Source organism: Parabacteroides sp. B2-S-102, from assembly GCF_023656665.1.
Taxonomy (GTDB): Bacteria; Bacteroidota; Bacteroidia; order Bacteroidales; family Tannerellaceae; genus Parabacteroides; species Parabacteroides distasonis.
The window spans coordinates 173,015-381,218 of sequence record NZ_JAMOKM010000004.1; the positions used below are offsets into that span (position 1 = coordinate 173,015).

153 protein-coding genes, 6 tRNA genes, 2 pseudogenes and 1 riboswitch (1 of these 162 only partly in view) are annotated in these 208,204 nt (G+C 45.1%); of the genes and pseudogenes, 63 read left to right on the forward strand and 98 right to left on the reverse strand.

Going from position 1 to position 208,204, the window contains the following annotated elements; translation table 11 throughout:
* The 7 genes in view from NBH07_RS07605 to NBH07_RS07635 are tightly spaced (at most 12 nt apart) and all read right to left on the reverse strand, a layout consistent with a single transcriptional unit that may run on beyond the window.
* Nucleotides 1-2,873, reverse strand: partial view of a restriction endonuclease gene (locus NBH07_RS07605; RefSeq protein ID WP_010992333.1) — the 5' portion only. Its footprint begins 190 nt before the window's first position; only the first 2,873 of its 3,063 coding nucleotides appear in the window; it begins with the start codon at nt 2,871-2,873; the stop codon falls past the left edge of the window.
* On the reverse strand, nt 2,863-3,864 hold the full coding sequence (locus NBH07_RS07610) for a virulence RhuM family protein (protein WP_010992332.1): 1,002 nt from the start codon (nt 3,862-3,864) through the stop codon (nt 2,863-2,865). The genes NBH07_RS07605 and NBH07_RS07610 overlap by 11 nt, the downstream gene beginning before the upstream one ends.
* A gap of 10 nt (nt 3,865-3,874) precedes the next feature.
* Nucleotides 3,875-5,782, reverse strand: a complete 1,908-nt coding sequence (locus tag NBH07_RS07615) for a site-specific DNA-methyltransferase (RefSeq protein WP_156682520.1) — start codon at nt 5,780-5,782, stop codon at nt 3,875-3,877.
* Between the two features lie 12 nt (nt 5,783-5,794).
* The gene (locus tag NBH07_RS07620; RefSeq protein WP_010992330.1) at nt 5,795-6,478 is read right to left on the reverse strand and encodes a DUF4391 domain-containing protein; all 684 of its coding nucleotides are present in this window, start codon (nt 6,476-6,478) and stop codon (nt 5,795-5,797) included.
* A 10-nt stretch (nt 6,479-6,488) separates the two neighbouring features.
* Nucleotides 6,489-7,298: an abortive infection family protein gene (locus NBH07_RS07625; RefSeq protein WP_156682521.1), complete on the reverse strand. Its 810-nt coding sequence runs from the start codon at nt 7,296-7,298 to the stop codon at nt 6,489-6,491.
* Nucleotides 7,295-10,567, reverse strand: a complete 3,273-nt coding sequence (locus tag NBH07_RS07630; RefSeq protein WP_156682522.1) for a helicase-related protein — start codon at nt 10,565-10,567, stop codon at nt 7,295-7,297. The genes NBH07_RS07625 and NBH07_RS07630 overlap by 4 nt, the downstream gene beginning before the upstream one ends.
* A 4-nt stretch (nt 10,568-10,571) precedes the next feature.
* A complete protein-coding gene (locus tag NBH07_RS07635; protein WP_025819225.1) occupies nt 10,572-10,778 on the reverse strand; it encodes a helix-turn-helix transcriptional regulator in 207 nt (68 codons plus the stop codon).
* Between the two features lie 506 nt (nt 10,779-11,284).
* On the opposite strand from NBH07_RS07635, the gene NBH07_RS07640 reads away from it, so the two are divergent.
* From NBH07_RS07640 to NBH07_RS07650, 3 genes are read left to right on the forward strand one after another with little or no spacing between them, the layout of a single operon-like run.
* Nucleotides 11,285-11,866, forward strand: a complete 582-nt coding sequence (locus NBH07_RS07640) for a metallophosphoesterase (RefSeq protein WP_010992326.1) — start codon at nt 11,285-11,287, stop codon at nt 11,864-11,866.
* Nucleotides 11,867-11,882: 16 nt separating this feature from the next.
* Nucleotides 11,883-12,425 (forward strand): hypothetical protein, encoded by a 543-nt coding sequence (locus NBH07_RS07645; protein WP_010992325.1) that lies wholly within the window; start codon nt 11,883-11,885, stop codon nt 12,423-12,425.
* Nucleotides 12,426-12,438: 13 nt separating this feature from the next.
* Entirely contained in the window at nt 12,439-13,206 is a 768-nt protein-coding gene (locus NBH07_RS07650) for a metallophosphoesterase (protein WP_010992324.1), read from the forward strand.
* A gap of 659 nt (nt 13,207-13,865) precedes the next feature.
* On the opposite strand, the gene NBH07_RS07655 is transcribed toward NBH07_RS07650, so the two are convergent.
* The 7 genes and pseudogenes from NBH07_RS07655 to NBH07_RS22585 all read right to left on the reverse strand — a co-directional run bounded on the left by NBH07_RS07655 (nt 13,866) and on the right by NBH07_RS22585 (nt 24,261).
* Nucleotides 13,866-14,201: a hypothetical protein gene (locus NBH07_RS07655; protein WP_010992322.1), complete on the reverse strand. Its 336-nt coding sequence runs from the start codon at nt 14,199-14,201 to the stop codon at nt 13,866-13,868.
* 39 nt (nt 14,202-14,240) lie between these two features.
* Nucleotides 14,241-18,950: an NACHT domain-containing protein gene (locus NBH07_RS07660; RefSeq protein WP_250833493.1), complete on the reverse strand. Its 4,710-nt coding sequence runs from the start codon at nt 18,948-18,950 to the stop codon at nt 14,241-14,243.
* Between the two features lie 158 nt (nt 18,951-19,108).
* Nucleotides 19,109-20,074: a ComEC/Rec2 family competence protein gene (locus NBH07_RS07665; RefSeq protein WP_156682523.1), complete on the reverse strand. Its 966-nt coding sequence runs from the start codon at nt 20,072-20,074 to the stop codon at nt 19,109-19,111.
* A gap of 1,633 nt (nt 20,075-21,707) precedes the next feature.
* Nucleotides 21,708-22,520 carry a hypothetical protein gene (locus NBH07_RS07670; RefSeq protein WP_250833494.1) on the reverse strand — a complete coding sequence of 271 codons (813 nt, stop codon included), beginning with the start codon at nt 22,518-22,520 and terminating at the stop codon, nt 21,708-21,710.
* A pseudogene (locus NBH07_RS07675) lies at nt 22,519-22,739 on the reverse strand (hypothetical protein); the annotation flags it as partial. The pseudogene NBH07_RS07675 and the gene NBH07_RS07670, both read right to left, overlap by 2 nt.
* Before the next feature lie 28 nt (nt 22,740-22,767).
* On the reverse strand, nt 22,768-23,346 hold the full coding sequence (locus NBH07_RS07680) for a metallophosphoesterase (RefSeq protein WP_009018074.1): 579 nt from the start codon (nt 23,344-23,346) through the stop codon (nt 22,768-22,770).
* Between the two features lie 729 nt (nt 23,347-24,075).
* Nucleotides 24,076-24,261: a hypothetical protein gene (locus NBH07_RS22585; RefSeq protein WP_307822232.1), complete on the reverse strand. Its 186-nt coding sequence runs from the start codon at nt 24,259-24,261 to the stop codon at nt 24,076-24,078.
* A gap of 317 nt (nt 24,262-24,578) precedes the next feature.
* Between NBH07_RS22585 and NBH07_RS07685 the strand changes: the two genes are divergently transcribed.
* The gene (locus NBH07_RS07685) at nt 24,579-25,187 is read left to right on the forward strand and encodes a type 1 glutamine amidotransferase family protein (protein ID WP_009018053.1); all 609 of its coding nucleotides are present in this window, start codon (nt 24,579-24,581) and stop codon (nt 25,185-25,187) included.
* 186 nt (nt 25,188-25,373) lie between these two features.
* Here the strand turns inward: NBH07_RS07685 and NBH07_RS07690 are convergent, their stop codons facing one another.
* On the reverse strand, nt 25,374-27,449 hold the full coding sequence (locus NBH07_RS07690) for a BT4734/BF3469 family protein (RefSeq protein WP_009018052.1): 2,076 nt from the start codon (nt 27,447-27,449) through the stop codon (nt 25,374-25,376).
* A 161-nt stretch (nt 27,450-27,610) separates the two neighbouring features.
* Nucleotides 27,611-28,051 carry a DUF6078 family protein gene (locus tag NBH07_RS07695; protein ID WP_008773634.1) on the reverse strand — a complete coding sequence of 147 codons (441 nt, stop codon included), beginning with the start codon at nt 28,049-28,051 and terminating at the stop codon, nt 27,611-27,613.
* Between the two features lie 543 nt (nt 28,052-28,594).
* On the opposite strand from NBH07_RS07695, the gene NBH07_RS07700 reads away from it, so the two are divergent.
* Nucleotides 28,595-29,491, forward strand: a complete 897-nt coding sequence (locus NBH07_RS07700) for a HEPN domain-containing protein (protein WP_008773635.1) — start codon at nt 28,595-28,597, stop codon at nt 29,489-29,491.
* Here NBH07_RS07700 and NBH07_RS07705 read toward each other — a convergent pair.
* Complete coding sequence (locus NBH07_RS07705) at nt 29,457-30,530, reverse strand: alcohol dehydrogenase (protein WP_009018050.1); 1,074 nt, start codon at nt 30,528-30,530, stop codon at nt 29,457-29,459. The two genes, NBH07_RS07700 and NBH07_RS07705, sit on opposite strands and share 35 nt — an antisense overlap.
* 173 nt (nt 30,531-30,703) lie before the next feature.
* On the opposite strand from NBH07_RS07705, the gene NBH07_RS07710 reads away from it, so the two are divergent.
* Nucleotides 30,704-31,246 carry a flavodoxin gene (locus NBH07_RS07710; protein WP_009018049.1) on the forward strand — a complete coding sequence of 181 codons (543 nt, stop codon included), beginning with the start codon at nt 30,704-30,706 and terminating at the stop codon, nt 31,244-31,246.
* A gap of 6 nt (nt 31,247-31,252) precedes the next feature.
* The gene (locus NBH07_RS07715; protein ID WP_039848881.1) at nt 31,253-31,813 is read left to right on the forward strand and encodes a flavin reductase family protein; all 561 of its coding nucleotides are present in this window, start codon (nt 31,253-31,255) and stop codon (nt 31,811-31,813) included.
* Nucleotides 31,814-31,886: 73 nt separating this feature from the next.
* On the opposite strand, the gene NBH07_RS07720 is transcribed toward NBH07_RS07715, so the two are convergent.
* Nucleotides 31,887-33,182: a TIGR01777 family oxidoreductase gene (locus NBH07_RS07720; protein WP_009018047.1), complete on the reverse strand. Its 1,296-nt coding sequence runs from the start codon at nt 33,180-33,182 to the stop codon at nt 31,887-31,889.
* Nucleotides 33,183-33,267: 85 nt separating this feature from the next.
* Here NBH07_RS07720 and NBH07_RS07725 point away from each other — a divergent pair, with 85 nt between their 5' ends.
* From NBH07_RS07725 to NBH07_RS07755, 8 genes and pseudogenes are all read left to right on the forward strand, one after another.
* Nucleotides 33,268-34,095 carry an SDR family NAD(P)-dependent oxidoreductase gene (locus NBH07_RS07725; protein ID WP_009018046.1) on the forward strand — a complete coding sequence of 276 codons (828 nt, stop codon included), beginning with the start codon at nt 33,268-33,270 and terminating at the stop codon, nt 34,093-34,095.
* 14 nt (nt 34,096-34,109) lie between these two features.
* On the forward strand, nt 34,110-34,667 hold the full coding sequence (locus tag NBH07_RS07730; protein ID WP_009018045.1) for a GNAT family N-acetyltransferase: 558 nt from the start codon (nt 34,110-34,112) through the stop codon (nt 34,665-34,667).
* Nucleotides 34,664-35,209 carry a GNAT family N-acetyltransferase gene (locus NBH07_RS07735; protein ID WP_009018044.1) on the forward strand — a complete coding sequence of 182 codons (546 nt, stop codon included), beginning with the start codon at nt 34,664-34,666 and terminating at the stop codon, nt 35,207-35,209. The genes NBH07_RS07730 and NBH07_RS07735 overlap by 4 nt, the downstream gene beginning before the upstream one ends.
* 7 nt (nt 35,210-35,216) lie before the next feature.
* A pseudogene (locus NBH07_RS22590) lies at nt 35,217-35,654 on the forward strand (GNAT family N-acetyltransferase); the annotation flags it as partial.
* Complete coding sequence (locus tag NBH07_RS22595; protein ID WP_309595811.1) at nt 35,634-36,077, forward strand: GNAT family N-acetyltransferase; 444 nt, start codon at nt 35,634-35,636, stop codon at nt 36,075-36,077. The pseudogene NBH07_RS22590 and the gene NBH07_RS22595, both read left to right, overlap by 21 nt.
* Before the next feature lie 42 nt (nt 36,078-36,119).
* Entirely contained in the window at nt 36,120-36,632 is a 513-nt protein-coding gene (locus NBH07_RS07745; RefSeq protein WP_039848880.1) for a HEAT-like fold family protein, read from the forward strand.
* Nucleotides 36,633-36,635: 3 nt separating this feature from the next.
* Complete coding sequence (locus NBH07_RS07750; protein ID WP_009018041.1) at nt 36,636-38,177, forward strand: family 43 glycosylhydrolase; 1,542 nt, start codon at nt 36,636-36,638, stop codon at nt 38,175-38,177.
* Nucleotides 38,177-39,823: an RluA family pseudouridine synthase gene (locus tag NBH07_RS07755; protein ID WP_009018040.1), complete on the forward strand. Its 1,647-nt coding sequence runs from the start codon at nt 38,177-38,179 to the stop codon at nt 39,821-39,823. Before NBH07_RS07750 ends, NBH07_RS07755 begins: the two co-directional genes overlap by 1 nt.
* Here the strand turns inward: NBH07_RS07755 and NBH07_RS07760 are convergent.
* From NBH07_RS07760 to NBH07_RS07780, 5 genes are all read right to left on the reverse strand, one after another.
* Entirely contained in the window at nt 39,791-39,994 is a 204-nt protein-coding gene (locus NBH07_RS07760; protein WP_009018039.1) for a hypothetical protein, read from the reverse strand. The genes NBH07_RS07755 and NBH07_RS07760 overlap by 33 nt on opposite strands.
* Complete coding sequence (locus NBH07_RS07765; protein ID WP_009018038.1) at nt 39,963-41,336, reverse strand: MATE family efflux transporter; 1,374 nt, start codon at nt 41,334-41,336, stop codon at nt 39,963-39,965. Before NBH07_RS07765 ends, NBH07_RS07760 begins: the two co-directional genes overlap by 32 nt.
* A 214-nt stretch (nt 41,337-41,550) precedes the next feature.
* Complete coding sequence (locus NBH07_RS07770; protein WP_009018037.1) at nt 41,551-43,827, reverse strand: GH92 family glycosyl hydrolase; 2,277 nt, start codon at nt 43,825-43,827, stop codon at nt 41,551-41,553.
* 86 nt (nt 43,828-43,913) lie between these two features.
* Nucleotides 43,914-44,507 carry an acyltransferase gene (locus NBH07_RS07775; RefSeq protein ID WP_009018036.1) on the reverse strand — a complete coding sequence of 198 codons (594 nt, stop codon included), beginning with the start codon at nt 44,505-44,507 and terminating at the stop codon, nt 43,914-43,916.
* Between the two features lie 10 nt (nt 44,508-44,517).
* The gene (locus NBH07_RS07780; protein WP_005854278.1) at nt 44,518-45,222 is read right to left on the reverse strand and encodes an SAM-dependent methyltransferase; all 705 of its coding nucleotides are present in this window, start codon (nt 45,220-45,222) and stop codon (nt 44,518-44,520) included.
* 53 nt (nt 45,223-45,275) lie between these two features.
* Here NBH07_RS07780 and NBH07_RS07785 point away from each other — a divergent pair, with 53 nt between their 5' ends.
* The gene (locus NBH07_RS07785; RefSeq protein ID WP_009018035.1) at nt 45,276-46,673 is read left to right on the forward strand and encodes a methyltransferase RsmF C-terminal domain-like protein; all 1,398 of its coding nucleotides are present in this window, start codon (nt 45,276-45,278) and stop codon (nt 46,671-46,673) included.
* Nucleotides 46,674-46,789: 116 nt separating this feature from the next.
* On the opposite strand, the gene NBH07_RS07790 is transcribed toward NBH07_RS07785, so the two are convergent.
* From NBH07_RS07790 to NBH07_RS07800, 3 genes are all read right to left on the reverse strand, one after another.
* Nucleotides 46,790-47,794, reverse strand: coding sequence for a DUF4837 family protein (locus NBH07_RS07790; protein WP_008780002.1), 1,005 nt, complete (start codon nt 47,792-47,794; stop codon nt 46,790-46,792).
* A gap of 197 nt (nt 47,795-47,991) precedes the next feature.
* The gene (locus NBH07_RS07795; protein WP_005864237.1) at nt 47,992-48,675 is read right to left on the reverse strand and encodes a hypothetical protein; all 684 of its coding nucleotides are present in this window, start codon (nt 48,673-48,675) and stop codon (nt 47,992-47,994) included.
* Between the two features lie 5 nt (nt 48,676-48,680).
* A complete protein-coding gene (locus NBH07_RS07800) occupies nt 48,681-50,759 on the reverse strand; it encodes an RNA degradosome polyphosphate kinase (protein WP_005854272.1) in 2,079 nt (692 codons plus the stop codon).
* 58 nt (nt 50,760-50,817) lie between these two features.
* Here NBH07_RS07800 and NBH07_RS07805 point away from each other — a divergent pair, with 58 nt between their 5' ends.
* Nucleotides 50,818-51,318, forward strand: coding sequence for a metallophosphoesterase family protein (locus tag NBH07_RS07805; RefSeq protein ID WP_009018034.1), 501 nt, complete (start codon nt 50,818-50,820; stop codon nt 51,316-51,318).
* Between the two features lie 5 nt (nt 51,319-51,323).
* On the opposite strand, the gene NBH07_RS07810 is transcribed toward NBH07_RS07805, so the two are convergent.
* From NBH07_RS07810 to NBH07_RS07820, 3 genes are all read right to left on the reverse strand, one after another.
* Entirely contained in the window at nt 51,324-52,442 is a 1,119-nt protein-coding gene (locus tag NBH07_RS07810) for a hypothetical protein (protein WP_005854270.1), read from the reverse strand.
* Between the two features lie 63 nt (nt 52,443-52,505).
* Entirely contained in the window at nt 52,506-53,351 is an 846-nt protein-coding gene (lipA, locus tag NBH07_RS07815; RefSeq protein ID WP_005854269.1) for a lipoyl synthase, read from the reverse strand.
* A gap of 3 nt (nt 53,352-53,354) precedes the next feature.
* Nucleotides 53,355-55,529: a S9 family peptidase gene (locus tag NBH07_RS07820; protein WP_009018033.1), complete on the reverse strand. Its 2,175-nt coding sequence runs from the start codon at nt 55,527-55,529 to the stop codon at nt 53,355-53,357.
* Between the two features lie 80 nt (nt 55,530-55,609).
* Between NBH07_RS07820 and mnmL the strand changes: the two genes are divergently transcribed.
* Nucleotides 55,610-56,536: a tRNA modification radical SAM protein MnmL/YtqA gene (mnmL, locus tag NBH07_RS07825; RefSeq protein WP_009018032.1), complete on the forward strand. Its 927-nt coding sequence runs from the start codon at nt 55,610-55,612 to the stop codon at nt 56,534-56,536.
* Here mnmL and NBH07_RS07830 read toward each other — a convergent pair.
* The 3 genes from NBH07_RS07830 to NBH07_RS07840 all read right to left on the reverse strand — a co-directional run bounded on the left by NBH07_RS07830 (nt 56,522) and on the right by NBH07_RS07840 (nt 58,460).
* On the reverse strand, nt 56,522-57,016 hold the full coding sequence (locus NBH07_RS07830) for a DUF4251 domain-containing protein (RefSeq protein ID WP_008780000.1): 495 nt from the start codon (nt 57,014-57,016) through the stop codon (nt 56,522-56,524). The genes mnmL and NBH07_RS07830 overlap by 15 nt on opposite strands.
* Nucleotides 57,017-57,130: 114 nt before the next feature.
* Nucleotides 57,131-58,105, reverse strand: a complete 975-nt coding sequence (locus NBH07_RS07835; RefSeq protein WP_005854262.1) for an alpha/beta hydrolase family protein — start codon at nt 58,103-58,105, stop codon at nt 57,131-57,133.
* A 19-nt stretch (nt 58,106-58,124) separates the two neighbouring features.
* Complete coding sequence (locus NBH07_RS07840; RefSeq protein ID WP_009018031.1) at nt 58,125-58,460, reverse strand: DUF6565 domain-containing protein; 336 nt, start codon at nt 58,458-58,460, stop codon at nt 58,125-58,127.
* A gap of 122 nt (nt 58,461-58,582) precedes the next feature.
* Here NBH07_RS07840 and NBH07_RS07845 point away from each other — a divergent pair, with 122 nt between their 5' ends.
* Together NBH07_RS07845 and NBH07_RS07850 are read left to right on the forward strand one after the other, a co-directional pair.
* On the forward strand, nt 58,583-61,261 hold the full coding sequence (locus NBH07_RS07845) for a calcium-translocating P-type ATPase, PMCA-type (RefSeq protein WP_009018030.1): 2,679 nt from the start codon (nt 58,583-58,585) through the stop codon (nt 61,259-61,261).
* Nucleotides 61,262-61,409: 148 nt separating this feature from the next.
* Nucleotides 61,410-61,997, forward strand: coding sequence for a hypothetical protein (locus tag NBH07_RS07850; protein WP_009018029.1), 588 nt, complete (start codon nt 61,410-61,412; stop codon nt 61,995-61,997).
* 5 nt (nt 61,998-62,002) lie between these two features.
* On the opposite strand, the gene NBH07_RS07855 is transcribed toward NBH07_RS07850, so the two are convergent.
* The gene (locus NBH07_RS07855; RefSeq protein ID WP_039848791.1) at nt 62,003-64,117 is read right to left on the reverse strand and encodes an outer membrane beta-barrel family protein; all 2,115 of its coding nucleotides are present in this window, start codon (nt 64,115-64,117) and stop codon (nt 62,003-62,005) included.
* A gap of 222 nt (nt 64,118-64,339) precedes the next feature.
* Nucleotides 64,340-64,855, reverse strand: coding sequence for an FKBP-type peptidyl-prolyl cis-trans isomerase (locus tag NBH07_RS07860; RefSeq protein ID WP_009275617.1), 516 nt, complete (start codon nt 64,853-64,855; stop codon nt 64,340-64,342).
* Between the two features lie 129 nt (nt 64,856-64,984).
* Here NBH07_RS07860 and NBH07_RS07865 point away from each other — a divergent pair, with 129 nt between their 5' ends.
* The 3 genes from NBH07_RS07865 to NBH07_RS07875 all read left to right on the forward strand — a co-directional run bounded on the left by NBH07_RS07865 (nt 64,985) and on the right by NBH07_RS07875 (nt 69,803).
* On the forward strand, nt 64,985-67,219 hold the full coding sequence (locus NBH07_RS07865) for a S9 family peptidase (protein WP_009018026.1): 2,235 nt from the start codon (nt 64,985-64,987) through the stop codon (nt 67,217-67,219).
* Nucleotides 67,220-67,234: 15 nt separating this feature from the next.
* Nucleotides 67,235-69,094: a mechanosensitive ion channel family protein gene (locus NBH07_RS07870; protein WP_005854246.1), complete on the forward strand. Its 1,860-nt coding sequence runs from the start codon at nt 67,235-67,237 to the stop codon at nt 69,092-69,094.
* Nucleotides 69,095-69,194: 100 nt separating this feature from the next.
* Entirely contained in the window at nt 69,195-69,803 is a 609-nt protein-coding gene (locus tag NBH07_RS07875) for a hypothetical protein (protein ID WP_005854244.1), read from the forward strand.
* Nucleotides 69,804-69,911: 108 nt separating this feature from the next.
* On the opposite strand, the gene NBH07_RS07880 is transcribed toward NBH07_RS07875, so the two are convergent.
* Nucleotides 69,912-71,129 (reverse strand): C1 family peptidase, encoded by a 1,218-nt coding sequence (locus NBH07_RS07880; protein ID WP_009018025.1) that lies wholly within the window; start codon nt 71,127-71,129, stop codon nt 69,912-69,914.
* A 154-nt stretch (nt 71,130-71,283) separates the two neighbouring features.
* Between NBH07_RS07880 and proC the strand changes: the two genes are divergently transcribed.
* The gene (gene proC, locus NBH07_RS07885; RefSeq protein WP_005867255.1) at nt 71,284-72,087 is read left to right on the forward strand and encodes a pyrroline-5-carboxylate reductase; all 804 of its coding nucleotides are present in this window, start codon (nt 71,284-71,286) and stop codon (nt 72,085-72,087) included.
* Nucleotides 72,088-72,149: 62 nt separating this feature from the next.
* Here proC and NBH07_RS07890 read toward each other — a convergent pair whose 3' ends face one another.
* Together NBH07_RS07890 and pruA are read right to left on the reverse strand one after the other, a co-directional pair.
* A complete protein-coding gene (locus NBH07_RS07890) occupies nt 72,150-73,337 on the reverse strand; it encodes a proline dehydrogenase family protein (RefSeq protein ID WP_009018024.1) in 1,188 nt (395 codons plus the stop codon).
* A 90-nt stretch (nt 73,338-73,427) separates the two neighbouring features.
* Entirely contained in the window at nt 73,428-75,059 is a 1,632-nt protein-coding gene (gene pruA / locus NBH07_RS07895) for an L-glutamate gamma-semialdehyde dehydrogenase (RefSeq protein ID WP_005854238.1), read from the reverse strand.
* Between the two features lie 216 nt (nt 75,060-75,275).
* Here pruA and NBH07_RS07900 point away from each other — a divergent pair, with 216 nt between their 5' ends.
* From NBH07_RS07900 to NBH07_RS07935, 8 genes are all read left to right on the forward strand, one after another.
* Nucleotides 75,276-75,464 carry a ferredoxin gene (locus NBH07_RS07900; RefSeq protein WP_005854237.1) on the forward strand — a complete coding sequence of 63 codons (189 nt, stop codon included), beginning with the start codon at nt 75,276-75,278 and terminating at the stop codon, nt 75,462-75,464.
* Between the two features lie 153 nt (nt 75,465-75,617).
* Nucleotides 75,618-76,271 carry a DUF1349 domain-containing protein gene (locus NBH07_RS07905; RefSeq protein ID WP_005854236.1) on the forward strand — a complete coding sequence of 218 codons (654 nt, stop codon included), beginning with the start codon at nt 75,618-75,620 and terminating at the stop codon, nt 76,269-76,271.
* Nucleotides 76,272-76,454: 183 nt separating this feature from the next.
* Complete coding sequence (locus tag NBH07_RS07910; protein ID WP_005854235.1) at nt 76,455-77,009, forward strand: helix-turn-helix domain-containing protein; 555 nt, start codon at nt 76,455-76,457, stop codon at nt 77,007-77,009.
* Between the two features lie 12 nt (nt 77,010-77,021).
* A complete protein-coding gene (locus tag NBH07_RS07915) occupies nt 77,022-78,677 on the forward strand; it encodes an AMP-binding protein (RefSeq protein WP_009018023.1) in 1,656 nt (551 codons plus the stop codon).
* A 15-nt stretch (nt 78,678-78,692) separates the two neighbouring features.
* Nucleotides 78,693-79,766: a glutamate 5-kinase gene (gene proB, locus NBH07_RS07920; RefSeq protein ID WP_005854230.1), complete on the forward strand. Its 1,074-nt coding sequence runs from the start codon at nt 78,693-78,695 to the stop codon at nt 79,764-79,766.
* Between the two features lie 5 nt (nt 79,767-79,771).
* Nucleotides 79,772-81,019: a glutamate-5-semialdehyde dehydrogenase gene (locus tag NBH07_RS07925; RefSeq protein WP_005867252.1), complete on the forward strand. Its 1,248-nt coding sequence runs from the start codon at nt 79,772-79,774 to the stop codon at nt 81,017-81,019.
* Between the two features lie 50 nt (nt 81,020-81,069).
* A complete protein-coding gene (locus NBH07_RS07930) occupies nt 81,070-82,545 on the forward strand; it encodes a sensor histidine kinase (protein ID WP_009018022.1) in 1,476 nt (491 codons plus the stop codon).
* Nucleotides 82,546-82,624: 79 nt separating this feature from the next.
* On the forward strand, nt 82,625-83,587 hold the full coding sequence (locus tag NBH07_RS07935) for an N-acetylornithine carbamoyltransferase (protein ID WP_009018021.1): 963 nt from the start codon (nt 82,625-82,627) through the stop codon (nt 83,585-83,587).
* A 199-nt stretch (nt 83,588-83,786) separates the two neighbouring features.
* On the opposite strand, the gene NBH07_RS07940 is transcribed toward NBH07_RS07935, so the two are convergent.
* The 22 genes from NBH07_RS07940 to NBH07_RS08045 all read right to left on the reverse strand — a co-directional run bounded on the left by NBH07_RS07940 (nt 83,787) and on the right by NBH07_RS08045 (nt 102,931).
* Nucleotides 83,787-84,101 carry a DUF3467 domain-containing protein gene (locus tag NBH07_RS07940; protein WP_005854225.1) on the reverse strand — a complete coding sequence of 105 codons (315 nt, stop codon included), beginning with the start codon at nt 84,099-84,101 and terminating at the stop codon, nt 83,787-83,789.
* Nucleotides 84,102-84,463: 362 nt separating this feature from the next.
* Nucleotides 84,464-85,348, reverse strand: a complete 885-nt coding sequence (locus NBH07_RS07945) for an AraC family transcriptional regulator (protein ID WP_005854224.1) — start codon at nt 85,346-85,348, stop codon at nt 84,464-84,466.
* A 15-nt stretch (nt 85,349-85,363) separates the two neighbouring features.
* A complete protein-coding gene (locus NBH07_RS07950; RefSeq protein WP_005854223.1) occupies nt 85,364-86,227 on the reverse strand; it encodes an endonuclease/exonuclease/phosphatase family protein in 864 nt (287 codons plus the stop codon).
* Nucleotides 86,228-86,387: 160 nt separating this feature from the next.
* Entirely contained in the window at nt 86,388-90,683 is a 4,296-nt protein-coding gene (gene rpoC / locus NBH07_RS07955) for a DNA-directed RNA polymerase subunit beta' (RefSeq protein ID WP_009018020.1), read from the reverse strand.
* A 76-nt stretch (nt 90,684-90,759) separates the two neighbouring features.
* On the reverse strand, nt 90,760-94,572 hold the full coding sequence (gene rpoB, locus NBH07_RS07960) for a DNA-directed RNA polymerase subunit beta (RefSeq protein WP_005854221.1): 3,813 nt from the start codon (nt 94,570-94,572) through the stop codon (nt 90,760-90,762).
* A gap of 107 nt (nt 94,573-94,679) precedes the next feature.
* Entirely contained in the window at nt 94,680-95,057 is a 378-nt protein-coding gene (gene rplL, locus NBH07_RS07965; protein WP_005854220.1) for a 50S ribosomal protein L7/L12, read from the reverse strand.
* A 50-nt stretch (nt 95,058-95,107) separates the two neighbouring features.
* Nucleotides 95,108-95,638, reverse strand: a complete 531-nt coding sequence (rplJ, locus tag NBH07_RS07970) for a 50S ribosomal protein L10 (protein ID WP_005854219.1) — start codon at nt 95,636-95,638, stop codon at nt 95,108-95,110.
* Between the two features lie 14 nt (nt 95,639-95,652).
* The gene (gene rplA, locus NBH07_RS07975) at nt 95,653-96,351 is read right to left on the reverse strand and encodes a 50S ribosomal protein L1 (RefSeq protein ID WP_005854218.1); all 699 of its coding nucleotides are present in this window, start codon (nt 96,349-96,351) and stop codon (nt 95,653-95,655) included.
* Nucleotides 96,352-96,366: 15 nt separating this feature from the next.
* Nucleotides 96,367-96,810, reverse strand: a complete 444-nt coding sequence (gene rplK / locus NBH07_RS07980) for a 50S ribosomal protein L11 (RefSeq protein WP_005854215.1) — start codon at nt 96,808-96,810, stop codon at nt 96,367-96,369.
* 67 nt (nt 96,811-96,877) lie between these two features.
* The gene (gene nusG / locus NBH07_RS07985) at nt 96,878-97,420 is read right to left on the reverse strand and encodes a transcription termination/antitermination protein NusG (RefSeq protein WP_005854213.1); all 543 of its coding nucleotides are present in this window, start codon (nt 97,418-97,420) and stop codon (nt 96,878-96,880) included.
* An 11-nt stretch (nt 97,421-97,431) separates the two neighbouring features.
* A complete protein-coding gene (secE, locus tag NBH07_RS07990) occupies nt 97,432-97,626 on the reverse strand; it encodes a preprotein translocase subunit SecE (RefSeq protein WP_005854211.1) in 195 nt (64 codons plus the stop codon).
* Between the two features lie 18 nt (nt 97,627-97,644).
* Nucleotides 97,645-97,717: transfer RNA gene (locus NBH07_RS07995), tRNA-Trp, on the reverse strand.
* 52 nt (nt 97,718-97,769) lie between these two features.
* Nucleotides 97,770-98,957 (reverse strand): elongation factor Tu, encoded by a 1,188-nt coding sequence (tuf, locus tag NBH07_RS08000; protein WP_005854209.1) that lies wholly within the window; start codon nt 98,955-98,957, stop codon nt 97,770-97,772.
* Between the two features lie 49 nt (nt 98,958-99,006).
* Nucleotides 99,007-99,078, reverse strand: a tRNA-Thr gene (locus NBH07_RS08005).
* Between the two features lie 10 nt (nt 99,079-99,088).
* Nucleotides 99,089-99,161, reverse strand: a tRNA-Gly gene (locus tag NBH07_RS08010).
* Between the two features lie 44 nt (nt 99,162-99,205).
* Nucleotides 99,206-99,288, reverse strand: a tRNA-Tyr gene (locus tag NBH07_RS08015).
* 19 nt (nt 99,289-99,307) lie between these two features.
* Nucleotides 99,308-99,381 (reverse strand) — tRNA-Thr (locus NBH07_RS08020).
* Nucleotides 99,382-99,474: 93 nt separating this feature from the next.
* Complete coding sequence (hpf, locus tag NBH07_RS08025; RefSeq protein ID WP_008778704.1) at nt 99,475-99,774, reverse strand: ribosome hibernation-promoting factor, HPF/YfiA family; 300 nt, start codon at nt 99,772-99,774, stop codon at nt 99,475-99,477.
* Nucleotides 99,764-100,672 (reverse strand): tyrosine-type recombinase/integrase, encoded by a 909-nt coding sequence (locus NBH07_RS08030; RefSeq protein ID WP_156682527.1) that lies wholly within the window; start codon nt 100,670-100,672, stop codon nt 99,764-99,766. Before NBH07_RS08030 ends, hpf begins: the two co-directional genes overlap by 11 nt.
* Nucleotides 100,673-100,745: 73 nt before the next feature.
* Nucleotides 100,746-100,937, reverse strand: coding sequence for a 30S ribosomal protein S21 (gene rpsU / locus NBH07_RS08035; RefSeq protein ID WP_005854174.1), 192 nt, complete (start codon nt 100,935-100,937; stop codon nt 100,746-100,748).
* Between the two features lie 84 nt (nt 100,938-101,021).
* Nucleotides 101,022-102,059 carry an S-methyl-5-thioribose-1-phosphate isomerase gene (gene mtnA / locus NBH07_RS08040; protein ID WP_009018018.1) on the reverse strand — a complete coding sequence of 346 codons (1,038 nt, stop codon included), beginning with the start codon at nt 102,057-102,059 and terminating at the stop codon, nt 101,022-101,024.
* 14 nt (nt 102,060-102,073) lie between these two features.
* On the reverse strand, nt 102,074-102,931 hold the full coding sequence (locus tag NBH07_RS08045) for a hypothetical protein (protein WP_008773678.1): 858 nt from the start codon (nt 102,929-102,931) through the stop codon (nt 102,074-102,076).
* A gap of 401 nt (nt 102,932-103,332) precedes the next feature.
* Here NBH07_RS08045 and NBH07_RS08050 point away from each other — a divergent pair, with 401 nt between their 5' ends.
* The 6 genes from NBH07_RS08050 to NBH07_RS08075 all read left to right on the forward strand — a co-directional run bounded on the left by NBH07_RS08050 (nt 103,333) and on the right by NBH07_RS08075 (nt 110,263).
* Nucleotides 103,333-103,968, forward strand: coding sequence for an HU family DNA-binding protein (locus NBH07_RS08050; protein ID WP_005867237.1), 636 nt, complete (start codon nt 103,333-103,335; stop codon nt 103,966-103,968).
* 44 nt (nt 103,969-104,012) lie between these two features.
* Nucleotides 104,013-105,800, forward strand: coding sequence for an aminopeptidase P family protein (locus tag NBH07_RS08055; protein ID WP_087342501.1), 1,788 nt, complete (start codon nt 104,013-104,015; stop codon nt 105,798-105,800).
* Nucleotides 105,801-105,810: 10 nt separating this feature from the next.
* On the forward strand, nt 105,811-106,326 hold the full coding sequence (locus NBH07_RS08060) for a gamma carbonic anhydrase family protein (protein WP_005854163.1): 516 nt from the start codon (nt 105,811-105,813) through the stop codon (nt 106,324-106,326).
* A gap of 157 nt (nt 106,327-106,483) precedes the next feature.
* A complete protein-coding gene (locus NBH07_RS08065) occupies nt 106,484-107,677 on the forward strand; it encodes a serine hydrolase domain-containing protein (protein ID WP_087342498.1) in 1,194 nt (397 codons plus the stop codon).
* Between the two features lie 36 nt (nt 107,678-107,713).
* Nucleotides 107,714-108,832, forward strand: coding sequence for a carbohydrate-binding family 9-like protein (locus tag NBH07_RS08070; protein WP_008773681.1), 1,119 nt, complete (start codon nt 107,714-107,716; stop codon nt 108,830-108,832).
* Between the two features lie 27 nt (nt 108,833-108,859).
* On the forward strand, nt 108,860-110,263 hold the full coding sequence (locus NBH07_RS08075) for a C1 family peptidase (RefSeq protein WP_048927520.1): 1,404 nt from the start codon (nt 108,860-108,862) through the stop codon (nt 110,261-110,263).
* A gap of 134 nt (nt 110,264-110,397) precedes the next feature.
* Here the strand turns inward: NBH07_RS08075 and NBH07_RS08080 are convergent, their stop codons facing one another.
* On the reverse strand, nt 110,398-111,633 hold the full coding sequence (locus tag NBH07_RS08080) for a 3-deoxy-D-manno-octulosonic acid transferase (RefSeq protein ID WP_008773682.1): 1,236 nt from the start codon (nt 111,631-111,633) through the stop codon (nt 110,398-110,400).
* 2 nt (nt 111,634-111,635) lie between these two features.
* Nucleotides 111,636-113,153, reverse strand: coding sequence for a glutamate--tRNA ligase (gltX, locus tag NBH07_RS08085; RefSeq protein WP_005854152.1), 1,518 nt, complete (start codon nt 113,151-113,153; stop codon nt 111,636-111,638).
* A 95-nt stretch (nt 113,154-113,248) separates the two neighbouring features.
* Between gltX and NBH07_RS08090 the strand changes: the two genes are divergently transcribed.
* From NBH07_RS08090 to NBH07_RS08120, 7 genes are all read left to right on the forward strand, one after another.
* Complete coding sequence (locus NBH07_RS08090; protein WP_009018013.1) at nt 113,249-115,288, forward strand: HD family phosphohydrolase; 2,040 nt, start codon at nt 113,249-113,251, stop codon at nt 115,286-115,288.
* A 9-nt stretch (nt 115,289-115,297) separates the two neighbouring features.
* Nucleotides 115,298-116,476 carry an AraC family transcriptional regulator gene (locus tag NBH07_RS08095; RefSeq protein WP_005854148.1) on the forward strand — a complete coding sequence of 393 codons (1,179 nt, stop codon included), beginning with the start codon at nt 115,298-115,300 and terminating at the stop codon, nt 116,474-116,476.
* A 105-nt stretch (nt 116,477-116,581) separates the two neighbouring features.
* Nucleotides 116,582-117,343, forward strand: coding sequence for a DUF4469 domain-containing protein (locus tag NBH07_RS08100; protein WP_008773685.1), 762 nt, complete (start codon nt 116,582-116,584; stop codon nt 117,341-117,343).
* Between the two features lie 135 nt (nt 117,344-117,478).
* The gene (locus NBH07_RS08105) at nt 117,479-120,190 is read left to right on the forward strand and encodes a hypothetical protein (protein ID WP_156682528.1); all 2,712 of its coding nucleotides are present in this window, start codon (nt 117,479-117,481) and stop codon (nt 120,188-120,190) included.
* Between the two features lie 39 nt (nt 120,191-120,229).
* Nucleotides 120,230-122,380, forward strand: coding sequence for a T9SS type A sorting domain-containing protein (locus tag NBH07_RS08110; protein WP_009018011.1), 2,151 nt, complete (start codon nt 120,230-120,232; stop codon nt 122,378-122,380).
* A gap of 296 nt (nt 122,381-122,676) precedes the next feature.
* Nucleotides 122,677-122,931: a hypothetical protein gene (locus tag NBH07_RS08115; protein WP_009275598.1), complete on the forward strand. Its 255-nt coding sequence runs from the start codon at nt 122,677-122,679 to the stop codon at nt 122,929-122,931.
* Nucleotides 122,921-123,259 (forward strand): type II toxin-antitoxin system RelE/ParE family toxin, encoded by a 339-nt coding sequence (locus NBH07_RS08120; RefSeq protein WP_009018009.1) that lies wholly within the window; start codon nt 122,921-122,923, stop codon nt 123,257-123,259. Before NBH07_RS08115 ends, NBH07_RS08120 begins: the two co-directional genes overlap by 11 nt.
* A 39-nt stretch (nt 123,260-123,298) precedes the next feature.
* On the opposite strand, the gene NBH07_RS08125 is transcribed toward NBH07_RS08120, so the two are convergent.
* The 6 genes from NBH07_RS08125 to mutA form a co-directional block, all read right to left on the reverse strand.
* Nucleotides 123,299-123,802 (reverse strand): low molecular weight protein-tyrosine-phosphatase, encoded by a 504-nt coding sequence (locus NBH07_RS08125; RefSeq protein ID WP_009018008.1) that lies wholly within the window; start codon nt 123,800-123,802, stop codon nt 123,299-123,301.
* A gap of 34 nt (nt 123,803-123,836) precedes the next feature.
* Nucleotides 123,837-126,299, reverse strand: a complete 2,463-nt coding sequence (gene priA, locus NBH07_RS08130) for a replication restart helicase PriA (protein ID WP_009018007.1) — start codon at nt 126,297-126,299, stop codon at nt 123,837-123,839.
* An 87-nt stretch (nt 126,300-126,386) separates the two neighbouring features.
* Nucleotides 126,387-126,995 carry a porin family protein gene (locus tag NBH07_RS08135; RefSeq protein ID WP_005854130.1) on the reverse strand — a complete coding sequence of 203 codons (609 nt, stop codon included), beginning with the start codon at nt 126,993-126,995 and terminating at the stop codon, nt 126,387-126,389.
* A 292-nt stretch (nt 126,996-127,287) separates the two neighbouring features.
* Nucleotides 127,288-127,490: riboswitch (cobalamin riboswitch) on the reverse strand.
* 19 nt (nt 127,491-127,509) lie between these two features.
* The gene (gene coaW, locus NBH07_RS08140) at nt 127,510-128,364 is read right to left on the reverse strand and encodes a type II pantothenate kinase (protein ID WP_156682529.1); all 855 of its coding nucleotides are present in this window, start codon (nt 128,362-128,364) and stop codon (nt 127,510-127,512) included.
* 129 nt (nt 128,365-128,493) lie between these two features.
* Complete coding sequence (scpA, locus tag NBH07_RS08145) at nt 128,494-130,641, reverse strand: methylmalonyl-CoA mutase (RefSeq protein ID WP_005854126.1); 2,148 nt, start codon at nt 130,639-130,641, stop codon at nt 128,494-128,496.
* A 12-nt stretch (nt 130,642-130,653) separates the two neighbouring features.
* Nucleotides 130,654-132,513, reverse strand: a complete 1,860-nt coding sequence (gene mutA / locus NBH07_RS08150) for a methylmalonyl-CoA mutase small subunit (RefSeq protein ID WP_009018005.1) — start codon at nt 132,511-132,513, stop codon at nt 130,654-130,656.
* A 271-nt stretch (nt 132,514-132,784) separates the two neighbouring features.
* On the opposite strand from mutA, the gene NBH07_RS08155 reads away from it, so the two are divergent.
* The 4 genes from NBH07_RS08155 (at nt 132,785) to NBH07_RS08170 (ending at nt 135,740) form a co-directional block, all read left to right on the forward strand.
* Nucleotides 132,785-132,856, forward strand: a tRNA-Glu gene (locus NBH07_RS08155).
* A 95-nt stretch (nt 132,857-132,951) separates the two neighbouring features.
* On the forward strand, nt 132,952-134,445 hold the full coding sequence (locus tag NBH07_RS08160) for an NAD-dependent epimerase/dehydratase family protein (RefSeq protein WP_009018004.1): 1,494 nt from the start codon (nt 132,952-132,954) through the stop codon (nt 134,443-134,445).
* A 126-nt stretch (nt 134,446-134,571) separates the two neighbouring features.
* Complete coding sequence (locus NBH07_RS08165; protein ID WP_005854120.1) at nt 134,572-134,787, forward strand: winged helix-turn-helix domain-containing protein; 216 nt, start codon at nt 134,572-134,574, stop codon at nt 134,785-134,787.
* Between the two features lie 104 nt (nt 134,788-134,891).
* Complete coding sequence (locus tag NBH07_RS08170) at nt 134,892-135,740, forward strand: sugar phosphate isomerase/epimerase family protein (RefSeq protein WP_005854118.1); 849 nt, start codon at nt 134,892-134,894, stop codon at nt 135,738-135,740.
* Between the two features lie 85 nt (nt 135,741-135,825).
* Here NBH07_RS08170 and NBH07_RS08175 read toward each other — a convergent pair whose 3' ends face one another.
* Together NBH07_RS08175 and NBH07_RS08180 are read right to left on the reverse strand one after the other, a co-directional pair.
* On the reverse strand, nt 135,826-137,031 hold the full coding sequence (locus tag NBH07_RS08175) for an alkaline phosphatase family protein (RefSeq protein ID WP_009018003.1): 1,206 nt from the start codon (nt 137,029-137,031) through the stop codon (nt 135,826-135,828).
* A gap of 81 nt (nt 137,032-137,112) precedes the next feature.
* Nucleotides 137,113-140,466: a TonB-dependent receptor gene (locus NBH07_RS08180; protein WP_005854114.1), complete on the reverse strand. Its 3,354-nt coding sequence runs from the start codon at nt 140,464-140,466 to the stop codon at nt 137,113-137,115.
* 436 nt (nt 140,467-140,902) lie between these two features.
* On the opposite strand from NBH07_RS08180, the gene NBH07_RS08185 reads away from it, so the two are divergent.
* Nucleotides 140,903-144,193: a TonB-dependent receptor gene (locus tag NBH07_RS08185; RefSeq protein WP_156682530.1), complete on the forward strand. Its 3,291-nt coding sequence runs from the start codon at nt 140,903-140,905 to the stop codon at nt 144,191-144,193.
* Nucleotides 144,194-144,253: 60 nt separating this feature from the next.
* Here the strand turns inward: NBH07_RS08185 and NBH07_RS08190 are convergent, their stop codons facing one another.
* On the reverse strand, nt 144,254-146,257 hold the full coding sequence (locus NBH07_RS08190) for a tetratricopeptide repeat protein (RefSeq protein ID WP_156682531.1): 2,004 nt from the start codon (nt 146,255-146,257) through the stop codon (nt 144,254-144,256).
* A 135-nt stretch (nt 146,258-146,392) separates the two neighbouring features.
* Here NBH07_RS08190 and NBH07_RS08195 point away from each other — a divergent pair, with 135 nt between their 5' ends.
* Entirely contained in the window at nt 146,393-147,343 is a 951-nt protein-coding gene (locus NBH07_RS08195; protein ID WP_156682532.1) for an SPFH domain-containing protein, read from the forward strand.
* 28 nt (nt 147,344-147,371) lie between these two features.
* On the forward strand, nt 147,372-147,572 hold the full coding sequence (locus NBH07_RS08200) for a type II toxin-antitoxin system antitoxin (RefSeq protein WP_005854106.1): 201 nt from the start codon (nt 147,372-147,374) through the stop codon (nt 147,570-147,572).
* Nucleotides 147,573-147,604: 32 nt separating this feature from the next.
* Here NBH07_RS08200 and NBH07_RS08205 read toward each other — a convergent pair whose 3' ends face one another.
* From NBH07_RS08205 to NBH07_RS08270, 14 genes are all read right to left on the reverse strand, one after another.
* Nucleotides 147,605-148,648 (reverse strand): HU domain-containing protein, encoded by a 1,044-nt coding sequence (locus tag NBH07_RS08205; RefSeq protein WP_005854104.1) that lies wholly within the window; start codon nt 148,646-148,648, stop codon nt 147,605-147,607.
* Nucleotides 148,649-148,836: 188 nt separating this feature from the next.
* Nucleotides 148,837-150,288: a sulfatase-like hydrolase/transferase gene (locus tag NBH07_RS08210; protein ID WP_005854102.1), complete on the reverse strand. Its 1,452-nt coding sequence runs from the start codon at nt 150,286-150,288 to the stop codon at nt 148,837-148,839.
* 38 nt (nt 150,289-150,326) lie between these two features.
* Nucleotides 150,327-151,886: a RagB/SusD family nutrient uptake outer membrane protein gene (locus NBH07_RS08215; protein WP_005854100.1), complete on the reverse strand. Its 1,560-nt coding sequence runs from the start codon at nt 151,884-151,886 to the stop codon at nt 150,327-150,329.
* A gap of 4 nt (nt 151,887-151,890) precedes the next feature.
* A complete protein-coding gene (locus NBH07_RS08220; RefSeq protein ID WP_156682533.1) occupies nt 151,891-155,277 on the reverse strand; it encodes a TonB-dependent receptor in 3,387 nt (1,128 codons plus the stop codon).
* A gap of 150 nt (nt 155,278-155,427) precedes the next feature.
* Nucleotides 155,428-156,507 (reverse strand): FecR family protein, encoded by a 1,080-nt coding sequence (locus tag NBH07_RS08225; protein ID WP_005854096.1) that lies wholly within the window; start codon nt 156,505-156,507, stop codon nt 155,428-155,430.
* A gap of 467 nt (nt 156,508-156,974) precedes the next feature.
* The gene (locus NBH07_RS08230) at nt 156,975-157,568 is read right to left on the reverse strand and encodes an RNA polymerase sigma factor (RefSeq protein ID WP_049762389.1); all 594 of its coding nucleotides are present in this window, start codon (nt 157,566-157,568) and stop codon (nt 156,975-156,977) included.
* A gap of 149 nt (nt 157,569-157,717) precedes the next feature.
* Entirely contained in the window at nt 157,718-159,076 is a 1,359-nt protein-coding gene (locus NBH07_RS08235) for a sulfatase family protein (RefSeq protein ID WP_009017995.1), read from the reverse strand.
* A 24-nt stretch (nt 159,077-159,100) separates the two neighbouring features.
* Nucleotides 159,101-160,480 carry a sulfatase family protein gene (locus NBH07_RS08240; protein WP_009017994.1) on the reverse strand — a complete coding sequence of 460 codons (1,380 nt, stop codon included), beginning with the start codon at nt 160,478-160,480 and terminating at the stop codon, nt 159,101-159,103.
* Nucleotides 160,481-160,492: 12 nt separating this feature from the next.
* Complete coding sequence (locus NBH07_RS08245; protein ID WP_009017993.1) at nt 160,493-161,899, reverse strand: sulfatase family protein; 1,407 nt, start codon at nt 161,897-161,899, stop codon at nt 160,493-160,495.
* 23 nt (nt 161,900-161,922) lie between these two features.
* The gene (locus NBH07_RS08250; protein WP_009017992.1) at nt 161,923-163,482 is read right to left on the reverse strand and encodes a RagB/SusD family nutrient uptake outer membrane protein; all 1,560 of its coding nucleotides are present in this window, start codon (nt 163,480-163,482) and stop codon (nt 161,923-161,925) included.
* Nucleotides 163,483-163,486: 4 nt separating this feature from the next.
* Entirely contained in the window at nt 163,487-166,864 is a 3,378-nt protein-coding gene (locus NBH07_RS08255; protein WP_009017991.1) for a TonB-dependent receptor, read from the reverse strand.
* 213 nt (nt 166,865-167,077) lie between these two features.
* A complete protein-coding gene (locus tag NBH07_RS08260; RefSeq protein WP_039848874.1) occupies nt 167,078-168,067 on the reverse strand; it encodes a FecR family protein in 990 nt (329 codons plus the stop codon).
* A 35-nt stretch (nt 168,068-168,102) separates the two neighbouring features.
* Entirely contained in the window at nt 168,103-168,696 is a 594-nt protein-coding gene (locus NBH07_RS08265) for an RNA polymerase sigma factor (RefSeq protein ID WP_005854082.1), read from the reverse strand.
* A 9-nt stretch (nt 168,697-168,705) separates the two neighbouring features.
* Complete coding sequence (locus NBH07_RS08270) at nt 168,706-169,350, reverse strand: HD domain-containing protein (RefSeq protein ID WP_009017989.1); 645 nt, start codon at nt 169,348-169,350, stop codon at nt 168,706-168,708.
* Between the two features lie 228 nt (nt 169,351-169,578).
* On the opposite strand from NBH07_RS08270, the gene NBH07_RS08275 reads away from it, so the two are divergent.
* Nucleotides 169,579-170,718 (forward strand): AAA family ATPase, encoded by a 1,140-nt coding sequence (locus NBH07_RS08275; RefSeq protein WP_005854078.1) that lies wholly within the window; start codon nt 169,579-169,581, stop codon nt 170,716-170,718.
* 253 nt (nt 170,719-170,971) lie between these two features.
* Here the strand turns inward: NBH07_RS08275 and NBH07_RS08280 are convergent, their stop codons facing one another.
* Nucleotides 170,972-171,733 carry a LytR/AlgR family response regulator transcription factor gene (locus NBH07_RS08280; RefSeq protein ID WP_008773721.1) on the reverse strand — a complete coding sequence of 254 codons (762 nt, stop codon included), beginning with the start codon at nt 171,731-171,733 and terminating at the stop codon, nt 170,972-170,974.
* Nucleotides 171,734-171,955: 222 nt separating this feature from the next.
* Between NBH07_RS08280 and NBH07_RS08285 the strand changes: the two genes are divergently transcribed.
* Together NBH07_RS08285 and NBH07_RS08290 are read left to right on the forward strand one after the other, a co-directional pair.
* Nucleotides 171,956-172,957, forward strand: coding sequence for an alpha/beta hydrolase (locus NBH07_RS08285; protein WP_011966822.1), 1,002 nt, complete (start codon nt 171,956-171,958; stop codon nt 172,955-172,957).
* Nucleotides 172,958-173,016: 59 nt separating this feature from the next.
* Complete coding sequence (locus tag NBH07_RS08290) at nt 173,017-174,504, forward strand: capsule assembly Wzi family protein (RefSeq protein WP_156682534.1); 1,488 nt, start codon at nt 173,017-173,019, stop codon at nt 174,502-174,504.
* Nucleotides 174,505-174,513: 9 nt separating this feature from the next.
* Here NBH07_RS08290 and NBH07_RS08295 read toward each other — a convergent pair whose 3' ends face one another.
* A complete protein-coding gene (locus NBH07_RS08295; RefSeq protein WP_005854069.1) occupies nt 174,514-175,251 on the reverse strand; it encodes a lysophospholipid acyltransferase family protein in 738 nt (245 codons plus the stop codon).
* Nucleotides 175,252-175,388: 137 nt separating this feature from the next.
* On the opposite strand from NBH07_RS08295, the gene NBH07_RS08300 reads away from it, so the two are divergent.
* Nucleotides 175,389-175,559, forward strand: a complete 171-nt coding sequence (locus tag NBH07_RS08300; RefSeq protein ID WP_005854067.1) for a hypothetical protein — start codon at nt 175,389-175,391, stop codon at nt 175,557-175,559.
* Between the two features lie 104 nt (nt 175,560-175,663).
* Here the strand turns inward: NBH07_RS08300 and NBH07_RS08305 are convergent, their stop codons facing one another.
* From NBH07_RS08305 to NBH07_RS08320, 4 genes are all read right to left on the reverse strand, one after another.
* The gene (locus tag NBH07_RS08305) at nt 175,664-178,423 is read right to left on the reverse strand and encodes a GH92 family glycosyl hydrolase (protein ID WP_156682535.1); all 2,760 of its coding nucleotides are present in this window, start codon (nt 178,421-178,423) and stop codon (nt 175,664-175,666) included.
* Nucleotides 178,424-178,494: 71 nt separating this feature from the next.
* On the reverse strand, nt 178,495-180,129 hold the full coding sequence (locus NBH07_RS08310) for a RagB/SusD family nutrient uptake outer membrane protein (protein ID WP_087342423.1): 1,635 nt from the start codon (nt 180,127-180,129) through the stop codon (nt 178,495-178,497).
* A gap of 18 nt (nt 180,130-180,147) precedes the next feature.
* The gene (locus NBH07_RS08315; protein ID WP_121772210.1) at nt 180,148-183,597 is read right to left on the reverse strand and encodes a TonB-dependent receptor; all 3,450 of its coding nucleotides are present in this window, start codon (nt 183,595-183,597) and stop codon (nt 180,148-180,150) included.
* A 42-nt stretch (nt 183,598-183,639) separates the two neighbouring features.
* Nucleotides 183,640-184,584 (reverse strand): FecR family protein, encoded by a 945-nt coding sequence (locus NBH07_RS08320; protein WP_022191762.1) that lies wholly within the window; start codon nt 184,582-184,584, stop codon nt 183,640-183,642.
* A 107-nt stretch (nt 184,585-184,691) separates the two neighbouring features.
* Here NBH07_RS08320 and NBH07_RS08325 point away from each other — a divergent pair, with 107 nt between their 5' ends.
* Nucleotides 184,692-185,276 carry an RNA polymerase sigma-70 factor gene (locus tag NBH07_RS08325; RefSeq protein ID WP_008773734.1) on the forward strand — a complete coding sequence of 195 codons (585 nt, stop codon included), beginning with the start codon at nt 184,692-184,694 and terminating at the stop codon, nt 185,274-185,276.
* Between the two features lie 34 nt (nt 185,277-185,310).
* Here NBH07_RS08325 and NBH07_RS08330 read toward each other — a convergent pair whose 3' ends face one another.
* Both NBH07_RS08330 and NBH07_RS08335 read right to left on the reverse strand, forming a co-directional pair.
* Nucleotides 185,311-186,339, reverse strand: a complete 1,029-nt coding sequence (locus NBH07_RS08330; protein WP_121772212.1) for a pyridoxal phosphate-dependent aminotransferase — start codon at nt 186,337-186,339, stop codon at nt 185,311-185,313.
* A 47-nt stretch (nt 186,340-186,386) separates the two neighbouring features.
* Nucleotides 186,387-189,386 (reverse strand): serine hydrolase domain-containing protein, encoded by a 3,000-nt coding sequence (locus tag NBH07_RS08335; RefSeq protein ID WP_156682536.1) that lies wholly within the window; start codon nt 189,384-189,386, stop codon nt 186,387-186,389.
* A gap of 114 nt (nt 189,387-189,500) precedes the next feature.
* Between NBH07_RS08335 and NBH07_RS08340 the strand changes: the two genes are divergently transcribed.
* From NBH07_RS08340 to rplS, 3 genes are all read left to right on the forward strand, one after another.
* Complete coding sequence (locus NBH07_RS08340) at nt 189,501-192,137, forward strand: TonB-dependent receptor domain-containing protein (protein WP_156682537.1); 2,637 nt, start codon at nt 189,501-189,503, stop codon at nt 192,135-192,137.
* A gap of 5 nt (nt 192,138-192,142) precedes the next feature.
* Nucleotides 192,143-193,159, forward strand: coding sequence for a DUF4249 domain-containing protein (locus NBH07_RS08345; RefSeq protein ID WP_005867157.1), 1,017 nt, complete (start codon nt 192,143-192,145; stop codon nt 193,157-193,159).
* A 137-nt stretch (nt 193,160-193,296) separates the two neighbouring features.
* Nucleotides 193,297-193,644 carry a 50S ribosomal protein L19 gene (rplS, locus tag NBH07_RS08350; protein WP_005854040.1) on the forward strand — a complete coding sequence of 116 codons (348 nt, stop codon included), beginning with the start codon at nt 193,297-193,299 and terminating at the stop codon, nt 193,642-193,644.
* A 185-nt stretch (nt 193,645-193,829) separates the two neighbouring features.
* Here rplS and NBH07_RS08355 read toward each other — a convergent pair whose 3' ends face one another.
* The 6 genes from NBH07_RS08355 to NBH07_RS08380 all read right to left on the reverse strand — a co-directional run bounded on the left by NBH07_RS08355 (nt 193,830) and on the right by NBH07_RS08380 (nt 205,353).
* On the reverse strand, nt 193,830-195,434 hold the full coding sequence (locus NBH07_RS08355) for an InlB B-repeat-containing protein (RefSeq protein WP_224201707.1): 1,605 nt from the start codon (nt 195,432-195,434) through the stop codon (nt 193,830-193,832).
* A gap of 5 nt (nt 195,435-195,439) precedes the next feature.
* Nucleotides 195,440-199,612: a leucine-rich repeat domain-containing protein gene (locus NBH07_RS08360; protein WP_156682538.1), complete on the reverse strand. Its 4,173-nt coding sequence runs from the start codon at nt 199,610-199,612 to the stop codon at nt 195,440-195,442.
* A 708-nt stretch (nt 199,613-200,320) separates the two neighbouring features.
* A complete protein-coding gene (locus NBH07_RS08365) occupies nt 200,321-201,052 on the reverse strand; it encodes a DUF3990 domain-containing protein (protein ID WP_008773742.1) in 732 nt (243 codons plus the stop codon).
* Nucleotides 201,046-201,324 (reverse strand): DUF3791 domain-containing protein, encoded by a 279-nt coding sequence (locus tag NBH07_RS08370; RefSeq protein WP_005867148.1) that lies wholly within the window; start codon nt 201,322-201,324, stop codon nt 201,046-201,048. The genes NBH07_RS08365 and NBH07_RS08370 overlap by 7 nt, the downstream gene beginning before the upstream one ends.
* Before the next feature lie 145 nt (nt 201,325-201,469).
* A complete protein-coding gene (locus NBH07_RS08375; protein ID WP_156682539.1) occupies nt 201,470-203,539 on the reverse strand; it encodes an outer membrane beta-barrel protein in 2,070 nt (689 codons plus the stop codon).
* A 125-nt stretch (nt 203,540-203,664) separates the two neighbouring features.
* Complete coding sequence (locus NBH07_RS08380; RefSeq protein ID WP_227793801.1) at nt 203,665-205,353, reverse strand: helix-turn-helix transcriptional regulator; 1,689 nt, start codon at nt 205,351-205,353, stop codon at nt 203,665-203,667.
* A gap of 117 nt (nt 205,354-205,470) precedes the next feature.
* Here NBH07_RS08380 and NBH07_RS08385 point away from each other — a divergent pair, with 117 nt between their 5' ends.
* From NBH07_RS08385 to NBH07_RS08395, 3 genes are all read left to right on the forward strand, one after another.
* Complete coding sequence (locus NBH07_RS08385; RefSeq protein WP_005867144.1) at nt 205,471-206,652, forward strand: sensor histidine kinase; 1,182 nt, start codon at nt 205,471-205,473, stop codon at nt 206,650-206,652.
* Nucleotides 206,649-207,410 carry a LytR/AlgR family response regulator transcription factor gene (locus NBH07_RS08390; RefSeq protein WP_009017976.1) on the forward strand — a complete coding sequence of 254 codons (762 nt, stop codon included), beginning with the start codon at nt 206,649-206,651 and terminating at the stop codon, nt 207,408-207,410. Before NBH07_RS08385 ends, NBH07_RS08390 begins: the two co-directional genes overlap by 4 nt.
* A 123-nt stretch (nt 207,411-207,533) precedes the next feature.
* Nucleotides 207,534-207,971, forward strand: a complete 438-nt coding sequence (locus tag NBH07_RS08395; protein WP_009017975.1) for a LytR/AlgR family response regulator transcription factor — start codon at nt 207,534-207,536, stop codon at nt 207,969-207,971.
* The last annotated feature ends 233 nt before the right edge of the window (nt 207,972-208,204 follow it).

The following is a 208,204-nucleotide window of genomic DNA, read 5'->3' on the forward strand; positions in this document are numbered from 1 at the left end:
TCGCGGAAGGCAACTGCCCAGTCGGGGTTGTATTTACCCATGGGGGTATTGATATAGAAGCCTCCCGGCAGCTTGGTGTAAACCACTACATCGTCCTCTTTTTCCAATGATTCGGCAAAGGAACGCTCAATACCTTGGCTATCAACTACCACTAAATCATACAGCGATTTCTCGCTTTCGATAGCGTCCTTGCCCAATGTACCACGAAGTGTTGCTTCCTCAAAGATGTCGCTATCAAACGTATTGTTGCGCTTCTCATAGCGGATATGCTGTATCAGGGAGATTGCCTTACAATCGTTAATGATACGTCCTGCCTTGATGATAAACTCTTCGGGGTTGAGCTTGAATTGATGGAATGTGGTGGGTTTGATACCTTGCAAAATGGCTACAATGGTTCTTCGAGTTAGGCCGGTAGCTTGCACCAATTCGCCTACGAGGTCGTATGTAACACCACTTCCAACAGCCTCCTTCACATGGATAGTTCTTACTTTGGCTGCCGACATAGCTGTGCCGACTTCCAATTCCTCGCGGTCGCGAATTCCCTCTATACCTCCGCTTTCCACCACGATGCGGATTTCCGTTACATTCAGATGTTTGTACAGTTCATCAATTGCGTTCTTTATCAGCTTCGAGGTGTCGAAGTTTACATTGTAGTATGTGCGTGTGTTGATACGCTTCCATAGTTCCTGCCACTCCTTCTTGTGGAAGTTGTCGGCATTGAATTTTGCCTCTTTCTTTTCCCTTCCGTTTGTAGGTTTCACACTATCCGGGTCAAATACCTTATCCAGTTGCTTGATGATAAATGATTTCAGTTCGTTTGCCTCGCCAAAATCAAGCTGTCCGGCTTTCTTCTCATCAAAATACTTCTGAGTGAGTTTCCCCTTCTTGATATACCCTTGGGTAATCAACTCTTCGTGAATATCTACTGCCTGTTGTGTGGAGATTTTTACTGTTGTTCCATCTTCTGTTTGCGCCATTGCATCGGCAAACAGATTGGCAGTCACTATCACAGGGCGAGTATCGCAAGCCTCGGCTATTTCTTTCTGCAACTTCTTGGCAAAGTCGTCATAGCTTTCGCTGGCGATAACTGTGAGTATGTTGATATTGAACACAGTATCGCCTAATACATCGGTATCCTGGCGTTCACCTTTGTCGTTGACGCAAAGACGCATACCGCGTCCCACTTCCTGCCGCTTCTTTATCTCGTTGGCAGTATCTTTCAGCGTACAAATCTGGAACACGTTGGGATTGTCCCAACCCTCCTTCAAGGCAGAGTGAGAGAAGATGAAACGCACCGGACACTCTTGGCTCAGCAGACGCTCCTTATCTTTCATAATCAAGTTGAAACCACGCTCTTCGTTTTCACCTTCCTTGCTTTTCGATTCCACGCTGACACCTTTTTTATCCACGGAGAAATAACCGTCGTGAATGTTGTCACACGCATTCTTGGGGTCGGACAGGAAACGCATATAAGCTCCATCCGTAAATGTAGGCATCATTTCTTGTAAGGCTCTCTGGTATTCCTCCTCAAACATCTTGGCAAACTTTCCTTTCTCCACACCCTCTTTGCTGTATATGCGGTAGCTATCCACATGGTCGATGAAGAACAGGGAGAGCACCTTGATGTGTCTGGGAAACAACTGGCGTTCACGTTCCAGATGTGTTTTGATGGTCTCACGAATCTGCATACGGCGCACCAGTTCTTCGTTGGCAGCACCTACGATGTCTCCTTCATGAAGCGTCAGTTCGTTCAGGAAATGAATGGTACCGGTCAGTCCGTCAATGCGTTCTACAATGTAGTTGTCTTCGTATTCTTGCAGTCCGCCACTTTGTTCTTTCAGGTTGAAGCCTTCGCCTGCCAAGCGAATGACATGGCGGGTACCGTTATTGGTTTTCATATCGAAACCGATACGTGCCTGCGGATTGCCTTTGCCGATAACGATTTCATCTAAATAGACATAACCGTTGGTAGCGGTGGAGCCTAATTGGTGCACACCTCGCACTTCCACTTTTTTCACCAACCGCTTGTTATAGGCATCAATGGCATCCAGTCGGAATACCATGTTGTAGATGTCGTCCTTGCGATGAGTGGCACTATACAAGACCTTGAACAGGGGATTGAACAGCTGTATGCCCCGTCGGGTGGCGTTGCCCTTGTCCGTACCCAACACACTTTGCGGTTCATCAATGATCATGATGGGATTGGTCTTGGCAAGGATGTCGATAGGACGACGTGATCCAAACTCATCCCGTCGGGAAAAGATGATACGTGCGACAGCGTCTCCGCTACGTCCCTGTATGTTCTTCTCTTCGTTCATCGAGGCATTGAATGCTTGCGTGTTGATGACCATCACGTGAATGCCGTTGTCTTGGGCAAAGCCATCGATCTTGGAGAGCTGCTTGGAGTTATAGATGAAGTATTGCATCCGTTTGCCATACTCTCCGGCAAAGTGTTCCGCCATACTTTCAAAACTCTTGAACACACCCTCGCGAATGGCAATACTGGGTACCACGATAATGAACTTACTCCAGCCGTAGCGTTGGTTCAGTTCATACATTGTCTTGATGTAGGTATAGGTTTTACCTGTACCGGTCTCCATTTCCACCGTAAGGGTTAGTCCCTCGCCTTGTATATGTTCGATAGGCTTCAAGCCTTGCGCCATCTGTATGGTGCGAATGTTCTCGCACAGACTTTCACGGTCGAGCACAATGGGGGCGTTGCCAAAGCCTTCTACCTTAAAACCTATATGGCCTTTGCCTTGGTCTATCAAAAAGTTGCTCAGTCCATCTCTCTTCGGTTGACCTTGGAACACATCCGTCACACAGCGAGTAGCTTCAGCCTGAAATCGTTGGTGCTTGTATTTAATTTTCATTTTTGTCTCCTTTTTTACCTATATTGCCAATTCGCTTGATGGAGTCCAGATAATCTTGTTCCACATCACTGATAGTGCGTTGTTTGTATTTGCGATATTCATTGGTAGCATGTTCCATAGCTTCCGTGTGCGACACCTTGCCGGAATCTAATAGCAATTGTTCTCCCGACATGGTAAGAATCCTATCCAAATAGTTAGCCCAATCGTTCATTGTCATTGGTTGCTCTCGTTCTGCCTGACGCTCTGCAAAGTCCAAATATCCAGATACCAACTGCCCCATAGCACGAAGTTCCTTCTCATCCAAATAATTCTTGGCTGTGCGAGCTTCTGACAGAGTAGGCTGATTCCCTTTGAATGTAAGCAATCCCATAAAATCCTTTTCGGCATCGGCACGTTCCACAATCAGTTCGGCTGCCGTATGGCCGTGTATGGCATAGTGTATCTTGTTCTGCACTTTCTTGAAAAACTCTTGCGAAACAGAAGCTCTTGGGTCATAGTCGATACTTGTGGCATATATTTCCAACACTTGGCGGTACAGCACCTTTTCTGTGGCACGGATGTCCCGGATGCGCTCCAACAGCTCTTTCCAATAGCCACCGCCTCCAAGTTGTTTCAGTCGTTCATCGTCAAGAGCGAAACCTTTAATCATATATTCTTTCAACCGCTGCGTAGCCCATTGACGAAAACGGGTTGCTATGATAGAACGTATGCGATAACCAAGGGCGATAATCATATCCAGATTGTAGTATGCAGTCATATATGATTTACCGTCGGAGGCAGTTGTTCGGAATTTCCGAACAACTGAATCTTCCTGTAATTCACCCTCTTCAAATATGTGCTTGATATGCTCGCTTACGTTCGACTTACTGGTTTGATACAGCTCGCACATTTGCGCTTGCGTAAGCCACAAGGTCTCGTCTTCTAATATTACATCTATTTTGGTCAAGCCTTCGCTATCCGTATAGATGAGTATTTTGTTGTTCTCTTCCATAATCGCGAATTTAGATAACCTTGATATTCTTGAAGGCTTCATCATCGGTCCAGTCCATCAGTTGCTTAAATTGCTCGTAGATGTTTATCTTTTGGTCATCTTGGGCAAAGCAGGAGTCACGGAAGAGCACACGCAGCGGAGTTTTGTCGGCCATCGCCGCCACCACATTGTCGGTGATTCTCTCGGTAAAGCAAGCCACTAAGTCACCATCGTTCACAGTATAGATGGTGCAGCCGTCCACCTCTTCTTGCGTCATTGGCAGGTCGAGTGTTACGCCCCAGGCAAGCATAGCCCCAAAGAGCAAATCAAGGTCGGTGCGGTCTTGCTTGATGTTATCTGCAAACAAATTGAGCTGGTCTTGCTGGTAATCATTGGGAGAGATAGATACTTCTTCGTAGTTGCTTTCATCCAATCTGAACACACGGAAGCCGGTATCGATATTTTGTGTAGTAAGCGGAGAATCAGCTTTGATTTTTGCACCGGCACGACGGATACGCTCTTTGGCTGCGTCACAAATAGTTTTGAATCCCATTTTATAACCATCACTTGATTCTGAAAAATCTTCTTCAAGTTGCACCATTATAAATTGTCTGCACCCTCCATCAAGAGCATTCTGTTCCATTACGGCATGTGCAGTTGTTGCAGAGCCAGAGAAGAAATCAAGAATAATACTATTACTATCTGAATATAGAGAGATTATTCTTTTTATCAATTCTACAGGTTTAGGATAATCAAAAACTTTTTTCCCGTCAAATAATTTGGCTAACTTTTGAGTAGCACCTTGTGAATGATCTACTTCGGTGTACTTCCAGATTGTCATAGGTGTAATACCCGTTTTTCTGAGTTCAGATAGAAAACGTTTCATTGCAGGAACGCTATTTCCATCAGGTCCAAACCAAATTCTATTATCTTGGAGTCTCTCACGAAAAGCTTTTCGTGAGAGACTCCAGCTGCGCCCAGCTGGAGGCTCTACATTACGCCCGGAGGGCGTTGTAATAGTATATATATTTTCTTCTACGGCTGGTCCCACAGACAAATCACTTGCTTTCCAAACACCTCGAGGATCATTGTCTGGATTAGTATAGCGATTATCAGCTTCTGAACTTCTTGCTATACCTTTACATACAGCAGAATCTAGATTTTTAGCATAACATAACACGTAATCATGTGAAGGGGAGAAATGTTTCATTAAATTAATTGGAGAATAAGCTCGCTCCCATACGATTTGCGCCAAGAAATTGCTACTGCCAAATACTTCGTCACAAATATTTTTAAGGTTTCTCTGCTCATTGTCATCAATCGAAATAAAGATAACCCCATCCTCCGTCAGCAGAGAACGTGCGACCAATAGACGACTATAAATCATCGAGCACCAGTCCGAATGAAACTTACCATTTGTATCGGTGTTCTTGCGGAAGCGGTTACCCAGTTCGTCCACACTGCCGGCTTCGAGGTCTTCTTCGGCGGCAGTACGGGCAAAGTCATCGTGATACACAAAGTCATTGCCCGTATTATAAGGCGGGTCGATATAAATCATCTTCACCTTACCCATGTACGAGCGTTGTAAAAGTTTAAGCACTTCAAGGTTGTCGCCCTCGATATAGATATTCTTTGTGTTGTCCCAATCCATGGAATCTTCCACCACCGGGCGTAATGTCTTATCGGTAGGTTTGGCAGCCTCCGCACGAGCGGCGTTCTTACCCACCCATGTAAACTGGTACATTTCGCCCTCGCCATCTGTGGCATGGTCGCCAAGCAACTGACGAAACACCTCAAAGTTTACCTTTCGGGAAATTGCACCCGTCTTGTCATCACGTACTTCGGTAAATGCAGAAGGTGCAATCTGATAGAGCGCATCAAGATTGAGTTGCGTTCCGTCCGCGGAGTTCAAATCCAAATGTTTTAATATGTCAGTCATATATTTTATTTCTTAATTGTTTTCTAATGTTTTAAGTACCTCTTCCAACTTAGCAATCTCACGCTTCAAGGCACGGGCTTCACTGTTGAGTTCCATCTGTTTGGCAAACTGCCTTTCATTCCGTACACGCTTCTGCAAGGCTTCCGCTGCCCGTCGTTTACGAGCCAATTCATCTTGCAATGCCATAATCTGCTTCGTGTCAGCGGCATTGGTCGTACCAAATCCGGAAATCTGACCGGCAAACGCTTCGTAGATATTATCCAGTGACGACCCTGCAAGTTCTAACTTCACCTTTGCCAATGGCATCCATTCTGTGCGGAAAGTCTTCAAAATGTTGAATCGTGTTTTGTTCGCATCTACCCATTCCTTGTAGTTGAGCAACAATCGGCCACGGTTGGCATATTGCAACACAAACACCACATGGCGAGGCATCTGGCGGTCGATGGCAAGAAACACATCATCGGGCATATCCTCCGCTTTGAGCGTCACCAAGAACATCACGATTTCATGCACCGTCTTACCCGTATCCACATTCATGGTGGATGGAGCTAACTTATAGAGCCATTGTATACGTTCCACATCTTCCACAAATCGCATCTTCAAGCGTGTGTTAATCTCCAAATGCTTGTAAAAGGCTGTCTTGGGCACCAATCTGTCCACGTGCGTGGAGGTGGGGTAGTTAAGTATATTGTCCATTTTGTCTCATCTAATTAACCTCATTATTATGATGCCGTTCATACGAATCCCATAAAAAGCGCACGAGAGTTGTACTACTTCCAATCGCTAAACTAGCATGACGAGATTCAAGCCCTTTATATGAACTGGACTTGCCATGTCCGCTACCATACAGATTTCTCAGTTCTGCAACGCCTTGTGCAATAGCTTTAAGATTACCGAGAATAGCCTTTATAGACTTAGCTCCTTTAACATCATCAGAGATGTTTTTAGGCATCAGATGAAAATGTTTGAAAGTTTCATCAACAAGACGTGGAACTTCCCAATCTTTATCTACAGTACAGCCTTCAAATTCAAGTATTGTTTTACAACAACTTTCAATTAGTTCTTTAGCCTTACCAATTGCTTCTGTTGGATTTCCGTCCTTCAGATTGAGCATTAAATCAATTTGGGCTGATATGTAATCGCTGTCAAAAGCTTCTTTTAAAGTTTCAGCCGTAGCGGTCATAACCATTGTACCACCTGCTTTATCAAGTATGCTACGGCATTTTTTGTAAGCAACCGCACGGCTTTTACGATTTTCTTTATCATGTTCCTTCATTGAAGAAAGTTCGTAATATCTGATTAAATCGCTAAGTAGCTTTATTTTATCTTCGTATTTTGTATCATTGATATATGCTATCAGAGATTTGCCCTTTGAAAGTCTATATGTTTCACAAAGCGGAACACCTATGCTTTTATAGGTAAAAGCATCAAAATCAGCTGTACTAAAGTCCAGGACATAACCACCTTCATTTAAGAAGTTGACCATAGTACCTATTTCTATATCAGATAATTTCATTTCTCTTTAATTATTAAGAAGGTTATCAACTCAAAGTCGTCCAAACCTTTAATTTCTCCATGCAAGGCTGTTGTCTCACCCACAGAGAAAAGGCTCTCAATGTCTGTCTCTTCCTTAATGCTTACGATGCTGTCAATAGCTGTTTGGAGCAACGTGTTGTACTTGGTCATGCGGCGGCCGTCTTGCGTTTCACGGTTGACCGCAGCACAGAGCACACGGTCATAGTCATTTTGGTTCTTACACAGCGCACGCATGATGTCGAGCAGTTGTTTAGGGTGCAGATGGTCGCAAATAACCTCTCCATCGTCTGCCAGATAGACCATGTAGAAAGGATGCAGTTGATTCTTACGGTCAATATTAACGGCATTGTTGCGATTCCTCAACACAAACATCACGCCCGGTTTCGCCAATTCGGAACCGGCTACCACCGCATTCAATCCGAAAGGTGCATGTTCAATATCCGGATGTTCCTTGACATATTGCAGGAGGTCAAGCCGAAACTCGTTCAATCCCAAATCCATGATATTGATACCGGTGTCCATATCTTCTATGTCGACCACTTCATTCTGCAACTTTTTTAATTGTCCAAGGCGATATTCCAAATCGGCTTCTTCGCCCATAGAAAGCGGATTGCCAGTACCTGCTGCGGTAAGGATGGTGGCTTTCATTCGGCTTTCGACACGTCCTTTGAGCTGAATATAGTCGTCAAGTTCCATATCCGGCCAGTAGTTGACAAGCTGGATTTGTTTGTTCCGGCTACCGATACGGTCGATACGCCCGAAACGCTGGATGATGCGTACGGGATTCCAATGAATGTCATAATTGATGAGGTAGTCGCAATCCTGTAAATTTTGGCCTTCGCTGATACAATCAGTAGCTATAAGTACATCAATCTCACCCGTGGCATTGGGAAAGAGGGCTGAACGGTCTTTCGACAAAGGTGAAAAATAAGTCAGCACATTATTGAACGACATAGGAAACTTCGGCAATGTGCATCTTCCATCGGTAGAGCCGGTGATAAGAGCCGTATCAAGTCCGCAGGTTTCCTTTATCTTCGTGGATAACTGCTCATAGAGATAATTGGCTGTGTCGGCAAATGCCGTAAATATAAGCACTTTCTTGTTACCTCCGTTTATCGGGTTGCGGAACTTATGTTTCAAATCCTCGATAAGCATCTGCAACTTACTGTCGTGTTCGGGCGTAATGTCCTTCAACATCAGCAAGAGCAGGTCTAACCGTTCAAAATCGGCTTCAAGATCGCGTCGCCAACTCACATAGTCCATGTCAGCCAATGAAATCTTCGACTTCTTGGTGGCAAATGGGTCGGTGTCGCCTTCGGATGAGTCCATATCATCAGTGAAAGAAGATACATCAATGGTTGCACCGGAATGTTTCTTGTCGTATACATCTATCAGTTCCATTGTCTGCCGAATGTACTCATGGATGCGGTTAAGCGTCAGTCGGAAAGAATTGACCGAACTTTCTAGACGTTTCAACAGGTTGGTGGCCATGAGCTTGCGCAAGCCTTTCTCACGACCGTCAATAGACAGACCTTCACCATCGTAGTCGATACTGTAACCACTACGGGCACAATCGAAGAGATAAAGCGAAGGGGTGTATATGGAAAGATTTAGAGCATTGAGTTGCTCGGCAATATCCTTGAAATTGATGGCATCGCCCAAGTCCGTCAAACGCGGACGACGAGACAAAGGGGCAAGCCGCTTAGGAAACTCGCCAATATCTTTCGTGTCGTAATACTTGATGATATGACTACGACTACGTGCGATGGTCACGGCATCGAGCATCTGAAAAAAGTCAAACTGAAGACTTGACAGCAATCGTTCCGTAGTCCGTTCGCTTGGCTCCAACTTAGCCCAACGATTATAGGCAGTCTGAGCAGACTTGAATATGTCGTCAATGTTGCGGTCTAGTTCGAGGGCTTCGTTGATATTCTCCACACGCCCCTCGTATGCCAGTTGTAACTGGTTCTTCAAATCGCCGAATCGGTTGTTGACAGGAGTTGCTGACAGCATGAGTACTTTCGTTTTCACACCCTGACGGATGACACATCGCATCAATCGCTGATAACGGTTCTCCTTGTGGCGGTCTGTTTCTACGAGCGTATCAAAATCCGCTTCATCCTCTTCGTCCACATTACCACCATTGCGGAAGTTGTGGCTTTCGTCAATTACAATCAAATCATAGTTTCCCCAATTCACATGCTCCAAGTCGAGGCCATTACTCAAACCACGGTCGCGTGAAAGGTCGGAGTGGAAGAGGATGTCATACCTTAGCCGATCGGCAGCTACGGGGTTGTTTTTGTAATTGGCACGGAAAGTCTGCCAGTTGTCATTCAGTTTTTTAGGGCAAAGTACAAGCACCGACTTATTACGGTTCTCGTAATACTTGATAACCGCCAATGCCGTAAAGGTCTTGCCAAGACCTACTGAATCGGCAAGGATGCAACCATTGTATTTTTCCAACTTGTTGATGATAGCCAGCGCAGCATCACGTTGAAAGTTGTAAAGCTTATTCCAAATGACACTGGTCTTGAAGCCCGTGCGCTCATTGGGTAACACATCTTCACTGATGTCTTCCAAGAACTCGTTGAAAATATTATAAAGTGCGATGAAGTAGATGTATTCTGGAGCATTTTCCTGATATACAGTGTCTATGTACTCCAATATACGCTTCGTTACATCCTCAAACTTCTCATCATTGTTCCACTGCTCATTGAAAATATCCAAGTAGGCACTTGCTGTTGGTGAAGGCAATACATTGACTACATTATATACATTAGCACCACGCTCACATCCCAACTGTGTGGTGGTAAACTCATTGAATGGAATATAAACCTGCTGGGTGTCATTGTTGATGTGCATAAATCCACCCATCTGTTCTTGCGAAGCATTGGAACGGAATTGCACTTTTCTGCGAATCCAGTCGGCACATTCTTTGGCAATGGCTTTCTGTGACAACTGGTTGCGCAGACGAATTTCAAAGTCCGTACCATACAAATTGCGCTCTCGGTTAAGTTTAGGGATGAAAAACTCTCGTTTCTCTTTCTTTGATTTGTCCTTGATGAAAGTAGGAGACGTGAAAATGAAACGCAATTGCTCCACCTGCTCCAGTTCTTCTTTCAATGCTTCGTAGGCATAAATGGAGAATGAAGCCGCAGCAATAGACACACAAGCACCTTTGGATAACCGTCCCTTGAGGTCATCCACAACACGCTCACTTATGTTGTTTATCAACTTAGGTTGTTCCATTCCTCTATTCTTCTTTTGTATGACAAATTAATTTGTGTATATCCACATCCAAAACTTCTGCTATTCGTGCCAATGTGTATAAATCGGGTTGTGAATGATTGTTGCACCACTTTGATACCGTTGCCGGATCTTTCTTCAAAGTTTTAGCAAGCCACTTACTCATAATCCCCTTTTCAGCTAAAACAGCCTTTATACAATTCAAATTCGCCATACTGTATTCAATTATAGATTGCGTCAAATGCAAAATTACATATTTTATTTGGTTCGCGAGCATGATCGAAGAAATAAAATCCTATATCATAGTATTATGGCAAAAGAATTTAATGAAAGGTGATGTGAGAATGGGATTTATTTGCTAATTTTGCATTGCTTTTGAGACAATATAAATATTAACAATGCAAAGAAACAGAATGAACATATTATCTATAACAACCGCAATTCAGAGCAATAAACGCACTGAATTTGTGTCGAGTGTTCATGTTTCACGTATTGAACCTCGTTTAGTAAATACTTTCCAACGAACATAGCGAGTACATTATTGTACTTTGAGAGAATAGAAACTGAATAGTTGGAGAGTCCTTACCAAACTTTCCAACTATTTTGTTTGTATGCCCATTTGTGACAGTCGCCTTTATGATGCTCTTCTGCCATTTCCGTCTGATGGGCTGTTGGTAACCAGATTATTAACGTGCAGTGATGCACATAAATTGAGAAGAAATGAACTATAAATTTGATGGCAGCAAGGTGTTCTTTACATCTGATACCCATTTTTATCATGGGAATATCATTCGTTTCTGCAACAGGCCGTTTAAGGATGTGGAAATGATGAATGAAACAATCATATCCAATTGGAATAATACTGTCGGACAGTATGATATTGTTTTTCACTTAGGTGATTTCTGTCTTGGCGGTTCGGCTGAATGGACTAAAATGCTTGACAGGCTGAACGGCAAGATATATCTGATTATGGGCAACCACGATTTGAAGAATATACGCCAAGGCTACATTGACAGATTTGAACATGTGGCAATGCAGATGCACATAGAGGTCGGCAAGCAGAGGATATATTTGAACCATTATCCTTTTCTATGTTTTGATGGTGGATATAAAGATGTGTGGCAACTATTCGGGCACGTTCACACAAGGAAGAACAACACCGGTATAGATGCAGCCAGACTTCAGTATCTCTATCCGATGCAATACGATGTAGGGGTTGATAACAATAACTTTACACCCATATCATTTGAACAGGTAAAAAGGATGATTGAAAAACAAGTAGAGCAATTTCATAAGAAATAAAAAAGGAGGGTTATGTATGAGTGAATATACAACGGTCTATTTAAGACACAAAGATATGCCTTTGTTGAAAAAGAAAGAGCATCCGTCTCATGAAGAATGCCAAAGTCAATCTAAAGAAGATTTGATGAAAGTCATTCGCGAAATAGATGAATATAACAAACAGGTTGCAAAGTCTTTGGGGTGTAAATTGTTTTATCTTACTACTACCCCAAGTCGTGAATTGACTGTGCTTCCATGTAGTCCATCTCCAAGTGTGCTGACAAACGTCCTTCTTGAGGAGGTTTTATGCTTTTACAAAGAAGAAATCGAACATTGTAAAAAGGCTATTGCTAAGAATAAAGAAGATATTGCCAAGTTGGAAGTACGAATAGCCAAAACGACCGTCGATTTGTACGATAAAATCAACAAGGAGATAGACAACTGCTATGAGAACATAGACTTTGAGGAAGAAGAACTTGAACACTACCAATTCCTGTATAATAAATTTTCTTTCTTGGAGGGTATTATTGGCAATGAATCGAATTCAAAGAATTATGAACTGATTTATACAAAATATTAATAAACAAAAGATTATGAAGATACAATATATGAGCGACCTGCATTTGGAATTCAGCGATAACAGCAGGTGGATGAAACATAATGAATTACCTGTAACTGGCGATGTTCTGGTTCTTGCCGGAGATATATTCTATTTGAAAAACAAGGTTGCACCTTTGAGCTATTTTTGGAAATGGGCAGCTGTAAATTATCGGCAAGTGCTCATTGTGCCCGGAAACCATGAGTATTACAATTATTGTGATGTGATGGATAAGGGACTACAATGGAATTGGATGTTCAAGAAGAATGTAGGATATTACCAGAATCAAGTAGTAAAGATTGATGATACTGATTTTATCATGAGCACTTTGTGGTCTCAGATTTCTCCTTCTGACGAGTATTTTATATGGAAAGGCATGAACGACTTTCGGCAAATAATGTATAATGGCAAATTACTCCAAACTGAGGAGTTTAATCAGATGCATGAATTCTGCTTGGATTTCATCAAGCATAGTCTAACTGAAAGCACCGCAAAGCACATTGTGGTAGTAACACATCATCTTCCCACATTGGAGGCCGTCGCCCCTCACCATAAAGGTTCAGTGCTGAATAGTGCATTTGCAACTGAACTGAGTGGGCTTATTGCCGACAGTCGCATTGACGCATGGGTTTATGGGCATTCACATACCAACATTGATGCTGAGATAAACGGAACAAAGGTCGTTTGCAATCAGATGGGATATGTTTTCCAAAATGAACATATCGCCAATGGTTTTGCTCCGGACAAGTGCCTTGTCTTGTGAAAGGCATAGGTTCGCCGGTAATACACTTTAAAGCCTCAATATATCATATAGTGAACAAAAAAGCACGTGTTCATATATTATATGATATATTGTGGCTTAATGTTTTTCTGTTGAATGCAAGTATAATACAGTAGTTCTACACTTTTTCAAGCGAATAAACCGAATTCGTTACACCTTTTCCAACGAATCATCCCCATTACACGACATCTTTTCAAGCGAATCACAGTATAAATCACCGAAACCAACTTTACTTTATCTCCGTATTCATATATACGTGCATTAAAGTAAACCTAACAGAGGGAGAAAAAGAGATGGCTTCGCCAAAGCCAGACTGAATCATATCTACCGACTTTCTTTTGGGGGCTGCAAAACAATCCCAACTCCTACCTCAAAAGCAAAGCAAGACTCGCCCCTTGCCAAGCCACAAAAGGCAACCCGAAAATCCGTAAACCAGCCTTCCATTTTGCAGACGTAATCGGCGAAATTATCCCCGAGATGCCTTATCTTTGCGAAGCGGAGATTTCGGGGCAAAAGAGAACGATTTTCCCCATTTTCCCTCTGTTTTGAGATAGGCAACGAAGAAAAGTGTTAAATCTTCGATTTTTGAGCAGTATATCTTAAGTCATAAAACACTGATAATAAGCCATTATAATCAACCACTATAATACAGCATAGGCATCTTTATTCGCAGTAGTTGCAAAAATCAACAACTTTAATTCGGGCTCGAAGCCTAGTGCCTTTTCTATTTCTGTATCAATCTCACCTTCTGTTAACTGAGCATTCGCATAGTCATCCTTACCTTTGCATTGAATATCACAATATCCGCCATATTTTTCAACATATGAAAATACACCAACACCATGCTGATTTCGCCCTTGGCAACCATGTCGTTTTATTGTATCTTCACAAGTCCATATTTCACCCCACAATAATTTGCAGAGTTTTTCAAAGTCTTGCCAGTTACTTGGCTTTTTCAATTGATTTTGTGCTATCATACAAAGAAAATATTTTATATACCTAATCTTAAGTCATTGTCATTGTACAATCACAATCAACTTCCTATCTCTATTCAACACAATATCATGTCCATATTCATCAAGATGCTGATATTGATGTTCTCTCCAACCCCTTAGTTCTACCGATTTAACACCTGCTGATGAAAGAACTGAATAGAAGCCCACTCTGATTCTTGGATCTTCAGTCTGTAATAGTTCTTCATATAGTTTATCAGCCGTTGCTTTATCTCGTTTCAACCTCATGGTCAAGGGGGTAACAATCATTCGATAGACAAAAGTCTCTTGAAGTTTGGTCAAGTAGTATTTCAGGTTCTCCACAACTTTGTTATCATCCATCATTGAGAATATGAAGTTGTATGAGGCATAACAATTAGTCAATTCATACTTGTTCTCTTTTAACTCGCTATAAATCTCTTTCAAATTTTCCACGTTAGTGTTGAGTGAACAATTAATTGATATTCTATTAAAGGAATCATCATGCCATTTCCACTCTTCCAGCTTCAGAAGCTGTTTTATATCTTCATCTTTATCAAATTCAGTGACAATGATTTGAGCCAATGTCGCAGACATTTCGCTATTCGTATTATCTATATTGGCTATAACCAATTCTTTCAATAACTGTTTCTGGTTTCCCACTTTCATTAAGAACAGCAGAATATTTGCATCGTCAATATTATCTCTATTTTCATTAAGATACTTTACAATGATTCGAGCCGCGTCTGATGTTGTGTTAATATATTTTGAGAAGAAAACAACATAGGAATAGATACACTTGTCTTCCTTAACAATTTTCTTTAAATTAGCCATATCATCGGCAAGTAAATAATCAGCCTCATCAACGATTGTTTTCTCAATATATGGACTATCATTGTAGAAAATGTGCATCTGGGAAAATTCATACTCTTTACCACCAGAACTCAAGTTTAACTGCACATATTCATCAAGCTTATGATACATTAGATATATACAGAATCGCATTTTGTATGTGTATTCTGTTGTCACCTGAGCCGTATCGAACACCTCCTCGGTAACTTTGAATACGTCTGTATCCCTCCCCGTCCTTTTCAAATGAACAACTAGACATAAGACCATATCACAAAGGACATAGGCATTCCCTTCCTGTTTGAATAGGTGTAACATTCCCTCTAAATGCTCGTCCATACTCGACAGGTTGGAAATCTTATGTATCATCATGAGTCTTAAACGCGTATCCATGTGATACCACTTCTTAAGCATTCGAGAGGCTAACTCAGAACCATGATATTTTACTATAATCTGACCAGCAAATCTATAGTCGTCAGAATAATTAGTCAGAAGGTACTCTTTGACATCCTGACGCTCAGAATAATTCTGTATAATGGCTTCCAGTATGCCCCATTTTGAACCGAGGATATGGTCACTCATCGAGATTTCGCCATTGAGTATCCGTGGTATGTACCTTTCTGCAAATTCCTCCTTGTAATGTTCTATATACACAGACACTGCACGGTCTTTCATTATATCCTTGTTCGCATTATCGATACATTTATCTAGATATGCCTTAATACGTTCGTCATTGCCTTGGTATATTTCATATGCATATCCTGCTATCCACGAAGATTGGTTTAACGGCATCTCATCCAGACATCGCTGAAGTTTTTCGATAACATCAGCATCTTGTCCCCAGTTTTGGATGAGAGGATGGACAACAATATGCTGATAACTTTTCATCCCCTCTAATGCTTCAAGAAGTTTAGCTTTAATTCGAGAATCGTTAACAATGGTATTTACAATGAGGGACTCAGCACCCCACATAAAATGATTTTTGTCCCTATTGACAGCCCATTCGGTTATAACTTGAAGCAAATCAGAAGATAGTTCTTGTCTTTGAATAATCGCCCACAATTCATATCCATTCCCAAAATTAAAAGAATATTCCTTATTAAGTTCCTCCCTGATGGCCTTGATAACATTTGGATGATTTATCCAACATGTCAATAGATATTTCCAGGCTATATCCTTGCTAATACTACCTTGTTCTCTGTAGGGTGCGCTAACCGACTTTAAAGCCTTTTGCATGACAGCATCGTCTTGTAGGAAATATTGCTGCAATAACCGGTTAGCCTCCTCTCGAATTGAAAATGGTAGTTCTGAAACTAATTCAAGGATTCCATCAGATAAAACGGGCTCACCTTTAAATAAAGAAAACTCCATTTGATAAAAGTGAGTAAAGATGTCACCTGCCACAACTTTCCGTATTAGCTCGTTTTCCTGATCTATATCTATCCCATCTACAATAACACTTCTAATGAAGAAGGCTACCACTTCTGGCAATGTTGATGGTACTATATATGAATTAACCATCTCCAGCAACTTCTCATCTCCAGCGATATGATTCCTAATTACCTTAGATGCGAGTATTTTGTTGCTCACATCACCATTTATAACAGTCAAAACAACAAACTGGCGATCTTCTTCCGTCAAGTTAGCCACTTGTGCCAAACCAGATAACCTAATGTCATGATATACGGAAGCCGAAGGGATATATCTGGAAATAAAGTCTTCAATACGAGCCTGTAATGAGGTATTATACAAACCATCGAGCAGGATTTCCAGTAAATCATGTTTGAAGTCATAATCAGATTCCCACTCAATCCTTTGTATGCATTCTTCAATTTCTTCGAGTAAGAAATATTTGGGTGCTTTCACAGATCTTACCAGAACCTCTAATTTCAACTTATACAAATAATAATCCCTATAATCGTTTGTTCTTATAGGTTTTAAGATATTGTACAAACCTACAAAAGCTGATGCTGGCATCATTTCGAAAAGAAAGAGAACAACTTGGTGTAGCCCGGTATTCGAAACATTATCTCGAATAAACGCTTTAGCCCTCTCTATATCTACCGAAAGGTATTTGGCAGTCATAAATTCCTGTAGTTGCCTATTGATAAAGGAGATGCGAGAGCCTATTCTTTCCTCTATAACGCCCAGTTGATGTGTATCATGCCTGAATAAATCATCAACAATACGCGCATTATTCAGTTCCTGCCCTGATGTCTGACTATTCAGATATTGGTTAAGCAGTATTTCTGCCTGGGTCTTATCCATGCTGCCATCATTGTAATAGTCAAACATTTCTTTTGACAGAACTCCAAGCATCATTTTGTTACTTGTGTAGTCAAATGACCCAGAATAGTCGTAAGCCTGGTACTTGCGTGACTGCTGATGCTTAACAAACAATTGCTCCATTATACAGTCCATGGCTGCAATATTGTTGTGAGGAAGTTCGTTACCCTGTAGATATTGCCCAATAAGGATGGTTAGCAGCATAGGGTTCTCTTTCATACGATCAACGTCATGTAGCGACCTCAACTTAGCAGATAGGAACTCTGCTGTCCTCTTTGTTTCGCGAACCAGACCATTATAATGATCAACGCATTTCTTCACAAGCTCATCCTGCTGTAGCGCAGACAATGGTGCGATTGTATATGTGTCGCTTGTACTGAAGGGAGAATTGATATTCGCAATGCCATATTCCCTACTTGAAAAAATGGCTAGTAAATTACCAGCTTCTGTCTCCGCCTTCACTTTACGAATAATTCTATCTGCTTGTAAGGGCTCATCACCCCATTCATCTATTCCATCAGCTATTAATAGTATCTTTTGCTGCTCAAATGCATATTCCAGATAATGGCTGTTTTTCTCCCATAACTTACTTTCTTGAAGCCAATCCCGAACTATGCTCTTTATATCACTATCGCAATTCCTTGCCATATATGAAAATGGCATCCATACAGGTAAGTAGCCGTCATAGATATCCATTTTTCCTTTTAGTAGTTGTAAGGTAAGATACTTTAGCAAAGAAGACTTGCCTGAGCCGGGACCTCCCACAATGAGTAATATATTCCTGCTGGGATTCAATATGGTTGATGCAGGGATTCTGATTTCTCTATTGCTCGTTTTATTCAGTTGGCTATAGAATTCTTTAAGATATTGCTCACTATATTCTTGAATCTCACTACTTTTTATATAGAGATTTGTCGGATCAGCCAGAACAAACTTCTCTTCTGGTTTCACTTGATCATCAGAATATAAGCTTTGTACTTCATCAATAAAGTCAGGCATTACAAATCTTGCCTCTAGAGGGAACCGCGTATTATTACGGTTAACCAGTATTGAATCATTGACATCACGGAACAAGCTACCGTAAACAACATCCATTGCTTGTTTACACTGTGTTATTTTGATGAAATTAAGTGATTTCCATCTTCGTAGCGTTAACTGTGATTTTATCTTTTCTTCTAATACCTGTGTAATCTTTACATTGTGAAACTCACCTTCCGTCGCAGCATATTTCCATAGTACACCATACATCAATGGTTGATTCTGGGCAAAAACACCACCACCAGACATTCCATGTAAACTGTCCATCTTGTCTACATGCGAAGTGATATTAACCAAATCTACTTTGCTATCTACACATTTACAGTCCAGTCTGGTAATTATATCTTGTGCCTCACCTGAAACCCCATATAGTTGCATGGATTTTTCTTCAATGAGGTCATCCGCCAACAAGAAGGGAGTAAAATGCTTTTCGCTCTTGTCAATCTTAATGATAAGAAAATCTTCACCAATAGGAAGTAAAGAATTCGAGATAGTGTCTTTTGTAATGGTTTTATAGGTTACAAAATGGCCATCCTCAAATACTTCTATTTCGATTGTTCCTAATCTTATCAAGAACAGCATTCAACTTCTTTTTTCTAGTATCTTTAAAAATATGCTGAGCTGTAAAGATATAATCATACTCGTCATCTCCATCTAATGGGTATAGGACTCCACTTCCTCGAAACTGGAGTCCTCTTCCTTTGATGTCAGCCTTTATCTTAACACAATTACTGCGTATGTCAAAAGTTGAATTCATTGCAAACGTTGAGATTAATATTATTTTCTGTCAACTCTTCTGCTGTTATTCCAAGTACATCAAGAGATTCTTGATAGTTAAAATACACGTTGATTGCCTTATCTGCACTGTCTCTGTAGCGAATAAGCTTGGCAATAGTCTCTTTATTTGGAAAATAATATTTATTATTCTTCTTTGTCGAAATTATGAAGTTTGAACATGTTACCTCGTTAAGGATGTTTTTAGTAACATTTCGCGTACTCCCATGATGGGGAAGTTTCATAAAATCCAATTCAAGAGGTGTACCGTTAGTCTTATTATAAGACTGAAGCGCATCACATAGTTTCTTAGGGGTACTGTCACCTGGTAACAATAACTTCTTGCCTGCACATTCAGCCAGAATTATAATTGACTGACTATTGGTACCTCCTTCATCTATATCGTCATCATCAACATTATCAATCAAGGTCCTTAAATCAATATACCAATCATCTGAACGAACTCCAAGCTCATCAGGTTCTTTCGGCTTATTTTCATATGCAACATCATGGTCAGGTGCTAATACATGCAGTTTTATGTCGCCAAACTCTATCGTAGAACCAAGTAACTCGGAAGTATTATTATTCCAGAACAATCCGTCTATTTCAAGAAGAAGAGACGTTAACTCATTTCCTTCGCCTACAGAATATTCATCTGTCTCTTCTTTCTTGGGAAAGTTAAACCAAACTTGTTTCAGCCTATGTGTCTCTCCAATTTCTTTCATGTGTTTAACCAATGCTATGATACCAGCTATGTGGTCAGAATCAATATGAGTCACCACAAGCAGGTCAATAATCTCATCCTGTGGCATTTTGCTATACTTGGCCCTAATAGCTGCTGTAGATTTTCCACCATCAATCACAATATTCTTCTTATTGTGACTAACCCAAATACTATCACCAGTACCTGCTTGAAGAATCTCTATGACCATTTTCTATATATGTTTTATTAACTTATAACAATGTAATCAGTCTCTCAAACAATCTATTAGGATTATTTTCATTCCATCCTCGCGGGTGTATGCCATTTCTCCACCTGTGAGGGCAATTAGCGAATCTGGTTCACGAAGCCTTAATCGAAGAATCAACGAAACAACATTTCTTTCCTGTTCGTATTACAGTCCTTGAGCGAATAGCCAAAGACCACGCTTCAATATCATCTATGACAAAAATTTCTCCAATGCACTCCATAATCATCAAACGTGGGCATAGATAGCCCTTTCATTTCCTCTGCGACATCGGCAAGCATGTATGTTTTTTTAAGTACAGATGTTTCTTGCGTATGCATGAAGAGTCAGTCTTGTCAACGCTGGATTTCGATGTGTCTTACCCACCCTCGAAATATCCTCGTCACAGATTACTTCCTCATAATCTTTAGCTATCAGTAATTTCGTATCTAAACTCATATCTTCAAGTGAAACTGGCCAACCAGATATTTTATCTCTTTCGAGACTAACTACGAAAATAGTGATTACATCTCATTCAGCCAATTATTTTTCTATTTTTGTTCTAGATAACTTTGTATTTTTGATGGTATACAGTTTGTTAAATTGATTCGGTCAAAGATGGTGATTGTATCGAAAGCAACTTTACTTTATCTCCGTATTCATATATACGTTCATTAAAGTAAAGCTAACAGAGGGAGAAAAAGAAATGGCTTCGCCAAAGCAGAGCCGAACCATATCTACCGATTTTCTCTTTTGGCTGCAAAAGAATCCGAAATCCTAACTCAAAAGCGAAGCAAGATTCGCCCCTCATCAAGACACAAAAGCAACCTGCAAATCCGTAAATCCATCTCCGATTTTGCAGCCTCAATCGGCGAAATAATCACCGATATGCCTTATCTTTGCGAACCGGAGGTTTCGGAGCAAAAGAGAGCTATTTTTCTCTTTTCCCCTTCGTTTGAAGATAAACTAAGGTTAAAAGTGTTAAATCTTCGATTTTCGGCAAAAAACAAGTAAATTTTTGAGCCTTCTACCTTTTAAGCCATAAAGTATTGACAGTCAATTAGCATAATATGCTGCATCGACAATTATCATTTCATAAAGCTGTTTGGATCTCTTATTTGTGAATACATACAAATGTTATAATAATGATATACAGCTAAATATAAACAAAATATCTATAGCTAAAGTTACTACAAATGATATTCCGTTTAGAATGTTAGAAAAATATCCTCGTTAATTATTTCAGCAACTCTAGAAGTTGTTATCAACGAACTCCAAGTTTATTGAAATTATCCTCGATATGCTAATAGAATCTTACACCATTACTCTACAACTTATTATTTCGTTATTGAATACTATTCTTGATCTCCATCTAGTGAAACTGCTGGAAGATATCTCATCCAATCCATCATATTAGAAAGATTTCTTATTCTTTCATCTATCGTAGGGAATTCTATTGCATCGAACAATGCCTGTTAGTTAGAATTTGATTAAGTCATATTTGAAATATCAGAATTATGCAAATTATCGGTACTATTTCGAATCAGTGCCGATAATTTGCATGTTACTGACTAACCAAACGGATTGCCAGATGTGCGTTAACATATGAAATATGACATTAGTCTACCTTCACCCTCTCCTCTTCCTGCCATTCAGCAAACGAGACAATCTCTTTGTATTGCTCAGCAGTCAGAGATGATCCGCTATCTTCACTACATTCATATTCCCACGGTAGCTCATAAACGGAGCCTTCCTCCTGATAGCCCATATAGTTATGGTATGAATAAGGAACCAACCTGACATAATCTTCTTCCTCAAGAATCTTCAGAAGCTTGTCGGCATCGTAGATTATTAATGGAACACCGGACTTATACAGAGCTGTGTCAACTTCAATGGCGAGACCGGCATTCGCAGAATAACTGTTGGAAACGACAATCACCCATCCTGACCGTTCTGTATCTGATGCAAAGATATTCAGGCAGGAAAGCCCCAGTTCTCCATAATGATCCTTGGCAAACCAGATGAAATCATCCGGACTATCAATATCGTACTGCTCATCAATTTTTGCAAACTTCATCCGATTATAATAAGCTACGTCATGCAATTCATTAGGGCCATAAGTCTGTTCAGTCTGGTTGTATTTACTGACAGGCAAATTTCTGTAGAACGACTCATACACTAATAATGGCATCCACCAGTCTGCGCAGATAGGCAAAAATACGGGTAATAGTTTCCCTGCTCCATTCATCGTTATAGTATTCATTATTATCCGAAACATACGAAGAATAATTTGAAACAACGAAACGGGTATATTTCCGGTCTGTAAACCGGATTGCTCTTCGCTCCATGTATATGGAAGCGACATGAAACCAGCGTGTTTCCATCGGGTTGAATGAATGCCAATCCCGAAAAAAATCTTCTTTATTTTCATACTTTCCCGAATTAAACCCATTCATAAGATGCTCGTTCTGGAAAACATATCCCATCTGATTGGATAATACTTTGGTTCCACCAATCTCTGCATCAATATTCGTATGTGAATCCAGACATCAATCCGGTCGTTGCTCATCAAGTCTCCATAGTCACTCGCAAAGGCACTGTTCAGCACCGAATCTTTATGACAAGGCGCAACTACCTGAAAAGTGGGCATAGGTGCAGATCATTCATGTATTGTATTCTCATTTCTTTGATAGTTCAACCTGTTTCTCTATGATAGTCTTTACCCGTGCGAATGAAACCGGAGTGAAGTCGTTATTGTCAACTCCCACATCATATTGTGTAGAGAAAAGCATTTGAAGGCGAGGCTTATCTTTTCCGGTGTTATTCCTGCTTGTATGCACATGGCCGAAAAGCTGCCAGGTATCATCGTATGAGCCGCTATAGCAAAGGAATGGGCAATGATTCAGATAAATCTTCTGTTTATCCACCTCGATGTACATTTGCATCGTGATCAGTTCGAAATATTTTGTATAATTCTGCCTCAAGTTCTTCATGTCATGATTACCGGCTATGAGATAGATTTTCCCATTCAACCTTTTGAGTATCTTTGTCCATTCAGCAGAGCCACCAAGACAGAAGTCGCCAAGATGAAATACGATATTATCCGGACCGACCACACGGTTCCAGTTGGCAATAAGTGTTTCATTCATGTGTTCTACATCCTTGAATGGTCTGCTACAGAACCTGATGATATTGGTATGATTGAAGTGGGTATCGGATGTAAAGAACACCCCGCTTCCGTTGAATTTGTAATCCATAATCTTCTTTTTTTATGCACATCACTGCGCTGGTTAATAAAACTGAAGTTTTCAATGCCCATGGACGGAAATGACGGAGTAGAGCGCATAATGCGAACGTCACCAATGGGCAAAAACAAAGCCGTTGAAAAATTTAGTAAGGACTTTTCAACGGCTTCAATTTATCTTTTTAATAGGAATACCTGCATCTAATGTACTCCTACCTGTCTATAAAACGTTCGCTGGAAAGTGTTTTTGAATTTACCGAATGACCCAATGCCTAAAGTATGAACATACGACATACGCTCAAAGCATACTGTGCTTCGACATAATGTGTTTACTAATATGTTCATTCTATTCTGCAGCATTGTAATTTTTTTAATGCTTTTATTCAATTGTGAGTGCAAAAATACTGAATTTTCTTGAGAACCAATCAACTATTCGCTAACTTTTTGATAGCTTTATAACACTATTATTGTCAAACAGACGTGGAGAAATAGAGTACCTATAACCAAGCAACTTTTTCAAATGGTTGAAATAGAATAATTCAGTCAATCCTTCACCGACAATATGAATGACCTGTCTAGTTGCTGTATTCTTTCTAACTTTTCTCATAAGGTTACTTTTCTACTTCTACTCATTGTTTGTAAGATTTTTGAGCCTATAACGGTGTACGGCTCTATTAAACACTTACAAACCATCAAGAACTGTTTTACCTTTCAACATCTTTTCTTTCTTTTCATTAAACATCTAATATTCTGATTCTTTGATAATACGCAAAGTCTCTTGCTTATATCCTTTGCGGTCGTACTCCTCCCCTCTACACATCCAACAACTACATGGAGTTCCCGTAGTTTTATAAACCTGCGCCCATTTATTCTTTGCCAATTCAAACCAATGAGGATGCTCATAACAACTACCATCTTCACGAATAATGCAAAATTACGATAAATATTGGCAATTATATCAGATGGGGTATATTATCATAATAAACAAAGATTGAAATAAAGCAATTCCAATAAAAGCATTACCTTTGTAAACAACAAGCATTCTGTAACATCCATGCAAAAAAGTAACTGCAACAACTGCCCCCTAAGGAAAAAATACGATAAAAGCCCTCAGTCATTAATGGGACGCTTTTGGCGTTGGCACATAAACTTCTGCCCAGGCTGGAAAGGATATTTCAAATCTCTTTCGCCTGACGAGCAAAACGAGATTAGAAAGAAGTATAACTTCGATAAATACAATAAATAATGAAAAAAGAAATTCTATTCGTCTTGTTAAAAGACTTTGCCGATTGGGAAGGAGCTTATATCGCTCCAAACCTCAATGCAGGTGTTGAACCCGGAAGTGAAAGCAAATATATAGTTAAAACCGTATCTGTCAGGAAAGAGCCAGTTGTATCTATCGGAGGATTCAAGGTGCTCCCCGACTATGGAATCAATGACATTCCGGCCGATTATGCAGGAATCGTATTAATAGGTGGCATGAGCTGGTTCACCCCGGAAGCCGAAGCCATTGTTCCTCTGGTAAAAGAGGCCATCGAGAAGAAGAGGCTGGTGGCCGGTATTTGTAACGCCTCCGTTTTTCTTGGTATACACGGTTTCTTGAACCATGTAAATCATACCAGCAACGGATTGGATTACCTCAAACAATTTGCGGGGGTTAATTATACAGGTGAAAATCTTTATATGGATGAACCGGCTGTCAGAGCCGGAAACATTATTACCGCCAACGGATTTGCAACTCTGGAGTTCTGTCGTGAAATACTCTATGCGCTGGAGGCAGACTCTTCCCAAAAGATAGAGAGAAGCTATCGAATGAACAAAACAGGTGTTTGGGAAGATCCAGAAGTGGGATAAATTATTATCGCGGTTTATAGCTGAAAGCTGGGGATGTATCCCATAAGATGTGTATGAATTTAAATAATGCGAAATCATCTACCACATCTACCATTACCCTTAAAAGTCCCTATCTATAAATCACTTATCTAATGGTGGTAGATAATAAAACATCTACCACCAACAACTTACATCTACCACCATTTACTACTTTTCGACCACTAAATACAACCGTCCCCTACTCGCTAACTGCGTCTTAAGCCCTATCTTTTTCAAGAAACGACCAAAGACGGAGACATTGCTCATCGGAAGTTTTACGCCGCTCTTTTTTTGCAGCGATAGGTAGATCTCTCCGGCAGAGATCTTCAAACCTTCCTCCTTATGCGAAGCGGGACGATAATATTGAAAAAACAGATCCTCGAACAAAGGACGTTGTTGAAACGCCTCGTTCGCTTGCATCTGCGAGACCTCTTCCTCATGCGTCAGCCAATAACGCTCGTTATTATTCAAGGCGGCAACCGCTTGCGCATAGAGCTGGAGATAATCGATAGGCTGGGCATTGTCTATCATCCCTTTCACCTCGATACAAATGAAACGGCGGCTGCCGGAAGGATCGCCCAGCAAATCCGTATGGTTGCTCGTAGCGATAAAGGAAGCGTAACGTTTCACCGATTCCACCTGCGTAGCATGAGGCTTGCGCACATTTACGACCGGCTTCTGCAACAGATGCTTCAAGAAGCCTTGATGCCTCGCGCTCACTTGGTCGAACTCATCAATATTGATCAATCCGAAACGAGTAAGATACAGCTCGGCATCCCGCTTCTTGCTGAAATCGATGCTGTCCGTGTAATACTTATTCAAGTCCGGTGGCAACAGGTTGAAGCAGAACGTGGACTTCCCGCATCCCTGCCCGCCCACCAAGAGCGGGGAAAGGCTGTTGCCATGCTGTTTATCACGCCCCTGCCAATGCGCTACCATCGACAGGAACCAAGTGTAAAACAACTGTTCCCACCGTACGTTGTCGCAAGGGATGCGTGCGGCCAGCGGACGGATGCGATCCTTGCCATCCCACACGGGCAAGCGGGTCAAATAGTCCTCGATAGGCGCATAGTCCGGGATGCGATCTGAAAAGACAAAACGCCGTACATCCCTGTCCCATAGCTGCAATCCTTCTTTCTGGGCATTCAAGGCGATACTGTTCAGCACACGATCCGTCACGGGGCGATAGTCAAAACAGAAGGTGTTTTTCTCCCGATATTCCGGTCCGCCAGACATCAGATTGTACCGGAAATCGTAACGGCGGTTCATAAACTCCTCCATTTTCAAGCTCTGTAGTTGCTCCGGCTTGTAAAGGGACGTACAACCAAAGTCCGAATCGGAGGCTAACCGATACGACTGCCTCAAGGTCTCCCGGATCTCCACTTCCGAGATCAGATTCCCCAAATAAAGCATCGTCCACTTCACACAATCCTCCTCTTCTACCCCAGCCGCGAAACAAAGTCTTCCAAGAGTGACCAACAAAGGTTTGAAATCCACCTTTATGCTCAAACTTCCATGTTCCTCCAAAGCCCGCTGCAAAGCGAATTCATATTGGATGGCAACGTAACGGTATTGGTCATAAAGCGTCTGCCCGGCACTCTCTACCAGTACCGGTACCCGTTTTTCGAACCGTTCCTGGTAGGCGCTTTCGTCGGGCATAGCCACAGGCTGCTCCAGATGAATGGAAAGGGCGTCCGGATTGTAATACACATCGGCATCATAACTGAGGCGGCAGCCCATCTCCAGCACCGGACGTTTCAGCTCGATGGGATAAGAAAGGCGAGGCTCATACGTCTTGAGCGCATGTCGGTAAGCGTGCGCATGAAAAACCTCGGCATCCGTACGCGAACGGGGAAGCGACCCGTCGGGATAGGTATAAGCCACCACGAACTTCACGCTCCGTCCGCTAGAGCCGATCATAGCGAACAGTGTCTGCGGATATTCCACTATTTTTTGTTTCAAGGACAAAGCCTCTTCTATGCTCTTCAATCGATTGATCTCCAGTAAAATCCAGCCATTATACTCCTTCAACTCGCCTTTTCGAAAAGTTCCGGCAAAGAGCAACTGAGGTAATTTCCGGGTAAACGGATACCGTTTGTCGGGATAAGCCCGCCTTAATTTCTCTCGAAAGAGCGCAAGCTTATCCCTCGTCCGCTCATCCTTTACCCATGCCACGATCTCCTCCATACGCATCGCCCGTTGCGCGACGGTATGTCGATAGGCTGTTTGCTTGGTTATTTTCATGTCTAATATATTATTTAAGAAGTTGAATGTCTTATGCTTACAGTTTTTCCTATAGAAAAACTAAAGTTTTCCCCTAATAAAACTTTTGTTTCCTCTAGGAGAAACTTTTGTTTTCCCTAAGAGAAACTCTTTGTTCTCCTAAGGGAAACTCTTATCAGCTCTTATCCCTTCGTCCATCGGTAGCCACTCTGCCAAGCATCAAAGACTGGTTCATCCTCTACTCCGTACGCCCGAAAGACCTGACGGATATACTGTTGGTCTTCGGGCGAGAAGGTTCTTTCCTTGCGCTTAAACTGATAAAACTTATTCTTACCGTATGTCATCAACAGACGTTGCTTAATGCGTTTCGCCTCCAGATAAGGTATCTGGTCTAATAGGTGATCCATGCCGACAGCGTATTGCACGGGGGTATCCGCCATGAAAGCCGCACACTTTCCGGTAGGACTGGTACGTGCGGGATTCACGATGCTCACCGCCCAAAGCGTATCGGGGATAAAACGGACAATTTGATGCCGCAAGCAGCGGTTGGCGTTCTTACAATTTTCATTAAAACAATGTACAAAGCCTGTCGGCACCATAGCGTAATCGAGTTTTTCTATCATATCTTTTAGATTTTCAGTATTCCTCAAATATAACACTTTTTTCCTTCACACGAAAAGAAAATTGTATGAAAATCAATAATAAGTGGTAGATATTGAATAATAATTGTAGATGTTTGGAGATCTACAACCTATAGGTAATATTCTTATTTACAGAGAGTACACAATAGAGTGGTAGATATTGTAGATGTTTTTATAAATTCAATGTTACAGGAAACTCATAATACGTAAAAGAACGAGCCAATACAACTTCTTCATCTTTTCACTATCACATAGCAGGATATTTTATATCTTTATTGCCTGTTTATAATCATGATTGGATACATATGGACATAGATTTCGCATCATACATCCGTGGTAGTGAGGGTAACATTCATCATCAATACCCCACAACAGCCAACCGAACAAGTCGACCGAACAAGTACCGAACAAGCTAACCGAACAGTTCAGCGCACCGCTTTTAGCTATCGTAAAGGCTATCGGGACAGAACAATGTTCATTGAAAGTAAAAAGTGATTACAAACAATTTGCATAGATAAACGAAGAATGAAAACATCCATCAATTACCTTCCCGAACAGAAACGGGATGACCTCAGAAGAATTGTAGAGTGCGTACTGGAAGTACTTCCCGATTGCGAGATGATCATTCTCTACGGAAGTTATGCCCGGAATACATACGTTGACTACGACCAACGCATCGAATACGGTATCCGCACCTGTTTTATGAGCGATTATGATATTTTGGTAGTTACCAGTACCCGTTTCCAAAGATATATTATCAATCACATCTTGAGTAAGGCCACCGATAATTACTACAAAGGGAAGAACAGATACGTATCCACCACCGTACAGTTTATAGACGAGAGCATCGACGATCTGAATAAAGCCATCGATAAAAACCGATATTTCTATACTGATATCAAGCGAGAGGGTATCATGCTTTACAACAGCGGTCGTTATAAGCTGGCCCGCCGTCGTAAACTGAACTATCGCGAAATAAAAGAGTTGGCGGAGGAGTATTACAACGACAGGTTTGAACGTGCGAATAGTTTCTTACGTAGTGCCCGATATTCATACAAGGATCAGGATTACAAAATAGCATCGTTCCACCTTCATCAAGCTTGTGAGAATTATTACAACAGCATAATCTTGACTTTTACATTGTATAGTCCCAAAGAGCATAGCCTAATAACGTTATCCGGCAGAGCCAAAACGCATTCCCTAGAGTCATCCGAAGCCTTTCCCCGGGATACGGAAGAGGAGAAACGACTTTTCGACTTGCTGCAGGACGCATACGTTCAAGCTCGTTATAATTTACACTTCCGCGTCACTAAAGAAGATATCGAGGCGCTTATACCCAAAGTAGAACGGCTCCGGGATATCACGCGACAATGTTGCGAGGAGAGAATCAAGGTGTATGCGGCAAAACAAAGACAGGTTTGATGAGATTCCCCTCAATCGCCACCTTTATAACCCCATCCAACCTGTTTTCGAAGATACGGTAAGCCTCCTCAATCTCGCTCAATGGAAACTTATGGGTAATAAGAGGCGTCGTGTCTATCTTACCTTCTTCTATTAGGTTAAGAATCTCGGCGCAATCGCAGCCATCCACCCCACCAGTCTTGAAAGTCAAGTTCTTGCCATACATGTCTGGCAAAGGAAGAAGCTGAGGTTTATCATAGAGGGCTACGATGGTGACAATGGCGTTCGGACGGGCACAATCCCATGCCAAGCGGAAGGTATCCTCACTCCCCGCGACCTCCAATACGACATCCGCACCGCCATGATCGCTGTTACGAAGAACAAATTCCTTACAGTTTTCGGGATCTGTCACCAAGACTTCCGGATAACGCTGGCGAACGAACCGGGCCCTTTCCGGAGACTTCTCGCAAACAATAATACGTCGTGGCTTCTTCAACAACACGCACAACAAAGTACAGATCCCCGTAGGACCAGCGCCAATAATGAAAACCGTATCCTCCTCTGAGATCTCCGAGATGCGGGCAGCCCAAAAACCTGTCGCTAACACATCACCGACCAGCAAAGCCTGCTCATCGCTAACCGTATCTGGGATACGATTCAAGCCTCGATCCGCATAAGGAACCCGGACATACTCCGCCTGCCCCCCATCGATACGACAGCCCAACGCCCAACCGCCATTGGGATCGGTACAATTATTGACATATCCACGCCGGCAGAAGAAACACTCTCCGCAAAAGGTCTCGACATTCACGGTCACCCTGTCACCCGGCTTGACTGCAGTAACATCGGCACCCACCTTTTCCACCACACCAACCATCTCATGCCCAACGGTTATTCCGGGTACCGCACGTGGTACGCTACCGTGTTTGATATGAAGATCGCTAGAACAGATACTACCCAAAGTCACACGTACGATAGCGTCCCATGAATCCTGTATTTCCGGTATCGGTTTCTCCCGCAATTCAAATTTCCCTTGTTCAATATAAGTGTACGCAAGCATGATATTTTCTTCTTTTAGTTAATCGCCTTACAAAGATAAGGATCGTATCGCCAAAAATATCAGATATATCAGTAATTTGGGTACAAACTGTTTCATTTTTCTCTCCTATCTTTATCGCCATAAATACATAGCATTCTCGTAATGAATATAAAAACAACAAAAATTCAAGAAGTATGAAACGAATCGTATTATTCATGGTCATGGTCTCAATGGTATGTATCGCCTCTTATGCGCAAAAGGCTGCCGAAGGGACAAAAGTTTTAGTGGCTTACTTCTCGGCAACGGGAAATACTGAAAAAGCGGCCCAACAAGTCGCATCTATTGTCAGCGGTGATCTTCACAAGATCCAACCTGAGAAAAGCTATACCTCCGCCGATCTGAACTGGCGGGATAAATCCTCACGCAGCAGCGTAGAGATGGACGATCCTACATCACGACCGGCCATTATCGATGATTTGAAGAACCTAGCGGAGTATGACACCGTTTACCTAGGATTTCCCATCTGGTGGAATCAAGCCCCAAGACTCATCAACACCTTTTTGGAAAAATACAATCTCTCGGGTAAAACCGTTATCCCATTCGCCACATCAGGCAGCAGCAGTATCTCGAACGCAGAGAGCGAATTGCGGAAAGCCTATCCGGATGTGAACTGGCAAAAAGGGAAGTTGATGAACGGAGTGACAGAAGAAGATATCAAGAATTGGACTAAAAAATAAATGATTATGAGAAAGAATTTTGGAGCGAAGCCTTTAAGCTATCCGCAACCCGTATTTATTATCGCCACGTATGGAGAAGATGGAACTCCCGATGCGATGAACGCCGCTTGGGGCGGTATCAGTGAGATGAATGAGATCAGCATGTGTCTTAGCGCCGGTCACAAGACAGTTAAGAATATCCTGAAGCGTAGAGCTTTCACGGTAAGCATGGCAGATGCCGATCATGTCGTAGCTTGTGATTATGTAGGTATCGTGTCGGGCAATAAAGTTACCGACAAGTTTGCCAAAGCAGGATTTCACGCTACAAAATCGGACTTCGTAGATGCTCCGTTGATCGACGAATTGGCCGTGGCTATCGAATGTAAATTGAAAGATTACGATCCGGATACTTGCATACTCCGTGGCGAGATCGTAAATGTCAGTGTTGACGAGCGTGTACTTGATGAGAACGGCAAGGTGAATGTAGCTAAAGCCGCTCCCATCATCTTTGATCCATTCAACAACGACTATTTGAGAGTGGGCGAAAAGGTAGGAAATGCCTTTGCTGATGGAAAACAATTGAAATAAATGACAGGGTAATAACAATTAGTATTGATAGTAGCCTAGATTACTATCAATACTAATTTTGGAAACTATGTAATCAAATTCTGTTATAAACCAATTTAGAGATATCATATCCTCGTTTCATTATCTTGCCGAGCAAATCTTCCATAACCGCTTCCGGCAAGGATTTATCACGACTCAAAATCCAGAGATACTTGTCAGAACTGCTTCCTACCACAACATACTGATAATGTTCGTCGAGTTCGAAGATATAATAATCTGAATAGAACCATAAAAAGAAAGCGACTTTCAATTTACCCGGGCTATTTTCCGGTTCCGGCTGTTTCGCCCGGCCTACTGCTTTTTTATGGATTCCATCTTTAAACCCCTCGTTTTCCACACGGATTCTTCCATCCGATCGCAATGTATAAGTAGCCGTAACATCCGTCATACCTTTCTCGAAATGATTCTCGTAACGGGCGATCTCATACCACCGTCCCATATACCGGCGGACATCCAGTGCCTGCACGGTACGATGATCTGTTATATTCATAAGCTTTTCTATTGTCGGATAATCATATGTAAAACCAGACTCCAATAATTTCGTAGGATGAACCGTTTGCCCCTCCGTTACAAACGAGGCTCCTTCACCGAACATCAGTCGGAAAATGAATGTAGGCAAAGGCATAACCCAACGGGTTCCATCCGCTCTCGCCAGCGCATATGCCAGTTGCTTTTGGGTGATACATTGCGGAGAGACAAGATTGACCACTCCTCTCAACGTACTATTTTGTATCATAAAATCAAAAGAGCGGCACAAATCATGCACGCTGATCCACGGAAAACTCTGTTGGCCATCGCCTATCACCACACCTATCCGGGAGAGACGTTGCAATTGAAGCATCTGTCTCAATGCCCCGCCATCCTCCGAGAGTACGACCCCGAACCGGGCAATCACAAGCCGCACATCCGGCAAACACGCCCGCGCTTCCTTTTCCCATGCGCCACATAACCGGGCCAAGAAATCCTCACCTTGCCGATTGTTATATTCGTCATATTCTCCGGATGTGGGATAATAGCCTACGGCAGAAGTTGATATAAACAACTTTGGGAAAATATCCCGGGTATTTATGGCATTTACCAACTGATGGGTTGTCCGGATTCTACTATCATATAATTCTTGTTTATACACTTTTGTCCAGCGCTTATTGATGGAAGCACCCGCCAGATTAATGACCACATCACACGATTCCACACGATGGCAAAGCTCATCGAAATTCTCCTCCTTAAACAGGTTCCTTCCTAAAGGAACCACCTCATCACCCTTTTCCGTAAAAAAAAGAGTAAGATGCTGGCCTATGTATCCACTCGCACCGCTGATCGCTATTTTCATGATTCTAAATGATCTTTACCTTATAAACAAGCGCACAACCTATTTAGTTAAACACTATATTTGTTCTTTCAACTAATAATGGATCATGGCAGACAACTATTTGGAAAAAAAATACGAGCAATATCAAGCCCGGAAAATCTCCGGGACAAGAACCAGTCACAATACGAAGACACTCCATAAAACAAGAAGAGTCTTCATTACCGGTGGGGCCGAGGGGATCGGAAAAGCCATCGTGAGAACGTTCAGGGGAGCTGGCCATCGAGTAGCGTTCTGTGATAAAAACGAAGCATCAGGAAAAGAGACTGCGTTACAAACCGGAACTCAATTCTTTCCCGTGGACGTTAGCGATAAGACCGCATTGGAGAATTGCCTGCAAAAGATCATCGAGGAATGGGGCGATATCGATATCATCATCAATAACGCGGGTATCAGCCAGTTCTCATCCATCACGGAAACGAGTGTAGAGGATTTTGATAAGATATTATCCATAAACCTACGTCCTGCGTTCATCACTTCCCGGCGATTAGCGCTCCATCGGCAATCTCTCGATACCCCCAATCCATACGGCAGGATTATCAACATTTGCTCTACCCGTTACTTGATGAGTGAACCCGGTAGCGAGGGTTACGCCGCCTCTAAAGGAGGTATCTATTCTTTGACGCATGCGTTGGCCTTATCGCTCTCGGAATGGCATATCACGGTAAACTCTATCGCTCCCGGTTGGATACAGAATAACAATTACGACCAGCTTCGTCCGGAGGATCATGCTCAACATCCGTCCGGAAGGGTGGGAAAGCCGGAGGATATCGCCCGTATGTGCTTATTTCTTTGTCAAGAGGAAAACGATTTCATTAATGGCGAGAATATTACGATTGACGGTGGGATGACCAAGAAAATGATCTATCTCGACTAAATAAACATCCGTATATGACACAAACATCGAATATAGAAACCAACCGTCTTGTGCTCCGTCTTTTCAGCGAAAGCGATGCTCCTGATGTTTTTGAGAGCTGTAAGAATCCAAACCTAGGCAATAACGCAGGATGGAAACCTCTCGAAACGATCGAAGAGACTATTGATGTACTAAATACCATATTTATCGGAAAAGAAGGGGTTTGGGCTATCGTATCAAAAGAGACTCAACAAGTCATTGGCTCCATTGGCATCATTCCTGATCCCAAAAGAGAAAACCCACATGCTCGCATGCTGGGTTATTGGCTAAAAGAAGAGTGTTGGGGACAAGGCTTCATGACAGAAGCAGTGCAATCCGTATTGAATTACGGATTTACTCAAATGGATTTACATTTGATCACGGCAAATTGTTATCCTCACAATCAACGCTCACAACGTGTATTAGAGAAGAATGGATTCGTATACGAAGGACGGCTTCATCAAGCAGAACTAATGCATACTGGACAAATAGAGGATCATTTGTGCTATTATCTTGACCATCATTCCTTTTCAAACAAAAACAATAGTTTATGATAGTTGTAACAAAAGATTTATATACGCTCAGGAGTTGGGAAGGTCAAGATACGGAATCCTTAACCTTGCACCTTAATAACAAGAAGATCTGGGATAACTGTCGGGATGGATTGCCTCATCCTTATACAAAAGAAAATGCCCGCTGCTTCATCAGCCAAGCACGAGAAAAAACTGAAATATCGGATTTCTGCATTGTGGTTCATGGTGAGGCAATCGGCAATATAGGTTTTGTGAGAGGAGCGGATGTGGAACGTTTCAATGCGGAAGTCGGTTATTGGATCAGTGAGAGATATTGGAACCAAGGGATTACCTCTGAAGCGTTAGCCGATGCGATCCAGTATTATTTTGAGCATACGGAGGTTATTCGTATATTCGCCACGGTGTATGAATATAATCTGGCATCCATGCGGGTATTAGAGAAAGTGGGATTCAAGAAGACTGGCATCTTCCGAAAAGCTTGTTACAAAAACGGGCGATTCATCGATGCGCATCATTTTGAGATCGTAGCGGATGAGAAATTAGTTGGCAACAAAGACTTATAATCCATTTATGCAAATAAGACAATTACAGGTAAACGAATACGATAGGGCATTAACCTTGTCTTTGGACGTGTTCATCCAATGTGGCAAGAATGACTTCGACGAAGAGGGATTGGAAACCTTCAAGAGTTTCATTTACAATAAGGATCTGGTAAATGAGCTAACCATTTACGGAGCATTCGAGGGTGAGTCATTAATAGGTCTAATCGCGACAAAAAATGAAGGAAAGCATATTTCCTTATTCTTCATCACGCCTATGTATCATGGAAAAGGTATCGGCAAACGATTATTCGAGGCCGCTATCCAAGATAAGCCAGTCTCGGAAATGACAGTCAATTCCTCTTCCTATGCAATCCCAATCTACCGGAAATTCGGGTTCGAACCAATCTGCGAAGAACAAACTACACATGGGATGAAGTACACCCCGATGAAGCGAACGATAACCCGTCCCTCCTTCGAGGACTTCAATGAGCTTCTTCTGCTTTGGGAAGCGTCCGTACGTAGTACCCATCATTTCCTAAAAGAAGAGGATATCTTATTTTATAAAGAACTTGTTCCCGGATATTTCCCATTGGTAGAACTTCATATCATCCGAAATGAGCGAGGAAAGATCGCCGCCTTCATGGGCTTAAGCGATGAGCTTATCGAGATGCTTTTCGTACATCCGGAAGAGCAAGGCAAAGGATTAGGTAAACGACTTATCCAATTCGCCTTGCAAGAGACACCCATCCGAAAAGTCGACGTAAATGAGCAAAACACAACCGCACTTCATTTCTATCAGCATCTGGGATTCCAAGTGATAGGAAGAGACGAGACAGATTCCTCCAACAAGCCATTCCCGATACTTCATCTTCAAGCTACACTTCCTTAAAAATTTAAGGGAATGATCTTAACACAACAACAAAGATTGAGAATGGACCTAAAAGAGAGACTATCAAGCCGCTGTCATATAGAGGATATCCATGAGATATTATTTTATGTACAAGGGAACCAAGAACGGAAAGCAGAGCTATACGATCTGATATTCGATCCGGATGATGCCGTTAGTTATCAAGCGTTATGGGTCTGTAGCCATTTCTCGACCAAGGAAAACGAATGGCTATATGATAAACAGGATGAGCTGATAAATGAGGTGCTTAACTGTGAGCACTCCGGAAAGCGACGCATTCTCTTGAACTTGCTTGTACGACAGCCCCAGGCGAATCCCCCACGGGTAGATTTCCTAAACTTCTGCCTGGACCGGATGCTTTCAGCGAAGGAATTACCCGGTGTGCAAACGCTTTGCATGAAACTGGGATATGAGTTATGCCGTCCCATTCCAGAGCTATTACAGGAATATAAGACACTACTCGATCTGGCGGAACCCGATTTACTACAAATCTCTTTGCGAACCGTACGTAAGAACATCTTAAAAAAAATACGATAAAACATGAGAAAGATTTTCACACTATTCTTCTGTGCCGCCTCCTTGGCCACAGGACTAGCGCAACAAGAATCCTATTTTACCAATCCCGTGATCCACGGTGACGTAGCCGATCCTTCCATTATCCGGATCGACCAGACTTACTATATCACTGGCACCTCCTCGGAATGGGCCCCTTATTATCCGGTTTTCACCTCTACCGATTTGGTGAACTGGCAGCAAACCGGACATGTATTCGACGAGAAGCCGGAATGGACTAAATCCTCATTCTGGGCTCCGGAATGGTATCAGCATAAAGGGAAGGTATATGTCTATTATACGGCCCGGAAGCAATCGGATAACATCTCGTGCATCGGTGTCGCCGTGGCGGATTCACCTACGGGCAAGTTCAAGGATTACGGCCCGGTGGTAGAGTTTGGGAAGGAAGCGATAGACGCATTTATCTTGGAGGACAAAGGCAAACTTTACATCAGTTGGAAGGCTTATGGATTGGATAACCAACCCATAGAGTTATTGGCCTGTAAGTTGACGGACGATGGGCTTCGCCTAGACGGAAAGCCTTTCAGCCTGCTGCGTGACGATGAGCGTCAAGGTATGGAAGGTCAGCATTGGTTCAAGAAAGACGGATATTACTATATCATCTACTCCGTGAGAGGCTGTTGCGGCCCGCAGAGCGATTACGCCGTATCCGTGGCTCGCTCGAAGAAGCTGGAGGGTCCTTACGAGAAATACCAAGGAAACCCGATCTTGCACGGAAGCAAGGAGGTTCTCTCCATCGGTCACGGAACGATTACGACAACACCGGACGGACGCATGTATTACTTATGCCACGCTTACCAGCCGGGAAGCGGCTTCTACCAAGGTCGCCAACCTTATCTGCAAGAGGTGAGAATGGGCGAGGATCATTGGCCTCACTTCGTAACCGGGGAATATGCGAGCCGCACGCAACCCATGCCATTTGCCGAGTCCGCACAAGTGCCGGTATTCGATTTCTCGGATGATTTCACCGGTGCTACCTTGCGTCCCGAATGGAGTTGGAACTATCCTTACACGGATGTCAAGACCGAGATCAAGAACGGTAAACTATCTCTATCCGGAACACCGAAACCCGGCGTAAAGACCGGAGCGGCACTTTGTTTACGCCCAACCTCCCCGGATTACACGTTGGAAACAGCGATCGTAAACCGGAATGACAGTTGGAAAGGAATCACGATGTACGGAGACGCAAATAACCTAATCACCTGCGGATGCGTAGGAGACCGTTTGATATTGAAATATATCCTAGAGGGGAAAGAACATCCATTGGCCGATCTTCCTCTTCCCGCCTCGCCTTTATATCTACGGATGAAAGTGACCGACGGTACGCATAGCACGTTCTACTGGAGTAAGGACGGACAAGTATGGAACGAGATCGTCGGCGAAGCTCTCTCCGCGAAAGAGACCCGGTCGTTGATCCAATGGGATCGTATCTCCCGTCCGGGATTGTATCAAGAGGGAGATCCTACGGCATCGGCCATTTACGCTTATTGTCTATTAAAAAATGAATGATGGAATCTAAGTTTCACACGTTTGCCCAGCCGATACAATCGATCCCCTTACCGGAACGATTCACGTATCCTTTTCACTATACACCGCATCCTCTATGCGTAATAGCGGCTGAGGAGACGCAGGCATACCTGAAAGAACGAACCGAATGGCGGGAAGAGTTACAAACCGGAAAAATGTTCGGCGTATTGGTGGTTCGTACTCCCGCCGGAGAGGTCGGCTATCTGGCCGCGTTCTCCGGTAACCTAGCGGGGAAGAATGTACATCCTTTCTTCGTCCCCCCGATCTATGACCTATTACAACCGGATGGTTTCTTCCGGCAAGAGGAGGAGCGGATCAATGAGATCAATGCCCGTATCCGAACCCTGCAAGCCTCTCCAGCTCTCGAAGACGCACGGTCGAGGTTACAAAGCACGATCGAATACTGCGATTTCGTATTACAGGCCGCAAAAGACTTGATGAAAAAGAGGAAAGAGGAGCGCGACCGACTTCGGCAGTTCCCTCTCACGGAAGAAGAGACCGCACTTCTTATTAAAGAGAGCCAACACATGAAAGCCGCTCACAAGCTAACCAAGAAATCATTGCGGTCTATACTGGAGGAGGATCAAGCCAAGGTGGATCGGCTTGAGCAGGAGATCGAGCAACTGAAGCAAGAACGCAAGCGACGGTCGGCGGCCTTGCAACGCAAGTTGTTCGAACAATTCCGAATCCTGAACGCCCGGGGCGAGGTGAAGGACTTATGCGAATTGTTCGCCCCTACCTACCAAGGTGCGCCGCCTGCCGGAGCGGGTGAGTGCGCCGCCCCTAAACTCTTGCAATACGCCTACCAGCATCAGTTGGAACCGATTGCCATGGCTGAGTTCTGGTGGGGCGATTCTCCCAAGACGGAGATTCGGCACCATGGATATTATTATCCGGCTTGCAAAGGAAAATGCGAGCCGATCCTCCATCATATGCTACAGGGATTGCGGGTAGATGAAAATCCGTTATTGGCGGACTCTCACCGGGAGACGAAGCTGGATATCCTTTATGAGGACGACTATTTGTTGGTCATCAATAAACCGGAAGGTATGCTCTCCGTCCCCGGCAAGGGAGATGTGGACTCCGTCTATCAAAGGCTATCGATCCTTTATCCGGAAGCCACCGGCCCAATTATCGTACATCGCTTGGATATGGCGACATCCGGCTTGCTACTCGCCGCCAAGACCAAAGAAGCGCATCAGAACCTGCAAGCCCAATTCAAGAACCGAACCATCCAGAAAAGGTATATCGCCTTATTAGAGGGCGAAGTTCCCCAAGATGAGGGCGAGATCCGTCTCCCGCTATGTCCCGATCCTTTGGACAGACCCCAGCAAATCGTAAGCGAAGAATTCGGGAAACCTGCCTTTACACGCTACCGGGTATTGGAACGGACTTCCGGAAAAACCCTTATCGCCTTTTATCCCCAAACCGGACGTACCCACCAGCTACGGGTACACGCCGCCCATCCCCTAGGTCTTCATTGCCCCATCCTTGGCGACGAGCTTTACGGACGAAAGGCGGAACGGCTCTATCTGCACGCTGAATATCTAGCATTCACGCATCCTATCACTTCCGAGAGGATAGAGATACAAAAATCACCGGCATTTCCTAGGTGCTCCATGCCATGAGCATCCTAGGCAAAATACCTCTGTCAAGTCAAATCCGGACAGATCCGCGGCAGGGTCTTTGGGAACGACCTCCCCATTCTCGTAAACATACACTAAAAGACGTTCCCCAGCCGCATTCTTTACATACATAGAAGGGATATCACACTGCGGACACCGATACTTTCTCATCATCTAATCTTTTCTTTATCTTTTTATAAACATACAAAAACGCAGGTATCAAGAATAAGTCAGCGGCAACCCAAGCCAACGGATCACCGAAACAAACGCCTAAGAACCCAAAAGCGGGAACCGCATACAAGCTCACCAAGATACGTGCGATCATCTCTGAAACACCCGAGAGCATCGCAAGGTTGCTAAAACCTACCCCTTGTATCGCGTAACGCAAGATACACAGTAGCCCGACAGCCGGGAAGAACCAGCAAGAAATATGCAAAAACTGCTCCGTATAGTCCAGTATTTCGACCTCAGATGGAGCCACAAACAACAAGGCCAGCCAACGAGACCCCAGCATCAAGATCATCCATGTAGCAGCGGCATACGTAAGCATCATCAACGCACTTACCTTAATTCCCTGCAAAATACGCTCCGGCTTTCCCGCCCCATAATTCTGTCCACAATACGTAGCCATGGCGATACCCAAACTCTCAAAAGCGCAAATGAAGAACATCTTGATACGGGCGGCGGAAGTAAAGGCAGCGACACAGGCCGTGCCCAAGGCGTTATTGGCGCTCTGCAACATGATACTGCCAATAGCGGTAATAGAAAATTGTAATCCCATCGGAACCCCCATCGCCAATAAGGTACGGGCCAGCCCGGCATGAAACCTTCGATCCTCGGAAGAAGTAGCCCGTAAGATCGGAAATTTCCGAAGCATATATAAATAACATAAAATGGCGGAAAGCCCTTGCGAGAAAACCGTAGCGATAGCCGCTCCCATCACGCCCCATCCTAGTACCAAGATGCAGAATAAATCCAAGAAAACATTCAAGACCGTAGAGAACAGCAAGAACCAGAACGGAGTCTTGCTATCTCCCAAAGCCCGCATGATACTTGCCAACAAATTATAGAAGAATGTACAAGGAATACCGATAAAAGTAACAAACAAATAATCATAGGCCCCATCGAAGATATTCCCGGGTGTCTGCATCCCCCGCAAGATATCCCGGCAATAGAAACCGGAGACAGCGGCGATCACCACGGACATTACCGTAGCCAATTGCAACCCCACCGCCACGTAACGGCGCATCGTCGCATAATCCCTCGCCCCGAACTTCTGAGCTACCGGGATGCCAAAACCAGCGCAACATCCGTTACAGAATCCCAGAATCAAGAAAATCACCGAGGTACTGGCTCCTACGGCAGCCAGCGAATTAATACCTAGAAATTTACCAACGATAGCGGCATCGATCAAAGAATAAGTCTGCTGAAGCAGATTCCCTAATAACAATGGCATCGTGAAACTGAATAGAAGAGGGAATACAGCACCCCTCGTCATCTCTTTTGAGTTTGCCATACATCTAAATTAAAAGGATAAACAAAGAGGATAGAAAAACTGATTAGTCATCGCAAAGGTAACAACCCTAAGGTAAAACGCAACTCTCTCCATCATTATTTCAAACCGGAATTCACATAAAATAACAATGCCCATCGTAAGGTCTTTACAATGGGCATCGTAAGGTGCTTAGAATGCCTATTGTAACAGGCTTACAATGGGCATCATGGTTTTCTTATTCCAACGAGAAAGAATACGGACGATCGCTATCTTGTATACCTCGCTGTTTATTAGGGGTATCACTCATTTGGTATTGGATCTTCACGCCACCTAGCAACTGCTCGTGTGTCAAGAAATTGCGGGTGTAGGTCTTGCCGTTTACTTTCATAGCCTTGATGTAACGATTTTCCCGATCGGCCTTGTCCGCTTGGATCAACACCTGCTTTCCGTTATCCAGATGGAGTTTTACGGATTTGAACAAAGGAGTTCCCAGCACATATTGATCCGTGCCCGGACATACGGTATAGAAGCCTAAGGCAGAGAACACATACCATGCGGAAGTCTGTCCGTTATCCTCATCGCCGCAATAGCCATCCGCCTCAGCGGTATAAAGTTTGTGCATGATCTCGCGCACCCAGTATTGGGCTTTCCAAGGCTCGCCGGAATAGTTGTATAGATATACCATATGCTGGATGGGTTGGTTTCCGTGGGCGTATTGTCCCATATTCATTACTTGCATCTCACGCATCTCATGGATCATACCGCGGCTATCCATACCCAAACGGCTAGGCATCTTGAAGACGGAATCCATCATGTGGTTGAATTCCTTCTTTCCTCCCATTAAGTCGATAAGACCTTGCGGGTCGTGGAAAACACAGAAACTCCAATGCCAGCTATTACCCTCGCAGAAATCACGGCTCCAGTCCGTACCTTTAAAAGAAGGGTTGAACTCGCCCTTATCAGAGCGTCCGACCATCAACTTATATTTTGGGTCGTACACATTCTTATAGTTGTTAGCCCGTTGCTTGAAGATATCGATCTCGCTTGCCGGCTTGCCTAGTTTCTTTCCTAACGCATAAATTGTCCAGTCATTATAAGCATATTCCAAGGTACGAGCTACGTTTTGTCCGATACCGATATTATTCGGTACATAACCCAGTTTATTATACTCCTCGTAAGCGACACGACCGGAAGCCGTTCTCGGCAGTTGGCTATTCGCGTCATGCTTCAAAGCTTCCCAAAGCGTCTCGATATCGTATCCTCTCAAGCCTTTGATATAAGCGTCGGCTACCACGGAAGCGGAGTTATTGCCGACCATGCAATCCCGGTGGCCCGGACTTGCCCATTCCGGCAAGAAACCGCTCTCTTTATAAGCGTTCACCAAACCTTCCTGCATCTTTTGGTTCATCTCCGGATACATCAGGTTCAAGAAGGGGAAAAGACAACGGAACGTATCCCAGAAACCGGTATCGGTAAACATATAGCCCGGCAAGACCTCACCGTTATAAGGGCTATAATGCATGACTTGCCCTTTGGCGTCGATCTCATAGAAGCTACGGGGGAAAAGCAAGGAACGATACAAGCAAGAATAGAAAGTACGCAAGTTATCGATGTTCGTATCCTCTACCTCGATCTTACCTAATTCCCGGTTCCAGATTTCCTTCCCTTTGGTCACTAGCTGATCGAAACCAGTATCTCCCACCTCACGCAAGTTTAACTCGGCCTGCTCGGTGCTGATGAAAGAAGAAGCCACGTTGGCATGCACCACCTCGCCGGACTTTGTCTCAAAACCGATGATAGCGCCGGCATGGTTTGTCTTCACCTCCGACTCATCCAACTGGATCGCCCCGTTCTTAACCGTAGAGGAGAACGTGAATGGCTTATCGAACTGGATCACGAAATAATTCTTGAAGTTACGGGGAACACCGCCCGTGTTCTTCGTGGAATAACCGATGATCTTACGTTCCGCAGGCAATACCTTTATATAAGAGCCTTTATCGAAAGCGTCGATGACGATATACGCTTTCTTGGTTTCCGGGAATGTAAAGCGGAACTTAGCCGCACGTTCCGTCGGAACCAACTCGGTAGTCACGTCATGATCGGCTAGATAGACCTTATAATAATAAGGTGTAGCTACTTCCCCTTTGTGAGAGAACCAGCTAGCCCGTTTCTCCTCGTCGAAGACCAAGCCTTCGGTAGTAGGCATAATGGAAAACTGCCCGTAATCGTTCATCCACGGGCTCGGTTGATGGGTTTGCTTGAATCCCCGGATCTTATCCGCGTCGTAACGATAGGTCCAGCCGTTGCCCATCTCGCCGGTCTGGGGAGTCCAGAAGTTCATACCCCAAGGCATAGCCGTGGCCGGATAGGTATTTCCGGTAGATAATTCGTACTTGGATTGGGTACCGACTAACGTATTCACGTAGTCTACAGGATTCTCTACGGCGGAAAGCTGCATGCAACAGGCTATCCCTATCGCTAAAAACCCTTGCTTGAAAAAAGATGTTTTCATGTTTGTATAGAATATTAATATTGTCTGTATTGTAGAGACGGGGCGTGCCCCGTCTCATCCCTGCAAAATAGTAATTTAAGATACGATCAGTCTGTGGAAGACGGGGCACGCCCCGTCTCTACAACTTGGTGATTGTGTAGGCGGTAACGTTGGCCGCTTTCCGGACAGGTGGCGAATCCCTCGGAGTCAAATACAAGGCGATGGCCGTACTCGCTTACCCAACCGATCTGCCGCGATGGATTTCCTACAACCAGCGCATAAGCCGGAACATCCTTCGTTACCACCGCCCCGGCACCGATCATGGCATACCGCCCGACCGTATGTCCACAAATAATCGTAGCGTTAGCTCCGATCGAGGCCCCCTTGCCAATCACCGTCTCCTTATACTGGTCTTTCCGAGAGACAGCGCTACGCGGATTGGTTACATTTGTAAACACGCAACTAGGCCCCAAGAACACATCATCCTCGCAAATCACACCCGTATAAATAGAGACATTGTTCTGTACCTTCACGTTATTCCCTAAGACCACGCCCGGCGATACGACTACATTCTGGCCGATATTACACGCCCTGCCAATCACGCATCCCGTCATGATATGGGAAAAATGCCAGATATGGGTTCCTTCCCCGATCTCACAACCGGCATCGATTACCGCTGTCTCGTGCGCTTGATAACTCATATCAATCCTTTTATTTATAGATTAGGAAAATAGTGGGCTTCTTGCTCAGATCGGGAACTTTACCCGCCCATTCCTTGACCGGGCGAGTATGGATATACTCATCCTCACACGTTATATTCGAGGCAATACACAGTTTCGTAGACGGACGGCACGTACGGATCAACTCCTCGGCCAGTTTATTATTCCGGTAAGGAGTCTCGATAAACAATTGCGTCTGATGCTCGGAATAAATTCTTCCCTCCAATTTCTTGATCGTGTTCGTTCGCTCGGAAGCATCAATCGGCAGATAACCGTGAAAAGCGAAACTCTGTCCGTTAAAGCCCGATCCCATCACCGACATCAAGATAGACGAAGGCCCGACCAACGGTACCACCGGATAATCCTTCCGTTGGGCGATAGCCACTACGTCAGCACCCGGATCAGCGATCGCCGGACAACCCGCCTCCGAGATCACGCCAACGCTCTCGCCTTTCGCCAAAGGAGCCAGATAACCAGCTACTTGTTCCGGTGAGGTATGTTTATTCAGCTCATAAAATGTCAAGTCATCGATCACGATCCCCGGCTCCACCTTTTTCAAGAAACGGCGTGCCGTACGCACGTTTTCCACGATAAAATGCCGGATGGATAAGATCACGTCACGGTTGTACTCTGGTAAAACACGGCGATGTTCCGTATCGCCCAAGGTAACTGGTATAAGGAAAAGAGATGCTCGCATACTGTTTGTTTTCCGCGAAAGTAGTATTTTTGCCGCAAACTAACAGAATAATCATGGCACTTCCTATTGATTTTATTACCCGTACACGGGCTTTACTTGGCGAGGAGTTCGATCGTTTAGAGGCAGCGTTAAGCGCTGATGTTCCCGTAAGTATCCGTATCAACCCGATGAAAGGGACTCCCGCTCCCAAAGCAGGTGCTCCAGTCGCTTGGTGCGAGAGCGGTTTTTATTTGCCGGAACGGTTGTCTTTCACCTTCGATCCTCTATTCCATGCGGGGGCCTATTACGTGCAGGAAGCGTCTTCCATGTTTCTGGAACAAGCGATCAAGGCATACGTGAAAGAGCCGGTACGTTGCCTGGATTTATGCGCCGCCCCGGGTGGCAAGTCCACGCATCTGGCGAGCTTATTGCCGGATGGAAGCCTGTTAGTGAGCAATGAGGTGATCCGCAGCCGGAGTTATGTATTGGCCGAGAATATCGCTAAATGGGGCCACCCGGACACGATCGTTATCAATAATGACCCGGAGGAGATCGGCGAGGCATTGCCTCATCTGTTCGACGTGATCGTCACCGACGTACCTTGTTCCGGTGAGGGCATGTTCCGGAAAGATACGGATAGCACAGGCGAATGGAGCGTAGATAACGTACGGCTTTGCGCCTCCCGTGGGCGGCGCATCATCCATGATATCTGGAACGCCTTGAAACCCGGAGGTATCTTGATCTACAGTACATGTACCTATAATACGGAAGAGGATGAGGAGAACATACATTATATAATAGAGGAGCTGGGAGCCGAGGCATTGCCTATCCCTACCCAAGAGGAATGGCAGATCACCGGCGCCCTCCGGTTTGAACATCCGGTTTACCGCTTCTTCCCGCATAAGACACGGGGCGAAGGCTTTTTCCTCGCCGCCCTCCGGAAAGCGGAAGGCGAGATCGAGGAAATTCGTGTCAAGTCCAAAGGGAAAAAAGAGCGAGGAAAAGCCGCTCCGTCCATCCCACAGGAGGCCCGTCTGTTCCTTTCGGATGAAACTTCGTTTTCTCTCGAATGGAACGGCAGTTTCCTTCGAGCGTATCCCAAAGCCCATTCGGATCTATTTTCACTCATCAATGCCAAGCCTTTACGGGTACTTTCCGCCGGTATTTGCCTAGGAGAAGCGAAAGGGAAAGACTTTATCCCATCTCAAGAGCTGGCTTTAAGTACTGCCTTAACCCCCAATGCATTTCCATCCGTGGAACTGGAATGGGAAGACGCTATTAAATTCTTAAAGAAAGAGGCGCTCGTCTTACCCTCCGGTACAGATAAGGGATATGTGTTGGTACGCTACCAAGGACTTCCGCTAGGTTTTGTAAAGAACCTTGGCAACCGGGCCAATAACCTGTATCCGCAAGAGTGGCGTATACGGACGGGATATATTCCGGAGGAAATCAAACTATTTTTAGGACGATAAGACCACTATACAGGCATAAAGCCACACGTATATACGTATAAGACCACACTTACGTACGTGTAGGCCGATGCGTATATACGCATGAGGTTACGCCTATATACGTGAGAGAATCAATCCTAATCCACGAATCGCAACGTAAACAAGGCGGCCTCCATCCGGCGGATCAAGTTCGCCTTTTTTGATTCCGGGGCATAGACAAAGCTTTCCGCTACGATAACCCGCCCTTTTTTCTTGTCGAGCAGGGCATGGCTGACGAACGGGCCGCCCATCTTATCTCCTTCCATACGCCAAAGACCACGCAATACGCCGCGGTATTCGCCACGATAGGTGATCGGCTCGTAAGAAAGCTCGAAACGCTGCTCAGTCTTCATATAAGAATTCGGGAAAGAGCCCGGTACGTTCCGCTTCACTACAGAATCACGCATAGCGACCAGATAATCTTCGGTAAATGCCTCTTGAGTCGTATAGGGAAAACTATATACCAAGATATCAGTCCGTCCCCGATTTGCGTTATTCGAACCCCAAAAGAAATCGGTCTCTTCCTTATAGGCCGACATATCTTCCGGCACGAACAGCGAGATACCGAAACGGGACTTCAACTTCTCATTGATCCAACTGCTATGGCTCTTAGAAAGTCCAACTATCCAACGTTCCCTTTCCACTCGATTGAAATGGTTGACCAACCGTCCTTCATTTAATAAAAGGAACTCGGTTAAAGCAGCGGTAGTCGGAGCATACAGAGTCACAACATTCTGACCGCTGGCCCATTCATCGGGACTCTCTCTTGTTCCAGCTTTCGTATACCGGTTAGGATCTACAGATACGATCAAGATATTTCGTACGTATCGTAATAAACCGGAAAAGCCCGATGGCTCCGAATAGGTGACACGCATAGATGCTTCCGCTTGAGGCAAAGCAGGTATCGGCGCTCGCAATTGTTCTTGCAGCAACTCCCCCACCTCACCATTCCATGCGTCTCGATCCATTACAACCACCACCTCGAAAGGCCATCCGGTAGCCCGCCGTAGCGAGGCCACCGGAGAGGACGAAGTCCAATCACAAGCGGAAAGCCCCACCATTAGGCTAAGGCTGATCCATAGTAGTACAGTTTGTGTTCTCATAGCATTCCTGATTATTCGTTCTTAAAAATTAAATCACACACCGCAAAAGTACAGGAAGGATCGTAAAGAGGAAAGAAATGGTACCGGACAAAACAAGCGAACATCAAACAACTAATAATCACACATATAAACCACGCAATGGGAGATAAACGGATAATATTGCCGGACAATCACGACAAACAAAATAACTTTAAGCTTTATAATAAACGGACATAGGCATCCAAATCCGTCTTTTCATCCAAGCCTAGACGTTTTTTTAAACGGCCTTTCGATTTGGTTAACGCATCCGGAGTATTATTAAACACGGCTAGTTGCTCCTTTCGGGAGAAATTCCATTTGATCAAGCAACATATTTCCTGCTCATGGCGGGTAATACTGTATTTATTTCTCAGATCGGTTAAGAAGTTATTAAACAGAAGATCGGTCATACCAATAATCTCAGCCCATTCCTCTTTACTTGGATTCACATGGAGAGGATCATCTTTAAGGGCACATAAAAGCTTAGGTACATCCACATCTACTTTTCCGGTAGCATTGTCCAATAAGTTATTATCGCCGGAAAGAACAAGGATCTCTCTCTCCAACTGCTCCATCTTCTGGCGATAGGCCGTCAGCTCCGTCTCGATCCGGTCATAAGCCTCCGAGCGGATGACCAGAGAATCCCGTTCCCGCTCCAAGCGTACGACTTGCTCTTGATAGGAGGCTAATTGTTGTTTATAGCGATACATATTCGCTTTATTCTGCCGAATGCGAGAACGGACAGATTCATTTCTCTCCCGGATACGTCCCGTACGTACTCCCAACAAAAAGCTAAATACCACCGCCACGATCAAGGCTAAGCAACCAGCCCCCCAATCAACAAATCCCCAAAACTCCCCCATCCCGGTTACCGTATGGATTTATTTCTCAAATAATCATAGATAGCCAATTGCGAACGCACTTTTACCGGATTATCATCACACTTAAAATTATTACGTAACTCGCCATCCAAATAACAAGCTTTCACGTTGTCACTTAGCTGGATATTCAAGATATCGATTATCTCCCTCTTCAGATCCGGATCGAGGATCGGGAAAGCCGTCTCGATCCGTCGGTTCAAATTCCGACGCATCCAATCAGCCGAGGTAAGGAAAAGATCCTCCTGACCATCATTCAGAAAATACCAAACCCGTGAATGCTCCAAAAACATATCCACGATACGAGTAACCCGGATGTTTGCGCTATAAGGTTGGTTCGGTACCAGGCAACAAATCCCCCGAACAATCAGATCGATCTCTACCCCCGCCTCACTCGCATGATAGAGTTCCTCGATCATATGTTGGTCATGCAGTCCGTTCATCTTTAATATGATCCGTCCTTTTCGGCCTTCCCGCACATGCTCGATCTCCCGCCGAATCCTACCAGTCAATTCCGAGACCATATTGAAACGGGCCACCAACAAATGGCGGAAAGTAGGTTCTTTCATACGCCCTTCCAAAACAGCGAATACTTTATTGATATCCGTAATAATCTCCGTATTCGAAGTCAACAGCGCCATATCCGAATAGATCTTAGCCGTCTTCTCATTGAAATTACCGGTACTCAAATAGGCGAAATCACGCCGTTTAAGTCCCTCGGACGTATCCTTCCGAAGAATGACCGCAACCTTCGCATGTACTTTCAAGCCCGGAATACTATAAATGATACGAATACCGGCCTGCTCCATACGCTCTGCCGTACTCATATTATTCTCCTCGTCGAAACGGGCTTTCAATTCCACAAATACCGTCACTTTCTTACCATTCTGGGCAGCGCTGACCAGCGTATTAATCACGGCCGAATTCTCTGCCACTCGATACTGGGTAATCTTGATCTCATCCACCTTCGGATCAAAGGCCGCCTCCATCAAAAAGCGGATCAAATAATCAAACGACTCATAAGGGAAATGCAATAAGATATCCCGCTTCTTCACGGCCTTGAATACCGACCCCATCTCATCGAGGAAAGGCACACGCATAGGCACCGGTGGCTGCTGCTCTAAATGCTTTCCCGCCGGATTCGGCAATTTCATCAAGTCCTGCAAATTATTATATCGTCCACCTAACACCAAGTCCTCCGACGTAATACCAAAGGCATCGCAAACAAAAGCCAGAAAATCATCCGGCATCGCTTGATCATACATAAAACGGCTCAAGGCTCCGATCTTGCGTTTCTTTACCTTCTTACGGATATTCTCCACGATATTCGCCCGGCTCTCATCATCCAAATAAATATCCGCATCCCGGGAAATCTTGATGCTGTAACAGCCATCAATAATATAACCGGGAAAAACATTCTGTAAATTCGCACGGATAATGTCGTCGATAAACATGATATAATATTTCCCGTCATGCGGAGGCAACTCGATAAAACGGGGAACTTTCGCATAAGGAATCTTCATCAACGCATAATGATACTCGGGTACGAAGCCCGGCTCATTCATCCGCTTGCTCCGCTTAATCATACGGATCACAAGGTAAAGCCGACGATCCCGGATGAACGTACGTATATCACCGGCTTGAATCATGACCGGCGACAGGAATGGGAAAACCTCCTCATTAAAGAAATTATGGACAAACTCTTCATGGAAAGGTTCCGGCTTCTCATTCTGGTATAAGTAAACATTCTGGCGATTCAATTCCGGCAATATCTTCTCCGAGAAAATACGGTAATAGTCCCGTTGCTGGCGGTTAACCTCCCGGGTAATAGCCGCCAAGGTCTCTTCCGCCTCAGCTGCGCTCTCCTCCGAATAATTCTTTTTCATGATTACCCCCCGGTGTTCCGCAACCCGGATCTCATAAAATTCTTCTAGATTCGAGGAATAGATAGAAAGGAACTTAATACGCTCATAAATAGGCAGCGTATCATCTTCCGCTTCCAGCAAGACACGGTAGTTAAACGACAACCAGCTTAAGTCCCGTTTAAAATATTGATATGAATTCTCCATAATATTCTTATCTTAGGCGTGTAAATATAGATACTTTCGAGCAATAAAAGAAATTGTTATGATTAAAGTTGGATTGCTTTCAGACACCCATGCGTACTGGGATGATAAGTACGCCGAATATTTTAAAGATTGCGATGAAATCTGGCATGCGGGCGATATAGGCTCCGATCTTTTGGCCGCAAAATTCGAGGCTTTGAAACCTTTCAGGGCCGTATACGGAAATATAGACGGACAAGCCATTCGCCTGCAATATCCTAAAGTAGCTCATTTCAAGGTAGAAGACGTGAACGTTATGATGACTCATATCGGAGGTTATCCGGGCCGCTACAATCCCGAGATCCGCAAAGAATTATACGATACACGGCCAAATCTATTCATCTCCGGACATTCGCATATCCTGAAAGTAGTATTCGATCGAAGCTTGAAGTGTCTGCATATGAATCCGGGAGCGGCTGGAAAAAGTGGCTTTCATCAAGTACGTACCTTATTACGTTTCGTTATTGAGGGAAAGGATATCAAAGATTTGGAAGTTATAGAGCTAGGGAATCGGGCATTATAAGATGATTAGTTACCGCAACAGAAACTCTCGGCGAAAAGAATCGTATTTTGCAAATAAGCGAACTCTTTCTCAAAATATTCGCTAAATACCCCGGAACTCAAGTTCTCCTCGATTTGTTTCGCTGTCCAAAGCTTTCCGCTACGGCGCTTACATTGATTTAATTGCTCTTCCGTACGTAAACAAATAACATAGAGAGATACCAAATGTTTCACCTTCTCGTTCTCAAATGTATAACGGATCAGGAAGCGTGGAGCAATTGATTTATCTTGCGCCAAACTTCCGAGAGTCTCTTTGACCGTGCTATCTATACTATGTCGGAAGAGCACGTAATTATGGAACGGATAATCCATCGTATCCGGAGAGACAAACTCATCCTTACTTCGTCTCACCAGATATAACATACCATTATAAACAACGGCGATACGCACGATCGGATGATAGTATTTCTTCGGTAAAGAGCGGCTGACCGAACGTGCGATACAACCGATCACCTTCCCATTGTCATTCAATACGGGAACCCACATTTCCTTTTTCAAGCTACCTTGCATCAAGGACAAACGTATTTGCTCATAAACAATGACCAAAACACCGATTACCAATCCCAACTCCCGGTATAAGAAACGTTCGGTACGCATATTCTGCATCGTTTCCGGCAAGATGCTATATAACAAGATGATGAAAAGATGCAACGTGTACAGGTTCTGTACCAACTGAGCGAGGAAATAAAATTCGTTCAAGGTAGTACGAAGCAAAGTACGTTTAAAAGAGGGACGTTTCGAATCGCGTATACGTTGTATGACCGTTCTCCTCGTGAACCCTACGATCGCTAACGCCACGACCAGTAATACTTCCGTGATAAGAGGAGAGTATATAAACAACACAGGTTCAAGCTTGAGACAAAGAAATACGGAATATAAGACCAATGTGCCCGCCGATGGCAGAAGCATAAATTGGTACACCTTATCCTTGCTCAACACTTGAAACAAAAAAATACAAACAAAACAGAAAGTAACCCCAATTATAAAGGATAATAAATAAGAAAAATAATTGTCCAAAAACATGAACAACAACAACGGCAATAAACCTATCGCCTGATTATCTAGACCTTTCTTTACTCTGTTCATTCCTTCCCCCCCTTTAGTCCACTTTTATATTAATAACAACAAAGATTGTCAAAAGTTCATGAATCATATATGCTTTTCCGCATGGTACGACGAGCGCACCAGCGGAGCGCTCTCTACTTTCTTAAAACCTTTGTTAACGGCCTGTTGTCTATAATATTCAAAGCGTTCAGGAGTCACATATTCAGAGACGGGAATATTCTTGCGAGAGGGCTGTAAATACTGCCCGATTGTCAAAACAGAAACACCCGCCTGCAAAACATCATCCATTAATTCAAGCACCTCATCCTCGGTCTCACCCAGTCCGACCATGATACCAGTCTTGGCTACCACACCCCGCTCAGCGATTCGTCGCAAAACGGATAAGCTCACGTCATACTTAGCGGCGCTACGCACTTGCGGACTGATACGGCGTACAGTCTCCATATTATGGGAGATAATCTCAGGCGCCGCATCCACGACCTGATCAACCAGATCCAATCGTCCTTGAAAATCCGGGATTAAGACTTCCACGGTCGTTTGAGGATTCACCTCTTTGATCGTACGGATCGTATTTACCCAATGAGAAGCGCCTAAGTCTGGTAAGTCATCACGATCAACGGACGTGATCACCGCATGCTTGAGATTCATTAAACGGATGCTCTCCGCTACATTCGCAGGCTCTTTCGGGTCCAACGGAAGAGGTTTACCCGTTAGCGTATTACAAAAACGACAAGAGCGAGTACAGATCTCACCACCGATCATGAATGTAGCTGTTCCCCGGCTCCAACATTCACCCATATTCGGGCATTTACCACTTGTGCATATTGTGTGAAGGCAATGAGATTCAACAATACTTTTTGTCTTCGTGAATTGCTCATTTCCGCCAAGCCGGATCTTCAACCAATCCGGCTTTCTTAAATGCTGCGCCATGTCTTACAAATTATTGAATAAATAATTAGCCATCTTCGTATACAAATGGTAACGGGTATTACCACCATATATGCTATGATTCCGATCTTTATAAACATGCATATCGAACTGCTTATTGGCTTGAACCAAAGCCTCGGCATATTCCATTGTTTGCATAAAATGAACATTATCATCGGCGGTTCCATGAACCAGCAATAACTTGCCTTGTAAGTCTTTCACCCGGCGTAACGGAGAGGTAGCCGCATAGCCCTCGAAATTCTCTTGCGGGGTACGCATGAAACGCTCCGTATAAACGGAGTCATAATATTTCCAGTCCGTCGGAGGAGCTACAGCGATACCCACCTTAAACGTTCCGTTTCCGGCACTCAAGGCCATCAACGTGTTATAACCTCCGAAACTCCAACCCCAGATCGCGATACGATCCTTATCGATATAAGGTAACTTGCCTAACGCTTGCGCAGCCTCCACTTGGTCTCTGGATTCCAGCTCGCCCATTCTCAAATAAGTACATTTACGGAATGCCTCACCACGGGCACCGGTTCCACGACCATCCACACATACCACGATAATACCATTTGAGGCCAGATATTGCTCCCAATCGAAACCGTATTGATCCAATACTTGCTGGGAGTTAGGGCCACTATATTGCGTCATCATCACCGGATATTTCTTCGACGGGTCAAAATCAGCGGGTTTTACGATCCAAGCGTTGAACTCATAATCCGAAGCCGTATGTACCTTCATAAATTCCTTCTTAGCAAAAACATATTCCTTCAGCTTACTCTTCAATGCTGCGTTATCTTGCAGAACACGTAGTTCCTTTTTGGTCTTCGTCTCATTCACCGTAATCTTCGCCGGGGTATTCGCATTGGAATAGGTATTCACGAAATAAGCGAAATTGTCACTAAAGACCGCCTTGTTCATACCCTCTTCCGTGGAGAGTTTTGTCTTCACGCCTTTCGCGTCGATCTTATAGATAGAGCGGCGGATCGGGCTTTCCTCGGCAGACTCGTAATAGAAAGTCTTCGTATTCTCATCCACACCTAGAAAGGCCGTGACATCCCAGTTCCCTTGAGTTACCTGACGTTGCATAACACCTGTCGGGGAATACAAATAAATATGGGAATAGCCATCTTGTTCACTCACATAGGTAAACCCATTGTTCAAGAACTGGATGGAAGTCAACCAATCAGAATCCACGTAGCATTTATTTTCCTCACGCAAGATCAAACGGAACACACCGCTCTTCGGATTTGCATAATACATATTGAATACATTCTGCTGGCGGTTCAATGTCATGATAGCCAACTGATCCGGATTCTGCGTGAAAGTAATGCGGGGAATATAGAAGTCGCCTTCTACCGGGACCTTCATCTCTTTCGTGTCTTTGGTGACTACGCTATAAGAATGTACGGAGACCTTTGAATTCTTCTGCCCGGCCTTCGGATATTTATATTCGTAATACCCCGGATAAAGTCCCTCACCATACATCTGCATAGAATATTCGGGCACCTCGGACTCGTCAAAACGGACAAAGGCCAGATACTCGCTATCGGGAGACCACGCCATTAGATTTGTCACCGCGAATTCTTCCTCATACACCCAATCCGTGATACCATTCAATATCTTATTCAACTCACCGTCCTTGGTAACTTGTACCTCGGTATCAAAATCAAACTTACGTATCCAAATATTATTATCCCGTACATAAGCGCACATACGACCATCCGGCGAGAATGTCGGGATCATTTGCTTACCCTTGGCATCGGAAATAGGCTTCACATAATTACGACGTACGTCATAATCATAAACCACAGCCTTGGTAGAGCGACGATAAATAGACTCCGTATCCCTCCAAACCAAGATATGATGCCCGGTGCTGCTGATTGTATATCCATCAAAATCCGTAAAGGTACATTCACGAGCTTTACGGGCATTAAACAATGTATCCACAGGATTTCCCGTACGATAGGAATATTTAATGATCATACTCTTATCGGCGTTCATGGCTGTGTAGTGTTCTCCATCCGGCAGGGATCGCATCTCTCCGATAGCCGTCACTTGACGAAATTTCCCATCGGTTATTTCTTTTAAGTCAACATGCTTGCTTCCGGTTTGTGCGGCCACACTTCCGAATACGGCCAACGAAAGCAATAAACTAAAACCTAATCGTTTCATTTATACTCTTTATTTCAGATTGAAACGCGAAGTTAGCATAAAAAAGTGATTCAAATTGCGAGAAATCGTATCTTTGTCTTATGAAAAAAACTAAACGATATTATGAATTTGGGGATTTTCTACGGGATCTATTCAAATTCAAGGTTCAGAAGATTTCCATAAACGCAGGCTTCACCTGCCCGAACCGAGACGGGTCTAAAGGATGGGGCGGTTGCACCTATTGTAATAACCAAACATTCAGTCCAGAATACTGTCATACGGAGAAAAGCGTTACCGAGCAATTAGAGGAAGGCGTACGTTTTTTTTCCCGCAAATATCCGGATATGCGGTATCTGGCCTACTTCCAAGCCTACACGAATACATACGACCGATTAGACTCTCTTATTCTCAAATATGAGGAAGCGCTTGCCTATCCCGGAGTAGAAGGATTGATTGTCGGCACTCGTCCGGACTGTATGCCGGAAGGTTTATTGGATTATTTTGCGGAGCTTTCCCTGCGAAAATTCGTCATGATTGAATATGGATTGGAAAGTACGCTTGATAAGACCTTAGTCCGCATAAACAGAGGGCATACCCATGAAGAATCGGAATCCGCTATCCGTCGTACGGCGGCAAAAGGTATTTACACCGGGGCACACCTGATACTCGGACTACCGGGAGAAAGTAGGGATGAAATATTACACCATGCGGATGTCTTATCACGCCTCCCGATCACGACACTTAAACTGCACCAATTGCAGCTAATCAAGAATACCCGCATGGCGAAAGAGTTCAAGGAAGATCCTTCTGATTTCCATTTATATACGGCTGATGAATATATCGAATTAGTGATTGACTTCATAGAACGACTGAACCCCTCTATCGTAGTAGAGAGGTTCGTATCACAATCCCCCAAAGAGCTACTGATCGCACCGGATTGGGGTTTAAAGAATTTCGAATTTACCGCTAAGGTAAATAAGCGGATCGAGGAAAGAGATACACGGCAAGGACGACTATTTCAAGTCTAAGGCGACATCACCATAAAAGGTAATAGCCTGTTTATTCACGGGTGTCACATTGATTGTCACCGAGCCATTCGGATAGACTTCCACCCGAAACATGTATACATCCTCTTTGGTCTTTACACGGAACTTGATTTCGGAACTACCTTTCTTTTCAGAGGTTTGCTCCTTCTCTGCCGCCACTTCTTTAAACGTCAAGCCCTCTCCACCACCATAAGGAGCAGAGTAAGCACGTCCAAAGTAAGGAAGATAAGACAGGATCGAGTCACCATGTATTTCCAATGAGTAGGGGGAAGTAAGATTGACGGATCTCCCGGCCATCGGTACGGCACGATCCACATCGATCTTAATACGACCGCTATCCACGATCTCCCTCACTACTCTCTCTTTTTGCTCCTTCCGCTCTTGCTTACTTTGAGCAAAAAGGGATTGCCCTGCACAAAAAAGGACAATCCCTAAAAATCCAACTAACCTTGTTAATCTCATAACCTTAATAAACTAAACACACTATTAATCACTCTATATAGTAAAGACAATCCTTCGGGTGAATAGTTTAATCTAAAAAGGTCAAATTAAGGCTGTTTATATTTCATTATCATATTAACGCAAATTATCCAAGATATAATCCTGTACGGTAAAATCTTTCCGTACGATCGTATCACCGGGAACACGTTCGTCTGTCGTGATCGCTAAATTCTCATCGCCTAAGACTTGACGGCTCAAGAAGCTCATGATATCGTATTGGTTCCGGGACATAGGGAGCCCAGAGATCTCATGCCCCGCATTCTCTACCTTATAAAAATAATAGGAAGCTTGAAGATTTTCCAGACTTTTCGCTACAGCGGATGATCCCCATAAACCGCCGAGGTTCTCCATAGCGGCTTGTTCAAAAGGAACGGTTTTATCCGCATCGCCATGGAATAGCATAATCGGACAAGGCATCTTTTCCCAATGTGGAGGAAGCACACCAGAGACCGCACCGGCATATGAGATCACACCGGCATAGTTGAAACCTGCCGGTAGCCTTTTCGCCAACTCATGTCCGTTACATAAATCATACTCTGCCTGCAATACCGTAATCGCCCCGGCACTCGAACCGCTCGCTACGATCTGCTCCACATCGATGTTCCAATCCGAGCTTTGGTTGATCACAAAACCGGTAGCATCATAAAAATCCTCTACCGCCGTATCGATCGCATGCTGCAAGGCCGCGATAAAGTCCATCGGAGAAGAGACTTTAGAAGGATCCAGATTCTTCAAGGTGGTACGATAATCCGTAGAAACGACCACAAATCCGTTTCGGGCGAGGAACTCGAAATAGGGAATATATCCTTTATCCGCCTTATCTCCCCCTTTAAACCCACCGCCAAAAGCAAAAATCATCACAGGCTTTTTTAAGGCGGGCGATATAGAAGGCAACTCATACTTGTCCAAGGACAATGTATCTGTCCCTTTTATAGAGAATACGAAATTCTCTTTCTGAACTTCCACATTCGCCACAGGTTTAGGCTGCGTACAAGCGAACGAGCAGACGATCCATAAAGCAAATAGCGAATACACCCAATTTCTGTTCATCTTATTTTCGTATTAGAGGTTATTTTGTTCCTTCCTTCAAACCATCCAAGAACTTATCCACTTTCTTGGCAGCGTCTTTCACGCCCGCTTTCATTTTCAATCCGGCGTATGTCGCTTGCAATTTAATGATCTCCGCTTTCTCATCAGCGCTTAACTCTTCCTCGAACTTGGCGTAAAGATTCGTGGATAGATCCGAGAATTTCAGATCCGCCTTCTTCCAGTCCTTATCGGTATAATCAGCGGCCTCCATTTCCACCTTATCTACAAAATCACTAAACTCCTTCACATATGAATCCTTTGATTGGCAGGCGCTCAAAGCGAACATAACCAATAACATGAATAGTACTTTCTTCATCTTTTAATTAAAAATTAATTCGTTATACAACACAAATATATGCAAAAAGGTTAAACCCTTGTATATGTCGTATAACTTTACGTAATTTGCTATCCTATTTTCTTAATCAGATTAATAAATTTATGGAGAAAAAACATCAGTACCGAGGATTAACCAAACAAGAAGTAGAAGAGAGCAGGCGCCTTCACGGCGAGAATGTACTTACCCCGCCCCAGAAAGCTTCGTTATGGAGCCAATTCTTGGAGAAATTCGAAGATCCTATTATTCGTATATTATTAGTGGCATGGCTCTTGTCCATGATAATCGCTGGCGTACATTGCTGGGGACCTGAGGCGAAAGGTTTTACGGCCTTCTTGGAGCCGATCGGCATTTTCTTCGCTATCATGCTTGCCAGTTGCGTGGGCTTTTTCTTCGAGGTGAAAGCGAACAAGGCATTCGATATCTTGAATACAGTCAATGATGATATTTTAGTGAAGGTAATCCGTGACGGGAATATCTGCCAAATACCGAAAAAAGAGGTCGTCGTAGGCGATATCGTTGTTTTGGAGACAGGTGAGGAAATTCCCGCAGATGGACATTTGCTTGAAGCCATTTCCCTACAGATCAACGAATCCACACTAACCGGTGAACCGATTATTAGCAAGACAACAAACGAGGCGGATTTCGATACGGAAGCGACTTATCCGTCCAATGTAGTCATGCGAGGAACGACGGTCGTGGACGGACATGGCGTCATGCAAGTGGAAAAAGTGGGTGATGCTACCGGATACGGTAAGGTCTACGAAGGCTCGCAAATCGAGAGCGATGTAGAGACTCCCTTACAGATCCAATTGAAAGGTTTGGCCGGAGTGATCAGCAAAGCCGGATATACGATCGCCGGAGTGACGTTCATCGCCTTGACCGTAAAATTCCTTTTATCGGATAGCTTCCCCGGGATGCCGGCGATGGACATCATCGCCCATATCCTCAACTACTTTATGGTAGCGGTTACGTTGATCGTGGTATCCGTTCCGGAAGGATTACCGATGAGTGTCACGCTAAGTTTGGCCCTAAGCATGAACCGTATGTTGAAGACGAATAATCTTGTCCGCAAAATGCATGCCTGCGAGACCATGGGAGCAACTACCGTAATTTGTACGGACAAAACCGGAACGTTGACACAGAATCAAATGCAAGTCTACCAAACGAATTTCTACAACCTGAAAGAACAAAATCTTGGGGAGGATGAGTTAAGTAACCTGATCAAAGAAGGTATCTCCACGAACTCCACGGCATTCCTCGATTTCTCGGAAGAAAAGGTAAAAACCCTTGGAAACCCGACGGAGGCCGCCCTTTTACTCTGGTTGAACGGACAACACCAAAATTATCTGGAATTAAGAGAGAACGCTACGATCCTAGATCAATTGACCTTCTCTACGGAACGGAAATATATGGCTACAATCGTACAATCACCGTTACTCGGCAAGAAGGTACTTTACGTGAAAGGTGCTCCCGAAATCGTACTGGCCAAAAGTAACCGGGTGGCGATAGACGGAACTTGCAAACCGGTGGCGGAATGTAAAGCCGGCATCGAAAAACAATTATTGGATTACCAGAACCAAGCGATGCGTACGCTTGGCTTCGCTTACCAAATTATCGAGGATGGAAAGGATGAGACTTTCTTCGTAGAGGGTCGTTTGCATGATACGGATTTAACGTATTTAGGTATTGTAGCGATCTCCGATCCGGTACGTGCGGACGTGCCGCCCGCTGTTCAAAGTTGCTTGAACGCAGGTATCAACGTGAAGATCGTTACGGGAGATACACCGGGTACGGCCAAAGAAATCGGACGGCAGATCGGTACGTGGAAAACGGATGATAGCGACAGGAACATTATAACAGGTCCCGCATTCGAGGCGCTTAGCGACCAAGAGGCCTTGGAGCGTGTCTTAGACTTGAAGATCATGTGTCGTGCCCGTCCTACGGACAAACAGCGTTTGGTACAATTATTACAGCAAAAAGGCGCTGTGGTAGCGGTTACCGGCGACGGGACAAACGATGCCCCAGCCTTGAAAGCTGCTCAAGTCGGCCTCTCCATGGGAGACGGTACTTCCGTCGCCAAGGAAGCCAGCGACATCACGATTATCGATAACTCGTTCAGTAGCATTACCCGTGCGGTGATGTGGGGACGTTCCTTGTACCGGAATATCCAGAAATTCCTGTTATTCCAATTGACCATCAATGTTGCCGCTTGTCTGATCGTATTATTAGGTTCCTTATTAGGTACGGAATCACCTTTGACCATCACGCAGATGTTATGGGTAAACTTGATCATGGATACATTCGCAGCCGGAGCATTGGCCTCTCTCCCACCGAATGAACGAGTGATGAAAGATAAACCTCGCCGGAGCGGTAAGGATGGAGATTTCATTATCACTCGCCCGATGGCTTACAATATTTTCGGTGTCGGATTCGCATTTGTCGTAATCTTGATGGGCTTGTTGTTCTATTTCCATGCGCAAGACGGCTTAACGCCACACGACTTATCATGGTTCTTCAGCTTCTTCGTGATGCTACAGTTCTGGAATATGTTTAACGCGAAGGCTTTTATGGAAGGACGTTCCGCTTTCGCCAATTTAAAGGATAGTAAAAGTTTCTTGCTAGTTGCATTACTGATTTTGATCGGTCAATACCTGATCGTCACTTTTGGAGGCGAGATGTTTAGCGTAATACCTTTGTCCTTGAGAGATTGGGCGATTATTATCGGATCTTCCTCTCTAGTTTTATGGATCGGTGAGTTATTCAGGTTATCCAAAAGATAAATATATATTGTACAACTTGTAGAGACGGGACACGCTCCGTCTCTACAACTGAAAATAGTACACCTATATAATATATCAACCTAGCTATAAATAGCTATTTCCTTATTCCATTTCGTTTTTTAACTTCGCATCCCAAATTATTTAAATCATGGAACATCTATTAGAATTAGCGAAAAGAAACCAAGAAAGAGCTTGGGAAGTGATCCGGCAAACCGACATTATAAATATCTGGAAATCTGTCGGGGCGGAAATAAACTTAGTAGGCTCCTTAAATATGGGACTACTCATGAAACATAAGGATATCGACTTCCATATTTACACCTCTCCCTTCCGTATATCCGACAGCTTCCAAGCGATGGCCCGGCTAGCGGAGAACCCGCTCATTAAACGAATCGAATACGGAAACTCGCTCGATACGGAAGAACGATGTGTAGAATGGCACGCATGGTTCCAAGATCCGAATAACGAACTCTGGCAAATTGATATGATCCATATCGTAAAAGGTTCCCGTTATGACGGTTATTTCGAGAAAATGGCCGAACGTATAACCGCCGTACTGACTGACGAGACTCGACAGGCCATCTTAAAACTGAAATATGAGACACCGGATACAGCGAAAATCATGGGCGTGGAATATTACCTAGCAGTCATTCAAGACGGCGTGCGTACGTATGCAGAATTAGAGGACTGGAAAAAACAACATCCAGTCACAGGCGTTATCGAATGGATTCCATAAGAACATTATTGACCAAACCGTGAAGAATCGATCTCTTTCTTATTCTTCCGGTTCATCTTGCCCAATGTATACTTTAAAGTGAGCGATACTGAACGAGTATCCGAATAGATCGTCATATCACTCTTCTGGCTGGGATAATCAATATGCGTTTTCGCACGTAAGCCCTTTAACAAATCCTCACCTCGCAGCATTACACTTAACTTTTTCGGTATCGGATTCCAGACAAGCCCTGCCGATACATTATAATTACCATCCACATCATAGATACCTTGTATCGAAGGCGCACTATAGCGAGCATTCACTTCCAGCGATAAGTTCTTCTTCTTTGATAAAGTAAACGTATTGAACAACATCAACTGCCCGAATAACTTTTTCCGATCAAACGAAATATCGATAAACACTCCCTCATCTTGAATTAAGAAGCCCGATGCCACGAACCGTGAGCTAACCACCCCACCGATCCGAAACGGGATAACTGCCATCGCCCCGAAAGTATTATGCTTATCGAAATTAACCGATTGGTAATAGGCTCTCAACGCTTTCGTATCTTGATAATACAATTGGCGAATATAATTCACATGATGATTGGCAAATAGTCCAAAAACATATTTCTTTTTCAAGATATAATTAGCCCTAGCCATATAAATACGTTCCGGTTCCAAATAAGGATTTCCCCGTACCTGACTATACACATTCAAATAAGAAACATTCGAGCTCATGGCCCAATACGCCGGATACTTCTTATCGCTGGAAAAATTGACTTGAAGCATATTCGATGGATCGATCGTATAACTCAAGTTCAATTGTGGATAGAGATTTACCCCAGACCATAAGGTCCACTTCCGGCCCGCCGAATCAATCACCGCCTTATTATACTCCGCCGAAAGAGAAGCGCTCAACACCAGTTTCTTGCCAAAACGCTTAGAGAAACCGGCATACAATCCCGCCGTATACTCTTTTTCTTTTTGGGCAAACGTAGCTGACAGATCCTCCTGTTTATCTTGGTAGGTAAAGGAGCTATTATCCGTAAAGGATAACTGCACATTCGTGCCCGCGTTAATTTTCCATCCTTTTCCAAATACCCGTTCGTAGTTGACGAATACATTCGCCAAATGGATATTTTGCCGGGAGGTAGCCTCCACCTCTTGTTTCGTATCGGGATAATCCGAGATCATATATTGATCCCTGCGATCCTTATAATAGGTATAATCCACCCCTGCGCTCAAGTTCTTGGAATGTGCATAATTCAATCGTACATTTTGAAGATTCTTCGGGCCCGATAACTTATTATTACTTTCCGCATTCTCAATACCCACAAATAGAGTGTTCGAATATCGTTTGGAATTAGAATCCGTTATCTTGGCATAATAAGAAATATCCACCTCACGCCCCTTATCCATAAACCAATTGGCACTCGCCCCAATCGTATGGTTCATAGAACGACCTACCGCCGTATTTTCTTGCAGGATCTCATAAGGACGATCCTTCACGATAGGATAGGCGTTCATATCCTCGGTTGAACGGGAATGGTTATAATTAGCGGAATAAGATAGATCCAGACTATATTTCTTTTTGGAGTAGGATAAATTCACTAATCCGGTTGGCGAGAAGTAGAAAGCTTGCTTTCCGGTCAAAGAGATATCGGCACTTAAATCCTCATTCACTTTCTTCTCCATAATGATATTTATACTACCTCCTTTTACGCCATATTTTGGAGGAGAGCTATACAAAAGCTCTATACTCTTTACTTTGCTGGCCGAGGTAGATTTCAGAAGCTCTACAATCTGGGACAATGACATTGAGCTTCTACGTCCGTTAATAATAATGTTCGTAGTAGGGACGCCGATGATACTAACGTTGTCCCCTTCTTTCACCAATCCGGGAATCTCTCCTAAAATATCAAATGCAGTATTCACCGGTTTGGCCATGATCAAGTTAGGCACGTCGAAAGATAAGGCATCGTCCGTAACCGTAACCAAAGGACGCTCGGAAGTAACGTAGACATCCGGCAATTTTACCGTAATACTATCTTTCACCAAGATAACAGAATCTTTAGTCTGTGCATTTACAGCGACAAGAACATTCAGAAGCAACAAGAAAGGAACAATGGCAGTCTTCATAATATCAAGATTATGTTTATAATCCGCCAAATTAAAAAGAAAAAAGGAGATAAGCAACGAAACTATCGAATATTTACGAACAAATCGTATACATATTCAAAATAAAGCAATTACACCACACCTACTTATACTATTAACCCGTTGGCGGAATTAAGTAACCGTGCCAAATCTTATAAAGATAAAAGTCAGATCAAACCAAATGTGCCTTTAGTCTGATAATATTCATTCGACCTTATCCAAGGTAAAAGTAAAGATTAAAGTAGAACCTCCGGGGATACCGCTATAATCTCCATATCCATAACCTAGCGAAGCCGGGATAATCGCCTCCACGGTCTCATCCAGATGGATATTCAATAAGACACCGCTTAAGCCCGGGATAATGCCGTTCATAGAAAAACTTGATCTATCCAGTTTCTTTTGAAAGACCTGTCCATCTATAAACTTCCCTTCCAGACCTAGCAAATAGACCACGGAAGTCATCGTGGGTGTTGTTGTCCACTCATTTTCTTTCCGAATGATCCGGTATAAGGCGGTATCACCCCCTAGAACAACTTGCTTATATCTTAATTCACCCTTCTCATCTTTCTCTGTTTTCTTTTCCCAGATGTATTCCTTGTTTTTGTTGATATAAGCCAATTGTTCTTCCGAGAATTGAAGCTCATCATCATCCCCACAAGAAGTAAATCCCATCATCATGATCACTAAAAGTGACCATACATACATTGAAAGTGCTTTCATTCCGATTTCTATATAAAATTAAATTATGATTATTCTTGATTTCCGAGGCGCGAATATACAAATCCATTTTGTTATATCAACTAACTTTCCGTTCTTTGCATAAATATAGTAGTAACCAACTAATACAACATGAAACTAAATAAATTAATAGCGATCGCCACGATCAGCCTTCTGTCGGGAGGTATAAGCATGGCACAAAAAGCGTTGAATCTTGAGGATATCGTTGCCGGTAACGTCATACAAACAAAAGGCATCGGAAGCATGACTTGGCTAAAAGACGGTGAACGTTATAGCCGCTTGGAAAATAATAAGCAAACCGGAGGCACGGATATCGTCGCCTATCAAGCAAAAGATAACTCCCGTGAAGTCATTATCCCCTCATCCCTATTGACAGACAAATCTACAGGAAAGCCTATTCCCGCACGTAGTATCTCTTGGAGTGCGGATAATGAGAAAGTCTTGATTTATAACAATACCCAACGGGTATGGCGTTATGATACCCGGGGTGACTATTGGGTATTAAACCTAAAGGACGGCGCTTTACGTCAATTGGGAAAAGGAATGCCGGAATCCTCCATGATGTTCGCTAAATTCTCTCCGGATGGCACACGTGTGGCCTATGTTTCCAACAATAATATATATGTAGAAGATATAGACTCCGGGAAAATCACGCAGCTAACAAAAGACGGAAGCGATACGATTGTCAACGGAACTTTCGATTGGGTATATGAGGAGGAGTTCAGTTGCCGGGATGGTTTCCGCTGGAGCCCGGACGGAAAGCATATCGCCTATTGGCAAAGCGATACGAAAGGAACGGGAGTGTTCGACATTATTAATAATGTAGACTCCATCTACGCAAAGGTAATCCATTTCCCATACCCCAAGGCAGGAACCACCAATTCAGCCGTAAAAGTAGGCTACGTTTCCTCTACCGGCGGGAACACCACTTGGATCGCCATACCCGGAGATCCCCGGAACAACTACCTGCCCCGTATGGAATTCATCCCCGAAAGCGACGAGTTGTTCATACAGCAACTAAACCGCCCGCAGAATACAAATAAGGTATGGATCGCCAAGATATCCGATAACTCGCTGAATAATATCTTCACTGATACGGATGCCGCATGGCTGGACACGAATGATAACATACAATGGTTAAAGGACAACCGCTATTTCACATGGGAAAGCGAGCGTAGTGGCTGGCGACACTTATACCGGATAAGCCGGGACGGAAAAGAGATACAACCCATCACCAAAGGTGATTTTGATTATATCTCGCCGGTCGGGACCGATCTACAAAAGGGCTGGGTCTATTTCATCGCCTCCCCGGACAATTTCACCCAACGTTACTTGTACCGGGCTAAAGCATTCGGCAATGGGGAAGTGGAGCGTGTAAGCCCCATGGAACAATCCGGACAGCACCGCTACAATATGTCACCCACCGGCAAATGGGCCATACATACGTATAGTAACGCCTCTACCCCATCCGTTATCGACATGGTTTCTTTCCCGAAACATCAATCCGTACGCATGCTTGAGGATAATGCCCAAGCCAAGGACCAATACGCCGCCTTAGGATTAAACCCGAAAGAATTTATCAAGGTCAAGTCCGGCAATCTAACCTTGGACGCATGGATGATAAAACCTGTCGATTTCGACGCATCCAAGAAATACCCGGTTATCATAGAGGTATACGGCGAGCCGGCGAGCGCCACCGTACAAGATGTATGGGGTAACGGAGATTTATGGCAACAATATATGGCGAACCAAGGTTATATCGTGGTAAGTATCGAGAACCGGGGTGCGAATACTCCCCGTGGACGTGAATGGCGGAAATGTATTTACGGGGAAGTGGGTACTTTCGCTTCCGAAGACCAGAGCAGGGGTATTCTGGATATGACCCGTCAATATCCGTTTATCGATGCCAACAGGATCGGTATTACCGGATGGAGCGGTGGTGGTAGCCAGACCTTAAACTGCATGTTCCGTTATCCGAAAATATTCCATACTGGTATAGCGATCGCTTTTGTAGCCGACCAACGTTTATACGACACGATCTACCAAGAACGTTACATGAATACTCCGCAGAACAATCCGGAAGGCTACCACAAAGGTTCCCCGATTACCTATGCCGAGGGACTGGAAGGTAATCTGCTGCTTATTCATGGTACGGGAGATGATAACGTGCATTACCAAAATTGCGAGATGCTGGTGAACAAGTTGATCAAGAACGGAAAGATGTTTACGCAAATCAGTTACCCGATGCGTAGCCATAGCATCAACGAAAGGGAAGGAACAACTCTTCACCTACGTAAGACAATGGCTAAATACTGGCTGGAACATCTTCCGGCCGGTGGTAAATAGTTAATCCACGATTCGATGAAACAATTTTTATTGCGATTAGTGATCTTGGCAGGAATCAGTTTCCTGCCAACGGTGTCCAACGCCCAATTAAGGGAAAAGGCCGAAGAACTATTGTCTACGACATTAGGCAATGATCCGGAGGAACCAGTTACCCCAACCGATACGCTTTCGCTCGATGAGCAGCACCGGAAGGATTCCATCAAGATGCAGGAGCTAGCCCTCCAGTTGCAAGAGATGAAACTAAACGAGATCTTACTGAAAGACGAGCTGGAAAGCACGAAAAACAGCAACGCTACCGCCGACTCCCTAAAAAGGTCCGAGCAACGAAACCGTATCGATTCCCTTCGGGCACTGACTCCCGGCGTACCTGTAGTCGTGGAGGGGGATACCTTATTTCACCTTTACGCCAAGCGCGGAGGCCGCACCCCGGTTGACCGGGCTGAGGACATCCTCAATATCATGGTAAAGATCGGGACCTCGCATTCCTTGAAGAAGGATTCCATCTATATCTATGACAGCGAATACGTAACGGATATCATGTACGGAGACAAGGTTATCCTAAGTATCACCGATCAAGATGCCCTATGGCAAAATCTCAGTCGTATAGCCCTCGCTGAACAATATCAACCGATTATCCAAAACAAGATACAAGAGTTAAGGGAGCAACATAGTATCTTGCAGATAGCGAAACGGGTATTATTGTTCATCCTCGTAATTATCATCCAATATTTCCTGTTTAAGCTGACCAACTATCTGTTTAAGAAGCTACGCAGGAAAATTATCTGGTTAAAGCAGAACCGACTCAGATCTATTACCATCCGGGATTATGAATTTCTCAACACACATCGCCAAGGACGTGTATTGATGTTTTTCACCAACGTAATACGATGGATCGTGTTACTAATCCAATTAACCATCAGTGTACCGATCCTTTTCGCTATCTTCCCGCAAACAGAAGATCTAGCCTTGAAGATATTCTCCTATTTGTTGGAGCCGGTAAAGATGATCTTTAAATCGGTAGCCTCCTATATTCCGAACTTGTTTATCATCTTGGTGATCTATTACTGCATCAAATACATCGTAAAAGGAATCCAATACATAGCCAACGAGATAGAGAGCGAGAACCTGAAAATATCAGGTTTTTACCCGGATTGGGCGCAACCGACGTTTAATATCATCCGTTTCCTGCTATACGCCTTTATGATCGCCATGATCTATCCTTATCTGCCGGGATCGGACTCGGGGGTATTTCAAGGCATATCCGTATTTGTCGGTTTGATCATATCGTTGGGTTCCAGTACGGTGATCGGAAATATCATCGCAGGGCTGGTCATTACTTATATGAGGCCCTTTAAATTGGGTGACCGTATCCAACTAAACGAGACGACTGGCAACGTGATCGAGAAGACTCCGTTTGTAACCCGTTTACGTACCCCTAAGAATGAGGTAGTGACCATCCCGAACTCCTTTATCATGTCCTCCCATACAACAAATTATAGCGTATCCGCACGGCAATACGGATTAATCATCCACAGCACGGTTACGATCGGCTACGACGTACCTTGGCGGCAAGTTCATCAATTATTGATCAATGCCGCCCGCCAGACCACCGGGGTATTGCCAGAGCCGAAGCCTTTCGTATTGGAGACCGAACTAAGCGATTACTATCCCTGTTATCAAATCAACGCTTATATAAAGGACGCCGATAAACTCGGAGATATCTATTCCGACCTGCATCAAAACATACAGGACGTATTCAATGAGGCTGGCGTAGAGATCATGTCACCGCACTATTTCGCCGGACGAGACGGAAGCGCTTCCACGATCCCGACCGCTCCCTATCCGGATGACTGGGTAGAGCCTTCCAAGAAATAAATATTTCACGGTAAATAGTTAAAAATGATCCCTCACGAAACAAATCGTGGGGGATTTTATGTTATATGTCCAAACGTCACTAATAAAATAAATAATGGTAATGAAAAAGTATTTTATCGCAGTAGCGGCTATGGCATTTTTGGCCGCATGTAGCGGGAAGCAAGCCCAAAAGGATGTACCCGTAGAAGTAGAGGAAGAAGAATTCGCCATAATGTCGGCGGCTCCGGACGCTCCGTCTTTGCCACTGATCCATTCTGTTAAGGCGACCCAACCGGCAAAGCCCGTGAATATGAGGGATTCCTTGAAGGCTGATCCTAAAAAGGGACCGGTTATCCAAAAAAAGTATAAGGGAACCCTGACTTCTCCGGATAGCGTGAACGTAGATTATGACTTAACCTTGTATTATCAACAAGATAACGCAGACGAGGAAGGCGTATTCGAGTTGGATGCTCTTTATACCGTACCGGAAGCAGTAGCCTCAAGTACCGGAGCGGCGAAGAAAGCTCCTCAGAAAGCCATTACAACCGGTAAACAAAAAGTAAAGCACGGAACTCCCGATGACGCTAGCGCAGTAATCTACGAGTTGATTCCCAGTGATGGCGAACCCGTCATCTATTTCCTAGTAGAAGGGGATAACTTGACCTTGATGAACGACGCGTTGCAAAAAGCGGCGGCAGATCTTAACTACACGCTAAGACTTGTCCAATAAATTTATAGGCAGCACATCTTTGTATATATAGATCACCCCGATAGACTTACCGGATCGCCGGAAGCTATCGGGGTTTAGTTTTTATTTGAACCCTCCTTGGCAGATCGGTTATTTGATACCTAACTTGGCTTTGATCGCTTTAGGCAGGGCATCTTTATGAACCACGATATTCATGGTCTTATAACGGACAAACGCCTTGGAAGCATACCAAATACCGTTATACTTGCTGTTGGTTCCCCAAGAGTTCTTTACCATATAATACTCGTTACCTTCTTGATCTTTGGCGATACCGTAGATCTGCATACCATGGTCGTCGGTCGTCTCATAATTATCATAAGCCAACTGGCGCTCTGCTTGCGTACACCATTTCTGAGGTTGCGGTTTTGTGTTCAGCTTCTTTTCCTCCGGTTTCAATTTCAACCAATGAGCCATATCGGAACCGCTCAACTCCTGTACCTTCTCATCATCAGGCATAACGGCCACTCCGTCACGAGTAAAACCAGATTCGCTCACGTCGGAACCCCAAGCGATCGTATACCCCGTATTAATCGCGTTATCAAAGACCTCCATAAACTCATCCAGCGGCAAGTTATACGACATACCGTGACGCCAGTTATCCTGAATCTCTAGCGGGAACTGGGTATAGAACGGATGATGCGTATAAGAAGTCAATGAGACATAATCCGAAGCCTTCAAACCTGTAGACTCGAAGAAAGATTTCGGTGTATATTCCTTCCCTTTATACGTGAATTTCTCAGGAGGAACCCCCAAGTAGATCTGATGTACGGCAGCGACCGCCTGCTTCCATAACATGGCGTTATTCTCATCAGACTGCAATTTGCGTAACTTTCCTTTGGCGATAGCGGCCACCATAGCGTCGGTCAAGGCGGAAAGCTCGGTATGGTTACTCAACGTATCGGAATACATTACGCCCGGGCGCATCTCCTCTTCCGGAACCAAGCCGAATGTTTCCATTCCATAGAGCGCGTCATAGAAAGATCCACCTTGCGAGAACGACACATCCCCATGCGTACGCACGGCAGCATCGGCACGATCCAGATAGGTGTTATATACCGTAAACATCTCGGATAAGTCATACTCACCCTTTCCCAGACGAAGCAACTCAGACTCCAAGAAAGCGTATGAGGAGTAGCACCAGCACGTGCCCGCACGATTTTGGTTCTTAACAGATGTAATCGGGTTCTCTTTCACGGTCGTGAACACGAATCCCTCCTCGCTCTCTTTCTTCTCCGTGTCCTGCGCTTGGATCGTAGCGGACAGCGTCAGAGCGAATAGCATGCTTGAAACTAGAATAGTCTTTTTCATGTAAAATTTTATATTAATATTAGTATTAAGTCCGTATCACCCGCAAATGTAAGTTTTTTATCCGTAGCTAACCCTACAAAGTCGTACGTATTTGAGATATTTTATCTAAGTTTGCCTCCTCAGGAAACATAATATATAACTAATTATCTGCAAAATGAGAATATCTATTATCGGTTCGGGTAATATTGGTGGAGCGATCGCCCGAGGTTTAGCGAAAGGAACCATGTTCAAAGCCTCTGATATCACTTGTACCGCCCAATCGGACGAGACCTTGGAGAAGATGAGAAAGATCGATCCGGACTTTATCTTGACCCATGATAACGTGGAAGCGGCACGAAACGCTGATATCATTATAATCGCCGTTAAACCTTGGCGTGTAGAAATGATTATAGATGAGATTAAGTCGGTGCTCGACTTCGAGAAACAAATGATCGTATCCGTAGCGGCTGGCGTGACTTTTGATCTGTTAAATACTTATTTGACCAAGAACACGGACTTCGATTGTCTGGCTACTCCCACGATCTTCCGGATTATGCCCAACACGGCTATCGAGGTGATGAGCAGCATGACTTTCGTCTCCGCCCGCAACGCCTCCAAGGAGCAAACGGATCTAATCATCCATATCTTCAACGAGCTTGGCAACGCCATGTTGGTAGAAGAACGGTTGATGGGCGCAGGAACAGCATTGGCTTCCAGCGGCATCGCTTTCGCCTTGCGTTATATCCGCGCGGCGATAGAAGGCGGCGTGGAATTGGGTTTCTATCCGAAACAAGCGCAAGAGATCGTGGTACATACCGTGAAAGGCGCCGTTGATTTGTTGCTCGAGAACAAAAGTAACCCGGAGATGGAAATCGATAAGGTAACGACTCCGGGCGGAATCACGATCAAGGGTCTAAATGAGATGGAACTTTCCGGTTTTACCTCTTCCGTGATCCGGGGACTGAAGGCCAGTAAATAAAAATAGGCAGACAAAGTAGTTTGCCAGCACCAATACGCCCCGAAATATGCTGACAAACTACTTTACCTGCCCTCGGCAGGTTTATGTTCTTTCCGCCTAGTCATTTCCATCTCCAACATCCGGAGTTCCCGGCTGGTCTGCCCCGCGACAGAAGTATTCTCTTCCGCACGCCGGATCAAATACGGCAGTACATCCCTTACCGAGGCGTACGGTACGTATTTGGTTACGTTATATCCCGCATGGGCTAAATTGAAGGAAATATTATCACTCATTCCCAATAGCTGCGCAAAGAAAACACGGGAGTCATCGCGGGCGATCCCCTTCTCGTCCATCAATTGCGCCAACTTATAATTACTCTCCTCATTATGAGTTCCCATAAACATCTCAAAACGATCTAAATGATCCATGGTGAAACGGACCGCCGCATCATAATTCTCGTCCGTGGCCTGCTTATCTTTACAAATCGGATCGGGATAATCCAACGCCGCCGCACGGGCACGCTCCGCTTCCATATAAGCCCCGCGCACGAATTTCACGCCCGCAATATAACCTTTCGCCACGGCGTCATCGTAGATACGACGCAGATAAGGCATCCGGTCATGACGATACATTTGCAAGGTAGCGAATACGATCGCACGTTTCTTGTTGAACTTACGCATCGCCTCATCGGTCAACGCATCAATGGCATCTTGGAAACAATAATCCTCCGCATCCACTAAAATACGTACGTCGTTATCGTAAGCCCGTTGGCAAAGCGCCATAAAACGCTCGCAGAACTCGCGAAAATGCCGGACATCGTCTATCGTAAGCTCTTCCCGTTTCTCGGAAGCTTTGGCCAGTAACTCATCGGTCGTGATCGTGGATGGTTTGAATACGGCATAGGCCAGATTCGTATTTCCTTTCGCAAAATCTATCGAGCGCAAGGTTTCCTCGAAAGTCGCCTGTATGCCCTCCGGGGTCTGCTCGCTCTCCGCCGAATAATCGAGCGTCGATTTCACGTTGTATTTCATCAAGTGGTTGATGGCAGCGGAACAGTCTTGTAAAGTTTCTCCCCCAACGAACTGTTTATATAAGGTAGGCTTCACCGCCCAAGCCAGCGGGAAATGTATTTTCAAGGCTATACTCGTGGCTACTTTAGCGCATTTTACCAACCAAGGATATTTTATCGTATTAAAAAGCCAGTAAGCATTTTGTAGTTCTCCCCGCGACTTCGACGAGAAAGCGATCTCGGTATTGTTAAAGTCTAACATATTGTATGTAGATAAAGGTAACGTCATAGCGTAGAGACGGGGCACGCCCCGTCTCCCCCACAATCAGTTGGTATTTCTTAATTATGACAATTATTTCTCACCTAAGAACGGATACCCGTAGCTCGTCGGAGGAACCAAGCATTCCTTGATACAACGAGGATTCGTCCAACGAATCAAGTTCAACGGGCCACCGGCCTTGTCATTCGTTCCAGACGCACGGGAACCGCCGAACGGTTGCTGGGCGATCACGGCGCCGGTCGGTTTATCATTGATATAGAAATTACCGGCCGAATAGCGCAAGGTATTGAATGCCTTATCAATCGCATAGCGATCACGGGCGAAAATAGAACCCGTCAATCCGTACGGAGAAGTACGATCACAAAGTTCCAAAGTCTCCTCATATTTAGCGTCGTCATATACGTAGATCGTAATCACCGGCCCGAAGATTTCCTCTACCATGCTCTTGAACATCGGGTCCGTGGTCTGGATAACCGTTGGCTCCACGAAATAACCTACAGATTTGTCCCCGTTACCACCAAAAAGAACCTCTGCGTCCGGAGACTGTTTCGCATAATCGATATAACTCATGATGTTATCGAACGAAGCCTCATCGATCACGGCATTGACAAAGTTCGTGAAATCCTGCACGTCACCCATCTTGATCTCTTTCAGCATATCGCCCACGTAATCTTTCACCTCTTTCCAGAGAGAAGCCGGGATATAGGCCCGAGAACCCGCCGAGCACTTCTGCCCTTGATACTCGAACGCACCGCGTACGATAGCGGTAGCCACATCCAACGCCGGAGCGGAAGGATGAGCGAAGATAAAGTTCTTGCCACCTGTCTCGCCTACGATTTTTGGATAAGATTTATAATGCCCCAAGTTCTCTCCGATCTGACGCCATAAGGTATTGAACGTAGAGGTAGAGCCTGTAAAATGGAATCCTGCCAAATCACGGCTACCCGTAATCACCTTACCGATCACGCTACCCTGTCCCGGGATGAAATTCACTACGCCATCGGGCAAACCGGCCTCTTGGAAAACCTTCATCAAGAAATAGTTCGAATGGATCGCCGTAGTAGACGGTTTCCATACCGCCACGTTACCCATCATAGCCGGAGCCATATTCAGGTTGGAAGCGATCGACGTAAAGTTAAACGGCGTGAGCGAGAACACGAAACCTTCCAAGGCTCGGTATTCCATACGATTCAATATACCCGTCTCGGAATAGGGTTGATCGGCATATACTTGACTAGCGTAGAAGGTACTGAAACGCAAGAAATCGATCAATTCGCAGGGAGCGTCGATCTCCGCTTGGAACGGATTCTTGCTCTGTCCCAACATAACCGAAGCGTTCAGGATATAACGATATTTCGTAGCCAACAACTCAGCTACACGAAGCATAATAGACGCACGTTCCACCCATGGAAGTTCTGACCATTCCTTATGCGCTTTCATGGCGGCGTCGATAGCCATTTGTACTTCTTTCTCGCCCGCCTTATGATAAGTAGCCAATACATGATGATGATCATGAGGCATAACGACCTTACCGGTATTACCCGTACGGATCTCTTTTCCGCCAATTACCAGAGGAATATCCCATTCCTCGGAACTTATCTGCGCCAACGCTTTCTTTAAGGATGCTTTTTCACTTGATCCGGGAGCATACGCTTTTACCGGCTCATTAATGGGTTTAGGAAATCTAAAAATAGCATTATCCATAATACTTCAGATTTTTTAAATGGTTATTCAATGAAACTTTCTGCTGTAAACGTAGCAAATTTATTTTAAAACAGTGGCGTATAAACGTTAATATATATCAACCAAAGATAAGCTCATTTCACGGTCTATACAATGATCTAAAAGACCTCTCCCGAAAACAATCCGCGAAAGTTGTTTGTTACATTAACATATTAATCATCTTAAAGGAATAAAATTATGGCAATTAAAAGAGTTTGGATTGAGGAGGATTGCATCGCTTGCGGTACATGCGAGGGCATTTGCCCGGAAGTATTCACTGTTACAGATCGTTCACGTGTAAACGAAGGAGTTAATTTCGATGATTTCGAGGCGGGTATTAAAGAGGCTGCCGAAAGCTGTCCGGTCGAGGTCATCAAATACGAATAGACAAAAACACATTAACCCTTACTTTTCCTTCCTAGATAAAATCTCAGAATCATTGCGCGATCTATAATAACACGTTACCTTTGCGGAGGTAAGGTTAATAACATTAACCTCTTACGGGAATAGAAAGAATCAAAATAAGAAATAAGAAGTAAAATGAGAAAATTAGTATTACTGAGTTTTGTTATTGTCGCCTCTTTACAATTTTGCGGGGCGCAATCATTGGATAAGATGCAATGGTTCAACGAGCCGGAACAATGGGAGATTAAAGACAAGTCGCTTTCCATGCAGGTCACTCCCCAAAGCGACTATTGGAGGATTTCCCATTACGGGTTTACGGTAGATGACGCTCCTTTTTATTATGCGACTTATGGGGGTGAATTCGAAGTGAAAGTCAAGATAACCGGCGATTACAAGCAGCGTTTTGACCAAGCCGGCCTAATGCTTCGTATCAATCATGAAAATTATATAAAAGCTGGCATAGAATTCGTGGATGGTAAATATAACCTAAGTGCGGTCGTTACGCATAAGACCTCCGATTGGAGCGTTATCACCTTAGACAAAGCGATCCCTTATGTATGGATAAAAGCAGTCCGGAGATTGGACGCCGTGGAGATCTTCTACTCATTCGATGATAAGGAATACACCCTTATGCGTAACGCTTGGCTACAAGACAATATCCCCGTACAAGTCGGGTTTATGGCCGCTTGTCCCGACGGGAAAGGATTTAATGTGACATTCGAGCATTTCAAGGTAAAACACCTCCCGGATCAGCGCCGGTTAGAATGGCTAAAGAAAAATGCTGAATAAGTATTAGATGCTTATCTTTCAGACGCAGATGACACGGATTTGCTATTCTTATCCGTATTATCTGCGTCATTTGTATTAAAAACAAGCCATACCTGTTAATTAGAAAAGAAAACAAGGGCTTTCACCTTCTTTTTGCTTTTTATTCCTATCTTTGGAGCGACATAATACAATAACTTCAGCAAAATGAACGAACAGATACAACAAATCGCGGAGCGTCTGGCCGGACTACGGGACGCACTGGAGATTACGCCGGAAGAAATGGCAAAGGTCTGCAACCTCACGACTGAGCAATATTTGCTGCTGGAAAGCGGCACGGTTGATATTTCCGTTAGCGTATTGCATCAGATCTCACAGGCTTATGGCGTAGAATTAACCACGTTGATGTTTGGCGACGAGCCTAAAATGAGTACGTACTTTATTACTCGTAACGGAAAAGGTGTTGCCGTAGAGCGTACGAAAGCCTATAAGTACCAATCATTGGCCGCCGGTTTCGTCGGACGTAAAGCGGACCCCTTCTTGGTAACCGTACATCCCAAACCAGAGGATGAGCCGATGTATCTCAATTCCCATCCGGGGCAAGAATACAATATGGTATTAAAAGGACGTCTGTTACTACAGATCAACAATAAAGATCTTATCTTAGAAGAAGGTGATAGTATTTATTTTAACTCAGAGCTTCCTCACGGTATGAAAGCGCTGGATGGGGAAAAGGTCAGTTTCTTGGCCGTCATTTTATAAACGATCAACAGCATGTTAGAAAGATTTATAGATAAAACGACGTTTGAGTCGCAAGAGGATTTTATTAAAAACTTCAAGATCAAGGTACCGGAGAACTTCAACTTCGGATATGATGTGGTAGACGCTTGGGCAGAGGAAGAACCGGATAAGAAAGCGTTATGTTGGACAAACGATCATGGAGAGCATATTGATTTTACGTTTGCCGACTTGAAACGGTATACGGACCAGACGGCTTCTTATTTCCAATCCTTGGGGATCGGACATGGCGATATGGTGATGCTGATACTCAAACGCCGTTATGAGTTCTGGTTCTCTATCATCGCATTGCATAAATTAGGGGCTGTCGTGATACCGGCTACACACTTACTGACCAAGAAAGATATCGTTTATCGTGCAAATGCCGCCGATATCAAGATGATCGTTTGCGCCGGAGAGGAAGTGATAACGAAACATATCATAGAGGCTTTGCCGGACTCACCGACCGTAAAAAGAGTCGTATCCGTAGGGCCGGAAATACCGGAAGGTTTCGAGGATTTCCAACAGGGTATCCAAAACGCCGCTCCTTTCGTCCGCCCGTCTCACCCGAATAGCAATGACGATATCTCTTTGATGTATTTCACCTCCGGTACGACCGGAAACCCCAAGATGGTGGCCCACGACTTTACGTATCCGCTGGGGCATATCGTGACTGGTAGTTTCTGGCACAACTTGCATAAAGACAGCCTTCACCTGACGATCGCAGATACAGGCTGGGGCAAGGCGGTTTGGGGTAAGCTATATGGGCAATGGATCGCCGGAGCGACCGTATTTGTTTACGACCACGAGAAATTCACGCCTGCTGATATGTTGCAGATGATACAGGATTACCGGATCACCTCGCTTTGCGCTCCTCCTACGATCTTCCGTTTCTTAATTCGTGAGGATATGACTAAATACGATTTATCATCCCTTCAATATTGCACGATCGCCGGCGAGGCCTTGAACCCCGCCGTGTTCGACACGTTCTATAAGTTGACCGGCATTAAATTGATGGAAGGCTTCGGCCAGACAGAGACTACGCTGACAGTCGCCACTTTCCCGTGGATGGAGCCGAAACCGGGCTCTATGGGTGTTCCCAACCCGCAGTACGATGTCGATTTATTGCGTCCGGACGGAAGCCGTGCGGAGGATGGCGAGCAAGGACAGATCGTGATACACACAACAAATGGCAAGCCTATCGGGTTATTCAAGGAATATTACCGGGACGCGGAACGTACCCGGGAAGCTTGGCACGATGGCCTGTATTACACGGGAGACGTGGCTTGGCGTGACGAGGATGGTTACTTATGGTTCGTTGGCCGCGCGGACGACGTGATCAAGAGTTCCGGCTATCGTATCGGGCCGTTCGAGGTGGAAAGTGCCTTGATGACTCACCCGGCGGTAGTGGAATGTGCTATCACCGGTGTCCCCGACGAGATCCGCGGACAGGTAGTAAAGGCCACGATCGTATTGGCGAAGGACTATAAGGATAAAGCGGGTGATGCCTTGATCAAAGAATTGCAAAATCACGTGAAACGTGTCACCGCTCCTTACAAATATCCCCGTGTTGTCGAATTCGTGGACGAACTGCCGAAAACAATCAGCGGAAAGATCCGACGGGTAGAGATCCGGGATAAAGATAATAAATAATAAATCATAACTTTCTTGAAAAGGATCGCTGTAAAAATAGGAAGTAATGTCCTGACCCGCAAGGATGGGACGCTAGATATTACCCGCATGTCCGCGTTGGTTGACCAAGTAGCGGACTTGCATCGGCAAGGTATGGAGATCGTCTTGATCTCCTCCGGTGCCGTGGCTTCCGGACGAAGCGAGATAAAGGCCGGCAAAAAGCTGGATCCCGTATCAGCCCGGCAACTGTATTCGGCGGTAGGACAGGCCAAGTTGATCAACCGGTATTACGAGTTATTCCGGGAGCATGGCATGACTTGCGGGCAAGTGCTTACTACAAAAGAGAATTTCGGGAGTCGTACGCATTACCTAAACCAGAAGCATTGCATGGAGGTAATGCTTGAAAACAAGGTGATCCCCATCGTGAATGAGAATGATACGATATCCGTAACCGAGCTGATGTTCACGGATAATGATGAGTTATCCGGCTTGATCGCTACGATGATGGGAATGGATGCCTTGGTGATTCTTAGTAATATAGACGGGATTTACAATGGAAATCCGTCGGACCCGGATAGTTCCGTGATCCGGGAAATCGAATGTGGGAAAACAGATTTGTCGGAATATGTACAGACTAGCAAATCATCCTTTGGACGGGGAGGTATGTTGACGAAATGTCATATCGCCCAAAAAGTGGCAGACGAAGGTATTGCGGTTATCATCGCCAACGGCAAAAAGGATAATATCCTTCCGATGTTATTGGCGGTGGATAGCGACACGGTCTGCACCCGTTTCATTCCGGCCTCGAAACCCGTCAGCAGCGTAAAGAAATGGATCGCCCACTCCGAGGGTTTCGCCAAAGGGGAAATACATATCAATAAAGGAGCCGAGGAGGCATTGACCGCCCCGAAAGCGACTAGCGTATTATTGGTTGGAGTAACCCGCATCGAGGGTGATTTCGAAAAAGATGATATCGTAAAGATAATGAATGAGGAAGGCGTGCAAATCGGCGTAGGCTGTACCGCCTATGACAGCGAGGAAGCACGTAAGCAAATAGGGCAACGGGATTTAAAACCGCTTATACATTATGATTATCTATATTTGGATTAAAAAGTATGAATGTAAAAGATATGCTGCGACAGGCATCGGATGCGGCTAAACAATTGATAACGCTATCGGATCAAACGATTATCGGGATCTTAAAGGAGACAGCGCAGGTTCTACGGACTCATACGGAGGAGGTACTCGCCGCGAATCGCCAAGATCTGGAACGTATGGACCCAGCGAACCCGAAATACGACCGGCTGAAATTGACAGAGGAAAGGCTACAAGGTATCGCCGCCGATATGGAGAATGTATCGACATTACCTTCTCCATTAAATAAGGTCTTGAGCGAGACTACCCGCCCGAACGGAATGGTTATCCGAAAAGTAACCGTGCCTTTCGGGGTGATCGGTGTGATCTATGAGGCTCGTCCGAATGTTACCTTCGATGTTTTTTCCTTATGTTTCCGAAGCGGTAATGTTTGCGTGCTAAAGGGTGGATCGGATGCGGACTTCTCTAACCGAGCCTTGGTACGCATCATCCATTCTGTATTAGAGCGTCAGGGTATAAATCCGGCGGTATGCACTTTACTACCTCCGGATCGAGAGGCTACGGCGGAATTACTGGGAGCGGTCGGCTTGGTTGACTTAATCATTCCTCGTGGAAGCAGTTCCTTGATTCACTTCGTCCGGGAACACGCGAAAGTTCCGGTGATCGAGACTGGCGCTGGTATCTGTCATACCTATTTTGATCGCTCCGGAGATAAAGGCAAGGGACGTGAGATCGTAAATAACGCAAAGACACGGAGGGTCAGCGTATGTAATGCCTTGGATTGCTTAATCATCCACCGAGAACGTCTATCTGATCTTCCGTATATCTGTGGAAAGCTTCCGGACAGCAACGTAATCATTTATGCGGACGAACCGGCTTATGCCGCTCTATCCGAACATTATCCGGAGACGCTTTTACAACAGGCTAACGAAAACAGTTTCGGTACCGAGTTCCTCGATTACAAAATGAGTATCCGTACCGTATCCTCTTTAGACGAGGCTCTATCACATATCGCCCGGTACAGTTCAAAACATAGCGAAAGCATAATCAGCGAAGATCCGGAAACTATCCGGCGCTTCCAGCAATTGGTAGATGCCGCTTGCGTATACGCAAATGTATCTACCGCCTTTACTGATGGGGCCCAATTCGGATTCGGGGCGGAGATCGGAATCAGTACCCAAAAGCTACATGCCCGGGGACCGATGGCGCTTCCTGAATTAACGACTTATAAATACATCATAGAAGGAGACGGGCAGACGAGAATATAGGAACTCGCCTGTCTCTTTCTTCTAGAACAACACTTAAATCTAAACGAATAATGTCAACAGTAATAGATTCAAATATTTTCAATACTTTAGTTTCAAATACATTCTATTCCTGTCCTTTAGGAGGGGCTATCTATGATACGGAAGGAAATCTGATAGACTTGAATAAGGCGATGTTCGCTCATTTTTCCTTGGCAGATAAGCATGACTTTATTATAGAACATCTATTTAATAACATCGTACTAACCGATTCCTTGAAGTCATCTTTAAGAAAAGGTGACGCAATTATATGCGAAGAGCCCGTCACGTTTAAAGTAGAACCCATCTATACCGATGAACAGGGGCTTAGCGGGTATACGCTTTGGCTTACGCAGCAGGGAGAAAAAGAAACTGACAGGGAAAATAAACTATTGATGGGACAATTGAACGAGAGCCGGATATTGATGCGGCAAGCGTTGGAAGACGGTAAATTAGCCGCTTACTCATTCAGCTTCGACCGTTTCTCCACTTGCGACAAAAAGCATTGTAACCGCTGTTTTCAATTCTACGGCACGACCAATACTCTATTAGATAAAAACAGGTTTATATGCAGGGCTTTATCATCCGTACGTAAGCCCGAGGATAGTTTGGATTTCTTCTATCTGTTCAATAAAATCCGGGACGAGAAATTATCGTCTCACAACGTCACCTTCCACCTGAGGAATCAAGACGGGACTTATAAGATGTATGAAATATCGGGTAAAAGCATGGATATTGATGAAAGCGGCACCCCACATGTCATTATAGGTAGCATTATCGAAAAGGAAAACGACGAGCTAGCTATCGCGGATCATCAGAAATCCAAGGATCTTTCCCTATTGAAATCTACGTTTCTGGCAAATATGACGCACGAGATCCGGACTCCGCTAAATGCCATCGTCGGCTTCTCCGATATGTTAGGACTGGAAGATGATCCGGAAATGCGTGAACAGTATATTTCCATGATTAAAGAAAATAACACGGCTTTGCTCGAATTAATCAATGACACGCTCGAGATGTCCAGAATCGAGTCCAATACGATCAATTGGTCATATGAGGATGTAAATCCGCTCGCTATCATGCACGATGTATACGAATACGCCTCTCCCCACATATCCAAAAACGTACGGTTAATCTTGGATGATTCTCCAAACGTATCTCTTCACACGGATAAACATAAGCTTATGCTTATCTTGAAAAAACTACTTTCTAACGCCCTCCGATATACGGAGAAAGGAGAAATTCATTTCGGATACCAATCGTTGTATCCGGTCAGCGTGCAATTTTACGTGTCCGATACAGGTAACGGCATCCCAAAGGACAAACTGGGACATATCTTCGAACGATTCGTGCAATTGAACGAATTCCAGCCGGGCACCGGGTTAGGGCTTTCGATCTGTAAAGGTATGGTCACCGCCATGGGAGGTACCATCTGGGTGAACTCGGAGGAAGGGAAAGGTTCTACCTTCAGTTTCAAACTACCCATAGCACCTCCGGATACGATCTCTTAAACAATTCCTTGGTCTTTCTAAAGGATAATTGACAAGTTGTCATTATCTTTGCCTTTAACAAAATATTATTGTAACAGATATGAGACATTTCACTTGCGTACAGGATTTAGGTGACTTGAAACAAGCGCTTAATGAAGCTTTCGAGATCAAGAAAGATCGTTTCCAGTTTAGTGAACTGGGAAAAAACAAGACGTTGTTGATGATATTTTTCAACTCAAGCCTACGTACCCGCTTAAGCACCCAAAAGGCTGCCATGAACTTAGGTATGAACACGATCGTTTTGGACGTTAACCAAGGTGCATGGAAGCTGGAAACAGAGCGAGGTGTTATCATGGATGGTGATAAACCGGAGCATTTGCTGGAAGCTGTTCCTGTAATGGGCTGTTACTGCGATGTGATCGGGGTCCGTTCTTTCGCACGCTTTGAGAATAAAGAAGATGATTATAACGAAAAGATATTGAGTCAGTTCATCGAACATTCCGGCCGGCCGGTATTCAGCATGGAAGCGGCGACACGCCATCCGTTGCAAAGTTTCGCCGACTTGATCACGATAGAGGAATATAAGAAAACAGCTCGTCCGAAGGTAGTCATGACTTGGGCTCCTCATCCGAAATCATTGCCGCAAGCCGTTCCAAACAGCTTTGCCGAATGGATGAACGCTACAGATTATGAGTTTGTTATCACTCATCCGGAAGGTTATGAGCTTGATCCTAGATTCGTAGGCAACGCTAAAGTGGAATACAATCAGAAGAAGGCTTTTGAAGGAGCGGATTTCATTTACGCAAAGAACTGGTCCGCTTATAAAGATCCGAATTACGGACAAGTAATCAGCACAGATCGTAGCTGGACCGTAGACGCTGAGAAAATGGCGCTTACGAATAACGCTTATTTCATGCATTGCTTGCCAGTTCGCCGCAATATGATCGTTACCGATGACGTGATAGAGAGTCCGCAAAGTATCGTAATCCCCGAGGCCGCAAACCGTGAGATCTCCGCGCAAACCGTATTGAAGAAAATATTGATGGGATTATCTAATCTTTAGGATAGAGAGATAGGGTATTCTTTACGATGGGCATTCTAAGGTGTTTATAACAGGCATTCTTAACACCTTAGAATGCCCATTGTAAGCATCTAAGAATAGGCATCAAGGTTTTTCAATGTAAACAAGCCATCCCAACAATAAAAGAGTACTCCCCTACTCTTGTAGAAAAGTACTCTTTCTATGGCTGAAAACAAATCTATTAAGCCTCTCCTGTCGGACCTGCGAAGTCCTCAAAATTAGCTGTTTTGTTATTATTATTTCCTGCTTGAAGTTGCTCCCCAAATTTCTTGATATTGTCTTGCAAAGCGAATAACAAACGTTGAGCGTTATCCGGAGTTAAGATTACGCGACTTTTGACTTGTGCCTTAGGAGCTCCCGGAACCACCCGGATAAAATCTAGGATAAATTCAGAGCTTGAATGAGATATAATAGCCAAATTGGCGTAAGTTCCTTGTGCCATTTCTTCAGATAACTCGATCTGAATCTCGTTATTGGCAGGTTTGTTGTTTTCCATACTTTCTTCTTTTAAATTTATGGTGATTAAAAATTGCGAAGACAAATATACATATTTATTCCGGGTTACAAAGGGGTTGAAGACTATAAATGCAAAAACGACTACCTTCTCAGGCAGTCGTTTTCTAGTTGTGTTTTTAATTCTCAATTCTTTAGACCAATGTAAAAATACCTTTTGTGTTTGATATAATTGGTTTTGGCGTTTTAGTTAAGGTTTGTTTTGTCTAAGTGCTAATCTCTTTCACTTGAACTTTACAAAAGTAAGGGCTTTAGCAAAGACCACCAAATACTATATGTGCAATAAATAATACTATATCATCAACACTTGACACAAATCAATGTAAACATGCTTTAAATCATGTTTTAAATTATAAACCTCGAACGGGAATATTTTTCCCTGTACTCTGTAGGGGTACTCCCCCTACGCCGTTTGAATACCCGGTTGAAATTCGATAGATTATTAAAACCGCACCTGTAACATATTTCAGAAATACTGTCACTTGTATCGGTCAAACGGCATACCGCCTCAGCTACCCGAATCTCGTTCAAGTTATCGATAAATGTCTTTCCCGTCCACTTCTTCAAGAAACGCATCAATGAGGCATCGCTCATATTTGTTAACTTAGCCACTTCCGACAAGGTGATACGTTTTTGATAATTTTCGTGTAAATATAACATGATACTATCTAAACGATCGGTATCGTTATTATTATAGTTCTTTACCGTGTTCACGGCATTCAACCGACGGGCTGCTTTATCCAAAGATAGAATCTTAAGAATCTCGACCAAACGCAACAGGTTCTTGAAAGAATCCGGCTTGTTATCGTTCGACAACATTCTTAATTTATCTTGAATGCCAAGTATCATTTCCCGGCTGAAAACAAGACCACTGGAAGCGTTATCAAACATATCCTTCATGGTCTTGAAATGCCGTCTATTGATTAAGCTATCAAATAACGATTTATGAAATTGTATCGTTATCTCAAAGATCCCATTACACGGACACTTATGGTTCGAGTAAGCATGCTTCGTTCCTCCCGCGATCAACACCAAATCCAGATCATCGATTTCCTCGACCGAATCGCCAACTATCCGAATAGCGCCAGCGGCATTCTCCAGATAGTTCAACTCAAACTCCATGTGTACATGTAACGGAAAATTAAACCCCGATTTCGGGCGTTGCATGACCAAGAAGCAATCTTCTGATGAAAGCGGGGTAGTTTCCTTCAATACGTCTACTTTCCCCATACACACAAAGCTTTTTTATTCGAGTATCAACGTACTGATTACCGGGCAATGGTCGGATGGGAACAGGTTATTCAACGTTTCAGTCAATACACCATGACGCAATACCTTGATATTCCCTTTCACGAAGATATAATCAATCCATTCACGCTTGTCGTAAGGGATCTTTCCAAAATCATGGAATGTCCATTCCGGGCCGTAAATAAACCCTGCGATCGTGCGGGAATGAGTCAAATGACGAGGATCACTCGGATTAGTCAATACTTGTATCGGCTCATCAGAAGGCACGGCATTGAAATCGCCAGTCACGATTATAGGCAAATTCTCGGATAATTTCTTCGCTTGCTCCAGCACCAATGAAGCTCCTTCATGACGAGCCACTTTCCCCATATGATCCAAGTGCGTATTCAAGAAGAAGAATTTCTTTCCCGTATTCTTATCTTTCAAGATCGCCCAAGTAGCTACGCGCTCGCATGCGGCGTCCCAACCTTTCTTACCAATGGCATTTATATCTTCGGCTAACCAGAAATTACCGCTTTTCTCAACGGAGAAACGATCCTTACGATAGAAAATCGGAGCGTACTCCCCTTTCGTCTTGCCATCCTCACGACCAACACCCACATAAGCGTATTCCGGTAAACGATTAAGCAAATCATTCAGCTGATTATTCAAGACCTCTTGCGCACCGAACACATCCGCCTCATAGAATTTCACTAAATCAGCAGCGAAATCTCTTCTGAATTTCCATTGATTATCCTTATCACCCGAATTATCGTAACGGATGTTATAAGACATTACATTCATTTTCTCATCGTTGTTTTTAGCGAATAAGCAACCAGTGGCAAATAAAGCCACCATTAAACAAAGTAAAATTCTCTTCATGATATTGATTATTATATGTTTCTTATATGTCTCAGTATTTATCTATGGTCTTTGTTACCTCGCAAAAATAAAGTTTATCCATTTATTAAGCAAATAAGGAAGAACAAAAAAGGCCGACAGATTGCTCTGCCGGCCTTTCTTTATAGTTTATTAAACGTTCCTATTCTTCATCATCTTTGTCCATGGCATTGAAATCAACCACGTTCTTGCGATTAGCGAAGATACGATCGAACTCATCCTTTGCGCCTACGATCAGCTTATCAAACTCACGCTGACCGGTACCGGCAGGAATCAAGTGACCACAGATAACGTTCTCTTTCAAACCTTCCAAACGATCTACCTTCCCGTTGATAGCAGCCTCGTTCAATACTTTCGTCGTCTCTTGGAAAGATGCGGCGGACATAAAGCTGTTCGTCTGCAAAGCGGCACGTGTGATACCTTGAAGGATCTGGTTGGCTGTAGCCGGAATAGCGTCACGTACCTCGACCAACTTAAGATCACGGCGTTTCAACATACTATTCTCATCTCTCAACTTACGTGCAGTCACGATCTGTCCGGCCTGCAATGTCTGAGAATCTCCCGGATCGGTAACAACTTTCTTGCCCCAGATACGATCGTTCTCGTCCATTACCTCCAACTTATCAACAATCTGCTGCTCCAAGAAGCGAGTATCTCCCGGATCAACCACCTCTACCTTACGCATCATCTGACGAACGATAACCTCGAAGTGCTTATCGTTGATCTTCACACCCTGTAGACGGTATACATCCTGAACCTCATTCACGATATATTCCTGTACAGCCGTCGGACCTTTGATCGCCAAGATATCCGAAGGAGTGGTAGCACCGTCTGATAGCGGCATACCCGCACGGATATAGTCGTTCTCCTGAACCAATAATTGTTTAGACAGAGGAACCATATATTTCTTAACCTCACCCAACTTAGACGTTACGGTGATCTCGCGGTTACCACGTTTGATCTTACCGAATCCTACCTCTCCGTCGATCTCAGATACGACAGCAGGGTTAGACGGGTTACGAGCCTCGAACAACTCGGTTACACGAGGAAGACCACCGGTGATATCACCGGCCTTACCTACGGCACGAGGGATCTTAACCAAAACCTCACCAGCTTTCACTACATCACCATTGTCTTTCACGACGTGAGCGCCCAACGGCAAAGAGTAGTTCTTCAAGTAATTACCATTCTCATCCACGATATGAGCGGCCGGAGCCTTCGTCTTATCCTTAGACTCGATGATGATCTTCTCCTTCAAACCGGTAGTCTCATCACTCTCAACCTTGTAAGTCACGTTCTCTACCAAACTCTCGAACTCGATCTTACCAGAAACCTCTGACACGATTACGGCATTGAACGGGTCCCACTCGATGATCACGTCACCCTTCTTAATTGAGTCACCGTTGTTGAAGAACAACTTAGAACCATAAGGTATATTATGAGTCAACAACACAATCTTCGTGTTCGGATCAACAATGCGCATTTCAGCCAAACGGCTTACTACTACCAAATGTTTCTTTCCGCTCACCTCGTCTACCGCCTCAACAGCACGAAGCTCGTCGATCTCTAAAATACCATCATATTTAGATGTAATACTATTCTCTGTAGCGATGTTGGATGCGATACCACCGACGTGGAATGTACGCAACGTCAACTGTGTACCCGGCTCACCGATAGACTGCGCGGCGATTACACCGACAACCTCACCCTTCTGAACCATGCGGTTCGTAGCCAAGTTACGTCCATAGCACTTAGCGCAGACACCCTTCTTAGACTCACAAGTCAATACGGAACGAATCTCGACGCTCTCGATCGGAGAGTCTTGGATTGCCTTAGCGGCATCCTCACGGATTTCCTCACCGGAACGAACGATAACCTCGCCCGTAATCGGATGGATCACATCGTGAACAGATACACGACCTAAGATTCTCTCATACAAGGAAGCGATCACCTCCTCGTTATTCTTCAATTCCGTACAAACCAAGCCACGCAATGTACCACAGTCTTCCTCGTTTACGATCACGTCGTGAGAGACGTCAACCAAACGACGAGTCAAGTAGCCGGCGTCGGCAGTCTTCAAAGCGGTATCGGCCAAACCTTTACGAGCACCGTGAGTAGAGATAAAGTACTCCAACACGGACAAACCTTCCTTAAAGTTAGAAAGGATCGGGTTCTCGATAATCTGACCACCTTCTGCACCACTCTTCTGCGGTTTCGCCATCAAACCACGCATACCGGACAACTGACGAATCTGCTCCTTAGAACCACGGGCACCGGAATCCATCATCATATAGATTGAGTTGAATCCATCGTTATCCGCCGTCAATTGCTTAATCAAGATATTAGACAAGTTACTATTAACGTGTGTCCAAGTATCGATAATCTGGTTATAACGCTCGTTGTTGGTAATGAAACCCATATTATAGTTAGCCATGATCTGCTCAACCTCATCGTATCCCTTCTGAACCAACTCATCCTTTTCAGGCGGGATCAGAACGTCCGCTAAGTTGAAGGACAAACCACCCTTGAATGCCATATAGTAACCCAAGTTCTTGATATCGTCCAAGAACTGAGCGGTACGAGCCACACCACAAGCCTTGATTACCCGACCGATGATGTCACGAAGAGACTTCTTACCCAACACCTCGTTTACATAACCAATCTCTTTCGGAACAAACTCATTTACCATCAAACGACCTACAGAAGTCTCTACCATCGTCTTCACCAAGTTACCGTTCGCATCCAAATCCTCCACGTAAACATGGATCGGAGCATGGATATCCAACTTCTTCTCATTGTAAGCGATCGTAGCCTCTTCCGGACCATAGAAAGTCAAACCTTCGCCTTGTGTACCCTTGCGCAACTTGGTAATATAATACAAACCAAGCACCATATCCTGAGAAGGTACGGTAATAGGAGCACCATTCGCAGGGTTCAAGATATTGTGTGAAGCCAACATCAACATTTGAGCTTCCAAAACAGCCTCATTACCTAACGGCAAGTGAACAGCCATCTGGTCACCGTCGAAGTCGGCGTTGAATGCCGTACATGCCAACGGGTGCAACTGGATAGCCTTACCCTCGATCAATTTCGGCTGGAACGCTTGGATACCCAAACGGTGCAATGTCGGGGCACGGTTCAATAATACCGGGTGACCTTTCATTACGTACTCCAAAATATCCCAAACAACCGGTTCCTTACGGTCAACGATCTTCTTGGCAGATTTCACCGTCTTCACGATACCGCGTTCGATCAATTTACGGATAACGAAAGGCTTATAAAGCTCGGCCGCCATATTCTTCGGTAAACCGCACTCGTGCATCTTTAATTCCGGACCTACGACAATAACCGAACGAGCGGAATAGTCAACACGCTTACCCAACAAGTTCTGACGGAAACGACCTTGTTTACCTTTCAAACTGTCGGACAAGGACTTCAACGGACGATTGGCATCTGTCTTAACCGCGCTCGATTTACGAGAGTTGTCAAACAAAGAGTCCACGGCCTCCTGAAGCATACGTTTCTCATTACGTAAGATCACTTCCGGAGCCTTAATATCGATCAATCGTTTCAAACGGTTATTACGGATAATAACACGACGATATAAATCATTCAAGTCAGAAGTAGCGAAACGGCCACCGTCCAACGGAACCAACGGACGCAGTTCGGGAGGGATCACCGGGATCACTTTCATGATCATCCATTCCGGTTTGTTACGACCTCTGGACGCACGAAAAGACTCAACTACCTGAAGGCGTTTCAAGGCCTCGTTCTTTCTCTGTTGAGATGTGTCCGTGCTCGCACGGTGACGCAACTCATAAGAAAGAGAATCCAAGTCCAAGCGAGCCAACAGATCATAAACAGCCTCAGCGCCGATCTTAGCGATGAACTTATTCGGATCCGTATCCTCTAGCAATTGATTTTCTCTTGGAAGGCTATCCAAAATATCCAGATATTCCTCCTCAGATAATAGGTCTAACTCACCGACCGTGTCTACGCAACCCGGCTGGATCACGACGTAGCGTTCGTAATAGATGATGGAATCCAGTTTCTTGGTAGGAAGACCTAGCAAGTAACCGATTTTATTAGGCAAAGAACGGAAATACCAAATATGGGCAACAGGAACCACCAAATGGATGTGTCCCATACGTTCACGACGAACTTTCTTTTCCGTAACTTCCACTCCACAACGATCGCAGACAATACCTTTGTAACGGATACGCTTGTACTTACCGCAATGGCACTCATAGTCCTTGATCGGACCAAAGATACGCTCACAGAACAAACCGTCACGCTCAGGCTTATACGTACGATAGTTAATTGTTTCCGGTTTCAAAACCTCACCGCTGGAGTTCTCTAGGATCTCCTCAGGGGATGCCAGACCGATGGTTATTTTTGAAAAGTTACTCTTTATCTTGTTTTCTTTTCTAAAGGCCATATTATTTATTTATAAAGAGTTATCAATAGATAAAGTAGACGGGCCGTAGCCCACCTACTTCTTTATTGTTATTGAATTAATCCAGAGTGAAACTCAAACCAAGTCCTCTCAACTCGTGCAATAATACATTCAGAGATTCAGGGATACCCGGCTGTGGCATCGGATCACCCTTCACGATCGCCTCATAAGCCTTCGAACGTCCTACAACGTCATCAGACTTAATCGTAAGAATTTCCTGAAGAACATGAGCGGCACCGAAGGCTTCCAGTGCCCAAACCTCCATCTCTCCGAAACGCTGACCACCGAACTGTGCCTTACCACCTAACGGCTGTTGCGTAATCAAAGAGTACGGACCGATTGAACGGGCATGCATCTTATCGTCAACCATGTGGCCCAACTTCAAGAAGTAAGTCACACCCACCGTAGCAGGTTGGTCGAAACGCTCACCAGTACCACCATCATACAAGTAAGACTTACCGTAGCGAGGAATACCAGCTTTGTCTGTCCATTCGTTCAAATCATCCAAAGTCGCACCATCGAAGATCGGAGTAGCGAACTTAACGTCCAACTCACGTCCGGCCCAACCCAACACGGCCTCGAAAATCTGTCCCAAGTTCATACGAGAAGGCACACCCAGCGGGTTCAAGCAGATATCCACCGGAGTACCGTCTTCCAAGAACGGCATATCCTCCTGACGAACGATCTTTGATACGATACCCTTGTTACCGTGGCGACCGGCCATCTTATCACCTACCTGAATCTTACGTTTCTTGGCGATATAAACCTTAGCCATCTGTACGATACCTGTCGGCAGCTCATCACCGATCGTCAAGTCGAACTTCTTACGTCTCAACTCAGCGTCAAGCTCCTTGTACTTCTTCAAATAATTCAAGATAACCTGCTTGATCAACTCATTCTTCTGAGCGTCTGCCGTCCACTTGCTTACTTGGATGGAGTTATAATCCAATTCTTCCAGAGATTTGCGGGTAAACTTAGCACCCTTAGCGATAATCTCCGTATTCATATAGTCTTTAACACCTTGAGAAACCTTGCCGTTTGTAAGCACTAACAACTTATCAACTAACAAAGTCTTCAAGCTAGCCATCTTTTCTTCGTATTCCTCGTCCAACTTCGGCAAGATCGCCTTATCAGTCAATCTGGATTTACGTTTCTTGACAGCCTTCGAGAACAAAGCGGTCTCGATAACCACACCACGCAAAGACGGAGTAGCCTTCAAGGAAGCATCCTTCACATCACCCGCCTTATCACCGAAGATAGCACGCAACAACTTTTCCTCCGGAGATGGATCAGACTCACCTTTCGGAGTGATCTTACCGATCAAGATATCACCCGGCTCGATGCGAGCACCTACACGAACGATACCTCTCTCATCCAAATCCTTGGTAGCCTCTTCGCTGACGTTAGGGATATCGGAAGTCAATTCCTCCATACCACGCTTCGTCTCACGTACCTCAAGGATGTATTCGTCAACGTGGACAGACGTAAAGAAGTCCTCACGAACCATACGCTCGTTCAACACGATAGCATCCTCATAGTTATAACCCTTCCAAGGCATGTAAGCCACCTTCACGTTACGTCCCAAAGCAAGCTCGCCTTTCTGGGTTGAGTAACCCTCGGTAAGGATATCGCCGGCTTTCACACGTTGTCCGCGATGACAGGTCGGTTTCAAATCGACTGTCGTACTTTGGTTGGTCTTACGCCATTTCGGGATATTATATGTCTTAACCGCATCCTCGAAGCTAACGAATTCCTCGTCCTCCGTGCGGTCATATTTAATCTTGATACAAGTAGCATCAACGAACACAACCTCGCCCTCACGCTCAGCCATAATCTGAGTACGAGAGTCACGAGCAACCTGCGCCTCGATACCGGTACCAACGATCGGAGCGTCCGTACGCAACAAAGGAACCGCCTGACGCATCATGTTAGATCCCATCAACGCACGGTTAGCGTCATCATGTTCCAAGAACGGGATCAGTGAAGCCGCGATAGAAGCTATCTGCTGCGGAGCCACGTCCATCAAGTCAATCTCAGAAGGAGGGACAACAGGGAAGTCAGCCTCGAAACGAGCCTTCACCTTATCGCGGATAAACTTACCGTTATCATCCAATGGAGCGTTACCTTGAGCGATTGTCAACTCTTCCTCTTCCTCCGCCGTGTAGTATTGCAAGCCTTCCTCAGAGAAGTCGACCTTTCCATCTGCCACCTTACGGTACGGAGTCGAGATGAAACCAAGATCGTTGATCTTAGCGTATACACATAAAGAAGAGATCAAACCAATGTTCGGACCTTCCGGGGTCTCAATCGGACAAAGACGACCATAGTGCGTATAGTGAACGTCACGAACCTCGAATCCGGCACGCTCTCTAGACAAACCTCCCGGACCTAGGGCTGATAAACGACGCTTGTGCGTGATCTCCGCCAACGGGTTCGTCTGGTCCATGAACTGAGACAAGGCATTCGTTCCGAAGAAAGAGTTAACCACGGAAGAAATCGTCTTCGCGTTGATCAAATCAATCGGAGTAAACACCTCATTATCGCGAACGTTCATACGTTCACGAACTGTACGTGACATACGAGCCAAACCAATACCGAACTGGTTATACAATTGCTCGCCAACCGTACGTACACGACGGTTGCTTAAGTGGTCGATATCATCCACGATAGCCTTCGAGTTGATCAACTCGATCAGGTACTTGATGATCTCGATAATATCTTCTTTAGTCAAGACCTTAACATCAGCGCTTGTAGTAAGGCCTAACTTCTTGTTGATCCTGTAACGTCCCACCTCACCCAGATCATAACGTTTCTCTGAGAAGAACAGGTTCGTGATAACCTCGCGTGCGCTAGCCTCATCAGCCGGTTCCGCATTTCTCAACTGTCTGTAGATATACAACACAGCTTCCTTCTCGGAGTTACTCGGGTCTTTCTGGAGCGTATTATATATGATAGCATAGTCGGACAGATTCTGGTCCTCACGATGCAACAAAATATTTTGCGTGCCTGAATCCAAGATAGCCTCGATATTGTCACTATCCAATACAGACTCACGGTCGATGATTACATCGTTACGTTCAATAGAAACCACCTCACCGGTATCCTCATCTACGAAATCCTCCACCCAAGTCTTCAAAACACGAGCGGCCAGCTTACGTCCGATAAACTTCTTCAGGTTTGCTTTCGTTACCTTCACCTCTTCCGCAAGGTTGAAGATTTCAAGAATATCTCTATCGCTTTCAAAACCAATAGCTCTCAAAAGAGTAGTTACAGGCAATTTCTTTTTACGGTCGATGTAAGCGTACATCACATTGTTGATGTCCGTAGCGAACTCGATCCATGACCCCTTGAACGGGATAATACGTGCGGAGTACAACTTCGTTCCGTTTGCGTGCGTGCTTTGTCCGAAGAATACGCCCGGAGAACGGTGCAGCTGAGACACGACAACACGCTCGGCGCCGTTGATCACGAAAGTACCTCTGTCCGTCATATACGGGATCGGACCCAAGTATACATCTTGGATCACCGTATCGAAGTCCTCATGATCCGGGTCCGTACAGTACAGTTTTAACTTCGCTTTTAAAGGCACGCTATAGGTTAACCCGCGAGCGATACACTCATCGATACAGTAACGAGGCGGATCTATATAGTAATCTAAGAACTCCAACACAAAATTGTTACGGGTATCCGCAATCGGGAAATTCTCGGCAAATACCTTATACAATCCCTCCTTCTTTCTCTTTTCAGGAGGAGTGTCAAGTTGAAGAAAGTCTTGGAACGACTTCAATTGAACTTCGAGAAAGTCCGGATACGGGAACTGATTCTTTATCGAAGCAAAATTAACTCTTTGGTTTTCAGCTGTTGAAGACATCTAGTAAGGAATTTATTGAACTTATTGAAATTATAGACACAAAAAGGTTAAGAGTCTTCGTAGTCGGAGACTCTTAACCAAATCACCTGGAAACCAGGTTATAAATACTATTTAAGCTCAACTTCAGCTCCAGCCTCTTCCAACTGTTTCTTCAATGCCTCAGCATCAGCTTTAGCGATACCTTCCTTAATTGCACTAGGAGCGCTATCTACCATATCCTTAGCCTCTTTCAAGCCAAGACCTGTTAATTCTTTAACTAACTTAACGATAGCTAATTTATTAGCACCAGCTGCTTTCAATACAACATCGAAAGAAGTCTTCTCTTCTGCAGCGGCAGCAGCACCACCAGCAGCAGGACCAGCAACAGCAACAGCTGCAGCAGCAGGTTCGATACCGTACTCTTCTTTAAGGATAGTAGCTAATTCGCTAACTTCTTTAACGGTCAAGTTTACTAATTGTTCTGCAAAAGCTTTCAAATCTGCCATTTTTGTATGATTTAAATGATTATTTATCTGTGTAATGTTTTAATGAAAAATTATCTTTCTTCCAAAGTCTTCAACAGACCATGGATAGTTTGTCCTGATGACTGAAGAGCAGAGATAACGTTCTTCGCCGGAGATTCCAACAATGCGATAACATCGGCAATAAGTTCGTTTTTGCTCTTGATATTTACTAATGCCTCAAGATTCTCAGCACCTACATAGAAGCTTTCTTGTACGTAAGCAGCCTTCAAAGCCGGTTTAGCGACTACACCTTTTTTAGCGTCCTTAGTAAAATCCTTAATCAGGCGAGCGGGAGCATTAGCGACTTGTGAGAACATCACAGCCGTATTGCCTTTCAAAGCTACGTTAAGATCAGAGAAGTCACCTTCAATGTTCTCCAACGCTTTCTTAAGCAAGTTATTCTTTACAACGACTAACTTAACCTCACGCTTGAAACACTCTCTTCTCAATTTGCTGGTTTTCTCAGCGTCCAACGCCTCGATATCTGTCAAATAGAAATTAGGATATTCCTTTAATGTTTCAGTTAATTGACCTATAACAGTTCCTTTATCTTCCTTTCTCATTGTTCAATTGTTTTTTAGTTTTCTTCAACTGATTTGGGGTCAATTTTAATACCCGCACTCATAGTACTAGAAAGATAAATACTCTTTATATACGCACCTTTAGCCGCAGTAGGTTTCAACTTGATCAAAGTTGAAATAAACTCCTTAGCATTGTCACGAATCTGTTCCGGAGTGAAAGACACCTTACCAACAGATGTGTGAACGATACCGCTCTTATCTACCTTAAAGTCGATCTTACCTTGCTTAACCTCCTTCACCGCATTTCCGATCTCATTGGTAACCGTACCACTCTTTGGGTTAGGCATCAAACCACGAGGGCCTAATACGCGACCAAGAGCACCGATCTTACCCATGATAGAAGGCATAGTGATGATAACATCAATGTCAGTCCAACCGCCTTTAATCTTATTAATATACTCATCCAATCCAACATAGTCAGCTCCAGCGGCAGTAGCTTCAGCTTCCTTGTCCGGAGTACATAATGCGAGAACCCTAACCTGCTTACCAGTTCCGTGAGGCAATGAAACCACGCCTCTCACCATTTGATTGGCCTTACGGGGGTCAACACCTAAACGGACATCAACATCTACGGATGCGTCAAACTTAGTTGTAGTAATTTCCTTCACTAAAGCTGAAGCTTCTTTCAATGTATATGCTTTCCCAGCTTCAATCTTGCCCAAAGCCAACTTTTGATTCTTTGTAAGTTTACTCATCTCAATTGAAGTTTATTAATTATTACCCGGGAATGTCCCTTTAACAGTGATACCCATACTTCTGGCTGTTCCCGCAACCATTCTCATGGCCGACTCGACAGTAAAGCAGTTTAGATCGACTAATTTGTCTTCAGCGATAGCTTTCACCTGATCCCATGTGATCTCAGCGATCTTAGCACGGTTAGGTTGAGCGGAACCGCTCTTCTTCTTAGTAGCTTCCAACAACTGGATTGCCACAGGAGGAGTTTTAACGACAAAGTCGAAAGACTTATCGGCATAGTAAGTAATTACAACAGGTAATATCTTACCAGCCTTGTCTTGGGTCTTGGCATTAAATTGCTTGCAAAACTCCATAATGTTAATACCCTTAGAACCCAAAGCAGGTCCTACTGGGGGAGAAGGGTTTGCTGCTCCTCCTTTAATCTGCAATTTGATTTGTCCAGCAACTTCTTTAGCCATTGTTTCTAAAATTTTTTAGATATATAACATCAATAACAGAAAGGTAGCACTTTTCGTAACCAGAGTACTATTCTTTCTCAACTTGCATATAACCCAACTCAAGGGGAGTCTTGCGTCCGAAGACCTTAACCATCACCTTAAGTTTCTTTTTCTCGGCGTTGACCTCTTCGATTATACCCGTGAAACCGCTGAACGGTCCAAAAGTAATCTTCACACTCTCGCCAACATAGAACTGGATATCCAGATCCTCTTGTTGTTCCTGCAACTCGTCAACCGTACCTAAGATACGATTCACTTCCGCAGGACGTAATGGCACGGGGGTATCAGAACCACCCAAGAAACCAATCACATTCGGAATGTTCCGCAATCGATGAGCAACCTCACCGACCAAAGCAGCCTCGACCAGCACATAACCCGGCAAGTAAGCCCTTTCTTTCATGACCTTCTTACCGTTTCGTACCGTAAAGGTTTTCTCAGTCGGAATCAAGACTTGAGATACATATTCTCCCAGATCCGTATTCTTCAGCTCAGCCTCTAGATATTCCCGTACCTTGTTCTCCTTGCCACTGATGGCACGCAGAACATAAAATTTCTTTTGGATATCAGACATACCTTAACTGATTAGAAAATTTGGTTGTAGAAGAAACGCATAACAGCCTCGAAGGCCCCGTCAACAACAAAGATCAATGCGGCGATGATAAGGGAAGCAAACATAACAACAACCGCACTATTGGAAAGCTCTGCTCTCGTAGGCCAAGAAACTTTATAAACAAGTTCGTTATAAGATTCCTTAATATAAGTAATTATCTTTTTCATCGAATCTATAGATTTTAGCACGGAAGGAGAGGCTCGAACTCCCGACACCTGGTTTTGGAGACCAGTGCTCTACCAACTGAGCTACTTCCGTAGAAATAGCCAGCCCTTAAAAAGACTGGCTATAACATTATCTAATGCTTGAATTAGTTCTCTAATTCTGTGATCTGGCCTGCACCTACTGTACGTCCACCCTCGCGGATAGCGAAACGAAGACCTACGCTACATGCTACCGGATAGATCAACTCAACCTCGATCGTTACGTTATCACCCGGCATTACCATTTCAGTTCCTTCCGGCAAAGTGATCTCACCAGTTACATCCAATGTACGGATATAGAACTGAGGACGATATTTGTTGTGGAACGGAGTGTGACGACCACCTTCCTCTTTCTTCAAGATATAAACCTCAGCCTTGAACTTAGAATGCTCTTTAACCTGACCCGGGTGGCAGATTACCATACCACGCTTGATCTCATTCTTATCGATACCGCGAAGCAACAAACCAACGTTATCACCAGCCTCACCTTGATCCAATAACTTACGGAACATCTCAACACCTGTAACAACAGATTTCTTACCAGCAGCGCCAAGACCGATGATCTGAACTTCCTCACCAACCTTAACAATACCTGTCTCGATACGACCTGTAGCAACAGTACCACGACCCGTGATTGAGAATACGTCCTCAACCGGCATCAAGAACGGCTTGTCGATTTCGCGCGGAGGCAGAGGAATCCAAGTATCACAAGCTTCCATCAACTCCATTACTTTATCTTCCCATTGAGCATCACCGTTCAATGCACCAAGAGCAGAACCACGGATGATCGGAGTGTTGTCACCGTCGAATTGATAGAATGAAAGCAACTCTCTCATCTCCATCTCAACCAATTCCAACATTTCCTCGTCGTCAACCATGTCACACTTGTTCATGAATACAACCAATCTCGGAACGTTTACCTGACGAGCCAAAAGGATGTGCTCGCGAGTTTGAGGCATAGGACCATCAGTAGCAGCAACTACGATGATAGCACCGTCCATCTGAGCAGCACCAGTTACCATGTTCTTTACGTAGTCGGCGTGACCCGGACAGTCTACGTGAGCATAGTGACGGTTTGCAGTCTGATACTCTACGTGAGAAGTGTTGATTGTGATACCTCTCTCTTTTTCTTCAGGAGCGTTGTCGATAGAATCGAATGAACGCAACTCTGAAAGACCTTTCTTTGCCAATACTGTTGTGATAGCAGCTGTCAAAGTTGTTTTACCGTGGTCAACGTGACCAATCGTACCAATGTTCACATGTGGTTTCGATCTGTCAAATTTCTCTTTTGCCATAACTTAATTGTTCTTTATTTGATTAATGATCATGTTCAATTTTCAATTGAGCCGGTGCCGAGACTTGAACTCGGGACCTCTTCCTTACCAAGGAAGTGCTCTACCGCTGAGCTACACAGGCAACTTATAAGAGCGGAAGACGGGGCTCAAACCCGCGACCCTCAGCTTGGAAGGCTAATGCTCTATCAACTGAGCTACTTCCGCAAGACCGAATGAACCAACCGATTCTCTCCTTTGTTTCATTCGTGTGGGCAGTGATGGATTCGAACCACCGAAGGCGAAAGCCAGCTGAGTTACAGTCAGCCCCATTTGGCCACTCTGGTAACTGCCCATTCCAATACATTCTTTTGAGCCTCTTGTCGGATTCGAACCAACGACCCCGAGATTACAAATCACGTGCTCTGGCCAACTGAGCTAAAGAGGCGATACTTCTAAAAGCAGCCGTTTCGTCACCACGGCGAAACGGCTGCAAATTTAGATATTATTTCTTACATACCAAATTTATCTACCGTTTTTTTTATTTGGCTCTGATTTTTTCTTTGAATTTAACCAGTTGCTTCTCCAAAGCCTCAACACAATCGTCTATCGCCCCTTCGAAAGTATCGTTTATTTTATCAGCGAAACATTCCCCGTTCTTCACGGACAACATTATACTGGCTTGCTTGTTCTTCACCGTCTCAGGCTTAACCACCTTCAATGTAACCTCTGCCAATATAATACCATCGAAGTATTGCTCCAATTTAGAAACTTTCTTCTGAATAAACGCCTCCAACTGTGCAGTTGCGTCGAAATGAATTGCTTGAATTCTAACGTCCATAATAACCTCCTTCTTTTTTTGCTCTTGGATGAGCATGATACACTTTTTTTAATTCCTCAAAGGTTGTATGCGTGTAAACACTCGTAGACGCTAAACTGCTATGACCTAATAAATCTTTCACAGCGTTCAGCTCGGCTCCGTTGTTTAACATACTCGTTGCAAATGAATGTCGTAACACGTGTGGACTTCGTTTCGCCAGCATGGGTATCTCCGACAATTGCTTTTTTACTATATTATAAACAATCCCCGTCGACAACTGGTTCCCGTTCTTTCGAACGAAAAACCATTCACCGGCTGCTTCAACCTCACGATCACGGACTTCCGTGTATGCAAGCATTAAGTTTTTTAAACCCTCCGCAAAAGGAATCAACCGCTGCTTGTTCCGCTTTCCGGTTACCTTGACCTGCATCGCCTCATAATCCACATCCACGTTTCGTATGCCGATTAACTCTGAGCGGCGCATCCCGGTATCGTATAGCATCTCAATGACCAACCGATTCCTCACACCTTCAAAATCCTCATCAAATCCGTCCCCGTCCAACAACGCCTCCAACTCGCTATCCTTAATAAAATAAGGTAAGGGTTTCTTCGTTTTCGGACCGCTCACCAATCTCAACGGATTCGCGGAGACAATCCCCCGTTTCATGAGAAACTTAAAAAAAGATTTCAAAGAACTTAATTTCCGGTTTACCGATACGGGAGAAAGCTTCTCGTCCATCAAACTGACGATCCAGCTTCTCACGAAATCCGAGTCGATTTCCCCGGGATCGAATACACCTTCTCGATGCTCTCTTACATACCTCTGGAATTGGTCCAAATCTTTCGAATAGGCACCAATCGTATAATCGGAATAGTTCCGCTCATACCGGAGATAGTTTAGAAAGTCATCGATCAGCATATTCTCGTTGCATCAACATTCATGCAACGAAAATAGGAATAAGAATTCAATAAAACAAGCCCGGAAGCTATAATTATTCTTCTACTTGTTGCAAATGCTGTACGTAGATAGCACGCATAGTCTGCTTTCTCTTCGTAACAGACGGTTTCTCGAAAGCCTGACGGCCTCTCAATTCCTTGACTACACCTGTTTTCTCGAACTTTCTCTTGAATTTCTTAAGCGCCTTCTCGATGTTTTCGCCTTCTTTTAATGGAACTACGATCATAATTTAAATTGTTATATTGTTTAATTATTTATATCCTCAAATTGAGCGGCAAAATTACTGATTGTTTCGGGATTAGCAAAACTTTCAGCGATTATTTTTATAAAAGATGCCTTTCTCCGTAATTATAGCCGTGATTAGCTCGTGGGGAGTAATGTCGAAGGCGGGGTTGTAGACTTTTACGTCTTTCGGGGCCATACGCCTTGAATACCACATCTCGGTGACCTCATCGGGGTTACGTTCCTCTATTACAATGGAATCGCCGTCCGGGCACGAGCCATCGATGGTGGATGTCGGGCCTAATACATAGAAGGGGATCTTGTAATGCCGGGCCAAGATAGCCACTCCGGACGTGCCGATCTTATTCGCCACGTCGCCATTGGCGGCTACACGGTCGCAACCTACGACCACGGCATGCACCCAGCCTTTCCGCATGACGATAGAGGCCATATTATCACAAATCAGCGTCACGTCCACGCCGGCCCTGCTTAACTCATAGGCCGTGAGCCGGGCGCCTTGCAACAAAGGACGGGTCTCGTCGGCGAAGACCTTGAAACCATAACCTCTCTCCTGCCCCAGATAAATCGGCGCCAAGGCGGTGCCATACTCCGAGACCGCCAGATGTCCGGCGTTGCAATGCGTAAGGATTCCCATCCCGGGACGGAGTAGCTCCAGACAGTTCTCGCCGATCTGCCGGCAAGCGGCGGCGTCTTCCTCCCGGATCGCGATCGCTTCCTTATATAATAGCTCTTTCCATTCCGGGACAGACAAGGTTGGATGAGCGACCAATACCCGCTCCATCCGGTTCAGCGCCGCCACCAGATTCACCGCTGTCGGACGGGAACCGGCCAGATACTCCTTGATCTTCCGAAACTCATTCACGAAAACGGATTTCTCCGCCGTATCGATCCGACGGGCGCAGACATAGATACCATAAGCGGCCGCTACCCCGATAGCAGGCGCTCCACGTACCTTTAATTTATAGATGGCATCCCATATCTCCTCGGCAGTGGTAAGGGTCAGATACGCTTCCTTACCCGGCAGCAGAGTTTGGTCCAAAATGATCACACCGTCCGCTTGCTCGTTGAAACGCACGGTCTTTAAATCAGATAGAGTTTGTATCATTCGATATGAATATATTAATAGTTCACGGGACCCAGCGTAGCTTCTATCGCCACCCCTGCGGCGGTAACCGCTATCGCCCCTACGACAAGGCCTGCCGTAGCCCCATGAGTCTCTTTCACGTAAAAGAAATCGCCGGATTGCTGCTGTCCCTCATCGAAATACTGGGGAGCCACGTCGCCGACCTTGATCAATTTCGCCAGATAGAAGTTCCGCTCAAAAGAGGAATGCTTCAAGGGCTTCCCATTGGTCCCTCCGGCGAACAACGTCAGGTAGCTACGGAATCTCAGCGGAGAATCTTCTTCCGTAAAATCCTTCACTCGGATATTTACGGTGGTGTTTGCTTTCGTTGTCATTTGCTCCTTTACATACTCTTCCTTCGGGATCTCGTTAAACGGGAAGTTGGCTAATTGCAAAGGCGTATTGACTAATTTGGAATGCGGCGGGATAAACTCAACGCCCTTCGGCAAACTCACATCACCGGAGAAGGAACCTTCCGAGTAGCTCCACCCGCTGCTGCTCCTATCGCTCCAATGAAAGGAGCTACCGGATGCCACGCTAGAGCTCTCGCCTCTCACCGAGGCCACTTTCGGATCGTAGGTGGTAGCCACGTCATCGATAATCAGCGCCGACCGCCCCCAATCCACATACAAGGGTTCATCCAATTTATTATAAATGGTAATAGTAACCGGGGCGTTCTCTCCCCAGAAACGATAAGAGATACGTACCGTATCGTTTTCCTGCACAAAATCACCTCTCTCATTCTTCTCCCCGACGGGGTCATTCGAGTTCAACATCGAATAATAATAAGAAGAACATGCGCTCAAACCGAGAAGCAGAGCCGCAAAGACAAAAAGATAAAGCAGATTCCTCATGGCACTTCTTATTTGTTTCTACAAAGTTAGCAAATTATTCCTTGATATCTATTGGGTGCCTTATCTTTAACTTGATTTAAAGGGATCGGTTCACAAGGTTGTGGACCACAAGGCTGTGAGCCCATACACGTTTATCATAACCTTTAGCTCTTTTATCCGGAATCCTTACCCTTTTCTCTTTTATATATTGTACCTTTGAAGCTGAAGTATTCATCATCTACCATCTGTTGGACAATCATCCAACAGATGGTAGATGATCGTCCAACAGTTGGTGCATGATCATGCAACGGCTGTTGAAAGATGAATTCTTCTTGAAGAAACCGCTAAGCTCGCCTATAAAAACGAGTAAGCGATCTAGAAAAATCGGACAAAAGATCTATAACCATTTAAACACAGCACAGATGTCAGCAAATTACAAGTTAGTCAGAAATCCCAACCCGAATCCAGAGGAATCCGGGAAGTCATTACCCCTACATCCTCGTTTGGTCTCTTGCGGGACGATACATACGGATGAGTTCATCAGCAGAGCGAAGTCCCGGTCTTCTTTCTCTCCCGCGGATATGAAAGGGATCTTGCAGCTTTTCCAAGACATGATGGTGGACTTCCTCATGTTCGGTTATAACGTGGAGCTAGAGGGGATCGGTACTTTCAGCGTCTCACTGAAAAGCCGGCCCGTGATGGAAAAGAATGAGATCCGGGCGGAATCCATCCATTTCAAGGACGTGAAGTTCAGATCGTCCAAGGAACTAAGAGACCGGCTGAAGACCATGCCGGTGTTTCGTGACGAGTACACGGTTAGCGATCCCGCGTATCCCTCCGCCAAGGAATGCGAGCAAGAGGTATTCCGTTATCTGGAGACGAACCCTTTTATCCACCAGAAGAAGTATATGTCGCTCTGCGGATGCTCCAGAAGTAAGGCTTCCCTCGACTTGCGGCGGCTGGTAGAGGAAGGGAAACTGCGGTGGGAAAAGCTGGGTACTTCCCATCTATATTATAAGGTAGAAGAGCCGGTTTCCGGCGAGACAAATCCAAAATAATTCATTAACTTTGCGAGTATTAATGTTGACTAAAATAAAATGCGATGAAAACAAACATTCCTGAACGTATCGCCGCCCTACGGGAGGCTATGAGGCAACAGAAGGTTGACGCTTACATCATACCCAGTTCCGACCCGCACCTAAGCGAGTATCCGGCCGATCGCTGGAAATCGAGAGAATGGATATCCGGCTTCACCGGCTCGGCGGGAACGATCGTGGTCACCGCGGACAAGGCGGGCTTATGGACCGATTCCCGGTATTTCCTGCAAGCGGCCAGCCAGCTGGAAGGTTCCGGTATCGAACTCTATAAGTTGGCGCTTCCGGAGACACCGTCTATCACGGAATTCCTCTTGCATGAGTTACACGCCGGACAGGCCGTAGGGCTGGACGGGCAAACCTATAGCGCCGCCGAAGCGAGTGCCTTGGCAAATAAACTAAGCCGTAAAGAAATCAAGCTGGATACCTCGGCCGACCTGATCGAGGGTATCTGGAAGGACCGTCCCGCCGTTCCCGGAAACCCGATATTTGAGATGCCGGAAGCATTAAGCGGAGCCTCCGTGCACGAGAAACTAGACCTAATCAATAACCAGTTGCGGAGCGAGGGCGCCGACTGCTTGATCCTCGCCGCCTTAGACGAGATCGCGTGGACATTCAATATCCGGGGTACGGACGTGACCTATAACCCGGTCGTAGTCAGCTACGCCTTTGTATCGGAGGATGAGAGCGTGCTTTTCATCAAGCCGGAGAAGCTGACCGCCGAGATCACCGAGCATTTGAAGAAAGAAGGGGTTACGCTGGCCGAATACTCCATGATCCAGAGATATCTGTCCCGCCTACCGGAAAACAGCCGGGTATTCGTGGATATGAACAAGACGAACGTCTCCTTATACGATGCGATCCCGGGAAACTGTACGATCGTGGAAGGGATCTCTCCCGCCAACCACTTGAAGAGTATCAAAAACGAGACCGAGATCAAGGGCTTCCAAAACGCCGTGGTAAAAGATGGTGTCGCCTTGACAAAATTCTATATCTGGCTGGAGAAACAAATGGCGGAAGGAACCCAAGTTACAGAGATCAGCGCCGCCGAGAAGCTGACAGCCTTACGTGCGGAACAACCGCAATACATCATGGATAGCTTCGGCACGATCTGCGGCTACGCCGAGCATGGAGCGATCGTTCATTACTCCGCTACGCCGGAAACGGATGCGACCTTGAAGCCGGAAGGATTGCTTTTGATCGATTCCGGCGCGCAATATCTGGACGGTACGACGGATATCACCCGCACGATCGCCCTTGGAGAACCGACGGAGCAGATGAAAAAGGATTTCACCCGTGTATTGAAAGGTACGATCAGCTTGGCGAAAAGCAAGTTTCCCGCCGGTACACGAGGTTCCCAGATCGATATCCTTGCCCGTAAAGCGCTATGGGATTCCGGAATCAATTACTTGCACGGAACCGGTCACGGTATCGGCCATTGCCTAAACGTACACGAAGGCCCCCAAAGCATCCGCATGGAGGAGAACCCGGTGACCTTGAAGCCCGGAATGGTGATCAGCGACGAGCCGGCCATGTATCGTACCGGCGAATACGGTATCCGTACGGAGAACATGATCTTGGTACGTGAGGACAGCGAGACGGAATTCGGGAAATTCCTAGGATTCGATACGCTGACACTTTGTTTCATCGACACGAGCTTGATTATCATCCCCATGCTCTCTGTCCGTGAGCACGCTTGGCTGAACAAGTACCACCAAATGGTCTACGACAAGATCAGCCCGTTCTTGAACGAGGAGGAGAAAGCTTGGCTGAAAGAGAAAACAACAGAAATTTAAACAACTAAAAATGGCATTAATTAAATCCGTTCGTGGCTTTACCCCGAAGATCGGTAAAGACACTTTTTTAGCAGACAACGCCACGATTATAGGTGACGTAGAGATCGGTGAAGGTTGCAGTATCTGGTTTGGCACCGTGCTTCGCGGCGACGTGAACTCGATTCGCATCGGCAACGGCGTGAACGTACAGGATGGTTCCGTCCTTCACACCTTATATGAGAAATCGACAATCGAGATCGGCGATGATGTATCCATCGGCCATAACGTAACGATTCACGGGGCGAAGATTTGCAATGGCGCTTTGATCGGAATGGGCTCCGTGGTATTGGATCACGCCGTAGTAGGCGAGGGAGCGATCATCGCCGCAGGTTCCGTAGTATTAAGCAAGACGATCGTCGAGCCGGGCAGTATCTACGCCGGAGTTCCCGCTAAGTTCGTCAAGAAGGTTGATCCCGAGCAAGCGAAAGAGATCAACCAGAAAATAGCCAAAAACTACCATATGTATTCTTCTTGGTATAAAGAATAAGGACATGTATTTGATTATTTGAATTATAAACCATATATTTGTATCTATGAAAAAAAGGACAATAATATGGAGTTAGTAATCTTTCTTGGAGTTGTCGGGATTATTTGCCTAATAGGCTTAATTTACACGTATACCCCTTCAGGCAAAAAGTGGTTACATGAAAAATAATTCAAATAAAGGAATTCAAAACAATAAACACTATTTGTCTCGAAGCGTGAGATGGATAGTGTTTATTTTTATAGTAGGAATCGGAGGGTATCTAGCGTTACCCTCCAATTATTATTTGCGCAGAGCGCTTACTCATTTATTACCCAAGATCGATCAATATCCGATTTTCGAGAACCGGGTCGTACAGGCAGGTTCGCCCCGCCCTTGGGAACTATCGGAAGCTTACAATACGAAAAGTATTCCAGAGCGTTATCTTCCCCGGTTTGAGGAACTGGGTACGGTTGCCTATGTAATCATCCAAGACAATCGACTGCTATTCGAGCAATATTGGGAAGATTATTCCCCAGAATCGCATAGCAATTCCTTCTCGATGGCGAAAAGCATCGTCTCGTTAGCGATCGGCTGTGCTATCGACGATGGATTTATCCGCAATGTCGATCAACCGGTAAGCGACTTTTTCCCGGAATTCAAGGGATACGACGGAAAAGCCCTAACGCTTCGCCATTTGCTGACCATGAGCGCCGGCGTGGATTTCGACGAGGCTTACAGCTCTCCTTTCTCTCCTACCACCCAGTTGTATTATGGCGATGACCTACAGGAAATCGCCTTCGGGATGAAAGAGATCGACGAGCCCGGCGTAAACTTTATCTACCAAAGCGGCGTGACACAACTGCTGGGCTTTATCGTAGAGAAGGCTACCGGGGAGAAACTCAGCGATTATGTATCCCGCAAACTATGGACTCCGATGCACGCCGAGGAAAGCGCCCTTTGGAGCCTCGACCGGAAGGACGGCATGGAAAAAGCCTATTGCTGTTTCAACAGTAACGCCCGTGATTTCGCCCGCTTCGGACAATTATTACTCAACAACGGTCAATGGGATGGCCAGCAATTGATCTCTCCCGCTTATCTGGCGGAAGCGACAAGCCCCGATACCCGTCTTGTCTATAAGGATCTCGGCAAACCCAACCATTGTTACGGATTCCAATACTGGATTCTCGATTACAAAGGGATGAAGATCCCTTATATGAGAGGAATCTTGGGGCAATACGTCTTCACGCTCCCGGAAAAGAACGCCGTGATCGTAAGACTCGGGCACAAACGCAGCGATACTTATACCGCCGACCAACATTATCCGGACGATATAAATACATGGTTGGACGCGGCGATGGACTTACTTCAATAAAAATCTATTTATCAAACGATCTAAAAATAAACGCACATGAGAAAAACGATTTTAACGACAGCGCCATTGGCGGCACTCTTATTGCTTTCTTGCGCACAGAAACCCAGTACGCAAAAACCGGACATCACGTATATGCCGCAACCACCGTTCAATCCGCCGACGTATGTTTGCTACAAGGCCCCCGCTCCTATCAAGATCGACGGAAAGCTTTCTCCCGGGGAATGGGACGCGATACCTTGGACCAGCGACTTCGTGGATATCGAAGGCGACAAACGCCCGGCCCCTCACTTCCAGACCCGGGCCAAGATGACTTACGATGATAACGGAATGTACTTCGCCGTCCTTATGGAGGAGCCGCACGTATGGGCGACCATCACGGAACACGACGCCGTGATCTTCCATGACAACGACTTCGAGATCTTCCTGAATCCTACGAACGACACCCATAATTATCTGGAGTACGAGGTGAACGCCTTAGGTACGGAATGGGACTTGTTCTTAACCCGCCCCTACCGGGATAATCCGCAAGTATTGAATAACTGGGAGTTCGCTGGAATGAAATCCGCTGTTTATGTGGACGGTACGCTGAATAACCCGAAAGACACGGATAAATCATGGAGCGTAGAGGTGTTCATTCCTTGGACTTCCGTATTCCAAATGGACAGAGGAAAAGAAAAGCCGGAAATCGGCGAGCAGATCCGTGTGAACTTCTCCCGTGTGGAATGGACAACGGACGTGAAAGACGGTAAATACGTGAAAGTCCCTATCCAAGGAGAGGATAAGATTCGCGAGTACAACTGGGTATGGGCTCCTACCGGGGTAATCAATATCCATATGCCCGAATACTGGGGTTATGTACAAATATCGGATAAGATTGCGGGAGAAGGTGAGACTCCTTTCGTAAAACATCCTTCGGAGGAGACGAAATGGATCTTGCGTAATTTATATTACCGTCAGAATGAGTTCGCTGCGACCTTCGGGCATTATGCCGATAACATCAACGACTTGAAGGCAAACGAGCTATGCCCGCAAGAGATCGCCAATCAACTGGAAATACATACGACACCTTCTATGTACGAGATATCGCTACCCACATCGGACGGTACGGTATGGAATATCCGGCAAGACGGTCTGGTATGGCCTAAAAAGAAATAACATAATTTATTAATCAACTTACATATCATGAAACAAAACAATTTATGGATAGCGGCCTTGGCTTTAGGCATCACGCTATCGGCTCACGGACAACAAAGCGGTGGAGGCATCTCACCCACGATGTTGCAGCAAATCAAACAGTCTTATCAAGGAACGCCGGCCGATAAGGCGATCCGTAACGCGATCACCAATAACGACATCAACAAGCTTGCCGTTAATGGGGAGAGCAAGAACAATTTGGATACTTACTTCTCCAATAAGGTAGAGAGCAAAGGGATCTCCAACCAACGTTCCTCGGGCCGTTGCTGGCTTTTCACGGGATTGAACGTATTCCGTGCGCAGGCGATCCATAAATACGACATGGGTGAATTCCAATTCTCCCAGAATTATTCTTTCTTCTGGGATCAATTGGAGAAAGCGAACCTTTTCTTACAGGGCATCATCGATACTCGTCTGAAACCGATGGACGACAAGATGGTGGAATGGCTGTTCAAGAACCCGATCGGAGACGGAGGGCAGTTCACGGGTGTCTCCGATATCTTGACCAAGTATGGCGTGGTTCCCGCCGAGGTCATGGTAGAGACCAACAGTAGCAACAGTACCGGACGCATGAGCAACCTGATCGGATTAAAGCTGAAAGAATACGGCTTGCAACTTCGCGACCTGTCTACGACCAAAGGCACGACCGTAGCGGATCTGGAGAAAAAGAAAACAGAGATGCTAGGTACGATTTACCGTATGCTCGTATTGAACTTGGGAGAGCCGCCTACGAAATTCACGTGGACTCGCAAAGACGCTAAAGGGAATCCGGTAGAGACGAAGGAATATACGCCTCAGTCCTTCTTCCAAGAATATATCGGGGACGATTTGAAAAACAACTATGTCATGTTGATGAACGATCCGAGCCGCGATTATTATAAGTTGTATGAGATCGATTACGACCGCCACGCTTACGATGGCAAGAACTGGACTTACGTAAACCTTCCGATCGAGGATATCAAACAAATGGCTATCGCTTCCATCAAGGACAGTACCATGATGTATTTCTCTTGCGACGTGGGCAAGTTCTTCGATCGTGACAGAGGCATTCTGGATGTAAACTTCTACGATTACGGTTCACTGATGGGTACGACTTTCGGCATGGATAAGAAACAACGTATCCAGACATTCGCCAGCGGTTCCTCACACGCCATGACCTTGATGGCTGTTGATCTCGACGCGAATGGAAAGCCGAAGAAATGGATGGTTGAGAATAGTTGGGGCCCCGGAGCGAACGCCGGCCACCTCATCATGACAGACCAATGGTTTAATGAGTATATGTTCCGTCTGGTAGTCAACAAGAAGTACATCACGGATCAAGTAAAAGAGATCTTGAAACAAACACCGACTCGCCTTCCCGCTTGGGACCCGATGTTCGCTGAAGAGGATTAAAATAAAACACGGATGAGATAGACAACGCGAATTGTTCAATTACCAATCCGTACATCTATCTCATCCGTATTCCATTGCTATATCAAAAGAGTCTGGGCATACAATCACTCGAATAGCAAACCCGGCTTTATCTATTAACGGATATGGATTTGTCGCAAGATTTGATCCGTCGCTCCTACACTGTTTTTCACAAAATCACCGGCAGCTTGCCCGGAGGTTTCCAAGGCTGTCGGGTCGGTCAATAACTCGTCCATCTTCGTTCGGAAAGAGGAATCGTCTGTGATGGAGAAACCACCACCTACGGCGATCAGATCCTTCGCCTCCTTAAACTTATGGTATCTCGGGCCGAATAAGACCGGCATCCCATAAACGGCGGCTTCCAACGTGTTGTGGATACCCGCTCCGAAACCACCACCGATATAAGCGATCTGTCCATAGCGATAAATGGAAGATAAGAGTCCGAAACTGTCGATGATCAAGCAATCCTTATCGGCCAGATCATCCTCATGCGCCTCCGATAGACGGACGGACGGACGTTTTAGCATCGCCTCGATAGAAAGGAGATGTTCCCGGTGAATCTCATGCGGGGCGATAATCAACTTCATCTCCGGATGCTCATGGAAATAAGGGATAAAGATCGCCTCGTCTTGAGGCCATGAACTGCCGGCCACCATCACGATCGGCCTCTTACCTTCCTTGCTTTCCAAGAAACGTTCGATAAACGGAAGCTCACGAGCTTGCTTCCGGACATCCAACACCCGATCAAAACGGGTATCGCCGGTCACCGTCACATTCGTGATGCCGAACTCGTTCAAGAGTTTCATCGAACGCTCGTCCTGAACAAAAAGATGATTAAAATAAGATAGCATCTTCCGGTACGGCTTTCCGAACCATTGGAAAAATAGCTGGTCGGGGCGAAATATAGCGGAAATGATATAAACCGGTATTCCCCGCTTCCGCAACTCACGCAAATAGTTCCCCCAAAACTCGTACTTGATAAATATGGCGATCGCCGGATTCGCCAGATTCAGGAACTTCTTCACCCGGAAAGGCGTATCAAAAGGAAGGTAGCAGATCACGTCCGCTCCCTTGTAATTCTTCCGTACCTCATAGCCAGATGGAGAAAAGAAAGTCAGCAGCACCTTATACTCCGGATGTTCCGCCTTGATCTTCTCGATCATAGGACGCCCTTGCTCGAACTCGCCCAGCGAGGAGGCATGGAACCAGATGTATTTAGCGTTCCGGTCGATCTTCTCACGAAGTATGGAATTTGTTTTCCATTGCCCGAATCGCATCAGTCTCGCCTTTTTATGGAAAGGCGAGATCAAAGCGACTACAAAAGCGTAGAGATGTATTGCTAAACTGTACATGATTATTTTAATATCTCGATAGCCCGTTGGATACGGCGGATAGACTCCTCTTTACCTAAAGCCTCGGTAATATCAAAGATGCCGGGGCCCTTGCCCTCGCCAACCAAGGCCAGACGGGCGGCGTTCATGATATTCCCCAAATGATATCCCTTGCTCTCGATCCAAGCCTTGCACTCGTTCTCGGTACCTTCTACGTCGAACGGCTCACGGGCACGCAGTTGCTCGATAAACTCCCCCAATTGAACAGCCGAATCTTCCTTCCAGCGTTTCTTGCGAGTCTTCTCATCGTACTCCGTCGGGGCGATAAAGAAGAAAGAGCAAAGATCCCATAACTCACTCACGAAATTGACACGGCCTTTCATCATGCCGACTACTTTCTCTACATAAGCATGGGTAGTCTGGATACCGTGGCTTTCCACGATCGGCAAGAATAGGTCAGCGATCTCCGTATTACTCTTCTCCAGCAAATAGTGGTGGTTAAACCATCTGCCTTTCTCATAATCAAACTTAGCGCCGCTCTTGCTGCAACGAGACAGGTCGAACAAACGGATCAAATCATCCATGCTCATCACCTCTTGGTCATTACCCGGGTTCCAGCCCAGCAAAGCGAGGAAGTTTACGACAGCCTCGGGGAAGTAGCCACTCTCACGATAGCCCGATGAAACATCACCCGTCTTCGGATCGTGCCATTCCAAGGGGAATACAGGGAAGCCCAGACGATCGCCGTCACGCTTGCTCAACTTACCGTTACCTTCCGGTTTCAACAGCAACGACAGATGGGCGAAACTAGGCATCGTATCTTCCCAACCGAAGAAACGATATAATAATACGTGAAGCGGCGCGCTCGGCAACCACTCCTCACCACGGATCACATGGGTAACCTCCATCAAATGGTCGTCAACGATATTCGCCAAGTGGTAAGTAGGCAATTGGTCGGCCGATTTATATAATACCTTATCATCCAAGATAGAGGAGTTGATAACGACCTCGCCACGGATCAAGTCGTTCACGTGGATATCCTCATTCGGCTCGATCTTGGCACGAACTACGTACTGATGACCTGACTCGATCAGGCTCTGAACCTCTTCCGGAGAAAGCGTCAACGAGTTGCGCATTTGCGAACGGGTAGAGGCGTCGTATTGGAAATTGGCGATCTCCTTCCGTTTCTCCTCCAACTCGGCAGGCGTATCGAACGCTATATAAGCATGGCCATCGTTCAGCAATTGATCGACATACTTCTTGTAGATCTCACGACGCTCGCTCTGGCGATACGGGCCGTAGTTGCCGCCGAAGCTCACGCCCTCGTCGAACTTGATACCTAGCCAAGTCAAGGCCTCGATGATATAGTCTTCCGCCCCGGGAACGAAGCGTTGGGAATCCGTATCCTCGATACGGAGAATCATATCACCGCCATTCTGTTTAGCGAATAAATAGTTGTATAAAGCCGTGCGGACACCTCCGATATGCAGCGCCCCCGTAGGACTAGGTGCGAAGCGTACTCTTACTTTTCTTTGAGTCATAATACTTACATTCTATAATAATGCGGCAAAAGTACGCCTTTTTTTCCGCTTAGTGAAGTTTTTTACGTATATTTCGGACGCAAAAAGGAATCTATATGAAACAGAAGAATTACAATATACCGACCGTGGTCTACTTCGTGGTGACCGCGTTACTTATCGCCTACTTCTTCCCTCGGGAGGGAAAATTCCGTTATCAGTTCTATGAGGGCAAGCCTTGGAGATATGGATTACTCACCGCCCCGAGCGATTTCCCGATCTACAAGACCGACGACGAGGTAAAAGCGGAGAAAGACAGCGTACTCCGTAAGTTCGAGCCTTATTACCGCATGAACCCCGACATCCAGAAGCAAGAGGTCGAGAAACTGCGTGCCAACTACAATAACGGCAATAACTTGCGAAGCAAAGTATCCCCCGCTTACATGCAGTATATAGAGAGCAGCCTGATCAACTTATACAAGAACGGTATCATCTCGTCGCAGGATCTGGACGAGCTACGGAAAGAGGAATACTCCCGTGTCAACCTCTTGGAGAACGCCGTCGCGCAGCCTCGCTACGTGAGCGACTTCTTCACCGTGCGCACCGCCTACGAGTTCATTATCAACAACTGCCCGCCGCGGCTGGACAAATCGATCCTGCAATCGTGTGACATCAATAACTACCTCACCGAGAACATATCCTATGCCGCCGACATGTCCGACAAGATCAAGGAGGATATGCTACAGAGCGTATCTATCGCTAACGGTATGGTACAAGCTGGAGAGCGTATCGTAGACCGGGGCGAGATCATCGACAACCATACCTACAACGTGCTCCGTTCCCTAAAGGCCATACACGAGGCCAAGACGGGGGGCACGCAGACACAAGGCATCATACTGGCCGGGCAATTCGTGCTCGTCTTCGGACTGATGTTCTGTTTCTGGCTCTACCTATGGTCTTTCCGCTTGAAGATATTCCATAACCGGAAGAACGTACTATTCTTGATCCTCTGCATATTCGTGAGCTGCATCCTTACGGAACTATGTGTTACCTACGCGTTATTCAACGTATATATATTGCCGTTCGCCATCGTACCGATCGTGGTACGTACCTTCTTCGACTCCCGGACGGCGCTTTTCACGCACCTTATCATCGTGCTGATCTGCTCGTTGATGGTACCTTTCCCGCATGAGTTCCTGTTGTTGCAAATCGTGGCGGGTATGGTAGTGACGTTCAGCTTGAAGGAGTTGAGCGAACGTTCGCAACTGATCCGTTGCGCCGTCTTCATCTTCATCTCCTACGCCGCCTGCTACCTCAGTCTCACGTTGTATCAAGAGGCGAACTTAAACAAGATCAACTGGATGATGATGCTTTATTTCGGTATCAACTTCATCCTGCTGATGTTCACCTACGTATTGGTATATATGTTGGAGAAGACGTTCGGATACGTGTCCAGCATCACGCTGGTGGAACTGTCCAACATCAACAACCCGATCTTGAAGAAGCTTAGCGAGACTTGCCCGGGCACGTTCCAGCACTCCTTGCAGGTATCCATCCTCGCTTCCGAGGCGGCCGCCAAGATCGGCGCCAACGCCCAACTGGTACGTACCGGCGCCCTTTATCACGACATCGGGAAGATGAGCAACCCCGTCTTCTTCACCGAGAACCAATCGAGCGTGAACCCGCATAACCAGTTATCGTTCGACCAAAGCGCGCAGATCATCATCAGCCACGTCACCGAGGGCGTGAAGATCGCCGAGAAGGCCCTGTTACCCAAGGCGGTTATCAGCTTCATCCGTACGCACCACGGACGTGGCAAGGCGAAGTATTTTTACAACTCTTTCAAGAACCAATACCCGGACAAGCCGATTAACGACGAGCTATTCACCTACCCCGGCCCGAATCCCTTCTCGAAGGAGACCGCCGTACTGATGATGGCCGATTCCGTGGAAGCCGCCTCCCGCAGCTTGAAGGAACATACCGAAGAGAGTATCAGCGCCTTGGTGAACAAGATCATCGACGGGCAGATCGCCGACGGCTTGCTAAAGAGCGCTCCCCTGACCTTCAAGGACGTGGAGACCATAAAGAGCGTATTCGTAGACAAACTGAAAACCATGTTCCATACCCGAATCAGCTATCCGGACTTGAAAAAACAATAGCGAACCAACATGAACGACCACCTACTCTACTTAGCCTCGACAGGGATCGTAGCCTTTACCTGCCTTCTGGTCAGCGGACTGCTGTTGTCGCTGAAGACCTTGCGGGAAAGCACGATCCCCAAGTACCGGACGGCCTGCAAGTATCTCGCCTTGGCCTCGGCATTGGTAGGCATAGGGCATATCTTCATCTTGTCTTCCGGCACGGACGAGCGAACCATCATGGAGTTGTTCTACTTCCCCATCCTGCTAATCAGCGCCTCGCAAGCGTTGCTGTTCACGTTCCTGCTCACCCTCTTATTCAGGGGAAAGAACGTGACCCGGAGGAATATCCTCCTCCACGCCATGCCTACGATCGCGCTTACCGTAGCCTACACGATCGCTTGTCTCTTCCGGGAGGATGTCCATACGTATCGTTTCGACGTATGGTGGGATAATATTGGGAACCCGCCCCTGCTGATACGTACGCTCACGTGCCTCGTATACCTTGTCCAGCTAGGGGGCTATACGCATTTTTTCTTCCGGGAGCGGGCGATCTATCTAGGTAACCTGAAACAGATACCCCAATCACCCGAGCGACTGGAATTGCGCTGGGTAACCCGTGCCTTCCTATGGGCGCTGGGTATCGGCATCGCCGCCGTGAGCCTCTGTTTCTTCCCGAATAATTACTATAACACGGCGGTCAACTTCGTGTTCGCCCTCTTCTACGCCTCGGTATCGATCCACTACGCCAACTACCATTACACGTACGACCAACTATACCTACGGCTCAACCTCGCCCCGCAAGCCGACGCCGATACCGATCCCAACCGGATGGACCTAGAGGATCTTATCGGCGGGTTGCTGGAAATCGAGGAGGACGAGTTGTTCCAGCAAGCGCAAAACTATATGGCCAGCTCCTCACCCTTCCTCAACCCGAATTTCAGCCGGCAAGACCTGGTACGTGCCCTCGGTACCAACGAGAAGTATCTCTCCACCTCCATCAAGGACAAGCTGAACATCACGCTCAAGGAATACATCGACCGCTACCGGGTGAACCACGCCCGTACCGAGCTGTTGATGCCGGGCGACAGCCGGAGCATGGAAGAGATCGCTGTCGGCGCGGGCTTCACCAGCTCCCGCACCTTCTCGCGTATCTTCCAGAAAATACTGGGAGTCACCCCCGCCCAATACCGGCGGCAGGCGCAATAATGAGCATTTTTCCGAGATCTGTCCTCTTTTTTCCCGGATTTGTCCTCTCATTCTTACCCCGAACCCCGTTCTTTGCTGGCAGTAATCACTTAATAAAGGAATACCATGGCAGAACAAATCATTCTCAACACAGACTTGTACGATAACCTGCTCACCGAGCGCAAGGGCGACTACACCGCCAAGCCGCGCATCACCGGGACATTGTATAACACGGACATCGCCGCCCGCATCGTGGCCGCGCGTACCGAGTACCAACACGGCACGATCCTCAACATCCTCGACATGGCCGACAGCCATAAGGTGCAGGCCATCGCCGAGGGCAAGAGCGTGGTGGACGGCGTGGGCCAATACCTCGTCAACGTGCAGGGGGCCTTCGAGGGCGAGAAGGCGCAGTTCGAACCCGGGAAGCACGCCCTCGGCATCACCTACACCATGGGCAAGCTCTTGCGCGAGACCCTCAAGCTGGTGAAGGTGGTGGTGAACGGCGTGGCGGCCGTAGGTCCGGTGATCAATACCGTGACCGACTCCACCTCCAAGGCCATCAACGGGCAGCTCAGCTCCGGCGGAGCCCTCGTGCTGGGCGGCGTGAACCTGAAGATACAGGGTGATGATCCCTCCATCGGTGTCTACCTCACCCCCACCACCGAAGGGGCCGCGCCGATGAAGGCACCCGTGGTGATCGCCAACTCGCCCTCGCAGGTGATCGTGCAGATGCCGACGCTGGCCGACGGGCAGTACACCGTGAGCCTCACCACGCAATACAGCGGAAGCCGTAACGTAAAAGAGCCCCGCACCTACACCTTCCCCATCATCCTTATCGTAGGAGAAGGCGGTGGGGGCGACAGCGAGAGTCCGGACGAGATCTGAGGACAACGTTGTCCGGCATGTCCGGACAACGGCTGCCAAGCATCGAGGACAACGGCTGCCAAGCCTGCCGGACAGGGGCTACCGGACCTGCCGGAAAAAACAACCGATTTATAAACCCTATTATACACATAGAACATGAGAACATCATTACATGACATCCACCTACCGGCAAGGCGAATATTCGCCTTGCTGATCAGTGTCGCGACACTGATCGCCACCCTCCCGACAGCGGCCCGCGCGCAAGCGGAACCTCCCGGGGCACTCGACCTTGCCACCCTGCCGGGCACCCTGAACAATAACTGGTACATCAACCTCGCGTACCTAAACGGCACGTGGGTGTACAAAGTAGGGGCATCCGACACGCAGGCCCCGACCACCGGCACCCCCTTCAACGGTACCATCACCGGCACGATGCCCGAGGTAGGCCGGCAGTTCGTCATACACCCCTCCACCGATTCCGACAGCGTACTCACCTCCGCCGATCCCGACAGCGGCAACCCACCGGCGCTGACGCTGAAAGACGCCGTCATAACCTCAAGTTTCAACCAGCTCTTCTATATCAAGGCCGGCGCGGAACCGACCCTCCGGATCGAGGGGGAGAACCGGATCGAGATCATGAGCGACCTCATCTATAACTTTGGCACGCTCACCCTGACCGTAGCCGATGCGCAGGAGATAAGCCAAGGTATCCTAAACGGATCTCCCGCGGGCACGGGTACGCTCACGGTCTATGCCCAAGCGCCGCTCAGCATCGGCGCCATCTCCAACTTCCAGAATGCCCGGATGCATCTGGACGGAGAGATACATGTCATCAGTAAAACAGGTGGCTCAGCCTTTAAAAACGACAATACCTCGCCGGACGCGATCACGTTCGGGGATAACGCACGGATCCACCTGCAAGCGAACGGGCTCTGCACCTATGTAAGCGGCTTTATCGAACTGGGTTTCGATACCGCCCCGACCGATGGCCGGACGCTGTCCGTCACCCCGGCAGGCGACGACGAGCCGGCGGCCACCTTCGCGACCGACGGGACCTGCTGGGGTTACGCCTTCCTCGCCGCGGCCGATACGCGGTATACCGCCTCCCTCGACGGCGAGCGGCTATATGCCGGCAGGCGTTACAGCGGGTCTTCCTATAAAGACGGAGACTACCCCTTCTTCCGGACAGACGGGGCATACTGCCGATACTCCGGCGCCACCGCCACCCGCCCCACCCCGCAGCCGCTCGACCTTTCCAAGGACTACGGCTACGGCAGCACCCGCACCGGCATCGACCTCTTCTTCGACCCCGCGGACGGATGGTACTGCGACGAGAAGATGTTCGACGGGACGGTGACGACAAACGGCAGCTCATCCTACATCAACATCCCCGCCACCATCCATGCCGAGGGCGAGGCTACGCTTACGCTGGACAAGGTAAATTTCCAGCTCCCGACGGGCACGGCCCTCACGGTAGCGAGCGGGACGGTGACGCTCCAAAACAACACCTACAACGCCCTCCTGTCCGGAACCCACGCGCTCCGGGTAGAGACGGGAGCCACCTGCCTCATCTCGCCGCCCGCCGACCCAGATAACACCTTGGCGCTGACAGCCGCCGAGCAGGCCATCCACCCCGAAGGCGGCGGCACCGTGAAGGGCCTTGTCCAACTCACATGGCCGGAATCTCCGTCTGGCTACATCTACCTCAAACCGGCGGAACCGGCGAAGAATCCGAATGGTCTGACCTTCAATATTACAGGCATGAAGAGCATAGCCACGAACTACCCGCTCTCCTTCTACCTAGAGAATCAGTCGACGGGCTTGAAACAGGAAGGCTACCGCTCCGACGACCCGGAGCAAACCTACCTCAGCACCTTCCCCGCCGCCCATCCCGACGGGCTGACAAGCTACACGGGATTGCGCGAAATCACGCCCGCATGGATCGTGATCGACAAGGAGACGGCCTTCGACGCGAGCATGCCGGGCCAATGGCTGCGCGTCACCGAGAAGGGTGTCCTTACGGTAGGGAAGATAGGAGAAAATGGAGTATTTCCACTGGTGAATGATCTCGAGCTGCAGGACGGCGGGCAGATCCGGTTCGCCGATGACGGCGTGCTAGGACTCGTAGCGGCCCGCTTCACCCACCTCTTCCCCAACCGCAACCAATGGCGGGCTACCACGCTAGCGGCCGATAATGCCGACAAATTAGCCGGCGATGCGGGAACCCCCTGCTACGTGCGTACCGGATATCCCGACGCCACCGACCAGACTTGGCAGCCGGCGGATCCCGACAACCTGTATATGCAGTTCGCTGCGGGTGACCCCGTGCTGATCGCCGGCGAAGGCCCGGAGACAGACACGCTGCGCCTCAATTACGGCAATACCTACCTCTTCAAGGACAGCCCCGACTCCCCCGTCGAGCCCACCAGCCCCGCCGAGCCGCTCAACACGGGCGTGTTCCTCTTCAAGGGCAATCGGGCCTCGTACAATGTGGAGATGCGAAACATATACGTCCTCAGCGACGACGGCAGCCGCTTCGAGCTGAAGGACCGGGTTACCCTGCGACCCTTTGAGAGCTATGTCGTGGCCAATGCCGCCACCCAAGCCCTGCTGAAGAGCCTCCGCCTGGACGGTATCGTCACGGGTACGGAGCTGGCCGAGACCCCGGCGGACAACAGCTTCCGCGCATGGACCGCCGACGGACGTTTGCACCTCAGCGCCGACCATGCCGAGAAAGTTGCCGTATACCACGTCAGCGGGACCTTGAAGTGCTACCTGCCGCTCTTGCGCGGCGAGACGACGATCGCCCTTCCTTCCGGCATCTATCTCGTCCGCCAAGGCGGTACAACGATCAAGGTCGTCCTGTAGAGCATACATTATATTATATACACTAAAACAGATACAAATATGAGAACATTCAGATATATCCTATCCTTGCTAGCCGCTACGCTCGTCCTGCTGGCGCAGCCGGCGATGGCGCAAGCCCCGGAGACGAGCACGAAGGCGCAACCTTCCGACCCAGTCTTCCCATACCTCCTCACCATCCAGCAACCCGCCGAGGGAGCGACGCTGGACGTAATGATCATGAACGCTGCCGGCACGTACACCGCCGTATCCTCCGGCCAGACCGTCTACAACGGGACCAAGGTAGACCTCTTCTTCGCCCCGCAGGAAGGCTACCGACTGACGGAAGGCTCCATCACCTACAACGGCAACGCTACGACAGCGGAGACCCTGGCACCGAACGACAAGGGCTACACCGCACAGCGTAGCTTCACGATGCCCGCCCAGCCGGTGACGGTTACCGCCGAGGCCGAGCTTATCCGCTACACGATCGCCTACGATCCGGCCGGCGGCACCCTCCCGCAGGGCAGCCCCACCCAATATACCATAGTATCGGACGATCTCACCCTCCCTACGCCGACACACGCCAATACCTACCTCTCCTTCGAGGGCTGGAAAGACGCCGACGGGAATACGGTAGCGACCGTGGCGAAAGGCTCCATCGGCGATCTCTCCCTCACCGCCCAATGGAAAGAGAGCGAGCTGGCAGAGGCGGTAGGACAGCCGACCGAGACCCAGATCATCACCACCATCATGACCGCCGATGAGATACTGGCCGATCTTGCCGCCACATGGCCCAAGCTCACCTTCACCACCGACAGAGGCGACGTGATAGATAGCCCGATCTCGTGGAAACTGAAAGACGGCGCTACCCTCGACCTCACGCCCGGCAAGAAGAACCCCTTCGAATGGACAGCCACACCGCTGCCTGATGGCGTGAAAGGCAATGGGTACGTGATGAACGGCACCACGCAGGTCTACCTCGAAGCCTCCCCTATCATACCGGAAGACAACGGCGAGATCACGATAACGGACGAGAACAAGTTCCAACAAGATGATGGTACCGACAACTACTTCAACGGAGAGATCAACGGAGAGGAGGGCAAGACCATAAACAAACTCACCCTCACCCCTCCCGCCGATACCGATATGACAATAAAGCTCAACGAGGTAACCTCCGCGGCCACCCTCATCAACGGGACCGGGACCGGGAAGACCAACCTCACCTTGAGCGGCACGAACAGTCTGGGTGCGGTCACGATCGAGCCCGGCAACGAATTGACGCTCACCCCCGGCGAGAATGCCGGCGACCTTGTCAACACCGCGGTCACCAACAAGGGCCATTTCACGGATCTTACCGCACGAGTGCCCACCGTGACACTCCCCGGCAACATCACCCTCGAACGGGTAGACCCAGCGGCAAGCACCCCGATACCATCCACTGACGGCTACGCGGAGCTTGAGGCCGGCATAACCGCCCCCGAAGGCACCCAAATGAATTTGACGTATCTATGGCAGATTTTCAACGCACAGGCCGGCACATGGTCTACCGCCCCGGATGACTCGCAGCTGCGCAACGCCTCGAATACCTACAGGACGAGAACCGTAGGCCAGTATCGTTGCCTAGTTACCGCCACCGTAACCGGAGACGGCGGCACGACCACGACCACGACGCTCACCACGCCCCCGGTTGCCGTAACGCCTTATGTTCCTCCCGTAACGCCTCCTACGCCACAGCCCGCTACCTATACCGTAACCCTCCCTGCCTTGGTAGGAGCCTCCACCACCCCGGCAGCCGGAGCGCATACGGTAACCGAAGGCGACGGCTTCTCCTTCACCCTCACCTTGGACGCAGACTATGACCAGTCCGTCCCCGTAGTGACCGTGAACGGAAACGCCCTCACCCCCGACGCAAGCGGCAAGTACACGATCGCCGATATTTCCGCCAACCTGACCGTAGCGATCACCGGTATCGTGAGAAATACCACAACCGGTATCGAGCAAGTGGAAAACGCTACCTTGATCCGTGCCGAGAGCGGAGCCTTGCTGATCCGTACGCCAGTCTCCGTGACAGCGCAGGTGATCGCCCTCACCGGAAACGTAGTCCGCACGGTACGGCTTCCCGCCGGAGACAGTCGTGTAGATGGCTTGGCTAGCGGTATCTATATCGTCCGCCTATCCAATGAGATAACGAAGAAAGTGATAATCCGATAGGCAAGGTTTCACGAGTGAGAGCGGCTGTCATCGCCGCTCTCACAAAAAGAGGTTGTTAGAATGCCCATTGTTAGGTTCTTATAATCGCAGTTATAAGCATCTTACAATGGGCATTCTAGCAACCTTACGATAGATAAGTCCAAGACCAGCTCGAAGCCTTCGGCGCCGCTATAATAAGGATCCGGGACGGGAATAGAATAAAGACAGTCACAAGAATAAACTACCGAAGCATTGTCTAACTGATTCTATTTCGTATATTTGCCATTGAAAACCAGAGACAAAAGAAGGATAAAGATATGACAGCATTAGAACTCAACGCAGAATTATTCCGCCAACTCAGTATCATCGCCGAAGATGAGACCTTGATGCGTAAAGCCGTAGAAGCCATCCGCCGTCTTGCGCAGCAAAAGGAAGCACAGACTGAAGAGACTGAATATATTAGTAAGGAAGAGGTACTTGCCGGAATCCGGCAAGGCTTAATCGACGTAAAAGAGTCTCGTAAAAACGGCACATATCAAAAAACATTGCAGGAGGTCATAGATGAATTATAGAATCATACCGCAAAAGCACTTTCTGAAAGAGCTGAAGCGATTGGCAAAGAAATATCATTCGCTAAAACAAGACCTTCAAGCGTTACAAAATGAGCTAAGCAGCAACCCTTCCGCAGGAATTGATTTAGGCTGTGGCATCCGTAAGATCCGTATGGCTATAGGCAGTAAAAACAAAGGAAAAAGTCATGGCGCACGAGTCATCACCTATACCTATACCGTTAATGATACCGAAGGGATTATCAACCTCATTTATATTTATGATAAGGAAGAGCGTGAAAGTATTACCGATAACGAAATCAAATGGTTAGTAAAAGAAGTTGAACGATAGCCGTAACAACCTCTTTACTGATCCGGCTTCGCCCCGAACTTAAGACAAATGGTCTTTACAATATTCCAACAACCCGGCGCAAGCGTCTTCCAATAGATCCAAGACCAGCTCGAAACCCTCGGCACCGCTATAATAAGGATCCGGGACGTGATCGTACAACTTATTCCGGGAGAACTCAGTCATCCGATGTATCTTAGCGACGGATTCCAGATCGGGAGCCATCCGTTTCAAGTCCGTTATATTTTGGTCGTCCATGCCGATAATCAAATCGAAGTCATGGAAGTCCCACTGACGTACCGGACGGGAGATCGAATCCAACACATATCCCCTACGGGCCGCATGCGCCCGCATCCGTGAATCCGCCCGGTCTCCTTCATGATACCCGGTGATCCCGGCGGAATCGATCTCAATCCGATCTCCCAATCCCGCATCCTTCACCAACCTCTTCATTACTGCCTCCGCCGACGGAGAGCGACATATATTCCCCAAGCACACAAACAACAACCGTACCTTCTCCTCCTTCATCACTAAGCTCCTTTCCATTAATTTTCAATTTTCAATTCTCCATTTTCAATTCTCAAGCCGGGTCCACATCATAATGAACCAGCAACTGCTTAAACGGTACATATCCTTGCATCTCAGTATGAATACCCTCCAATATCTCACGAAGCGGAGCGATCCCGGCGGATATCTCGATCTTCAAGACGATCTTCTTGATATGAAGCGTCTGTACCCGGGTGATAGGCGGCGTAACCGGCCCCAACACCCGCTCACCCAAACGAGCACGAAGTTTCTCGGCGTATAAAGCAGACATTTCCTGCAAAGCCTCCTCATTCCGACTCCGAAGGATCAAGACGATCAAACGGTAGTAAGGCGGGTAACGGAACATACTACGCTCGCTCAATTGCAAGCTCACCATTTCCTTATAAGCAAAATGCTGCACCATACGGATCAAAGGATGCTCCGGCTGAGTAGTCTGCAAGATCACCGTACCCCGCTTATCCCGTCGTCCGGCACGTCCGCTAACCTGTACCATCAATTGATAAGCCCGCTCGTGCGCCCGGAAGTCTGGGAAATTCATCAGGCTATCGGCGCTCAAGATTCCGACCACGCTGACATTCCCGAAATCCAATCCCTTCGACAACATCTGGGTACCAATCAAGATTTGTGTCTTCCCCTTCTCGAAATCCGAGATGATCCGCTCGTAAGCCGTGCGGGTACGGGCCGTATCGAAATCCAGCCGCTCCACCTTCGCCGCTGGGAATTGCCCAGCGATCTCCTCCTCTACCTTCTCCGTACCGAAGCCTTGCATCTTGAACTCCGTCCCCTTACACTCTGGACATACCTGCGGCAAGCGGTAGGTATAACCGCAATAATGGCAAACCAGCTGATTATGCGCCTTGTGGTAGGTAAGGCTAACGTCGCAATTCACGCAATGAGGCACCCACCCGCACCCCCGACACTCGATCATCGGGGCGAATCCCCGGCGGTTCTGGAACAAGATCGCTTGCTCACCCCGGGATAAAGCCTCCCGCACCTTCTCCACCAACAGGGGGGAGAAAAGGGTATCTTTCATAATCTTCTTGCGCTTTAGCTCCTTCACGTCCACCGTAATAATCTCCGGCATCAAGCAATCACCGTAGCGGGTGGATAGCTCGACCAGACCGTATTTCCCCGCCGTAGCGTTGAAATAAGAGTCGATGGAAGGGGTGGCGGAACCCAATAAGGTCTTACCGCCGTGCATACCCGCCAAGACGATGGCAGCGTTACGGGCATGGTAACGGGGTGTCGGGTCTTGCTGCTTATACGTATTCTCATGCTCCTCGTCCACGATAATCAAGCCCAAGTCCTTAAACGGAAGGAAGAGGGAAGAACGGACCCCCAATACCAGCATAGGCTCGTCGCTATGCAGCAGCTTGTTCCAGACCTCCACCCGCTCGTTGTCCGAGAACTTAGAGTGGTAGACCAATAGCTTATCCCCGAATAATTTCGCCAGCCGTTCCGTGATCTGGGTCGTGATAGCGATCTCCGGCAACATATATAAAACCTGCCGCCCCAGCCGCAAGACCTCATGGATCAAACGGACGTATATCTCGGTCTTACCACTGGAAGTCACGCCATGAAGCAAGCAAACCTCCTTCGTCTTGAAAGCCTCATGGATCTCTCCGTAGGCTTTCTCTTGCGCCGGACTGAGCGGATTCGGCTCTTGCAAGCGGCAGACGGATACTTGTAAACGACCCACCTCTTTCTCGTAACTCTCCAAGATACCCCGTTTCAGCAGACCCTCCAATACCGCAGAGGTATAACCACTGCGTTCCAATAGCTCTTTCTTGGAAAGCTCCTTCGATAAAGCGGGATTCAAGGTATGGCTTAAATCCAAGAAGCTGACCAACAGAAGCTCTTGTTTCTTCGCCCTTTTCAATTCTTCGAACACCGCCTGCAATTTCGTCTCATCCCAGTAAGCTTCGGCCAAACGGATAAACGCCTGTGTCTTGGGAACGAATCCTCGCTTTAGCTCCTCGCTCACCTCAACCGCCCCTTTCACCATCAAGGAAGAGACGATCGGGACAACATTTCGGAGACCGGTCTTCTTCTCCAACTCCGAGATCGTCAATTTCAAAACCCCGCTAAAGGCATCCAGTACCGCTTGCTCGTTCGGGCGCAAGGGGGCGGTAGCCTCGAAATCCTCATTATAAGTAACCGCCGTCTCGCTTTCCAACTTTAAGCCGGAAGGCAAGGCCGCCTTATACACGTCGCCCAGCTTACATATATAATAAGAAGATATCCATTTCCAGAAACGGAGTTGCGGACGGCGGAGCACCGGAGTGGCATCCAGCAAAGCGTAGATCTCCTTCGTCTCAAAATCGGATACCGGTTCCCGGTCGTGTACCTCCATGACGATGGCCGTATAATATCGTTTCTTCCCGAAATGCACGATCACCCGGCAACCGGGAGTCACGGCTCTTTCCAGATCTTCGGGTATCCGATAGGTATAGCTATTCTCCAAAGGAAGGGGAAGTATGACGTCCGCATATTTCATTCAAACAGGTGTTTCATTACGAGCCCAAAAATAACAAAAAAGGCCGGACTTCTAAAGCCCAGCCTCTCTCATTTTATTTTCACCTATTTAGAACAAGATCGCTGCCGTGATAGACCATCCACGATTCTTTCCGGCACCGTCGGAGAGGTTCACCTTCTCAATGCTATAGTTATCAGTCAGTCCCAGACCATAATTGAAACCCACCTGCAAGTGGCTGATCAACTCCACGCCGGCACCGAAGTTAAGGCCTGCGCTGAAATTCTTCGCCTTCACCTGATCCGCTACGGAACCCGGGATATCCCAAAATTTATCACCGCCTACACGGAAACCGATATACGGACCGGCTGCCAGATACGCTTTGACGATCGGTAAGCCGAATTTCCATTTCAAGTTGACCGGAACATCGATATAATCCGTCTTCATCGAAGTCTTAACCCCGCCAACCGAAGTCGTCTCCAAACCTTTTTGCGAATACAACACGGCCGCATCGATCCCGACACCCACCAACGGCAAAGTCGTCTCGATCATCGGCCCCACTTGGAAGCCGGTTACGTTATCCGCTTTCAACACGTCCGAGTTGAAATGGACAGACGATATATTCACACCTCCCTTGATACCGAATTTAAGCTGAGCGTTCGCCGGAAGCGCCATCAACGCTAACAAGGCAACCATAAGAAATCCCACGATTTTCTTCATATTCATACTTCTTTTGTTAATTACTCGTTGCAAATAAACGCACTTTTCTAATAATAAACAAATATTCTCTATAGAGTGTTCACGGAATACCCCAGTCCTTTAAACTCAAAGAAAGCATGCATCTTACATACGGAGCTCATCCCGTCGGTCAGATTCATGCTTCTTTCCCTAATTATTATGGCAAAATAATTATCCGAAACCATGAGACGACTTGATAAGAAAACCTTGGATAAAGAATAGTAAAAACCGGATACGGTTCTTGCGTTCTCTTCCGGCCTTTCCTCGAAGCCGTCGAAAATATACACGCCTTGCAGGTCTTCTGACTTACTTCCGGTCTTAAGCGCCTTCCCATTCACTTGAGTGAACAGTGGCAACAGTATTGCTCAACCCGTTTATGAAGCTTACAGCAGCGGGACTGTCCGGGATTCTCACCCGATTCCCTTTTAATCCCTATCCGGCGATTGCCGAAAGGGAACAAAGCATGTAGCAAAGATACATAAAGTTTTGATGTAGCCTAACACTTTCCACAAAAAATATCCCTATATTCCCGGTTCCTGATATAACATAAAGCCGCCCCGATAGCCGTGCGATACTCGGCATACTCCGGTATCTTGAAATGGACATCGCACATCTCCTCCAGACAGGGGAAAATATCCGGGCATTGCGGCAAGCGAGTCAGGTTACCGATCAACACGATATTCTTGATATCGCCATTTAACGAGGCGAAAACAGCTCCTTGCCCGATAGTCTGCAAGACCATATGAACGATACCGAGAGCGATATCCTCAACCTTAGCGTTCGCATCCGCTTTTCCAAAAATAGAGGCTGTCACGTCTAGCGGCAGGCCGGGTAGCGGATGCGGCGTAATATCCCGGATATGCAAGTCGATATCATTCAGGGAACCATGCTCAGCCAAAGACGCTATTTGGTGAAAGTCATGCGTTTTCAATAATAGCTTAGACAAGCCGAGGATGGTTCCGCCACCGATACCCAATCCCCCGATATGCTCGACCGTGGAGCCTTGTACCTTGACAAAAGAGGTACCCGTTCCCATGCTGACCACCAACAGGCTATCCAGTCCCGTATTATACTGCGCCCCTAGCCCATTTGCGAGGAACTCATCCGTCTTCGCGGTTGGTAAGCCATATAAAGGTTGATCGATATAGGCGCTACCTACACCCGTCAAGATCACTTTCTCTATATTCGAGAGTGAGATGTTATTATCATAAATATATTTACCGAAGGCCCCGAATAAAGAGGTTACCGGATCGGTAGCTTTCACGAACATCGGGTTCTTGATCTTCTTATCCTCCACACCGACGATCTTGGTCGTGCTACCTCCCACGTCTATACCTATAACGATTCCCATGATTCTTTCCCTTTTTAATTGAATAATCGCTACAAAAGTACATAAACCCGTATACAATACTAAAAAAGGCCGGACAAAATCAATTGTCCAGCCTCTCTTTATTAAAAAACCGTAAGGTTTAAATGCTATTTATTCGCCTAACAAGATCTCTAGGATCTGGCAAGCTGCCTTCGATACGGAAGTACCCGGGCCAAAGATAGCGGCAACGCCAGCCTTATACAAGAAGTCATAGTCTTGAGCCGGGATTACACCACCAGCGATAACGATGATATCCTCACGACCTAATTTCTTCAACTCCTCGATAACCTGCGGAACCAACGTCTTATGACCAGCGGCCAAAGAAGAAACGCCCATTACGTGAACATCGTTCTCTACAGCTTGACGGGCAGCCTCGGCCGGAGTCTGGAACAACGGTCCCATATCTACGTCGAACCCACAGTCAGCATAACCGGTAGCAACAACCTTAGCGCCACGGTCATGTCCGTCCTGACCCATCTTAGCGATCATGATACGAGGCTGACGGCCCTCTTTCTTAGCGAATTGCTCGCAAAGCTCGCAAGCTTTCTGGAAGTCTGCGTCTTTCTTAGTTTCTGATGAATACACGCCTGAAATAGTTCTAATGATTGCTTTATAACGACCTACAACCACCTCGCAAGCATCGGAGATCTCTCCCAATGACGCACGCAAGCCGGCAGCCTTAACAGCCAACTCTAATAAATTGCCCTTCTTCGTCTTCACGCACTCCGTGATATCAGCCAAAGCTTTTTGAACAGCGGCTTCGTCACGGTTAGCACGCAACTCCTTCAAAGCGGCGATCTGCTCGTTACGTACGGCTGTATTATCAATCTCAAGGATATCGATCGGATCTTCCTTCGGCAAACGATATTTGTTAACACCAACGATGGTCTGAACACCTGAGTCGATACGAGCCTGTGTACGAGCGGCCGCTTCCTCGATACGCATCTTAGGAAGACCTGTCTCGATGGCTTTCGCCATACCACCCATGCTCTCGATCTCTTGGATCAACGCCCAACCTTTATGTACCAATTCATTCGTCAAAGACTCTACATAGTAAGAACCAGCCCACGGGTCGATTTCCTTACAGATCTTAGTCTCTTCCTGAATGTAAATCTGTGTATTACGAGCGATACGAGCGGAGAAATCGGTCGGCAAAGCGATCGCCTCATCCAATGCGTTCGTATGCAAAGATTGTGTATGTCCTAATGTAGCGGCCATAGCCTCGATACAAGTACGTCCTACGTTATTGAACGGATCTTGCTCGGTCAATGACCAACCGGAAGTCTGGCTATGTGTACGCAATGCCAATGATTTCGGGTTCTTAGCGCCGAAGCTCTTCACGATCTTCGCCCACAACATACGAGCCGCACGCATCTTGGCGATCTCCATGAAGTGATTTACACCGATAGCCCAGAAGAATGACAAACGGGGAGCGAACGCATCCACATCGATACCGGCGTTGATACCGGCACGAAGATATTCCATACCGTCGCACAACGTATAAGCCATCTCGATATCAGCCGTAGCACCAGCCTCCTGCATATGATAACCGGAGATAGAGATAGAGTTGAACTTCGGCATCTTCTGAGAGGTATACTCGAAGATATCAGCGATAATCTTCATGGAGAACTCAGGCGGGTAAATATAGGTATTACGTACCATGAACTCTTTCAATATATCGTTCTGGATCGTACCGGCCATTTCCTCCAACTTAGCACCTTGCTCCAAACCTGCGTTGATATAGAATGCCAATACCGGAAGCACACCACCATTCATGGTCATGGAAACAGACATCTTGTTCAAAGGAATACCATCGAACAACACTTTCATGTTCTCCAAGGAACAGATAGATACACCCGCTTTACCTACATCACCAACCACACGTTCGTTGTCGGCATCGTAACCACGGTGAGTCGGAAGGTCGAACGCAACGGACAAACCTTTCTGACCGGAAGCCAAGTTACGGCGATAGAAAGCGTTAGACTCCTCAGCGGTAGAGAAACCCGCGTACTGACGGATTGTCCAAGGACGCATAGCGTACATACCGCTGTACGGGCCACGTAGATAAGGAGGCAGACCGGAAGCATAGTTCAAGTGCTCCATACCCTCCAAGTCTTCTTTTGTATATACAGGTTTCACCTCGATATGCTCGGGTGTTTTCCAATTGGGCTCGATACCATTGGCTTTTGCCCATTCGGCAGCGTTTGTAGCTGCGAATCCGGCATTCTTTATATCTATGTTTTTAAAATTTGGTCTCATAATTGTTTATACTTAAGCGATTCCTAATTTAGCGTTGAATGCTTTCAATGTCTCAAGCACATTGCTCTTTACATTTACGAACTGGTCGATACCTTGAGCCTTCAAGTCGTCCGCGCAAGCAGGAGCTCCGGCTACAACGAATTCGGCACGTCCGGCCAAAGCCTTGTAAGCAGCAGGAGCGAATTCAGCATACTCGTCATCACTAGAGCAAAGAACCACTATCTCAGCACCCGCCTTGACTGCAGCCTCAACACCAGCCTCAACCGTATCGAAGCCTAAGTTATCAATTATCTTATATCCGGCACAAGCGAAGAAGTTAGCGGAGAACTGTGAACGAGCCAAACGCATCGCCAAGTTACCGATCGTCAACATGAATACCTTCGGAGTCTTGCCACTCTTCTCTGTCGCCATACGCAAAGCCTCGAATTCGGAAGCGCCGCGAGAGAAATCAAGAGCCGGGATCGTTGCCTCGCCGCAATGACCACCGCCACAACAGCAAGAACCTTTTTCCTGAATCTTATCGGCAGCTACTTCCGTGAAGTTAGGATACTGGTTAGAACCCAACAGGATCTCACGACGGGTAGCAACCGCTTTCTTACGAGCTACATTCGAAGCGTTAACGGCATTTTGGATCTCACCTGCGTTCACGGCAACGGAGAATCCTCCTTTTTCCTCAACCTCCAAGAACAACTTCCAAGCGACATCGGCCAAGGAATTCGTCAATACCTCTACATAATAAGAACCGGCAGACGGGTCAACGACCTTATCCAAGTGGCACTCTTCCTTCAATAATAATTGTTGGTTACGTGCGATACGCTCGGAGAAATCGTCCGGAGTCTGGTAAATCTTATCAAACGGGCGAACCGTGATAGAGTCTACGCCAGCAAGAGCGGCAGACATAGCCTCAGTTTGAGAACGAAGCAAGTTTACGTGAGCATCGTAAACCGTCATGTTCCACTCTGAAGTCTGTGCGTGAGCAACCATCTTGCAAGCGCATTCGCAGGCCGGCTTATAAGCGGCTACGATCTCGGCCCACAACCAACGAGCCGCACGGAACTTAGCGATTTCCATGAAGTAGTTAGAGCTGATACCAAAATTGAATTTGATCTTCTTGGCAACCTCGTCAGCGGTGAAACCAGCCTCGGTTAGTTTTGCCATCAATTCGTTACCCCAAGCCAAGGCGTAACCTAATTCCTGAGAAATGTAAGCGCCAGCATTGTTGAAAAGGAACGCATTTACAGCCAATACACGGTAGTTAGGCAAAGCCTGTCCAGCTTTGAGCACAGCTGCGGCACCTTCTACCCACTCACTGTTTTCTTTACCTTTTACTAAAGGTTTCTTGAAAGCGTCATAGTTTACAGAACCGTAGCACTTCTCTGCGTCGACACCCTTGCCTTTGAAGTAGTCAGCCAAGATACCGATCAACTTCTCCGCTTTGCAGTTGCAAGTGTTGAAGTTCAATTCTACGGAAGCCGGACAAATACCCTCTAATAAAGTAGCTATGTTCTCCTCGTTCACCTCATCACCTTTGATGATGAACCCAAGAGAAGTAACACCTTTCGTCAAAAGGTCTAGTGCTTTCTCGTTAGCACCCTTGAAGCAGCAAACTTCAATGTTCTGGCGTACCTTCCAATCGTTGTCTTTCTTCGTTCCACGAACATAAGGGAATTCACCGGGAAGAGACTCTGTAGTCTTTAAACCCTCGATGTCTTCTGCACGATAGAAAGGATTTACATTAAATCCTTCGCCTGTCTTCCAAACAAGCTTTTTCTCAAACGGTACCCCTTTCAGGTCGGCCGTTATCTTCGCCATCCACTCTTCAGTAGACACAGGTGCGAATTCTGAGAAAAGTTTTTCTTTAAGTTCTGCCATAATATTAGTTGTTTATTAAACTGGTATTAGTAATGTTCAATACTATTTTGTTCAATTACAGATGGCAAAGGTAGAATAAATAAACAGTACCGACAATGAAAAAACAATGAAATCGCAACTACTTTTAACGCCTTTTAGTGGTATTCTCCCCGTTTTCTTGGCATTTTGATAAAAAACACACTTTTTCTTCAAAAAAACTCAGTCCAACTATTGCAGAATTAAAAAATATATCTACCTTTGCATCGTCAAACAAAAACAATGACATCTAAATGGTGGATTCGTCTAACGGTTAGGACACATGCCTCTCACGCATGCAATACGAGTTCGATTCTCGTATCCACTACAAAAGCTCTCAACCTATTGGTTGGGAGCTTTTTTTTATATACCTTCGCTACCCGATAGTATCCTAAGATTTTTATTATACACTTAAATTATATCATGAAAAGTAAAAAGACCGTCTTTCTGACCGGAGCCACCGGGACGATGGGCCATGCCGGATTGGTCGAGTTGTCCAAACGGCTAGATCGTTTTAATATAACACTCTTGGCTCGTCCGAGCAAAATCAATAAAGAGAAGTTGGCCACCTATGAGGCTATGGAAGGGATCCGTATCGTTTGGGGAGACTTGACGAGTTATCAAGATGTCTTAAATGGAGTAACGGGGGCGGACTACGTATTACACGTAGGTGGAATGGTTTCGCCGGCGGCGGATTATTTCCCTAAAAAGACCTTGAAAGTAAACACGACCGCCGCTCAACACATCGTGGATGCCGTAAAAGCGCAACCGAACGCAGATCAGATCAAGGTAGTCTATATCGGCTCCGTGGCGCAAACCGGCCACCGTAACGCACCGGTTCATTGGGGACGTACGGGAGATCCGATCAATATAAGTGTCTATGATCATTATGCCATCTCAAAGACAATAGCCGAACGTATTTTCGTGGAGTCGGGTATTAAACATTGGGCGTGCCTTCGCCAAACCGGTATCTTATGCCCCGAATTATTATTCAAGGGTTCGGACCCAATCACATTCCACGTACCGCTAGACGGCGTGCTGGAATGGGCTACCGCCGAGGATTCCGGTCGCTTACTAGCGAATGTATGCGAGGAAGAGGTGCCGGATGAGTTTTGGAACCGTTTCTATAACATTAGTAGCGGCCCATCTTTCCGCCTGACGAATTATGAGTTTGAGAGTAAATTGTTAAAAGCGATCGGCTGTCCCGCCCCGGAGAAAATATTCGAACCGAACTGGTTCGCTACCCGTAATTTCCACGGACAATGGTATACCGATTCAGATCTATTAGAAGGATATCTGCATTTCCGCAGTAACCAAACTTGCGACGATTATTTTAAATGGATGGCCAGCCAAGTCCCTTGGTATTTCCACCTAGCAAAGATCGTCCCTCCTATCTTCATAAAACTGGGTATGGGAGCCATCGCTAAAAAGCCGGGACTGGGAACCCGTAACTGGATCAAGAACAGACACCAAGATCGTATATCCGCCTATTTTGGCTCGTATGAGGATTGGCAAGCAATCCCGGGTTGGGATAAGATCCGGACAAAACGCCCCTCCGAAACACCCGTCTTTCTGGATCATGGTTATGATGAAAGTAAGCCGAAGTCGGAATGGGATATCGAGGATATGCGTAAAGCCGCAGAATTCAGGGGAGGAAAATGCTTGTCCCCGGCCATGACAAAAGGAGACTTATCGACCCCACTCGATTGGGAATGCCAATTCGGTCACCGTTTTAAGGCCTCTCCCACATTAGTATTATTAGGAGGCCATTGGTGCCCGGAATGTTTACCGCTCCCTTGGAATTACGACGAGATCGCTAAAGGAAATCCGTTCTTCGCCCAAGTATGGTATCCATTCCACGATAAAAAGGAACACAATGTATACGATGAATCCATATTCGCTGACTTCAAGGAATAAAATTCAACGCATCAAGAGATTTTTGTTTTTTAGATTATTTATCTCAACGCAACATACTTTTACCGGATATTATCTGTTATAACAATATAAGCACTATATACCATAAACATAAAAACAGATTTTATCATGACAAAAGGATCGATCGGATTAAATGCAGGAGCTATCTGGAATTTGCTTTCAGATGGCCAACATTGGAGTTTTGAGGCGTTGAGAGCAAAATCCGCTCTAACAGATGCGGATCTATGGTCCGCTATCGGTTGGCTCGCTAGAGAAAATAAGATTGAAATTGATAACACCAGCAGCCACCCTATCTTCTGTCCGGGTACCAACTTTTATTTTTAAATGACATTTATGATATTTCATTGCGAAGGATTTCACTTTCTTCGCAATGAAATCTTCAAAAAAGTACTTACTTTGTAACCCTAACGAATAAAAACAATACGATTATGAATCCTACTTTCGGAGCTTCCATCCTTTCTTGGATACCACCTATGTGGACACCAGAAGGCGGTCTTTTCGCCATCCAGCAAGCATCTGCCGCCGGTTTTGATTTACTGGAAATCTTATTGCCTCCTTCCATGGAGTTCGACGCTCCAACCGTAAAGCGACAATTGAAACAACACGGATTGAAGGCGACTTGTTCTCTCAACCTTCCCCAAGAAGCGCATATTCCTTTTTATCCCAAGGAAGCGACTCGCCTGATCAAGGCGGCGCTGGATAAAGCGAGCGAACTGGAGGTTGATTACTTGGGAGGGGTCTTACATTCCGGCATCGGGGTCTTCTCCGGCAAACAGCGAACACGGGAAGAAGAGAATACGCTTTGTGAGGTATGGGCGGAGGTTGCCGAATACGCCGGCCGATCCGGAATCACGATCGGTATAGAGCCGATCAATCGCTATGAAAGCTATATGTGTACCTCCGCGGAGGAAGTCTTGCGCTTTATCAAACGCGTAGACGCTCCGAATTTATCTTTGCATCTGGATACTTTCCATATGAATATAGAAGAGACTAGTTTCTATGAACCGGTTATCGCCGCAGGCAGCCGACTTCGCCATATTCACATGACTGAAAGCAACCGGGGAATGCTGGGTGAAGGAAACGTACGCTGGGATGATTTGTTTCGGGGACTACAGGAAATCGATTTCAATGGAAACTTAGTTCTGGAGAATTTCTCCAATTCCGTTCCCGGCATGGCGGAAGCCGTATCTCTTTGGCGTCCATCTAAATACAACGCAGATGAGCTAGCTAAAGGCAGTCTCGCTTTCATGCGTAAGATGACATGCGAACATCAATAAGGCATCAATTACTGCAACCGGCTTTACAGTAGTACTGCAAGGCCCGTGCAGTAAATCTCCATTTAGAAAGTAGCGCGAAGTCCTATCATTTAAATAACCGCTGAACGACAGCGCTATCTCCATCATTCGGGGCGGGCTGTATATTCAATAAGCGTGCGATCATCAAATAGAGGTTCACGTTCGCCATTTGCGGAACCTCTACGTGTTTCTTGAACGAGGGACCTGCCGCATAGAATATAGCCTCCATCTCCGGTGTAAAATTATCGTAACCATGTGTCGCCGCATAACGGGGAGATGATTTCTCGCGGAATTGCACATACGTTCCAATATGTGGAGAAACAACCAGATCACTAACTCGAGGATTCTTTCCGTAAACCAATTTCTCAGGGATCTCGTTTTTCTTCCATACGGTTATATTCGGCACTTTCTGTAAAATCGCATAGGCAGTATCCACATAGGTTTTCTTCGGATATAATAATGTAGGAACGCCATCAAAGACATAATCGAAACTATCCCGGGGTAGATAATCATTCAAGTTCACATATCTCTCGGGATAATAGGTGGCCATTCCATGATCCGAGAGAACGATAAAATCGATCTTATCGAAAATATCCAGCTTACGGGCTTCCGTGAAGAAATGATTCAAGACTTTATCCAAGTTCTCTACCACATCCAAGGTTGCCGAGGAATCCGGGGTAGCGGAATGACCTATCGCATCCGGCTCTTCCATATACCACATAATCAAATGAGGACGTATATCTTCCGGCAACTTCAGCCAAGAGATCACGGAATCAGCACGATCTGAAAAAGAAACCGATTTATCAAACGGCTTCCATATTGAAGGCTGGCCACTCGCCAAAGGCACCTCGCTACCAACCCAATAGAAGGAAGCGGTACGAACCCCTTGGCGTTCCGCCGTATTCCAAATAGGTTCTCCACCATAAAATCGCGGATCCAGGTTTCCCATCCGGTATGAACTATCAAGCTCCGCGTCATAAAAGAAATTATTTACCAAACCATGGTGATCCGGATGCAATCCGGTAGCCATGCTATAATGATTCGGGAAAGTCACGCTGGGATAACATGGGCGAAACGTGGAGCGAACCCCTACATTCGCCAAAGAATCCAACGTCGGAGTATGAGCACGTGAGGGATAATCAGAGCGGAAACCGTCCATTGATAAAACTACGACATAACGATCCGATCGTTTTTTCGTTTGGCAACCGGTAAAAGCCAATGAACAAATACAAAAGAAACTAACGAGTAAGAACTCAATACGATTATTCCACATATCATTAAATTAAAAAAGAGGTCCACAAAGATAGTGAACCTCTTCTAATTATTAAATTTTATCTAATGAAAGATTTTTCTTTTAGAAGATATACTTGATACCGAATTGCATCTGCCAACGAGACACATCGTTCAAATTATCCTTGAAGGTCTCATCCAAATCTTTCGCCATCGTATACTTCAACGTATAGTTGTTCGCCGCACTCGGGCCTTGTCCTTTCGGGATCGTCAAGAACTGATATTGCTGATTACCCAAAACGGTTGTTTGTACCACACCCCAGTTACGATTCAACAAATTCAAGAAGTTGGCGATATTGAAACTAAAGCGCAAGGTATGTGAGCGACCATTCTTCTGGTAAATCTTTATATCATGAGAAACGCTCAAATCCAATTGATTCGCAAATGGAGCGACAGCACCGTTACGTTCGGCATACTCACCTCTATGTTTGCTCAAATAAGGATCTTGCTCGATAAAGGCATTCATCGCTTTCCATGCATCTTCTTGGCTATCGAAATCGCCCGGTAACAAATGATCTTTTACCTCGTCAAAATTCGCAGGGATATACATCAAGTCATTGGAGAACTGAGAATCGCCATTCGCGTCACCATTATAACAATAAGAATAACGGAACGGACGATAACGCTGATAGATCAAACCAAAACTTGTTGCCGCATATTTACTCCAGTTAGCCGTATAAGAAGCGGACAATAACAAACGACCATCAAAAGAACCTGCCGTATAACCTACTTCTTCCGCATTTCCATCCAAGGCCGCACGGTACTTCCAAGCGGAAGTCGCCACAGACGATGTTCCGTCTGTTACACCTCTAGACTGCCCGAAAGAGTAAGATCCATTCAAATACAATCCCTTCAGGATTCCATCAACAAAGTTTTTCTGCAACTGGAAGGTCGTATAAAGCGAATGTCCTTTGCTGGTATTACGCAGCATCACGACATGATTCGCGGCCTTTTGATTTCCTTCCCTATCGCTATAATAGCCATTATAATATGGACGTGCGTTACCCGCTCCACCGTCATTTACAAATTGCTCGGTCCGATACAATCCGATATTGTCATGATAAATAGCGTTAATGTCTTTTGAGTACAGCAACTCTATGGTAGCTACCCAGCCATCACCAAACTTATAATCGGCAGCGATATTACTTTTCCATAAGCTCGGATATTTAAAGTCCGGATCCGTAATCGCTATATCCGAACGGGTAGCGCTACCTTCAGCCGGTTTATAAGTATCCATATTTCCGGTAAAACCTAGCGAAGGTCTGCCATCGCTAATGATATTGTCATTCTTGTCCTTTACCGCCCGGACATTCAAGTCACCAAACAAAACGCCATTGTTGCCGGCTTGATTACTGATCCATACATAAGGAGGAGTACCCGTGAAGAGTCCCGTACCACCACGGATCTGCAAACTTCCATTCTCATCGTCAAACGGTTTGTAGTTAAAACCGAATCGAGGAGAGAACTGAGGTTTGGCGTTCGGATATTTAGAAACATCGATCTTGATGCCATCCCGATAGGTCTCGGCGGCGACTTTATCATTCGACTGCAAATCAGTCATAAAGAACGGAACATCAATACGTAAACCTAACGTCAAGTTCAATTTATCACTTACCGTCCACTTATCTTGGGCATACAAACCTAACTGGAATACATTTATCTCGGCGAATGGAAAATCATCCGTCATCGAATATCTTTGCGCATAGTACTGGTACCCCGTAGAAGAAGAATTCGTAATACCTGTCACATTGGAACCAAATCCAAAATCTTTCGGATTAAACTCACGGATATCAAATCCTTGTACACTTCCGTTATGAGCGGCCATGTATTGTTTTGTAGCCAATACGTTGAACTTAAAATCATCGACAGAGTTAAATACCCAAGAACCCGGATAGTTTTGAGCGAAACCATTCTTAAAGGCGCGATAGTCACTTTGCGTTCCAACCGTAATCTGATGTTTGCCAAAATTCATCAAGAAGTTATCCTGTATCTGCCAGATATCACTGTTCAACTGGTTATTATAGGAGTTTGCCTCGGTTCCGAAAGTCGTATAAGCATTGTTATCACCATCCAAGATATCCACTTGCGGGAAGTAACCACCATCCATATCGCGATAATCACGCAAACGGGAATAACCGATCTTCAAATAATTAGACATACGGTCATTAATGGTCGTATTCAAGTCGGCCATCCAAATATTGAAGTTATTATTCGTCCGGTAGAAAGAAGAAGAGAACGGAATAGCGAACGCATTCGGTCCACGTCCGTTATTCGGCGCACCGGAAGTAGAAGGGTTATTCGTATTAAACGATTTCAAATAATAATATTTTAAGCTCAACACATTATTTGAGTTGATATTCCAGTCTAAACGAGCCGTGATTCGATCCGCTTGAGTATTTGTCTTATTCACGTCGAATTTACCCGGATTATACCCAAGCTCATCACCTAAGAAATCAGATAAACCCTGCAAGACTGTCGCATCCGCCGCAGAATTAGCGGTCGTATAAGAAATCGGTTCCTCCTGACGATCCATCTCACCATTGATGAAGAAGAATAACTTATTCTTAATGATCGGACCGGATAAACTGATACCGTATTGGTGATTAGAGAACTCTGAAACACCAATCGTCTCATCCTTCACACGATATCCCATCATAGACGGACTCTTCGTGTACATATATACAGAAGCATGAAACTCATTCGAACCGGATTTCGTTACGGAGTTAATACCCGCACCCGTGAATCCTCCATTTCGAACATCAAAAGGAGCGATCATCACCTGTACCTGCTCGAGCGCCTCCAAAGAAATCGGTTCCGTACCGGAAGCTCCAAGAGCAGAAGCCAGACCAAACGAGTTATTAAAGGAGGCACCGTCCACCGTTACATTATTAAAACGGTAAGAGACACCGCCAAAATTCTTACCGCTACTCATCGGGGTTAATTTCACGAAATCATCCAAAGAACGGTTAATCGTAGGCAGCTTATCCATCTTCTCACGAGTGATGATTTCCTGCGCACCTGTACGGCTTCCTGAAATAATGGGGTTCTTATCCGCAACCACGACTACCTCGTCGAGAGCTTGGGTATCTTCCCGCATTACTACATTCAGTTTCAGATCCTCACCCAAAACCAAGTTTATTCCTGTCCGGCTCTCCGTATTGTATCCAATATAAGAGAACTCTACCACATAAGGGCCTCCGATACGAAGGTTGTTAAAAGAATAAGAACCATTCGGCTGGGTAATCGTGTAGTATTCGGTACCCGTTGGCGTATGCGTAGCCTTGATATTCACTCCGATCATCGCTTCCGATGATGTATCCGTGACTTTACCACTCATACTCGCCGTCGTCACCTGAGCATGTATGGATATTCCCACGCACAACAAAAGTAACGTTAAAAGTAGATAAGTTTTCCTCATACAAGAAGTATTTATATTTAAAATAATTATAACATTTTTGTATATCGCCGCAAAGATAGGGATTAGATATCTCTTTTTGTCACAAACTATATATAATATTCATAGCATTAACATTCCTCACACAGATCTCCAGATTATTATTTTCAACCAATCACATCCATAATCCAACAATATGCAGGAAAAGCGTCTATAATTCTTTTAAATCACCGCCCAACAGGGAATGTTAGTTAAGAATCATCAAATTAAAAATTTCATAAAGAACCCTCTTGTTTTGCCAATACAAGCCATCCATCTCCGAATAAGGACATTACTCAATTCCGCCCCGTCACAGCAACTTCATGAATATGAAACAAGTATTAAATAAGAAACATACAATGATATTAAAAAATAACCCATAACTTTGCGAAAGTTTTTATTACATTAACTATTTTAAATTATGAGCAGACATTTACAGACGCTATTCCTTTTAGCTGTACTGAGTTTCTTGTTTGTCATCCCGACACAAGCACAGGTAACAACAGCCAGTATGAGTGGAACAGTTATGTTTCAAGATGAACCCGTTATTGGTGCGACCGTTTTGGCGGTTCACGAACCTTCTGGGACAAATTATGGTACGATCACAAACGTTGACGGACGCTTTTCCTTACAAGGTATGCGTACAGGAGGTCCATACAAAGTTACGATCTCTTACGTTGGTTATCAATCTGCCGTTTATTCCGGCATTACCCTGCAATTGGGAGAGAACTACAACTTGAATGTTAAGTTGAAAGAATCTTCTGAGACCTTGGACGAGATCGTAATCACAGCGGCGAAAACGAAGTTCAATACGGAAAAGACGGGTGCGACAACCAATATCTCCTCGTCACAGATCACCTCTTTACCCACCATTAACCGTAGTATCTCCGATATCGCACGCCTTTCTCCTTATGCCTCCGACATGAGTTTTGCCGGTGGCGATGGCCGTTCCACGAACTTTACGGTAGATGGAGCGAACTTTAATAACAACTTCGGCCTTTCGGATAATCTTCCCGGAGGCGGTAACCCGATCTCTATGGACGCTATCGAGGAAGTACAAGTGGTAATCGCCCCGTTCGATGTCCGCCAGACAAACTTCATTGGTGGCGGTATCAACGCTATCACCAAATCCGGTACAAACACATTCAAAGGTTCCGCTTACACTTACTTCCAGAACCAGAATATGCGAGGAAACTCAATCGATGGAGAAGACTTGGGCGCACGTGCTAAGGAATCCAAAACGATTTACGGAGCTACGTTCGGCGGTCCGATCATCAAGAATAAATTATTCTTCTTCGCCAATGTAGAGGTGGAAAAACAACCGCAACAAGTGATCAAATGGAGAGCTCGTACCGAAGGAGAGCAACCGGACGAGAATAACTACATATCTCGCACTACACTCTCCGACATGCAAAAGGTATCCGATTTCTTAAGAGATAAATATGGTTATGATACAGGATCAGCCACGAACTTCCCCGCAGACGAAAAGAATTTGAAATTGTTAGGTCGTATCGACTGGAATATCACGAATGGCCATAAATTGAGCGTACGGTACAACTATACAAAGAATACCGCATGGAACGCTCCCAACGCTAACTCTATGGATGGTGGTTCCGGCTCTCGTCTGTATAATACAAGCCGTGTAGGTTACCAATCCATGTCTTTTGCCAACAGCATGTATTCCCAAGACAATAAAGTGTCTTCCGTATCCGCTGATTTGAACAGTCGCTTCTCTGATAAGATTTCCAATCAGTTACTTTTCACTTATACGGATATCGAGGATATGCGCGGAACCAACTCTTCCCCTTTTCCCTTCATTGATATCTTGGCAGGTAAAGATGCGGAAGGTAACCAAATCATGGAGCCTTATATGAGTGCCGGATATGAATTATTTACTTACAACAACGGCGTGAAGAACAAGATCACAAGTGTTATCGATAACTTCACTTACTTTGCCGGCGACCATAAGATCACAGCTGGTATCAGTTTCGAGCACCAACTTGCTAGCAATGCTTATATGCGCAACGGTACGGGATATTATCGTTACAGCAGCTTAGATGATTTCTTGAACGGTGCCGCTCCTGAAACGTTCGCATGGACATACGGTTACAACGGTGTTTCCGACCCGAAAGCTCAGGTTACTTTTAACCAGATCGGATTCTACGCACAGGATGAGTGGAACATTCGTCCGAACGTGAAGTTAACTTATGGCATACGTTTCGATGATTTAATTTTCGACAATAGTGATCTTCAAAGAAACGACGCAATCTACGATCTTGATTTCGGAGGCAAACATATCGACACCGGCAAATGGCCTAAGTCTAGAATGCAAATATCCCCTCGTGTAGGTTTCGTTTGGGATGTGTTCAAGGATAATTCCTTAAAAGTACGTGGTGGTACAGGTATATTTACCGGACGTTTACCCTTGGTATTCTTTACGAATATGCCGACAAACTCGAATATGGTACAAAATGCCGTAGTATTCGGTACAAAATATGAGAATGGAATTGCGGTAAGTCATGATTCCCGTCTGGATCAATTGGCTGGCGGCATGATTACGAATGTAGACGATGCGATCAAGAAATTCGGCCTTCCTACCACGATAGAGAATCCGGTTGCCGGTTCTAAGATCTCTGGCGTAAAGGACAACTTCAAGATGCCACAAATATGGAAAACCTCCTTGGCTGTAGATTATCAGCTCCCTACTTCCTTCCCATTATCCGTAACCGGCGAGTTCATCTATAACAAGAACATCAATGCCGTAACCCTTGAGAATATCAACATCAAGGACCCGTCAAATTGGGAACATTTTAACGGAGCGGATAACCGTTTGATTTATCCATCTGATTATACGTATGTATCCGGTAAGAATGCGGTTGTATTAACTAACACATCCAAAGGACATGGTTATACCGCCAATGTTACGGTTAACGCTCAACCCGTAGAGGATTTGAACATGATGTTGGCTTATACGCACACGGAATCCAAAGAAATTTCCGGTCTTCCGGGTAGCGACCCTGTATCTACATGGCAGGGAATGTTAACGATAGACGGACCAAATTTCGCAACCGTACAACGTTCACGGTATGTAGTGCCCGACAAGGTAATCGCAGCGATCAATTATAATCTACCCTTCCGCCATAAAGGTCTGCTCAGAAAAACAAGCTTAAATCTGTTCTATTCCGGTTATTCCGCTTCCGGATATAGCTTCGCTTATACGAATGATATGAATGGCGACGGTATCAATAATGATATGATGTATATCCCGAAAGATGACAGTGAAATCAAATTCAAGAATGAAGCAGATAGAACCGCTTTCTGGAACTTCGTAGACCAAGATTCTTATTTAAAGAATCACAAGGGAGAATACGCTGAGGCTTATGCCGCACGTGCACCTTGGGTACATCGTTTCGACCTTCGTATCACGGAAGATTTCTCATTCAAGGCAGGTAAAACCGAACATCATTTCCAATTGAGCCTTGATTTCATGAATATCGGTAATATGATCAACTCGAAATGGGGTGTAATGAAGAACGCATCTTCTTCCAACGGTTGCCGTATCTTGAAACATGAAGGCATGGATGATAACAAGACTCCAATTTTCTCCATGTATAAGATCAATGGTGAATATCCGACTGAGACTTATTCTTATAACCGTATCTATACTGAATGCTGGAAAATGCAGGTTGGTATCCGTTACATCTTTAATTAATCAAGAGATATAACTCCATAAAAAAGGCGGGAAATAAATTTTCTCGCCTTTTCTATTTCATCATATATCCTCTCCCCCTCGCAAGGCATCCGCAATATCTTGATGCTGCTGGGCTAATTCGTCCTCTCCTATCGCCCGGAACCCTTCCGCTAGATATTCGTGGGAAGCCGCATGTTTAGGTTTGATGCTTATCGCCTGCTGGAAATCCAGAATAGCTTCATCGTAATATTTGAGTTTCAATAGGCATTTTCCACGGTTATAGCGAGCCTTAAAAGACTTCGGGCTTAATTTTACCGCCTTGTTTAAACAAACCTGAGCGTCATAGTCCTCACCTATATCCAATAAAGTAACCCCTTTGCGTACCCAAGCTTCCACATAATTCGGATTCAAATTCAAGGCCTTATCAAAACAACGGATAGCGGCATTCGCGTCATGGGCCTTCGTTATGCACTCGTTGCCCATCAAGTAATATTCATGCGCATACTCTTTCTGGGTCTCACGAAGCGAATGCAACTCTTCCCGCAAAGCCTTAATCTGTGCCTTTTGACTATTCAACGCTTGCAATTTCAAACGAAGCAGCCGTTGTACCATCGGATTATCCAATTCATTCCGTTTAGATACAGCGGCGGCAAAAGCCTCGACCGCCTCTTGCATATTACCTAGCCGAAATCCCTGAGCCGCCCGACCATATTGTAGTTCCGCCTCACTTTCCTTGAGGCTTTTCTCTATTAACGCTTGGTTGTTGAATATTTGGCTGAATTCCACGATCTCTTTCCGGATAAAGATATCCCGGGAAGAGATCGTGCTTTTTAGCACCAATCCCTCCAATGAGGTACAACGGCTCAACGCCACATAGGTTTGTCCCCCGGCGAATACACCCCCGGTCAAATCAACTACCACCCGGCTAAAAGTCAAGCCTTGACTCTTATGCACCGTGATCGCCCAAGCCAAACGAATCGGCAATTGTTCGAACGTACCGACAATCTCCTCCTCGATCCGTCTCTCTTTCTCGTTATATTTGTATTTATAATTTCGCCATGAGGTAGGTTCCACCAAATGTTCCACACCGCTCTCCAGCAAGACATAAACATTTCCATTCTCATCGATACCCGATACCATACCAATCGTTCCGTTTACCCAACGACGCTCATAATCATTATCGATAAAAATAACCTGCGCCTGTTCCTTGATGGATAAATTCAGCTGGGTAGGTAATGAGGATTCCGGAAAATCCCCCTCGATCTTTCCCACGGAGACATATTCTTCTCCGGGAAGTTCGGCCAACTTCTTCTCATTGATAAAATCAACCTGATCCCGGCGAGTGGCCAGCGTAATATACATATCCTCATTTTGCGGTTCGAAAGACGGAAAATAACGACCGTTCAACGTATCCAACTCCTGTTTTCTAGCGGCATTATTACGAATCCGATCCAATACATTGATAAAAACAGGATCGGTCTGGCGATACACCTTTTGCAACTCGATCGGTACTAAATTGATATCCTTGAACACACGAGCCGAGAAAAAGAAAGGGCTCGCATAGAACAAACTTAAGATCTCTTTTTGATCCGACGGAACAACCGGCTCCAACTGGAAGACATCTCCTACAAACAATAACTGCTTTCCACCGAAAGGTAATCGCATATTGCCGGAGTAAACTCTCAAGATACGATCTACACAATCAATAATATCCGCCCTCACCATCGATATCTCATCAATGATAATCAAATCGACCTCCGCTATAATCTTCCGTTTCTCCTTCGGATACTTGAAAAACTCAAAGATACGACCATGCGACAAACTTAAATCCGGATCATCCGGCAACATCGGCCGGAAAGGAAGCTTGAAAAAAGAATGCAAGGTAACGCCACCTGCATTTATGGCTGCGATTCCGGTAGGAGCCAGCACCACATACTTTTTCCTCGTATGATTACAGATATACTTCAAAAAGGTAGACTTGCCTGTCCCGGCTTTCCCTGTAAGGAAAACGGACTGGCGAGTGTGAGTGATCAGTTGCAAGGCATCCTGAAACTCCTTATTGTTCGTGTCTAACTGAAAGTCCAAGCATGTAATTTTTAGATGAGACAAAGCTATGAAAATATTTACAGATCACTCTAATAATATCCCTCAAAAGATTTGGCAGTCTCCATAAAAATCACTTATTTTGTAATATCAAATTAATATCAAATATAAATCATCATGAAAGCAACTGAAAAGACATTCAACGGACTGAGAATCTCTGGGTTTCTTGCCCTTTTTCTCATACTGGCTCTATCGGGTCTTAGCTGCTATTTAATCGCAGGCATAAATGAGACTTGGAGCGTAATCACCGGCATCGTCGGACTCTGCCTGTTAGCGGTTTGTTTATTGGGACTCATGGAAATCGAGCCCAATAATGCCCGAGTAATGCTCTTTTTCGGAAAATATAAAGGGACAATTACTGATAATGGATTTTTCTGGGTCAACCCGCTTTACAGCAAAAAGAAAATCACGTTACGTGCCCGTAATTTAGATGTCCCTCCTATCAAGGTAAACGATAAGGTCGGCAATCCGGTTATGATCGGGGCCGTGATGGTATGGAAAGTCAAGGATACTTATAGAGCGATGTTCGACATCGATTCTTCGTCTATTAGTATCTCTTCGAATAAATCATTCATATCAATGGGAGAATCCTCTGAATTATCCCAACGAATGCAGAATTATGAGAATTTCGTGCAGATACAAAGTGATGCCGCCATCCGTAAGATCGCTGGCATGTATGCCTATGATTATAACGAGAGCAAAGATCCCGTGACCTTACGGTCCGATGACGGGGAGGTCGCTCAAAAGCTGGAGGAGGAATTAAACAGCCGTCTGGCGATAGCAGGTATTGAGGTATTGGAAGCCCGTATCAATTACTTAGCGTATGCTTCCGAGATCGCCGGAGTCATGTTACGCCGCCAGCAAGCGGAAGCAATTATCGCCGCCAGAGAACGGATCGTGGAAGGAGCGGTTAGCATGGTTCAACTCGCCTTGAACAAACTGGATAAAGACAATGTTGTGGAACTGGATGAGGAACGAAAGGCCGCAATGGTCAGTAATCTGTTGGTTGTCCTTTGTGCTGACGAGGCAGCGCAACCTGTCGTAAATACCGGGACTCTACATCATTAATGTAAGAATTTAATATTAATACTAGTATATGGCCAAAAAAGATAATACTGTCAAAAGCTTCATCCTGCGGGTGGACGCTGATATGATGGAAGCTATCGAAGCTTGGGCTGCGGACGAATTTCGCAGCACCAATGGCCAAATCCAGTACATTCTGGACCAAGCCTTACGAAAGGCAGGACGGTTGAAGAAGAAAAGACTGCCCCGGCCACAAAACGACGACAAGTCATAAAAAAAGCCTGATCTTTCGATCAGGCTTTTTTATTAACGGCTAATGAACAGCCAAGCATCTTTATACTTTTCTATTTTTCGAAGTGTCGCCATGTAGCTCTCGGCATCCGCCCGGTTATTAAACTTATCCGCATAAATACGATATTTACCATCACGAACCACCTTGCTTACATTTTTACATTGCGCACGGTCTACACCGGATATATACTCATTCGCCTGCTCCTCTGTCGGGAAACTCGCTATCACGATATGATACATCTTCTTCGGTGCCACGGATTTCACTTTCGGAGCGGGAGCAACAAGCTCTTTCTTTACCTCAGGAGCAGAAGCCGCTTTGGCAATCTCTGTCTCCTTAGTCGCTTCTATTTTGGGAGTTACCTCCGCTACCATCTCGTCCTCTTGGGATACTTGAATTTCCTCCAGCTGAGAAATCGGTTCCTCAAACCTATAATTTATCATCTCCGTAGGAACAAAACTAGCTGTATAAGCGGACAGGTTTACTTCTTTCACCGGAGTCGAAACCACAAAGAATAATGCGACAGCAGCAGCTGACGCCGCAACAACCCGGATCAACTTACGACTAACCGGGATATAGAACACATCTTTCTTTTTCTTACCCGTAAGTAAGGCAACCTCTTCCCGCTCTTCCTCCAACGATCGCAAAACCGGAAAATGAAACGATGATAAACCATACGAATCCGCATTAAATACCCCAGAATCGCCCGGCGTAAAAATGGTCTGCCCTTCCTCTCCTATAGAGAAAGTCCCGATTCGCCCCAATGTTATCCGCTTGTCTTGTTCCAAAGAAACATTCAAAGCCTCGATATCCTCTTCCAGCATCAATTGAGCTTTCCGGTAATCAACGCCATACGTCTGCATATACGACTCGGAAAGCAAGCCGTCTGTATGCTGTAGCGTTACATTGAACATAACCTCTTTACGCATCGGCCGGAATGAATATTCCTCTTCCTCATACGTCGCCGGCAAGATTTGCAGCACGAAACCACCAAACTTCGGCAAGATCACACAATCATGCGTCAGCAATAAGCGTTCAATATGTGTTATTATCCTTAACATAGAGACAAAGGTAAATATCTTTATAGAAATAACAAAAAAAGAGCACTTTTTTCCTTTGAAATGACCCGGAAAAACATAGTTATGAAATACTCAAAACATAACTATGTCTCAAGAAAATCATAACTATGAATTTTAAACAAGTTATTAGGACTTATTTTCTCATATCATTTGACACGCAAGCAACTTTGTCATCTTTCATCCACGTCTTCCGCAAACCAATCTCCACCTTCAGCTACAACTTCCTGCTTAAGTTTCAACATCTTTGATTTCAGTCTCGCTACAATTTCAGGATGTTTATCTGCCACATCTATTCGTTCCTCACGATCATCTCTCAAATTATATAACTCAAAATATTTTGGAAACACCTTCTTGGCGAACTCCATATGTTCTTTTGTCAAATACCAAGGCTTCACTTTACCAAGCGCTAATTCATCCAAACTAAAAGCCCATGGTAGAGGCTCATCGTATCCCAGTAGACACCAGTCGCCTTCACGTATCATACAAATAGGATCATGAATATACCGGAAAAAGAACAAAGGGTTTTCTCTTTCCAACGTTTCAGCTTTCCCCAAAAACACCGGAGAAATATCCATACCATCAATAACACGATCTGTAGGAACCGGAGCATCCGCTAAAGACGCTAACGTTGGTAATATATCCGTGAAACAACCGTTAAACTCACTAATCACACCGGTTGGTACATGTTTATTCCATCTAACAATACATGGAACTCGCAATCCTCCCTCATAATTAAAATGTTTCTCTCCCCGAAATGGCAAATTAGAATAATCCCACTGAGAACCATTATCAGAAGCAAATATGACAATCGTATTATCTTCCAGATTCTGTTCTTTTAGATAATTCATTAATTTACCAATCGCTATATCCATATTTTCGATACACCCATAATACTCAGGATTAATAGCATGCCTTTTCTTCAACTCCTCCGGGGCCGCCATTGGAAAATGAGGCTCATTGAACCAAACATTTAAGAAGAAAGGTTCCTGTTTATTCTTGTCTAGCCATTGGAGTGCTTCCGTTACCACAATATCACAGGAATAACCTTCGATCTCACCTTGCGGTTCTCCATTCCGGAAAAAGTTCGTGGGATTATGATGAGACGGGACTGAATTATTCAAGGCATAAAAACTATAATCAAAACCTTGATCATTGGGATAAGGTTGATCCGGACGTCCCGAACTTAAATGCCACTTTCCAAAATGCCCCGTCGCATAATCTGCTTGTTTCAGTACTTCTGCTATAGTAACCTCACTATCTCTCAAATGCATCGGTGAGTTTTGCTCCAGATAATTATAAACCCCTGTACGAGTACAATTCCGACCGGTCATTAGAGCCGCACGAGATGGAGAGCTAACAGCCGCACCACAATAAAAATTCGTAAAGCGAATACCTTGCCGGGCCAATAAGTCCAAATTCGGAGTTTGGGAAGTAGGAAAGCTATCCGACTGCTGCGGAAAATTCTCATTTCGATAACAAGAGACATCATTATATCCCAAATCATCCGCTAATAAAATTATGATATTCGGCTTAGGAACAGCTTCCTCTTTTGCGCCACAACTTACGGTTGACAACATCAATGCGGCACTATTAACCGCAACAAAGATCTCTTTATAATTCATTTTATATAATCTAAATTCTAATAAATATATTCTCTAAATCACCAACCCGGATTTTGCTCTAAATTTGGATTCAAAGAGCGCTCACTATCAGGAATAGGTAATAAATCATAGTATTCCAAATAGCCGTTCGGGAATTTTGTCTCAATCACGCTTCCTTCATGATCCTTTATAATCATCGGATAAAGCTCCTTTCCTATTTTCCAACGCTTCACATCCGACCAATAACGACCTTCCAACGCCAATTCTATTCTTCTTTCATGCCTTAGTTTCTCACGGGCCTCATCCCGAGATAAGGACAAAGGCAATGGGGAAATTTTCACGTCATCTCGTTCCGTACGGATCCGGTTTAATATAGCGATCGCCTCCGAAACATTTCCACCAGATTCAATAATCGCTTCCGCTTTCGACAATAGCACATCCGCATATCGCAAGATAATATCGTTGATATAAGACTGGCCGGCGGGAGGTAAATCCGCCTCGTTCTGAATCCGGTACTTACGAGTACTCAAATGTTTCAATCGATTACCCGCATGATTAAAAGCTCCCCCCGGATACAAATAACTAGGGAAACGATGTCCTAAAATATAAGAGCCCGGAAGCACAACCGTGAACGCTAAACGAGGATCACGGTTCTCATAAGGATTTTCCGGATCAATAGGGCTCCCATCCACGGTCTCATAAGCCGCCACCAAATCATCTGTAGGAACATAGCGACTACCACGTGTCCAACTACCGGTTCCCGTTCCGCAGTATTGATCCAGAAAAGTACCCTGTGAATTTTCACCCTCTATATATTGGATATCAAATAGAACCTCCTTATTTCCTTCATTAGCCGGATCGAACAATGTCGCATAACTATGAAACAAGCCATATTTCTTCAGAGCATCAATCTGATCTACACATTCCAAAACCGCCTTATACTTACCTTGATATAAATACGCACGCATTTTCATACCCAAGGCAGCGCCTTTCGTAGCACGTCCTTTCTCCGGAGCATCCGCACCTAAATTAGCGATGGCGACATCATAATCATCCAACGCCTGTTGCCATGTATCTTCTCGACTGGAACGCTTTAGGTTACGAGCCTCCGATGTTGAGATTTCTGAAAGTACGACAGGAACACCCCCATAAGTTTCCGCAAGTACCGAATAAGCCAATCCCCTCAAGAAATGAGCCTCGCCAACATACAACTTTTTCGCCTCCCCCGCTAATTCTATTTTTTCTAAACAAGCCAATAAATAATTAGCCCTAGAGATCATTTCATAACATCTTTTCCAACGAAAAGTAACGACACCGCCATCACTAGAGCTCAAACGTCCGGCTCCCAATTTATTGAAAACCTCGACAGTTCCCCAATTATATGCATTGGGAGTCGCACAATCTGTCATTCCAAACCCAAACAAACCTTGATCTATGACAGCGGTCTCCCTTAGACAAGCATACGTTCCATCTAACAGTAACTTAATATCCGATTCTTTTTCCGGAAAGTTAGCGGCCGTGATTTTATCCTCCGGATACAAATCCAGATAATTCTCCATACAACCACCAAAAGAGATCAATAACAAAAACGACAAACAATATATTATTAAACGTTTCATAGCTTTAGAAATTAAGATTTAAACCAAATGTGAATATTCTCGGTGTCGGATACGGAGAACCTCCCGCATCAAACGTATTTCTTTCCGGATCGTATCCCTCATAGCCTTTTTTCCACATAACCGTAAATAAATTCTGAGCATTAGCGTATACATAAAGCCGTTGCATTTTCAACTTTGAAGTAATCCTTTCCGGAAATGCATAACCCAATTGTAAGTTCTTCAATTTCAAGAAGTCAATCCGATGTACCCAAAATGAGGAGTCGTATCGATCCCAAGTAGAGTCATATCGAAGCATAGGGATACTAGAACCTGAATTCTCTGGTGTCCATGCGTCTCTCCAAAAGCCCGCGATTCGCATATACTCATATCCTAAGCGAGTCATTTCATTTTGAGTAAAGACATTCGCCTTTCCTAAACCCTGAAACAAGAGGCTCAGATCAAATCCCTTATAACGCAACCCTGCAGAAATACCATAAGTGATCTTCGGAATCGTATTTCCTAATACTTGCTTATCTTGATAGTCCAATTTTCCATCATTATTTACATCCTCATACTTCAAATTACCCATGGCAGGCTTATAGCCATTATTATGCATATGCTCTACCGCTTCTTCATCCGATTGGTAAATGCCAATCGCTTTATAACCATACAACGCTTTGTAAGGATATCCCTCACGGATCAAATACAGTTGATCCGGAGAATTACCACCTTGGAACTTTGTTACTTCATTATTTATGTAAGTAAAATTAAATCCTACATTAAATCCCAATCGATCCCTACTGGCTTCCAAATTATCATAATTCGCAACCAATTCAAAACCGTTATTTTTCATCTCCCCAACATTCTCGAAAGGCGCTGTCTTATCACCTAAGATATTGGAGATTGGTAATTGAACAATAATATCGGTAGTCTTTTTATTGAAATAGTCCGCTTCTATATTCAACTTATTACCTAAGAAGCCCAAATCCACGCCAATATCCAAGGAAGAGGTAGTTTCCCAAGTAATATCCTCATCAACCAAGGCTGTTACAGCCGCACCCGGAGCCAAGGAACCTCCATAATTATAACTTAAATTATAATTCTGATTGATAACAGTTAAATAAGGCCAATACCCCTCGATCATCTGGTTACCCAATTGTCCCCAAGAAGCTCGCAATTTCATGTTAGAAAAAATATTCACATTCTTAATGAAGCTTTCCTCACTCAACCGCCAACCAGCTGAGAAACCGGGAAAAACACCCCATCGATTACCTCGTTTGAAACGGGAGGAGGCATCCGCACGAAGATTCATCTCGAATAAATATTTATCAGCGAAAGCATAATTTAGACGACCGAAGTAAGAAGCCATACGTAATCCTTGCATATTACCCTTGCCCTGAATGCCATTCGTTCCCGCATCCACTTGGGTTAATCCGTCTTTAGCTGGATCCGTCCTACGTGCATATACGTTCTTAATATTATAATTTTCTAATTGAGCACCCAAGATTCCCGCGACCGAATGTTTTTCCACAAACTTCTTGCTATAGTTCAAGGTCGCATGAAAGTTATTACGCATAGTAGATATTTGCTCTCTACTCATCTCCAAGCCATCCCGGTTATAATTTATAGTCATTGTCTCTATACCGGAATCCGTGTATCCATAAAGGGTCTCATTATATTTATCGACCATTTTCCAATTGCCATTAGAGGCCCAAGTGACTTGCAAATTCAAGTCCTTCGTAAAGTCAACAGTAGCGAACGCATTTAACGACATATAATCCAAAGTCGTTTTGGTAGCGCCATTGGAAGCATCAATTAACGGGTTCCTGTTATCATACAATAAAGTTCCATCCTGCGCAATCGCCTCAACCGAACCAAAACGTCCATCTCTCGTATAAGGAGCGATAAAAGGGGCTGCTCCCGATTGTATAAAGAATACACGCGATAAATCAAACGGTTCTTGAGAATTCCGGCGTATATAATTTAAACGAGCGCCAACTTTCAACCACGAATTAACCTTATATTCCAGATTAGCCCGCATACCGAATCTCTCCGCATCTGTATTCGTAATAATACCCTCTTGCTTCAAATAATTTAAGGACAAAAAAGAAGATAATTTTTCCGAACCACCTCGAATTGATAAATTATGGCCTGTAATTAGAGCATTCCGATAAACGTGTTCGTACCAATCCGTATTCGGGTATTTATAAGGATCCGTGCCATTCTTGAAATCAGAGATCAAGGACTCGGGATATAAAGGACTCTCGCCACCATTAGCCAAGGCTTGGTTTGCCATGGTCATTAACTCCGCACTATTTGTCACCAGATCAAATCTCCGCCCCAACTGTTGTACACCTACATATGAGTTCAATTCCACATGCGTCTTCTCATTATTTTTACCCATCTTCGTCGTTACCAAAACGACTCCATTCGCTGCTTTCGATCCATAGATAGCTGCGCTAGCCGCATCCTTCAACACGGTGATACTCTCAATATCGCTTGGATTGATCTGACTAAAAACGCCTTCTACTCCATCAATAATTACCAACGGATCCGAGTTATTCAGCGTACCCCAACCCCGGATTCTTAACTGAGCGCCATCATCCCCCGGCTTTCCCGAATTTTGACTGATCCATACACCCGACACTTTACCAGAAAGGGCTTGTGAGGCATCCGTTATAGGCCGGTTTGCCAATTCCTCATCAAACTTCACGGAAGAAACAGATCCTGTCAAATTCACTTTCTTCTGAGTACCATAGCCAACAACGACAACCTCATCCAGTTGTTCACTATCCTCTGTCAGTGTAATCGTTAGGCTAGAACGATTATTCAAGGCTATTTCTTCTGTCTTATACCCTATATAAGAAATAGAGACCATCGCATTCGGACTTACCTCATTTAATAAAAAATGTCCGTCCATATCCGTAATCGTACCCGTTCTACTCCCCTTCACCAGTACATTTACACCAATGAGAGGTTCCCCATGAGTATCTTTCACAATACCAGTGACCGTGATTTTTTTAGCTTGCTGAATAGAAAGGGACGAGTTTTCTTTTTTCTCGTTCCTTCGTACGATAATTTGTCGGTTGTTGATAATATATTCAACATCCGTTCCTTTAAATAACCTTTCCAATATAACCTCAACGGACTTATCCCGTACGTCCAAATTTACCCTGCGATGCAAGTTGATATTAGCGCCATGATAAACAAAAACAAACTCACTATTTTTCTCAATGTGGTCAAATACATCCTTTATGGTACAATTATTCATACGGACTGTCACCGTGGTTTGTTCCGTCTGCAAGGTAGCGGCGTACACCGCAGAGCCTCCAGAACTGATCAAGCATAAGGCTAAACAAACACTTTTGAGAAAATGATTCGATTCTCTACAGAAATCATCTTTTTTTTTCATACATTTGTAATGTTTTTTCTTTAATACATAATTAATTGATTAAACGAAGTCTTTGAACCGGTGGATATGACGGTATCTTCCGGTTCTTTTTGTCAATTTTTCTTTTTAACACAAAGTCTTTTCACCAAATAGTTCTTTTACATAGGCAATCTATTTTAATATGATTATATTATTCTCTTTATCCGTCTCTTGTCGCAAGAATAGAGATTGACAAATAATCTCAACAACATCTTCCAAACTTCCTCGCAAATCAAGTTTACCGGAAAGAGGTATTTCCGCGATCTCTTTATCAAACACAATCGTACGCCCATAGTATCGGGCTAATTTATTTAAGACATCCCCAACCTTACGATCGTTCACTTGCATCAGATTATCTTTCCAACAGATATACTCAAACACATCCACTTCCTTAATAGATACCCCTTTATTTCCCAACTCTATCATCTGGTTAGGAGCTAGCACCTCTTTAACATGCTTATCATTCTCTACCTCCACCCGGCCTTCGACTAATACAACGGAAGCCTTCGGCTCATCTCCATAGACGCAAACATTAAATTGGGTACCGAGTACCTTTACATTAAACGCATTTGTCTTTACGATAAAAGGGCGGGAAGAATCTGGGGTAACATCCAAATAGGCTTCTCCCGTAACTAAGATCTCTCGTTTATCTTTAGCAAACACGGCCGGATAAATCACACGGGTATCGGCATTTACATATATCTGGGTACCATCTGAAAATATAATATTTGCCCGCTTGCCCTTCGGTACTATGATTTGATTCAAATTTCCAGTCTTAGTAGCTAATACTTTCTTCTTTATCTGAGAGTCTTTTACACTTGGTTTACCTATATTATCATGCGTAATTGTAGCCCCATTTTTAAGCTGTACCCAGCTTCCATTTTCCACCAGCACAATCTCATCGTCCGGCAAAGAGTCTATGCTCTTTTCTTCCAACAAAGCCAATGGCAAGGAGGATTTATCATCCCCCACCATCCAGAAATAACATCCTATGGCAAGGAGTAACACGACCGCCGCCGCCACAGAAGAAGCTAGATAGCGTATGCGTAAAACAAAGGTTTTACGGGGAGCTTTCAAACGTTCCTCGACCTTCTGCCATGAGGATAAAGCGAACTTGGAATCCAATTGTTCCACTTCTCGGACTTTACGCCATAAATCCTCTCCAGCTTGCCGGAATAAATCTTTTTCAAATATGTCTCGTTTCTTATTCACAGGTTACATTTTTATTCTTATTACGGATCAATTTGATTTTGGTACTCACTTTTGCGGAAAAAAACACAATTTTTCATATTCTTGTGTTTTGAAAAGCACGATCTTCCACACTCGCTATATATCGACACCCGGTATCCTTCCAATATACATAAATCACTAATAATATGATATTTACAGTTTTTCTTAGTATCAAACAAAAGTTTTCCGTACACTAAACCTTAGTTTACCTATAGTAAAACAAAAGTTTCTTCAGTACGAAACTTTTGTTTTCCCTAAGGGAAACAACTCTTAAAGACTCCATTCCCTACTCACAAGCCTAAGTGATAAATTGCTTTCTTGCCATTCACCTTAAAACATGGTAGGTCAAGAGTGATAATTGTAGATATTTTTATATCTACAACCACCATGTAATATACTTATTTATAGGGCATATAAGACATAGTTGTAGATATGGTAGATATTTTCGCTTATGTAAGCATAGGGAATAAAACATAATGGATGCCCCCCATTATTAAAGCGTCCAGGGAAAACCACCTTCTTAACTTACTAAGCGTTCTGGATAATAAATTTTTACTCGATTGATAATTTATACCTAAGATCTCCGCAATCTCATCGTGTCCCAATCCATTTACATAATAAAGATAAATAATCTCTCTCTGGTGGGGGGAAAGTTTTGTCAAAGCCTTCATTAAGAGTTTAACCCGTTCGTCCGCTTCCGTCGTATCCAGTGAGATACGAGAAAATAATTCATCTGTTTGGAAAGTATCCTCATAAAGAGAGATGTCCTCCATCTTCCTGTTTTTCTCGATCGTATCATACAACTTATGCCTTAAAGTCTTGAGTAAGTAACCTTTGACATTTACAGTTGGAGATAAAGTCTCGTGGTTTTGAATCAATTTGATAAAAATATCCTGTACGCAATCTTCCACCAAGCTCTTGTCAGGAAGTAGCTTGATACCATAATTGCGCAATAAGGCGTAAAATCGGCAATACAGCTCACGGAAAGCTCTCATATCTCCCTTCAGACACAGTTCCCAAAGCCCCTCATCGGATATTTTCATATAGATCATGTAGAAATAACTCCCGCAGATTTGACGCAAACATACACAAAACATTCGATTTTCAGATTAGCTAGAAGAGATTTTATAGAAAAACACGTGTATAACGCAAAATACATTATACACGTGTTCATTGAAATAATACGAAAAGGTTACTTATATCGCTTACTTTGCCAAGGGATCATACCCGTCTGGCGGATATGCTCCATCAAGCCATTGAACAAGTTTTTATAGGCAGCGGAAGAACGCTCTGCGATCGGGTTTTGCTCTTTAGGGTCTTCTTTCAGATTGAAGAATTGGATAGGTTCCCAAGGTGTGTTTTGTAAGATCTTATAATCTTTATAGCGAGATGCGTAATAGGCTTTACCACCATATCGGGAATTACCTTCCCTTCGCACCCAATGCACCATTCGATCTCCGGTATCTTGTTCCTCACCCCGTAAAAGAGGCAAGATACTGATACCGTCGATCTCATGCGATACAGGCACGGCTGTCAGATCGCATAAGGTCGGGAACATATCCGAAAGCATGACGAAATTATCACGTACCGCCGGACGGATCTGGTTCTTCCAATAAATACCTCCGGCTACCCGGATCCCTCCCTCATACATATCCTGCTTCGCGCCTCTGAACGGGCCGTTATTCGCACCCGCATCGTCCTGCCCTCCATTATCAGAGGTAAATATAATGATCGTATTCTCCAACTGGCCATTCTGTTCCAAGGCCTCATACACACGTCCGACGTTATAATCCAAATGCTCAATCAAGGCGACAATCTTAGCACGCTTCTCAGGAAGTGACGGTTCACGCTTTTTCACCTTTTCCAGCCATTCCTGAGGAGGTTGTATCGGGGTATGTGGGGCATTATAAGCTAGATACAAGAAGAAAGGCTCTTGCTTTTGCTTCATATCCGACAGGTAACGGATCGCCCAATCAGAGAAAACCTCTGTAGCATGTCCTTGTGGATCGATCTCTTTCAAATTCTCACGCATATAATTATTTCCGAAACGACAATGGGTATAATAATCATCCATCATATCCCCTAAAAATCCCCGGTAGAAATCGAAGCCCCTTTCCGTAGGGGTATTCGGAGACTCCAATCCTAAATTCCATTTTCCAACCATCGCATTATGATAGCCTCTTTTCTTCAACATCTGGGGTAATAATACGGCATCCTCCGACAGATACCCCCAGCTATCCTCTTTATGCGTACGAATAACTCCCGGTACGCCTACCATATCCGGATAACGACCGGTTAATAAGGAAGCTCTACTAGGAGAGGAGACCGGACAGTTCGCATGGAAATTCGTGAAACGAACTCCTTCATTTAATAATTTATCGATATGTGGAGTTTGAATGTCCTTGGCGGCTCCTTGACAGGACAAATCACCATATCCCAAATCATCCACCAAAATCAGCAGGATATTCGGGCTATCCGGCAAAGCCTTTGTTTGTGCGGAAGCTGCGGAAAAAGCCAATCCGCAAGCCGCTGTCAGTATATATTTATTCATCTATCTGTTGTTTTTAATTTCCCATTACATCATATCACATACGGAAGGTTTGATCTTCATTCCTTTCTTATGTTTCTCACCGGCCTCGATCAGTAATTTCACGATCTCCGGATGCTTCTCCGCCTGATTGAACCTCTCCGAGATATCTGTCTCCACGTTATACAACAAGGGTTCTGCCGGAGTCTCGATCTTACAGGTTCGCAGATATTGGTCCTTGATCGTCTTAAAATAATACTTCCACTCCCCTTTACGGATCGCCATCAACTCGCTTCCCCACCAATAATAAACCTCATCACGGGCGGAATGCTTTTCCTCAAACAATAATCCGGTTTGATTCACGCCATCCAATACAAGATCTTTCGGTTGCTCGATACCCGCCATCGAGAGGAAAGTCGGATATAAATCCATCGAGGTCATAATCTCATCGTTGATCGCCGGATTGATTTTTCCCGGCATCCAACAAATGGCCGGAACCCGGAAGCCACCTTCCCACCAAGTACCCTTGCCATCCTTCAACGGACCTGCGGAACCACCATTCTCATGCTCCGTCAGCCAAGGGCCGTTATCGCTGGTAAAAATAACAAACGTATTCTCGTCCAAGCCATTTTCACGCAGAGCCTTCAACACCTCCCCAACGCTCCAGTCTATTTCCTCAACCACATCTCCGTACAGGCCTCGTTTGCTCGTTCCCTCGAAACGGGCATTCGTGTACAATGGGATATGCGGGAAGGTATGAGCGAAATAAAGGAAGAAAGGTTCCTTTGAATGATCCTTGATGAACGATACCGCTTTCTCCGTATAGCGACGGGTTAATTCTCCCTGATCCGGTTCCGATTCGATTTCCTTACCATCCAATATCAATGGAGTCGGTGGAAAATTCCGGGCATGCGCGCCTTTATTCTGAACGGGGCTCATATCATTGGAATAAGGTATGCCGAAATAGGTATCAAAACCATGATCCGTCGGTAAATAGGGAGAGAACGCTCCTAAATGCCATTTGCCTACACAGCCGGTCGCATACCCGCTTTGTTGTAAAACCTTGGCGATCGTGACCTCATCTTGTCCTAACCCAGCCTTTGAGTTAGGGAAAAGTACGGCTACCCGATCTCCATATAATCCATTTCGAACCGGCAAACGTCCGGTCATTAACGCGGCCCGACTTGGCGTAGAAACTCCGGCCCCCACATAAAACTGGGTCAGCTTCATTCCTTCACAAGCCATACGGTCTATATTCGGTGTGCGGATCGTGGGATTCCCATAGCAACTCAAATCCCCATATCCCATATCGTCACAGAATATGATTACAAAATTAGGCTTATTGGCCGCATCCGAGGCAGCGTTCAAGCTCAAGCTGTTCGATAATACCGCCGCTGTTAAAACAGACAATGATTTCAGTGTTTTCATATACGTATCTTTTTATTTAAGTAAACGGGGAAAAGGTTCATCTATGATACCGGCAGGACGCTGGTTCCGGCCTTCATATCCCCAATCTCCCATATCACTACGAACCTGTTCGATCCATTGATTCATCTTCGTTACTACTTCGGGATGTTTATCGATGACATTGGTTGTTTCCGACAAATCATTCGCCAAATTATATAAACGAGCTTCACCGACTTCCGTATCCGGGAAGTGAGGGCCTTTGATACGTTCCTTCAAAGGTAAATGATACTTCCAGTTTCCCCAACGTACCGCTTGTAATTGTTGTTTCTGGTAATAATAGAAAGTCTCCGTGGGCGATGCCATCGATTCTCCCTCCAAGATTCCAGACACATTATGCCCATCTATCACCCGGTCGGAAGGAACCGCATAACCGCAATAATGCGCCAATGTCGGTAAGAAATCCATCGAAGTCACCAGATTATCAGTCTCCTGTCCCGCCGGTATTTTAGCGGGCCATCTCATTATACAAGGCACCCTGAATCCACCTTCATACGTCGTACCCTTTTGGCCTCTCAACGGACGGTTCGTACCGCCGAAGTGTTCATCCGCACCATTATCGGAAGTAAAGATAACCAAGGTATTTTGATCCAATCCTTCCTCCTTTAAAGTCTCAAGCAAGACTCCCATCGACCAATCCAATTCCTCGGTCGCATCCCCATAGAGTCCGTTCTGAGACTTTCCCTTGAAAGCGAGAGAAGCCGCTAACGGATTATGAGTCATATTATGGCACAAATAAATAAAGAACGGAGATTCCTTATGAGACTTTATAAACTCCACAGTCTTATTAGTATAACGAATCGTCAAGGAATCATGACCGACTGGAGCCACTATTACCTCCTCCTGTTCCATCAAGGGTAACGGACAATACGGACGATCCATATCGTTACTATAAGGAATACCATAATAATAGTCGAAACCCTGCCGGGTAGGAAGAAATGGCAATTGATCCCCTAGATGCCATTTCCCGATACAAGCCGTCGCATACCCCTGCTCCTTCATCAACTCGGCGATCGTTATCTCACCGGGATTCAAGCCTTTATGCGAAGCTGGAAATAGCACTTGCCTCCCTTTGGACATCAAAGGTGTAGGGTCCGCATTTACATGCATGGAGACTCGCCTTGGATAACACCCTGTCAATAAAGCCGATCTGGAAGGTGTGCTCACGCTCGAACCCACATAAAAATCGGTCAGTCGTATTCCCTCTTTAGCCATCTGGTCGATATGGGGAGTACGATGCTTCGTACTCCCGTAACAACCTAAATCCCCATATCCGAAATCATCGATAAATACGATGATCACATTTGGCCTTTCCGCCGCTTGAGTAGCCACGGCCGCTCCGGAAAGGGCTAATACCGGTATCAATTTAGATATAAATTTCATTTCATCCTTCTTTTAGTTGAACATTACCAACCCGGGTTCTGATCCAAATTCGGATTCAAAGAGCGCTCGCTATCAGGAATAGGCAGTAAATCGTAATATTCCAGATATCCATTCGGGAACTTCGTCTCGATCACGCTTCCTTCATGATCTTTTATAATCATAGGATAAAGCGTCTTCCCGATTTTCCAACGTTTCACGTCTGACCAATAACGGCCTTCCAACGCTAACTCAATCCGTCTCTCATGTCTTACTTTCTCACGAGCCTCCTCACGGCTCATAGATGTCGGCAGCAAAGAGATCTTAACGTCATCCCTTTCCGTACGGATCCGGTTGAGGATAGCGATCGCATCCGCTACATTTCCATTCGTCTCAATAATCGCCTCCGCTTTTGACAATAAGACATCCGCATATCTCAGTATGATATCATTGATATAAGACTGCCCGGAAGGAGGAAGCTTTGACTCATCCTGAATCCGATATTTACGGGTACTTAAATGTTTCAACCGATTACCGGCATGATTAAACGCACCTCCCGGATACAGGTAATTAGGGAAACGATAGCCCAAGAAATAAGAACCCGGAAGTACAGCCGTGAAACCTAAACGAGGATCCCGGTTCTCATAAGGATTCTCGGGATCTACAGGAGAGCCATCGATCGTCTCATAAGCCGCAACCAAATCATCCGTAGGGACATAACGGCTTCCACGGGTCCAACTTCCGGTACCCGTTCCGCAATACTGGTCAATATAGGAACCTTGCGAATTCTCGCCTTCAATATATTGGATATCAAACAATACTTCCTTATTGTTCTCATTAGCCGGATCAAACAAACCCTCATAACTATGGAATAGACCATATTTCTTCAACGCATCAATTTGCTCGACACAAGACAGAACCTCCTTGTATTTACCTTGGTATAAGTAGGCTCGCATTTTCATACCTAAAGCCGCCCCCTTGGTAGCACGCCCCGGCTCAGGAGCATCCACTCCCAGATTGGTGATCGCAACCTCATAATCATCCAGCGCTTGTTGCCAAGTCTCCTCCAAACTCGCCCGCTTCAAGCTACGAGCTTCTTCCGTGGAAATGTTCGTCAATATAATAGGTACCCCACCATAGGTTTCCGCTAGCACAGAATAAGCCAGCCCCCGTAGAAAATGAGTCTCACCTGAATATTTGGCTTTCGCTTCTTCCGATAAATCCACTAAATCCATACAGGCCAACAAATAGTTTGCCCGGGAGATTATCTCATAACATCTTTTCCAACGATACGTTACGACTCCTCCGTCACTAGAGCTCAATCGCCCGGCACCCAACTTATTAAAAACCTCATCCGTTCCCCAGTTAAATGCGTTAGGGGTAGCTCCATCCGTTATGCCAAAGCCAAACAAGCCTTGATTATAAACCTCTTTTTCCCTCAATTGAGCATAGACACCATTTAAAAGGAGTTTGATATCCGATTCATTTTCCGGGAAACTCGCCGAAGTAATCTTATCCTCAGGATACAAATCCAAATAATTCTCCATACATCCCGTGAAAGAGACACATAGTATAATTGATAAGCAATATGCTAATAACTGTTTCATACTTTTAGAAATTAAGATTTATACCAAATGTAAATATTCTCGGAGTCGGGTAATAATTGGTACCCGAATCAAACGTATTTCTTTCCGGATCATATCCTTCATACCCTTTTTTCCACATAATCGTAAACAGGTTCTGGGCATTCGCATATACATACAACCGTTGCATTTTTAGCTTTGAGGTAATCCATTCAGGGAACGCATAACCTAATTGTAAGTTCTTCAATTTCAAGAAATCGATACGATGTACCCAAAATGAGGAGTCATACGTGTCCCATGAAGAGTCAAACCGAAGCATCGGTATATTTGAGTCCGGATTCTCTGGGCTCCACGCATCCCGCCATTTATCAGAAATAGTCAGCCATTCGTATTGCATACGGGTCATGCCGCTCTTCGTAAACGCATTCGCCTGTCCCAAACCTTGGAATAAGATATTTAAGTCAAACCCTTTATAGCGTAAGCCGGCAGTAAGTCCATACGTAATTTTAGGAATCGTATTACCAAGTACTTGTTTATCTTGATAGTCTAATTTTCCATCATTATTAACATCCTCGTATTTCAGATTTCCCATTTCCGGCTTAAGCCCATTGCTATGCATATGTTGAGCGGCTTCTTCGTCCGATTGATAGATGCCAACCGCTTTATAGCCATACAAAGCCTTATACGGATATCCCTCACGAATCAAATAAAGCTGGTCCGGAGAGTTTCCACCTTGAAATTTCGTTACTTTATTATCGATATACGTAAAGTTTAGTCCTACGTTAAATCCAAGGCGATCTCTGCTCGTCTCAAGATTATCATAATTCACGACTAACTCAAAACCATTATTTTTCATCTCGCCCACATTCTCAAACGGTGCGGTCTTATCCCCTAATACGTTTGGTATTGGCAATTGAACGATAATATCGGTTGTTTTTTTATTGAAGTAATCAGCTTCTATATTCAACTTATTACCTAAGAAGCCCAAATCCACGCCAATATCCAAGGAAGAGGTAGTTTCCCAAGTAATATCCTCATCCACCAAAGCGGTTACGGCAGCACCCGGAGCCAATGAGCCTCCATAATTATAACTCAAGTCATAATTTTGGGAGATCACTGTTAAATAAGGCCAATATCCTTCAATGGTTTGATTGCCTAATTGTCCCCACGACGCACGTAGTTTCAAATTAGAAAACAGATTCAGGTTCTTAATAAACGCCTCTTCACTCAAACGCCATCCTGCAGAGAAGCCCGGAAAAACACCCCAGCGATTTCCCCGTTTAAAACGAGAGGAGGCATCGGCACGGAGATTCATCTCAAATAAATATTTATCCGCAAAGGCATAATTCAATCGACCAAAATAAGATGCCATGCGTAGACCTTCAAAATTTCCCTCTCCCTTGATACCTTCCGTTCCCGCATCCACTTGGGTTAATCCTTCTTTGGGTGGGTTGGTTCTTCGGGCAAATACGTTCTTTATACTGTAATTCTCCAATTGGGTACCAAGGATAGCGGCAACATAATGCTTATCCGCAAATCGCTTGCTATAGTTTAATGTCGCTTGGAAATTATTACGCATAGTCGATACTTGCTCTCTACTCAACACAATACCATCACGATTGTAATTTTTCGGTATCGTCTCTATGCCAGAATCCGTATATCCATAAAGGGTCTCATTATATTTATCAACCATTTTCCAATTGCCATTAGAGGCCCATGTTACTTGTAAGTTCAAGTCTTTCGTAAAATCTACGGTAGCGAAAGCATTTACAGCCATATAATCCTTGGATGTTTTAGTCGCCCCGTTCGAAGCGTCTATAACCGGCTGATAAGTCGTATACAATAAAGTACCATCATCCTTAATCGCTTCTACCGAACCGAAACGGCCATCCCGGGTATATGGAGCGATGAAAGGAGCCGCACCTTGTTGCTGTTCGAATACACGGAACAAATCAAAAGGCTCTTGGGAATTCCTACGAGTATAATTCAAACGAGCGCCAACTCTCAACCATGAATTCACTTTATACTCCACATTTGCCCGGATACCGAACCGCTCCGCCTTAGAGTTCATCAAAATACCTTCCTGACTCAAATAGTTCAAAGACAAGAAGGAAGATAGTTTCTCCGATCCACCGCAAATGGATAAATTATGCCCTGTTATTAAAGCATTCCGATAAAGAGAGTCATACCAATCCGTATTCGGGTATTTATAAGTATCTGTTCCATTAGCGAAATTAGAGATCAATGTTTCCGAGAAAAGAGGGTTCTCTCCCCCATTCACCAAAGCTTGATTCGCCATAGTCATATGCTCGGCGCTATTCGTCACTAAATCAAAATGACGTCCGATCTGCTGCATTCCGACGTAAGAGTTCAACTCTACTTGGGTTTTCTCATTATTCTTTCCCATCTTCGTCGTAACCAAAACGACACCGTTAGCGGCCTTTGATCCGTAAATAGCCGCACTAGCCGCATCCTTCAAGACTGTGATACTTTCGATGTCACTCGGATTTACTTGGCTGAATACCCCTTCTACTCCGTCAATAATCACCAACGGGTCCGAATTATTCAATGTACCCCAGCCACGAATTCTCAATTGCGCTCCATCATCTCCCGGCTTACCCGAATTCTGGCTGATCCACACGCCGGAAACCTTTCCGGAAAGTGCTTGAGAAGCATCAGTGATCGGACGGTTCGCCAATTCCTCATCAAATTTGACTGAAGAAACAGAACCTGTCAAATTCACCTTCTTCTGGGTTCCATAACCAACAACCACAACCTCTTCCAAAGCCTGTGTATCCTCCTTTAAACGTACATTCAATGAAGTCTGTCCCGCAATAGCGACAGTTGTTGGCATAAAGCCGATATAAGAAAATTGAAGTGTCGCGTTATCCGATACCTCCAAAATAAATTTACCATCAAAGTCTGTTATCGTACCATTTTGAGTACCTTTCTCCACAACATTCGCTCCAATGATAGGTTCCCCTTTTGAATCGACAACAACACCCGTTATTTTTTTGGCTTGCTGGGTGACCGCATTCGCTATAGGTTTTTCAAATAAGTAGATCTTTCCATTTTTAACTTCATAACTTAATGACGTGCCCTCCGTTATTTTATCCAATACATTTGTCAATTCTGCATTCGTAAAATTAACGCTCACTCTCCGATTCAAATCTACGATTTGTTTGCTATACGCAACACTCAACCCGGTTTGGTGGGTGATGGTAGCTAAAACTTTCTCCACTTTCGCATTGTCCAGCACAATAGAAACCCGCTGAGCCGAGGCGGTAGCCGTGAAACTCAGCAAGGATATGACTAAAAATAGAAAGGTTAACTTCATGGCATTCGGTATTTTCTCAATTAATATTAAAAGGCACCTACGCCGAGGGCTTTCTTGCTTTTCTTTCATATATTTGTATTGATTTTAATAGTTGGTATTAGAAATTTATTTTTAATACGATCGGCAGCCGAAAAGGGTAGGAGCTTTTCGGCTGTTCTTATGTTATCTATTTATGAGGAATCCATACGCATATCTATTTTAAGGTTAACACTCTGTTTCCTGCTCTCCTATCAAATAGACACACGACAAATCTAAAAGGATGAGTCGTTATAGCTAATTTTTTTATTTTTTCATCCGTACTTCTATCTTGCCCCCTTTTTCCTCGAATAGTACAGGCGTGATTTTTTCCAATTCTTTTAATACCGTGGTCAAATTGACGCTATCGGTCGTTATCGTATACGTATATCGCAAAGCGGCAGAATCCTTCACGTCAAAGGATATATCATAAGTTCGAGCCAATGTTTTCATTACGTCCGATAAAGGGGCGCTCTTAAATACGAGCACATTACGTCTCCATGCCGAATACATCTTGACATCGTGGGAACGGAGTACCTCACAACGTCCGGAAGCCTTGTTATAAACCGCTTTTTCTCCCGGGCGTAATTGATAAGATTTGAAGGATCTTGATTTCAACTCGATAGATCCTGTCTCTAAAGCGACGAATATAGCTTCTTCCTCCGGATAGGCTTTCACATCAAAGGTAGTACCCAACACTTTTATATCCATATAAGAAATATCCACGATAAAAGGCCGATTCTTGTTCTTGGCGACCTCGAACCAAGCCTCTCCTTCCAAATAAACCTTACGTTCGGAGAGACCGAATTTTTTCGGATAACGAATACGGCTTCCCGAATTCAAATGGACCTTACTCCCATCTTGAAAAAGCACTTGCATGCGTTCCCCATTAGGTACGTACACCTCGTCATAGCCATCATCCGCCAACAAATCCACTTGTGAGTTTATGCGTATGAAAAGTCCTATAATTAAAGCGATCGGTATAAAGACCGCAGCCGCATACGCTATAAAACGGCGTATTTTTTGTCGGCGGAGTTGCCGCATAATATTCTGATACATTACGGCTGAGGGTATCGGATGGTCGATCCATGCCTCTTCCTCCCCCATATGAATCGTTTTCTCATCCTGATCGATACGCTCAGCAAGCCATGCCTGTCCTTCCGGGGTCTTAAACCAACGAACAACCTCACAAGACTCCTCGGAAGTAGCCTCATTATTTAGCGTTTTCTCTATGATCGATAGATCGGGTATTTTCATATTCATTTTCTTTTATCAATTGACACGCAAAGCCATCAATAGGATGAGTTCCACAAATATAAAAGAAATAAAAATAGTCTCTCGAAATGTGCCCGCAGTATTTTTATCGCTTGCGCATAATGTGTTTTTACCGTGGGGACCGAGATATTCATCTTATCGGCGATTTCTTGATTAGATAGATTCCCTTTCAGCTTATACAGACAGACTTGGCGTTTCTGCTCCGGCAAATGATCGATCGCTTGGTAAAAATGAGACATCATATCTTGTTCCTCTATCTTTATAAGCAGTTCATCCTCATATTCCGGCGCTGATTGTACGATCTCATAATTTTTCTCTACGGCGCTATTATTATTCCGGATCTCATTTAATACGTGATTCTTTAGCATTGTATAGAGATAGTTCCTTAAATTCACGTTCACCATCAGTAGGGAACGTGCCTCCCACAATTTCAGAAAAACTTGCTGTACGGCATCTTCCGAAGAATATGTACTTTTCAAATATTTATAGGCCAACACATACAATAATTTATGATACCGCTCATAAATAACAGTAAACGCATCCTCGCTCCCCTGCCTCAATGAGGTGAGCAGATCTTCATCGCTCCGTATGGATTTCTGAAAAAAAGACATTCGAGAAGACTATATAATATACGATTCGCTATTTAACAGACGTTCCGCTTCCTCCTTCATGACATCCGGCACCTGTGTAACCGCACCTTCACTGATCGATCGGATAAATTCCGGATACTCTTTACGGTAAACATCCAACATCCGGTTCGCAAAAACAAACATCATCGTATATTGGATATTCGCCAGCCGATCACACATTTTTATAAAAGAAGCGAATTTAGTCTGCCGTATTCCTTGATAATACAGGTCATTCGCCCGTTCTCCCCGGTTTCGTCCTTTTTCATTCGTTAAGGCGTATACGATTTCCGGAACTTGGTCTTCCAAGTGCTGTCTCACGCCTTCTGGCAAGACAAAGCCTCCCCCCTTGAACTCTTTCAGGAATTTCACGACATCATTATAGGTCATCCGTGCATCTTCTATCGTATCATGCAGAAAAGCAGAGGCATACAAAATCAGTATATCCGCCTCGGTCTCAGCTACCAGATATCCGTAGCGAGAGACATACGATACCGTCATTTTCAGATGAAATCCATAAGGCAACACATGATCATATTTCTGATTCACATCATCATGTATACGAAAAGCAGCCTTCTCCATACTGCAGATCCAAGGATAATAACGCTTTACTAGAGCGATAAATGATTGTTTTTCCATTCTTTCTATACTAAAGATTAATCTTTACGCATGGCAATAATACACAGTTCCGAAATCGCTGTTTCCGAAACGGCGGTTTCTACAATGCGAAGATATATAAATAATCGAATTAAATCACTCTATATCAAATTATTTAATACGGACTCCCACACGTGCAAGTGAAACATACCGTTTCCTTTCTTTATTATGGATATAATTATTATATTTGCAATAAAATGTATTTATATTATGGAGACAATCGCAATGATGAATCCTTTTGTCGTGGGTAGATATGTATCAGACAAATATTTTTGTGACCGTGAGGGAGAGACAAGCTTCTTGATTAAACAGATTGAGAACGGACGTAATGTCGCATTGATTTCTCCACGCCGTTTGGGTAAGACCGGATTGATCCAACATCTTTTTCATCAAGAATCGATAGAAAAAAATTATCATGCGTTCTTTGTGGATATTTATGCCACTACTTCATTAACAGAGTTCGTATATCTATTAGGAAAAGCCATCTATGACGAATTGAAGCCAAAGAAAACGGTTTGGACGGAACGGTTCTTTCAAATCATAACCTCATTGCGTGCGGGTTTTAAACTGGATATGGTAACCGGAGAACCTTGTTTTGATATTGGGCTAGGAGACATTCAAGCACCACAAACAACACTTGATGAGATCTTCGCTTATCTAGAGACCGCAGATAAACCATGTATCGTGGCGATCGATGAGTTCCAACAAATTGGCGGCTATGAGGAGAAAAATGTAGAAGCGTTGTTGCGAACCAAGATTCAACAATGCAAGCAGACTATGTTTATCTTCTCCGGCAGTAAACGCCATTTGATGAGTAATATGTTTAATTCCTCTTCCAAGCCTTTTTATCAAAGCGCTATTAGTATAGGACTTAAGCCAATACCCATTCATATCTATGTGGAGTTCGCCAACCGGCTTTTTGAGCAAAGGGGAAAGCTTATCGACAAATCCGTAATAGAAGAAGTTTATCGGATGTTCGATGGCTATACTTGGTTTGTGCAAATGATAATGAACGAACTTTTCGCATTGACCGAAGAGGGTGAGCGTTGTAGTATGGATAAGATAGAAATAGCCCGCAAGAATGTGATTCTAACACAAGAAAGTAGTTACAAGGATCTACTTGCCAATCTTGCTCCCAAACAAAAACTTGTTTTACAAGCTATCGCCAAAGAGGGCAGAGCAGAAGGTCTCACGTCATCAGCATTTATCAAAAAATACAAGCTACCCTCAGCCAGTTCTGTACAATCTGCGGTCAAACCTCTGTTGAAAAATGATTTGATAACACAGGAAGATGGCTTTTATAGGGTATATGACTACTTTTTCGCGGATTGGATGGCTAGAATATATTGACTCTCTTGTATGTAAATGTCAGAAAATAAGCAAATCTTAGTAGGCACTATCCGTTACTGAAGTAAATAATTTACGACTTGAAATGTAAATTCCTTATGCGGTGAAAATGAATTATTTAGACAACATACTTAATCGCTTGCAAAAGGCTTCTCAAGTGATTAGTTATTCACTTCCCAAGCCGTTAGTTATTCACTTCAGAAGCCTATTACACCCTGCAAAACAGATAAAATTAGGGAGAAAAGAAGAGGAACCATCAAATAATATCCAGCCGTTCTCTCAGTTGTTTAAAATAGCGATGCGAGGCGATCCTCTCCTCCTCTTGGAAGGGGGGATAGAACTCGCATCGTAAGGTCTTATTCTCGATGAACATCAAATAAGTCAAGTTCACAATGCAATCTTGGCTTATTTGAACAAACGTATTATTGATAGACAACAAATCTTTCGCTGTCGTGCTCATTTTTAGTTTATGAGTAGTACGGGAAGTCAAGACAATCTGCCAGCAACGCTGATCTCCCAAGAACTGAAACAGGAATATCTCCTCACAACGGACTAGCAAAAGACCCGAAACGGTTTGGATCGCAAATCGACTATCCCGATTCAATATTTTCCGCAAAGATCTCTCCATGCAGGCAACATCCGCAGGTTCTGTCGTATGAAAACGTTCGATGAGTGCCGCTAACTCATCAATTAAATAAGGTTTTAACAAATAATCAAACGCAGAGGCACGTAGGGCATCCAATATATATTTATCGTATACCGTATAGAAAACGACTCTCAAGTTCGGAAGAATATCATCCCGTATATCATCCAGCAAATCAAAGCCAGACATGTCCGGAAGTTCCACATCCAAAAACACCAAATCCGGTTGATACTTAAGGATATGCCTCTTGCCCAATTCCGCCGTTGTCGCTGTATCTAATATCCTTACCTCCGAGAAGGCCAATAGATCGTTTTGCAATTTCTGGATCGATCCAAGGTCATCATCTATGATTATTACTGTTATTTCCGGTTCCATACACGCTTCCATTTTCCAACAAAGTAAAATATTTATTGTTAAGATAAAAAATTAACGGCTTACCATAAATAGTGCTTTTTACGTATAAGTTGCAATATTCACGTTTATCCTATCGTTTTTCATGCTTATCTGTCATTTTTTATTTTATGATCTTGGTTAATTACCATTGATTGATAAACCCTATCTTTGCAAATACAGTTATAAAATAGAAACAATATATTTATGTCTCGAAAAATAAATCTTATTATATTCCTCTGTTTCATTTTATGCGAGGTATATGCCCAATACGTACCCGATGTATTGGGAGATGGTTATTTACGCCGTACCTTCCAGATGCCGGATGATTATGAGGGGAAGGTAGTTTGCACACTGGTCAAGAAACCTCAACTGGATAGCGTAAAACAGGCCGTGCTGTATATCCATGGCTATAATGACTATTTTTTCCAGAAACAATTAGGGGATAGCGTAAACGCTCACGGATATAATTTCTATGCGATGGACTTGCGGAAATACGGACGTTCGATATTACCCAATCAAAACCCGTTCTTTTGCAAGAGCCTAAAAGAGTATTTCGCTGATATCGATACCGCTTTAGCCACCATCCGGTCCGAAGGTAATGAACGGATATTATTAATGGCGCATTCTACGGGCGGGTTGATCACACCTTATTATTTGAATAGCAAGAAAGGGGAGTTACCGATAGACGGGCTTATCTTGAACAGCCCTTTTCTGGATTGGAATTTCGGATGGTTTATGGAGAAAGTCGTACTGCCAACCGTTGCGTTTGTCGGGAGGCTATTTCCGAATCTTACCGTACAAGGTTTGGGTGATCCGAATTACGCTTATAGCCTGCTTAAGCAGTATAAAGGAGAATGGGAATTTGATACGAACTGGAAAATGATATTCGGGCATCCGAAAAAAGCCGGATGGATCAAAGCCATACAAGAAGCGCAACAGACGGTACAAAAAGGGTTAAAACTGGATTGTCCGATACTAGTGATGTCTTCCAACAAATCTTTTCCGGAAACAGAGACATGGCATGAGGAATACATGACCTCCGACATCGTCTTGGATGTTCAAGACATTCAAAAATACGGGGAGAAACTAGGAGACAAAGTCACGAGAGATACCATTCCAAACGGCATCCACGATCTGATCCTATCTCAAAAGCCCTATCGGAACGATGCCTATCAAACTATATTCGAGTGGTTAAAGAAACAATAATGGTTGCACCAAACATATAAATCCTTACCTTTGCGCCCAGACAAAACATTTATATATACATGAAATCAGTGCGATCAATTTTTATAGGTCTGACTTGTCTGGGGATGGCAACGGCTAGTTTCGCTCAAGAAGAAGAGACAACTCCGGAAGCGACTACCTACAAGGCCGAAATATTCGGATCGGTAGCTAGTGGCGACAATGCCCCTTTCTGGATGGTTAGCAATCGATACGGAATTGTTCCTTTGGAAGCGAATAACGGATATTTGAATGCGGGAGTATTCCATAATCAAACTTTTGGCAAAGGTTTTCGCTGGGGAGCCGGATTAGACGTAGTGGCCGCAGTTCCTCGTCATCGCAATTTCTTTATCCAACAAATATATGCCGAGTTAGGTTACAAATGCTTGCTGTTGAGTGTAGGAAGCAAGGAACGCTATAATTCACTTTGGGATCGTTGGCTTAGCTCGGGCGATATCGTGCAATCCGCCAATGCCCGCCCGATTCCGGAAGTGAACATCAGTATTCCGGAATTTACCGTCGTTCCTTTAACGAAAGGCTGGATGCAAGTCAAAGGAGACTTTGCCGTCGGTCGTTCTTTCGACAAGGATTATCTGGCTAACTTCACAAACAATAAGCAGACTTATGTAGATAACGTTTTATGGCATCATAAATCATTATTTGTACAGATTAAGGATACACGCAATGACTTCCCGTTATCCGGTGTAATCGGAGTACAGCATTGGGCACAATGGGGAGGAACCTCAACCAATCCTAAGATCGGAAAGCAGCCTCAATCCATCAAGGACCTTATCCGGGTTATTTGCGGCAGCGAAGGGGGTGGCGACGCAACAGTCTCCGATCAAATCAACGTACTGGGTAATCATTATGGCTCTTACGATTTCAAATTGGCTTTTACACAACCTAACTGGCAAGTATCCGCCTATTACCAACATTTCTTCGAGGATAAATCCGGTATGATATTCGTAAACAATACCGACGGATTATGGGGAGGACAATTGGATTTACCAAAATTCCCGTGGTTGCGTAAGGTGGTCGTGGAGTATCTGGTTACAAGAGACCAAAGCGGACAGTTCCACTTCATCGATTTTGATCACGACCTACATCCCGGCGTAGGTGGCGGTGGTGATGATTATTATAACAACGGAGAATACACTACCGGAGCCTCTTATTTTAACCGGGCGATAGGTTCTCCTCTGGTCCCAAGTCCGGAGTATAACGAGAACGGTTCATTAGGATTCAAGAACAACCGTGTTCGTGACTGGCATTTCGGTGCGGAAGGCGCTATCTCCTCACAAGTATCTTATCGGGTATTAGTCACCGTGATGAATAGTTGGGGTAGACATGCCACCCCTTTCCTTAGCAAGAAAAGAGGAGCTTCCGGACTTTTAGATATCTCTTATCAACATCCCCGTTTATCGGGATGGGAATTTACAGGGTCTTTGGCAGCTGATGCCGGTTCCATGTTCGGCGATAACTTCGGATTCAGCCTGAAAGTAGCGAAACGTGGCATCTTGAAAAGCTGGAAATAATAACCTAAATTATTTATATTCTTCCCACAAGGCAGATGCTATGATTTCTTGAGTCTGATCAGCGAACGCTTGCATTCCTTTGTGGGAAGTGTCTATATTCTCGGTAGAAACCGCCGGATGGATCACCATCTCCATCCGATGACGATGGACATTCAACGACCCGATCGGCAAGACATCAAACGGCCCGTTTAAGGTGATCGGAATAATAGGCAAATGCTGATCTAGCGCCATTTGATAAGCCCCTTTCTTGAAACGGATCATTTTCCCGTCATACGTACGCGAACCTTCCGGAAAAACAACCACGGAAGCCCCGTTTCGAAGACAACGCTCCGCCTCCAAAACACTACGAGCGGCGGCCTTCGGCGTAGAATTATCGACAAAGATAAAACCGGCGGCACGGCAAGCGGCCCCGACAAACGGAATCTTAGCGATACCCGCCTTCATCACCCACTTAATGGGAACGCCTAAGAAACCATATATCAAGAAAATATCAAACGCGCCTTGATGATTAGCTACGAAAACATACGATTGTTTCCGGTCTATATGCTCACGCCCTTTTACCGTCACCGGACAAAGCGCCAGATAGCAAGTCAATCGAGACCAGATCATACCCGGATAATAAGCGAAGATTTTCTCTCCCCCCAATAGACAACCGATGATAACCGTCACAGCCGTAAGTATAGTCAGTACCAGAAATACAGGTACAAAAAACAGCCACAAATAAACTATGTAAAGTATTCTTCCCATACGTAACTATATTATAACACAAATATAGAAGCTAATTTCAATCGTTTCATTATTTTTCTCCGAAAATATTTTCACGATCGGGTTATTATTGCTTTATTTGCGGTAGAAAAGAAAATAATTATAAAATATCTATAACCATGAATGAGTTAATTAAAAATCTAGGAGTGATCGTACTCATTATTGGTGCGGCAGTTTTGGCTGTACCGTTTTTTACCGGTGGTATGACAAATAGTATTCTACTTACAGGTCTGGGATTGGTTCTCCTTGGCTATTTTGGTCATATCGTAATCAACAAACGAGTAGAATAATACACGCTACTTAGATTTAAAAGGAAATGAAAAAGGATGTGCCTCATTGTTTCGCACATCCTTTTTTTGAATCATCATGCAAATTGAGAGATATGCCCAAATCGTTATTGAGTTCCCCATTCCTTGTTTGGTTTATCGCTAAGCCATAATTCCAAAAGGCCACCTTGCTCAAATACGGTATGCGGCAATTGATATTTATGATACATCTCTCCGTTCAAAGAAGCTTTCTGGATATAACAATTCTCAGGGGAGTTATCATGTACTTTAATCTTAAACTCGTTCCCTTTATAATACCGAGAATCCAATCGAATCGTAATCTCATTGAAAACAGGGCTTGTAATATCATACATCGGATTATAGGCAGAGCCTCCATCCAAACTGAATAATCCCATAGCCATCAGTGCACTTATTCCAGCCATCTGTCCTTGATCTTCATCATTTTCGCCGTAGCCTCGCTCTGGCGTAATATCACCATAGGTCTGTTTAGCGACCTGACGCACCCAATATTGAGTCAGCCAAGGCTTTCCTACATGTGAGAAAACGTGCGCATTCGAGCAACCGGGTTGATTGGCATAACTAACATAACTAGACAGGAATCTTGCATTTTTCGACATCTCAAACACATAATTCAATTGAGTAGCTAAGCTGTCATTACCTCCCATCAAACGAGCCAATGTTTCAATGTCATGAGATAATCCAAAAGTAGCCTGCCAAGCATTGGCTTGTACAAACCCACGCTCGGACAAAGGATCCAAATGGACCCACTCTCCTGTTTCTTTTCTAGGCATCATCAACCTCAAATCCGGATGCCAAGACGCAGGCCAGCCCAAGGAACGATTTCTATAATAATTATAATCCTTGAGTTTTCCCATAGCTTTCGCCATTTCTCCCAAAGCCCAATCCTCAAAGGCCCATTGAATAGTCAAGCCTGCCTCTTCTGGGCAATATCCGTGTTTAATATAGAACTCCAACTCTTTATCCATATCAAAGGCAAGCATACCACCTTTCTCATGATTCCTTTTCATAGCCGCATATCCCTCCTTGGGCGACCATTTATGAAACACCCCCCGCTGATAAGCGGAAGTAATCAAGGAGGTAGCCGGACAGCCCGTCATAATATAAGTATAAGACCCTATGGACGGCCCACGAGGTAATAGACCTCCATTCTTGTCATATTCGATAAAAGAAGCGGAAAACTCGTCTAAAACAGAAGGATACGCCAGTCCCCACAACGTGTTTAAATTCCACTGTGTCAACCATAGAGCATCTGAATTATACATATGAAACCTTGATTTTCCTGTTTTATCTTTAGGCAAAGTCCGTACTTGGAATTTAGGAGCAATCGTATGTATCCTTGTTTGTTTTCCAATACGTTCTCCTCCGGACAAATAATCCGGATACTCGCCATTGCTATCATCTATCTTATGGCGCCCCAACAATATGTGCCACAAATCGGTATAAAACTTGGTCTTTTGCTGAAAAGAACCACCTTGCACATCAATTTTTCCCAACCACTCATTCCAAATACGCTCGGACGCACTCTTAACTTGATCAAAATCCCAATGTTTACATTCCCGCTCTATATTCTCACGGGCGTTTTCCTCACTCACATAAGAGATAGCGGTCTTCAACAACAGCTCATCACCAGCCTTAAAAGATCCAAAACAAGCTTCTACGCCAGAAGAAGGAGATTGTTTAAAAGAGGACTTAGGCACGGTAATTAATTCGGAAGAACCCGTAAAATGTCCAACTCCCATTTCCTTCTTATCGCCCACCCAACCATTCAATGCCTCGATTGGCTTATTGAATTGAACGACAAAATACACTTTCGCAACATCCACACCGCCCCATACACGACCGGCTGTATCAAAATATCCGGAGATCTCCGTATCACTCACTTTAGTCACATGAGCATTCAACAAAGTAGAAGTAGCGATATGACCTCCCAAGTTCACCAAGACCTTCGCCAAACCATCTTCCGCATACGTAAGACGATAAAGCCCCACTCGATCCGTAACGGTCTGTTCCACCCATATCTTGTAGGAATCCAAAAATAAACGATGATAGCCGGGTTGAACGATCTCACCCTCATGGGAGAAAGAAGAACGCCAAGCCTTATCCCCCCCACAGACATCTACCTCGTCTTTTACTGGCATCAGAGACAAGCCAGAAATCATCCAATTATGAATTTGCGGAAAACCTAATACCGTTGTAGAGTTATAATTATAACCTCCTCCTCCCTGATTGATATTACGGGTTAACGGAGCGGAACTGATCATTCCAAAAGGCAAGCTTCCTGTAACAAAGAAAAAATACCGCCCCTTAGCCGTCTCGATATACGGATTAACCCATGAGACATAATCTGTATAAGATTCCGGTGCGGGATAAACCTCTATCTCAGACAAACCTAAATCTCGTCCTTCCCCATCTGTCGCCTGAAAACGAAGCCATTCTATTTTTTTAGTCTCAAACGTCACCACTTTCGGTGCTCCATCATTAGGAATCTGGTTGACCGTGATTGAGCTTCCATCGCTAAAGAACAACGTACCGGCCGCCGTATGGCTGTCCTTATCTACCCGATCATATAATATGACTTGATTCGTATAAATAGGCTCTTCCCAATCCAATTGAATCCAAGGATAGGGATACACCCGCCCCCGGAAGTCCAACTTTGTTTTAGCGACCCACTCTCCTTTTCCTGCAATACGAATCACCTGATCCACTACATTCTCACAACCTTGTTCCTGCGTTAACGCAGAAGAGCAAGAGACTTTCGCCAAAGAAGCGATATTATGGGGAGTCGCAGATAGCTCACAGCAAACAACCCAACTCAACAGATATAAAAGAAATCTCAATTGTTTCATCTCCATACAAAAATAATAAAAAAGGCAGCCCCAAACGGGCGCTGCCTTTTCTTTCAACCATTCATAAAACTTTAATAACCCGGATTCTGTTTCATTACTTCAGCGCCACAAATATCTATAACAGATTGAGGTATCGGAAAATACTCATGCTTTCCTTTTACAAAGCGGGCATTCTGCAAGTGGGAACGGAATGTTTTTTCTTTCTCAAAATACACATTGAGAACCTCATCCGCAATACCCCAACGCACTAAATCAAAGAAGCGGATACCCTCATGAGCCATCTCTAAACGTCTTTCCATACGCAATGCTTGCACAGCCTCATTTTTCGACTTAAATGGCTCGGTATAAATCTCCACCTTATAATTAGCGGCATCTTGCGACTGATCATCCCACAGCTTGACATGCTGTGTATTCTTTGCACGCTCTCTAATTTTATTAATATACTTACGTCCAGTCTCCAAATCACCGGTCTCGATAGCGGCCTCAGCTCTCCACAACAGCAAATCCGCATAACGAATCACGTAAAAATTCAACGCATTCACATATGGCCATATCGGAGAGTAATGGGTAGAGTTCAACGATACCAAACGTTTCTTCGGACTATACGGGCCATATACGCTAGCCTCTCTTGGAGTCCAATCATACACCTGTACATCCATAAACGGAATATTTGGCCGAGCCAAGGTATGATCCAAACGAACATCCACATAGTCGCTTTCCGCTACATCCTTACCATCATTATAAGGCAAGCCGTTTTCATTCGTCTTATAAGCATTTACCAAATTCTGAGTCGGCCGCAAGAATCCATAAGTTGGATAAGGACCTCCCGGCGGTAACAAACGATCGCCATAACTTCCGTTTTGATTACTGGACGCTCCATCGTTAATAGATAACTGAACCGCAAAAATAATTTCTGAGTTGTTATCATTCTCCGGCAAGAACACTTCCCTGAAATCAGGATACAGCGTATATTTCCCGGACTGGATCACCTCATCACAAGCACTTAGGCACTCTTTCCATTTCGACTGATATAAATACACCTTAGCCATATAAGCTTTTGCCGCCATTTTGGTAGGACGTCCATAATCTGATTGGCTTTCTGGCAAGACTTGATAAGCGGCAGAGAATTCCCCCAAAATCTTTTCCCATAGCTGGTCGGACGTAAACTCCATATTCGATTTCGTATGATACTCATTCGGATCAACCACCGTCTCATCAATCCAAGGGATCAAATTATAGATGACTTTCAAGTTGAAATAATAGTGTCCTCTCAAGAAACGCATTTCCGCCAAACGTTGCTCTTTGTTCTTTACCGTACTATTGCTCAACAAACGAATCGCTTGATTACAACGCTTTACACCCTCATAAAGAGCAGCCCAACGAGCCTCAAAATCGATACCCGTCGGATTGGCATTAAAGATTTCCATCAAGTGAATCTGGTTTTGGTCACCGGTACCTCCACCCCCTTTATAGGCATCGTCAGATACGACATCCCCAAACTGCCAATTCGAACAACCGGAGTTGATCGCATCCGAAGCATAATATCCATCCAATACCGCATAAGCACCTATCACGATTCCCTCTATGTTTTCCTCACTTTCTACCTGCTCGGGCATAAATTCCCCTACAGGCTCCTCAGAAAGAAAAGAATCGGCACAAGAGCACATCACTAAAGCCGCAACAACTAAACTAACTATCTTTTTCATCGTACATCAGATTTTCAATTAAAAATTAACATTAACTCCTAAGGTGAATGTCCTTGGCAACGGGTATACGCCACGATCAACACCCATATCCAAATTTCGGTTCTCGGAAGAATAGCTCTGTAAACCCACCTCCGGATCAATACCATTATAGCCCGTTATCGTAAACAGGTTCTGTCCTTGTAAATAAATATAGGTACGTTTCAATTTCAATTTAGATGCGATCCGATCCGGCAAGGTATAACCAATCTTCAAATTCTTCAAACGAACGAAGGAAGCGTTATGAATATAATAAGTAGAAGGCCGGATATTATTATTCGGGTCATCCAATGTTACACGTGGTATATCCGTATTCGTATGATCCGGTCTCCAAGCATCCAGAATCGTAGAGTTTTTATTATACTGAGCTTGATTATAGAACTCACCCAAATAATTTGTCAAATTATAAACCTCGTTACCAAATACCCCTTGGAAGAACGCACTTATATCAAAGTTCTTATAATTGAACCCAAGCGTTAGACCCATACTGCAATCAGGCAGCGGGCTACCTACAAAATCACGATCCTCGCTATTGATTACTCCATCACCGTTCAAGTCCTTAAAGCGGATATCGCCAGGTTTAGCGTTCGGTTGCAACAGCTCGCCCTTATCATTCTTATAGTTTTGGATCTCTGCGTCGTTTTGAAACAAGCCATCTGCCTCATACACGAAGAAAGAGCCGATCGGTTGTCCTACCGCCGAACGAGAGGTCTCTTGGTCAAAGTTTCGTCCATGAAGTTCGCTGCTGGAAAGACCAATATAATCCACGCCATTCAGCTCTGTCATCTTATTCTTGATGATAGAGAAATTATATGCTACAGAGAAGCCAAAATCTTGATTGATCTGTTTCTGATAATTCACCTCCATCTCAAAACCCTTGTTATTCATCTTTCCGACGTTATCCCAAACCGTCATGTTCGTTCCTCCGATCGAAGCTGGTAAGGCTCTACGCCACAACAAATCCTTGGTGTCCTTATTAAAGAAGTCCAATGTCAAATTCAAGTCACCGCTTAAAAAACCTAAGTCCAAGCCAACATTGGTTTGAGTGGTCGTCTCCCACTTCAAATTAGCGTTACCATTACGAGTCTGCACAAATCCTAAATCCACAGAGCTTTGACTTCCATCAATCGGATAATTCGAGGTAGATGAACTACTCTTATAGGAATCGATCGTTGCGTAAGAAGGAACATCTGAGTTACCATTTTGTCCCCAACCGACACGAAGCTTCAAGTTATTGATAGCCTCCACATCAAAGAATGGCTCATTACTGATACGCCATCCCACCGAAGCGGCCGGGAAGTTACCCCACTTATTATTCCCCAAACGGGAAGATCCATCCCGACGCAAAGTGAAAGCGACCAAATAACGATCGTGATAATTGTAATCGATCTTGCCGAAATAAGAGACCATGCTATACTCCGTGGCAGACCCTGAGTTCTTTTGGGTTCCTACATCGCCCGCATCCAAGAAATGGAAGTTAGGATCATCCGAAGGGAAACCATCTCTCGAAGCCGTAAAATACTCATACCGGTTTCTCAACGACTCCATACCCAACAATGCATTGATCGTATGATCGCCAAATGTCTTGGTATAGTTCAAGGTATTCGTGAACACCCAGTTGAAGTTCCATGCATTCCGGTTAGACAAACCACTTAATTTCTCGGAAGCGTTGATCTCATCATATTTAGGGCTAAAAGAACGTCTGTATAGATTATTATAGTCTGCACCAAAAGAAGTCTTGAACATAAATCCGTCAAACAAGTGCAGCTCTGCGTACAAATTACCCACCAAGCGGCTCTTCTTATCCTTGTTATCCTTATTTCTATGCAACTTTCCCATCGGGTTAGGAATATCCGAAAAGACATTTCCCGCATATTCATCCTCCAAGTTCTTCACCGGTGTGATCGACTGGAACTTATAGGCCTCATACAAAGTTCCTCCCAACGCCGCATTATTGGAGACACTAGTACCCCAAGAATGAGAAAGAGAAATATTCTCCCCGATACGAAGATGGTCATCGAACAATTTATACTCGGAATTAAAGCGACCGCTCACACGCTTGAAATCGCTTAACTTCACCAATCCCTGCTGATCATAATACCCCAAAGAAAACAATTGATTGGATTTCTTATCGGCTTTCGTGAAGGAAAGGTTATAGGATTGAACGATAGCGGCACGCAAAATCTCATCTACCCAATCCACGTCATCAGAAGGAATCTTATGATCTTTATCCAGATATTCGGGCACAACCGCTTGATCACCGTTTCCATAAACATCGTGTGAAGGTGTCTTTCCGTCGTTTTTCATCGCTTGCCACAACATATCGCCAAATTGCTGCGCATTCAACATCTTCAATTGTTTAGCCGCTTTTTGTACACCGAAGTACGCATCTAAATTCACATTGAATTGTCCTTCTTTTCCCTTTTTCGTATTAATGATAACAACACCATTGGCGGCACGCGCTCCATAAATAGAAGCAGAGGAAGCATCTTTCAATACTTGCATGGACTCTATATCATTCGGATTCAAGAAATTGATTCCCCCATCCACGGGAATACCGTCAATGATATAAAGAGGGTCATTGTTACGAATCGTACTATAACCACGGATACGGACAGCGACACCACCACCCGGCATATTATCCGGCATCACGTTCACGCCAGATAATTTACCTTGCATCATTTGGTCTACGCTGGATACCGGTGTATCTTTCAAGTCATCGATCTTCAAGACCGAAACCGCACCCGTCAAGTCCTTTTTACGAGAAACGCCATAACCTACCACTACAACCTCGTCCAAGTTTTGCGAATCCTCTTTCAAAGATATCGTCAGATCCGTCTTCGAGCCCGGAGTCAGCTCCATAGACAAATAACCGATATAAGAAACGACCAGTACCGCATTATCAGGTACTTCCAACGTGAAACGACCATCAATATCCGTGATTGTACCAATAGAGGTTCCTTTCACCAAGACATTCGCACCAATGATCGGTTCTTGACTCGGATCCAATACGACACCCTGTACCTTACGGCCTTGTTGCTGTACGACAGGAGCGGACTCCACCTTACGCGACAAAATGATTTGCCTATCCACAATCTTGTATTCGACCCCCATATTGTCGAAAACCTGTGACAAGACCACACTTATATCCTTATTGCTAGCATTCAAACTGATAAGACGGTTCGTGTCTAGGACATGATTGGAATACAAGAAAGAATAACCAGTCTCCTGTTCGATCCGATCAATCGCTTGTTCTACCGTTGCGTTCTTCAGCGACAAGGAAAGTGTCATTCCTTGCGAAGAAGATGTTCCCGCATATAGCTGGAAAGCTGTCAAAAATGTAAATGCCGTACTAAGTTTCAGTATACGGCCCGAATTAGGTAAACACCGCGCAAGATTTCTCTTACGTAAATGAAATGTGCTCATGAGCATACAGATTTAATGATTACACAATATATTAGTATAGATTTCCTATTATCTTTGATAAACATCGATCCTCCGGCGAACAAACGAGGAATCCAGACGTTGCGAAGGCTCTCGTGATGTCCATTCGATAGGAGCAGTCTGTTTCAAATAATCCAAGATCTGTTCCAAAGTCTCCGTAGTGAAGGTCGCCCGATATTTATACTCCGCATTCCCGCTCTTATGCAATACGATCTCCACGTTATATCGTTTCTCCAATCGTTTCAACACCTTATCCAAAGAAGTATTCCGGAAAACTATCCGTCCTCCTTTCCAATCCATTTTCTCCTCCAGGTTGGCCGCAGAAACACTGAAAGTACCGCTCTCCTTATCCAATACCGCCTGTTTGTTCGGCTCCAATCGGATACGTTCATCATTCCGGATCACGTCAATCTTTCCTTTTTCCAACACGGCCTCTATAAAAGGTTCGTCAGCATAGGCATTGACATTAAATTTTGTTCCATAGGCCACCACCCGTAAACCTTCGGAAGTTGATACACAAAAGGGATGTTCCGGATCGGCCTCCACCTCGAAATATCCTTCGCCGGAAAGTAACACCTTGCGCTCTTTCTCCTCGAACACCGACGGATAGGTCAATTTACTACCCGAGTTCAACCATACGACAGACTGGTCTGGCAACACAAACCGAGTAATCGTTCCGGGCAGGGAATTAACCTCTGCATAAACGACAGGCTGAGACTTCTCGTCATATCTTGTGGCATAATACAAATAGGAGAAAAGTAACGAAGAAAATAACAACGGAAGCACCAATATAACTGCCGCACGAGTAAAAAGCAGCGACAAAGTTCGTCTGACAGCTTGCCGCCCTACCCGACGTTCCATTCGTAGCCATGCCTTTTGCACGTCAATCGACCGATACTCTAATATGTCCTCAGACAAGGCTTTAATTTCCTCTACCTGACGTGACACACTTTTATGTTCTACCTTTCTTTCCATATATTTTCTTCCTTTACTTATAGAGACACACTCTAAAGAAAAACACGACAGCGAAAATGAGTTTTTTTAATTTTGTTCTCTTCAAAAATATATACCTTTGCCCCATCATGGAAAGAAATCATACCAAGGCTATTAATGTCGATTTACTTTTAGAACAAATTACGACTGAAGATAATAGGCTCGCCTTCCACCGCTTATTCGAGTTATATTATCCGGCACTTTGTATGTACGCCAAACGCTTTATCACAGATAAGGAAACAAGAGAAGATATCGTGCAGGACGTGTTTTTCGCAATTTGGGAAAATCGCAGCCGTATCTCAGTAAAGACCTCCGCACGTAGCTATCTCGTCACTTGCGCCAGAAATCACTGCTTAAATTATCTGCAACGCAACCATGAAAGATATTACGAATCGCTCATCCAAGAACAAATCCCGATCTATGCGGAAAGTAGTGAGGAACTCTACACATGGGAAGAACTGCAAACGTTATTAAGACAAGCCCTTGACAAGCTACCGGAGAACTATCGGCTCGCATTCGAGAAGAATCGTTTCGAGAATAAGAGCTATGGAGAAATCGCAGAGGAAATGCAAATATCCATACGAACCGTGGAAAGATACAAGAACAAGGCAACAGAACTTCTAAAGACAGAGCTAAAAGATTACCTACCTCTATTTATCGGCTGGCTTTTTTAACAGGAAGGGGTTCCCCCCTCCCCTTCATAGTCGTTTATCGTTGGTCCAACCAAATCTTTACCCCCTCAAGTAAAAGCTGGTTCTCATCAGCCTTCTGGGTAGAGAGCCGTAGATAAGTCTCATCCAAGCCCCGGAAATTCGAAGCGTCACGGATCAAGATTCCGTAATTATCTAAAAGGAATTGCTTTAAATCAGCGGCTGTACCCTTCTTCAAACGGACAAGGAAGAAAGTCGTAGAGGTCGGGATTACCTCCAAGCCATCCAATTTACTTAATTGATAAATAAAATCCGCTGTCTCACGCTGCCATTTACGGATCGGCAACGTAAATTGCGCCGGATGGATCAAGATATATTTACTTGCCTCGATAGCGATAGCATTTACCGACCAAGGTATGATATACTTGTTCACTTTCTCTGCGATCTCTGGAGAAGCGACCAGATAACCGATACGCAAGCCAGGGATATTATAAGCCTTCGAGATAGACTGGACAAGGATTAAGTTCTTATGCGTTTTCACGTCACTCGGCTTTAGCATGTCTTCCGTCGTAAAAGCCACGTATGCCTGATCTATAATGAAGGTAGTCTGCGGATTCGCTGAGATCAAACGGAGAAGCTCCGTACGATGGATCAGCTTTCCATCCGGATTATTCGGATTACAAATCCAACAGAAATCCTGTCCCTCCAAGGATAACTCTGATAAATCGTCCGATGTCGGGAAGAAAGAGATCTCATGCTCATGCAAACGGCAAGCGTCCTCATATTCAGAGAAAGAAGGAATAGCGATCATGGATTTCGCGCCTCGCCAAGCTTGCGCTAACAAATAAAAAGCGGTGATCGAACCATTCGTCACTACGATATTCTCCTCCTTGATCTCATACCGGCGGGCCAACAATCTTTTCAAGGTAGCGGCATCCGGCTCCGGATAACGAGTCAGCTTATCAAAATGCTCGATCAAATGTTCCTTCAGTTTATCTAAATTAGCTCCGTGCCACACATTCGAGCTAAAGTTTATCTTTACCTCGTTCTTTGCGTTATAAAAATCATCACCGTGTCCGTATAACATATACCTGCTTTTTAATTAATACCTTATCTGTTAAAACTGTCACAAAATTACGAATCTTTTTGGCTTTTCCTATCAATCGCCTTATAGATCGCATCCTGTATGCGAGTACGTATATCAAGCGATCCCAGTTTATTATTTGCCCGGCTAGGATTCACCCGGTTACTCAAAAATATATAAATAAGCTGGTTATCCGGATCTATCCAAAAACAAGTACCCGTAAATCCTGTATGTCCATAGACCGAGGCGGGAGCCAAAGCCCCACAAGGCGAGGCTTTCGGATTACCAATCATCGGCTTATCAAATCCTAGCCCTCTACGGCAAGTCGGGCTCTTGCTTTGTGTAAACAAACGGCTGGTTTCCAAAGAAAGATAGCGCTCGCCGCCATAAGTCCCTTGGTTTAGCATCAATTGGAGCACCTTCGCCAGATCATTCGCGTTCGAAAATAATCCGGCGTTTCCAGAAACACCCCCTTGAAAAGCGGCCGCCTCATCATGCACATATCCGCGAAGCAATTGACGGCGGACAAATCCATCTTGCTCCGTAGGTACAATTTGCAAGGTATCCATTCGCTTCAACGGATTATAAGTGGTATGCCAAGCCCCTAACCCGCTGTAGAAATCATCCCGAAGAAACTGGTCCATCGGAGATTTCATCAGATTTTCCACCATCATTTTCAGCATAATGAAATTCACGCAACTATATACGTACCTACCTCTCGTACCCAAACGGGATTTCTTGATATCTTGAAGGATCGTATCTTTAAAGGAATCACTCACATAGAAATTACGGGCTACCTCAGTCGTAAATCCGGGTTTCCGTGTATCTGATACTATATCCGGAAGATATTTAAAATCATTCCGGACATACGTTTTAGCGTCAAAACGAACCGGATGCGTAGCGTTCTTCACCGAACTATATAAACTGCCTTTATAACTATCCTTATCAATGGCATCCAGATAGAAATTAATAGTTGGAGTCACTCCCGATTGATGGTACAGTAACTCTTTTATCGATAAATCCTTTTTATTAGACTCCTTCAACTCCGGTATAAAATCGGAGATCTTATTGTTCAAGGTGAATTTCTTCTCATCATACGCTTTCATGACCGCCAATAAAGTTCCCGCCGCCTTCGACGCCGAGGCCAAGTCATAGACCGATGACTCCGTGACCGGCTGCCTACTTTCGTAATCAAAATAACCGAACGATTTATTATAGATAATCACGCCGTCCTTCGCCACCAGCACTTGGCATCCAGGATAAGCCTTCTCATCCAATCCCTCTTTAACGATCGACTCAATTACATCCAGACGGTCCGGATTCGCTCCCACCTCTTCCGGCTGGTGATACCCCAAACGAGTCTTTTCCGTAAAAATACCAGTACCCGCATAATACAATCCCGGAATCGAAACCGGAAGTTTCCCTTTCGCCGCAATACCACCGAATATCACTTGGGCCGCATATTCCTGCGCTAAGGGAGTGCCCTCGTAAGCCAACACGACCGCCTTCGCCTTCTCGATCGACTTCTTATATTCCTTACAAGCATATGGTAAGGTAAAGAAAGCATAGACCAACTCTTTCTTCGCGGCCAACTGCCTCAACGCTAAACTCTCGGGAATGCGAATCGTATGTACGCCACAAATGATCACGTCGTATTTTTGCAATTTATTATAAACCTGCTGGACTTGGGCAGCCGTAGAACGCCGTCCAATGCTAAAGCAAGCGATCGAATCATATTCACCCAGCATTTTCTGGAATTCATTACCAACCCCGTCTCCAATCGAGAGCGCCGCGATCTTTTTCTTATTCAACTGTTTAAGAGGTAAGATCGTATCCTCATTCTTCAAAACGGTAATAGCCTCCGAATTCAACTTCGCCGCCATCCATGCCGCATGCGGAGAGTTCAAACGTTTCGATAAGCCTTTTGTTTCGACCGGCTTATAGGCATTCAATCCAGCGATATATTTGTACCTTAATATTTTCAAGCACTTGGCCTCGATCGCTTCCAGATCCAATACCCCTTCCTCGATAGCCTCTTTCACGGCCGTAAAATCATTGATTGGAGCGGCCGGAGCGAGCAAGATATCATTCCCCGCAAGCAAAGCCTTCACCGAAGGATTATCCGTTTTCTTTGTGGAAGCCCCTTTCATCGCTAAAGCATCCGTAAAGCACAGACCTTGAAAACCGAGTTCTTTCTGTAATAGATCCGTCACTACCGCCTTAGAGAAAGAAGCCGGCTTATGACTTTTGTCCAATGCCGGAACATAAAGATGTCCCGTCATTATCCCGGCGAACCCATCATATATATAACGTTTAAAAGGAAGAAGTTCCACGCTATCCAAGCGGGCCCGGTTATGGCGCACGACGGGTAATGTCTCGTGCGAGTCCTCAGAAGTATCTCCATGTCCGGGGAAATGTTTGGAGACAGACAAGATGCCCGTACTTTCCAATCCTCTTGCGTAAGCAATACCTTTCTCCGACACAGCCTCCGGATTCTCGCCAAACGAACGCAGGCCGATCACGGGATTATCCACATTGCTATTCACGTCCATATCCGGAGCGAAATTTATATGAATTCCCATTTCCCGGCACTGCCGTCCCACCTCTTTTCCATATTCCTCGATCAAGGCATTGTCCTCGATAGCGCCTAGCATCATATTTTTCGGGAAACGGGTGGTTCCGCTTAATCGCATGGAAAGTCCCCACTCCCCATCCAAAGAGACCAACATCGGAATCCGGGAAGCCTTTTGCAAACGATTGGTCACCTCCGCTTGCGTCACCGGATCCCCTTTATGGAATAAGATGCCCCCGATCTTGATATCGTTCACGTAACGCATGAGCCGTTGCATATTCCGGTTATCGGATTTAGGATTCGCTATAACCATAAATAACTGCCCGATCCGTTCATCATAACTCATAGCGTCAAACACGGAATCAACCCAATGATTCATCTTTTCCTGATCCACCGCACGATAAAGGTTCGGGACTGTTTGCGCCCCACTCGATAAAAGGGAAATACAACACAAAAGCAAGATTCCAATCTGTCTCATCACAACATTATCATTATTACTCTCCAAAAATAAGAAAATATCGCAATAGTAACGTGAATTGTGATAGGGGTTTTTACTATCTTTCCTGTCTCGTAATAAAAAATGAAGTACTTCATGAAGCTAATACTACTCATAATCTTGATTATCTTCGGCTTTCAATCAAGCGCTTGGGGACAGGCGCCGACTCTCAGTATCGAGGCTAAACAAGAGCCGATCCAAGAAATCATGAAAAAAATAGAGCATCAAACAGGCATGACATTCTCCTACGATCCTTCTATTCTCAAAGGCATTTCCCGGATTACATTCAAATCTGATAACCAATCCATATCGGAATGCCTTACCCGGCTATTCCAAAAGCTCCCTCTGTCTTATCAGATAAACGGTACCCACATCATCTTGAAGAAACGCCCCCGCTCAGTAACCATCAGCGGATTTGTACGGGATAAAGCGACTACGGAGTATCTAATCGGGGCTTCCGTTTATGACTCTCGCACACAAAGGGGCACGGCTACCAATAACCACGGTTTCTTCAGTCTAACCTTACCGGTCGGGGCAGTCCGTTTGGAGACTTCCTACATCGGATACGGACGTTTCTCACATACATTCCAACCGCTCGAACGGGATACCGTGATGGAAATTCTGCTGGAAAGCGGTGAAGCATTGGCCGAAGTTGTCGTTACCGGTAGTAATGACACACAAAACCCGATACAAGCCCCTCAGATGGGAACGATTAAAATAACCCGGAAGATGATCAAGACCATCCCGACCTTATTCGGTGAGGCCGATGTGATCAAAGCCCTGCAAACCCAACCCGGCGTATCAGCCGGAACGGAAGGATTAGCCGGGATGTATGTCCGTGGGGGGAATGGAGACGAGAACCTGTATATGATAGACGGAATCCAACTGTATCAGGTCAATCATCTCGGAGGACTTTTCTCCGCTTTCAACGCCGAGGCTTTGAAAGATGTGGATTTTTATAAATCCGCTTTCCCCGCCCGCTATGGGGGAAGGCTTTCCAGCGTAGTGGATGTGCATACTAAAGATGGCAATATGAAAGAGTACCATGGTAGCGCCATGCTGGGATTGACCTCCGGTAACTTAAATTTCGAAGGGCCGATCATTAAAAACCGGACTTCGTTCAACGCCTCCTTCTGTCGCTCTTGGCTGGATGGCTTGTCCGCACCGGGTTTGGCGATCTACAATAAAATTCAGAAAAAGAATGGGGAGAAATTCAGCGCACGCTATGCTTTTACCGATCTGAACCTAAAAGTAAACCACCATATCAATGACCGGAGCCAAGCTTACGTTAATTTCTATTTCGGACAGGATTTCCTAAAAGGAGGAAGTTCCGAGTTCTCCGTAGGTGATGATATAACCCCTTTCGAGAACAAGGACTTTGGAAAGATGCGCTGGGGTAACATCGCATTATCTTCCGGCTGGTCGTATGTGTTTAACAACAAGATGTTCGGTACCGTCACCTTGGCTTATTCCCATTATCAATCCAAACTAAAACAAGAGACTTCACAATACTACGGAACCGAGGGTGACAAAGATTATTCTTCACGTTTTATCGAGACCTCAACCCGAAACGGTATCAATGATTTCGGAGTCCATGCGAACTTCGACTATATTCCTACCCCGGCACATCATATCCGTTATGGCACCGACTATCTTTACCATCGTTTCAGCCCGGAATATATCGAGGAAAAGACCTCCGAGAATTTGTCTCCGACCAAACGAACTACCGGAGACGAGCGCCTTTCAGCGAATGAGTTGGCTGTTTTCGCCGAAGATGACTGGGCGATATCTCCCATTGTCCGGGTTAACGCCGGATTACGCCTGAACATGTATAATATACAAAAGAAGACATATGTCTCCTTAGACCCTCGTTTATCCGTACGCTTTCTGCTCACGAGGAATCTAAGCCTTAAGACCTCATACGCCCGGATGAATCAATACGTACATCAGATCAGCGAAAGTTATATGAGTCTCCCTACCGATATGTGGATGCCGGTCAGCAAGAAGCTGAAGCCATTGGAGAGTGATCAAGTATCCGTCGGCGCTTATTACAATTTACACAAAGACTATTCCTTCTCGGTGGAAGGTTATCATAAATGGATGAATCACCTACTGGATTATAAAGATGGTTACAACTTCTTACCCTCGTTCGTCGGTTGGGAGGAGAAACTGGCCGCCGGTAAGGGGTGGGCCTACGGAGCGGAGTTTATCGCCCGGAAAGAGACGGGGCGTATAACAGGATGGATCGGATACGGACTAATGTGGAGCGACCGGCAGTTCGACGAGATTAATAATGGCAAACGTTTCCCCGCGAAATACGATAACCGCCATAAGCTGAATATCGTCGCAAACTGGAAGATCAACGAGAAATTGGAACTGACCGGAAGCTGGACTTTCATGACCGGAAACCGGGTTACGGTGGCATTCGAGAATTACGAGGATTTGGGCCTCACTCCTGTCCCTCCGCTCTTACCGGAAGGAGGCTTGGACTATTTCACGGAGCGTAATAACGTACGTCTCCCCGCTTACCACCGCTTAGATCTGGGGATTAATATTTATCGACCTAAAAAGAACGGCCATCTCGGTATCTGGAATATCAGCGTATATAACGCTTATTGCCAGATGAACCCGATAACTATCCATAAGCGGTCTTGGATAAACTACAGCCATTATTTCGAGACGTTATCGCTCTTACCGATCATTCCGTCTATATCATATACTTATAAATTCTAAAGAACATGAAACCTATATTCTATTTATCAATCTTATTATCCAGCCTGCTCCTAACCTCCTGCTACAGGAAGTTTGACCTAGAGGAATATCGTACTACACCGAAAATGGTGATCAACTCGGCCTTCTCGCCGGATACAGTCGTAATGGCCAGCATATCCCGCACATGGTTTCACTCAGAGAGCAAGCCGGACGTGACGATTCGAAACGCCAAGGTGGAATTATATATAGACGGGATCTTCAAGGAGGAGATGCCTTGGAAAGAATATTCCTATTGGAAATCTTCTCGTTGGCTCGGAGAGGATCGAGGTGGATGGGTAACAGATACGCTTTATATATCGAATACGGTTCCACTGCCCGGACAAACCGTAAAGATAGTAGCTTCTACCCCGGAATATGGAACAGCCTCGGCGGAAGATAAGATTCCTTCCAAGACCGAAATCAAAGGCCTGCGCATAATTCCCCGTAAAGAAGCTACCGGCAACGGCGGTACCCTTGTCGATGGAGATGGGAATATCTCCTACATAGAAGAAAACGATGTGCTTATCTATCAAATCACTTTCCAAGATACCCCGGGTAAATCAAATTACTATTCTCTACAGATATGGGGAGATGACGACCATCTTGGTGTCCTGTTGGACTTCTCCGTAGATCCCGTATTCACGCAACAACAAGGTATCTTGGATGAGGTTTTCGGCTCTTCGATGGTAAATTGGCGGGGACGGGTATTTTCCGACGAGCTGTTCGACGGGAAGGAATACACGTTGCAAGTAAAAGAACAACTTAGGTCCGATACTAAATATTATACCAAACGCCATATTCGTTTATATTCCCTGTCCGAACCCTATTACCAATATCTGCTATCTTTACAAAACATCGAGAATGAAGGTATCATGGGCGGACTTACGAATGTAGGTCTGGCCGAGCCTGTCCGGATCTACAGCAATGTGGAAGGAGGAACGGGAATCGCTGGTGGATGTCAATGGTTTGAATCCTTGGTAGACATAAAAGATTTAATCAAATAGCGAGCAAAAAAGCATCTATCTATTGCGAATCAAATATTTATTTCGTTACTTTGCACCCGCTTTACGTAATCTCTGTCGGGAAATGTAGCCCGTTAAATTGCGTTTCATTATAAATTACAATTAAAAAGCTATAAACAATGGATTTAATTAAGATTGCAGAAGAAGCGTTCGCTACGAAGAAGGAACTTCCTTCATTCAAGAGTGGTGATACGATCACGGTAGCTTACCGTATCAAAGAGGGTAACAAAGAGCGTATCCAGCAGTATCGCGGTGTTGTTATCCGTATCTCCGGTCACGGCGACAAAAAACGTTTCACAGTTCGTAAGATGTCTGAGAACGTAGGTGTAGAGAGAATTTTCCCGATCGAATCTCCGTTTATCGAAAGCATCACGGTTAACAAAGTCGGTAAAGTACGTCGTGCTAAATTGTACTACTTGCGTGCCCTTACCGGTAAGAAAGCAAGAATCAAAGAAAAGAGAGTGTAATCTCTCCGATTCTATTGCCATACAAAAAGCCATCCAGCGGAATGCCGGATGGCTTTTTGTTTATCGTTTCTTACAATGCCCATCGTAAGCATCTAACAATGCCCATTCAAAGGAGCTTACGATGGGCATTATAAGAACCTTAGAATGGGCATTGAAAGAATCATATATCCAAATCACGCCACGGACTACCGTCCGGAGGACAATTTACAGACGATACGAGTACCATCCGTTGCCTCGATAACGAGAAGTAAGGGGCTACGTATGGATAAGCGATAGATATCACCTTGTTCCATTTGGCCGTTAGTACCTAATAAGTCCCCCTCGAACGAATAAACCATCAATCTACGAATCGCTTGGCGAGCAGTCACGCAGAGTTGGTTCCCGGAGAAAGCGATCGTGACTAGTTCCTCTCTAGCGATCGTCTCATTGGCTACCGTACCTTTGGTATACACCGCACGAATAGCGGGCAAGGCCGCACGTAGGATATTGACATCAAAATCATAATTCAACGCTTTCGACAATAACTGATCTAGCAAGTACCATCCCATAAAAGTATGGTCTACGATCGGTTCAGCCTTCAAGTTAATGACATCACCTCGATAGCGAGTCACTTCCGCCCAACCGTTCTCTCCACCCTCTACTTCCAAGTCAACGGGTAATTCCCGGAATTTAGCCTCTAGCTTACCCATATCTTTACCGATCAAGATCTCATGGCTCATCTCCGCCTCCGGGATAAACACGCCATCCAAATACCAACCTTCAAAAGCATAACCCGGTTTCGGCATCGCGATGATCTCGACCGTTTGGCCGGGAATGGCTTCGCCTATCACTTCCACCTCGCCGCCTTTCTCCGTAGATGAAGGATCATCCGGATTCGGCCCGGGTACGATCTCCACCTCATCCACCGGTGCCTCTCTCTTCTTGAAACGAGCCTCGATCGTAGTGGTTCGCTTACTAATAATCAACGTATAAGAGATGTCGGTAGACAGGCACATACCCGCCTCATCATACCAGCCGATAAAGTCATAGTCTTTCGTAGGCGAGGCGATCACGGTCACCTCATCCCCTAACTCATAGATACCGTTTCCGCTTTGCGATACATAGCCGGCCTCCGGATCGGAAGTGTTTACGTAAAGGCAATACCCGATCTCCGGCTCGATAGGACTTTGCGGCTTCCAGTCGTACACGGCCCGCAGGTACACATGCTTGCCCGGCATGGTGAAGCGATAGGTTGTCTCTTCCGATACATTCTTCCCATCGCTCTCCCAATGGTCGAACACATAATCGGGATAAGCATGGGCGATAAGTGTCACCTCTTTGCCATTCTCATAAATACCTTGACCACTCTGTTCTACCCATCCGGCCATGGAAGGAGCGACGGTCGTAATCAGATTATAATAACCATCTCCCGGCTCCGATGGATTCTCCTTCGGGTTGAAACGTAGCTTGGCAATCAAGCAAGCGTTTTTCTCCGTAAAGGTGAAGGTATATTCCGAGAGGCCGGACAATTCTTCTCCATCAGCGGACTGCCAAGCCACAAACTCATAATCCGTATGCGGATAGGCCCGTACCGTTACTTCCGTACCCGTATCATAAATGCCGGAAGGATTCGTTTGCTCCAAATAAGCGGATCCGTGGGGATCCGTGGAGAGTAAGAGCGTTAGTTTCCCCGGCTCCGGTGGAGGAGTCGGATTGAACTCATCCTGCGCATAGACTTGCCCGATGGATCCTCCGAGGAAGATCCAAAGAGACAAAATCATCGTAATAGATCGAAACAATCGTTTTCTCATAGCGATTACCATTTAATGGAACGAGTCTGACGCTCGCCCGCCTTGGTTGTCCATGTCATATAATAAATACCAGACTGAGGTAGGGCGATATGCACCTCGCCATCCGTCACCTTACCAGCGAAGTGGGTACGACCCACCGCATCGCATACGTTCAAAGTTTCCACATCACGCAAGCCGGATACGATCAACAAGCCTTCTCGCACGTTCCAGCGAATCGACGCATCGATTGCCTCAACAGAAGTCACCACATCGCTTCTCAGCTCAAAGCGGTCAGAGAGGGTTCCAGCCTCGGCCTCGAAGGTATAAGCCTCTTGGTTCAGGTCGCATACGGCACCCGTCTGCTTATCCACCAACTGAATACCTTTGCCAATATTCTCTTTCAATGAGATCGTATAGCTTCCCTTAGCAGGCAGGACACATCCAAGGCGTACCACGCCATCCGCTACCGGACGCTCATTGATAGCCAATCGATTCCCGTCTTTATCCAAACTATAGAAAGAGGCGGCATCCTTGTTCGGACTGCTGAACTTGGCGGCATCAAGGCCGATCTCATACTCCATCGAAGCCTCCTCGTTGAATACCACACGGGTACGGTCGCTTGCCTTCTCGCCTGCCAACAGCAGGTTGACAACTTGACGGTTATCCACACTACGTAACGCTGAAGCTGCTTGCGTTTCCCTCGGCAGGGCAGCCACACGACCCTCTGGATTGAACACTAAGTTGGAAGTCTTCTTTTGTACGAAGAAGGCCGTAAGCGGTGTCAGATAGACATCCTTATCATCCTGCGTATAATACTCGTAATTATTCAAATCGGGAGACCAAACCGTCACCGTAGCGTCCAATCCTTCAGCGAACAATCGCTCCACGCTATAATAGGCGGGATACGGATTCCCCACGAAGTTCCAATTGGCATTCATGACATTATCCGAGGCGTAGGTATTCAACGGAATCGCCACGCTCGCCCGATTAAGGAGGGCTTTCATATCACCGGTCTGGGTAGTAAATCCATCGGCCATCGTATCGTCGCTATTGAATTGGATAATATATCCCTTATTTGCCTTCAAGGTCTCCGAGTCGCAAAGCTGTCGCCAAGACTCACCCACTCCCTTATCGGCACGAGACTTGCCATCGTATTCCCGTACGACAAAGCGAGCGTCGCTGCTTGTCAGCTTGATCTCGGACATCTTCAAGTCGTAGGGGAAGGATACGAAATGCCAATAGTTACTCCTAGCGTTCCAATTGAAGGAGATCGCCTCGGTCTGTATCTCAGCATCCACCAGCAAGGAGGCATCCCGATAGTAAGCAAAGCTCTTCGGTTTCCAAATCTCATTACCCTCAACGGTGAGGCTACCGTGATGCAAAATTACAGCAGGTCCATCCACCTTATTCTGATCATTTACGATGACATTACCACCGTTAACAACCATAAGTCCATCGTCGAAGAAACGAGCCTCCAAGGATCGGTCTACCATACCAACTTGCACCGTCAACTCTTCTTCCTTGGAAACACATTGATCATTCTCATACCAACCAGCAAACAATCGAGGATCATCGGCAGGCATCTCCACCCTCACCGTAATGGATTTACTATCATTTCTTACCATTTGAAGAAGGTCTGATGTATTAGGGAAACTTATACGCACGAATTTACCGACAAATGCTTTGTCCTCCTTACCTGCCTTATAAGTATATATAGTATCATCGGAGACTTTTGTCTCACCATCATACCAGCCAAAGAACAAATTAACATATTTAGCCCAATAATAATCTTCCCAATTTCCATCCTGACAAACCGCCTTCAAAGTCACTATTTCCCCCTCTTCATAGGCACCGCTACCTTCTACCCATCCATAATTTTCATTATTAGAAGTTGCCGTAATCAACTGCCCAAACTCCACAATGTTATTTCCGAATGGAGACCAATAGGTGTTTGCTTTATAAGTATCCTTCATGCCTTTCGGGACGTAAACTTTACAGGTGGTCTTATCTACGGATTTAAAAACATCAGCTCCATCCAAACGTACCATCTCTGTAGACTTCAACTTGATAGATGAGACCTTTGCGGAAGCGAAAGCAGAATTGCCTATGGATCGTAAGGTACCGGGGAAAGATAATGTGCCGGTGATCGGACATGCATAGAATGCATTGTTGCCTATATAAGACAAGGACGTATTCAAGAAGTCCACGGAAGTAACACCAGTATTATTAAAAGCGTAACCGTCAATCCGCTCCAATCCATCCGGAAGTTTCAATGAAACGGGCACGCATGAGCAGGAAGAGAAAGTAGAGTAACCGACCGCCTTCAAGTGAGACAATAACGATAAATCAATCTTTTGTAAGCTGGAACAGTCCGAGAACGCAGACTCCCCGATCCTTTCTACAAACTCGGGCATATTCACTTTCCGCAATGCGGATAAACCAGAGAACGCAGAATTACCTATCTCCTTTATCGTATTCGGAAGAATAACATCTTCCAAATAACGCAACCCTCCAAACGCATAATTCGGTAATCGATCCTCTTCCATCGTAGCCTTGCTCAAATCAGCCTTTTGCAACAGCTCTATTTGCTTAATGACCTCGAAGTCACTAGCGTTCATCGGACCGGTGATACGCAATTCTAAGATAGTAGCCAATGGAATATTCAGTTCCGTCAATTTCGCACCCAGCGAACCAGCCGCCTCCAAGGTCACTACTACAGGATCCGCATCAATCTCTACAATCTTGCTTTCTTTCCAAAAAGCAGCCTCACGATAAGCCTTAGCAAAGCCTTTCGGTACATATACCAACGCATTCTCCAAACCGATCGATTGCGACAAGCCGATCGGCTTCTCAGCCTTCATGATTACTTTCGCTCCTCTTCCCAAGAAAGATCCGTTATAAAAAGCCTCTCCTTTTATAGTCAACACAGATTCCGGGATCGTCAGTTCCATCAATGATTCGTTATAAGGAAACGAACGCTCACCAAGCGTCTTCACCGTAGAAGGAATCGTATAAGCCTCCGCTTTCTTCCCTGCCGGATAAAGCAACAAGCTCGCCTTATCTACCACGAATAATACACCATCGATAGAAGTATAAAAGCCGTTATCGATTACGACTTCTTCCAAAGCTGGGCAGTTGTCAAAAGCTCCTATATTCAGCGTATTCAAGGAGGCACAATTACTAAAATCTACCTTTTTAAGATTTTGACAAGAACTAAACGTTCCCGAAGATATAACTGAGAGCTGTGTGCTTTTACTGAAATCGACGCTAGTGATATTACGACAACCAGAAAAGGCGTTTCTACCCAATTGGGTGATTCCGGATGCAAAAGCGATATCACCAGCCAAGGCTGAATTACTAAAAGCACTTTCGCCTATATCTTTTAAGGCTGTCAATTGAGAGAAATCAAAGTCGGATAGTTGGGAGCTAGAATAATTATTATTAAACGCTCCTTCTCCAATCGTAGTCAATGCTGTACATCCCGCCAAACCAACGCTCGTTAAATTCGAACAGTCGGAAAATACATAAGACTCCAAAGTTACCAATGCCGAACAATTAGACAAGTCTACTGTCCGCAAAGAGGAACAATATTGAAACGCATAGGATCCTATACTCGTCAACTTTCCGCAACCCGAGAAATTAACCGCTTGTAAATTACTACAACGATAAAAAGCATTGCTCCCTATTCCAACTAAACTCGTACAGGCCGATAAATCAAGATCTCGCAAGCCGGAACATTCATAAAACGCTCTATGTCCTATTGATCGCAATTGAGTGGCTTTCGAGAAATCTATTTCCGTAAGGGTATTGCAACCCGAGAAAGCCTCTTGGTCTATCATTTCAAGGGCTTTCGGGAATATCACTGTCTGAAGTGTCAATTTATTTTGGAATGCCTCTCCCGGAATACTTTGGAGTTCTTCCCATACACTCTCATTCCAACGTCCAACTTTCGGTAACTCCGTCACCCCACTCATATCCAACACTTGGAGCATATTCATCTGCTCCTTCATCGTCTGAAAGTCCTCCGCTCCCAGCGGGCCATTTACTTTCAAGGTCGTAACCTTCCCCACATCCGTACCTAGCTCGGATGCCAGCGTATTGGACGAGGTCAGTGTTACCTCCTTCACCAATTGCGCATATACACTACTACTTATCCCAAGTCCTACGAGAAAAGCAAAAAGAAAGAAAAGTTTTTTCATACTCATTCTATTTGAATTAATAATTGATTTACCCTACAATCATCAACCACTCCTTATCATCCACACAAAGAAAAAGCGCGAGGCTTAGCCATTGTCACCCTCCTTTAGGTATCCCCATACCCTGCCCGGATAACAAACAGCAGCCCCACGCTTCATTATAGGATGCTCCTCTCGAAGTAACTATAACAAGCATGGGCGTCTGTTGTTATTATTCCCGGGCACGAAATTGGGGATTTCAAAGAAGGGAATAATATCTTTTAACGCCTTTTCCACGAAAACGAACCCGCCGAGCTTCCACTCTAACGGCTCGGTACAAAGTACGGAATTTCCCATGAATCCCGCAAACATCCATGCGAATATTTAAGATTCCTCATCCAATCCATAAGGACAAAAGCCGAAACAAACCGAAACAAATGTTTCTTGAACCCTATGTAAATTTCCGCACTACCTAATATATACTTCATTCAGCGACAGCGAACGTTCGTTCGGCGGCGGTGAATATATATTCGGCGACAGCGAATGATCGTTCGCCGCCGCCGAATGAAGAATACAAGCTTATTTTTTAGAGAATAAGAAGGCTATAAAGCAAGAATACAAACAATACCTTAAAACTATCGACAATAACTCTCTAAGCAGAGCGACAGCTCCCCTGTACATTCCTCGATAAGTGTCCTTTTGTATAGAAGGAACCGCACGCAAGTTAAGACACTAGCCCTGTTTATCCTGCAGCTCTCGTATGATTTCGTCAAGAATGTAGAGATCGCTTTTTAAAAGCAAATCTCCATTCCGTAATGTCAGGCATTTATAAGTATCACTATTATAAAAAAGGTCTAATGCTTTATCGGCAGAAATACGCAAACGAGACGCAAGCAGTTCGATAACTCCCCTATATTTACCCTGCATAACCGTATCAGCCGCACCAGGGACAACAAGTGGAGCAGGTGTTTTAGGTAAAAGAAACGCTTCCGTAAAGCAGAGGCAACGATCTATGATCTCTTGGTTAATTATGCAAATCTGGTTATTAGGCTCTTGATGGATAAGACGAGCCAAGGCCTCCTCGCGTGTATAATCCCCACGCATATAAAGGTCAATCGTACGAATCACACGGTCATCCGCTATACCTCCTTCTATCATGTCATAAGCTGACCACAAATTTCGACCTTGACGACAGGCCACTACAAAGTCTAACCAATCAGCATCATAAGTTTCGAAACATAAATAGCGATATGGCAAGACACGACAGACATCCATATCCAAAGAATAAACATTCAGCCAAGCCTCATCCTTATGACGTACCTCTGCTGTACGAAGCGCCCAACGAACTGCCTGTTCTTTCAAGTCCGTAACATAGAACCCGATTCCAAAATCCAGATTAGGCCGGCAAACCCCAGCCAAAGGCTCCTCTATGCGGCAAGTGGAACCATGATAAACCGTCAACATAGTGTTTTCCCTTTCTCTTCAATACTACGGAAGGGTTTATATCCGTCCGGGAGCCATTGAGGATCACGATAGTAAATATATTCTAGGATGGAGTCTACGATATATGATTTCCCTTGCGTATGCAAGGTATCGTAATAAGAGCGGATATAGCCATTGATCGCTCCTAGTTCCTTCAGTTTATTATATACATCCGAACCATAACGCCCTAATCGTTCCGCAGTACTCTCTATGCAATAAATCATAAATTCCAGTTGCTTCTCCTCTATAGTCATAACCCTATCCTTTTTCTGGTTATAGATAACAAAGTTAGCAAATACTTTCAGTTATACAAAGACATCAAAAGTCATTTTCGTAATATAACACTCCCTTCCCTATAGGAGATATACTTCAATACCTCACGTATGAATGTACAGTAACTTACTTCCGACTATTCAATATACCCGATTCATTATCTGAATTATACAACTTACGATCCACGGATTTGTATTTGCGACCGAAATCTAAGTGGTAAGAGAATCCGATCTCGAAGCCCGGATAAATATCACCAAAACGCTGATCGGTCACATAGGGAGCGATCGCTGAAAGGTTCTTACTCCGGTAACGGGCGGATGAGGTAAATTGGGTAGAGAAAGAAGCGCTTAACTGAACCTTCCCGATCCTATAACCGATACCCAACCTATTAAAACGATCGGCCTCACGACTGGTCTCACCCGAAAAGCTATAGCTTCTCTTATAAATCAACAGATTAAAATTAAAGTTCTTCACATCGCTATTCAAAGAGATCACATAGAAGGGATCCGTATATGTATGCGAATAGCTATTTCCATTCGATTGGAAATGGTTCAAGCCTCCGGAGATATTCATGCGCAGATAATCGCCGAAGGGTGAATAATTCAAATAGAGTTCCGGCGTAAAGCGATGGAAACTCCGTTGGTTATCGTAGGTGCGGATAAAAAGTCCCCGGCTAGCGTCATACAGGGTCTCTTCCATGACCATGCGGGGCTGGTATTGGTAAGAGAAAGTAAAGCCGGCCTTGACCTTTGCCGTATTCACATGAAATTCCACGGCGTTGTTATGATATAAGAAAGGGGATAGACCCGGATTACCTCTACGAACCTGTAAGGAATCAATCCATTGCTCCACATTACTCAACTCAGACAAGGATGGGTTTACATTGCGCAGGGTATACCGATAACGAGCGGATAATACCTCATTGATAGTATAAGTAAGTGTTAACTGCGGGCGGAAATACCACCGATTATAAGAGCCCGAGTTTTCTTGCGATAGATAATTACGGGAGGCGCCCAAACCTACGTTATAAACCAACTTCTTCCAAGTTCCTACGTATTGCGCATACATATACGATTCAGATTCCGTCATATGGGTCGTATAATCACCGGAACCGGAATATACGTTGTCCGTATAAGCCTGCGTATGTTTCAAACCGGCGGAAATACGACCGGTCTCTAGCTCTTTCTCGTAGATACCCTCCCCGATTACCGAATAGCGCTTTCCATCTACTTTCGTATAAATATCTGTCAAAGGAATACTTTCCAGTTCTTCCCGGTAGGTATGACGGCTATCGGTATTCGAATAAGTTCCCACGACATTGACAGCCAATGATTGTTTACGTGGTAATTTCCGGAAATAATACAAGTCGAGCGAGGGACGGGTATTCAAGGATTTATTATTATCGATAAGATCGGTCGTCATCTTGCTCTCGCTATTCCTTAAAAGGGCACTGCTATAGTTATGCGGATAGTCATAATAATAAAAATTCAGCTTAGCGTTCAAGAAATAATCATCATCCTTCGTGTAGTTATAATTCGCCGTCGTAGTCCAATACATCTCATAATCCCTTCCGGGGATTCCTTCCTGTGTTCGCTGGAAGGTACCGTCTGGGGTATGAAAGATTTCCGTCCGGTCTTGCCATGCCTCTTTATACCGGTGTCCGTTCGCAAAGCTGGATAAAGAGAATTCCGAACGTCCCCGGTTATACTTACCGTATATATAATCCGCCATCCAAAACGTGTTTAATTGATGGCTTAAATCCACGCCGAGATTTCCTCCGGAAGTCCGCTTGATCGTTATATAATCCAAGACGATATCGACTCCTTCCCCATATCGCAAGCCGGGGTTATCGTGATATTCCACCCGTTTGATATCCTCCGGCGAGAGGGCGGCGACTTCTAAGGAAGAAGCCAACACGCCATTTATACGCAACTGAACGTTTCCATTCGCCATAGAGATACTTTTCGTATTCGGATCTACCCATAGGCGAGGTAAAGACATCCGCCTTGTCAAATCCAAGCCATCCATCGAGCGCCGCACTTGGTCTTTAGAGGGGAATATAAGTTGACGGTCTTTCTTCCTTATAATCGAAGAGGCTTGAATGGTAACCTCATCCAAATCGATCGTTTTCTCCTCTTGCGCGTTTACCAAAAAGGCAACGCAAATCAATCCCACAAATAATACTTGTCTTCTCATAAAATTCAAATTTGATTCGAGACAAATGTAAGGAGGGAAACAGCTAAAATCGATTTATACAGGCAAGAAACTAAAGTGCAAGGCATTATACACATACACTGATTTACAAAGCATTAGCGAACGACTTAGAGAGAAAAGTTTATATTTGCCGTTCGAGCACTTATATTGCCGATGATATCCTCTTTCTCGTCCATACCCAGCTTATGGCGGATGTCCGTCTTGCGCTGATAGATCGTACGGACGCTTTGCTGGGTAACTACACTGATTTCCTTGGTAGAGAAGCCGGCGCATAGCAAGCAACAAAGCTGGATCTCTTTTTCCAGCAAACGCCCATCAGACAATCGGACCAGATGCGTATGGAAATTATCATAGACTGCGTCGATAATCGGATACAGGTCATCCCATACCAAAAGCGTATCTACCGGGACATCCTCGTTCGTGATACGAGTCATTTGCTGGAGCAATTCCTTATTTTGTTGCGTGGGAGTAGTCGCCATCAAGCGGATAACACCCAATTGCTGCAACAAGACCTTACGGAAAAAGGCACTATCGGGTTTCTCCTCCTCCGCTACGGATTGCTTGGACTCATTCAAGAGCTGACGCAAGGCTTCCAAACGCTCCTCCATATCAATCAAACGGTTCCTTCGGTTACGGATATATAAGAAAACTCCACCAGCTACCAATATGGAAAGCAAAGAAACGATCACCAAGATAGAGAACGTACGCTGCCGGCTCATCTCCAAGCGAAGATTTTCTCGGCGTAAACGATTTTGATCGACCAATCGTTCCCGCTCAGCCTTCTCCGTTTGGGATTTCACGGTATACAAAGAATCGCAATATTGCCCTAATCGGGAAATATCCACCGGTTTATTTTCCTTTACGCCCAATATAAATTGATAGGCATAATTCAGCGCATGTGAGGCTATATCATCACTGTGACTAAGTTCCAAGCCTAACGTATTCTTCTCGATATACTTCCGGGCAGAATCCAATTCCCCTAGATTGATCCAAGGCATAACATAGGATCCCGGGGTCTCTCGCTCCGGATATCGTTCTTCCAACAAACGTAAATAGCTGATAGAAGCCTTGGGATTAAAATCATACAAGAAATCCGCATAATTACGGGCAAAATGATGGGCATACCATTCGATATTCTTAGCCAAGGCCGAGTCCGCGGCCAAACGAAGATAATAATCCGCCGAGTCCCTCATTCGCAAGCGGCTATAACTCAACCCGGCCATATAATAGGCCATCTCCTTAAATCCAGCTTTTGGCGAGGCTTCCCATTCCTTCGAGTCTGCGATCGTTTCCCGATACAACCCCTCACCAAAGCTCAAGGAAGTCAATCGGTCATAAAAACGTACAAGGTAGGTCGAATCCGAACGGGAATAAGCGGAATCTATCGCCTCTCGGTACAAAGCACGTCTTTGTTCCAACCCCTTCCGGGAATCACCCATATAAATAGCCTTTACGAAATAAGCGGAAAGTAAAGGCTCCGAGGCATGCTCCTTATAATAATCCACGGAGTAGTCGATGAGCGAGTCGTTCACCAAGCTGCGCCCCTGCAAGAGATGAAGCCAAGCGAGCCTCCGTCCATACTCTGCCTTATCGCTATCCGAAAGAGCGGAAAGCGTTATTTGTTCCTCCAGCAGCCAGGCGGCGCTATCTAAGTTATTCTCGTTTACCAACCGGTCCGCCTCCGCAAATTTTTCCCGGACGGATTTACCGCCACAGGAAAGCAACAGGCAGACACTGGCCAGAAATATGTAGACAAACCATTTCGTCATAGCGACAGAGATCCTAATTTCCGGCAAAGGTACATTATTTTCGGAAGCCCGGGCGATTCACCGATATTTTTATCCGTTTCGTCGATTCCTTTTCCCGCTCGGATAAGGAAGCCCTATCTTTGTAAGCAGACAAAGGGTTTATCTATGTTACAATTAAAAAGAAACGACTTATTGATCGGCTTCACGATATCCGTCTTGCTTAGTATTTTCGTGAACTTCGCCCTTCTGATGCGTAAATATGAGTTCGAGACCGGAAACCCGAGCATGGGTATCCAGCCTCCGGATCGCACCATGTATTATTTGCTAATCTGGTTCTTCGTGTTCTCCTTCATCTTATTTATTGTCAACAGCTTGATGTATAAGCTCGGGGACAAGCTTTTCCGCAGGAAAGAGTATAAAAGGGTATTGCTGGTTTGCGTAACTTGTATCAGCATCGCCTACGGCATGTTTCATCTATCGCCGGTTTTGTACACGGCCATTTTCGTAGAATGGCTTGGGGAAGATGGGCCCCAGCCAGCTACCCAGGATATCATGATCCGCATCGACCGGGGCAGGATGGCTACGCAAACCATCAGGTCTGCCGAACGCCGGGGCATACCGGTACCTCCCAAGCCTTTCACGGTCCCTAACTCTTTCATGACGGAGCATCTTTTCGTCTTCCTTACGGTTATGCTAAGTTCCGTACTAATCCGCCTGTTAAGCAGCAAGCAACAAATGAAACTGGAATATGAACAATTGAAGACCGAGAAGTTACAGAATTCCTATAACGCCTTGATGGGACAAATCAACCCACATTTCTTCTTCAACTCCTTAAATGGATTGAACGCCTTGATACAGAGCGGAGAAAAACAACAGACGTTGGCTTATCTGGATGAGCTATCCAACGTCTTCCGGTATATCTTGCAAAGCAACAAGAAAGAGCTGGTTACGCTAGCGGAAGAACTTCAATTCGTAAAGGCGTATACCTATCTGCTGAGCGTGCGCTACGAGGGAAAACTATTCTTCTCCATCCAAGCGGATACCCCTTACTTACTTTGGTATCTGCCGATATTGAGCGTACTCCCCTTGATCGAGAACGCCGTAAAGCACAACGTTATCAGCAAGCAATACCCGCTACAGATCGATATCTATACCACCCATGAAGACAAACTAATCATATCCAATAAAATACATCCTAAGTCGGAAGATAGCAAAGGTAGCGGTATCGGATTGAAGAACCTATGGGGGCGCTACCGGATGCTTACCGGAAAGGACATCCAGATCTCCAACCGCAAGGAATATTTCAAGGTCACGCTTCCTTTACTTAATAAACCCATTCACTCATGAAAGCAGTTATTATAGAAGATGAGACTACCGCCGTTAATAGCTTAAAGGCGATCCTAGCGCAAAATACGGTTACCCCGATCGAGGTGATCGCCGAGCTGGAGAGTATCGAAGAGAGCGTGGAGTTTTTCCGGACATCGCCTCATCCGGATATCATCTTCATGGATATCCATTTAGCGGATGGATCGGCGTTCAAGATATTCGAGCAGGTGGAGATCGATGCCCCGGTAGTCTTCACTACCGCCTACGATGAGTACGCATTGCAGGCTTTTCAAGTGAGCAGTATCGATTATCTACTGAAGCCTGTCACGCTGGCCTCGCTGGAAAGGGCCTTGAATAAATTACGGCTGTTCGATACCGAGGAAAGGCTGGCACATATCCGGCAAACGAACCGTACGATCCAGAGTCGCCACACGATCAAGAGCCTGTTGATCATGCTGGCCGATAAATTCTATCCGTTGGCGGTTGAGGAGATCCTTTATTTCTATACGACCAACGAGAAAGTTACCGCCTATACCTCCGACGGAAAACAACATCCCATAGACCGTACCCTCGACGCGTTGGGAGAGCAACTGGACGAGAGGCTTTTCTTCCGGGCCAACCGTCAATTCATCATTTCACGTAACGCCATCAAGGATATAGATCTTTGGTTCGGGAGCCGCCTGTCCGTCAACCTCACCTTAGCTGTCCCCGAACGTATTATCATCAGCAAGACCAAGACCCCGATCTTCAAGAAATGGATTCTGAGGGAGGAGGAATAATGTCTTTTCACCCCCTCCCATAAGGCGATTCACCGACCCGATTATACCACTAATCGGCGCTTAACCTTTCTTCACCGAACTTTCCTGTTATTTCGCGGTACAACAAATAAAGGTAAAAACACTATGCTGAAATGTATCACTTTCGATGGAGACACCTCGACCCTAAACACGCTCATGGGATATTTCGAGAAACTGGACAAGGCTTTGGCCGATGTCCACCAAGTGCTGAGCAAGGAGCAAACAGAACGCCCCATCTTCGTCCGGGAGGGCAGCAAGATCATTCGCCTTCGCCGGGAAGAGATCCTTTTCCTCGAGGGATACGGCGATTATGTAAAGGTACACCGTATCAATGGCAAGCCCCTGCTCACGCAAGTCAGCTTGAAGCGGTTCGAGGAGTTTCTGGACAGGAATCGTTTTTGCCGGGTACATCGTTCTTACATCGTATCCCTCTCCCACATTAATTATATCGAGCGCAAGCGGATACGTATCGGGGAGGAACTGATCCCTATCAGCGATTCGTACCTGCCCGCCTTGATGAATAATCTGGCTCTCCAAGAGTAACCAAGAGTTTCATGCGGAAGAAACTTTTGTTTCTCCGTGACAAAACTTTTGTTTCCTAGTGAAGAAACTTTAGTTTCATAGGCAGAAAACTAAAGCTTCACTTGGTAGAATGTCTTTTCCTGATTTATCTAGACACTTTTTTTGTTTATAAACGTAATCAGTAGACAGTAGTTATAAAGTAATACTGATATAGTAGTCACTTCTTTTAACTTCATACTGATAACATAGACACA

Excerpts from the sequence above, each read along its gene's own strand:
- NBH07_RS07875 (WP_005854244.1), top strand. The coding sequence starts at position 69,195 with ATGAAAAAGTATTTTATCGCAGTAGCGGCTATGGCATTTTTGGCCGCA.
- NBH07_RS07665 (WP_156682523.1), bottom strand. The coding sequence starts at position 20,074 with ATGGTCATAGAGATTCTTCAAGCAGGTACTGGTGATAGTATTTGGGTT.
- NBH07_RS07890 (WP_009018024.1), bottom strand. The coding sequence starts at position 73,337 with ATGTTAGACTTTAACAATACCGAGATCGCTTTCTCGTCGAAGTCGCGG.
- NBH07_RS07660 (WP_250833493.1), bottom strand. The coding sequence starts at position 18,950 with ATGCTGTTCTTGATAAGATTAGGAACAATCGAAATAGAAGTATTTGAG.
- NBH07_RS08095 (WP_005854148.1), top strand. The coding sequence starts at position 115,298 with ATGAACGACCACCTACTCTACTTAGCCTCGACAGGGATCGTAGCCTTT.
- NBH07_RS07640 (WP_010992326.1), top strand. The coding sequence starts at position 11,285 with ATGAACTATAAATTTGATGGCAGCAAGGTGTTCTTTACATCTGATACC.
- NBH07_RS08290 (WP_156682534.1), top strand. The coding sequence starts at position 173,017 with ATGAAATCAGTGCGATCAATTTTTATAGGTCTGACTTGTCTGGGGATG.
- rplL (WP_005854220.1), bottom strand. The coding sequence starts at position 95,057 with ATGGCAGATTTGAAAGCTTTTGCAGAACAATTAGTAAACTTGACCGTT.
- NBH07_RS08100 (WP_008773685.1), top strand. The coding sequence starts at position 116,582 with ATGGCAGAACAAATCATTCTCAACACAGACTTGTACGATAACCTGCTC.
- hpf (WP_008778704.1), bottom strand. The coding sequence starts at position 99,774 with ATGGACGTTAGAATTCAAGCAATTCATTTCGACGCAACTGCACAGTTG.
- tuf (WP_005854209.1), bottom strand. The coding sequence starts at position 98,957 with ATGGCAAAAGAGAAATTTGACAGATCGAAACCACATGTGAACATTGGT.
- NBH07_RS08115 (WP_009275598.1), top strand. The coding sequence starts at position 122,677 with ATGACAGCATTAGAACTCAACGCAGAATTATTCCGCCAACTCAGTATC.
- NBH07_RS07630 (WP_156682522.1), bottom strand. The coding sequence starts at position 10,567 with ATGGAACAACCTAAGTTGATAAACAACATAAGTGAGCGTGTTGTGGAT.
- NBH07_RS08105 (WP_156682528.1), top strand. The coding sequence starts at position 117,479 with ATGAGAACATCATTACATGACATCCACCTACCGGCAAGGCGAATATTC.
- NBH07_RS07855 (WP_039848791.1), bottom strand. The coding sequence starts at position 64,117 with ATGAAGACTGCCATTGTTCCTTTCTTGTTGCTTCTGAATGTTCTTGTC.
- rplA (WP_005854218.1), bottom strand. The coding sequence starts at position 96,351 with ATGAGTAAACTTACAAAGAATCAAAAGTTGGCTTTGGGCAAGATTGAA.
- NBH07_RS07720 (WP_009018047.1), bottom strand. The coding sequence starts at position 33,182 with ATGAAAATAGCGATCAGCGGTGCGAGTGGATACATAGGCCAGCATCTT.
- NBH07_RS08090 (WP_009018013.1), top strand. The coding sequence starts at position 113,249 with ATGAAACAGAAGAATTACAATATACCGACCGTGGTCTACTTCGTGGTG.
- NBH07_RS08310 (WP_087342423.1), bottom strand. The coding sequence starts at position 180,129 with ATGAAAAAGATAGTTAGTTTAGTTGTTGCGGCTTTAGTGATGTGCTCT.
- NBH07_RS08185 (WP_156682530.1), top strand. The coding sequence starts at position 140,903 with ATGAGCAGACATTTACAGACGCTATTCCTTTTAGCTGTACTGAGTTTC.
- NBH07_RS07635 (WP_025819225.1), bottom strand. The coding sequence starts at position 10,778 with ATGGCGAATTTGAATTGTATAAAGGCTGTTTTAGCTGAAAAGGGGATT.
- NBH07_RS07800 (WP_005854272.1), bottom strand. The coding sequence starts at position 50,759 with ATGGAGAATTCATATCAATATTTTAAACGGGACTTAAGCTGGTTGTCG.
- NBH07_RS07950 (WP_005854223.1), bottom strand. The coding sequence starts at position 86,227 with ATGAAGAGAATTTTACTTTGTTTAATGGTGGCTTTATTTGCCACTGGT.
- NBH07_RS08175 (WP_009018003.1), bottom strand. The coding sequence starts at position 137,031 with ATGTGGAATAATCGTATTGAGTTCTTACTCGTTAGTTTCTTTTGTATT.
- NBH07_RS07730 (WP_009018045.1), top strand. The coding sequence starts at position 34,110 with ATGACACAAACATCGAATATAGAAACCAACCGTCTTGTGCTCCGTCTT.
- NBH07_RS08220 (WP_156682533.1), bottom strand. The coding sequence starts at position 155,277 with ATGAAAAAAAAAGATGATTTCTGTAGAGAATCGAATCATTTTCTCAAA.
- secE (WP_005854211.1), bottom strand. The coding sequence starts at position 97,626 with ATGAAAAAGATAATTACTTATATTAAGGAATCTTATAACGAACTTGTT.
- NBH07_RS08245 (WP_009017993.1), bottom strand. The coding sequence starts at position 161,899 with ATGAAATTTATATCTAAATTGATACCGGTATTAGCCCTTTCCGGAGCG.
- NBH07_RS07850 (WP_009018029.1), top strand. The coding sequence starts at position 61,410 with ATGGAACATCTATTAGAATTAGCGAAAAGAAACCAAGAAAGAGCTTGG.
- NBH07_RS08320 (WP_022191762.1), bottom strand. The coding sequence starts at position 184,584 with ATGGAAAGAAAGGTAGAACATAAAAGTGTGTCACGTCAGGTAGAGGAA.
- NBH07_RS08250 (WP_009017992.1), bottom strand. The coding sequence starts at position 163,482 with ATGAAACAGTTATTAGCATATTGCTTATCAATTATACTATGTGTCTCT.
- NBH07_RS08355 (WP_224201707.1), bottom strand. The coding sequence starts at position 195,434 with ATGAGAAAACGATTGTTTCGATCTATTACGATGATTTTGTCTCTTTGG.
- NBH07_RS07865 (WP_009018026.1), top strand. The coding sequence starts at position 64,985 with ATGAAACTAAATAAATTAATAGCGATCGCCACGATCAGCCTTCTGTCG.
- NBH07_RS07765 (WP_009018038.1), bottom strand. The coding sequence starts at position 41,336 with ATGGCAAACTCAAAAGAGATGACGAGGGGTGCTGTATTCCCTCTTCTA.
- NBH07_RS08390 (WP_009017976.1), top strand. The coding sequence starts at position 206,649 with ATGAAAGCAGTTATTATAGAAGATGAGACTACCGCCGTTAATAGCTTA.
- NBH07_RS08080 (WP_008773682.1), bottom strand. The coding sequence starts at position 111,633 with ATGTACAGTTTAGCAATACATCTCTACGCTTTTGTAGTCGCTTTGATC.
- NBH07_RS08240 (WP_009017994.1), bottom strand. The coding sequence starts at position 160,480 with ATGAAAACACTGAAATCATTGTCTGTTTTAACAGCGGCGGTATTATCG.
- NBH07_RS07670 (WP_250833494.1), bottom strand. The coding sequence starts at position 22,520 with ATGAAAATAAAGAAGATTTTTTTCGGGATTGGCATTCATTCAACCCGA.
- NBH07_RS07725 (WP_009018046.1), top strand. The coding sequence starts at position 33,268 with ATGGCAGACAACTATTTGGAAAAAAAATACGAGCAATATCAAGCCCGG.
- NBH07_RS07805 (WP_009018034.1), top strand. The coding sequence starts at position 50,818 with ATGATTAAAGTTGGATTGCTTTCAGACACCCATGCGTACTGGGATGAT.
- NBH07_RS08345 (WP_005867157.1), top strand. The coding sequence starts at position 192,143 with ATGAAACCTATATTCTATTTATCAATCTTATTATCCAGCCTGCTCCTA.
- NBH07_RS07945 (WP_005854224.1), bottom strand. The coding sequence starts at position 85,348 with ATGGGGAAAGTAGACGTATTGAAGGAAACTACCCCGCTTTCATCAGAA.
- NBH07_RS07645 (WP_010992325.1), top strand. The coding sequence starts at position 11,883 with ATGAGTGAATATACAACGGTCTATTTAAGACACAAAGATATGCCTTTG.
- rplJ (WP_005854219.1), bottom strand. The coding sequence starts at position 95,638 with ATGAGAAAGGAAGATAAAGGAACTGTTATAGGTCAATTAACTGAAACA.
- NBH07_RS08325 (WP_008773734.1), top strand. The coding sequence starts at position 184,692 with ATGGAAAGAAATCATACCAAGGCTATTAATGTCGATTTACTTTTAGAA.
- NBH07_RS07760 (WP_009018039.1), bottom strand. The coding sequence starts at position 39,994 with ATGATGAGAAAGTATCGGTGTCCGCAGTGTGATATCCCTTCTATGTAT.
- mutA (WP_009018005.1), bottom strand. The coding sequence starts at position 132,513 with ATGGCAGAACTTAAAGAAAAACTTTTCTCAGAATTCGCACCTGTGTCT.
- NBH07_RS07910 (WP_005854235.1), top strand. The coding sequence starts at position 76,455 with ATGAACGAACAGATACAACAAATCGCGGAGCGTCTGGCCGGACTACGG.
- NBH07_RS07935 (WP_009018021.1), top strand. The coding sequence starts at position 82,625 with ATGAGACATTTCACTTGCGTACAGGATTTAGGTGACTTGAAACAAGCG.
- NBH07_RS08030 (WP_156682527.1), bottom strand. The coding sequence starts at position 100,672 with ATGCTGATCGATGACTTTCTAAACTATCTCCGGTATGAGCGGAACTAT.
- NBH07_RS07690 (WP_009018052.1), bottom strand. The coding sequence starts at position 27,449 with ATGAAAATAACCAAGCAAACAGCCTATCGACATACCGTCGCGCAACGG.
- NBH07_RS08215 (WP_005854100.1), bottom strand. The coding sequence starts at position 151,886 with ATGAAACGTTTAATAATATATTGTTTGTCGTTTTTGTTATTGATCTCT.
- NBH07_RS08235 (WP_009017995.1), bottom strand. The coding sequence starts at position 159,076 with ATGAATAAATATATACTGACAGCGGCTTGCGGATTGGCTTTTTCCGCA.
- NBH07_RS08285 (WP_011966822.1), top strand. The coding sequence starts at position 171,956 with ATGTCTCGAAAAATAAATCTTATTATATTCCTCTGTTTCATTTTATGC.
- NBH07_RS07830 (WP_008780000.1), bottom strand. The coding sequence starts at position 57,016 with ATGAGATTAACAAGGTTAGTTGGATTTTTAGGGATTGTCCTTTTTTGT.
- NBH07_RS07775 (WP_009018036.1), bottom strand. The coding sequence starts at position 44,507 with ATGAGTTATCAAGCGCACGAGACAGCGGTAATCGATGCCGGTTGTGAG.
- NBH07_RS07710 (WP_009018049.1), top strand. The coding sequence starts at position 30,704 with ATGAAACGAATCGTATTATTCATGGTCATGGTCTCAATGGTATGTATC.
- NBH07_RS07745 (WP_039848880.1), top strand. The coding sequence starts at position 36,120 with ATGGACCTAAAAGAGAGACTATCAAGCCGCTGTCATATAGAGGATATC.
- NBH07_RS07700 (WP_008773635.1), top strand. The coding sequence starts at position 28,595 with ATGAAAACATCCATCAATTACCTTCCCGAACAGAAACGGGATGACCTC.
- mnmL (WP_009018032.1), top strand. The coding sequence starts at position 55,610 with ATGAAAAAAACTAAACGATATTATGAATTTGGGGATTTTCTACGGGAT.
- NBH07_RS08180 (WP_005854114.1), bottom strand. The coding sequence starts at position 140,466 with ATGAGGAAAACTTATCTACTTTTAACGTTACTTTTGTTGTGCGTGGGA.
- rpsU (WP_005854174.1), bottom strand. The coding sequence starts at position 100,937 with ATGATCGTAGTTCCATTAAAAGAAGGCGAAAACATCGAGAAGGCGCTT.
- NBH07_RS08210 (WP_005854102.1), bottom strand. The coding sequence starts at position 150,288 with ATGAATTATAAAGAGATCTTTGTTGCGGTTAATAGTGCCGCATTGATG.
- NBH07_RS22595 (WP_309595811.1), top strand. The coding sequence starts at position 35,634 with ATGAAGCGAACGATAACCCGTCCCTCCTTCGAGGACTTCAATGAGCTT.
- NBH07_RS07735 (WP_009018044.1), top strand. The coding sequence starts at position 34,664 with ATGATAGTTGTAACAAAAGATTTATATACGCTCAGGAGTTGGGAAGGT.
- NBH07_RS07685 (WP_009018053.1), top strand. The coding sequence starts at position 24,579 with ATGAAAAAAGAAATTCTATTCGTCTTGTTAAAAGACTTTGCCGATTGG.
- NBH07_RS07705 (WP_009018050.1), bottom strand. The coding sequence starts at position 30,530 with ATGCTTGCGTACACTTATATTGAACAAGGGAAATTTGAATTGCGGGAG.
- NBH07_RS08385 (WP_005867144.1), top strand. The coding sequence starts at position 205,471 with ATGTTACAATTAAAAAGAAACGACTTATTGATCGGCTTCACGATATCC.
- NBH07_RS07790 (WP_008780002.1), bottom strand. The coding sequence starts at position 47,794 with ATGAGAACACAAACTGTACTACTATGGATCAGCCTTAGCCTAATGGTG.
- NBH07_RS08065 (WP_087342498.1), top strand. The coding sequence starts at position 106,484 with ATGAAAAATAATTCAAATAAAGGAATTCAAAACAATAAACACTATTTG.
- NBH07_RS08165 (WP_005854120.1), top strand. The coding sequence starts at position 134,572 with ATGACAAAAGGATCGATCGGATTAAATGCAGGAGCTATCTGGAATTTG.
- NBH07_RS07610 (WP_010992332.1), bottom strand. The coding sequence starts at position 3,864 with ATGGAAGAGAACAACAAAATACTCATCTATACGGATAGCGAAGGCTTG.
- NBH07_RS07750 (WP_009018041.1), top strand. The coding sequence starts at position 36,636 with ATGAGAAAGATTTTCACACTATTCTTCTGTGCCGCCTCCTTGGCCACA.
- proC (WP_005867255.1), top strand. The coding sequence starts at position 71,284 with ATGAGAATATCTATTATCGGTTCGGGTAATATTGGTGGAGCGATCGCC.
- rpoB (WP_005854221.1), bottom strand. The coding sequence starts at position 94,572 with ATGTCTTCAACAGCTGAAAACCAAAGAGTTAATTTTGCTTCGATAAAG.
- NBH07_RS07860 (WP_009275617.1), bottom strand. The coding sequence starts at position 64,855 with ATGAAAGCACTTTCAATGTATGTATGGTCACTTTTAGTGATCATGATG.
- NBH07_RS07915 (WP_009018023.1), top strand. The coding sequence starts at position 77,022 with ATGTTAGAAAGATTTATAGATAAAACGACGTTTGAGTCGCAAGAGGAT.
- NBH07_RS07835 (WP_005854262.1), bottom strand. The coding sequence starts at position 58,105 with ATGAACAGAAATTGGGTGTATTCGCTATTTGCTTTATGGATCGTCTGC.
- NBH07_RS07940 (WP_005854225.1), bottom strand. The coding sequence starts at position 84,101 with ATGGAAAACAACAAACCTGCCAATAACGAGATTCAGATCGAGTTATCT.
- rplK (WP_005854215.1), bottom strand. The coding sequence starts at position 96,810 with ATGGCTAAAGAAGTTGCTGGACAAATCAAATTGCAGATTAAAGGAGGA.
- NBH07_RS07715 (WP_039848881.1), top strand. The coding sequence starts at position 31,253 with ATGAGAAAGAATTTTGGAGCGAAGCCTTTAAGCTATCCGCAACCCGTA.
- mtnA (WP_009018018.1), bottom strand. The coding sequence starts at position 102,059 with ATGATACAAACTCTATCTGATTTAAAGACCGTGCGTTTCAACGAGCAA.
- NBH07_RS07620 (WP_010992330.1), bottom strand. The coding sequence starts at position 6,478 with ATGGACAATATACTTAACTACCCCACCTCCACGCACGTGGACAGATTG.
- NBH07_RS07840 (WP_009018031.1), bottom strand. The coding sequence starts at position 58,460 with ATGAAGAAAGTACTATTCATGTTATTGGTTATGTTCGCTTTGAGCGCC.
- scpA (WP_005854126.1), bottom strand. The coding sequence starts at position 130,641 with ATGAGACCAAATTTTAAAAACATAGATATAAAGAATGCCGGATTCGCA.
- NBH07_RS07680 (WP_009018074.1), bottom strand. The coding sequence starts at position 23,346 with ATGGATTACAAATTCAACGGAAGCGGGGTGTTCTTTACATCCGATACC.
- NBH07_RS07655 (WP_010992322.1), bottom strand. The coding sequence starts at position 14,201 with ATGATAGCACAAAATCAATTGAAAAAGCCAAGTAACTGGCAAGACTTT.
- NBH07_RS07810 (WP_005854270.1), bottom strand. The coding sequence starts at position 52,442 with ATGAACAGAGTAAAGAAAGGTCTAGATAATCAGGCGATAGGTTTATTG.
- NBH07_RS07625 (WP_156682521.1), bottom strand. The coding sequence starts at position 7,298 with ATGAAATTATCTGATATAGAAATAGGTACTATGGTCAACTTCTTAAAT.
- NBH07_RS07925 (WP_005867252.1), top strand. The coding sequence starts at position 79,772 with ATGAATGTAAAAGATATGCTGCGACAGGCATCGGATGCGGCTAAACAA.
- NBH07_RS08230 (WP_049762389.1), bottom strand. The coding sequence starts at position 157,568 with ATGAAAATATCCGATGAGGGGCTTTGGGAACTGTGTCTGAAGGGAGAT.
- NBH07_RS08330 (WP_121772212.1), bottom strand. The coding sequence starts at position 186,339 with ATGTTATACGGACACGGTGATGATTTTTATAACGCAAAGAACGAGGTA.
- NBH07_RS07650 (WP_010992324.1), top strand. The coding sequence starts at position 12,439 with ATGAAGATACAATATATGAGCGACCTGCATTTGGAATTCAGCGATAAC.
- NBH07_RS07615 (WP_156682520.1), bottom strand. The coding sequence starts at position 5,782 with ATGACTGACATATTAAAACATTTGGATTTGAACTCCGCGGACGGAACG.
- NBH07_RS08280 (WP_008773721.1), bottom strand. The coding sequence starts at position 171,733 with ATGGAACCGGAAATAACAGTAATAATCATAGATGATGACCTTGGATCG.
- NBH07_RS07870 (WP_005854246.1), top strand. The coding sequence starts at position 67,235 with ATGAAACAATTTTTATTGCGATTAGTGATCTTGGCAGGAATCAGTTTC.
- NBH07_RS07780 (WP_005854278.1), bottom strand. The coding sequence starts at position 45,222 with ATGCGAGCATCTCTTTTCCTTATACCAGTTACCTTGGGCGATACGGAA.
- NBH07_RS08260 (WP_039848874.1), bottom strand. The coding sequence starts at position 168,067 with ATGAAAATACCCGATCTATCGATCATAGAGAAAACGCTAAATAATGAG.
- NBH07_RS08045 (WP_008773678.1), bottom strand. The coding sequence starts at position 102,931 with ATGAGGAATCTGCTTTATCTTTTTGTCTTTGCGGCTCTGCTTCTCGGT.
- NBH07_RS08270 (WP_009017989.1), bottom strand. The coding sequence starts at position 169,350 with ATGGAAAAACAATCATTTATCGCTCTAGTAAAGCGTTATTATCCTTGG.
- NBH07_RS08110 (WP_009018011.1), top strand. The coding sequence starts at position 120,230 with ATGAGAACATTCAGATATATCCTATCCTTGCTAGCCGCTACGCTCGTC.
- NBH07_RS07905 (WP_005854236.1), top strand. The coding sequence starts at position 75,618 with ATGAGAAAATTAGTATTACTGAGTTTTGTTATTGTCGCCTCTTTACAA.
- NBH07_RS08295 (WP_005854069.1), bottom strand. The coding sequence starts at position 175,251 with ATGGGAAGAATACTTTACATAGTTTATTTGTGGCTGTTTTTTGTACCT.
- NBH07_RS07755 (WP_009018040.1), top strand. The coding sequence starts at position 38,177 with ATGGAATCTAAGTTTCACACGTTTGCCCAGCCGATACAATCGATCCCC.
- NBH07_RS08365 (WP_008773742.1), bottom strand. The coding sequence starts at position 201,052 with ATGTTGACGGTTTATCATGGTTCCACTTGCCGCATAGAGGAGCCTTTG.
- NBH07_RS08335 (WP_156682536.1), bottom strand. The coding sequence starts at position 189,386 with ATGAGACAGATTGGAATCTTGCTTTTGTGTTGTATTTCCCTTTTATCG.
- NBH07_RS07795 (WP_005864237.1), bottom strand. The coding sequence starts at position 48,675 with ATGGGGGAGTTTTGGGGATTTGTTGATTGGGGGGCTGGTTGCTTAGCC.
- nusG (WP_005854213.1), bottom strand. The coding sequence starts at position 97,420 with ATGTCTGATATCCAAAAGAAATTTTATGTTCTGCGTGCCATCAGTGGC.
- NBH07_RS08360 (WP_156682538.1), bottom strand. The coding sequence starts at position 199,612 with ATGAAAAAACTTTTCTTTCTTTTTGCTTTTCTCGTAGGACTTGGGATA.
- NBH07_RS08125 (WP_009018008.1), bottom strand. The coding sequence starts at position 123,802 with ATGGAAAGGAGCTTAGTGATGAAGGAGGAGAAGGTACGGTTGTTGTTT.
- NBH07_RS07880 (WP_009018025.1), bottom strand. The coding sequence starts at position 71,129 with ATGAAAAAGACTATTCTAGTTTCAAGCATGCTATTCGCTCTGACGCTG.
- pruA (WP_005854238.1), bottom strand. The coding sequence starts at position 75,059 with ATGGATAATGCTATTTTTAGATTTCCTAAACCCATTAATGAGCCGGTA.
- coaW (WP_156682529.1), bottom strand. The coding sequence starts at position 128,364 with ATGGGAATCGTTATAGGTATAGACGTGGGAGGTAGCACGACCAAGATC.
- NBH07_RS08060 (WP_005854163.1), top strand. The coding sequence starts at position 105,811 with ATGGCATTAATTAAATCCGTTCGTGGCTTTACCCCGAAGATCGGTAAA.
- NBH07_RS08135 (WP_005854130.1), bottom strand. The coding sequence starts at position 126,995 with ATGAAGAAAATCGTGGGATTTCTTATGGTTGCCTTGTTAGCGTTGATG.
- NBH07_RS08195 (WP_156682532.1), top strand. The coding sequence starts at position 146,393 with ATGAAAGCAACTGAAAAGACATTCAACGGACTGAGAATCTCTGGGTTT.
- rplS (WP_005854040.1), top strand. The coding sequence starts at position 193,297 with ATGGATTTAATTAAGATTGCAGAAGAAGCGTTCGCTACGAAGAAGGAA.
- NBH07_RS08370 (WP_005867148.1), bottom strand. The coding sequence starts at position 201,324 with ATGACTATAGAGGAGAAGCAACTGGAATTTATGATTTATTGCATAGAG.
- NBH07_RS08300 (WP_005854067.1), top strand. The coding sequence starts at position 175,389 with ATGAATGAGTTAATTAAAAATCTAGGAGTGATCGTACTCATTATTGGT.
- gltX (WP_005854152.1), bottom strand. The coding sequence starts at position 113,153 with ATGACTCAAAGAAAAGTAAGAGTACGCTTCGCACCTAGTCCTACGGGG.
- NBH07_RS08315 (WP_121772210.1), bottom strand. The coding sequence starts at position 183,597 with ATGCTCATGAGCACATTTCATTTACGTAAGAGAAATCTTGCGCGGTGT.
- NBH07_RS08200 (WP_005854106.1), top strand. The coding sequence starts at position 147,372 with ATGGCCAAAAAAGATAATACTGTCAAAAGCTTCATCCTGCGGGTGGAC.
- NBH07_RS07785 (WP_009018035.1), top strand. The coding sequence starts at position 45,276 with ATGGCACTTCCTATTGATTTTATTACCCGTACACGGGCTTTACTTGGC.
- NBH07_RS08395 (WP_009017975.1), top strand. The coding sequence starts at position 207,534 with ATGCTGAAATGTATCACTTTCGATGGAGACACCTCGACCCTAAACACG.
- NBH07_RS07845 (WP_009018030.1), top strand. The coding sequence starts at position 58,583 with ATGGAGAAAAAACATCAGTACCGAGGATTAACCAAACAAGAAGTAGAA.
- NBH07_RS08170 (WP_005854118.1), top strand. The coding sequence starts at position 134,892 with ATGAATCCTACTTTCGGAGCTTCCATCCTTTCTTGGATACCACCTATG.
- NBH07_RS08255 (WP_009017991.1), bottom strand. The coding sequence starts at position 166,864 with ATGAAAGAAAAGCAAGAAAGCCCTCGGCGTAGGTGCCTTTTAATATTA.
- NBH07_RS07930 (WP_009018022.1), top strand. The coding sequence starts at position 81,070 with ATGTCAACAGTAATAGATTCAAATATTTTCAATACTTTAGTTTCAAAT.
- lipA (WP_005854269.1), bottom strand. The coding sequence starts at position 53,351 with ATGGCGCAGCATTTAAGAAAGCCGGATTGGTTGAAGATCCGGCTTGGC.
- NBH07_RS08205 (WP_005854104.1), bottom strand. The coding sequence starts at position 148,648 with ATGTTAAGGATAATAACACATATTGAACGCTTATTGCTGACGCATGAT.
- NBH07_RS07770 (WP_009018037.1), bottom strand. The coding sequence starts at position 43,827 with ATGAAAACATCTTTTTTCAAGCAAGGGTTTTTAGCGATAGGGATAGCC.
- NBH07_RS08070 (WP_008773681.1), top strand. The coding sequence starts at position 107,714 with ATGAGAAAAACGATTTTAACGACAGCGCCATTGGCGGCACTCTTATTG.
- NBH07_RS08055 (WP_087342501.1), top strand. The coding sequence starts at position 104,013 with ATGAAAACAAACATTCCTGAACGTATCGCCGCCCTACGGGAGGCTATG.
- NBH07_RS08340 (WP_156682537.1), top strand. The coding sequence starts at position 189,501 with ATGAAGCTAATACTACTCATAATCTTGATTATCTTCGGCTTTCAATCA.
- NBH07_RS07900 (WP_005854237.1), top strand. The coding sequence starts at position 75,276 with ATGGCAATTAAAAGAGTTTGGATTGAGGAGGATTGCATCGCTTGCGGT.
- priA (WP_009018007.1), bottom strand. The coding sequence starts at position 126,299 with ATGAAATATGCGGACGTCATACTTCCCCTTCCTTTGGAGAATAGCTAT.
- NBH07_RS08265 (WP_005854082.1), bottom strand. The coding sequence starts at position 168,696 with ATGTCTTTTTTTCAGAAATCCATACGGAGCGATGAAGATCTGCTCACC.
- NBH07_RS07695 (WP_008773634.1), bottom strand. The coding sequence starts at position 28,051 with ATGATAGAAAAACTCGATTACGCTATGGTGCCGACAGGCTTTGTACAT.
- NBH07_RS08160 (WP_009018004.1), top strand. The coding sequence starts at position 132,952 with ATGAAAAGTAAAAAGACCGTCTTTCTGACCGGAGCCACCGGGACGATG.
- NBH07_RS08050 (WP_005867237.1), top strand. The coding sequence starts at position 103,333 with ATGTCAGCAAATTACAAGTTAGTCAGAAATCCCAACCCGAATCCAGAG.
- NBH07_RS08375 (WP_156682539.1), bottom strand. The coding sequence starts at position 203,539 with ATGAGAAGACAAGTATTATTTGTGGGATTGATTTGCGTTGCCTTTTTG.
- rpoC (WP_009018020.1), bottom strand. The coding sequence starts at position 90,683 with ATGGCCTTTAGAAAAGAAAACAAGATAAAGAGTAACTTTTCAAAAATA.
- NBH07_RS07820 (WP_009018033.1), bottom strand. The coding sequence starts at position 55,529 with ATGAAACGATTAGGTTTTAGTTTATTGCTTTCGTTGGCCGTATTCGGA.
- NBH07_RS08275 (WP_005854078.1), top strand. The coding sequence starts at position 169,579 with ATGGAGACAATCGCAATGATGAATCCTTTTGTCGTGGGTAGATATGTA.
- NBH07_RS08120 (WP_009018009.1), top strand. The coding sequence starts at position 122,921 with ATGAATTATAGAATCATACCGCAAAAGCACTTTCTGAAAGAGCTGAAG.
- NBH07_RS08075 (WP_048927520.1), top strand. The coding sequence starts at position 108,860 with ATGAAACAAAACAATTTATGGATAGCGGCCTTGGCTTTAGGCATCACG.
- NBH07_RS08305 (WP_156682535.1), bottom strand. The coding sequence starts at position 178,423 with ATGAAACAATTGAGATTTCTTTTATATCTGTTGAGTTGGGTTGTTTGC.